196 protein-coding genes, 12 tRNA genes and 6 pseudogenes (2 of these 214 only partly in view) are annotated in these 227,965 nt (G+C 64.2%); 102 read left to right on the top strand and 112 right to left on the bottom strand.

Annotation, left to right across the window (positions count from 1 at the left end):
* Positions 1-1,575, bottom strand: partial view of a DNA ligase D gene (gene ligD / locus U1H99_RS25055; protein WP_323141237.1) — the 5' portion only. Its footprint begins 1,110 nt before the window's first position; 1,575 of the gene's 2,685 nt are visible here — the first part of the coding sequence; the start codon lies at positions 1,573-1,575; the stop codon falls past the left edge of the window.
* 145 nt (positions 1,576-1,720) lie between these two features.
* Positions 1,721-3,394: a M28 family metallopeptidase gene (locus U1H99_RS25050; RefSeq protein WP_323141236.1), complete on the bottom strand. Its 1,674-nt coding sequence runs from the start codon at positions 3,392-3,394 to the stop codon at positions 1,721-1,723.
* A gap of 410 nt (positions 3,395-3,804) precedes the next feature.
* Between U1H99_RS25050 and U1H99_RS30210 the strand changes: the two are divergent.
* The 4 genes and pseudogenes from U1H99_RS30210 to U1H99_RS25035 form a co-directional block, all read left to right on the top strand.
* Positions 3,805-3,936: pseudogene (locus U1H99_RS30210) on the top strand (peptidase M28); the annotation flags it as partial.
* Between the two features lie 54 nt (positions 3,937-3,990).
* Positions 3,991-4,797, top strand: coding sequence for a M28 family metallopeptidase (locus U1H99_RS30205; RefSeq protein ID WP_375341602.1), 807 nt, complete (start codon positions 3,991-3,993; stop codon positions 4,795-4,797).
* A gap of 123 nt (positions 4,798-4,920) precedes the next feature.
* Positions 4,921-5,271 carry a hypothetical protein gene (locus tag U1H99_RS25040; RefSeq protein WP_323141234.1) on the top strand — a complete coding sequence of 117 codons (351 nt, stop codon included), beginning with the start codon at positions 4,921-4,923 and terminating at the stop codon, positions 5,269-5,271.
* A gap of 109 nt (positions 5,272-5,380) precedes the next feature.
* Positions 5,381-6,340 (top strand): D-2-hydroxyacid dehydrogenase, encoded by a 960-nt coding sequence (locus U1H99_RS25035; protein WP_323141233.1) that lies wholly within the window; start codon positions 5,381-5,383, stop codon positions 6,338-6,340.
* Positions 6,341-6,646: 306 nt separating this feature from the next.
* Here U1H99_RS25035 and U1H99_RS25030 read toward each other — a convergent pair whose 3' ends face one another.
* The 9 genes from U1H99_RS25030 to U1H99_RS25005 form a co-directional block, all read right to left on the bottom strand.
* The gene (locus U1H99_RS25030) at positions 6,647-7,444 is read right to left on the bottom strand and encodes a regulatory protein RecX (RefSeq protein ID WP_323141232.1); all 798 of its coding nucleotides are present in this window, start codon (positions 7,442-7,444) and stop codon (positions 6,647-6,649) included.
* 191 nt (positions 7,445-7,635) lie between these two features.
* Positions 7,636-8,199: a hypothetical protein gene (locus U1H99_RS25025; RefSeq protein WP_323141231.1), complete on the bottom strand. Its 564-nt coding sequence runs from the start codon at positions 8,197-8,199 to the stop codon at positions 7,636-7,638.
* A 44-nt stretch (positions 8,200-8,243) separates the two neighbouring features.
* On the bottom strand, positions 8,244-8,513 hold the full coding sequence (locus U1H99_RS25020) for a hypothetical protein (RefSeq protein WP_323141230.1): 270 nt from the start codon (positions 8,511-8,513) through the stop codon (positions 8,244-8,246).
* A 224-nt stretch (positions 8,514-8,737) separates the two neighbouring features.
* Positions 8,738-9,079, bottom strand: a complete 342-nt coding sequence (locus tag U1H99_RS30200; protein WP_375341591.1) for a DUF6968 family protein — start codon at positions 9,077-9,079, stop codon at positions 8,738-8,740.
* A gap of 292 nt (positions 9,080-9,371) precedes the next feature.
* The gene (locus U1H99_RS25015) at positions 9,372-9,833 is read right to left on the bottom strand and encodes a hypothetical protein (RefSeq protein ID WP_323141229.1); all 462 of its coding nucleotides are present in this window, start codon (positions 9,831-9,833) and stop codon (positions 9,372-9,374) included.
* Positions 9,834-9,999: 166 nt separating this feature from the next.
* A complete protein-coding gene (locus U1H99_RS30195) occupies positions 10,000-10,389 on the bottom strand; it encodes a lysozyme inhibitor LprI family protein (protein WP_375341601.1) in 390 nt (129 codons plus the stop codon).
* Between the two features lie 129 nt (positions 10,390-10,518).
* Positions 10,519-11,076 carry a T6SS immunity protein Tdi1 domain-containing protein gene (locus U1H99_RS25010; protein WP_323141228.1) on the bottom strand — a complete coding sequence of 186 codons (558 nt, stop codon included), beginning with the start codon at positions 11,074-11,076 and terminating at the stop codon, positions 10,519-10,521.
* A 96-nt stretch (positions 11,077-11,172) separates the two neighbouring features.
* Positions 11,173-11,556: a pentapeptide repeat-containing protein gene (locus tag U1H99_RS30190; protein WP_375341590.1), complete on the bottom strand. Its 384-nt coding sequence runs from the start codon at positions 11,554-11,556 to the stop codon at positions 11,173-11,175.
* A gap of 82 nt (positions 11,557-11,638) precedes the next feature.
* Positions 11,639-12,799, bottom strand: a complete 1,161-nt coding sequence (locus U1H99_RS25005; RefSeq protein ID WP_323144388.1) for an IS30 family transposase — start codon at positions 12,797-12,799, stop codon at positions 11,639-11,641.
* 165 nt (positions 12,800-12,964) lie between these two features.
* Between U1H99_RS25005 and U1H99_RS25000 the strand changes: the two genes are divergently transcribed.
* Both U1H99_RS25000 and U1H99_RS24995 read left to right on the top strand, forming a co-directional pair.
* Complete coding sequence (locus U1H99_RS25000) at positions 12,965-13,327, top strand: hypothetical protein (RefSeq protein ID WP_323144387.1); 363 nt, start codon at positions 12,965-12,967, stop codon at positions 13,325-13,327.
* A 25-nt stretch (positions 13,328-13,352) separates the two neighbouring features.
* Positions 13,353-13,973 carry a hypothetical protein gene (locus tag U1H99_RS24995; RefSeq protein ID WP_323144386.1) on the top strand — a complete coding sequence of 207 codons (621 nt, stop codon included), beginning with the start codon at positions 13,353-13,355 and terminating at the stop codon, positions 13,971-13,973.
* A gap of 429 nt (positions 13,974-14,402) precedes the next feature.
* Here U1H99_RS24995 and U1H99_RS24990 read toward each other — a convergent pair whose 3' ends face one another.
* Both U1H99_RS24990 and U1H99_RS24985 read right to left on the bottom strand, forming a co-directional pair.
* Positions 14,403-14,834, bottom strand: coding sequence for a DUF3592 domain-containing protein (locus tag U1H99_RS24990; protein WP_323144385.1), 432 nt, complete (start codon positions 14,832-14,834; stop codon positions 14,403-14,405).
* Between the two features lie 354 nt (positions 14,835-15,188).
* Complete coding sequence (locus U1H99_RS24985; protein ID WP_323144384.1) at positions 15,189-16,082, bottom strand: LysR family transcriptional regulator; 894 nt, start codon at positions 16,080-16,082, stop codon at positions 15,189-15,191.
* A 94-nt stretch (positions 16,083-16,176) separates the two neighbouring features.
* On the opposite strand from U1H99_RS24985, the gene U1H99_RS24980 reads away from it, so the two are divergent.
* The 7 genes from U1H99_RS24980 (at position 16,177) to U1H99_RS24950 (ending at position 23,656) form a co-directional block, all read left to right on the top strand.
* Positions 16,177-17,253 carry an L-dopachrome tautomerase-related protein gene (locus tag U1H99_RS24980; protein WP_323144383.1) on the top strand — a complete coding sequence of 359 codons (1,077 nt, stop codon included), beginning with the start codon at positions 16,177-16,179 and terminating at the stop codon, positions 17,251-17,253.
* The gene (locus U1H99_RS24975; protein ID WP_323144382.1) at positions 17,250-18,065 is read left to right on the top strand and encodes a glycine betaine ABC transporter substrate-binding protein; all 816 of its coding nucleotides are present in this window, start codon (positions 17,250-17,252) and stop codon (positions 18,063-18,065) included. Before U1H99_RS24980 ends, U1H99_RS24975 begins: the two co-directional genes overlap by 4 nt.
* Before the next feature lie 609 nt (positions 18,066-18,674).
* Positions 18,675-19,073, top strand: coding sequence for a DUF2946 domain-containing protein (locus U1H99_RS24970; RefSeq protein WP_323144381.1), 399 nt, complete (start codon positions 18,675-18,677; stop codon positions 19,071-19,073).
* A gap of 259 nt (positions 19,074-19,332) precedes the next feature.
* A complete protein-coding gene (locus tag U1H99_RS24965) occupies positions 19,333-19,941 on the top strand; it encodes an SCO family protein (RefSeq protein WP_323144380.1) in 609 nt (202 codons plus the stop codon).
* Positions 19,942-19,966: 25 nt separating this feature from the next.
* On the top strand, positions 19,967-20,434 hold the full coding sequence (locus U1H99_RS24960; RefSeq protein ID WP_323144379.1) for a copper chaperone PCu(A)C: 468 nt from the start codon (positions 19,967-19,969) through the stop codon (positions 20,432-20,434).
* The gene (locus tag U1H99_RS24955; RefSeq protein WP_323144378.1) at positions 20,424-22,628 is read left to right on the top strand and encodes a TonB-dependent receptor; all 2,205 of its coding nucleotides are present in this window, start codon (positions 20,424-20,426) and stop codon (positions 22,626-22,628) included. Before U1H99_RS24960 ends, U1H99_RS24955 begins: the two co-directional genes overlap by 11 nt.
* Positions 22,629-22,927: 299 nt before the next feature.
* Complete coding sequence (locus U1H99_RS24950; protein WP_323144377.1) at positions 22,928-23,656, top strand: DJ-1/PfpI family protein; 729 nt, start codon at positions 22,928-22,930, stop codon at positions 23,654-23,656.
* Positions 23,657-23,909: 253 nt separating this feature from the next.
* On the opposite strand, the gene U1H99_RS24945 is transcribed toward U1H99_RS24950, so the two are convergent.
* From U1H99_RS24945 to U1H99_RS24930, 4 genes are all read right to left on the bottom strand, one after another.
* Positions 23,910-24,167, bottom strand: coding sequence for a hypothetical protein (locus U1H99_RS24945; RefSeq protein ID WP_323144376.1), 258 nt, complete (start codon positions 24,165-24,167; stop codon positions 23,910-23,912).
* Positions 24,168-24,306: 139 nt separating this feature from the next.
* Positions 24,307-24,519 carry a hypothetical protein gene (locus U1H99_RS24940; protein WP_323144375.1) on the bottom strand — a complete coding sequence of 71 codons (213 nt, stop codon included), beginning with the start codon at positions 24,517-24,519 and terminating at the stop codon, positions 24,307-24,309.
* Positions 24,520-25,209: 690 nt separating this feature from the next.
* Positions 25,210-25,617 carry a hypothetical protein gene (locus U1H99_RS24935; protein WP_323144374.1) on the bottom strand — a complete coding sequence of 136 codons (408 nt, stop codon included), beginning with the start codon at positions 25,615-25,617 and terminating at the stop codon, positions 25,210-25,212.
* A 144-nt stretch (positions 25,618-25,761) separates the two neighbouring features.
* A complete protein-coding gene (locus tag U1H99_RS24930; protein WP_323144373.1) occupies positions 25,762-26,286 on the bottom strand; it encodes an HAD family hydrolase in 525 nt (174 codons plus the stop codon).
* An 860-nt stretch (positions 26,287-27,146) separates the two neighbouring features.
* On the opposite strand from U1H99_RS24930, the gene U1H99_RS24925 reads away from it, so the two are divergent.
* On the top strand, positions 27,147-27,473 hold the full coding sequence (locus U1H99_RS24925) for an H-NS histone family protein (RefSeq protein ID WP_323144372.1): 327 nt from the start codon (positions 27,147-27,149) through the stop codon (positions 27,471-27,473).
* A 725-nt stretch (positions 27,474-28,198) separates the two neighbouring features.
* On the opposite strand, the gene U1H99_RS24920 is transcribed toward U1H99_RS24925, so the two are convergent.
* The 3 genes from U1H99_RS24920 to U1H99_RS24910 all read right to left on the bottom strand — a co-directional run bounded on the left by U1H99_RS24920 (position 28,199) and on the right by U1H99_RS24910 (position 35,269).
* A complete protein-coding gene (locus U1H99_RS24920; protein WP_323144371.1) occupies positions 28,199-28,591 on the bottom strand; it encodes a hypothetical protein in 393 nt (130 codons plus the stop codon).
* A gap of 390 nt (positions 28,592-28,981) precedes the next feature.
* Entirely contained in the window at positions 28,982-30,112 is a 1,131-nt protein-coding gene (locus U1H99_RS24915) for a GGDEF domain-containing protein (RefSeq protein ID WP_323144370.1), read from the bottom strand.
* A gap of 1,776 nt (positions 30,113-31,888) precedes the next feature.
* Positions 31,889-35,269, bottom strand: a complete 3,381-nt coding sequence (locus U1H99_RS24910; protein ID WP_323144369.1) for a sensor histidine kinase — start codon at positions 35,267-35,269, stop codon at positions 31,889-31,891.
* Positions 35,270-35,412: 143 nt separating this feature from the next.
* Here U1H99_RS24910 and U1H99_RS24905 point away from each other — a divergent pair.
* Together U1H99_RS24905 and U1H99_RS24900 are read left to right on the top strand one after the other, a co-directional pair.
* Positions 35,413-35,489, top strand: a tRNA-Arg gene (locus U1H99_RS24905).
* A gap of 119 nt (positions 35,490-35,608) precedes the next feature.
* Positions 35,609-35,685 (top strand) — tRNA-Arg (locus U1H99_RS24900).
* Between the two features lie 66 nt (positions 35,686-35,751).
* Here U1H99_RS24900 and U1H99_RS24895 read toward each other — a convergent pair.
* Positions 35,752-36,771, bottom strand: coding sequence for an acyltransferase (locus U1H99_RS24895; RefSeq protein ID WP_323144368.1), 1,020 nt, complete (start codon positions 36,769-36,771; stop codon positions 35,752-35,754).
* Between the two features lie 190 nt (positions 36,772-36,961).
* Between U1H99_RS24895 and U1H99_RS24890 the strand changes: the two genes are divergently transcribed.
* The 4 genes from U1H99_RS24890 (at position 36,962) to U1H99_RS24875 (ending at position 38,648) form a co-directional block, all read left to right on the top strand.
* A tRNA-Arg gene (locus U1H99_RS24890) sits at positions 36,962-37,038 on the top strand.
* 125 nt (positions 37,039-37,163) lie between these two features.
* Positions 37,164-37,240: transfer RNA gene (locus U1H99_RS24885), tRNA-Arg, on the top strand.
* Between the two features lie 376 nt (positions 37,241-37,616).
* Positions 37,617-37,693, top strand: a tRNA-Arg gene (locus U1H99_RS24880).
* Positions 37,694-38,087: 394 nt separating this feature from the next.
* Positions 38,088-38,648 (top strand): FxDxF family PEP-CTERM protein, encoded by a 561-nt coding sequence (locus U1H99_RS24875; protein WP_323144367.1) that lies wholly within the window; start codon positions 38,088-38,090, stop codon positions 38,646-38,648.
* A gap of 179 nt (positions 38,649-38,827) precedes the next feature.
* On the opposite strand, the gene U1H99_RS24870 is transcribed toward U1H99_RS24875, so the two are convergent.
* Positions 38,828-40,792 carry a sensor histidine kinase, YfiR-like protein-associated gene (locus U1H99_RS24870; RefSeq protein ID WP_323144366.1) on the bottom strand — a complete coding sequence of 655 codons (1,965 nt, stop codon included), beginning with the start codon at positions 40,790-40,792 and terminating at the stop codon, positions 38,828-38,830.
* The gene (locus U1H99_RS24865) at positions 40,792-41,484 is read right to left on the bottom strand and encodes a TOL_0243 family YfiR-like periplasmic protein (RefSeq protein ID WP_323144365.1); all 693 of its coding nucleotides are present in this window, start codon (positions 41,482-41,484) and stop codon (positions 40,792-40,794) included. Before U1H99_RS24865 ends, U1H99_RS24870 begins: the two co-directional genes overlap by 1 nt.
* A gap of 389 nt (positions 41,485-41,873) precedes the next feature.
* Between U1H99_RS24865 and U1H99_RS24860 the strand changes: the two genes are divergently transcribed.
* The 3 genes from U1H99_RS24860 to U1H99_RS24850 all read left to right on the top strand — a co-directional run bounded on the left by U1H99_RS24860 (position 41,874) and on the right by U1H99_RS24850 (position 47,090).
* A complete protein-coding gene (locus tag U1H99_RS24860) occupies positions 41,874-42,710 on the top strand; it encodes a response regulator (protein WP_323144364.1) in 837 nt (278 codons plus the stop codon).
* Between the two features lie 242 nt (positions 42,711-42,952).
* A complete protein-coding gene (locus U1H99_RS24855) occupies positions 42,953-45,934 on the top strand; it encodes a hybrid sensor histidine kinase/response regulator (protein ID WP_323144363.1) in 2,982 nt (993 codons plus the stop codon).
* 142 nt (positions 45,935-46,076) lie between these two features.
* Positions 46,077-47,090, top strand: a complete 1,014-nt coding sequence (locus tag U1H99_RS24850; protein WP_141829200.1) for a diguanylate cyclase domain-containing protein — start codon at positions 46,077-46,079, stop codon at positions 47,088-47,090.
* Between the two features lie 191 nt (positions 47,091-47,281).
* Here the strand turns inward: U1H99_RS24850 and U1H99_RS24845 are convergent, their stop codons facing one another.
* On the bottom strand, positions 47,282-47,728 hold the full coding sequence (locus tag U1H99_RS24845) for a hypothetical protein (protein ID WP_323144362.1): 447 nt from the start codon (positions 47,726-47,728) through the stop codon (positions 47,282-47,284).
* Positions 47,729-47,991: 263 nt separating this feature from the next.
* Here U1H99_RS24845 and U1H99_RS24840 point away from each other — a divergent pair, with 263 nt between their 5' ends.
* Entirely contained in the window at positions 47,992-49,608 is a 1,617-nt protein-coding gene (locus U1H99_RS24840) for a response regulator (protein WP_323144361.1), read from the top strand.
* 61 nt (positions 49,609-49,669) lie between these two features.
* On the opposite strand, the gene U1H99_RS24835 is transcribed toward U1H99_RS24840, so the two are convergent.
* Positions 49,670-50,122: a hemerythrin domain-containing protein gene (locus U1H99_RS24835; RefSeq protein ID WP_185748536.1), complete on the bottom strand. Its 453-nt coding sequence runs from the start codon at positions 50,120-50,122 to the stop codon at positions 49,670-49,672.
* 211 nt (positions 50,123-50,333) lie between these two features.
* Between U1H99_RS24835 and U1H99_RS24830 the strand changes: the two genes are divergently transcribed.
* A complete protein-coding gene (locus U1H99_RS24830; RefSeq protein WP_323144360.1) occupies positions 50,334-51,065 on the top strand; it encodes a sensor histidine kinase in 732 nt (243 codons plus the stop codon).
* Between the two features lie 59 nt (positions 51,066-51,124).
* Here the strand turns inward: U1H99_RS24830 and U1H99_RS24825 are convergent, their stop codons facing one another.
* Both U1H99_RS24825 and U1H99_RS24820 read right to left on the bottom strand, forming a co-directional pair.
* Positions 51,125-52,432: an NAD(P)/FAD-dependent oxidoreductase gene (locus U1H99_RS24825; protein ID WP_323144359.1), complete on the bottom strand. Its 1,308-nt coding sequence runs from the start codon at positions 52,430-52,432 to the stop codon at positions 51,125-51,127.
* Positions 52,433-52,541: 109 nt separating this feature from the next.
* Positions 52,542-53,087 (bottom strand): hypothetical protein, encoded by a 546-nt coding sequence (locus U1H99_RS24820; protein ID WP_323144358.1) that lies wholly within the window; start codon positions 53,085-53,087, stop codon positions 52,542-52,544.
* Between the two features lie 168 nt (positions 53,088-53,255).
* On the opposite strand from U1H99_RS24820, the gene U1H99_RS24815 reads away from it, so the two are divergent.
* Both U1H99_RS24815 and U1H99_RS24810 read left to right on the top strand, forming a co-directional pair.
* A complete protein-coding gene (locus U1H99_RS24815) occupies positions 53,256-53,384 on the top strand; it encodes a hypothetical protein (RefSeq protein ID WP_323144357.1) in 129 nt (42 codons plus the stop codon).
* A 111-nt stretch (positions 53,385-53,495) separates the two neighbouring features.
* On the top strand, positions 53,496-54,749 hold the full coding sequence (locus U1H99_RS24810; protein ID WP_323144356.1) for a DEAD/DEAH box helicase: 1,254 nt from the start codon (positions 53,496-53,498) through the stop codon (positions 54,747-54,749).
* A gap of 30 nt (positions 54,750-54,779) precedes the next feature.
* Here the strand turns inward: U1H99_RS24810 and U1H99_RS24805 are convergent, their stop codons facing one another.
* Complete coding sequence (locus U1H99_RS24805; protein WP_323144355.1) at positions 54,780-55,703, bottom strand: LysR family transcriptional regulator; 924 nt, start codon at positions 55,701-55,703, stop codon at positions 54,780-54,782.
* A gap of 104 nt (positions 55,704-55,807) precedes the next feature.
* Between U1H99_RS24805 and U1H99_RS24800 the strand changes: the two genes are divergently transcribed.
* From U1H99_RS24800 to U1H99_RS24790, 3 genes are read left to right on the top strand one after another with little or no spacing between them, the layout of a single operon-like run.
* Positions 55,808-56,251 (top strand): ester cyclase, encoded by a 444-nt coding sequence (locus tag U1H99_RS24800; RefSeq protein WP_323144354.1) that lies wholly within the window; start codon positions 55,808-55,810, stop codon positions 56,249-56,251.
* A gap of 19 nt (positions 56,252-56,270) precedes the next feature.
* Entirely contained in the window at positions 56,271-57,191 is a 921-nt protein-coding gene (locus U1H99_RS24795; RefSeq protein ID WP_323144353.1) for an NADP-dependent oxidoreductase, read from the top strand.
* A gap of 10 nt (positions 57,192-57,201) precedes the next feature.
* On the top strand, positions 57,202-58,116 hold the full coding sequence (locus U1H99_RS24790) for an SDR family NAD(P)-dependent oxidoreductase (RefSeq protein WP_323144352.1): 915 nt from the start codon (positions 57,202-57,204) through the stop codon (positions 58,114-58,116).
* On the opposite strand, the gene U1H99_RS24785 is transcribed toward U1H99_RS24790, so the two are convergent.
* On the bottom strand, positions 58,100-58,930 hold the full coding sequence (locus tag U1H99_RS24785) for a hypothetical protein (RefSeq protein ID WP_323144351.1): 831 nt from the start codon (positions 58,928-58,930) through the stop codon (positions 58,100-58,102). The genes U1H99_RS24790 and U1H99_RS24785 overlap by 17 nt on opposite strands.
* Positions 58,931-59,246: 316 nt before the next feature.
* Between U1H99_RS24785 and U1H99_RS24780 the strand changes: the two genes are divergently transcribed.
* Positions 59,247-59,648, top strand: a complete 402-nt coding sequence (locus U1H99_RS24780; RefSeq protein ID WP_323144350.1) for a hypothetical protein — start codon at positions 59,247-59,249, stop codon at positions 59,646-59,648.
* A gap of 39 nt (positions 59,649-59,687) precedes the next feature.
* Here U1H99_RS24780 and mnhG read toward each other — a convergent pair whose 3' ends face one another.
* From mnhG to U1H99_RS24745, 7 genes are all read right to left on the bottom strand, one after another.
* Complete coding sequence (gene mnhG / locus U1H99_RS24775; RefSeq protein ID WP_323144349.1) at positions 59,688-60,065, bottom strand: monovalent cation/H(+) antiporter subunit G; 378 nt, start codon at positions 60,063-60,065, stop codon at positions 59,688-59,690.
* Positions 60,062-60,340 (bottom strand): K+/H+ antiporter subunit F, encoded by a 279-nt coding sequence (locus tag U1H99_RS24770; protein WP_141829185.1) that lies wholly within the window; start codon positions 60,338-60,340, stop codon positions 60,062-60,064. Before U1H99_RS24770 ends, mnhG begins: the two co-directional genes overlap by 4 nt.
* Positions 60,324-60,842: a Na+/H+ antiporter subunit E gene (locus tag U1H99_RS24765; protein ID WP_323144348.1), complete on the bottom strand. Its 519-nt coding sequence runs from the start codon at positions 60,840-60,842 to the stop codon at positions 60,324-60,326. The genes U1H99_RS24770 and U1H99_RS24765 overlap by 17 nt, the downstream gene beginning before the upstream one ends.
* On the bottom strand, positions 60,839-62,437 hold the full coding sequence (locus tag U1H99_RS24760; RefSeq protein WP_323144347.1) for a monovalent cation/H+ antiporter subunit D: 1,599 nt from the start codon (positions 62,435-62,437) through the stop codon (positions 60,839-60,841). The genes U1H99_RS24765 and U1H99_RS24760 overlap by 4 nt, the downstream gene beginning before the upstream one ends.
* Positions 62,434-62,778, bottom strand: coding sequence for a Na+/H+ antiporter subunit C (locus U1H99_RS24755; RefSeq protein ID WP_323144346.1), 345 nt, complete (start codon positions 62,776-62,778; stop codon positions 62,434-62,436). The genes U1H99_RS24760 and U1H99_RS24755 overlap by 4 nt, the downstream gene beginning before the upstream one ends.
* Positions 62,778-65,696 (bottom strand): monovalent cation/H+ antiporter subunit A, encoded by a 2,919-nt coding sequence (locus U1H99_RS24750; RefSeq protein ID WP_323144345.1) that lies wholly within the window; start codon positions 65,694-65,696, stop codon positions 62,778-62,780. Before U1H99_RS24750 ends, U1H99_RS24755 begins: the two co-directional genes overlap by 1 nt.
* 129 nt (positions 65,697-65,825) lie before the next feature.
* Positions 65,826-68,516, bottom strand: a complete 2,691-nt coding sequence (locus U1H99_RS24745) for a bifunctional acetate--CoA ligase family protein/GNAT family N-acetyltransferase (RefSeq protein WP_323144344.1) — start codon at positions 68,514-68,516, stop codon at positions 65,826-65,828.
* 89 nt (positions 68,517-68,605) lie between these two features.
* On the opposite strand from U1H99_RS24745, the gene U1H99_RS24740 reads away from it, so the two are divergent.
* Together U1H99_RS24740 and U1H99_RS24735 are read left to right on the top strand one after the other, a co-directional pair.
* Entirely contained in the window at positions 68,606-69,562 is a 957-nt protein-coding gene (locus tag U1H99_RS24740; RefSeq protein ID WP_323144343.1) for a cation diffusion facilitator family transporter, read from the top strand.
* A 433-nt stretch (positions 69,563-69,995) separates the two neighbouring features.
* Positions 69,996-70,448, top strand: a complete 453-nt coding sequence (locus U1H99_RS24735; RefSeq protein WP_323144342.1) for a VOC family protein — start codon at positions 69,996-69,998, stop codon at positions 70,446-70,448.
* Between the two features lie 15 nt (positions 70,449-70,463).
* Here the strand turns inward: U1H99_RS24735 and U1H99_RS24730 are convergent, their stop codons facing one another.
* The 3 genes from U1H99_RS24730 to U1H99_RS24720 all read right to left on the bottom strand — a co-directional run bounded on the left by U1H99_RS24730 (position 70,464) and on the right by U1H99_RS24720 (position 73,376).
* The gene (locus tag U1H99_RS24730) at positions 70,464-71,240 is read right to left on the bottom strand and encodes a class I SAM-dependent methyltransferase (RefSeq protein ID WP_323144341.1); all 777 of its coding nucleotides are present in this window, start codon (positions 71,238-71,240) and stop codon (positions 70,464-70,466) included.
* A 389-nt stretch (positions 71,241-71,629) separates the two neighbouring features.
* On the bottom strand, positions 71,630-72,814 hold the full coding sequence (locus tag U1H99_RS24725) for an SGNH/GDSL hydrolase family protein (protein ID WP_323144340.1): 1,185 nt from the start codon (positions 72,812-72,814) through the stop codon (positions 71,630-71,632).
* A 10-nt stretch (positions 72,815-72,824) separates the two neighbouring features.
* Entirely contained in the window at positions 72,825-73,376 is a 552-nt protein-coding gene (locus tag U1H99_RS24720) for a TetR/AcrR family transcriptional regulator (protein ID WP_323144339.1), read from the bottom strand.
* Between the two features lie 185 nt (positions 73,377-73,561).
* Between U1H99_RS24720 and U1H99_RS24715 the strand changes: the two genes are divergently transcribed.
* The 5 genes from U1H99_RS24715 (at position 73,562) to U1H99_RS24695 (ending at position 78,527) form a co-directional block, all read left to right on the top strand.
* The gene (locus tag U1H99_RS24715) at positions 73,562-73,999 is read left to right on the top strand and encodes a hypothetical protein (protein ID WP_323144338.1); all 438 of its coding nucleotides are present in this window, start codon (positions 73,562-73,564) and stop codon (positions 73,997-73,999) included.
* A 60-nt stretch (positions 74,000-74,059) separates the two neighbouring features.
* Positions 74,060-74,491, top strand: coding sequence for a hypothetical protein (locus U1H99_RS24710; protein WP_323144337.1), 432 nt, complete (start codon positions 74,060-74,062; stop codon positions 74,489-74,491).
* Positions 74,488-75,912, top strand: a complete 1,425-nt coding sequence (locus tag U1H99_RS24705; protein ID WP_323144336.1) for a TolC family protein — start codon at positions 74,488-74,490, stop codon at positions 75,910-75,912. Before U1H99_RS24710 ends, U1H99_RS24705 begins: the two co-directional genes overlap by 4 nt.
* Complete coding sequence (locus U1H99_RS24700; protein ID WP_323144335.1) at positions 75,909-77,279, top strand: multicopper oxidase family protein; 1,371 nt, start codon at positions 75,909-75,911, stop codon at positions 77,277-77,279. The genes U1H99_RS24705 and U1H99_RS24700 overlap by 4 nt, the downstream gene beginning before the upstream one ends.
* A 159-nt stretch (positions 77,280-77,438) precedes the next feature.
* On the top strand, positions 77,439-78,527 hold the full coding sequence (locus tag U1H99_RS24695; RefSeq protein WP_323144334.1) for an FkbM family methyltransferase: 1,089 nt from the start codon (positions 77,439-77,441) through the stop codon (positions 78,525-78,527).
* Here the strand turns inward: U1H99_RS24695 and U1H99_RS24690 are convergent.
* The 3 genes from U1H99_RS24690 to tssF all read right to left on the bottom strand — a co-directional run bounded on the left by U1H99_RS24690 (position 78,524) and on the right by tssF (position 84,258).
* Positions 78,524-81,193 (bottom strand): heavy metal translocating P-type ATPase, encoded by a 2,670-nt coding sequence (locus U1H99_RS24690; protein ID WP_323144333.1) that lies wholly within the window; start codon positions 81,191-81,193, stop codon positions 78,524-78,526. The two genes, U1H99_RS24695 and U1H99_RS24690, sit on opposite strands and share 4 nt — an antisense overlap.
* 75 nt (positions 81,194-81,268) lie before the next feature.
* Positions 81,269-82,393, bottom strand: coding sequence for a type VI secretion system baseplate subunit TssG (gene tssG, locus U1H99_RS24685; protein ID WP_323144332.1), 1,125 nt, complete (start codon positions 82,391-82,393; stop codon positions 81,269-81,271).
* Positions 82,390-84,258, bottom strand: coding sequence for a type VI secretion system baseplate subunit TssF (gene tssF, locus U1H99_RS24680; RefSeq protein WP_323144331.1), 1,869 nt, complete (start codon positions 84,256-84,258; stop codon positions 82,390-82,392). Before tssF ends, tssG begins: the two co-directional genes overlap by 4 nt.
* 151 nt (positions 84,259-84,409) lie before the next feature.
* Here tssF and U1H99_RS24675 point away from each other — a divergent pair, with 151 nt between their 5' ends.
* Positions 84,410-85,120: a glutathione S-transferase family protein gene (locus U1H99_RS24675; protein ID WP_323144330.1), complete on the top strand. Its 711-nt coding sequence runs from the start codon at positions 84,410-84,412 to the stop codon at positions 85,118-85,120.
* A 7-nt stretch (positions 85,121-85,127) separates the two neighbouring features.
* Here U1H99_RS24675 and U1H99_RS24670 read toward each other — a convergent pair whose 3' ends face one another.
* Complete coding sequence (locus tag U1H99_RS24670; RefSeq protein ID WP_323144329.1) at positions 85,128-85,856, bottom strand: SDR family oxidoreductase; 729 nt, start codon at positions 85,854-85,856, stop codon at positions 85,128-85,130.
* Positions 85,857-86,089: 233 nt separating this feature from the next.
* Here U1H99_RS24670 and U1H99_RS24665 point away from each other — a divergent pair, with 233 nt between their 5' ends.
* The gene (locus U1H99_RS24665; RefSeq protein ID WP_323144328.1) at positions 86,090-87,982 is read left to right on the top strand and encodes a putative bifunctional diguanylate cyclase/phosphodiesterase; all 1,893 of its coding nucleotides are present in this window, start codon (positions 86,090-86,092) and stop codon (positions 87,980-87,982) included.
* A gap of 198 nt (positions 87,983-88,180) precedes the next feature.
* Complete coding sequence (locus U1H99_RS24660) at positions 88,181-88,777, top strand: TetR/AcrR family transcriptional regulator (protein WP_323144327.1); 597 nt, start codon at positions 88,181-88,183, stop codon at positions 88,775-88,777.
* On the opposite strand, the gene U1H99_RS24655 is transcribed toward U1H99_RS24660, so the two are convergent.
* Together U1H99_RS24655 and U1H99_RS24650 are read right to left on the bottom strand one after the other, a co-directional pair.
* Positions 88,731-89,669 (bottom strand): pirin family protein, encoded by a 939-nt coding sequence (locus U1H99_RS24655; protein WP_323144326.1) that lies wholly within the window; start codon positions 89,667-89,669, stop codon positions 88,731-88,733. The two genes, U1H99_RS24660 and U1H99_RS24655, sit on opposite strands and share 47 nt — an antisense overlap.
* 1 nt (position 89,670) lies before the next feature.
* A complete protein-coding gene (locus U1H99_RS24650) occupies positions 89,671-90,054 on the bottom strand; it encodes an OsmC family protein (protein ID WP_323144325.1) in 384 nt (127 codons plus the stop codon).
* Positions 90,055-90,162: 108 nt separating this feature from the next.
* Between U1H99_RS24650 and U1H99_RS24645 the strand changes: the two genes are divergently transcribed.
* Positions 90,163-91,101 (top strand): LysR substrate-binding domain-containing protein, encoded by a 939-nt coding sequence (locus U1H99_RS24645; RefSeq protein ID WP_323144324.1) that lies wholly within the window; start codon positions 90,163-90,165, stop codon positions 91,099-91,101.
* A gap of 9 nt (positions 91,102-91,110) precedes the next feature.
* On the opposite strand, the gene U1H99_RS24640 is transcribed toward U1H99_RS24645, so the two are convergent.
* Positions 91,111-92,106, bottom strand: a complete 996-nt coding sequence (locus U1H99_RS24640) for an LLM class flavin-dependent oxidoreductase (protein WP_323144323.1) — start codon at positions 92,104-92,106, stop codon at positions 91,111-91,113.
* A gap of 202 nt (positions 92,107-92,308) precedes the next feature.
* On the opposite strand from U1H99_RS24640, the gene U1H99_RS24635 reads away from it, so the two are divergent.
* On the top strand, positions 92,309-93,139 hold the full coding sequence (locus tag U1H99_RS24635) for an alpha/beta fold hydrolase (protein ID WP_323144401.1): 831 nt from the start codon (positions 92,309-92,311) through the stop codon (positions 93,137-93,139).
* A 114-nt stretch (positions 93,140-93,253) separates the two neighbouring features.
* Here U1H99_RS24635 and U1H99_RS24630 read toward each other — a convergent pair whose 3' ends face one another.
* On the bottom strand, positions 93,254-95,620 hold the full coding sequence (locus U1H99_RS24630) for an FdhF/YdeP family oxidoreductase (protein ID WP_323144322.1): 2,367 nt from the start codon (positions 95,618-95,620) through the stop codon (positions 93,254-93,256).
* Between the two features lie 219 nt (positions 95,621-95,839).
* Between U1H99_RS24630 and ppk1 the strand changes: the two genes are divergently transcribed.
* From ppk1 to U1H99_RS24585, 9 genes are all read left to right on the top strand, one after another.
* A complete protein-coding gene (ppk1, locus tag U1H99_RS24625; protein ID WP_323144321.1) occupies positions 95,840-98,008 on the top strand; it encodes a polyphosphate kinase 1 in 2,169 nt (722 codons plus the stop codon).
* Positions 97,974-98,447, top strand: a complete 474-nt coding sequence (locus U1H99_RS24620; RefSeq protein WP_323144320.1) for a SixA phosphatase family protein — start codon at positions 97,974-97,976, stop codon at positions 98,445-98,447. Before ppk1 ends, U1H99_RS24620 begins: the two co-directional genes overlap by 35 nt.
* A 218-nt stretch (positions 98,448-98,665) precedes the next feature.
* Complete coding sequence (locus U1H99_RS24615; protein ID WP_323144319.1) at positions 98,666-99,298, top strand: head GIN domain-containing protein; 633 nt, start codon at positions 98,666-98,668, stop codon at positions 99,296-99,298.
* A 1,944-nt stretch (positions 99,299-101,242) separates the two neighbouring features.
* Positions 101,243-102,397, top strand: coding sequence for an FAD-dependent oxidoreductase (locus U1H99_RS24610; protein WP_323144318.1), 1,155 nt, complete (start codon positions 101,243-101,245; stop codon positions 102,395-102,397).
* Between the two features lie 719 nt (positions 102,398-103,116).
* Complete coding sequence (locus U1H99_RS24605; protein ID WP_323144317.1) at positions 103,117-103,644, top strand: TlpA family protein disulfide reductase; 528 nt, start codon at positions 103,117-103,119, stop codon at positions 103,642-103,644.
* 129 nt (positions 103,645-103,773) lie between these two features.
* Positions 103,774-104,325 carry a hypothetical protein gene (locus U1H99_RS24600; protein ID WP_323144316.1) on the top strand — a complete coding sequence of 184 codons (552 nt, stop codon included), beginning with the start codon at positions 103,774-103,776 and terminating at the stop codon, positions 104,323-104,325.
* A 62-nt stretch (positions 104,326-104,387) separates the two neighbouring features.
* Positions 104,388-104,630: a CPCC family cysteine-rich protein gene (locus U1H99_RS24595; RefSeq protein WP_323144315.1), complete on the top strand. Its 243-nt coding sequence runs from the start codon at positions 104,388-104,390 to the stop codon at positions 104,628-104,630.
* A 12-nt stretch (positions 104,631-104,642) separates the two neighbouring features.
* Positions 104,643-104,858 (top strand): hypothetical protein, encoded by a 216-nt coding sequence (locus U1H99_RS24590; protein WP_323144314.1) that lies wholly within the window; start codon positions 104,643-104,645, stop codon positions 104,856-104,858.
* Positions 104,859-104,860: 2 nt separating this feature from the next.
* Positions 104,861-105,991 carry a Gfo/Idh/MocA family protein gene (locus U1H99_RS24585; RefSeq protein ID WP_323144313.1) on the top strand — a complete coding sequence of 377 codons (1,131 nt, stop codon included), beginning with the start codon at positions 104,861-104,863 and terminating at the stop codon, positions 105,989-105,991.
* Positions 105,992-106,176: 185 nt separating this feature from the next.
* Here the strand turns inward: U1H99_RS24585 and U1H99_RS24580 are convergent, their stop codons facing one another.
* The 3 genes from U1H99_RS24580 to U1H99_RS24570 form a co-directional block, all read right to left on the bottom strand.
* Positions 106,177-108,075: a CocE/NonD family hydrolase gene (locus U1H99_RS24580; RefSeq protein ID WP_323144312.1), complete on the bottom strand. Its 1,899-nt coding sequence runs from the start codon at positions 108,073-108,075 to the stop codon at positions 106,177-106,179.
* Positions 108,076-108,158: 83 nt separating this feature from the next.
* Entirely contained in the window at positions 108,159-109,409 is a 1,251-nt protein-coding gene (locus U1H99_RS24575; RefSeq protein ID WP_323144311.1) for a carbohydrate-binding protein, read from the bottom strand.
* 213 nt (positions 109,410-109,622) lie between these two features.
* The gene (locus U1H99_RS24570; protein ID WP_323144310.1) at positions 109,623-110,573 is read right to left on the bottom strand and encodes an SMP-30/gluconolactonase/LRE family protein; all 951 of its coding nucleotides are present in this window, start codon (positions 110,571-110,573) and stop codon (positions 109,623-109,625) included.
* A 69-nt stretch (positions 110,574-110,642) separates the two neighbouring features.
* Between U1H99_RS24570 and U1H99_RS24565 the strand changes: the two genes are divergently transcribed.
* Entirely contained in the window at positions 110,643-111,401 is a 759-nt protein-coding gene (locus tag U1H99_RS24565; protein ID WP_323144309.1) for an SDR family oxidoreductase, read from the top strand.
* A 6-nt stretch (positions 111,402-111,407) separates the two neighbouring features.
* Here U1H99_RS24565 and U1H99_RS24560 read toward each other — a convergent pair whose 3' ends face one another.
* Positions 111,408-112,877 (bottom strand): Ppx/GppA phosphatase family protein, encoded by a 1,470-nt coding sequence (locus U1H99_RS24560; RefSeq protein WP_323144308.1) that lies wholly within the window; start codon positions 112,875-112,877, stop codon positions 111,408-111,410.
* A gap of 106 nt (positions 112,878-112,983) precedes the next feature.
* Positions 112,984-114,666, bottom strand: coding sequence for an alkaline phosphatase family protein (locus U1H99_RS24555; RefSeq protein ID WP_323144307.1), 1,683 nt, complete (start codon positions 114,664-114,666; stop codon positions 112,984-112,986).
* Between the two features lie 152 nt (positions 114,667-114,818).
* Here U1H99_RS24555 and U1H99_RS24550 point away from each other — a divergent pair, with 152 nt between their 5' ends.
* Both U1H99_RS24550 and U1H99_RS24545 read left to right on the top strand, forming a co-directional pair.
* Positions 114,819-115,505 (top strand): hypothetical protein, encoded by a 687-nt coding sequence (locus U1H99_RS24550; RefSeq protein WP_323144306.1) that lies wholly within the window; start codon positions 114,819-114,821, stop codon positions 115,503-115,505.
* Positions 115,506-115,573: 68 nt separating this feature from the next.
* Positions 115,574-116,101 (top strand): hypothetical protein, encoded by a 528-nt coding sequence (locus tag U1H99_RS24545; protein ID WP_323144305.1) that lies wholly within the window; start codon positions 115,574-115,576, stop codon positions 116,099-116,101.
* 18 nt (positions 116,102-116,119) lie between these two features.
* Here the strand turns inward: U1H99_RS24545 and U1H99_RS24540 are convergent, their stop codons facing one another.
* Together U1H99_RS24540 and U1H99_RS24535 are read right to left on the bottom strand one after the other, a co-directional pair.
* Entirely contained in the window at positions 116,120-116,839 is a 720-nt protein-coding gene (locus tag U1H99_RS24540; RefSeq protein ID WP_323144304.1) for a sterol desaturase family protein, read from the bottom strand.
* Positions 116,840-117,087: 248 nt separating this feature from the next.
* A complete protein-coding gene (locus U1H99_RS24535; RefSeq protein WP_323144303.1) occupies positions 117,088-118,080 on the bottom strand; it encodes a LacI family DNA-binding transcriptional regulator in 993 nt (330 codons plus the stop codon).
* A 263-nt stretch (positions 118,081-118,343) separates the two neighbouring features.
* Here U1H99_RS24535 and U1H99_RS24530 point away from each other — a divergent pair, with 263 nt between their 5' ends.
* From U1H99_RS24530 to U1H99_RS24520, 3 genes are read left to right on the top strand one after another with little or no spacing between them, the layout of a single operon-like run.
* On the top strand, positions 118,344-119,681 hold the full coding sequence (locus U1H99_RS24530) for a GH1 family beta-glucosidase (RefSeq protein WP_323144302.1): 1,338 nt from the start codon (positions 118,344-118,346) through the stop codon (positions 119,679-119,681).
* Positions 119,682-119,733: 52 nt separating this feature from the next.
* A complete protein-coding gene (locus tag U1H99_RS24525) occupies positions 119,734-120,804 on the top strand; it encodes a glucokinase (protein ID WP_323144301.1) in 1,071 nt (356 codons plus the stop codon).
* Positions 120,791-122,173 carry an MFS transporter gene (locus tag U1H99_RS24520; RefSeq protein ID WP_323144300.1) on the top strand — a complete coding sequence of 461 codons (1,383 nt, stop codon included), beginning with the start codon at positions 120,791-120,793 and terminating at the stop codon, positions 122,171-122,173. The genes U1H99_RS24525 and U1H99_RS24520 overlap by 14 nt, the downstream gene beginning before the upstream one ends.
* 228 nt (positions 122,174-122,401) lie before the next feature.
* Here U1H99_RS24520 and U1H99_RS24515 read toward each other — a convergent pair whose 3' ends face one another.
* Complete coding sequence (locus tag U1H99_RS24515; protein WP_323144299.1) at positions 122,402-123,205, bottom strand: hypothetical protein; 804 nt, start codon at positions 123,203-123,205, stop codon at positions 122,402-122,404.
* Between the two features lie 93 nt (positions 123,206-123,298).
* On the bottom strand, positions 123,299-123,859 hold the full coding sequence (locus tag U1H99_RS24510; RefSeq protein ID WP_323144298.1) for a M23 family metallopeptidase: 561 nt from the start codon (positions 123,857-123,859) through the stop codon (positions 123,299-123,301).
* A gap of 151 nt (positions 123,860-124,010) precedes the next feature.
* Here U1H99_RS24510 and U1H99_RS24505 point away from each other — a divergent pair, with 151 nt between their 5' ends.
* On the top strand, positions 124,011-124,262 hold the full coding sequence (locus U1H99_RS24505) for a hypothetical protein (RefSeq protein ID WP_323144297.1): 252 nt from the start codon (positions 124,011-124,013) through the stop codon (positions 124,260-124,262).
* Here the strand turns inward: U1H99_RS24505 and U1H99_RS24500 are convergent, their stop codons facing one another.
* A complete protein-coding gene (locus tag U1H99_RS24500; protein ID WP_323144296.1) occupies positions 124,263-124,748 on the bottom strand; it encodes a MarR family winged helix-turn-helix transcriptional regulator in 486 nt (161 codons plus the stop codon). It lies immediately after the preceding gene.
* 48 nt (positions 124,749-124,796) lie between these two features.
* Between U1H99_RS24500 and U1H99_RS24495 the strand changes: the two genes are divergently transcribed.
* Positions 124,797-125,528: a siderophore-interacting protein gene (locus U1H99_RS24495; RefSeq protein ID WP_323144295.1), complete on the top strand. Its 732-nt coding sequence runs from the start codon at positions 124,797-124,799 to the stop codon at positions 125,526-125,528.
* A 213-nt stretch (positions 125,529-125,741) separates the two neighbouring features.
* On the opposite strand, the gene U1H99_RS24490 is transcribed toward U1H99_RS24495, so the two are convergent.
* From U1H99_RS24490 to U1H99_RS24480, 3 genes are all read right to left on the bottom strand, one after another.
* The gene (locus U1H99_RS24490; protein WP_323144294.1) at positions 125,742-126,506 is read right to left on the bottom strand and encodes a hypothetical protein; all 765 of its coding nucleotides are present in this window, start codon (positions 126,504-126,506) and stop codon (positions 125,742-125,744) included.
* A 65-nt stretch (positions 126,507-126,571) separates the two neighbouring features.
* Positions 126,572-127,354, bottom strand: coding sequence for a DUF2491 family protein (locus U1H99_RS24485; protein WP_323144293.1), 783 nt, complete (start codon positions 127,352-127,354; stop codon positions 126,572-126,574).
* A gap of 4 nt (positions 127,355-127,358) precedes the next feature.
* Positions 127,359-128,258, bottom strand: a complete 900-nt coding sequence (locus U1H99_RS24480; RefSeq protein WP_323144292.1) for a hypothetical protein — start codon at positions 128,256-128,258, stop codon at positions 127,359-127,361.
* A gap of 84 nt (positions 128,259-128,342) precedes the next feature.
* Here U1H99_RS24480 and U1H99_RS24475 point away from each other — a divergent pair, with 84 nt between their 5' ends.
* The gene (locus tag U1H99_RS24475; protein ID WP_323144291.1) at positions 128,343-128,834 is read left to right on the top strand and encodes a phage regulatory CII family protein; all 492 of its coding nucleotides are present in this window, start codon (positions 128,343-128,345) and stop codon (positions 128,832-128,834) included.
* 24 nt (positions 128,835-128,858) lie between these two features.
* On the opposite strand, the gene U1H99_RS24470 is transcribed toward U1H99_RS24475, so the two are convergent.
* The gene (locus U1H99_RS24470; RefSeq protein ID WP_323144290.1) at positions 128,859-130,088 is read right to left on the bottom strand and encodes a PEP-CTERM sorting domain-containing protein; all 1,230 of its coding nucleotides are present in this window, start codon (positions 130,086-130,088) and stop codon (positions 128,859-128,861) included.
* A gap of 185 nt (positions 130,089-130,273) precedes the next feature.
* Positions 130,274-131,233, bottom strand: coding sequence for a ribonuclease Z (locus U1H99_RS24465; protein WP_323144289.1), 960 nt, complete (start codon positions 131,231-131,233; stop codon positions 130,274-130,276).
* A 38-nt stretch (positions 131,234-131,271) separates the two neighbouring features.
* On the opposite strand from U1H99_RS24465, the gene U1H99_RS24460 reads away from it, so the two are divergent.
* The 4 genes from U1H99_RS24460 to U1H99_RS24445 all read left to right on the top strand — a co-directional run bounded on the left by U1H99_RS24460 (position 131,272) and on the right by U1H99_RS24445 (position 133,350).
* A complete protein-coding gene (locus U1H99_RS24460) occupies positions 131,272-131,523 on the top strand; it encodes an antitoxin Xre/MbcA/ParS toxin-binding domain-containing protein (RefSeq protein WP_323144288.1) in 252 nt (83 codons plus the stop codon).
* A 133-nt stretch (positions 131,524-131,656) separates the two neighbouring features.
* Entirely contained in the window at positions 131,657-132,232 is a 576-nt protein-coding gene (locus tag U1H99_RS24455) for a helix-turn-helix domain-containing protein (protein ID WP_323144287.1), read from the top strand.
* A 12-nt stretch (positions 132,233-132,244) separates the two neighbouring features.
* The gene (locus tag U1H99_RS24450) at positions 132,245-132,766 is read left to right on the top strand and encodes a GNAT family N-acetyltransferase (RefSeq protein ID WP_375341646.1); all 522 of its coding nucleotides are present in this window, start codon (positions 132,245-132,247) and stop codon (positions 132,764-132,766) included.
* A gap of 26 nt (positions 132,767-132,792) precedes the next feature.
* On the top strand, positions 132,793-133,350 hold the full coding sequence (locus tag U1H99_RS24445) for a cysteine hydrolase family protein (RefSeq protein ID WP_323144286.1): 558 nt from the start codon (positions 132,793-132,795) through the stop codon (positions 133,348-133,350).
* A 10-nt stretch (positions 133,351-133,360) separates the two neighbouring features.
* Here U1H99_RS24445 and U1H99_RS24440 read toward each other — a convergent pair whose 3' ends face one another.
* A complete protein-coding gene (locus U1H99_RS24440; RefSeq protein WP_323144285.1) occupies positions 133,361-133,912 on the bottom strand; it encodes a glutathione peroxidase in 552 nt (183 codons plus the stop codon).
* On the bottom strand, positions 133,876-135,231 hold the full coding sequence (locus tag U1H99_RS24435; RefSeq protein ID WP_323144284.1) for a cytochrome-c peroxidase: 1,356 nt from the start codon (positions 135,229-135,231) through the stop codon (positions 133,876-133,878). The genes U1H99_RS24440 and U1H99_RS24435 overlap by 37 nt, the downstream gene beginning before the upstream one ends.
* Positions 135,232-135,449: 218 nt before the next feature.
* Between U1H99_RS24435 and acpA the strand changes: the two genes are divergently transcribed.
* From acpA to U1H99_RS24410, 5 genes are all read left to right on the top strand, one after another.
* On the top strand, positions 135,450-137,543 hold the full coding sequence (acpA, locus tag U1H99_RS24430) for an acid phosphatase (RefSeq protein ID WP_323144283.1): 2,094 nt from the start codon (positions 135,450-135,452) through the stop codon (positions 137,541-137,543).
* A gap of 34 nt (positions 137,544-137,577) precedes the next feature.
* Entirely contained in the window at positions 137,578-138,288 is a 711-nt protein-coding gene (locus U1H99_RS24425; RefSeq protein ID WP_323144282.1) for a PA4824 family protein, read from the top strand.
* A gap of 177 nt (positions 138,289-138,465) precedes the next feature.
* On the top strand, positions 138,466-139,488 hold the full coding sequence (locus U1H99_RS24420; protein ID WP_323144281.1) for a transporter: 1,023 nt from the start codon (positions 138,466-138,468) through the stop codon (positions 139,486-139,488).
* 220 nt (positions 139,489-139,708) lie between these two features.
* Positions 139,709-140,632, top strand: coding sequence for a polyphosphate kinase 2 (ppk2, locus tag U1H99_RS24415; protein ID WP_323144280.1), 924 nt, complete (start codon positions 139,709-139,711; stop codon positions 140,630-140,632).
* A gap of 37 nt (positions 140,633-140,669) precedes the next feature.
* On the top strand, positions 140,670-141,698 hold the full coding sequence (locus tag U1H99_RS24410; protein WP_323144279.1) for a glycerophosphodiester phosphodiesterase: 1,029 nt from the start codon (positions 140,670-140,672) through the stop codon (positions 141,696-141,698).
* 13 nt (positions 141,699-141,711) lie between these two features.
* Here U1H99_RS24410 and U1H99_RS24405 read toward each other — a convergent pair whose 3' ends face one another.
* Together U1H99_RS24405 and U1H99_RS24400 are read right to left on the bottom strand one after the other, a co-directional pair.
* Positions 141,712-142,086 (bottom strand): response regulator, encoded by a 375-nt coding sequence (locus U1H99_RS24405; RefSeq protein WP_323144278.1) that lies wholly within the window; start codon positions 142,084-142,086, stop codon positions 141,712-141,714.
* 115 nt (positions 142,087-142,201) lie between these two features.
* Entirely contained in the window at positions 142,202-144,427 is a 2,226-nt protein-coding gene (locus U1H99_RS24400) for a putative bifunctional diguanylate cyclase/phosphodiesterase (RefSeq protein ID WP_375341645.1), read from the bottom strand.
* 302 nt (positions 144,428-144,729) lie between these two features.
* On the opposite strand from U1H99_RS24400, the gene U1H99_RS24395 reads away from it, so the two are divergent.
* The 3 genes from U1H99_RS24395 (at position 144,730) to U1H99_RS24385 (ending at position 148,100) form a co-directional block, all read left to right on the top strand.
* Positions 144,730-146,991, top strand: coding sequence for a putative bifunctional diguanylate cyclase/phosphodiesterase (locus U1H99_RS24395; protein WP_323144277.1), 2,262 nt, complete (start codon positions 144,730-144,732; stop codon positions 146,989-146,991).
* Positions 146,992-147,025: 34 nt separating this feature from the next.
* A complete protein-coding gene (locus U1H99_RS24390) occupies positions 147,026-147,409 on the top strand; it encodes a hypothetical protein (protein WP_323144276.1) in 384 nt (127 codons plus the stop codon).
* Positions 147,410-147,521: 112 nt separating this feature from the next.
* Positions 147,522-148,100: a Dps family protein gene (locus U1H99_RS24385; protein ID WP_323144275.1), complete on the top strand. Its 579-nt coding sequence runs from the start codon at positions 147,522-147,524 to the stop codon at positions 148,098-148,100.
* A 38-nt stretch (positions 148,101-148,138) separates the two neighbouring features.
* On the opposite strand, the gene U1H99_RS24380 is transcribed toward U1H99_RS24385, so the two are convergent.
* The 7 genes from U1H99_RS24380 to U1H99_RS24350 all read right to left on the bottom strand — a co-directional run bounded on the left by U1H99_RS24380 (position 148,139) and on the right by U1H99_RS24350 (position 156,073).
* Positions 148,139-149,062, bottom strand: coding sequence for a hypothetical protein (locus tag U1H99_RS24380; protein WP_323144274.1), 924 nt, complete (start codon positions 149,060-149,062; stop codon positions 148,139-148,141).
* Positions 149,063-149,141: 79 nt separating this feature from the next.
* The gene (locus U1H99_RS24375; RefSeq protein WP_323144273.1) at positions 149,142-150,287 is read right to left on the bottom strand and encodes a TIGR03118 family protein; all 1,146 of its coding nucleotides are present in this window, start codon (positions 150,285-150,287) and stop codon (positions 149,142-149,144) included.
* Between the two features lie 76 nt (positions 150,288-150,363).
* Positions 150,364-151,071: a TorF family putative porin gene (locus U1H99_RS24370; RefSeq protein ID WP_323144272.1), complete on the bottom strand. Its 708-nt coding sequence runs from the start codon at positions 151,069-151,071 to the stop codon at positions 150,364-150,366.
* Positions 150,999-152,255 carry a S8 family peptidase gene (locus tag U1H99_RS24365; RefSeq protein ID WP_323144271.1) on the bottom strand — a complete coding sequence of 419 codons (1,257 nt, stop codon included), beginning with the start codon at positions 152,253-152,255 and terminating at the stop codon, positions 150,999-151,001. The genes U1H99_RS24370 and U1H99_RS24365 overlap by 73 nt, the downstream gene beginning before the upstream one ends.
* An 11-nt stretch (positions 152,256-152,266) precedes the next feature.
* The gene (locus tag U1H99_RS24360; protein ID WP_323144270.1) at positions 152,267-152,947 is read right to left on the bottom strand and encodes a zf-HC2 domain-containing protein; all 681 of its coding nucleotides are present in this window, start codon (positions 152,945-152,947) and stop codon (positions 152,267-152,269) included.
* Positions 152,944-153,531, bottom strand: a complete 588-nt coding sequence (locus U1H99_RS24355; RefSeq protein ID WP_323144269.1) for an RNA polymerase sigma factor — start codon at positions 153,529-153,531, stop codon at positions 152,944-152,946. Before U1H99_RS24355 ends, U1H99_RS24360 begins: the two co-directional genes overlap by 4 nt.
* A gap of 97 nt (positions 153,532-153,628) precedes the next feature.
* Positions 153,629-156,073 (bottom strand): hybrid sensor histidine kinase/response regulator, encoded by a 2,445-nt coding sequence (locus U1H99_RS24350; protein WP_323144268.1) that lies wholly within the window; start codon positions 156,071-156,073, stop codon positions 153,629-153,631.
* A gap of 157 nt (positions 156,074-156,230) precedes the next feature.
* Between U1H99_RS24350 and U1H99_RS24345 the strand changes: the two genes are divergently transcribed.
* Complete coding sequence (locus U1H99_RS24345; protein WP_323144267.1) at positions 156,231-157,133, top strand: alpha/beta fold hydrolase; 903 nt, start codon at positions 156,231-156,233, stop codon at positions 157,131-157,133.
* An 18-nt stretch (positions 157,134-157,151) separates the two neighbouring features.
* Here the strand turns inward: U1H99_RS24345 and U1H99_RS24340 are convergent, their stop codons facing one another.
* Complete coding sequence (locus U1H99_RS24340) at positions 157,152-157,598, bottom strand: Hsp20/alpha crystallin family protein (RefSeq protein WP_323144266.1); 447 nt, start codon at positions 157,596-157,598, stop codon at positions 157,152-157,154.
* 229 nt (positions 157,599-157,827) lie between these two features.
* On the opposite strand from U1H99_RS24340, the gene U1H99_RS24335 reads away from it, so the two are divergent.
* Together U1H99_RS24335 and U1H99_RS24330 are read left to right on the top strand one after the other, a co-directional pair.
* Positions 157,828-158,670: a universal stress protein gene (locus U1H99_RS24335; protein ID WP_323144265.1), complete on the top strand. Its 843-nt coding sequence runs from the start codon at positions 157,828-157,830 to the stop codon at positions 158,668-158,670.
* Positions 158,671-158,746: 76 nt separating this feature from the next.
* A complete protein-coding gene (locus U1H99_RS24330; protein ID WP_323144264.1) occupies positions 158,747-158,923 on the top strand; it encodes a DUF1289 domain-containing protein in 177 nt (58 codons plus the stop codon).
* A gap of 72 nt (positions 158,924-158,995) precedes the next feature.
* On the opposite strand, the gene U1H99_RS24325 is transcribed toward U1H99_RS24330, so the two are convergent.
* Together U1H99_RS24325 and U1H99_RS24320 are read right to left on the bottom strand one after the other, a co-directional pair.
* Positions 158,996-160,585 carry an alkaline phosphatase D family protein gene (locus U1H99_RS24325; RefSeq protein ID WP_323144263.1) on the bottom strand — a complete coding sequence of 530 codons (1,590 nt, stop codon included), beginning with the start codon at positions 160,583-160,585 and terminating at the stop codon, positions 158,996-158,998.
* A 124-nt stretch (positions 160,586-160,709) separates the two neighbouring features.
* The gene (locus U1H99_RS24320; RefSeq protein WP_323144262.1) at positions 160,710-161,543 is read right to left on the bottom strand and encodes an oxidoreductase; all 834 of its coding nucleotides are present in this window, start codon (positions 161,541-161,543) and stop codon (positions 160,710-160,712) included.
* A 147-nt stretch (positions 161,544-161,690) separates the two neighbouring features.
* On the opposite strand from U1H99_RS24320, the gene U1H99_RS24315 reads away from it, so the two are divergent.
* Both U1H99_RS24315 and U1H99_RS24310 read left to right on the top strand, forming a co-directional pair.
* Complete coding sequence (locus U1H99_RS24315) at positions 161,691-162,602, top strand: AraC family transcriptional regulator (protein ID WP_323144398.1); 912 nt, start codon at positions 161,691-161,693, stop codon at positions 162,600-162,602.
* 43 nt (positions 162,603-162,645) lie between these two features.
* Entirely contained in the window at positions 162,646-163,395 is a 750-nt protein-coding gene (locus U1H99_RS24310; RefSeq protein ID WP_323144261.1) for an ABC transporter substrate-binding protein, read from the top strand.
* 8 nt (positions 163,396-163,403) lie between these two features.
* Here U1H99_RS24310 and U1H99_RS24305 read toward each other — a convergent pair whose 3' ends face one another.
* Together U1H99_RS24305 and U1H99_RS24300 are read right to left on the bottom strand one after the other, a co-directional pair.
* Positions 163,404-164,291: an ATP-binding protein gene (locus U1H99_RS24305; protein WP_323144260.1), complete on the bottom strand. Its 888-nt coding sequence runs from the start codon at positions 164,289-164,291 to the stop codon at positions 163,404-163,406.
* Complete coding sequence (locus U1H99_RS24300; RefSeq protein ID WP_323144259.1) at positions 164,288-165,565, bottom strand: PAS domain-containing protein; 1,278 nt, start codon at positions 165,563-165,565, stop codon at positions 164,288-164,290. Before U1H99_RS24300 ends, U1H99_RS24305 begins: the two co-directional genes overlap by 4 nt.
* A 379-nt stretch (positions 165,566-165,944) precedes the next feature.
* Between U1H99_RS24300 and U1H99_RS24295 the strand changes: the two genes are divergently transcribed.
* Together U1H99_RS24295 and U1H99_RS24290 are read left to right on the top strand one after the other, a co-directional pair.
* Positions 165,945-167,192, top strand: a complete 1,248-nt coding sequence (locus U1H99_RS24295; RefSeq protein WP_323144258.1) for a hypothetical protein — start codon at positions 165,945-165,947, stop codon at positions 167,190-167,192.
* A 7-nt stretch (positions 167,193-167,199) separates the two neighbouring features.
* A complete protein-coding gene (locus U1H99_RS24290) occupies positions 167,200-167,640 on the top strand; it encodes a phosphate ABC transporter substrate-binding protein (protein ID WP_323144257.1) in 441 nt (146 codons plus the stop codon).
* Between the two features lie 248 nt (positions 167,641-167,888).
* Here U1H99_RS24290 and U1H99_RS30185 read toward each other — a convergent pair.
* A pseudogene (locus tag U1H99_RS30185) lies at positions 167,889-168,050 on the bottom strand (glutathione S-transferase family protein); the annotation flags it as partial.
* 231 nt (positions 168,051-168,281) lie between these two features.
* A complete protein-coding gene (locus tag U1H99_RS30180) occupies positions 168,282-168,386 on the bottom strand; it encodes a phage integrase N-terminal domain-containing protein (RefSeq protein WP_375341644.1) in 105 nt (34 codons plus the stop codon).
* A gap of 493 nt (positions 168,387-168,879) precedes the next feature.
* Between U1H99_RS30180 and U1H99_RS24280 the strand changes: the two genes are divergently transcribed.
* From U1H99_RS24280 to U1H99_RS24270, 3 genes are read left to right on the top strand one after another with little or no spacing between them, the layout of a single operon-like run.
* Complete coding sequence (locus U1H99_RS24280) at positions 168,880-170,421, top strand: pilus assembly protein TadE (RefSeq protein WP_323144256.1); 1,542 nt, start codon at positions 168,880-168,882, stop codon at positions 170,419-170,421.
* A complete protein-coding gene (locus U1H99_RS24275; RefSeq protein ID WP_323144255.1) occupies positions 170,418-170,882 on the top strand; it encodes a TadE family protein in 465 nt (154 codons plus the stop codon). Before U1H99_RS24280 ends, U1H99_RS24275 begins: the two co-directional genes overlap by 4 nt.
* Positions 170,869-171,486 (top strand): TadE family protein, encoded by a 618-nt coding sequence (locus U1H99_RS24270; protein WP_323144254.1) that lies wholly within the window; start codon positions 170,869-170,871, stop codon positions 171,484-171,486. The genes U1H99_RS24275 and U1H99_RS24270 overlap by 14 nt, the downstream gene beginning before the upstream one ends.
* Before the next feature lie 828 nt (positions 171,487-172,314).
* Here U1H99_RS24270 and U1H99_RS24265 read toward each other — a convergent pair.
* Both U1H99_RS24265 and U1H99_RS24260 read right to left on the bottom strand, forming a co-directional pair.
* The gene (locus tag U1H99_RS24265) at positions 172,315-173,976 is read right to left on the bottom strand and encodes a ShlB/FhaC/HecB family hemolysin secretion/activation protein (protein ID WP_323144253.1); all 1,662 of its coding nucleotides are present in this window, start codon (positions 173,974-173,976) and stop codon (positions 172,315-172,317) included.
* A 38-nt stretch (positions 173,977-174,014) separates the two neighbouring features.
* Complete coding sequence (locus U1H99_RS24260) at positions 174,015-180,818, bottom strand: YDG domain-containing protein (protein ID WP_323144252.1); 6,804 nt, start codon at positions 180,816-180,818, stop codon at positions 174,015-174,017.
* A 1,227-nt stretch (positions 180,819-182,045) separates the two neighbouring features.
* Here U1H99_RS24260 and U1H99_RS24255 point away from each other — a divergent pair.
* A pseudogene (locus U1H99_RS24255) lies at positions 182,046-183,195 on the top strand (IS3 family transposase).
* Between the two features lie 272 nt (positions 183,196-183,467).
* Here the strand turns inward: U1H99_RS24255 and U1H99_RS24250 are convergent.
* The 8 genes and pseudogenes from U1H99_RS24250 to cysS all read right to left on the bottom strand — a co-directional run bounded on the left by U1H99_RS24250 (position 183,468) and on the right by cysS (position 191,005).
* Positions 183,468-184,115 carry a tyrosine-type recombinase/integrase gene (locus tag U1H99_RS24250; protein WP_375341649.1) on the bottom strand — a complete coding sequence of 216 codons (648 nt, stop codon included), beginning with the start codon at positions 184,113-184,115 and terminating at the stop codon, positions 183,468-183,470.
* Between the two features lie 54 nt (positions 184,116-184,169).
* Positions 184,170-184,699: pseudogene (locus tag U1H99_RS30175) on the bottom strand (tyrosine-type recombinase/integrase); the annotation flags it as partial.
* Between the two features lie 165 nt (positions 184,700-184,864).
* Positions 184,865-184,957 (bottom strand) — tRNA-Ser (locus tag U1H99_RS24240).
* A gap of 98 nt (positions 184,958-185,055) precedes the next feature.
* Complete coding sequence (locus tag U1H99_RS24235) at positions 185,056-186,303, bottom strand: aspartate kinase (RefSeq protein ID WP_141829025.1); 1,248 nt, start codon at positions 186,301-186,303, stop codon at positions 185,056-185,058.
* Between the two features lie 143 nt (positions 186,304-186,446).
* The gene (gene tilS / locus U1H99_RS24230; RefSeq protein ID WP_323144251.1) at positions 186,447-187,886 is read right to left on the bottom strand and encodes a tRNA lysidine(34) synthetase TilS; all 1,440 of its coding nucleotides are present in this window, start codon (positions 187,884-187,886) and stop codon (positions 186,447-186,449) included.
* Positions 187,883-188,860: an acetyl-CoA carboxylase carboxyltransferase subunit alpha gene (locus U1H99_RS24225; RefSeq protein WP_323144250.1), complete on the bottom strand. Its 978-nt coding sequence runs from the start codon at positions 188,858-188,860 to the stop codon at positions 187,883-187,885. The genes tilS and U1H99_RS24225 overlap by 4 nt, the downstream gene beginning before the upstream one ends.
* Before the next feature lie 71 nt (positions 188,861-188,931).
* Positions 188,932-189,588, bottom strand: coding sequence for a DNA-3-methyladenine glycosylase family protein (locus U1H99_RS24220; RefSeq protein ID WP_323144249.1), 657 nt, complete (start codon positions 189,586-189,588; stop codon positions 188,932-188,934).
* A gap of 19 nt (positions 189,589-189,607) precedes the next feature.
* On the bottom strand, positions 189,608-191,005 hold the full coding sequence (gene cysS, locus U1H99_RS24215) for a cysteine--tRNA ligase (protein WP_323144396.1): 1,398 nt from the start codon (positions 191,003-191,005) through the stop codon (positions 189,608-189,610).
* Positions 191,006-191,251: 246 nt separating this feature from the next.
* On the opposite strand from cysS, the gene U1H99_RS24210 reads away from it, so the two are divergent.
* From U1H99_RS24210 to U1H99_RS24180, 7 genes are all read left to right on the top strand, one after another.
* Entirely contained in the window at positions 191,252-191,851 is a 600-nt protein-coding gene (locus U1H99_RS24210; protein WP_323144248.1) for a peptidylprolyl isomerase, read from the top strand.
* A gap of 200 nt (positions 191,852-192,051) precedes the next feature.
* Positions 192,052-192,546, top strand: a complete 495-nt coding sequence (locus tag U1H99_RS24205) for a peptidylprolyl isomerase (protein ID WP_323144247.1) — start codon at positions 192,052-192,054, stop codon at positions 192,544-192,546.
* Positions 192,547-192,587: 41 nt separating this feature from the next.
* Positions 192,588-193,346: a UDP-2,3-diacylglucosamine diphosphatase gene (locus tag U1H99_RS24200; RefSeq protein WP_323144246.1), complete on the top strand. Its 759-nt coding sequence runs from the start codon at positions 192,588-192,590 to the stop codon at positions 193,344-193,346.
* A gap of 156 nt (positions 193,347-193,502) precedes the next feature.
* Positions 193,503-193,868, top strand: coding sequence for a GntR family transcriptional regulator (locus U1H99_RS24195; RefSeq protein WP_323144245.1), 366 nt, complete (start codon positions 193,503-193,505; stop codon positions 193,866-193,868).
* On the top strand, positions 193,865-194,734 hold the full coding sequence (locus tag U1H99_RS24190; RefSeq protein ID WP_323144244.1) for an ABC transporter ATP-binding protein: 870 nt from the start codon (positions 193,865-193,867) through the stop codon (positions 194,732-194,734). Before U1H99_RS24195 ends, U1H99_RS24190 begins: the two co-directional genes overlap by 4 nt.
* On the top strand, positions 194,731-195,714 hold the full coding sequence (locus U1H99_RS24185; protein ID WP_323144243.1) for a hypothetical protein: 984 nt from the start codon (positions 194,731-194,733) through the stop codon (positions 195,712-195,714). The genes U1H99_RS24190 and U1H99_RS24185 overlap by 4 nt, the downstream gene beginning before the upstream one ends.
* Before the next feature lie 13 nt (positions 195,715-195,727).
* The gene (locus U1H99_RS24180) at positions 195,728-196,564 is read left to right on the top strand and encodes a hypothetical protein (RefSeq protein WP_323144242.1); all 837 of its coding nucleotides are present in this window, start codon (positions 195,728-195,730) and stop codon (positions 196,562-196,564) included.
* Here the strand turns inward: U1H99_RS24180 and U1H99_RS24175 are convergent.
* From U1H99_RS24175 to rnr, 4 genes and pseudogenes are all read right to left on the bottom strand, one after another.
* Positions 196,524-197,213 (bottom strand): YceH family protein, encoded by a 690-nt coding sequence (locus U1H99_RS24175; RefSeq protein WP_323144241.1) that lies wholly within the window; start codon positions 197,211-197,213, stop codon positions 196,524-196,526. The genes U1H99_RS24180 and U1H99_RS24175 overlap by 41 nt on opposite strands.
* A gap of 111 nt (positions 197,214-197,324) precedes the next feature.
* Positions 197,325-198,062, bottom strand: coding sequence for a serine O-acetyltransferase (gene cysE / locus U1H99_RS24170; protein WP_323144240.1), 738 nt, complete (start codon positions 198,060-198,062; stop codon positions 197,325-197,327).
* A gap of 116 nt (positions 198,063-198,178) precedes the next feature.
* A complete protein-coding gene (gene rlmB, locus U1H99_RS24165; RefSeq protein WP_141829002.1) occupies positions 198,179-198,925 on the bottom strand; it encodes a 23S rRNA (guanosine(2251)-2'-O)-methyltransferase RlmB in 747 nt (248 codons plus the stop codon).
* A gap of 1,162 nt (positions 198,926-200,087) precedes the next feature.
* A pseudogene (rnr, locus tag U1H99_RS24160) lies at positions 200,088-202,314 on the bottom strand (ribonuclease R); the annotation flags it as partial.
* 401 nt (positions 202,315-202,715) lie between these two features.
* On the opposite strand from rnr, the gene U1H99_RS24155 reads away from it, so the two are divergent.
* The 4 genes from U1H99_RS24155 (at position 202,716) to U1H99_RS24140 (ending at position 203,180) form a co-directional block, all read left to right on the top strand.
* A tRNA-Leu gene (locus tag U1H99_RS24155) sits at positions 202,716-202,800 on the top strand.
* 37 nt (positions 202,801-202,837) lie between these two features.
* Positions 202,838-202,922, top strand: a tRNA-Leu gene (locus U1H99_RS24150).
* Between the two features lie 45 nt (positions 202,923-202,967).
* Positions 202,968-203,052 (top strand) — tRNA-Leu (locus tag U1H99_RS24145).
* A 43-nt stretch (positions 203,053-203,095) separates the two neighbouring features.
* A tRNA-Leu gene (locus U1H99_RS24140) sits at positions 203,096-203,180 on the top strand.
* Positions 203,181-203,266: 86 nt separating this feature from the next.
* On the opposite strand, the gene U1H99_RS24135 is transcribed toward U1H99_RS24140, so the two are convergent.
* Both U1H99_RS24135 and cueR read right to left on the bottom strand, forming a co-directional pair.
* Positions 203,267-204,130 (bottom strand): alpha/beta hydrolase, encoded by an 864-nt coding sequence (locus U1H99_RS24135; protein ID WP_323144239.1) that lies wholly within the window; start codon positions 204,128-204,130, stop codon positions 203,267-203,269.
* Positions 204,131-204,156: 26 nt separating this feature from the next.
* Positions 204,157-204,597 carry a Cu(I)-responsive transcriptional regulator gene (gene cueR, locus U1H99_RS24130; RefSeq protein ID WP_323144238.1) on the bottom strand — a complete coding sequence of 147 codons (441 nt, stop codon included), beginning with the start codon at positions 204,595-204,597 and terminating at the stop codon, positions 204,157-204,159.
* 83 nt (positions 204,598-204,680) lie between these two features.
* On the opposite strand from cueR, the gene U1H99_RS24125 reads away from it, so the two are divergent.
* Positions 204,681-204,884, top strand: a complete 204-nt coding sequence (locus U1H99_RS24125; RefSeq protein ID WP_323144237.1) for a hypothetical protein — start codon at positions 204,681-204,683, stop codon at positions 204,882-204,884.
* A gap of 93 nt (positions 204,885-204,977) precedes the next feature.
* Complete coding sequence (locus tag U1H99_RS24120) at positions 204,978-205,592, top strand: phasin family protein (protein WP_323144236.1); 615 nt, start codon at positions 204,978-204,980, stop codon at positions 205,590-205,592.
* 7 nt (positions 205,593-205,599) lie between these two features.
* Here the strand turns inward: U1H99_RS24120 and tssA are convergent, their stop codons facing one another.
* Both tssA and U1H99_RS24110 read right to left on the bottom strand, forming a co-directional pair.
* Positions 205,600-206,613 (bottom strand): type VI secretion system protein TssA, encoded by a 1,014-nt coding sequence (tssA, locus tag U1H99_RS24115; RefSeq protein WP_323144235.1) that lies wholly within the window; start codon positions 206,611-206,613, stop codon positions 205,600-205,602.
* An 11-nt stretch (positions 206,614-206,624) separates the two neighbouring features.
* Positions 206,625-207,185 (bottom strand): annotated as a pseudogene (locus U1H99_RS24110) (AAA family ATPase); the annotation flags it as partial.
* A 93-nt stretch (positions 207,186-207,278) separates the two neighbouring features.
* Here U1H99_RS24110 and U1H99_RS24105 point away from each other — a divergent pair.
* The 3 genes from U1H99_RS24105 (at position 207,279) to U1H99_RS24095 (ending at position 212,102) form a co-directional block, all read left to right on the top strand.
* On the top strand, positions 207,279-208,025 hold the full coding sequence (locus U1H99_RS24105; RefSeq protein WP_323144234.1) for a hypothetical protein: 747 nt from the start codon (positions 207,279-207,281) through the stop codon (positions 208,023-208,025).
* Between the two features lie 112 nt (positions 208,026-208,137).
* Positions 208,138-209,832 carry a VRR-NUC domain-containing protein gene (locus U1H99_RS24100; RefSeq protein ID WP_323144233.1) on the top strand — a complete coding sequence of 565 codons (1,695 nt, stop codon included), beginning with the start codon at positions 208,138-208,140 and terminating at the stop codon, positions 209,830-209,832.
* Positions 209,829-212,102 carry an ATP-dependent DNA helicase gene (locus U1H99_RS24095; RefSeq protein ID WP_323144232.1) on the top strand — a complete coding sequence of 758 codons (2,274 nt, stop codon included), beginning with the start codon at positions 209,829-209,831 and terminating at the stop codon, positions 212,100-212,102. The genes U1H99_RS24100 and U1H99_RS24095 overlap by 4 nt, the downstream gene beginning before the upstream one ends.
* 5 nt (positions 212,103-212,107) lie before the next feature.
* Here the strand turns inward: U1H99_RS24095 and U1H99_RS24090 are convergent, their stop codons facing one another.
* The 6 genes from U1H99_RS24090 to U1H99_RS24065 all read right to left on the bottom strand — a co-directional run bounded on the left by U1H99_RS24090 (position 212,108) and on the right by U1H99_RS24065 (position 215,727).
* A complete protein-coding gene (locus tag U1H99_RS24090; protein WP_323144231.1) occupies positions 212,108-212,860 on the bottom strand; it encodes a LytR/AlgR family response regulator transcription factor in 753 nt (250 codons plus the stop codon).
* Between the two features lie 3 nt (positions 212,861-212,863).
* Positions 212,864-213,997 carry a sensor histidine kinase gene (locus tag U1H99_RS24085; protein WP_323144230.1) on the bottom strand — a complete coding sequence of 378 codons (1,134 nt, stop codon included), beginning with the start codon at positions 213,995-213,997 and terminating at the stop codon, positions 212,864-212,866.
* Positions 213,998-214,013: 16 nt separating this feature from the next.
* Positions 214,014-214,730, bottom strand: coding sequence for a LiaI-LiaF-like domain-containing protein (locus tag U1H99_RS24080; protein ID WP_323144229.1), 717 nt, complete (start codon positions 214,728-214,730; stop codon positions 214,014-214,016).
* The gene (locus tag U1H99_RS24075) at positions 214,720-215,115 is read right to left on the bottom strand and encodes a LiaF transmembrane domain-containing protein (protein WP_141828971.1); all 396 of its coding nucleotides are present in this window, start codon (positions 215,113-215,115) and stop codon (positions 214,720-214,722) included. Before U1H99_RS24075 ends, U1H99_RS24080 begins: the two co-directional genes overlap by 11 nt.
* 223 nt (positions 215,116-215,338) lie before the next feature.
* The gene (locus U1H99_RS24070; RefSeq protein WP_323144228.1) at positions 215,339-215,509 is read right to left on the bottom strand and encodes a hypothetical protein; all 171 of its coding nucleotides are present in this window, start codon (positions 215,507-215,509) and stop codon (positions 215,339-215,341) included.
* A 62-nt stretch (positions 215,510-215,571) separates the two neighbouring features.
* On the bottom strand, positions 215,572-215,727 hold the full coding sequence (locus U1H99_RS24065) for a hypothetical protein (RefSeq protein ID WP_323144227.1): 156 nt from the start codon (positions 215,725-215,727) through the stop codon (positions 215,572-215,574).
* Positions 215,728-216,345: 618 nt separating this feature from the next.
* Between U1H99_RS24065 and U1H99_RS24060 the strand changes: the two genes are divergently transcribed.
* Positions 216,346-218,292, top strand: a complete 1,947-nt coding sequence (locus U1H99_RS24060) for a polysaccharide biosynthesis protein (protein ID WP_323144226.1) — start codon at positions 216,346-216,348, stop codon at positions 218,290-218,292.
* A gap of 128 nt (positions 218,293-218,420) precedes the next feature.
* On the opposite strand, the gene U1H99_RS24055 is transcribed toward U1H99_RS24060, so the two are convergent.
* Together U1H99_RS24055 and U1H99_RS24050 are read right to left on the bottom strand one after the other, a co-directional pair.
* Entirely contained in the window at positions 218,421-219,326 is a 906-nt protein-coding gene (locus U1H99_RS24055) for a polysaccharide biosynthesis/export family protein (RefSeq protein WP_323144225.1), read from the bottom strand.
* A 186-nt stretch (positions 219,327-219,512) separates the two neighbouring features.
* Positions 219,513-221,570, bottom strand: a complete 2,058-nt coding sequence (locus tag U1H99_RS24050; RefSeq protein ID WP_323144224.1) for an energy transducer TonB — start codon at positions 221,568-221,570, stop codon at positions 219,513-219,515.
* A gap of 135 nt (positions 221,571-221,705) precedes the next feature.
* Between U1H99_RS24050 and U1H99_RS24045 the strand changes: the two genes are divergently transcribed.
* A complete protein-coding gene (locus tag U1H99_RS24045; protein WP_323144223.1) occupies positions 221,706-223,007 on the top strand; it encodes a family 1 glycosylhydrolase in 1,302 nt (433 codons plus the stop codon).
* Between the two features lie 15 nt (positions 223,008-223,022).
* Here the strand turns inward: U1H99_RS24045 and U1H99_RS24040 are convergent, their stop codons facing one another.
* The 6 genes from U1H99_RS24040 to ftsH form a co-directional block, all read right to left on the bottom strand.
* On the bottom strand, positions 223,023-223,988 hold the full coding sequence (locus U1H99_RS24040) for an MBL fold metallo-hydrolase (protein ID WP_323144222.1): 966 nt from the start codon (positions 223,986-223,988) through the stop codon (positions 223,023-223,025).
* Positions 223,989-224,091: 103 nt separating this feature from the next.
* A tRNA-Arg gene (locus tag U1H99_RS24035) sits at positions 224,092-224,168 on the bottom strand.
* Between the two features lie 80 nt (positions 224,169-224,248).
* Positions 224,249-224,325: transfer RNA gene (locus U1H99_RS24030), tRNA-Pro, on the bottom strand.
* Positions 224,326-224,395: 70 nt separating this feature from the next.
* Positions 224,396-225,736: a phosphoglucosamine mutase gene (glmM, locus tag U1H99_RS24025; protein ID WP_323144221.1), complete on the bottom strand. Its 1,341-nt coding sequence runs from the start codon at positions 225,734-225,736 to the stop codon at positions 224,396-224,398.
* A gap of 14 nt (positions 225,737-225,750) precedes the next feature.
* Positions 225,751-226,593 carry a dihydropteroate synthase gene (gene folP, locus U1H99_RS24020; protein ID WP_323144220.1) on the bottom strand — a complete coding sequence of 281 codons (843 nt, stop codon included), beginning with the start codon at positions 226,591-226,593 and terminating at the stop codon, positions 225,751-225,753.
* Positions 226,594-226,683: 90 nt separating this feature from the next.
* On the bottom strand, positions 226,684-227,965 hold the 3' portion of the coding sequence (gene ftsH, locus U1H99_RS24015) for an ATP-dependent zinc metalloprotease FtsH (protein WP_141828953.1). It continues 605 nt past the right edge of the window; the window shows 1,282 of its 1,887 coding nt (coding positions 606-1,887); its start codon lies off the right edge, out of view; it ends in the stop codon at positions 226,684-226,686.

Genomic DNA, 227,965 nt, shown 5'->3' with positions numbered 1-227,965 from the left:
ATCGGCGAGGGTCCACTCCGAAAAGCTCACTTCGGCCACCAGTTCCGGCTTGACCCAATGACTCTTGCGGCCCGGCACGGCGCGTGGCGGGAACGGATTTTCGTCGGTGCCGATAGATTCCAGCACTTCGCGCAAGTGGCGCAGCGAGGCGCCATTGAAGCCGCTGCCGACGTGGCCGGCGTAGCGCAGCGTGCCGCTCTCGTCGTAGTAACCCAACAGCAGCGAGCCGATGCCGGTGCGCGAGCCTTTCGGGTCGGTGTAGCCGCCGATGACGAATTCCTGGCGCATCCCGCATTTCAGCTTGATCCATTCCGGCGAGCGGCGCGTGACATAGCGCGAATCGCGGCGCTTGCCGATCACGCCCTCCAGGCCCACTTGGCAGGCGGCGACCACCAGTTGCGCCGGGTCGTCGCCGAATTCGGCCGAGAAGCGCACCATCTCGGATGGCTTCCTGGCCAGCGCTTCTTCGAGCAGCGGCCGGCGCTCGTCCAGGCGCACGTTGCGGATGTCGTGACCCTTGAAGTAAGGCGCGTCGAAAACGAAGTAAATGATTTGCGCCTTGTTGCTGCCGTCGAAGGCCAGCTGCAGCAGGTTGAAATTCGGCTTGCCGTTCTCGTCGTGGACAACGATCTCGCCGTCGTACCAGCCGTCCGGCAGCTTCATCCGGGCGATTTCCTTCTGCAGCGGCTTCAGCTTGTCGGTCCAGTCGTTGCCGTTGCGGGTGATCAGGCGGACGTCCTTGCCCTCGATACGGGTCAGCATGCGGTAGCCGTCGAACTTGATCTCGTAGATCCATTCCTCGGGCTGCGTGGGCGGACCGTCGACCAGGGTGGCCAGCTCGGGGCTCAGGGTTTCAGGCAGGTCGGCTTTCACGGCGCCGTCGGGCAGCGCGCCTTTTTTCGATGTCGCAGTCTTCGCACTTTTCTTCGGCCTAGCGCCTTTGGCGGGCTGAGCGCCCTCTTCTTCGGCTTTCAGCTCGGCGACCTTGGCGCGCGCCGCGGTGGCTTCGCCGGGACCGGCCGGCATCGGCAAGTCCTTGACGCTGTCCGGGAACGCGTCGATCACCGAGAATTCGCTGGCCGGGCGCGCATACTCGTCGTTTTCCTTGATCAGCAGCCAGGGTTCCTGCTTGTCGTCGCCGCGGCCCTTCATGCGCACCAGTACCCAGCGCCCGCGCATCTTGTGGCCGTGGATCTCGAACTTGACCTCGCCCTTGGCGAAGCCCTGGCGCGGGTCGCCGATCGGCTCCCAGGTGCCCTTGTCCCAGATGATCACCTTGCCGGCGCCGTACTGGTGCGGCGGGATCGTGCCTTCGAAGTCGGCATACGAGATCGGGTGATCCTCGACGTGGACCGCCATGCGCTTGTCGTGGGTGTCGTAGCTGGGCCCCTTGGGGACGGCCCAGCTCTTCATGGTGCCGTCGAGTTCGAGGCGGAAGTCGTAGTGCAGGCGCGTGGCCCAGTGCTTCTGGATCACGAAGGTCAGCGCGCCGGTGCTGGCTTCGCCGCCTTCCGCGGGTTCGGCGGTGATCGTGAAATCGCGTTTCGATTTGTACAGCTTGAGTGCGTCGGGCATGGCATCACCTGGTCGGGCTCATGATGACCGAGTGTACGGCGCGGGCGCGGGCGGGACTGTACGTCAGTTAACTGTGGCTGCGCATGAACGTCGCCCCTGCGAAGGCCGGGGCGACGGTTCGGGCTAACGGTGCAATGAAAGGCCGTTACTTGCGCTCCCCCGCACTCGCATCGCGCGCCGCCCTGAACTCGGACGCCTTGCCCCAGTTCGGCCAGCCCTTCGATTCCGCCAGGTCGCGCCCCAGCGAGTACAGCATCTCCAGGTCGCGCTGCATGCCGTCGAAGGTCCATTCGGCCTGCCACTCGTCGGACGGCTGGTGGTAATTGTTGGCCACGTACTTCTCTTCGGCCGCCTTGCCGGCAGCACGCCCTCCCTGGACCCAGGTCTCGCCGGAGCCGAAGGAAATCGCCGGCACGCCGCGCTTGGCGAACGGGAAGTGGTCGGAGCGGAAGAAGTGGCCGGCTTCCGGTGTCGGGTCCGGAGCGTAGCTCACTTTATAGGTCTTGGCCTTGGCGATCAGCTGGTCCAGCAGGTCGACCTTGGCGTTGCCCGAGATCGTGAAGTCGCGCGTCGGGCCGTAGGGGCTGAGCGCATCCATGTTGATCACGCCCACGGTCTTGGCCAGCGGGTAGACCGGGTTCGAGGCATAGTATTCGGAACCGAGCAGGCCCTTCTCTTCCGCGGTCACGGCCAGGAACACCACGCTGCGCTTCGGCGCCGGGGCGTTGCCGTAGACGCGCCCCAGTTCCAGCAGCGCGGCGATGCCGGTGGCGTTGTCGACCGCGCCGTTGTAGATCTTGTCGCCCTTCGCATCCGGCAGGCCGATGCCGAGATGGTCCCAGTGGCCGCTGTAGATCACGTACTCGCCCGGACGCTCGCTGCCTTCGCGCAGCGCCACCACGTTCTTCGAGGTGATCACCTGGGCGTCGACGCCGTACTTGCCGGACAGGGTGACGCCCTTCAGCTCGACCGGCTTGAAGGCGCGGCCCTGGGCCTGCTTCTTGAGCTTGTCGAAATCGAGGCCGGCGCGCGAAAACAGCGTTTTGGCCAGGTCGCGCTGGATCCAGGCTTCCACCGGCGCGTGCGCCTGGGTCGGATCCTTGCGCACGATGTCGTACATGACGTTGGTGTTCGAATTCTTGACCGTGTTCCAGCCGTAGGACGCCGGCGCGGTCTCGTGGACGATCAGCGTGCCGAGCGCACCGCGCTTGGCCAGTTCTTCGTACTTGTAGGTCCAGCGGCCGTAATAAGTCATGGCCTTGCCGCCGAATTCACCCTTGCCGGTCTCGAAGTCGGGGTCGTTGATCAGCACCACCGCCAGCTTGCCCTTCAGGTCGACGCCCTTGAAATCGTCCCACTTGCGCTCCGGCGCGGACACGCCGTAGCCGACGAACACCAGCGGCGCATCCTTGAATTCGACGCCCTTGGCGCCGTTCATGGCGGCGCGCACGGCGATTTCCTCGCCCTGGGTCAGGTTCCGCACCCCTTTGCCGTCGCTGAAACTGAGCGTCACCGGCCCCTTGATCTCGAAGCGGCCGAGCGGCACGTCCTGGGTCCAGCCGCGCTTGCCGTCCTTGAGGTCACCCCCGGGTTGCAGGCCTGCCTGAATGAACTGCTCGGTGATGTAGGCAACGGTCTTGGTTTCGCCCGCGCTGTTCGGTGCGCGGCCCTCGTATTCGTCCGAGGACAGTACCTTGACGTCATGCGACAGGTGGCTGGCTTCGATGCCCACCGGCGCTGCCGCGTTGACTGTAGCGGAGGCGGTAGCGGCGCCGGCGAAGGCGGCAAGGACCAGCAAGGCAAGCTTTGTTTTTCTCACGGCGATCTCTTCGGTAAAAAATATTTCGCCTGAGTATGGTTAAAAATATTTCTGCTGTCAAATAGTCAACGTGCATGAAAACTCCTCTATATTGAGCGGGCCTGTCCATCACTCCGACAAGAGGTTTTGTGAAATCCATCCGCCCCGCCCTCGCCTTCGCGCTTCCCTTCACCTTCGCCTTCACACTGGCCCCTGCGTTTGCCCAGGACGCGGCATCCGCCGGCGACCCGGTCGCCAGCCTGGTCGGCCAGCTCGACCTGCAGCGCTACAAGGCCACGATCAAGGAACTGACCCGCTTCGGCGACCGCCAGCAAGGTACCGAGCGCAATCGCAAGGCGATCGACTGGATCGAAGCCCAGCTGAAATCCTACGGCTGCGCCACCGAGCGCATCCACTACGAATACAAACCGGTGCCGCGGTCCCGTCCCGCGCCCACCGGCGGCGGCCGCGCCGGCCCGTCCGGCCAGGGCGGCAGCACCCTGTTCGGCACGCGCGGGCCGATCGGCGTCAACACCGATCCCCAACTGCAGCCCGACGCCCGCCTGCGCGCGCTCAACGCCGAGCAGCCCGACCCCAAGGGCGGGCCGCGCGAGGAAGTGGTGTGCACCAAGGTCGGCACCAGCCGTCCCGACGAGATGTACATCGTCGCCGCCCACATGGATGGCCTCGGCTTCGGCGAAGGCGCCAATGACGACGGTTCCGGTACGGCGCTGGTGATGGAGCTGACGCGCATCCTGAACGCGCCCGGCGTCAGTACCGAACGCACGATCCGCTTCGCGCTGTGGAACAACGAGGAAACCGGGCTGAACGGCGCCAGCGCCTACGTCGAGCAGCGCAAGGGCTTGCAGGGCATCGAATCGCCGAAGGGCTCGGGGCGGTATCCGGAACCGCGCTGGCTGGGCATGATCCAGCACGACATGATGATGTTCGACCACGGCATGCCGCTGCCGAAGCTGGACGCCGCCGGCAAGCCGGTGCTCGACGCCAAGGGCCAGCCGCTGGCGGTGCCGGCAGCGACGCAGCGGCGCGAAGCCGACGTCAACATCGAGTTCCAGGCGACGGCGAAGCAGGCCGAGGGTGCGCAAAAGCTGGCCTGGCACTTCCGCGCCGCCAACGAAAAATACGCATCGCACTATCCGGCCGCGGTCGGCCAGCACATGACGAATACCGACTCGACACCGTTCATGGACCTGGTGCCCTCGATTTCGCTGCGCGAGAACGAGCGCGGCATGCAGATCGGCGCCGGCTGGAATCCGCACTGGCACCAGCCCACCGACCTGTTCGCGAACTACACCGACGAGGACTTCCTGCTCGGACTGAATGCGGCGCAGACGACGCTGGCGGCGCTGGCGCAGCTGGCCGGTGCGAAGGTGGACGCCAAGGTGGGCGCTGCGGCGAAATAATTTTCAGGTGCTCAGTTGTAAGTGTGTGTAATCGTGTCAACCGGCCTTGCAGCAGCTGCGTTTCTTGACCAGCAGCACGGGAATCGTCCCACTACTTCAACAATACCTGAAGGATACATCGCCATGAGCAAGATCGTCGCTACCCTGATCGCAGGCCTGTTCGCTACCTCGGCCTTCGCCGCCCAGTCGACCGCCACGGCGCCGACGACGACGCAAGCCACCAAAGCCGACGTCAAGGCCGACAAGGATGTCGCCAAGGCCGAAGCCAAGGAAGCCAAGAAGGCCGCCAAAGCCGATGCCAAGGTAGAGAAGAAAGCCGCCGAAGCCAAGGCCGACGTCGCCGCTGAAAAAGCCGACGCCGCCAAGACCAAGGCCAAAGCCCACAAGAAGGCCGAAAAGGCCAAAGCCGATGCTGCTGCCGACAAGACCGCAGCGCACGCAGACCAGAAAGCCGACATGGCAGCAAGCAAATAAGCCCAGCGGCTCAAGCCTCTCCATCTTCGAAAAGACAGGGTTCGCCCTGTCTTTTTTTCGTCCGGCCGTTTCACTTTACAATGGCGGTTCCATGTTCCGGGATCCGCCCATGCATCGTATTGCTCATCGTATCGTCTTCCTCGACCGCGACAGCCTGCTGGCCAACGTTCGCCGCCCTGCCTTCGAGCACGACTGGCAGGACCACGCCGCCACCGCGCCGCACGACGTCGTCGCGCGCCTGCGTGGCGCCACCATCGCCATCACCAACAAGGTCCCGCTGCGCGCGCCCGAGCTGGCCCAGCTGCCCGACCTGAAGATGATCGCGGTGGCCGCCACCGGCACCGACAACGTCGACCTGGCTGCCTGCCGCGAGCGCGGCATCGTGGTGGCGAACATCCGCGATTACTCGGTGGTCTCGGTGCCGGAACACTGCTTCGCGCTGATGCTGGCGGTACGCCGCAACCTGCGCGCCTATGCGGCCGACGTCGAAGCCGGCAAATGGGAACGCTCGACGCGCTTCTGCCTGCTGGACCATCCGATCGGCGACCTGGCCGGCAGCCGCCTCGGCATCGTCGGCTACGGCGCGCTGGGCCGGCGGGTGGCGCAGATCGGACGCGCGTTCGGGATGGAGATCGCGGTGGCGTCGCGTTCGCCGGTCACGGATGGCGACGTGATGGCGCTGTCATTGGACGAATTGCTGGCGACCTCCGACGTGGTCAGCCTGCACCTGCCGCTGAACGAACAGACCCGCAACATGATCGGCGCACGCGAGCTGGCGTCGATGAAGAAGAGCAGCATCCTGATCAACACCGCGCGCGGCGGGCTGGTCGACGAGGCGGCGCTGGCCGAGGCGGTCTCGAACGGCGTGATTGCCGGTGCCGGCTTCGACGTGCTGAGCAAGGAGCCCCCTGTGCCCGAGAATCCGCTGCTGAAGCTGCGCCTGCCGAACTTCGTGCTGACGCCGCACGTGGCGTGGGCCTCGGGCGGGGCGATGCAGACGCTGGCGGACATGCTGGTCGATAATATCGAAGCCTGGGTGGCGGGGGCCCCGAAGAACGTGGTTGCTTGATGTCCCGGCAAGCAAGCGACTGCAAGGAACGCTTGATGGATGTCTGCTCGTCGCTCGTGGCGGATGCGCATTCTGCGAAGGCGATTTAGCCATCCTGGATGGGCTCACCCCCCCCCTCCGTCGGGCCGTCCGGCATATAGCAGTATCAACCCTAAGCAGGTGTGCTGCTACCGCTTTTCCGTCTTCGCGTCCAACGCCGCCATCCTGATACGCTGATTGCGACCACGAGCGTCCAGAACAAGAACGCGAGACCCAGCCGTGGCGCCTTGATCTCTTCACATCGCATTACTAGTGCAACGTCTAGTCCTATTCAGGCCCAGATTGCAGATGCTCCATGGCGATATTTATTGAATGGCCGCTGAAGCCCCGGTAAGCCAGGAAGCGATAAACCTTCTGCCGCAGTTCTTTTGTCATCCCCGTCTGTGCAATGTCCTTGCGAAACTTCTCGACCACAACGACAACACGCTCATCTTCCGGCTCCATTTGCGCGATGGTTGCCTTCGTAAGTTGCTCGTCGATACCCTTCTGTCGGAGAGTCAGGGCGACTCGCGCGTCGCCGACCCGTGGTTCGATCTGCCGGGTTTTCATCTCCGCATACCGTTCATCTGACTGGTAATTCAAGCCCTGCAGGAGTTTCAGTGCGTCATCTGCCTCCTGTTCGCTGTAGCCTCGCAGGACTAGTTTGCGTTGCAGTACGGCTGCCGAATACTCCCGTTTGGATAAGAGCCATCCGGCATACTGGTGCGCGGGTTGCTTCGGTTTTTGCCGTGGCTGAGCCGGGTCGCGCGCCTTGTACTTGGGCTTTTTGTCAGAGGTCCTTGCATATTCTCCCGGAGCAGGCTTTTTCGTCCCGAAACTGGTCTTGGAAACCTTCTTCTTGTAGTCGGAGCTGCGTGTGATTTTGGGCACACCATCCTGCGCCGGCGCCCCCTCAGTCTCAAAAGTCCGTTGCGGAAGCTTGCTGGGCCGGTCGGTCTGGTCATCCTTGCTCTTCGGTCTCGCTCCAAAGCTTGATCGCTTTGGCTTTTCGCCACTCCCATACTCTTCAAGGTCCTCATCGGTGACCTCTACAGGTTTTCCGGTCTTCGAGTTAATCAGGTACATAAATAGGTCAGGCTAGGAGCATGATTAACGATGTCGGCGTCAGGCGAATCGCCTCGCCGGACCATTGTATTCCCTGCACAGGTACACTGGCGGCTTGTGGCCGAACCCGTTTGTTCAAGCCAGCATTGCAGGTTGCCAGGTTGAAAATCCATCGACGGTCGCGACAGGCCGGCACCGACCCATTGCAGACGTTAGCTTTCGAATTGATCGACAAGCTTATAGAGGCGTTCGCGCTCGCCAATGTTGCTTTCGTCACCTTCCAGCTCGTCTATGCGATGACGGACCGAGTAGTACTCACGAGCGTTTCTGATCTTGTTTCGTTCCACGACAGAGGCTAACAGTGCCGCATCCTTCTTGAAGAAATCTGGGAAGTTTTTGGCTATAGCAATGTGCAAAACATTTAAGAGTCGAGCTCGGTGCTCGCCTCCAATCTCGTGAAACAACATCGGTAGCTCACGCAAACCTTGCTCCATACCAGACGCAATCTGCGACTTAGTCACACCTGAGCGAAAAGCTTGTTCATATCCGTTTTTCGTGGATTCCCATGACGAACAAAGGGCGGCAATCATCGGTTCTTGAACGTCTGAGATCGCTGCAATCAGTTCTTCAAAGGTCGCCAACAGCTTGTCATATCTCGTTATCGAACGGGGCATTCCAATCCCTGGTGGTTGATGGCGAAGGACCGCTTCTGTCCGGTAGCGGACGGTCGGGCCAGGATAGCAGGTTGCCGAATCGACAAACTCTCGAACTGTCATGATCGTCTGCTTCCGACCCATTCCAGACGTTAGAAATATGTCGCTTACTCCGCAGTTCCTTGGGATATCTGCCGATTGTGCCTCTTACGCCGCGCCACGATTACCTTTGTCAACCCAAGTATGGCTAACAAAAACGAGATGACGGAAAACGATTCAACTAGTGGCTGGGGCAATACATGGGAATAGAACTTATCGAACAGCGTATATGCCGCTAAAAACCCCCAGATGGCGGCGAACAGCCATCTCCGTGCTTGCATGAAGCCTGCCATGGCGATAGTTGAGCAGATCAAGGAGAAATAAGCCGTCAGGTGCATGCGATATCCAATTTTCGGTAGTTGCGCAGTCTAGCGCGGTATAGCGACAAAAAGCTCACACAAAGCTACAGGAGCCAGAACCTGACCGGTCCACAAGCCACCGATAACTAGTGCGACCGGCCGCTTTTGGCCGAACCCGGCCGTTCGACACAGCATAGCAGGTTGCTGAAGTGAAAAACTTCACTAATGATCACGACAGGCTGCAACCGACCCAGAGCGGCCCCTTAGATGCTTGAACCAGAGGACCCAAAGATTGCATTAAGGGATTCTAAATTCCATTTGCAAGTACGGTCGCTGAGGTAAACCAGATTCGAGTTGGTTTCCACGAGAGGGCGGAGTTGACTCGCCAGCAGTCTTATTGCTAGGCAGAGTGACTGTAGCGAGCTAAAGCCATAGATGTCAGCAAAACGACCAAATAAGCCGTCGAGTGAGACAGGGCAGGCCCACAGGTCCTTATCAACCTGGTACGGCTCGCCAACATTCGCAGATATCTCTACTTCGGTCCCATCTTCGCGCAGCCATAGAATACGTTCTAATGCGATCCATTTTGGTGGCTCAACCCGCATTTCTCCCCCTCCTTGTGTCCTCTGCTACCTGATCCCGGACAGCCTCTGCCCAGATGACTAATGCGCTTTTGAACGAGTGCTGGTCTACCTGGACGACATTAAGTTATCGCCTTCCATGGTCCTGCTTGTTCCTTGTTGAGCGTTGGTACGTCTGCTCTTGGCCGGTTGCAGACGGTCGAGTCAGCATAGCAGGTTGCCGAGCTGACAAACTCTCAGACTGTCACGACAAACCGCTTCCGACCCGAAGCAGACCTTAGGGAGGAGGAATATTGCCGCTCAGCGCGGTGAAAATTCAGTCAATTATTTTGGTTGCGTAGGCCTGTCTCATGACTTGAGGAATCTCGAACCAAATCCATTGGTCGTGAACGGAGAGAAGCTGTTGATCAGCTCCAAACACTTTTGTTCTCGTCAGGTATGAAGTTCTATTATGAATTCCCTCAAACGGCGGCGATTGTGCAACCACTTTACCGTTCTGCACACCCCCAGCTACGATGAATGGTGTGTCAGGCCGATTCGGATTCTCGAATTCAACTTGAATTGTTGAGCCAGTGGGCAAAGGCTTTTTAGCTCCAAGGGTCAATGCGAAGATCGCAGTCGGCTCCTGCTGTGCGATTAAAACCATCGCAACCTGCGACGTAAAAAATTCAGACTGAGTTGGTTTTGAAGGGCCAGAGGGCCGTGTCTCTTGGGCTAACGCTCCAGTGAATATCATTGCGATAAAAGCAAAAGCAAGTAATTTCTCAAGTGATTTCATAATTGTATCTCTCTCTCTTGTGTCCGCTCTTGGCCGATAGCGGCCGGTCGAGCCAGCATAGCATGTTGCCGAAGTGGAAAACTATCAGACTGTCACGACCGGCCTGAACCGACCCAAGGCAGACGCTCGCGGTGAAAAGTCGGATTAGGGCAGCTCTAGCATTCCGCTACTGCCCGGGACCATCTTTTAGGATCTGCCGGAGCTGCCTAGTTCTTTCTTTTGTTAGCTCTAACTGACGAGAGCTCCACAGCATGGGATACATACTCCCCCAGCATTTCTGAATATCCTCTTCCGAGCATGAGAAACGAGCTTGTAACTCTGCATCCCGAAACGCTACCCACGCACGCTGCGCCGATCGAAGATTTTTCACGAACAGCGGATCATCTGCCATTCTCGTCGCGAGTAGGCGGTAAACATCGTTTAGCGCTTTGTCTGCTTTGAGCAGTTCTGCACTCGCACATGCGTTTAGCTCTACTTGACTGCTGCGCGGGTTACACCCGGGGCCAATATCAGCCCACGAAAGGCCGGGTGAGAGCACAGTCAGGGCAAACACCATCGCGACGTATCTACTCATTTCTATCCTGACGTGATGATTTCGACGTCTGATTCTGGCCGATCTCAGTCATTGAGCTCAGCCTCTTGATCATACTAATCTGGTCGATCGCCAGCTACCCTGCAATGCCAATTAGTTCATATTAATTTTCTTAATTTTTTTACCCGGCGGAAACGTTTGAAGTTGCTGGAAGATTTGACCGAGGAGGGAGAAGTGTACAGCCAGATCGCTTGCCTCGAGATTTTCGGTCTTTCGGGAGCCACCCAGTACTGGCGGGTGAACGAACGAGTAGACCTCATGCTCACCAACCTTCAGGCCGCGAGTATGGGCCTCCTGAAGCCGTTGGGTCGCGAAGTACTCATCGACAAATTCCTGATCTGCGCGCAGGCGCCAATGGAAAGCATCAAGACTCTCCGCAATTGGTTTCAGCTTTCCTTCCAGCGTGTCAACAAAGCTAACAACACCGGTCTTCTTGTTCAGGACAAAAGCATCACCCATTGTCGTGATCACGACAGGCCTATTTTCCGCCCCGATAAGCCATCTCCAGTCGTCAAGCAGGTGTGGCGCTTCTTCTTTACCCAGCGTCCGCGTGAGGTCGCCAGTAGACCAGGCACCAGTAGCAGGCAGAGACTCGCCAGCCAAAGCTAAGCTAGAGACGATTGTTAGTAAAAACGTTGCAAATTTTTTCATAGCGACCATTGTTATCCCTCGTGGGACGAACCTGCGACCATGTCCGCTTCCGACCCATTGCGGATGCTGCGATCTGAGTTGCGTCCCTATTGAGTGTTAGCGTTTATTGCGAAATTCTTGCTCGAGTTCCTTACAGTTTTTTTGTGTACACCCGTACCAAACGACATCGTCGAATGAGCAATTCGCGCCGAGGTTGTCTTTAAGGAAATTGCAATTAGTGAAGTTGCAGTCTACGAACTTCGAGCCCGAAAAAGCGGTGCCTCTAAACGTGCAATTGTGGAAGTTGACTTCAACGAAGAGCGCAAGATTGAACAGCCCCCAATACCATTCGCAGTTTTCAATTTTGCAGGATACGAAGACTGAGTCAACATCGCCGCCTTCTGTGTTAATCCCAGTGAATTCGGTGTATCGGAAGACATGATCCGACCAACCGACAGGTTTGTTAAGGCGTCCTTGAAATTGCTCAGATTCAAATAACATAGATCGAGTCTTTATGGCGACGTATTGGGGGTGGCGACGTTTCTACACACTGCGGTTTCAATGTCTGCTTCTGGCCTTGGATTCAACCGGTCGACGCAACAAGTTGGCTGAATCGTTCAGCGGGTGTTTGATATTCTAAAGTCTTCCTTGGTCGCTCATTCAGTTTGCGGGCAACTTCATTGAGTTGAGCCTGCGAGTATGACGAGACATCGACGCCTTTGGGGAAGTACTGGCGCAATAGCCCATTGGTGTTTTCGTTACTGCCGCGTTGCCACGGGCTGTGCGGATCACAGAAGTAGACATCAATGTCGGTAGCAAGCGTAAAGCGCTTATGGTCAGCCAGCTCTTTACCCCTGTCCCAAGTGAGCGATTGATAGAGTTCCTGGGGTAATTCGCGTGCGTTATCGATCAATGCATCGATAACTGTTTCGGTGTCTTTGCTGGCGACTTTTACCAACATGACATAACGGGTCTGACGCTCAACCAAAGTGGCGATCTGGCTGTTACGGTCCCCGAACAACAAGTCGCCCTCCCAATGGCCAGGTACCGCTCGATCTTCGACTATGGCAGGCCGTTCGCTGATCGATACCGTATCTTTGATCCTGCCGTGGTTGTCGGTTTTTTGTGTGTGATGACGCGATCGGCGCATGATCCGGGGCCGCCGAAGATGCGCTAACAGCTCTTTTTTCAGCGCACCACGTGCCTGAATGAAGAGGCTACGATAAATCGTCTCATGCGACACCTGAAAGTCCTCATCCCCCGGAAACGTATGCTTGAGCCAACCGGCAATTTGCTCTGGCGCCCACTGTAATTGAAGTTTGGTGGCCACTATTTCTGCCAGCATAGGATTGCCCACCAGCTTACATGTCTTGGGACGTTGGGCACGCCTCCAGGCAGCATCGTCGGCACAGTTTGCTCGATAGCTCGCCTGGCCCCCATTTCGGCAGATCTCGCGGCTAATTGTAGAAGGTGCTCGTCCGAGAAGTTGGGCGATTTGCCGGACCGGATGACCAGCAGCTAACGAGCGCGATATCTCTTCCCGCTCTGCCAGTGACAAGGCTAACCTTGACCGCTGCCTTTGCGCAGGGCGAATGCCTCCAGACTCGGCAAGAATTCGCTGTATCGATGAGTGATTTCGATCGAACAGCGCGGCAATTTGATGAAGCGATTCGCCCTTCTTCCAACGCTCCCACATGAGCGCCTTCTGCGTTTCTGTATAGTAGATCCTAGGTCTCTGCTTCATCCGCAACACTCCTTCTGCTCATGCAGAGTTTAGTGTGTTGCATTGACCAGTTGAATCCAAGGCCGATAGCGGACGGTCGGCACTGCGCAGTGTACTCGGCTGTTGCCTGCTGAGCAACTACAGGGTTTCGTTAGGCGCTCTAAGCCGCCCTTGGAGAGTTTCTCGATGCCGCTTCGGGCTGTTGCAGACTTCATTGCGGTCAAGGATGGGAACGTCATCATCGGTGAGGTCAAGGATGGTTTGGGTGCAAAACTGACACCCTTCCAGAAAACCCTGTTTGCCAGTGATGAAGCCCTTGGACGCTTGGCGATTGCCTCGGAAGCGAGAAGGGTTGGTAGTATTGTGGCTGGGAAGACCATTTATTCACAATTAAGTATGGGTGCTAGACTGTCATTCACATTGGAAGGGACATTGACAGGGCGTGCGGGGCGGCAGATTGCTGCTCGAGTGGGCGGTTTGGCGGCCTGCGCGATCGTAAGGGTGGTGTTCACCCTTCCGCTGGCCCTGTGGTTGGGACCAGATATTTAACTAATGGTGAGTGTGTTTCGAAATTATGATGCGTAAAGCTGTTCCAAAAGCTGTTGTTAAGTTGTGGGGCGAATCCTCTCCAGAGGCTTTTGAATTCCTGATCGCGGAACTTGAGATCAGAGGATTTGAAGGCCCGCTGACCTGGGCCGAAAAGTATTCCATTCCTTTCTGTATTTATCAAACAGCGGAAATAAGAGTTCAATTGAGCTTGAGTAGGTGTGGTACCGTCTCGGGAATGGGTTTGTTTGACAGTGGGCTTCTCTTTGGCTCAAAAACCTTATATATGAAGACCTTGGCGACCGACCCCTGGTGGGTCGCTCCGCCGAGCGAAAATGCTGGCCAGAACAAGCCCAGTTTTGAGCCTTGTTTAACGGATTCCCTGGCTCATCAGAAGTGGGCCGAACAACCTGGCGAAATGAATCCAGCCTGGTTGATGACATTGGATAAGGCGGTGCCGCACAACGTATACGAATGGCTCGTAGATTTCGATAGGCACCATATGCCTATGATTTTGAAGATGGTTTCCGACGAAGCCTTGATAAAAGAGATGCGGGCTGCGCTTGACTATCGCAGGCCACACTGGGTCCGATCAGATGGCCCTCATTGCTTCCAGATGCACGAACGACTTGCAGCATTCGAGCGATAGTTATTCCATATGAGTTTGTGCAGAAACTTCGGAATGTTTGACGACTACGGCGATCCCACGTGTAGCGGCATTGAATTCACGGCAGGCGCCAACGGTTCAAAATATTTTGTCCAGGCCGAGGTATTCGACGATATGTTCCCAATTTTTTTGAACCTAAGCCCGAAAATGACGCCAGCGGGGTCATTCTCTTAGTAACTGTTCTCTGTTTGTTTGCCGGTGCAGTAGGCTTCGCCCGCGTATTAACCCCCAGGAAGCAGTCATTCTCCAAGCCGCGCTCGCGAAAATGCACAGTGTGAAACGGGAATCGGACAACTCGCGTCCGATGCAAACGCCCCGGAAGTGCCGCCCCTCGATACCAGCCTTATAGGTCCGGGCCGTACGCGATCGGCCGCAATCGACCCTTAGCGGCCGTTGCCGATGATGCGCAGCCTAGTTATCGACATCAACACGTGTAACACGAAAAATAACGATCGCTGCCGCTAGGCTGGCCACAGCAAGTGCGAACAAATTACCGGATATATTGCCTCGCCACGACGCCAACGACTCCGATCTCGACAGCTGCGGCCTCTGAGTGGAATAAATGATGTTGACGCTTTCGCCTACCTCGACGTCGTCGCAGGAATTGCCAAGTAGGGTTCCCGTGCCCGTATAAACACGTGCGTTGACCACATACGAATAGACTAGTTTTCCATGGTTATTGCAGTTCTTCTTCGTAACTCTGCCATCAGTCGTTTGCGCCGTTTTTTCCAACAACGCAAGCTCATATCCATCGTAAAACGTGATCGCTAGTGGAATAGATAGGGCCATCGCGGCGACGATGCCGAGGACTATCCTTGCCAGGAGAGGCGAGTCCGATTTCATCTTCTTTGCGAATGCGGTAAGCAGAAACGCATATTTCCGTTCTAAAAATCAATGTCCGTTTTTTGCCGATTGCAGACGGTCGAGCAAGCATAGCATGTTGCCGAAGTGAAAATTCTCTCTAACTGTCACGAGCGTCCGTAACCGACCCAAAGCAGACGTGCCCTGCCTGCCAAAAGCTACTGAAAATGTGTTTTAAAATCGTGGCACCTCGTCTACTCAAGGGGCTCGACGTAAGCTTTCAAAGTTCGGTACACCGTCGCGCTTACTTGGTGGCGTGACTGGCCACCGGCATTGTGAAAGCGCGGTTCGAGCGTGTAGCGAATCGTGCGACGATGTTCGCGGTGTGATGCCCGCTCATAGGGCCGCGTCCGATTCGCTCGCCGCGGACGCTGGCGTCAATATACGCAATACCGCGGCAAGTGCAGTCTGTACTCGCGGCGAGTGCTTCACATCCTTGTGATAGCCGGCCCATACGGTGCGGTCCGGCGGCGCTTCGCCTAGATCGAGCAGTTCGAGACCGCCGTATGCATCGCCCACGCGTCGCGGCAGCACAGCGATGCCGCCACCGCCCGCGCACAGGCGTGCCTGGACGTCGCGGCTGTTGGCGCGAAACGCTATCTGCGCTCGTGGTAGACGCGTCGTCATCCATGGGACGTCGGCCAATTCGCCAAAGTCCGTGTCCATCGTGATCAGCGCATGGCCGCTGCCATCCGCGATCGATCCTGAGCGTTCCAAGTAAGTATTACTGGCGTACGCCCCGAAGTCCAGCGTGAGTACACGCCGTTGGATCACGTCGTTGTCGTCGAATTCACGAAAGCGGAACACCAAGTCGGCTTCGCGCCGCGCCAAGTTCACCAGCCGGGTTTCCGTGATTAGCTCGATTGCCAGTCCAGGATAGGTCGCGCGCAGATCGGCAAATATCGGCGCCAGCACGTGCGCGCCAAACCACTCGGTAGTGGAGATACGCACCAGACCTTCAAGGCCGGCATGACCCGCAAGCTTGCGCTCGACAGCAGTCGCGTGCTCTTCCATCTGCTCGATGTGGGTGAGCACGGCCTGCCCCTCACCGGTGAGTACATATCCATCTGCAGTTCGCTGGAACAGCGTTCGCGAAAGCGCCTTTTCGAGCGCTTGCAAACGTCGGCCTATAGTCGGCTGAGACAGTCCTGTGTTACGCGCTGCTTCGCTCAGCGTGCCATACCTTGCTACTGCAAGAAAAGCCCGGTAGTCGTTCCAATCGAGTTTCATTCAGAATTGAATAGTGAAGATGCAAGTTCGTCGATTCTAATTCAAAACAGAATTAGTTAAGCTGACCGCATCTTTAAGACAAGGAATAGTTACGATGAAAGCTTCTTTCTTAGCCACCGGCTTGCTTGGCGTCGTACTCGGAGCAAGCGCCGCTCCTGAGCTACGTTTGGAGGCAAGTAGCCATCACATGATCTGGAACGCCGTTGCAATCGATGGTGGACGTATCTTCGTCGCGGGACCGAGGTGGACCGGTTCGCGCGGCCCAGCCGTAGGCCTGATCGGCCCGGATGGAAAGCCTGTACCGTATCCAAGTATAACTTGGAACGGCTGGCATCCCGGTGGAGACAATGCCCACACCTTCGTCAACGTCAACGCGATCCACCTCGACGGCAAAGGTAGCTTATGGGCGATCGATACAGGTTCGCCAGAGTTCGGTGGTGATCCATTGCCTCACGGGGCTAAGGCGGTGCAGATCGATTTGGCGAGCGGACATGTGGTGCGCACCATCGAATTTGGACCTGACGTGGCACTTCCAGGTAGCTACGTCGATGACATCCGCTTTAACGGCAAGCGTGCCTACCTGACAGATGCCGGGCGGCCGGGATTGATCGTTGTTGACCTGACTACCGGCGCGGCACGACGCGTGCTGGACGGGCATGCCTCGGTGAAGGCAACTCCGGGACGCGTCATCGACGTCGATGGTACTGTCGTGCGCGGAGGCGACGGCAAGCCGCTAGCCGTTCACGCTGACCCTTTCGAACTCAGTCCAGACGGCAAGACGCTGTATTACGGTCCTTTGACAGGACCCTGGTCGCAGGTGCCGACTCGACTGCTCGACAACCCGGCCGTAACGCCTGAGGAGCTGAAGGCGGCAGTCCAACCTTGGGCAGATATACCGCCGATTGGCGGCTCGGTGCTCGATGATCAAGGCAACCTGTACTACACCGAGCTGCATACCAGTAGACTGATGAAACGCACGCGGGATGGAAAAGTCTCCACCGTGCTGAAGGATGCCCGCCTGCATTGGGTTGATGCGCCCGCTTTCGATAACAATGGGCGCCTGTGGCTGCCCGTACCTCAGATGGACCGTGCGGGCGTGTTCAACGGCGGCCGATCGCGCGTGAAATGGCCCGTGGCCCTTTACAGCATCGATTTGAAGGAGGAACAATGATGGGTACCGGTGCTACGCTCCGGCTCGGCTACATTGATCTGTCCTTCCATGCGGCCAGCGCCTCGGTAGTGCAAGCTATTCTGGAACGGCATGGCCACGAGGTCGAGTTATCGGCCGCGCCTCACGAAGCGATGTTCCAGCGCTTGCAGGCGGGTGAGGTCGACATTGTTGCCTCGGCTTGGCTTCCAACCAGCCACGGCGAGTATCTCGCGCCGTTGCAAAAGAAGGTGGAAAAACTGGCTGTCTTATACGAACCTTATTGCATATGGGGGGTTCCCGACTATATCCCGCAAGACGTGCTTGCTTCGGTCGAAGATCTCAAAAAGCCAGAGGTGCTGGCAAATATAGATAAATTCATCGACGGCATTAATGCAGGCGCAGGTATCAGCCGATTCTCCAGCGCGATGATCGATGCCTACGGCTTGGACCGCTACGGATACCGCTTCTACGCTGGAAGCGAGGCGTCCAGCTTCACCAAATTTAAGCGAGCTGTCGCGAACAAGCGTTGGCTGGTGATCCCCTTATGGCATCCACAATATTTACATCACGACTATCGTATCCGCGCGTTGGAGGAGCCAAAAGGCCTTCTTGGCGGCACCGACCAGGCAACTTTAGTAGCCCGCAAGGGCGTGCTGCCAAAGATTGCCCCGAGCGCGCTGGCCGAGCTGCGCATTCTGCATTTGGGAAATGCGGTACTAACGGACTTAGAGCATGCGACACAGGTAGAAGGGATCACACCGCTGCAAGCTGCGACGCGCTGGCTGGCGACGCGGAGCGAACCGGTACCGGCAGCAGTAGGCCTGCGCGGATAACGTGCCATTTACCTTGCCTGGCCTCAATTGAATTTGGCAGGCGCCGGCTTTATTTTGCTGGAACACTTTACATAGCAATCATGCATTAACCTAATCAATTTTTGACGCGAGTTTAGCGCAGGCCGCTTTGAAAGAAGTGCGGGATATCTCCCGCGCACTGATAAGTGCTACAATGAAAGCATTTTAAGTCGAAAGAATTTGATATACTTTTTCTTAATCCATCTTTTTTAGCAAACGGCCAAAAATATACAAGCGATCACATGCAGTTCAAATCTGGATGTGATGTAGAAGGGAAATTATTAAACTGGCCTAGCACTAAATTAAACCCGATGAATTGTTACGACAAACGTTTGCATAATCCGAGTAAAATTACCAAAAATTATTTTTTGATATATATGCTTGGCTAGAAAAAATGAAAATCCGTCTAAGACGACTCATCCCGAATAAATTCTTGTCCTCATTATAGCTAAATAAAAGCAGGCTAAAATTACACTTGATGTCGAGTCGTCACATCTACCACAGTGGTTACGTGACATACGTCCAGAAGCGATCTGAGGGTAGGTCAATTTGTCGCATACGACCGGATAATTTCAAGGATACACTCTCGACATGCAAAATCTCCTTACAAAGCGGCTGGTCATTGCGTGGATAGCCATGCTGAGTGTGCTGTTCGGTGTTCTCGCGCCGCCCATGACGCAAGCTATGGCATCGGCATCGGCATCGGCATCTGGTAATGAGGAGGTTCAGATTTGCACAGCGGAGGGTATGAAGACGATTGTCATTGTCCAGGAGGGTTCAGGTAAGCGAAAAGCGCCGTCTTCTGAGTGCATGTCTAAGCACTGCGCGTATTGTGTCTTGCACGCTAATATCCCCTTGCTGCCGAGAGTGGCATTCATTCTTCCCTTGCAGCCACAAGCCGGCATGCTGCCGCCACTGTTTTATCAGTCGACCACGCCTCTTTTCGCCTGGACCGTACACGTCCCTCGCGGACCACCTTTCTCAATCTGACCTTTTGGGCGGCACCGCCCACTTTTCGCTTTCATTGCCTCGTTCGGATACGTCCAAGAGATCGTGTGAGATTCAAGACGCGCGCTTTTGCGCCCGTCGATTCAGCATGTCTGCTAGCGTCTACGGTGGCTTGAATTCGTCTTGGTCTGCTGCCTGCACAGGGTAGGCAACATGCCGATCGTCCGTCCATGGTTCTGGTTCGCCTGGACATCAGTGCGACTGCATCGCACAACGAATCTTATTTAAAAGGCATATCTTCGTGACTATTTTCATATCGCGCTGTGCGCTATTGGTGGTTACCGTTGCCGCTCTGGCATTGAATTTGAGCGGCTGCAAACAGCAACAACGACAAGCACAGGTTTTCAATGGCATCAACGTTACTGGAATTTCTTCCGCCAAGGATATACATCTTCCCGATATTGACGGCCAGGAGCGGTCAATTGGCAATTTCAAAGGTAAGGCAGTAATGGTGTTTTTCGGATTTACTCAATGTCCCGACGTATGTCCAACGGCGCTTGCGCGCGCGGTGGAGGTTAAGCGGCTGCTTGGTGCGGACGGTAACCGGTTGCAAGTCTTGTTTGTAACCGTGGATCCCGAGCGAGACACTCCAGTGGTACTTAAACAATATTTAGCAGCCTTCGATCCGACATTCATTGCGTTGCGTGGTGACTCAAAACGCTTAGCCACTACCGCCAAGGATTTCAAGATTTTTTACCAGAAGGTTCCGACAGGAGGCTCTTACACCATGGACCATTCATCCATAAGCTATCTATTCGACCCGCAAGGCCACCTTCGGCTCGCGCTTTCACACAACCTGAGTGCTCCGAAATATGCCGACGATGTACGCAAGCTGCTTCACCCGATCTGATATGGGTCGCGAATAGGAGGTTCGAATGCAATTTTGTATCCGCTTTTTGATTTTCTTCGCAGGTTTGATCGCGTGCGCAGTCCATGCCCAGATTATTGTCAGTGACCCTTGGGTGCGTGCCACGGTACCGGGCCAACATGCAACTGGGGCATTTCTGCATATACAAAGCCGGACAGACAGCAAATTGGTTAGGGCGAACTCGCCCATAGCGCGAGTAGTTGAAGTGCATAAAATGACGATGGAACACGATGTCATGCGCATGCGTCAAATTCCCTACCTTCCGCTTCCTGCGGGTAGGAGTGTTGAGCTCAGACCAGGCGGTTATCACATTATGCTCATTGAGTTAAAGCGCCAAGTAAAGGAAGGGGACAAGATACCGCTCTCGCTGGTATTTGAGCGTCAAGATGGTCGCCTTGAGACGATCAAGGTCGAAGCACCTGCTCGCGGCCTGACTGCAAGCATGCCGACAAAGGAAGGCGAGCATGCACGCTGAACTCTGCTTAAAACTAAATTTGACCAGACGCGTCATAAGACACGATGCTACGTCATACCGGATCTGCGCCGGCACCGGACGCTTTATCGTCTTGGGGATGTCGATTCTGGCGACTGGACAGACGTGGGCAGGCCCAGATCGACCGATGAATGGTACTGACCTCGCGCTGGAACAGGTTGCCACAGTGATTGTCAGCGGTCGGGCGAACCAAGATGATCACGCAGTGAGCCTTGCTACTGGTGAATCGGGCACTTCACTTGACACGCCATTTTCAATTAGTAGCATAAGCAGCCAGCTGGTGCACGACCAAGCGGGCACAACACTACAAGATGCCCTACGCAATGTACCAGGTGCGCAGGCAGATTCTGGCTTTAACGGTTCGCATACTCAATTTTTCAGCTTGCGTGGCGCGGTGCCAGACAGTGGCACCGGATCTAACCGCGTACTGCGCGACGGTGTGCGACTGTCCAATTATCCCTACGTGCCTGGATTTGTCGAGAGCGTCGACGTACTACGTGGGCCTGGAGCAGCGGTCGGTGTACGCAGCGAACCAGGCGGTACCGTCGACATTGTCACTCGCCAGCCGGTCATGACCGACAAGGGGTCTATTGTGGTATCCGTCGGCGATCATTCCGAGCAGGAACTGACGTTCGACCTTAACCGAACGCTGTCATTTGAACACGGTGTAGCTGCGCGGCTTATTGCCACCCGCTCGCGCGCCAGCGAATGGCGCCACGTAAAAGACCAGCTCGACGGCGTGAAACTGGGCTTGGCGAAGAATGGCGGTGACCTGTATCACTTGAGCGCAGGTTTCGAGGCTACCAACCAAGTGTATCAACCCGATTACGGTATTCCCGCGATCGGTAATCGTCCAGCTTCGATTCAACTCGACCGCCAGTTTGGCGAACCGTTCGGAAATTCCACTACCAACAATCGTATAGTAGACCTGCACGGAGACATCAGTCTCGCGACCGACACGCGTATTAAAGCCGATTTGACACAACTGGAAGCGCATTCGACATCGATCAAAAACCTCTTGAACGGCGCTCCTCTAGCCGGACAGCCACTCGGAACATATGCACGAGTTTCCTCATGGGAGCCGGACACAGCACGTCGCATCACCTCGGGAGCGTTGTCGCTCAGCAGTGTTCGAGAGATCGGTGGTCTGGCTCATCAGATTTTTGTGGGGTTCGACTACTACAGCGAAACGCTAGACCAACCAACGCTGAGTGTGTCGGCAGAGACCAGTCCCCCCATCAACATTTTTGTTCCGATCTACGGTCGAGTAATCGCCCCCTCGGCCAACGCCATTCTTGGGCGTTCGCTAACTGTTGAGGAATTGACCACGCGGTCAGCGTCGCTGCAGGACCAAGTCGATTTGGGAACGTGGTCACTGGTCGGCGGACTACGCTATGCCAACCAGCAATTCTTATATGGCTTAAGGAGCTCCCAGCCAGTCTACGAGGATAACTGGTCGCCCAAGCTTGGGCTGCTCTACCGTCTTCACTCTGACAGTACGATCTACGGCAACGTTGCTACTGGCGTATCACCGAACCAGGTCGCCTCCTCGTCCAACCAATCACTGCCTTCGCGACAGGCAGTGCAGGCTGAAGTAGGGTGGAAGTCATCCTGGTTGAATAGCGCTCTCAGCAGCGACGTGTCGGTATATCAACTGCGTCAGACAAACATGATTTCGTCAGATCAAAGCACGCCGGGCAATATCTTTGACTTCACTGTGGACGGAAGCGCTCGTTCCAATGGCGTCGAAGCCGCAGTTTACGGCAAGCTTAAAAACGATATCGAAATTTCGCTGGCATACGCTTATGTGAACGCGCGCTACCTGAGCAACGCCACATACGGTGGCAATCGAGTACCTAACGTGGCGCACCAGACGCTCACGTTATGGGGACAATATCACTGGAGCGAGCACTGGAAGACTAGCGTTGGCTTATATGCACAAGGCGCGCGTTACGCAGATCAAGCCAACACCAGTGTCTTACCCGGCTATGCTCGATTCGATTTGACACAAACTTGGACACAGAGGATCCCGGGTCTGGGTGCGGTAGAGGTCCAGCTGGCTTTGCGTAACGCATTAGACCAACGTTATTTCGTGTCCAGCCATTTGCATGTCACCCAATGGATCATGCCGGCGCAAGAGCGTAACGCGAGTTTAACTCTTTCGTACCGATTCTAATTGCACGTAGATTTGATTAACACGGCCACAAGCAGGCCGTTAATTCGCGACATCTGGACGGTCATCGAAAATTTTATTCACTTTCGTGAAAGTCATCTTACAAGGATCGTAGATGCCCGCGAGTAATTTTACTTCTTGTGATATTTCCGAATTTTAAATGGAAAAATTGTTAAACGTTGAGGTATGTGAGACATCGGGGAGCAGTGTCGCGCAGCTCCCTAACGCTTCCTAGAGATCTTAACTGGAAAATCGAGCTATGCATATTCGATACGAATTTTAGATTTCTATTAAAGGTAAATATGAAAAATAACCGCTTTACACGCCGCAACATACTGGGACTTGCGACCGCCCTTTCTAGCTTTGCGCTGACGTCCACGCAAACATTTGCGGAGATCTCAAGCCATAGCGATATCGTACTAAGTCCTAAACCAAAAAAGATCGGCATCGTTTTATTTAATGGATTTGAAACACTAGATGTTTTCGGCCCAGTACAAATGTGGGGCAAGCTTAAAGACTACGAGATTGTTACTGTTTGTCAGAATGGTGGGATTGCAAGATCTTCGCAGGGTTTGGATACGGTGTGCCGTTATTCATTTGTTGATGCGCCTCAGTTTGAAATTTTAATGATTCCTGGAGGTGGAGGAACTAGGAAAGAAGTGAACAACACTGTCATGCTTGATTTTTTACGCCATCAGAACCGCGCTACCGAGTGGACAACCTCCGTATGTACTGGAGCCGCGGTACTTGCAAGAGCTGGGATACTTGATAATCACAGAGCGACAACAAATAAAAATGCCTGGGTGTGGGCAACTAGTAATTCCAAATCCGTCAAGTGGCAACCGCATGCAAGATGGGTCTTTGATGGAAAGTATGTGACATCTTCTGGCGTGTCCGCAGGTACTGACATGGCACTTGCATTGGTAAAGCAACTCTATGGTCAGGAAATAGCTCAGCAGACGGCTAGACTCGCAGAGTACGTCTGGAACGGGGATCCCACTAACGATCCATTTGCAATCGATTCAAAATAAAAAGTATTGCTGTCTAGAGTTATTAACCACGCATCGGCGTCGTGATGAAATCTACAGATTGCGGCGCTTACGGAGGCCCTGCTAGTTGAAAGTTGCAACATCCCGATGAGCACGTGGCTTCCGTAAGCGTCCGCTAATGGCCGCAAGCAGACGGTCGAGCCAGCATAGCAGGTTGCCGAGCTGGCAAACTCTCAGACAGTCACGACCGGCAGCTCCCGACCCGAAGCGGACCTTTCTATTCGAGACTACGAAGCTAGATCAACCCAAGCGAATCTGGCAACCCTCGAACGAAATCAGTATTCTTTTTCTCTGAAGATTCAAAGCTCAAATGGACTAGCCGAGCAGCTAATCTAGCTTTGTCTGTATCATTTAAATCGCTCAAGCGAAATGCCAACTGCTCCATCATCCCGACTGCAGTGTCTTCATTGAGCATGCCAGCGCTGGTGAATTCACAAAAAACTGCAATATCAGCGACTATATTCGCAAAACTTGTGTAGACATTAGTTGTCATAAGGCTATTTTTGACATCATTAGTGAGAGAGTGTAGAAAGACGTGAGAGTAGATGAAACGTTAGGTCCGCTGTTGGTTGATTGCGGACCTATGGTTATGTCAGCTTCCGACCCGAAGCGGACATAACGCAACTGCTAAATCAGCCCTTGAACGGATCGATCCAGCCGGGCCGAAGTCCTGCCTCGTATTCTTTGCGCACGTAGGCGAGCGATTCTTCACATCCCATTTCTGCCTCGATAGCGCCTACGCAGCCCCAGCAATCTCCACCACAATTGCCTGAAAGCGGATCTGCCGGACTGTCGAGTAGACGTCCGCAGATCAGGCAGTATTCCTGCTTTTTGCTGTTCGTCATAATCTTGATTCCTAAACGCCCTGTCTTAGCCGATCTCGGCCGGTCAAGCAAGCATAGCAGGTTGCCAAAGCGGAAAAGTCACTGACGGTCACGACCGGCCGGAAACGACCCAAAGTAGACATCCTCGGCCCTAGCAAGACCAACTTGTTCAATAAATTATTCGGATGACTTCTGCTGTTGCGATTCGTTTCCTAGCTCTGCCGGGATAAAGTAGGTTCTCTTATCAGCCGGCAGACCTGGCAGGGAAACGTAAGACTCGGTCTGCAACCCAAGTTGTCGCTCGCTTCTCCCGACAGACATTGTGCAACCGCTGTGCAGTCTATCGCTGACACTGGCCCTTTCCCCTTCCCGCATGACCAGATAGTCTGCCTTGTCGCTCGACGATGCCTCGTCCTGCCGCTCTTGAGATCTTTTCGTAACAAACGCCCACTGGCGGTAGTTAGGTAGGAAGTGTATGTAAAGCTTTCCGTTGCGTTTCTCGACTTTCTTAATCCAACAAGGGAGGCTCTGCCCGTGAGCAGCTGGTTGCATCGCCGAGAGCAACAGAGCTGCCAGACCTGAAAGTATTAATTCTTTTCGTATTTGCATATTCAAGATGTTGAGGATTTCAACGACTGCTTGTGGCCGGTTGCGGTCCTTCGGCTGAGACCGCTCTCGACCCGAAGCGGACCTACGAGAACTGTCATGCGATTATCGCGGCCAAGTCTTTTTTGGAAGCTCCGAAAATAGCGCATCTAGGTATGCTTTCGGCGGGCGATCGATATCGATAACATTCTCAAGCAAGAAAGGAACCTCTACATCTTGCATAAGGTAAAAGCGGCTGTTCTCATTGCAAACCATCGGTGTGTTGGTAAGTCGCCCAATGAAATACTGTGGCCTTACTTCCGAAACCACTACCCACATACGCTCGTACTCGCGTGAGACCTGCCCGCATTCATCTTCGGCTTCGATCTCAAAAATTAGCTTTGCCGCATCGCCAAACTTTAGTTCCTGCCGGTTTTCAAGTGGCGGAATCCAAAAGGTATCAGGTGCCGGGCGATGGCGATTTTCGCCCGAGATAAGTGCCCAGTGGTCTATATCAATCTTCGGAAAATTCATTACACATTGAGCGAGTAGTTGGCTCGCGTATTCAGGTTCGCTCTTGGCCGAACCCGGCCGTTCAGATGAGCATAGCAGGTCGAAGGCCGTGAAAAGTCGCAGACTGTCACAGCGGCCGCAACCGACCCATTGTGGACGTTCCTATTAGATTGCAGCTGACTGTATTTGCGCCATCGCCTTAACCTGTTCGATAGCGCCAAGAAGTTCCCCGTCCAATGGATCGCCTGTGAACGCTGATAGGCAAAGATGTCGCGTAGGTTGCCGTTGAAGTTTCTCGGGGCTGTCATCAATCACGATGATCTCGTCTGCGGCGTACCCGTGCTTTAACGCTTTCCGCAGGTCCTTGATGTACACATAACCGTTACTTTTAGGGTCAACTTTTTGAACACATTTGGAAACCGCCCATGAGAATGCAACGGGGTATGAAGTACCAAACAGCTTTTCGGTGACCATCTCAACGTAGCGTTCGCTAGATGAAGACCAGACTGCAACCTCGAAGTGAGATGCACAGAACTTAATCAGTTCAGATGCAAACGGCCGCACGTAGACAAAATACGGCCCGACTCGAAAAGCCTCGGGGGAAGATAAGGGCACCTCTGTCGCGTGCACCAAGGTCTCGTCCAAATCAAAGACGATTAGTCGAACTCGCGTCATGTTGCAGCCTTTCATTGTCCGCTTCCGACCCAAAGCAGAAGTTCAAGCAGATGTTGAAGTGCTCGGTCTATCGCTTTCGCTTTTTCTGAGACCATGCAGCAGAGCACAGACCAGAAAGAGTTCCTATGAAGGCGGCACGCGCCCAGTCGAGGTCATGTGCACTACTCAAGAAGTAAGTGTAGAGAAGCGTACCAACGGCAGTTCCCGACGCAGTAGACAAAAAATTTTTCATGTTGAACTTCCCATTCACTTTGTGCGAGCAAGTATGAACCGACCCGAAGCGGTCATTGCACTAGGAGGTGAGAGCCAGCAGCCCATGCACGCTAAGCTATCTTTTCCAACTGCTCGGAATCTTTTTATCCGGCCATTGACTATCTGTCTTCGGCTTGAACTCACATAATTCGGGTTGAACTATTGCGCCTGACTGCATGCCTCTGCAGTCCCATATCATTCTTCCTCGATGGTCAAACTGATCCCATGCGTAGTCATAATCGACTGGATCGGAGGGAGCAACTGGTGTTTTTGGCAGGGAAGCAGCATCAGGCGCAGCAGGCTTTGGTTTCTCTTGGCCGTATGCAGTCGACACAAACTGTGTAGCGAAAACCAGGACGACGAACCACGATCTCATTTCATCTCCGTAAAGTGTAGGGCCCTCAGCACTCAATGCTATTCGCAAAGACCCTTCTTGGCCCTTAGCAGACGGTCAGTACGGCTCAGTGTACCCGGCTGTTGCATACAGAGCAACTGAATGGTTTTGTGCGGCGTTCTAAGCTGGAATCGGGGTAAATTTGAGACCGTCTATTAGAACGGAACCAAAGTAGTTGGAACTGATATTATGCTGCTCATGCTAAATTTTATGAATCAAAAGGACTAACATGACTATGGATCTATCAAGGCTGTCGCTAAGTGAGCTAAAGAAGTTGCAACAAGATGTCAATGTGCTGATTTCTAACCATAGCAAAGAAGCGGTAGTCAAGGCTCGTAAAGACATCTTAGAAATTGCGCAATCGGTCGGCCTGACTGTTGACCAGCTACTCAACGGCAAACCCGAGAAATCTGTCAAGAAGGTGACCGCGCAGTACGAAAACCCAAAAAACACTGCTGAACAATGGACTGGACGCGGTCGAAAACCTCGCTGGATCATTGAGGCAATCGAGAGCGGTGCAAAGTTAGAAGATTTAAAGACTAAAGCCGCTAGCTAGCTAGCTTCGTCTATGGTGGGATGCGTTTAGGCGTCATACTGTCATTGAGCAGTGCGCGATAGTTAGGCACTGCAATTGACTTACTTTGCCTGTACACCTGTCACAACAGACCAGGGCCGGCCGGCTGGGAACATGCGGCACTGTCTGCTACCGACCCATTGCAGCCGTTCGTAGATTTTTAGCCCTAGATCCCTACTGGAAAAATTTCAGTTAAAGGGCATGGCACGGAAGAAGACGATAGTTGCCAAAGTAATTCCGATAAGTATTCCAGCTGAAGAACCGAACGAGCGGCTTCCATTAGACCAAGGCAACATTCCAAACCCTGCTAAGAAGCAGAATATCAAGAAAATGACACCGTAGCCCGGGAAAAAATGTAGAAAGCTGACCGTTGCCAGGAATGAGGCAATGAGCCAGCAGATAAGCGACGTTGCGAAGCGTTGAAATTTATTTTCGACTACAAGCATAGTTCACCCCAATCTGATCTTGCCTGGTAATCCTGATGCCAACGACGAGTGTATCAGCACCGTCAGCGGTCCGCTTTTGGCCGAACCCGGCCGTTCAGATCAGCATGGCAGCTTGCCGCGTTGAAAAAGTCACGAACGGTCACGACCGTCCGCAACCGACCCAAAGCGGACCTGCTGCATGGCTATCAGAGTCAACCGACAGCACTGCTTTTTCGGAGTTCCCCACCGACTGCAGACACGCGCTGCCCATGGCAGCAGGCATCAAAGTGAATTCCCTTTCCGTTTCCCTAGTGCGTAGCCGGGCCAGTTCATAAATACGAAGGCAAATACCCCGGCAAAAAACAGGGTCGATCCGACAACCCTCGACTGCTGTGCGAACGAAAAAATGGCACCAAGAAGTATTGGAACTGTTAGCAAACCTCCAGCGAAGATTCGGTGAAGCGTCGACCTCCCTATTAGATCAGGCCAAATTCCAACGTAGATAAATCCTCCGGTGACTAGTAATAGGCATAAAAACGCGCCAATGAAAATCAGTCCAGGAGCAATGAATGGCTCGCCTTGAGGTGTCGCCATCGCCAGGGCGCAGACTAAGCACCCCGGTACGAAAATCAAAATGCCAAACAATGCAGCCAACGCTGGAACGATCCTCAGCATAAAACCCTCCTTAAAGTGCCGCGTTGGCAACACGTCCGCTTTTGGCCGATCTTCGCCGTTCAGCTCAGCATAGCAGGTTGCCCGACCGGAAAAGTCACGAATGGTCACGACCGGCCGGACCCGACCCATTGCGGACATTTGCTTGGTTGAGGAGCTGGTCAAGACAGTCTCTCAAGAGATGAGGCCGGAGTCGGCGCAAAGTAGCATGCATAACGCCTGTAAACCCAGGAATTTAGAAAGTGCCCGGTAGTAACGGCTTCAGCGCCGTCTATAATTCATTGCTGACTTTTCTTCTTGCCATGCCCGCAACAGCACGCAGAACAGTTTCCCGTCCAGTTGTGTTAGTGGTGCTTAAGCATGTATAAGCTGACGTTACCCGTTGCAAGAGTTTTAAGCTATCTGCATCGCCTCGACACGGTTGCGTCCATTGGCCTTGGCACGGTATAGCAATGTATCGGAGACCTCGATCATGTCGTTTAGTAGACATTTTGCCTGCTTGGAGTCGACCGCCACTAGCCCGAAGCTAGCCGTCGCCCGAAGCGCTTCGTAGCCGTCGCCTGATAGAGTGCTCTGCGCTGCGAACGCGAGTTGCAAGCTTTCAGCGACCTGCACTCCGCTTGCCAGGTCCGTATCTGGTAGAAGCGCCATGAACTCCTCACCGCCATAGCGTATGGCGCTACCGCCGCGTGCCATAACGTGCCGCAGAAAGAGTTTGCCGAAGGCGCGCAGCACGGTGTCGCCATCTACATGGCCATGCCTGTCGTTGATTTGCTTGAAATGGTCGATATCGCACAGTAGCAGGGCGATGTGGCGCCCGTGTCCGTGCGCCCAGGCGCGCTCACCGCTCATGAGCTGTTCATGCAGGTAACGGCGATTGTAGCAACCGGTCGGATGATCGTGCTCGGCCGCTATCTTGAGAATGCGGGTCAGGCGGTACGCCTCACGCGCGCTCATCCCATAGCGTCGCATTGCCAGGGCACCGAAGATGTTCGTCATTGCTAACAACATGCCCATAGTGACGATGTCCGCCCGACTCAAGTCGTTCAGCGTGCTTACCAAGACTAAGAAAATCGCGGTCGCACCAAGCGCCAAGCAAATAGCGTGGAGCAAGCGGTTCGGGATATACAGATAGCATACGGTCAGCATCGCTGCGAGCGACATCGCATGCCATTGAAATTCGCTGGGACGTAAAGCAACCACCAGCATGAAGCTGCCGAACGCTAGAATTTCGAAAGACGCCGCGATTCGGTGCAGCATGCGTGGTGAAGGCCGCCGGCGCATCAGGACCCAGGCGCAGAAGCAGGCGAACAATGCCACCGTCAATCGCGCACAAAGCAGAATCGCCAAGCTCGGCACGGCGTGCACTGCCGCCAGATCGGTAGCGAAAAACAGCAGGAAGAAGAGGCCTGCGCTCAACAGCGCGATGCGAAGCTGGCGCCCGATTACGTCTTGTGTTTCAGTAAGAAAAGCAGATTCGGTCGTGTAGTCGGCGAACTCGCCGATCAAACTGTTGAACTTCATAAGTGGATGTCGTGAGGGCGCAAAGGTTGCACAAAGAAATCATTCAAAAAATGACAAAAATACTGACAGAGTAGAATTTTTATCAATTTTGACTCAATATTTTGACAGATTTGATTGCAAATCGGCTCGGCATTGTATCTTCTTAGCAACATATTTTGCTTTTTCTGTATAGGTATGTGGTGAAACACAACCTACTCCAGCGTCTTGCAGAGGCCTTAAGGCATAAAGGTAAAATGCGTACGACAGTAGGGGGAGGTCGACTAGCGAGTTACTCCATGTTCGCATTTTCGTTGGGTAGCACGACCATATGGGTGCGTACGATTGGTATTTGTCCCTCGGCAACCCCATGCCTGACACGCCAATCGGGTCCAAGGTAGTGCTGGACCTAATCACCTTGCCGGTACAACTCTTTCTCGTCCTAGGTGATCATCCTCTGTCATCAAAGAAGGTCGCTCCGGTTGCAACGTCCGCTCTTGGCCGGTTGCGGACCTTCCGCTAGGTCTGCTTCCGACCCAAAGCAGACGTCGCTGATCCGTTAAGTAAGCCTTGAGCTGAGCCGTGAGCAAGACAACGCTGCATTACAGAGCCACTCATCAAGCGTCCGCAGCAGGTGGGTCCTGTTGTGCTTCACGACAGCGTGCTTTGGTATTCTCGCGAGGAAGTAGTGCAAGTATCCATTGGAAGCTGCTAGCTGTCGCTCCAAGACCCTGTCGCCAGCAACGCGGGCACGCAAAGCCGTTAAGTATGTCGTATTCCATGCCCACACAGTTCCGCCATGAACATCAACTGAAAAGTATGCGGCTTGGGGCCACTGGATAGCAGAAAAGCTATTGCTACATACGGTGCAGGCCCCCTTGCCAAGGACAGTTCCTTGAATCGGTAACGGCAGCAGGCTGTAACCGCCGGACTGCTCGTCTTTAGCAAACGTCTGCCGGGGTGTTATACAAAAATCGCATCTACTCCGACATTTCGGGCAGCGGACATCAGCAAGCGATGGTAGTGGATAAAGGCGGTAACGATGATCTAACGGCGTTCTAAAGCGGTACTGCCCACGCCTTACTGTGTACATAAGTTCTCCAAATAAGGGGTCAGGACAGCTTTTACCTGCCGATCAGGCGACGTCCGCTTATGGCCGGTAGCAGACGGTCGAGCCAGCATAACAGGCTGTGGCGCTGAGAAACTCGCAGACTGTCACGACAGGCAGCTTGCGACCCATATCTGACGTTAACCTCATCGAGACGACTATTTAATTCTCGAGGTCTCGCAGAGCACGAAGCGGCTTGCCATCTTATTCCAGGCACCTGCACGTCCTTGGAGAAAAAGCAGCTGCCCCTATTCATCCATGTAGTCTCACGTACTGACATGTGCAGCCAATCGTCATAGAACTTTTCGAAGTCGTCTTCGGTTAGTTGTGGTAGCGATTGATCGGAATAGTCGATCACGGACGAGAAGTCCTCGTTTGGCGATAATAATGTCTCAGCCGGCAACGTCAATCCTAGTAGACCCATCAGTGTCCTGAGCTCATCGTCGCCGGCAAGAGCGACCGCAAAGAATTCTTTGCAGTTCTCAGTCATCGCTTCAAGTGAAGCAGATGCGGCCATAACTGTTCCATTGGATACAGCGAACACATAACTTTTCATTCAAATCCCTTGTGTCGTGAATACGTCCGCTTTTGGCCAACAGCGGACGTCGGCTCAGCGAATGAGGGCGTTGTCAGGGCAAGTAACGGGCTTTGTTAGGCGTTCCTAGCGCCTTTCATGCAGTCGCGTAACCGCATCAGATCGTTTCGGGCATCACTTCCTCCGCCCGCAGCGGCAGCTCGAGCGTGAACACGGTACCCTCCCCCACCACGCTCTCCACCCGGATCGTCCCGCCCAACAGGGTGGTCACAATGTTGTAGGCAATATTCAGTCCCAGCCCGGTACCGCCCTGCCCCATGCGCGTGGTGAAGAAGGGATCGAAGATGCGCGCCAGGTGCTCGGCCGGGATGCCGCGGCCGTCATCGCGGAACACGATGCGCACGCGCTCGCCGTCGATGCGCTGCGCACTCAGGACCATGCGGCCGCCGCGGCCGTCGAAGGCGTGCAGCAGCGCGTTGTTGACGAAGTTGATCAGCACCTGCCCCAGCGGCCCCGGATAGCTGTCCATGCCGATCCCGGGTTCCACCTGCACCTCGAGCGTATGCCCGGCGCGCCGCACCTGGTTCATCATCGTCGCCAGGATCTCCTGGCAGGCCCGGGCCAGGTCGAAGCGGCGGCGCTGGGTGCTGGCCTGGTCGACGGAGACCTGCCTGAAGCTGTTCACCAGGTCGGCCGCCGCATGCAGGCTGCGCACGATCAGGGCGCTCGCGTCGCGCGCGGCGCCGATCCAGCTTTCGAGGTCGGAGCGCTTCAAGTCGTTGCGGCTGAAGCGCGCGGCCAGCGACTCGGTCTTGTCCTGCAGCGTGCTGGCCATCAGCAGGCTGTTGCCGATCGGTGTGTTCAGTTCGTGCGCCACGCCGGCGACCAGTGAGCCGAGCGAGGCCAGCTTTTCGCTCGCGGCCAGCTGGGCCTGGGTTGCCTTCAATTGGCGGTAGGCTTCCTCGGCCGCTTCTTTCTGCATCTCGGCTTCCTGCTTGCGCCGCTCGGCGCTCTCCTTTTGCAGCACCAGTTCGGCGGTGCGCAGGCCGACCTGGTGTTCCAGGCGCGCGGTCTGCAGCACCAGCACGCGGATGCGCAGGCGGTACAGCGCGAACGCGCTGCCCAGCACCAGCAGCGCGCCACCCAGGCGGAACCACCAGCTCATCCAGAACGGCGTCGCGATCGTGATGGCGACGCTGGCCGGCTGCGCGCTCCACACGCCGTCCTTGTTGGCGGCGCGGACCTCGAACACGTACTTTCCCGGATCGAGGTTGGTGTAGGTGGCAAAGGGCTTGGCGGCGCCGGTCTCGGTCCAGCCGCGGTCGAAGCCGCGCAGGCGGTAGGCATAGCGGTTGGCCGACGGGTCGGCATAGTGCAGCGCCGCGAATTCCAGCGTGAATACCGGGTCGCCGTAGTCGAGCGCCATCGCCGCCTGCACGGGGCGCGACTGGTTGGCCACCTGGAAATCGGTGATCGCCACCGCCGGCGGGTAGGGATTGTCGCGGATCGCCTCCGGCTGGAACGAGGTCATGCCGTTCATGCCGCCGAAGTGCAGCATGCCGTCGGGGCCGCGCGCGGCCGCGCCGACAAAGTACGAGCCCTCGATCAGGCCGTCGCGCGCGCCGTAGGTCTTGAAGCGGCCGCTGGCCCGGTCCAGCCGGGTCAGACCCGCGGTGCTGCTGACCCACAGCAGGCCGCGCGTATCTTCCAGTACCGCGCCGATCGGCAACTGCTCGCGCGCGCCGGCCACCGGGAACAGGCGGAAACGTACGGCGCCGCCGGGGCCGTGTTCGATGCGGTGCAGGCCGCCCGCGGTGCCGACCCAGACCTCGCCGCGCCGGCTCTCGAACAGGGTGTAGATGCGGTTGTGGCGCAGGCTCGCCGGGTCGCGCGGATCGCTGCGGAAATGGGTAAACGTGCCGCTGGCGCGGTCGAGGCGGTCGAGGCCGTTCTCGGTGCCGACCCAGATCGCGCCGCTGCGGTCTTCGAGCAGCGCATAGCCGTAGTTTTCGCCGAGGCTGCCGGGGTCGCGCGGATCGTGGCGCCAGGTCCGGCGCACCTGGCCATCGGCATCGAGCATGAACAGGCCGCCGCGGGTCATGGCCCAGAGCGCGCCCGTGCGGTCCTGCATCAGCGCCTGTACGTGGCTGGACCCGGCCTCGCTGCCCAGTGCCACCCGGGTAAAGCCGTCGGCGTCGGCGGCGCCGGCCGCGCGCCACGCCAGGCCGTTCGGCCCGCCGACCCACAGCCTGCCATGCGCGCGCAGCAGCACCGCCACCATATCGTCGGGCAGGCTGCCGGGACGCAGAGGATCGTGGCGCAACTGTTCGACCCGGCCGCTGGACGGGTCCACGTGCATCAGGCCGGCGCCGCTGGTGCCCATCCACAGGCGGCCGTCGGGATCGGTTGCGATCGCACGGATCTTGCGGCTGCCCGCTTCGGGCAGCTCGCCGGGTGCGAAATCGAAGCGCCTGAAGCCGCCGCTGGCCAGGTCTGCCCGGTTGGCGCCGCCGGCCAGGGTTCCGACCCACAAGGTGCCGGTGCGGTCGACCCGGACCGCGCGTACCTGGTTGTCCGACAGCGTATGGCGGTCGAGCGGGTGATTGGCGTAGCTGACGAAACGTCCGTTCGACGGATCGCGCCATTTCAGGCCTTCCAGTTCGGTACCGACCCACAGGTTGCCGCGCTTGTCCGGGTAGATCAGGTTGATGCGCAGGTCGCCGATGCCTTCGTCCGCGCCGAAGCGGTGGCGCACGATCGCCGCGGTACCCTTGCCGCCGCCCAGGCGCCAGGCTTCGAGGCCGGCCGCGGTGCCGATCCAGAGCGTGTCGTCCGATCCCATCGACAGCGCCATGATGCTGTTGTAGCGCGGGTCGGCGGGCTGGGCGCCGCCGCTGCGGCGCGGTGCCTGGATGTCGTGATGTGCGAAGCCGCCGGCGCCGGCGGCCAGGTAATCGAGACCGACGCCGGTGCCGACCCACAGCCCGCCACGCCCGTCCAGCGCCAGCGCGGCCACGCGGTCGTCGCGCAGGCTGCCGTCGTCGCGCGCATCGTGGCGGTAGACCCGGACACCGCCGCTGCCGTCGAGATGGGCCAGGCCATCGACGGTAGCTACCCACAGGCCGCCCTTGCCGTCGCCGATAATGGCGGTGACCGCACTGTTGCGCCCGTCCAGGTCGTCGCCGCCGGACAGGTCTTGACGCACGAAGCGCTGGCGCGCCGCGTCGAAGCGCACCAGACCGCCGCGCGTACCGAACCACAGCCGCCCGGCGCCGTCTTCGTAGGAAGCGTGCACATAATTGTCGGGCAGACTGGCTGGATCGGCCGGGTCGCTGAGGAACACGCGGTGGCGGTAGCCGTCGAAGCGCGCCAGTCCGGCCTGGGTGCCGAACCACATGAAGCCGGTACGGTCCTGCACGATGGTCAGCACCGATTCCTGCGGCAAGCCGTCTTCCAGGCCGACATGCTGGAAGTCCAGGCTGCGCGCGGCACCGGCCCAGGCCATTGCAGTCAGGTGGAAGGCGAGCACGGCAACCATGAGGCGCCTGACGATACGGGGATTCGGGCGAAACATAAATAGGGGCTGCGAAGGACCAGGCACTAATCTAGCAGAACCCTTGAAATTGTTGAGTAAAATTAAGACTTTCGCATTCCGGATGCCACTGCTATAATTCTTTTCGGGCGGCTGTAGCTCAGCTGGATAGAGTACTTGGCTACGAACCAAGGGGTCGTGGGTTCGATTCCTGCCAGCCGCACCACTTATTCATGAAGAATGGCTCAAAGAGAAATCTTTGGGCCATTTTTCTTTGGCGCATCCTGACACGTTTGGATGGGCACTTTGCCAATCCGGAAACCGCTGCTATAATGCGTGCCTCGGGCGGCTGTAGCTCAGCTGGATAGAGTACTTGGCTACGAACCAAGGGGTCGTGGGTTCGATTCCTGCCAGCCGCACCAACTTCTTCAGGACGAATGGCTCAGAGCGAAAGCTCTGGGCCATTTTTCTTTCCCGCCCCACCCTCTTCAGATCGCCCGTTTCAGATACGGGATCCGAGACAGCACGAAGGCGCACAGCAGCGACGCACCGAATACCAGCAGCGCCACCAGCGGCACCGACAGCAGCGGATACACCTCTTCCTGGCGGAAGGCGAAGCGCCGGAACGATTCCAGGATCACCGGATGGATCAGGTAGACCCCGAGGGTCAGCTCGGACAGGCGCCGGAAGGTGGCGCCGACCGCACCCGGGACGCCATCGAAACTGCGCATCCGGAACATCCACATCAGGCTGACCGACATCGGAATCACGGTGATGCTCAGGTAACCGTAGAAATACAGCCCATCCTCGATGCCGCGCGCGCCGGCCAGCAGATAGCAGCCGAGCGCCGTCAGCATGACCGACGCGCCGAACACCGCCAGCAGCAGGCGCGTCGACATCGCCCGGTCGCTGGTGGCAATCAGGTGGCCGCACAGGAAGTACGGCAGATAGGACAGGAACCAGAACACGAACAGGGTGACGCCGCGCCCGAAGAACATGCCGAACACCTCATGCAGCGCGGCGACGCCGAACAGCAGCGCCACCAGCAGCCACAACTCGGCGCGCGCGGCATGACGCACCAGGATCCGGATGAAGGGCGTGAACAGGTACAGGCTGACGATCATGAACAAGAACCACATGTGGTAGTGCGGCTTGCCGCTGGCGATGCGGCGCGCCATCGCCGCCAGGCTGAGGTCGGCCAGCGAAAACGTCGCCTGCTCGCCCTGCCAGAACAGGAAGACGATGGTCCAGACCACGAGCGGCACGAAGATGCGCGTCATGCGCTTGCGGTAGAAGGCGGCGACGGTCTCGCGCTTGCCGGCCCCGAGCAGCAGCGCCCCGCTAATCATGATAAATACGGGCACGCACCAGCGCACCAGCGAATCGTAGACGTTGCCGTACCACCAGTCCGGGCAGCCGATATCGCAGCCGGTCACGACCGTGGCTGCGACATGCAGGAACACCACGGCAAGTATGGAAACCACGCGTGCGGCGTCGAGCCAGATCATGCAATCACCTGTCCAAAGGAAATATTCGAAGCGCCCCATTGCTGAGGACGTAAGCTCCATTTCGACATAGGGGCGCGCGGCGGTCACTGCGGCAGCGCAAGCGTCAGCCGATCCGCATGGGCACCCTGTTCATTGCCTTACAACATGGACTTTGCGATCACGATATCCGCTGCTATAATGCGTGCCTCGGGCGGCTGTAGCTCAGCTGGATAGAGTACTTGGCTACGAACCAAGGGGTCGTGGGTTCGATTCCTGCCAGCCGCACCAACTTCTTCAGGATGAATGGCCCAGAGTGAAAGCTCTGGGCCATTTTTCTTTTATGACGGCCCCGGATGATGCGCAAGGATTAACCTTTGCCAAATGGCAAAAAATGCGTATAATGCGGGCCTCGGGCGGCTGTAGCTCAGCTGGATAGAGTACTTGGCTACGAACCAAGGGGTCGTGGGTTCGATTCCTGCCAGCCGCACCAACTTCTTCAGGACGAATGGCTCAGAGTGAAAGCTCTGGGCCATTTTTCTTTCAGGCGACAGTCAGAGTGACGTGCCATGCCGCCCTATCTGGCGCCCTCCGGACGTTCGTTACGCAAGCAAGCATTATGGACTGGAAGATCCAGCAAACGATCAGGCGCATTCGCAAGCGATTCGATCATCGGAATCGCCCACAGGCATCCCGAAAGTTCGAAGTGTCGTTTTCATGCTGGTAGTGACAGCAGCCCTTGAATTGACAAAGCGCGCCCACCGCTCCCGCTCCGCAATACCACCGCCAATGACTCGCCGATTCGGAATGGCCTCCTACCGATTTGAGCTTTGCCAAATGGCAAAACCTGCGTATAATGCTGGCCTCGGGCGGCTGTAGCTCAGCTGGATAGAGTACTTGGCTACGAACCAAGGGGTCGTGGGTTCGATTCCTGCCAGCCGCACCAACTTCTTCAGGATGAATGGCTCAGAGCGAAAGCTCTGGGCCATTTTTCTTTGTCTCTCCCCTGCTCCGAATGCTTGAGATAAATGCCGCGTGTTCAATCAACGCAGACGGCCTCCGCAGAGGATCGAGCCTCGGAGTTACGTAGGACAACGCCTACATCTATTGAAGACGGCAAGCAAGCCTGCGTGGCCGGCGGCAAACCGCGCCACCGCTCCCTATGAAGACCAAGACTCTGCCGCGTCATTCAGAAAATCGATACACAGAGGCATATTCTTTCAAGTAGCAGGCCCAGGCTTAATTTTTCGTGCCTTTTCCCGCCTCTTTGATAGCATTAAATTCCCCGATTCCCTGAAACCCAAGCTGCAGGACGCAGCTGTGTCTTTGCGAGGTACGCTATGAAGAGATCCCTAATTGCTGCTGCCGTAGTTGCTGTTGCGTCGTTCGGTTCTTCCGCCATGGCCCAGAACATCGGGAGCGGCTCCCAGGCCTTGGACCTGGTGGGCACCAGCGGCTTTTTCGGCGATGCATTTGCCCAAAACAACGGCGGCGCCAGCTTTGCCGACCGCTTCACCTTTGCGGTGCCGACCGCGCAGGAAGGTTCGCCCGGCACCACGGTGAACGCCATCGTTTCGTCGATCACCGGCGCAACCGAGACCGGTCTCGACATCACCGCCCTGTCGCTGTACAGCGCCACCGGCAATACCCTGGTGACCAGAGGTACGGCGTTACAGTCGGGCGCCATCGACGTCTGGACCCTCACCAGCACGGGCCTCGACGCCGGCAATTATTACCTGCAGGTCAGCGGCAACCTGAACTCCTCCGGGTCCGCGGCCTTTGGCGGCGCGGTGGCCTTGACCACGCCGGTGCCGGAGCCGGAAACCTACGGCTTGATGCTGGGCGGCCTGGGTGTGCTGGGCTTCCTGGCGCGGCGCCGCAAGGGGGGCAAACAGGCCTGAGCCTGCCTGCCCTGAAGTCCGGCGGAAGCGTGCGCGCTTCCGCTTTTTTACGGACGCCACGGGATCTCGAGAAACCGTAGCGAGCGGCAGCAATGTTGGCCGAGAAGCGCATCTGTACGAAAGTACAGCGGGCATCACAGGCCGACAGTGCAACGCGCAGTAGGTTTATCGAGATCCCTTCACGTGCGCAGCTTTTTGATGATGCTGCGGTTGCCGAGGATTTCCTCGATTTGCTCGAAGCGCACCGGCTTCACCATGTGGTGGTCGAAGCCGGCTTCGAAGGCCAGCTGGCGGTCCTTTTCCTGACCCCAGCCGGTCACGGCGATCATCACCGTCATCGCCCCGGTCGGCAGGGCCCGGATCGCGCGCGCCAGGTCGTAGCCCGACATCTTCGGCAGGCCGATGTCGAGGAAGGCGTAGTCCGGGCAGAAGCGCTTGGCCGCGGCCAGCGCGTCCGGGCCATTGTGCGTGATTACCACGCTGTGGCCCATCGCGGTGAGCAGCGCGCCGATACTGTTGACGAAGTCGACGTTGTCGTCGGCCAGCAGGATGCGGTAGGTCTCGGCGCTGATGAAGGCGGCCGGGGTCGGTTTTGCCGGCAGTTCCGGATCAACCACGATCGGCAGGCGCACCACGAACTGGCTGCCGTGGCCGAGGCCGGCGCTGTGGGCTTCGATCGCGCCGCCGTGCAGCTCGACCAGCTTGCGCGCCAGCGACAGGCCAACGCCCAGGCCGGCATTCGAGCGCTCCAGCGTCGAGTCGACCTGCACGAACATGTCGAACACGCTGTTCAGCATGTCGGGCGCGATGCCGATGCCGGTGTCGGCCACGACCAGCACCAGGGTGCGCTCCTCCACCGTCGCCTTCAGGCTGACGCGGCCGCCGCGGTTGGTGTACTTGGCGGCGTTGTTCAACAGGTTCGACAGGATCTGCGCCAGGCGGGTGGCATCCCCGTGCAGGAACACCGGGCGGTCCGGCAGGTCGATCACCAGTTCGTGGCCGTGCAGCTCGATGTAGGGCCGCACCACTTCCAGGGCGTCGTTGACGACCGCCTTCAGCTCCACGCGGCCGGTCTTGATCGTGAACTTGCCGGTATTGATGCGCGATACGTCGAGCAGATCGTCGACCAGGCGCACCATCTGACGCAGCTGACGTTCCATGATGTCGGTGGCGCGCTGGGTGGCCTGGGCGTCGCCGCTGCGCAGGCGCAGGATGTCGAGGCCGGTACGGATCGGCGCCAGCGGGTTGCGCAGCTCGTGCGCCAGCGTGGCCAGGAATTCGTCCTTGCGGCGGTCGGCCACCAGCAAGGCCCCTTCGGCACGCTGGCGCACCTGCATCTCGTGTTCCAGCGTGACGTTGGATTCCTGCAGCGCGTGCGAACGGCGTCCGATCTCGGCCAGCATGTCGTTGAAGGCTTCGACCAGCACCCCGATCTCGCCGCGCTCGTTGCCCGGCACGCGCAGGGTGAAGTCGCGCCGCTGCATCACCTGGCGCGCTACGTTGGTGACGGCCTCGAGCGGACGGGTGATCGCGGCCTGGAGGCGCGACGCCACCAGTCCGGCGATGACGAGTGCGCCCAGCATAACCGCGCCCAGGATCGCGCCATAGCTGAGCAGGCGCTCGACCAAGCCGTAGCGCGAACGCACGTAGACGCTGCCGAGCAACTCGCCGTTTTCGATGATGTTACGGAATACCACCACTTCGCCGCCTTCGATGCGGTAGCCGGCGTTTTCGGCGCGCGCCGGGAAATGCTGGCCGGGGACCGCCTCGTAGCTGGCAAAACGCCCGCCGGCATTGTTATAGATGGCGGCGGCCAGGATCTGCGGACGGACTTTCAGCACGGCCAGGTTCTGGCGTGCGGTGTCGCTGTCGTTGAAGGCCAGCGCCGGCGCGGTCACGCGCGCCATGATGTCGGCCTGGGTGACCAGGTCGTCGGTCCAGTAGCACTGGAAGGCGCGCAGGTCGACCACCAGCATCGCCAGCGCCGCGGCCAGCAGGGCCACGAAGGTGGTCGACACCGCCATCAGGATCAGTTTGCTGCGGACGGTGCCGCTGTCGCGCGCATTGCCCTGCATGATCGCGTCGTCGCCCATGCCTGCCTCGTTCACGCTGTCTGCCTTGTCCGCTTCCTCGGGCGCCCTCATCACTGCACTCCTTTCTGCACCCGGTTCGCGACCGTCAACAGACGCGAACTGAGCTTGATACCATTGCGCTCCGCAGCATCGAGCGAGACGTCGAAACGTACCCGCTCATCAATGATACGGAAATTAATCACACTACCTTGCCGCAACCCGTCCTCACACTCGGTGACGACCAGCATCGCGGCGCTGGCCTGGCGCACCATGCGGCCGACACGAAGCGGATCGGCGCCGCCGACGAACAGCAGATGCAGCGGGACTTGCACATCCGTGTCGCGCAGCACGCGCACGACCACCGGACGGTTGTTGACGGTGCGTCCAGCCACTGCCCGCGCCAGTTCGCCCGCCAGATCGTCGGCACCGACCACGCCGATGACGACTGGACTGCTGCCATCGAAGAAAGCGCCGGGCGGAAACTCGGCATAGCCCAGAAACTTATACAGGAAAGCGGCCTTGACGCGGCGCTCGAGCGCGCTGGCGTTGCCATTGGTGTTGTTATTGATCGTCGCGCCATTGCCGATGCCAGCATGTTGCGCATGCACAGGCAGCGCGGCCATGGCGGCGGTGCACAGGGCGGCGTACAGCGCAGCGCACCACACCCATGCCCGGCCACCGGCTCGCCGCCGTCGTACAGACGCAATGGCAAGGAACGCGCAGAGGCGCGTAACATTTTTATACATTTTGCTATCGTAGAACATTTTCTTCAGTGCACCAAGAGCGCTCTACGATACCGGGCCACGGCAGTGCCATTTAAGAAATCAATAACGGTCATTGGAAATCTAAATTGGATTTGTTTTTTGCGATGCAGCATTATGAACCTGTCTCCTCTATTCTCCTCCAAGGATAGATTCAGCCCGCTCCCGTAGCGGGCTTTTTTTTTGCCATGGGGTTTCGTTTGCCCATGCATCGCGTGTGCTCTGCAACACGCGTGCTGCGCCGCAAAATCTGCGACATATTTCGTCGCAAATTTGCAACCTCAAGCGAATGTCGACTGCATGCCACACAGTCCATACGTGCCGCCGCCGTCATCGCTTTTAGTGTACGATGCATCCTCTTTTTGTAACGATAACAATATTTATAACGCGCTATGTCAGCTTCCGGTAAGTCCGCCATTTCCTCGAGTTCGTTCGACTGGTCCGCGTCCCGGCTGGGCACGCCGGATGCATGGCCGCCGGCGTTGCGCCTCGCAGCCGACCTGCTGTTCAATACGCCGCTGCCGATGCTGCTAGTCTGGAGCCGCGACATGACGGTGCTGTTCAACCAAGCCTATGCCGACCTGGCCGGGCCCGCGTACGGCAAACTGCCTGGCGGCAGCGTGCCGCCGGTGATGCCGCCGCCGCTCGCCGCCGCACCTGCCGAACTCGGACGTGCCTGGCAGGGCGAAGCGGCGCTCGCCGCCGACCGCAATCTCGGTTTCGGCGGCGCCGATGCCGGTGGCGTCTATGATTTGCATTTCACCCCGGTGCGCGGCGCCAGTGGCGCAGTCGACGGCGTGCTGTGCGCCGTGGCCGCGGTCGAGCCCGCGCTGTCGATGCCGCAGGACAGCGCCGCCGCCGGTCCGCTGAACATCCTGGTGGTCGAAGACAACCTCGATTCGCAATACCTGGTGTGCGAGATGCTGCGCGCCTTCGGCCACGAAGCCGACGGCGTCGGCCATCCGAACGATGCGCTCGACCGCCTTGCCGCCAACCGCTATGACGTGCTGTTCACCGACGTCAGTCTGCCCGGCATGTCCGGCGTCGACCTGGCCCGGCGCGCGGTCGCCGATGCGCCGGGCATGCGTGTGATCTTCGCTTCGGGCTACGGCGACACGCTGCTGCGCCACGTCGAATTCCCGTATCTCTCGCTGCAGAAACCGTACGAACTCGACCAGCTGCAGCAGGCACTGGACCAAGTCGCCAGCGCACTGCCGGGCCGCGCTTGAATCCATCCGGCAACGGTGTGCAGCCCAGCGCCCGGGCTGGGCTAGAATCGGCCTACGGCTTGCCAAGTGCACAGGCCGGGACTGCCTGCGCACCCCGCGCGGCGGACCGTCCTGTGCGCAGAGCCACGAACAATGATCCAGACTGAGCTTACCGGCATTACCCCCCTTCCCTCCGAGCCCGTCGGCCGCATTTGCCCGCCCGGCGCACCGGCTCGCACCTTTCACCTGCCGAAGGGGGCGCCGTGAGCAAGGAGCACGAGGACCTCGACGGCGCGGCGCAGGAATTGCTGGCCACGCGCGCGGCGCTGCGCCGCGCCACCGAGCGCATGGAAAACATGCTCGAAAGCCTGAGCGACGGCTTCTGCGCGGTCGACCACGCGTGGCGCATCACTTATATCAACGGACGCGCGCTGGAGATGCTGGCGCCGCTGCAGAAAACCCGCACCAGCCTGGTCGGCAGTTCGCTCTGGGATGCCTTCCCCGAATTGGGCGGCAGCCAGCTCGAAGGCGTCTACCGCCATGCCATGGCCACGCGCGAGAGCGCAATCCAGGAATTCTTCTACCCGGCGCTGAAGCGCTGGTTCGAAGTGCGCGCCCATCCGACGCCGGACGGCCTGACCCTGTACTTCCAGGACATCAACCGGCGCAAGGCCGACCAGCAAGCCCTGCAACTGGGCAATAACCGCCTGCAGGTGGCGCTGGCCGCCGGCGGACTGGGCGACTGGCGCTGGGAGGCCGCCAGCGACCGCGTGCTGCTGGGCGAACGCGCCGCCGCCATCCTCGGCCTGGTGGCGGACACGCCTCTGCTGTGGAGCGAACTGCGGGCCCGCCTCGAGCCCGAGGAACGCGAAGGCGTGCGCCGTGCGGTTTCGCATGCCTTCGCCAGCGGCGGCGACCTCGAACTCGAATGCCGCCTGCTCGACGCCGCCGGCCAGGCGCGCTGGGTGGCGCTGGTCGGACGCGCCCACTATGCCAACCCGTCCCAGCGCCAGGGCCTGCTGGGCATGACCGGCGTGGTGCAGGACATCAGCGCCCGCCGCGGCGCCGAAGACACGTTGCGCCAGAGCGAGGAAGTACTGCGCGCACTGGCCAACACGATTCCGCAGCTGGCCTGGATGGCGCAGGCCGACGGCGCCATGGTCTGGTTCAACGAGCGCTGGTTCGACTACACCGGCACCACGCCCGACCAGGTGGTCGGCTGGGGCTGGCAAGACACTTGCGAGCCGAGTGTGCTGCCGGCCGTGATGGAGCGCTGGAGCGCCTCGCTGAAGTCCGGCGAGCCGTTCGAGATGGAATTCCCGATCCGCGGCGTCGACGGCAAGTACCGCTGGTTCCTGACCCGCGGCAACGCAGTGCGCGACCGCGACGGCCACGTGGCGCGCTGGTTCGGCACCAGTACCGACGTCGACCAGGTCAAGCGCGCCGAGCAGGCGCTGCGCGACGAATCGCACGTACTGGAGCTGCTCAACAGCACCGGCACCACGCTGGCCTCGACGCGCGACCTGCGCTCGCTGCTGCAGGCGGTCACCGATGCCGCCACCCACATCGCCGGCGCGCGCCACGGCGCCTTCCTGTACCACCCCCAGGAACATGGCGGCAGTGGCAACCTGTTCTCGCTGTTCACGGTGTCCAGCGCCAGCCCGGCGGAATTCGAAGCTTTCGGCGAGCCCGGCACCAGCGGCCTGTTCACGCCCGGCATCGCCGGCCAGGGTGTCGTCCGCTCCGACGACATCCTGTTCGACGCCCGCTTCCAGTCCCTGCCGAACGCCCATCCGCCGCTGCGCAGCTATCTGGCCATGCCGGTGGTCGCCCATTCCGGCGAAGCGCTCGGCACCATGTTCTTCGGCCACCCCGAGCCGGGCGTGTTCAGCGAGCGCACCGAACGCATCGTGCGCGGCATCGCGGCCCAGGCCGCCGTGGCGATCGACAATGCGCGCCTGTACGAAGCGGCCCAGCGCGCCGCCGACGAGCGCAAGGTGCTGCTGGAAAACGAACGGCTGGCACGCGCCGAGGCCGAACGCGTCAGCAACATGAAGGACGAATTCCTGGCCACCCTGTCGCACGAGCTGCGCACGCCGCTGTCGGCGATCCTGGGCTGGGCCCAGGTGCTGCGCCGCGGCAGCCGCGACCAGAACGACTTGCAGCGCGGCCTCCAGACCATCGAGCGCAATGCGCGTTCCCAGGCCCAGCTGATCGAAGACTTGCTCGACATGAGCCGCATTACCTCTGGCAAGGTCTTGCTCGACATGCAGACGGTGGCACCGGCCGGCTTCATCGACGCCGCGGTGGAAACCGTGCGTCCGGCTGCCGATGCCAAGAACATCCGCATCGAGAAGCACTTCGCTATGGAACCCGGCATGGTGGCCGGCGACCCGGCGCGCCTGCAGCAGGTGGTGTGGAACTTGCTGTCCAATGCGATCAAGTTCACGCCGCGCGAGGGCCAGGTCGACATCGACCTCAGCCGCACTGACACCAGCGTCCTGATCACCGTGCGCGACAACGGTGCCGGCATCAAGCCCGAATTCATCACCCACGTGTTCGAGCGCTTCCGCCAGGCGGATGCCTCGATGACGCGCCGCCACGGCGGCCTCGGCCTCGGCCTGGCCATCGTCAAGCAACTGATCGAGCAACATGGCGGCACCGTACGCGCGGAAAGCGGCGGCGAAGGCCAGGGCGCGAGCTTCACCATCGAACTGCCGCTGGCCAAGCAGCAGGCCCCGGCCCCGCGCTCGGCGCGTGCCGCCATGATCCTGCCGACGCCGAGCACGCCGGAAATGACGGTGCTCGACCTGAGCGGCGTCGATGCACTGGTGGTCGACGACGACCGCGATGCGCGCGAATTGATCAAGCGGATCCTGAACGATTGCGGCGCCACGGTACGCATTGCCGCCAGCGCGCGCGATGCCATCGACCTGTTCACCGAAGCGCCGCCGCAATTGCTGATCAGCGACCTCGGCATGCCCGAAGTCGACGGTTTCGAATTGCTGGACTGGGTGCGGCGCCTGCCGCGCGCCCAGGGCGGCGAAGTGCCGGCGATCGCGCTGACGGCCTTTGCGCGTTCGGAAGACCGACTGCGCGCGCTGGAATCCGGATTCTCGGCGCATATTTCGAAACCGGTGGAACCGAGCGAACTGATCGCGACGGTGGCGTCGGTGGTGGGTCCGGCGGCGCCGATGGTCAACCGGCCGGCCGCGCCGGCGATGGGACGGAACAGCATGCGCTGAAGTTAGCCTGCTGCTCCTACCCTTGCACGAGATGCTGTCCTACAAGAAATTCTTGGTGATTTGCTAGACTACTTATGTTGCGCTGAGTTGGCATCGATGTAAGATATTGAACGATGCCGACCTTGATTTCACGAGAGTACGCATGCCGAGCCGACAAGACATTTTAAATGCCAAAATCCTGGTGGTGGACGATTCGCCGGACAATATCGAATTGATGGAAGAGATATTGCGGGAGGAAGGCTACGCCGACGTAAGTTCCACGATGCTGCCGGAGCAGGTTTGCCCGTTGCATCGGGAGCATAATTACGACCTGATCCTGCTGGACCTGCAGATGCCGGGCCTGAACGGGTTCCAGGTCATGAAGGGCTTGAAGGAAATTGAACAGGGTGGTTACCTGCCCGTGCTGGCCCTGACTGCCCAGCCCAGCTTCAAGATCGCCGCACTCGAAGCCGGTGCGCGCGATTTCATCAGCAAGCCGTTCGACTTGCTGGAAGTGCACAAACGCATCCACAACATGCTCGAAGTGCGCCTCCTATATAAAGAGCTCGCCCAGTACAGCCGCGCCCAGCAGGAACTGGCACTGCACGACGCCCTCACCGGCCTGCCGAACCGCCGCCTGCTGGAAGACCGCATCGAGACCGCGCTGCAGCACGCCAACCGCAACCACCACAAGGCAGCGGTGATGTACCTGGACCTGGACGGGTTCAAGGCCATCAACGATACCTATGGCCACGCCTATGGCGACGAGATCCTGAAACTGGTGTCGCAGCGCCTGCTGGCCAATTCGCGCAAGGAAGACACGGTGTCGCGTCTGGGTGGCGATGAATTCATGGTCGTGCTGGGCGACGTGCACAGCCTGGCCGATGCGCAGGGACCTGCCGCCAAGCTGGTCGAGGCGCTGTCCGAGCCCTATTTTATCAACGACCTCACGCTGCAGCTGTCGACCAGTATCGGCATCAGCATGTACCCGGACGATGCCGAAACGGTATCCGAGCTGATCAGCATTGCGGATTACGCCCTGTACGAAGCCAAGCGCGCCGGCAAGAACCGCTTCTGCGCCAACGGCAGCGCTGCGCGCCAGGCGGCGCAGGCAGTCAAGCCGCCCCTGCCGACGCCGTCGACGGTGGCCCCAGCGGAACTGGCCCAGCATCGCTGACCACGACGCCCTTCGGCCCGAGCATGCAAAAATGCCCACTACGCGTGGGCATTTTTATTGGAGCAATGTAAGGAAATGTTTTGCCAGGCGGCGTCGGAAACAGACTATATTAAGATAAGTCTGCTTGACATCTGAAAGCAGAACGGGCGCAGCCAATAATGGCTGCGCCCGTCGGGATGCAGAGCGTGGAATCAGGCTTCGCCGGCCTTACGCTCGCCGCCCGGTCCAAGCGCACGGGTACCGACGGTTTCTTCGTTGCGCGCTTCGATTGCCGTAGCATGCTGGTGATCGGTGCTGGCGTCGACTTTTTCGGGCGCCACTTCGATGCGGGTGATGCCGGAGTCCACGGACAAAGGATCGCTTGCCGGGAAGGTCATTTCGACTGCGTCGTCGAGCAGGGTTTCCTTGGCAACCGATTCAGCCGGTTCGGCTTCGGCGCTGGCCATGGTGCGGATGGCGCGGGCCCACTTGACAACCTTGAGTTCAGCCAGGTCGCCGATGCTGGTGATGCCGAAAGCATCGCGCAGGGCCTGAGCCTGTTGCGGGGTGACGCCGCGCAGTGCCGTCACCGGCTCGCTGACGAGTTCGCGGAAGCATTTGTCGTGATGGGTATCGTTTACGATGATTTGAATATTCATGTCTGTCCTTTCAAGTTGGCGCCTGTCTGTCCATAAACACGGTTGAATCAGACACGTTGCCAATATCGCACAAGGGCATGCGACACGTATGTGCGGCACCGAACCATGGCCCGGGGCAGGCCGCGCACGATTGAACTTTCACGTCTTGACACCGTGTTATCATGATTAACTGCAACTCTTATTGTGAAATAATTTTTCGCGACTGCAAGCTCTGCTATTCTCCGGGGTTTGCGAAACCTGTCCTGTATCCCAGTACATAAGCCGTGTCTCACTCCGACAAACCGAAGATTCTCGTCGTCAATGACGATCCCGCCAGCTTGTTGGCACTGACCAGCCTGCTCGAACAATGGGCAGACGAAAGCAATTACGAAGTGTTGTCAGCGAGGTCGGGCCAGGATGCCTTGCGCCAGGTCCTGCGGAACGATTTTGCTGTCATCCTGCTGGACGTCAACATGCCCGGCATGGACGGCTTCGAGACCGCCGAAGCGATTCACCAGCGGCCGCGCTCGGCCGACATTCCGATCATCTTCGTCACCGCCTTCCTGGCCGATGAAATCGACCGCCTGAAGGCTTACCAGCGCGGCGCCGCCGACTTCATGTTCACCCCGGTCATTCCGCAGGTGCTGCGCGCCAAGGTACAGGTGTTCGTGGCCCTGGCCATGAAGAACGAACAGCTCAAGCGCCAGGCCGAAAAGCTGTCGCAGCGCACCACCGAACTGACCGCTACCAATAAACGCCTGGTGCGCGAGATGGAAGAACGGCGGGCCGCCGAAGCCAAGAGCAGCGCCAAGGACGAATTCCTGGCGATGCTGGGCCATGAGTTGCGCAATCCGCTGTCGGCCATCAGTAGCGCCTCGTCGCTGCTGGGTATGCCCGGCGTCGGCGCGGAATCGAGCGGCCGGGCACGCATGATCATCCAGCGCCAGACCCAGCACCTGTCGCGTATCGTCGACGACCTGCTCGACCTGTCACGCGCCATGTCCGGCAAGATCCTGCTGTCACGCAAGCGGATCGACCTGGCGACCCTGGTTGCGGCCTGCCTGGACACCTTCCGCGCCACCGGGCGCACCGCCGGCTACACCATCAGCACCGACCTGCAGCCGGGCTGGGTGGACGGCGACTGCACGCGCCTGGAACAGATCGCCACCAACCTGATCGACAACGCCCTGAAATACACACCGAGCGGCGGCAGCATCGATATCGGCATCGGCGCCGAGGGTGGCGACATCGTGCTGACGGTGCGCGATTCGGGCGTCGGCATCGCCCCCGACCTGCTGCCGCACGTGTTCGACGTGTTCGTCCAGGGCGCGATCTCGATCGACCGCTCGCAGGGAGGCCTCGGGATCGGCCTGTCGCTGGTACGGCGCCTGGTCGAACTGCACGGCGGCGCGGTCAGCGCCAGCAGCGAAGGCAACAGCAGCGGCAGTACCTTCCAGATCCGCATGCCGCGCGCGGATGCGGAGGCCATGCATGAGGAACCTGCCGGCGGCGCCAGTACCGGCGCCCAGCAAACCATCCTGCTGATCGAAGACAATGACGATGGCCGCGAGATGATGGCGACCATGCTCGAATCATTCGGCTACCCGGTATTCCAGGCGCGCGACGGCCTCGAGGGCGTGCGTATCGCCGGCGACAAGGTGCCCGACGTGGCACTGGTCGACATCGGCCTGCCCGGGATCGACGGCTATGAAGTGGCACGCCGCCTGCGCGCCGAGCCGCAGACGCGCGAGATCCGCCTGATCGCCCTCACAGGGTACGGACTTGCCGAAGACCAGCAGCGGGTGCTGGATGCGGGCTTCGACCTGCATCTGGTGAAGCCGGTGGAGCTGGAGGCGCTGCTCGAGCAGCTGGCGGAGCCGGCGGGTCAGGCAGCGAATTAGCGTCCCTTAACGCGTCGTCCCCGCGAAGGCGGGGACCACGTTTCAAGAGCTGGCATGACGCTTACAGCGTAGCCAGGATCTCCTGCTTGCGCTGCGCCATCTCCTGGCCCAGCTGGATCATGTCCAGGCCCGACTTCCTGGCCTTCTCGAACATTTCCTCTTCCTCTTCCTTGACGTGGTGCTCGATCTGCTCGCTCAGCACTTTCACCTTGGCGTCGTACAGGTCGTCGTCCGGATTCATTTCCTGCAGCTGCTGGATCAGGTCCTTGGCCGAAGCGTGCTCGACCACGGCTTCGTCGACCATGTCTTCATCCTTGACCGCTTCGCGTACGGCCGGGTAGAAGATCTCTTCTTCGATCGTGGTGTGGGCGATCAGGGCGTTACAGATTTTTTCGGTCAGCTTGGCCTTGGTTGCCTTGGCGCGGTCGCTCAGGTTCTCGAACTGCTCGAACATGTCCGACACTTCGCGGTGATCGGCGGTCAGCAGGGCGATGGCGTCCTGGGCGCCGGGCATGCCCCCCTTGGTGCTGACGGATTGGGTACCTTGGGTCGATTTCGCGGTCATGATATTCCCTTTCAGTTGGATGGCTGCTGGGCAGCCTGAACCTTCAGCATCGCCCCAAACGACCCGCTAGACTGTACGGCAACACACACTGCCAACTTCATGCGCGCCATCGGCGGCCAAGCTGTTGTATCATCCATGGAAACATAAATTGATTGCATTTATGAAAGTTCCAGCACAACAACAGGATGAGACGGACGCCACGCGCGCGCCGGAGCAGGATAGCGCCACCGGCGCCGACACCGGCCGCGCCGCCGAACTGGCCGAATTGCTCGGCCACATGACCACTTGCTGGGATGAGGAAAGGCGCCTGCTGGCGCGCCGCCTGCACGACAGCCTGGGTTCGTCGATGACGGCGCTGACCATGCACCTGGCCCTGCTGTCCCAGCATCTGCCGGAGGCACAGCGCGACCGCGCCACGCAGATGAAGACCCTGCTCAACAACATTATCGAAACCAACCGCAAGATGCAGCTCACGCTCTGGAACGACAAGCTCGAGTTCCTGGGGCCGAAGGCGGCGATTGCTGAACTGGTGTCGGAATGGGGCCTCGCGCACAACATCAAGGCACGCGCCAGCCTGCCCGACGAAGACCCCGACTATTCCCGTCCCCAGGGCGTAGCCCTGCTGCGCGCCGCCGAGGAAGGCTTGCGCAACGTGCTGGCCCATGCCCAGGCGAGCGAAGTCGACGTGATCTTGGACGACGATGGCGACCAGGCGATGCTGACGGTGCGCGACAACGGCGTCGGGCCGAGCGGTGCATCCGCTACGTCGATGCACTGCCATGGCCTGCGCCTGCTGCGCGAACGGGCGCGCCAGCTGGGCGGCACGCTGACGATCCGGCCGGGACCGGAGGGCGGTACGGCGTTGACGCTGGTGCTGCCCCGTACAGCGTAAAACACCTCGCCCCTGCGAAGGCAGGGGCGACGGTCACCTGCTGGTGATCGTTGGTACGGTCAGTGCAGCTTGACCAAGGGCGTGGTCCTGCGAATCAGGAAGCGCGCCAGCGCCATCGTCCCGGTCCGTACCGAGCCCAGGATCGCCTTGTGGTGCATCAGATGCAGGCCCAGGTACATCATGCGCGCCATGAAACCCTCGACGAACCAGCTCAAGCCGTGCAGCGAGCCCATCAGGCTGCCGACGGTGGTCTGGTGGCCGATCGACACCAGCGAGCCATAGTCGCGGTAGACGTACGGATTCTTTTGCGGCGGGTAACCGCTGGCCATGTTCATGAAGGTCTTGACCAGGAAATCGGCCTGCTGGTGCGCGGCCTGGGCGCGCGGCGGGACTGGCTTGCCCTTGCCGTCGATGCAGGCGGCGCAATCGCCCAGCGCATACACGCCGGGCACACCCTTCACCTGCAAGTGACCGTCGACTTCGATCTGCCCGCCCTTGTTGGTCGGCAGGCCGAGCGCGGACAGGAATTCGGGGGCGCGGATGCCGGCCGCCCACACGCACATGTCGGCCGCATACACGTGGCCGGCGTTGTCGCTGACCTGGTATTTCTCGATCGCGGTCACGCGGCAATCGGTGACCACCCGGATCGCGCGCTGCTCGAGCAGGCGCAGGGCCGCGCCCGAGACTTTTTCCGGCAGCGGCGCCAGGATGCGCGGCGCGCCTTCCAGCAGCGTAATGCGGACGTCGCGCCGTACCTGCAGATTCTTGAAACCGTAGGCCGCATAGACGCTGGACGCCTCGCGCAGCTCGGCCGCCAGTTCGACGCCAGTAGCGCCGCCGCCGATGATGACGATGTCGAGCCCGCTGCGTCCGTCGCCGCCCGGTTCCTTGCTGCGCTCAGCCTGGGCCAGCAGGCGCAGCAGGCGCAGGCGGAAACGCTCGGCATCCTCGGTAGCATTCAGGGAAATGGTGTTTTCGCGGGCGCCGGGTACGCCGAAATAATTCGAGGTGCTGCCGACCGAAATCACCAGCGAACCGTATTCGATGGAACGCTCGGGCAGCACTTCCTCGCCGTCGCTGGCCGACGTCACCGGGGCCACGGTCAGGCGCTTGGCGCCCGCATCGAGCGCGGTCATTTCGCCATACACGAAGGTGAAACCGCGGTCGTGGGCCAGCATCTGGTAGGACAGGCCCTCCTGGTGGATGTCCAGCGTGCCCGCCGCCACTTCGTGCAGCGACGGTTTCCAGACATGGTAAAGGCGGCTGTCCACCAGCATCACCTTCCCCGGCCCGAGTTTCCGTCCCAGTTTGCAGGCCAGCTCCAGGCCGCCCGCTCCACCACCCACGATCACAATTTCACTTCGCAAACCAACCTCCCAAAATAATGCCCCACCATCCACGACAAGGATGGCCGGGCCAGATAAGGGTCAGTTTACTACGCCGTGCGGAAAACCGGTTGGCGCCGCTGTCCTTACATCAGCGGCCGTGACCCCCACCGTGGCCACCACCGTGGTCGCCGCCATGCCCACCACCGTGACCGCCGCCATGTCCGCCGCCGTGGCCGCGGTCATGGTCCCAGCCGCGCCCGCGGTCTTCCCAGCGGCCGCCGCCATGTCCGCCGCCGTGGCCGCGATACTCGACCACGCGCGGACCCGGGCCACCGTAGTAGCCATGGCGCGGACCGTGGTGGTAGTCGCGGTAGCGCGGCACATAGGTGTTGGTGTACCAGTCGTCGCGCACGAACAGCACCGGACGGCCGCAGGCATCATAGCGGCCGCAGAAACGGCGCCAGTTGTGGCGGTGGCCGGGCGGCACGCGCAGGTAAACCGGCGCCGCGGCGTAATGCGGACGCGGGGCGATGATCACCGGCTGCGGCGCGTACAGCATCGGCTGCGGCACAAAGTCGCCCATCACCACCTGGCCATAGAAGCCGGGCTGGCCGACGCTGATGCTGACATTGGTCTGGGCCAGGGCCGGGAAAGCGGCGACGCACAGCGCCGCGCCGAAGATGAATGATTTCATGGGTCACCTCGTCAAGAATGTGTGAAGTTTAGCAAATGAAATATTGCAATCCATACCTTGCAACACATGCTTACACACTGTTATGGCTGTAAAGGAACACATATTCCGCCACCCGCCGTGCGCCGCCTTTTCACTCCCGGGGCTAGGATGGATGACATGGAGGTCAACATGAAGACACTACGCTGGAGTGTGCTTGCAATGGCGTGCCTGCTGCTTGGTGCCTGCCAGGACCGGCGCGATCCGGTCAAGCCGACCACGGTCGCACAGGTCGCCATTCCGGCTGCCGCGGTTGCTTGAACCGCGCGCAGGCCGTCTTGTTTCCCGCCGGATGAGCGGGCAGGATGCCTGTTGCCCGGCGCGACCGGTTACACTGTCGCCTTTCCCACCTGTCGCAAGACCCGATTGCCCATGTCGTTTGCCTCGCTCGGCCTGATCGACCCGATCATCCGCACCCTCGCCTCCCTGTCCTACACCGCGCCCACCGCCGTCCAGTCGCAGGCGATCCCTGCCGTGCTGGCCGGACGCGACGTGATGGCGGCCGCCCAGACCGGCACCGGCAAGACAGCCGGCTTCGCCCTGCCCCTGCTGCAGCGCCTGGTGCTCGAAGGCCAGGCGGCCAGCAACGGCGCGCGCAGCCTGGTGCTGGTGCCGACCCGCGAACTGGCCGAACAGGTACACGACAGCTTCAAGGCCTACGGCGCCAGCCTGCCGCTGCGCACCATGGTCGCCTACGGCGGCGTCAGCATCAATCCGCAGATGATGCGGCTGCGCAAAGGCGTCGACGTGCTGGTGGCCACGCCGGGCCGCCTGCTCGACCTGGTCAACCAGAACGCGCTGCGCCTGAACGGCGTGCAGACCCTGGTGCTGGACGAAGCCGACCGCATGCTGGATCTCGGCTTCTCGCGCGACATCGACAAGGTGCTGGCCCTGCTGCCCAGGCAGCGCCAGACCCTGCTGTTCTCGGCCACCTTCTCCGACGCCATCCGCGTACTGGCCGATAAGCTGCTGCGCGATCCGGTCAGCATCGAAGCCTCGCCGCGCAACACCACGGTCAAGGCGATCAAGCAGTGGATCGTCCCGGTCGACAAGAAACGCAAGTCCGAGCTGTTCCTGCACCTGCTGAAAAAACACGGCTGGCGCCAGGTGCTGGCCTTCGTCAAAACCCGCAAGGGCGTCGATCAGCTGGTCGACCTGCTGGCCGCCAAGGGCATCGCCGCCGACTCGATCCACGGCGACAAGCCGCAGCCGGCGCGCCTGCGCGCGCTGGAGCGCTTCAAGGCCGGCGAAGTGCGGGTGCTGGTCGCCACCGACGTCGCCGCGCGCGGTCTCGACATCGAAGAGCTGCCGGTGGTGGTCAACGTCGACCTGCCGATCGTGGCCGAAGACTACGTCCACCGAACCGGCCGCACCGGCCGCGCCGGCGCTTCGGGCGAGGCGGTATCGCTGGTGTGCGCCGACGAGGTGCTGCAGCTGGCCGCCATCGAAATGCTGACGAAGCAGCCCCTGCAGCGCAAGGACGAAGACGGCTTCGAGCCCGAGCACCGGGTGCCGCAGACGAATGCGGCCGGGCAGATCGTCAAGAAGCCGAAGAAACCCAAAAAGGCCAAGCTGGCGCAGGGCGAGGCCAAGGTGGTACAGGAAGACGTGCGCTTCCGGCGATAAGCCGGCGCCGGGCCGAGCGGCGCCGGCGGATCAGGGCGCGGCCTCGAGCTCGGCACCCAGGCGGACGATCGTGTCCCTGAGCCAGCCCTGCGCCAGGTTGGCGTCGTTGCGCCGATGCCAGATCAGGTGAAACGAAATCGGCGGCAGCGGCACGGGCGGCGGAAAGATCATGAGGTCCGCGGCCTGGGCCGAATGCAGGGCGACCCGCCGCAACAGGATCGCGGCGAGCGGTGTCTGCTGCAATAACGAAGGCACCGCAAACATGTAGGGCAAGGTGACCTGCACGGTGCGCTCCAGTCCCCGGTCCGCCAGGGCCTGGTCGACGACGCCGTGTTTCGACCCTTCCGGCGACACCAGGATATGGCGCATCGCCAGGTAGGCATCCAGGTCCAGTTTCCCGCGGCTCGCGCGATGCTCTTTCCGCACCAGGGTCACGAACTCGTCGCGGAACAGCTCGCGGCTCAGGATGCGGCTTTCCGGCACCGTGGGCGCCACCCCGATCGCCACGTCGATCTTTCCCGCATCCAGCAGCGCGACCGCTTCGTCGCGTCCCCCGAAGCCATGCACGTCCAGGCGCACATGCGGCGCCGTGTGCGCCAGCTCGCCCAGCAGCCGCGGCAACAGCACGAAGGCCGGGTAGTCCGCCATGCCCAGGGTGAAGGTCAGCGACGCGGTCTCCGGCGCGAACGGCGCGGCGGGCGCGAGGAGCGCCTCGATCTGCCCCAGCGCGCGGGCGACGGGTTGCGCGATCTCGTAGGCGCGCGGCGTCGGCAACAGGCCGTTGGCACTGCGCTGGAACAGGCGGTCATTGAACAGCTTGCGCAGGCGCGCCAGCGCAGCGCTCATCGCCGGCTGGCTGACGTCCACCTTGGCCGCGGCGCGCGTCACGTTGCGCTCGTCCATCAATGCCTGGAATGCCGCCAGGAGGTTCAGGTCGATCCCTTTGAAATCCATATTTTGTATATTGCTGTATTCGCGCTATTTGTTGGATGGATTTTAGCGGGCTTACATAATGTCCTCAAGCGCCGGATTTCCCGGCGCAACCTGAAAGGACGATCATGCACCAGCCCTCCACCATCCAGCCCGACCGCCTGGCGGCCGAGCGCCGCGTCGTCGAACAGTTGTACGACGCCTTCAACCTGCAGAATCCGGACTTGCTCGACGGCGTGGTCACACCCGACTGGAAAGACATCCCCCTCGCCCCCGGCCAGGGTCCCGGTCCGGATGGCCTGAAGCCGATCATCCACGCTTTCATCGCCGCCTTCCCCGACGTGCACATCGCCATCCACGACCTGGTGCAGGTACCGGGCAAGATCGCGGTGCGCGGCGAGATCACCGGTACGCACAAGGGCGCGCTGTTCGGCATGCCGGCGACGAACAAGTTCGTCAGCTTCGGCATCCACGAATTCCACGAACTAGACGGCGACCGCATCGCGACCACCTGGCACATGGAAGACTGGTTCGGCCTGTTCCAGCAGCTCGGCCAGTTCCCTGCCCTTTGATATCCGACCGGAGAAACCCATGCAAGCAGCAAGGATCCAGGATTTCGGCAGCCACGCCGACGTCGCCACCCAGAGCATCGCATTGCCGCCACCCGGTGCCGGCGAGGCCGTGGTGCGCATCGAGGCGGCCGGCGTCAATCCGCTCGACGTCAAGATGATCGCCGGGTACATGCAGCAGGTCTTCCCGGCCGCGCTTCCCTACACCCCCGGCACCGACTTCAGCGGCGTCGTCACCTCGCTGGGCGCCGATGCGCACGGCGTCAAGGTAGGCGACCGGGTCGTGGGGCGCCGGGCGCCGGGCAGCGGCGGCGCCTTTGCCGAATACACGCTGGCGCAAGCGGATACCCTCGTCGTCGTCCCGGACGCGATGAGCTACGAGCAGGCCGCAGCCCTGCCCACGGCATTCGGCACCGCCTGGCAGGCCCTGTTCGACGCCGGCAAGCTGCGCGCCGGCCAGCGCGTGCTGGTCCATGGGGGCGCCGGCGGCGTCGGCAGCTTCGCGATCCAGCTGGCGAAACGATGCGGCGCCTGGGTCGCCGGGACGGCATCGGCGGGCAATCTCGGCCTGCTACGGGAACTGGGTGCCGACGAAGCCATCGATTACCGCGCCGACGATTTCACGCGCCTGTCCAGCGTCGATCTCGTGCTCGACACCGTGGGCGGCGAGACGCTGGCACGATCCTGGCAGGTACTGGCCGCGGGCGGCACGCTCGCCACCCTGGTCGACTTCGCGATCGCACCGCAGGCTGGCCGCAACGGCAGCTTCGTATTCTTTTCGGATGCCGCACCCGCCCTGCGCGAGGCGATGGCGATGTTCGCCGGAGGCCGCCTGCAGATCGTCATCGACAGCCTGTACCCGCTCGACCGGGCCGCGGCGGCCCTGCACAAGGTCGCGTCCCGCCACGCGCGCGGCAAGGTCGTCGTGCGCACCGTCCGCTAGAGGAGACAGAATGACTTTATCGGCAGACAGCGGCCAGGTCGTCCTGGTCACAGGCGCCGGTTCCGGCATCGGCCGGGCCGTCGCCACGGCGCTGGCCCGCGCCGGACACACGGTCTACGCCAGCATGCGCGATATCGCGGGCCGTAACCGCGAGCGGGCCGCAGACATGGACATGCTGGCCGGACGTGAAAGCTTGCACCTCCGGTGCATCGAACTGGACGTGTCGTCGGAAGCCTCCTGCCGCGCCGCGGTCGACCAGGTTTTGCTGGCATGCGGACGAATCGACGTCGTGGTGAACAATGCCGGCATGCTGATGGCCGGGCTGACCGAGGCGTTCACGCCGGCCCAGGTCGCACAAGTCATCGACACGAATGCGCTGTCCTGGCTCAGGGTCAACCGCGCCGTCCTGCCGGCGATGCGGCGCCAGGGCCGGGGGACGCTGGTGTACATCGGCAGCACGACCAGCCGCATCCACGAGCCCTTCATCGGGCCCTACGTTGCCAGCAAGGCCGCGGGCGATGCGCTGGCCGAAGTCATGGGCTTCGAGTCGAGCCCGTTCGGCATCGACAGCGTGATCGTGACCCCGGGCGCGTTTACCACGGGCACGGAACATTTCGCGCATGCGAAGGGCCCGATGGACACCGCCGTCCTTGCCCAATACGGGGGCTTGCCCGCACGCGCCGCTGGCCTGGCGGCGAAGCTCGACGCAGTCGACGCCACCCACGGCGGCCCGCTCGGGGTCGAGGCCGTCGGCGCGGCAGTCTGCCGGGTGCTGGCGCTGCCGCAGGGCGGGCGTCCGCCACGCATCACTGTCGACGCGCAGCAAAAAGGCGTCGAGGAACTCGATGCGCTGCACCAGGCAAAACAGCGGGCCTTCTTCGAACGGATGGGCCTGGACGACCTGCTGCCTAGCGCCCGGCGATGACCTCGCCCAGCGACCTGGCCTGCGGCGCGTGATGCTGCATCGCCCACCCGGCGCCGGTCACGACCAGCGTCGTCAAGACAAACGGGATGATGGTGCGCCTCACGGCCGAGCGCATCCAGTGCCGCACATCGAGCACCCGCAGCCGCCGGTACAGGCCGGCGGCCAGCAGTGCATCGACCAGGATCTCGGCAAACAGCACGGGCGCCGACCAGACCACGAACAGGGACGACAGGGCGATGCCCAGGGCCAGCAGGATCACGACGAGCGGAATCGCCCCCTCGTCGGCCTGGCCAATGGCGTCGAGCGGCTTTTCCACGATCGCCTCGAGACCGCCACCCTCTTCCGCTCCGAACTCGACATTGGCACTGGCGCCGCCGCCGTCGAAGGAGCCGCCAGCGCCTGCGACCGGCTCGGCGTGAACGCCGCCGGACGCGCTGCCGCCCGAGCCGCCGGCGCCAACCCCATCGCTTTCGAATCCGTCCAGCGACCAGCGGTCGACGTAGTCCGCTGCACTGGTGCGCAACCACAGCCATAACAGCGACAGGAAGACGATATACGCAAGGCCCATCGCCAGCAGGTAGCGCAAGGCCATCGTATCGATCCCGGCCGCCAGCATGCCGGCCGAGGCACCGAAACCTGCCAGGCCGGTCAGCGACACCAGGATGCACATCTGCACGCGCGGAAAACCGTCGCGCAGCAGCCGGGCGCGCATGCGTTGCACGGCCACGGCGCGCGTGAGGCGGCGCCGGCGGACGCGCGGTCCTGTTGCGGGTTGGGTATGGCGTGTCGAGGTGCGCGATGGTTGCCGGTTCATTGTCAGCTGCTCTCCATTGGTCCGTCTGCGACGCAGTCCAAGACATCCGGCCTCCCATGGTTAGGGCCGGCCGTCTGGCTCAGCATAGCATGTTACCAACGTGAAACAAGATGATACGTCGGCGGCCGCCTGCCCGGCATGCTCAGCGTACCGACACGCTTGTACCACCTTTCTACCGAGACAATCCTTCTGTAGGCATCCTACCCAACGCAAAATTTTTTTCTATAAAGAAGAATTTTAAATTGCTACTCAATAGCAGTTAACGATACATTGTTATCGAAATTTTTCCTAACAATGCATTCAGAAGGAGATCAACATGACATTTCGGGTCTTGAACCGTGAACACATGTGTACGTGCTGCATCCTTGTTGGCGCCTTGTATGGCGCTTTGGGCACGGCGAACGCCGGTGAAGCGGAACCAGTGAGGGGCGTACCAGTGCCGAGCGCACAGTTTGAAGACCTGAAAGGATATTATGAATTTGCAGACGGACGCCTGTTGACGATCACCGGAAGCACGTACAAGATCCGCGCTCAGCTCGATGGACGACCTGAAATTGCAATGGTACGCGTCGGCGCTTCGACGCTACAGGCTGCAGACCGTAGTTTTACCTTGATCTTCGAGCAGCAGGACAATGGGACGATTATCAATGTCGACCTTGAAGAACGGCTTGGCGAAAAGGTGAATGCACGACGCGGTTCCGCAAAACCGGCCGATTAGCATTAGCGGCACGCGGTCAACCCGCGGGCGGGACAGGCGTCACGATTCCTCGCCGCCGATGGTGTACACCTTCCCCGCCGTCGCCCCGCTCTCCCCCTTGCGTGCCCGCAGGTCGCGGTACACCGCGGCCCGCATGATCAGCATCGACACCACCGGCGCCGTCGCCAGCAAGAAGGCGCCGATGATCACCTCGTGCACCACCGGCCGCGATTGCGCCGCCGTGAACACCACCATCGACGCCAGCAGCACGCCGCCGGCACCGAGCGTGATCGTGATCGCCGGTCCGTGGATGCGCTGGTAAAAGGTACGCAGGCGCAGCAGGCCGAGGGCGCCGATCAGGACGATGGTGGCGCCAAGCGCCAGCAACAAGGCGGCGGCCAGCGCCGCCCACGATGGCAGGTCGGCAGCGGTCGTCATTCGATGATCTCCCCGCGCATCAGGAACTTGGTCATGGCGACCGTGGAGACGAAGCCGACCAGCGCGATCAGCATTGCCGCTTCGAAGAAGATCTGCGAGCCGGAGCGGATGCCGAGCACCAGCGCCAGCACCATGCCGCACATCCACAGGGTGTCCAGCGCCAGCACGCGGTCGTGCGCCGACGGCCCCACCAGCAGGCGCACGGTGCACAGCAGCATGGCGCCCAGCACGCAGGCCAGCGCATAGTTGATCGAGAGCTCAAGCAGGGTCGCCACGCGCGGCCTCCGTTTCGAAAATATTGATCAAGGGCCGCTCGTAGCGGGTCTGGATGGTATCGATCCACCATTGCGTGTCCTGCAGGTCGAACACGTGCAGCACCAGTTCGTGCCCCTCGGGCAGGATCTCGACCCAGACCGTGCCGGGCGTCATGTTGATCAGGCAGGACAGCACCGCCAGACCGTAGGGGTCGCGGATGGTCAGGGGTACCCGGATGAACTGCGAATTCACCTTCGCGTAATCGGCGAACAGGATGATGCGGCTGACGTTGAAGCAGGAGCGCACCACTTCCACGGACGCCATCGCCAGCAGGCGCGCCAGCTGCAGCGGCGCGCGCAGGCGCGGGTAGCCGAGCGGTTGCAGCCTGCGGCCCAGCAGCGGCGCCGCGATGCCGACCAGCACGCCGAGCAGCAGGTGCGCCGGCTCGATGCTCTGGTTCAGCAGCAGCCACAGGATGCACAGGCCGAGCGAGACCAGCGGGAAAGGCAGCCAGCGCGTCATGATGGCACCTCCACGGCGGCGGCAGGCGAAGGCACGGCGGGGTGCCCCAGCACGCGCTCGATATAGTCGGCGGGACGGTGGATGCCTTCGCTGGCGCGGCCCAGGTAGCTGAAGATCGGCCCGGCCTCGACCGTCATGAAGCCGGACAGCGCCAGCAGGAATACCACCGGCACCACCTCCGATCGGTGCAGCCTGGGCGGCAGCGCCTTGGTGGCCCAGAAGGTGCGCACGCCGAAGCGCAGCATCGCCATCACCGCCGCCAGGCCCGAACCCAGCACCAGCGCCATCAGCGCCCAGGCGGTACCGGGAATGGTGCCGCCGGACGGATTGAGCAGCGCATGGAACATGCCGAACTTGGCGACGAAGCCGGACAGCGGCGGCAGCCCGGCGATCATCAGCGTACAGGCGGCGAAGGCCAGCGCCAGGAAGGCCAACGCCGCCGGCACGCCCTGCCCCAGCGGCTCGTCGGGCTTGTCCTCGACCGCGTAGGCTTCCATCGTCACCGCCAGGATGGCCGCTCCCGGGGTGCGGATGCGCTCGATCAGTTCGACCAACAGCAGGAAGGCGGCGATCGCCAGCGTCGAGCCGACCAGGTAGTACAGGCCGGCCGTGACCAGCGAAGCCTGGCCGTAGCCGATCACCGCCAGCAGCGTGCCCGAGGACACGATCGCGCCGTAGCCCGCCATGCGCCCGGCGCTGCCGGTGGACAGCATGCCGGCGGCGCCGAACAGGATGGTGGCGGCGCCGCCCCACAGCAGCGCATCGTAGCTCCAGCCGCCCGGAAACCATAACAACCACAGCCGCAGGATGGCGTAGGTACCAACCTTGGTCATCAGCACCAGCATCGCCGCCACCGGCGGCGACGCGGCGGCGTAGGTGGTCGGCAGCCAGAAGCCGAGCGGCCACATCGCGCTCTTGATTAAAAAGGCGAGCGCCAGCACGCTGGCGCCGATCTGCACCAGGCCGAGTTCCGGCGCGGCCAGCCTGGCGATCTTGGCAGCCAGGTCGGCCATGTTGAGGGTGCCGGTGGCGGCGTAGATCAACGCCGCCCCGAGCAGGAACAGCAGCGAGGCCGCCAGGTTGACGGCGATGTACTGCATGCCGGCGCGCAGGCGCTCGGCGTTGTACCCGTGCAGCAGCAAGCCATAGGACGAGGCCAGCATCACCTCGAAGAACACGAACAGGTTGAACAGGTCGTGCGTCAGGAAGGCGCCGTTGATCCCCATCAGCAGGAACTGGAACAGGGTGTGGAAATGCACCCCGATGCGGCCCCAGCGCTGCTGTGCGAACAGCAGCGCGGCCAGCGCCAGCAGCGCGGTCAAGAGCAGCATCAGCGCCGCCAGGCGGTCGGCCACCAGTGCGATGCCGAACGGCGCCGCCCAGTTGGCCGCCAGGTAGACGCCGATGCCGCCCTGCCAGTAGCCGCCATCGGTCATCGCCACCAGCACCAGCGCGCTGGCCAGCATGCCCAGCACGGAGAGGTAGCCGAGCGCCAGCTTGAGGCGGTGCCAGCCCTGGGTCAGCGGCGCCATGGCGGCGCCGCACAGCAGCGGCAGCAGCACCGGCACCAATATCAGTTGGTCGAGTGCCCTCATGCTTCGGGCTCCCGGCCGTCGACGTGGTCGGTGCCGGTCAGGCCGCGCGCGCCGATCATCACCACCAGGTACAGGGCGGTGGTGGCGAAGCCGATCACGATCGCAGTCAGCACCAGCGCCTGCGGCAGCGGATCGGCCAACGCGGCCGGATCGACCGGCGTACCTGCAGGGGTGAGCGGTGGCTTGTCGACCCACAGCCGGCCCATGGCGAAAATGAACAGGTTGACGGCGTACGACATCAGCATCAGCCCGGCCAGCACCTGGAAACTGCGCGGGCGCAGCACCAGCCAGATGCCGGCGGCGAACACGATCCCGATCGCGAGGGACATGACGGCTTCCATTACAAAATCTCCTTGGTCGGCGGCAGCGCCGACGGCAACGCGGCGCGGGCGGCGGCCACCGGCATCCGGTGGCTGCGCAGCGACTGGTGCGCCAGCGCCACCAGAATCAGCATGGTGGCGCCGACCACCACCAGGAACACGCCGAGGTCGAACACGAAGGCGCTCGGCACGTGGATCTCGCCCAGCAGCGGCAGCGCCAGGTGCGCCGTGTGGCTGGTCAGGAAGGGGTAGCCGAGCAGCCAGGCGCCGAGGCCGGTGCCGCAGGCCGTGGCCAGGCCCCAGGCGATCCAGCGGTGCGGGCGCAGGCGCAAGTGGTCTTCGACCCAGTCGGTGCCGGCCACCATGTACTGCACGATCAGCGCGGTGGCGAAGATCAGGCCGGCGACGAAGCCGCCGCCCGGCATGTTATGCCCGCGCATGAAGAAATAGACGGCGATGACGCCCATCACCGGCAGCAGGAAGCGCATGTACACGCCGGCTACCAGCAGATATCCGCCGTTCGCCTGCCCGGCCGGCGACTGACTCACGGCCGGATCGACGTCGCTGGCCTGCTGCACAGGAATCGGGACGCTCTCGCGCGCCGGGCGGAAGCGCCGCAGCAGCGCGTACACGGTCAGCGCGACCGCGCCCAGCACGGTGATCTCGCCCATCGTGTCGAAGCCGCGGAAGTCGACCAGCAGCACGTTGACGACGTTGGCGCCGCCGCCTTCGGTCAGCGCGCGCAGGATGTAGAAATCGCTGATGGTGTCGACCGCCGGCCGCGTCAGCACGGCGTAGCTGACGGCAGCCAGCCCGAGGCCGCCGGCCGCCGCCAGCAGCAGGTCGCGCGTACGGCGCCACCGCGTGCTCGCGGGGGCCGGGCCCGACAGCGCTTGCGGCCGGGCGCGCGGCGGCAGCCAGCGCAGCCCGAGCAGGATCAGCACCGTGGTAACGGTTTCCACCATCAGTTGGGTCAGCGCCAGGTCGGGCGCCGACAGCCACAGGAAGGTGATGCTGGTGACGACGCCGGTGCCGCCGACCAGCGCCAGCGCGGCCAGCCGGTGGTACTTGGCCTTGACCGCCGCCGCCACCGCGCAGCCGGCGCCGATCAGCCACAGCGCCGCGAACGGCAGGTCGATGGCGCCCGGGTCGAAGGTCGGCAGGCCGGGCAGCGGCGCCGCCAGCAGCAGCGGCGCCAGCACCAGCATGGCGACGATGGCGCGGAACTGCGGCTGCAGGCGCCGGGTGCCGGTCCAGCGCATCAGGGTATCGGCCGCCACGCCCAGCGCCAGCATGCAGGTCTCGTAGGCTTGCGCACCCTTCAGGCGGTGCAGCACCGGCACCTTGCTGCGGTCGCGCAGGTTGGCGCGGCGGCGCAGGAAGATATAGAACACCAGGCCCCCGGCCAGCGCCCCGGCGCTCATCGCCAGCGGCAGGTTGAGGCCGTGCCAGATCGCCAGGTCGTACTCGGGCATGCGTACGCCGAGGATGGCGTGGGCCGCCACCGCCAGCACGTCGCCCACGGTGCGCTGCGGCAGCACGCCGACCGCGATGCATAGCAGCACCAGGCATTCGACCGGGAAGCGCATCCAGCGCGGCGGCTCGTGCACGGGATGATCGATCTCCTGCGTCAGCGGTCCGAAGAACACGCTGATGAAGCGCAGCGAATAGGCCACGCTGAAGATACCCATCAGGGTCGCCGCGACCGCCATCGACCAGTCCTCGGTACCGCCCACCAGCGCCGCCTCGGTGAAGAACATCTCCTTCGACAGGAAACCGTTCAGCAGCGGCACCCCGGCCATGGCGGCGCTGGCGACGATGGCCAGCGCCGCCGTGCGCGGCATCGCCCGGCGCAGGCCGCGCAGGACGCGCATGTCGCGGGTGCCGGTCTCGTGGTCGACGATGCCGACCGCCATGAACAGCGAGGCCTTGAACACCGCGTGGTTCATGGTGTGGAACACGGCCGCGACCACCGACAGCGGCGTGCCGATCCCCAGCAGCACCGTGATCAGGCCGAGGTGGCTGATGGTCGAATACGCCAGCAAGCCCTTCATGTCGTGCTGGAAGATGGCGAAGAAGGAACCGATCAGCATGGTGCAGACGCCGGCGCCGCCGATAATCCACGTCCATTCCGGGGTCCCGGACAGTACCGGCCACAGGCGCATCAGCAGGAAGATGCCGGCCTTGACCATGGTGGCCGAGTGCAGGTAGCTCGAGACAGGGGTCGGCGCCGCCATCGCGTGCGGCAGCCAAAAGTGGAATGGGAATTGCGCGCTCTTGGTCAGTGCGCCGAGGGCGATCAGGATCAGCGCCGGCAGGTACAGCGGATCCTGCTGGATGCGCCCGGCGGCGGCCAGCACCACGTCGAGATCGTAGCTGCCGGCGATGTGGCCCAGGATCAGCATCCCGGCCAGCAGGCACAGGCCGCCGGCCGTGGTTACCGTGAAAGCCATGCGGGCGCCGCGGCGCGCATCGTTGCGCTCCTGCCAGTAGCCGATCAAGAGGAACGAGGCCAGGCTGGTCAGCTCCCAGAACACCACCAGCTGGATCAGGTTCCCGGACAGGACCACGCCCAGCATGGCGCCCATGAAGGCCAGCATGTAGGCAAAGAAACGCGCCACCGGATCGCGCTGCGACATGTAGTAGCGCGCGTACAGCAGCACCAGCAGGCCGATGCCGAGCACCATGACCGTGAACAGCCAGGCCAGCCCGTCCATGCGCCAGACGATCTCGAGGCCGAACTGGGGCAGCCAGGCAAAGCGCTCGCTCACGATCTCGCCGGTGCGGATGTGGCCGAACTCGGAAATGGCCAGCACCAAGGCCGCGAGCGTGGCGGCGCCCGCCACCGCGGCCGGCCGCAGGCGCGAGCCGGACGGCATGCACACAGCGAGAAAGGCGCCGCAAAAGGCCAGGATGGGAATGAACGGAAGCGTCGACATCAGGACGGAACCGATGCTGGCGGTCGCGAGGGAGTGAAAGCGTCGGGCATGCCAGTGTGATGTATATATATAGAATGTAGTTATTCTACTGGCAATATTCCCGAAGCTGCCACGCGTTACTTCAGGGCATCATCGCAGCTGCAGCCAGAACTTGCGCACGCCCTCTTCCTCGTCCAGCGGCCCGACCGTGAATCCCAGCTTCTTGACCAGCCCGATCACCGGCGCATTCTGCGGCAGCGCCTCGCCCACGATCTCGCGCGTGCCGCGCGCGCGGCAGTAGGCAATCAGCTTGTTCATCAGCATCACGCCCAGCCCCTTGCCCTTCAGGTCGGAGCGCACCGTCACCGCGAATTCGGCGCTGAGGTTGTCCGGATCGGCCACCACCCGGCCCACGGCCAGGGTCTCGCCGATACCCTCGGCGTTGGGACGGGTGGCGATGAAGGCCATCTCGCGGTCGTAGTCGATCTGGGTGAAGCGCGCCAGCTGGGCCGGCTGCAGCTCGCGCACGCGCACGAACATGCGGTAGCGCACGTCGTCTGGCGTCAGCGCATTGAAAAAGGCGATGTGGGCCTGGCCATCCTCGGGACGGATCGGACGCAACAGGATCTGCCCGCCATCCCAGTCCACGGTTTCCTCCAGCTCGGCCGGATAGGGGCGGATCGCCAGGCGGTCAAGGGTGCTGCGGGCGGGATTGCCGGCGCGGTCGGCCATGGCGATGCGCATGCGCGCGTCGAGCACCACGGCGCCGCGGCTGTCGGCCAGCAGCGGGTTGATGTCGAGTTCGACGATTTCCGGCACCTCGGCCACCAGCCGCGCCACCTGCACCAGCACCGCGGCGATCGCATCCATGTCGGCCGCCGGGTGGTTGCGGTAGCCGGCCAGCTGGCGCGCCACCCGGGTACGGTCGATCAGGTCGCGCGCCAGCACCGTGTTCAGCGGCGGCAGCGCCACCGCATGGTCGCCCGCCACCTCCACCGCCAGCCCGCCCTGGCCAAACAGGATCACCGGTCCGAACACCGGGTCGGTGGCGGCGCCGGCGATCAGTTCGTGGGCCTCGGGGTTCCTGGCCATCTCCTGCACGATGAAGCCGTTCAGGCGCGCATCCGGCCGCAGCTCCGCCAGGCGGCGCCGCATGCGCTCAGTGGCCGCGCGCACCGCTTCCGGCGAGTCGAGGTCGAGGGTGACGCCGCCGACGTCGGATTTCTGGGCGATGTCCGGCGACAGGATCTTGACCGCCACCGGGAAGCCGAGCACCGAGGCCGCCCGCACCGCCTCCTCGGGCGTGGCGGCGGACAGCGTCGGCACGGTCGGGATGCCGTAGGCGTCCAGGATCGCCTTGGTCTCGGGGTCGGACAGCAGGTAGTGGCCGCGCGCCAGCGCCGTGCGCACCAGGGCGCGCGCCCGTTCGCGGTCCGGTTCGCCGTCGCCGACGGTGGCCGGGACTTGCATCAAGAGGGTCTGGTTGCGGCGGTAATCGACGATCTGCAGGAAGCCGTTCACGGCTTCCTCGGGCGTGCGGTAGGCCGGTATCCCGGCCTCGGCCGTGATGGTGCGCGCCGCCACCACCGATTGCCCACCCAGCCAGCAGGCCAGCAGGTTGCGCGACGAGGACTTGGCCAGCGGCGCCAGCGCGCGCGCCACGTCGGCCGGATCGACCACGGCATTCGGCGCGTGCACGATCAGCACGGCGTTGGCGTCCGGGTCCTTCAGCAGCACCTCGACCGCATCGCGGTAGCGCTCGGGCGGGGCGTCGCCGCGCAGGTTGAGTTCACCGCTGCCGCTCCATTCGGGCACCAGCTCGCGCAGGCGGCGCACGGTGTCTTCGCTCAGCCTCGCCTGCAGGCCGCCGCCGTACTGCAGCGCGTCCTGGGCCAGCAGCACCGGACCGGCGCCATTGCCGAGGATGGCCAGGCGCTCGCCGTACAGCGGCTTGGCGCGCGCCAGCGTCTCGACCGCGGCGAACAACTGGCCGGTGGTGTAGGCGCGCAGCATGCCGGCACGGCGGATCGCGGCGTCGTAGACGTCGTCCGGCCGCGCCAGCACGCCCGACAGGCAGGCGGCGGCCGTCGCCGCTTCGATCGAGCGGCCGGCCTTCAGCATCAGCGTCGGCTTGCTGCGCGCCGCCGCCCGCGCCGCCGACATGAACTTGCGCGCGTAGCGCAGGCTCTCCACGTGCAGCAGGATGGCGCCGGTGCCGGGGTCGCTGGCGAGGTAGTCGAGCACGTCGCCGAAGTCGACGTCGGCCGACTCGCCCAGCGACATGAAGCTGGAAAAGCCGATGCCGCGCGTACGGGCCCAGTCCAGCACCCCGGTCATCATGGCGCCCGATTCGGAGACAAAGGCGATCCGCCCCGACGCAGCGCCGCCGGCCGCGATGCTGGCGTTCAGGCCGATGCCGGGCGCCAGCAGGCCGGAGCTGTTGGGACCGAGGATGCGCAGCAAGTAGGGATTGGCGGCGTCCAGCATCGCCTGCTTGAGCGAGCGGCCGCGCAGGTCGCGCGCGCTGGACAGGCCGGCCGTCATCACGACCGCGGCGCGGGTGCCGAGCTCGCCCAGCGCGCGCACGATGGCGGGCACCGTGGCCGGCGGGGTGCAAATGATGGCCAGCTCCGGCGCCTGCGGCAGGTCGGCGACGTCGCCCCAGACGCGCTGGCCGCCGAGGGTGGCGTACTTGGGATTGACCGGGAACAGCGTGCCCTTGAAGCCGCCCTCCAGCAGGTTGCGCCAGACCGTGGCGCCGACGCTGCCGGGACGCTCGGACGCCCCGACCAGGGCCACCGATTTCGGCGCGAGCAGTTGTCGCAGGTTCCGTACGCTCATCCAGAGACTCCTTAGGGCCGCACCCAGCCGTGCAAGGGCTATCGTAGCAAATTGGCTACACTGGCGGCCACATATATCAAGCACAGGGCATGAAAATGACGGAAACCAAGGACGAAGAGGCCGGCGAAAAGAGCGGCTCGAAGACAGTGATCTACGCGGCAATCGCCTCCAACCTCGGCATCGCCGCCGCCAAGTTCGTGGTGGCGGCAATCACAGGCAGCGCCGCGATGGCTGCCGAAGGCATCCACTCGGCGGTCGACACGGGCAATGAATTCCTGCTGCTGATCGGCGAGCACACCAGCGCCAAGCCGGCCGACGCCAAGCACCCCTTCGGCTACGGCAAGACCCTGTATTTCTGGGCGCTGATCGTGGCGCTGAGCGTGTTCTCGCTGGGCGGCGGCCTCTCGATCTACCATGGTATCGACGCCCTGCGCCATCCGGAGCCGCTGCAGGACCCGATGTGGAACTACATCGTGCTGGGCGTCTCGGCGCTGTTCGAGGGCTACAGCTGGAACGTGTCGCGGCGCGAATTGAACAAGGTACGCAAGCCCGGCACCTCGCTGTGGCAGACGGTTCGCGCCAGCAAGGACGCGTCGGTATTCACCGTCTTCATCGAGGATTCGGCGGCGCTGCTCGGCCTGGCCATCGCGGCGCTCGGCATTTTCCTGGGCCACCTGTTCGACAACCCCTACTTCGACCCGGCCGCGTCGGTGCTGATCGGCCTGCTGCTGGTCGGCGCCGCCTTCACGCTGGCGCGCGAGACCGGGGCGCTGCTGGTCGGCGAAAGCATCGGCCCCGAGGCCACGCGCCGCGTGCGCGCCATCTTCGACAACGATCCCGACATCCAGACCGTCAGCAAGCTGATGTCGATGCAGCTGGGCCCCGACGAGGTGCTGCTGACCGCGGCCGTGCAATTCAAGCGCGGCATGCGCATCGACGAGGTCGAGGGGGCGATCGCGCGCCTGGAAAAGGCGGTATCGGCCATCTATCCGCAGATCCAGCACATCTATTTCGAATCGGGGGCGCTGCGCTCGGCGATGCACTAGGGTCGCCTGCTCAGCGGCAAGACACGGCATCGATCTATTAAGGCATATATCCCCATGAGATTAGTTGGCATTTTCCTCTACCTGACCTTGGAGATTTCGAGACCGACACAGCGCTTTTGTTTAGAAGCCAGGCACGATTTATCTGTCATTTCGTGCAGCAGTATGTAGCTGCCCGCAAAATCCAAGCCTATGGTTTCAAAAGGATTTGCGTAGGGTGCAAGACTGTTGCGTCCGAACTGAATTTCAAGAACTCTTAAAATGTGCTGGTCGTGGAGGTGCCATTTGAAATTGTGGAGTATGAAAACAATAGAGAGGAAGATCTGCCAGAATACTTTATCGGAATGGCCGTCTGTTAAAGTAACTAAGACAATCCAGGCCGAATTTTAGCTATCGCTTACATTTGCGGCCTAGACTGTAATAACAGGATGCACTGATGAACGACCAAATCTCTACCGTATTACGCACCGAGCATACGGGGCTGACAGTCGCCTCAATAGATGGCGTACTTGATTTCTGGACTGAAGTTCTCGGCTTTAAACTCGTTTACCGCAAAGAGCTTGGCGGTGGGCACGCGATGGAACAAGTAGTCGGTGTGCCGGGGGCTTATTTAAGAAATGCTCTCCTGGAGGGCCCCGATGGATACAGAATTGAGCTGCTCGAGTACGACTCACCAGAAGACCGCTTGATTTTGAAGCAACGTCCATGTGATGTTGGCTCGGCTCATTTGGCGTTTGCCGTGACCGATCTGCGCGGAATGCTAAATCGTATGCGCCCTTATGGATGGACGGCAACCGGCGAACCGCAAACCGCGCCTAGCGGAACAATCTTGGTCTATACCCGAGGACCTGACGGACACACTATTGAACTTATGCAGCATCCTGAGTGAAATACCTCTCTGCGCTCAGGGCTTCCGAAACACGATCGCATGCTGGATCGGCAGCGATTCGATGCTCCGTTCCCACTTCAGGCCATGCGCCGTGGCTTCGCGCCGTACCTGCACTTCGCTCATCTTATGCAGCGGCTTGATCGCGACTGCCGGATCCTCGGCCCGATATTCGACGAAGACGACGCGCCCGCCCGGCTTCAAGGCGTCGACGATGCTGTCGAGGACCTCCGACGGATAGGCCAGCTCGTGATAGACATCGACCATGATTGCCAAGTCGACGCTGGCCGGCGGCAGTTTGACGCTGGTGTCGCTACCCAGCACCGACACCACGTTGCGCACGCCGCGCTTGGCCATCTGGCGGTCGAGCATGCTGACCATTTCCGGCTGCACGTCGACTGCATACACGCGTCCGCTGGGACCCACCTGTTTCGCCAGCTGCCAAGTGTAGTAGCCGGTGCCGGCGCCGATATCGGCCACCGTCATGCCGGGCCCCAGTGCCAGTTCCCGCAGAAGCAACTCCGGCCGCTCTTCGCGTGCGCGGCTTTCGCGCTCGAGCCATTGGGCGCCCTCCCATCCCATCACGCCGGCGATCTCGCGGCCCATGTAGCGCTTGCCGATGCCATCGCGGCTGGGTACAACGCGTTCATAGCGCGAATCGGTGGAAGCTGCCTGTGCCGCGGCATCGACATCGGCGGATGACGGCAGCGTCACAGCCGACAGGCAGGCCAGCAGGACCGATAGCGTACGTTGAGCGAGGGACGTGCGGTAATTGCGGGAGCGGGTGCGGTGCATGATCGGTTTCCGTAAGAAGTCGTTGCCTGCAATGACGCCGGCAAAGCTTGCCGTGCCTGGAAATGCTCAGTGTAGCGGCGTTTGGCTGCCCGGAGTGCATTGGCTACATCCGAATTTCCTGGTCACGTCGCGTTGACTGGACAGGTGCCGTCGATCGAATTGGGCGTATCCGAAGATGTCTGGTACGAAGAACCGCCAGAGTGCGCACCTGGACTTTGCGCATCGTTACACAGCAGAGCAGAAACACGCCGTTCTGCATTTCTTGCAGTCGTATCTGAACCCAGGCCTTTTAGCTGACACTGAACAGGTGACGCGCTCGATTAAGCGATGGTCCGCTGGCTGACATGTGTGCTGCGCGGCCTATCAAGCCCCTGCAAAGCAAGCCGGTCTCAATCGAAAGGCCGCCCTTGGCCAAAGGCTGCAGCAGCAAACCGCTCTCCCATCTGCGTGTGCGTCGCGCCATCCGGATGCAGGGCGTCGGGCAAGGGCATGCGGGTATGGTCGTCGTCGCCGTACAGAATCCGCCCGTCCAGGTAATGGATGTGCGGGTCGCTGATGCGCCGTTGGGCCACGATGTTCTCGAGCGCGGCGCGGATGGTCTCCAAGGTCAGCTTGTCCGCCGCAGCGTCCTCGGCCCTGCCGGTGGCCTGGAATGCCAGTTGTCCGCCCGAGAAAACGGCCGCCGAAGGACCGGGCGTCGCTTCGTGGATCGGACAGAGGATGGGCGACACGACCAGAAGCGGTGTCGTCTCGTGGCCTTCACGGACCGTATCCAGAAAGCCATGCACGGCCGGACCAAAACCGCGCAGACGCATCAGATCCATGTTGACGAGGTTGATCCCGAGCTTGAGGCTGATGAAATCGGCCTGCTGGTCCCTGATCGTACGCGCAAGGAATGGATCGAGCAGCGCACCGCCGCCAAAGCCCAGGTTCAGCAGATCGACGCCGGCAAGACGAGCCGCGACGGCGGGCCAGATGCCCGTTGGATGCTGGGCGTTGGAGCCATGGCTGATCGAGCTGCCGTGATGCAGCCATCGTTTGCGGCCATCGTGCCCGCACGCTTCCAGCGCGGCGTTGGTGCGCAAGGTGGAGAGCGCGGTGGGCTCGTCGTGAGGCAGCCAGATTTCCACGTCCTTGATGCCTGCCGGAAGATCGGTGAAGCGCAACAGACCGGGCTCGCCATCCTCGACCTCGACCTGCGGCACCGTGCCCGAAGACCAGGCCGAAGGATCGATGCGCAGGATACGTCCGCCGGGGATCGTGCCTTGCCTGGCCAGGCGCCCGTCGATCACCAGGTCGTAAGTGCCGGCCGGGCGCGGCGGCAGGCCGACGTAGACACGCCTGGTCGGCAAGGCGACCAACTCGATCGAGGTTGCCTCCGTACAAAAACAAATGCGCACCCCCGAGGGCTGCGCCTCCACCATCAGTAACTGCGGATCGGTGCATTGTCTGCGTGCCCACGCTGGCAAGCGGTGCGGCACGATTCCGTGGGGCGTGTCCTCGAGCTCGATCCAGCCCCGAAGCAGCGCTGCGGTGACGGGTGTGCTGATCCATTGTCCGGGTGATGGCGTCATCGACCTGCTTTCATTTTTTGAGCGAACAAAGCATGGCATGCAGCACGTCGAGCGTCATGTGCCAGGATGCCTGTGGCAAAGGGAGGCTGTGGCTGAAGCTGCCAGCCGACTCGAGCATCGTAAAGCCGAGGAACACGCTGCCGAGCAGACGAATCGCATGGATTTGCATGCTCTCGTCGAGTTCATAGCCATGCAGGACGGCCCGCATTGCCTGCGCGATCCTGATCCCGCCGCTGCACGCAGCTGACTCGCCATCGAGCGGATGGCGGGTGGCGGCGAAGAGTCCGGGGTGATCCCTGGAAAAATCCCGATGCGCCTCGGCAAGCGCGATCAAGGCGTCTCGGCCGGCGCGGCCGGCAATCGCATCCGCAATCCGGTCGGCCAACTTGTCCAAGGCATGCAGCGCGATGCGGACCCTGATGTCGTTTGCGCTCGCCACATGCGAATACAGGCTCGCGACTTTCACATCGAATTGCTTCGCCAGCGCGCTGGGAGTCACGGCCTCGAATCCGGACATATCCGCCAGCTTCGCGCCCGCCTCGATCAAGCGATCGATTGTCAATCCCGCCCTCGCCATAGCACCTCTTCCTAATATCATTAGCATAATACCTAAGCATATTAGGTTTGTCGATCGTAACTGCCGAGCCTCACGGTAGGCGCTGGAGCAAACTGCATGAGTCGTTCACGACTAGACATGCTCGTGCCTGGCGACCGGATGCGATGGCCGGCCCATGCTAGAATAATCGCGTGAAACGCATCCATCGCTCATTGCTCGTCTGGCTGCTGTTGCTGGCGCTGCCCTTCCAGGGCTTCGCCGCGGCAGGCATGCTGGCGCGTGGGCCGTCGATGTCGATGCCGATGCACGAGCTGGTCGATGCGCACGCGGCCACGCCGATGGCCAAGACCATGGAAGAGCATGGCGGCCATTGCGCCGGCCATGCACAGCAGGCCGGTCAACTGCATGCCGGTCAGCAGCACGACGCGCCGCCCCAGCAGGACGGGCACCACGGCGGCAAGGCCGGTGCCTGTGCCGACTGCTGCGCCGGCGCGGCGATGGCGCCGGCAGTGCTGCCGGCGCTGGTGCTGGCGCCCCCTCACTTCATCTCGATTCCCTTCCGCGCCGGCCACGTGCCGAGCGTCGACCCCGCGCTGCCCGAGCGCCCGCCCCGGACCGTCCTCGCCTGACTCCGCGCGCCGCCGCCTTTGGCCGGCGGCTGTTCCCACGCATCGTCGAACGAGGTTTTCATGCATTCCGCATACCGTATCGCGCTGGCCGCCTGTGCCTGCGCGTGGCTGCTGCCGGCAGCCGACTCACTGGCCCAGTCAGCGGCCCCTATCCTGACCGGCGCCGCCGATCCCGGGGCCAGCGTGCCCGCCACCACTTACCAACCCGCCATCGGCTACCGGCCCGAAGCGGGAATCGACACGCCGCCCGACCGCAACTGGGCCGCGAGCAATGCCACCGTCGCCGCCTACAACTCGATGTCGCTGACCATGAAAATGAAGGGCATGCACGCGCCGGCAGCCACCGCGCCAACCGACCCGCATGCCGGGCATGCCGCGGCTGCCGTGCCCGCTGAACACGCCGAACATACCGGTCACGCCATGCATGGCGGCCCTGCGCACCACGTCGATGCCGCCGCCCGGCCGGCAGCGCCACCCGCGGAGTCGCCATGAGGACCGGGCCGCAACGCAGCGCCGCCGGCGCGGCAATCGCAACGGCGGCGGCATTGCTGCTGGCCGGCTGCGCCACGGTCGCCCCGGACGGCGGCTTCGGCGCGGTGGCCGCCGGCACCCGCGCACGCATCGGTGCCGAGCCGCGCATCGCCCGCGATGAAGCATCCGCGCGCGCCCTGCAGCAGAAAGTGCGCACGATGCTCGCCTCCCTGCTCGACATGGATGGCGCCGTACGCGTCTCCCTCCTGAACAACCCCGGGCTGCAGGCCAGCTACTGGCAGGTCGGCATCGCCCAGGCCGACCTGGTGCAGGCGTCGCGCCTGCGCAATCCGGGGCTGGGGTTCAGGCGCGTCGGCGGCGGTGGCGACATCGAGATCGAACGCAGCCTGACGGTTGACCTGGCCGGCATCCTGACCCTGCCGCTGGCATCGCGCCTGGAGGCGCGCCGCTTCGAGCAAATCAAGCTGGATGTCGGCTACGCCATCGAACAGCATGCGGCGCAGACCCGCCGCGCCTGGGTCGAGGCAGTGGCGGCCAGCCAGGCGCTCGACTATGCGCGCCGGGTCGATGCCGCCGCCCAAGCCAGCGCCGAGCTGGCCGGCCGCATGACCAGGGCCGGCAACATGAACGGGCTCGAACTGGCGCGCCAGCAGCTGTTCCAGGCCGAGACCGCAGCCACGCTGGCGCGTAGCAGCAAGCAGGCTGTGGTCGCGCGCGAACACCTGACCCGCCTGCTGGGCCTGTGGGGCCAGGACGCCCACTACACGCTACCGCCCCACCTGCCCGAGCTACCGGCGGCGCCGGCCGAGCTGCCCGCAATCGAACGCATCGCGCTCGAACAGCGCCTCGACGTGCGCGCCGCCCGGCTCGACGCCGAGGCCACCGCCGCCAACCTCGGCCTGACCCGCGCCACTCGCTTCGTCAACGCGCTCGAGGTCGGCGCCGCCAGCAAGAGCGAAAGCGGCCAGCCGCATGAACACGGTTATGAACTGAGTATCGAACTGCCGCTGTTCGACTGGGGCGGGGCGCGTAGCGCCAAGGCCGAAGCCATCTATATGCAGGCCGTCAACCGCGTGGCCCAGGCGGCGGTGACGGCGCGCAGCGAGGCGCGCGCCGGCTATCTCGGCTACCGCAACGCCTGGGAGGTGGCGGCGCACTACCGCGACACCATCATCCCGCTGCGCAAGCGCATCTCCCAGGAAGTGCTGCTGCGCTACAACGGCATGCTGGCCAGTTCGCTGGACCTGCTGGCCGATTCACGCGAGCAGGCAAACGCCGTTTCCAGCTACATCGACGCACTGAAGGACTTCTGGCTGGCGCATACCGATCTCGAGGCCGCGCTCGGCGCCCGCACCGGCGCCCAGAGCGCGCAAAGCGCAGCGACGGACAGCACAGACACGCACAAGGAACACGCAGAATGACATCACGCAGGCATTTCATCACCGGCGCGGCGACCCTGGTCGCCGCCGCCGCCGTCACCAAGGCCGGCGCAGCCGGCATCCCCGAGGCACCAGTGGCACCGTCGGCGGCCACCGTTCCGCCCCCGCCGCCGCCCAACGGCCGGCCCTACAACCCAGTCGTCACCCTGAACGGCTGGAGCCTGCCCTGGCGCATGAAGGACGGCGTCAAGGAATTCCACCTGGTGGCCGAGCCGGTGGTGCGCGAGATCGCGCCCGGCATGAAGGCCAACCTGTGGGGTTACAACGGCCAGAGCCCGGGGCCCACCATCGAAGTGGTCGAAGGCGACCGCGTGCGCATCTTCGTCACCAACAAACTGCCGGAAGTGACCAGCATCCACTGGCACGGCCAGTTCCTGCCGAACGGCATGGACGGCGTCGCCGGCCTCAACCAGCCCGCGATCGCGCCCGGCAAGACCTACGTCTACGAATTCGTCGCGCGCTATGCCGGCACCTTCATGTACCACCCGCATGCCGACGAGATGGCGCAGATCGGCATGGGCATGATGGGCTTCTGGGTGACGCACCCGAAAGACCCGCGCCAGCATGCGGTCGACCGCGACTTCGTGTTCCTGCTGAACGCCTACGACATCGACCCCGGCGCCTACACGCCCAACGTCAACGAGATGCTCGACTTTAATATCTGGACCATCAACAGCCGCGTCTTCCCCGGCACCGACCCGATGGTGGTGCGCAAGGACGACCGGGTGCGCATCCGCATGGGCAACCTGTCGATGACCAACCACCCCTTCCACATCCACGGCCACCGCTTCGAGGTCACCGGCACCGACGGCGGCTGGATTCCGCCGGCGGCGCGCTGGCCGGAAGTCACGGTCGACATCGGCGTCGGCCAGATGCGCGCCATCGAATTCGTGGCCGACGCCCCCGGCGACTGGGCCTTCCATTGCCACAAGTCGCACCACACGATGAATGCCATGGGCCACGACGTGCCGAACCTGATCGGCGTCGACCACCGCGGCGTGGCGAAGCAAATCAACGACCTGGTGCCGGGCTACATGGTCATGGGCGACAAGGGCGGCTCGATGGGCACCATGAAGATGCCGCTGCCCGAGAACACGCTGCCGATGATGGATGGCACCGGCCCGTTCGGCCCGATCGAGATGGGCGGCATGTTCACCATGATCAAGGTGCGCGAGGGCCTGGCGCGCGGCGATTACCGCGATCCGGGCTGGTACAAGCATCCGGCAGGAACCGTGGCGCGCGAGTGGACCGGCGCCGCGCCGGAGCCGGTGCGCGCAGCAGTTACGCCGGCAGCGCCGGGCGAGACGGTGGGAACGGCCAAGCGCGGCGGCGGCCACGGCGGGCACTAGAAGCCGGCGTAGGGTGGACGGCTCCGCCGTCCACGCGTTCAAGCAGTGCCAGCGCAGAGCGAACGCAAGCAAAAAGTTCCCGCACACTTCTGATTCCGGCTAAGCGCCGCCCATTCCTCAGGCATAAACTCCCCTCGCATGACAATCAGGGAACCTGCCATGAGCCTGACCACGCGCCTACTCGAGAACCTGCAACTCCCCAGGAAACCGCGCGACGACGACGGCGGGCCTTCGGCGACACCGGCGACGCCGCGCCAGGCACCGCCCGCGATGTCCTTGGGCGACCAGATCAACATCGTTCACACCGCCCTGTTCGGCTGGCCCTGCGACCAGCTCACCCCGATCGACGACTATCTCGCCTGCGACAACATCCACCAGGTCGGCCTGAAGATGCTCGATTCACGCCGCTTCCGGTGGGACATACGCGACAAGATCGGACTCTGGCCCGACAACAAATGGGTGATGACGGAGTTCCGCGGCCTGAAGGTCTGGGTCAACCTGTTCGACGGCTTCGTCTCGTTCGGCGTCCTGCACGGCAACTGGGAAAACCCCGAAGCCGACTTCATGCTGTCCTGGCTGAAACCCGGCGACGGCGTCATCGATGCCGGCGCCAACATCGGCGTGTTCACGCTGCAGGCGGCGCGCGCGGTCGGCCCGGGCGGCAAGGTGCACGCCTTCGAACCCATGAAGACCACCTTCGGCATGCTGGCGCGCAGTGTCGAAGCCAACGATTTCGGGGCGCGCTGCGTGCTGTACAACGAAGGCCTCGGCGCCGCCGAGGGCGACGGCGCCTTCCACATGAGCATGCACCTGACCAACCCGGGCAGCTCGTACATCACGATGGACGGCGCGATGGCCAGCGCGGCCGATACCGGCGCCGAGCACAGCGCCGGGCCTGTCGGCGAGCGCATCCACATCCGGCCAATCGACGCGATTGACCATGCACACCGTATCCGCTTCATCAAGATCGACGTCGAGGGCTTCGAGCCGCACGTCATCCACGGCGCGGCCAGGACGCTGACCGAACACGCGCCCGTCATCCTCACCGAATTCTTCCCACGCTCATTGCGCGCCATCGGCGGCATCACCGGGCCGGACTACGTCGCCATGCTGGAAAAGCTGGGCTACCGGATGTCTGTGTTCACGGCCGGCCGCGGCGGGGAAAAAGTCACGCCCGCCAACGCCTGCCGCTTCGACGACATTGCCGAGCCGATCAGCCTCGTATGCATGCCGGCCAAGCAGCGCTAGGCCGGCGCGCGCGCGCTGACCGGATAGCCGGCCTCGTCGATGGCGCCGGCGATGCGTTCCAGGTCGGCGCTGCTGTCGATCCTGACCTTCTTGGTCGGCAGGTCGATATCCACGGTCGCGGCCGGGTCGATGCCCTGCACGGCCTTGGTCACGCGGCCGACGCAGTGCTTGCAGCTCATGTCTTCAACGGTCAGTTCATACATCGTTTGCTCTCCTTGGGTTGGCGGCGCAGCGGCCGCCTCATGGTTGACTTGTTGCGCAGCGACGGTTGCCGGCGCGATGTCTGCCGCAGCGACGGCTGCCGCCGCGCCTGCGCCAGGGTTTGGCGGTGTTGCCGGCGGCAGCTGCAGGGCCGGCAGCACCTGTGCGTCAGCGGCAACGCCGTCGGCCCGGCGCGCCGGCACCCAGCGCCGCAGCAGCAGCGCATTCGTTACCACGCTCACCGAACTGAGCGCCATCGCCGCACCGGCCAGTACCGGGTTCAGCAGCCCGAAAGCCGCGACCGGGATACCGACCACGTTGTAGACAAAGGCCCAGGCCAGGTTCTGGCGGATCTTGCGATAGGTGCGGCGCGATATATCGATCGCATCCTGCACCAGCAGCGGGTCGCCGCGCATCAGCGTGATGCCGGCGGTATGCATCGCCACGTCGGTGCCGCCCGCCATGGCGATGCCGACGTCGGCCGCCGCCAGCGCCGGCGCGTCGTTGATGCCGTCGCCGACCATCGCCACCTTGCGCCCGTCCGCGCCCAGCGCGCGCAGGGCATCGGCCTTGGCGCCCGGCAGCAGCTCGGCCAGATAACGCGACAGGCCCAGTTCGCGCGCCACCGCCGCGGCGCTGCCGGCATTGTCGCCGGTCAGCATCACCACCTCGATGCCGAGCGCCTGCAGGCCGGCCACGGCGGCGCGGCTGGTCGGCTTGATGCGGTCGCCGAAGACCAGCAGGCCGCGCAGCGCGAACGCCCCCTCGGCGCCGGTGGCCAGCCAGGAGACGGTGCGGCCGTCGGCTTCGTGGCGTGCCGCCGCTTCGTGCAGCGCTGCGGCAGACGCACCCTGCCCGGCTTCCACGTCGGCACCCAGCTCGCGCATCAGGCGCAGGTTGCCAAGATACACCGGTTCGCCATCGACGCGCGCCTGCACGCCGCGGCCGGGCAGCGCCCGTGCATCGGCGGCGGCAGGCAGCGCCAGGCCGGCCTCGCGCGCGGCCGCGGCCACCGCGTGGGCCAGCGGGTGTTCGCTGTACTGCTGCACCGCCCAGGCCAGCGCCAGCACCCGGCGCGGGTCGGCGCCTTCCACCGCCAGTACCTGCGGGCGGCCCTCGGTCAGGGTGCCGGTCTTGTCGAAGGCGACCACGCGCAGTGCATGCGCGGTCTCGAGCGCCGCCGCATCCTTGATCAGGATGCCGTGGCGCGCCGCGCTGCCGGTGCCGACAATGATCCCGGTCGGCGTCGCCAGGCCCAGCGCGCACGGGCAGGCGATCACCTGCACCGTCACCGCGTTCAGCAGCGCGCCCTGCCAGTCGCCGGTGGCCAGGCCCCAGCCGAGCAGGGTCAGCAGCGAAATCAGCAGCACCACCGGCACGAACACCGCGCTGACACGGTCGACCAGGCGCTGGATCGGCGCCTTGGCCGCCTGCGCATCCTCGACCATGCGGATGATCCGGCTCAGCATCGAGTCGGCGCCGACCGCGCTCGCTTCCAGCAGCAGCGAACCTTCGCCGTTGACGGCGCCGGCGCCGACGCGGTCGCCCGGCGCCACGGCCACCGGCAGGCTCTCGCCGGTGAGCAGCGAGGCGTCGACGTGGCTGCTGCCTTCGAGCACGCGGCCATCGGCCGGCACCCGTTCGCCCGGGCGCACCACGATCGTGTCGCCCACACGCAGCGCGGCCAGCGCCACCTGCACGTCGGACCCGCCGCGGCGCACCAGCGCATGCGTGGCCTGCAGCGATTGCAGCGCGCGGATCGCGGCCACGGCCTGGCCCTTGGCGCGCCCTTCGAGCCATTTGCCGAGCAGGACCAGCGTGATCACCACCGCCGAGGATTCGAAATACAGGTGCGCCGCGCCCTCCCCGCCGCGCAGCAGCGTCCACACCGACAGCGCATAGGCCGCCGAGGTGCCCAGCGCCACCAGCAGGTCCATGTTGCCGGCCCCGGCGCGCACGGCCTTCCAGCCGGCGCGATAGAAACGCGCGCCCAGCCAGAACTGGACCGGCGTCGCCAGCGCCAGCTGCAGCCAGCCCGGCAGCATGGAGTGCAGGCCGAATGGCGCAGCCAGCATCGGCGTCACCAGCGGCAGGCTGAGCAGTGCTGCGAGCGCCACCGGCCACCATGCGGGCCAGCGCGATGCCGCCGGCCCGCGCGCGCCCTGCCCGGCACCGGCGTTGGCCGGCTCTGCCTGGTGCGCCTGATCGATCACCAGCGCTTCGTAGCCGGCGCGGTCGATCGCCGCCAGCACCGCCTGCACGTCGATGGCGGCGCCCTGTACCCTGGCTTTCTCGGTGGCCAGGTTGACGCTGGCGTCATCCACGCCGGGCACGCCGCGCAGTGCCTTTTCCACGCGCGCGACGCAGGACGCGCAGGTCATCCCGCGGATGTCGAACTGCAATGCCGTGTTTGTCTGTGCCGCGCCCGGCGGCACCGTACCCGCCTGATTTGCTGTCTGACTCATCCCGCCTCCATCGTATCCAGACAGGATATAGCTTCCCATCGTAGGAAGGTCAAGGGTGGCGTGTGCGGAAAGGCGTCAGGGCTTGGATGGCCCCAGCGGCGCCAGCGCCGCCAGTGGCCGCAATGTGTAGCGCATGTCGTCGCGATCGGCGGTGGCGGGCGCGGTCACGACGTAGCTGTCCAGTCCCAGGCGGCGGCTACGTTCACCCAGGCGCAGCGCCCGCAATTCGCTGCGGCGCAGCACCAGCACGACTTCATAGGACAGGGTCGGCGCGGCAAACAGGCCCAGCAGCGAGGCCAGCGTCGCTGCGCCGCTGCCGTGCGGCAAAAAGCGCTCGAACTGGGCGCTGTCGACCGGACCGATACGCACGCGCACGCGCAGGTCCGGCCGCCAGCAGCGCGCCCCCAGCAGCGCGGCCTGGCCCAGCACCGCGTTGGCACCGCCCAACGCCGTGCGCTCGCTGCTGTCCAGCCGGTCCCAGTGCCCGATCCATTCCTGCAGCGCGACCGGCACCCGCAGCAGGTCGGACAGCACCTGTCCCAGCACCGCCGCCGACGCCGGCCGCTGGCGCAGCACCCCGGCGTACGACGCCAGCACCTCGTCGCCAATGCCCGGCAGCGCCGGCGCACCGGCAGCCGCGCCGGCCGACCCGCTCGGCCGCCGGCCTGCCTCCGTTCCGGCAGAGCCGCCCGCCTGGCTCGCCGGCAAGGCACCCGCCAGCGCCCCGGACGGGAACCCGGCCAGCGCCAGCAGCAGCGGCAAAAAGCGGTCGCTCGGCCCGGCCACCATGTGCTCGACCCGATATTTCTTCCATGCGCCATAGAACAGCGCCAGCATCCGGTTCGACAGCAGGTCGAGAAAGGCGCGCGGCGCCTCGTCCTGTTCGTTCGCGATCCAGGCCTGGATCTGTTCGGTATAGTGGATAGGCAGCGTGCCGTGCGCGCCGAGCAGGCCCATGAAGCTGGGGGTCAGGCGGAATTGCGGGCGCGCGATCGCCGGGTGGGCCGGCTTGTCGTGGACCAGCGCCAGCGCCTCGACCTGGCTGGCAGGAAAGCGCAGCGACAGGCTGTTGGCGAAACGCAGGTGGCCGTCGAGCGCCTGCTGCGGCGGTACCCCGCGCTCTTCCAGCCACAGCAGGAGCAGGCGCACGGCCTGGAAGAATTCGAAGCGCTGCGGTTCGGCCAGCAGGCGCTCGATCACGGGCATTCCCGCACGCTGGTGCGCGCCGCGCAGGTGACGATTTCACGGCCGCTCCCCTGCGCGACCACCTGCAGGCGGGTAAAACAGTTCAGCTGGGCGTTCAGCGCAAAATAATGGTCGAGCACGCGCACGAACACGGCCAGCCCGGTACCCGTAAAGGCGTCTTCGTCGACCGTGACGCGGATGCCGATGCCGGGCATCAGGGTTGCGACCGGCGCCGTCCTGACCCAGGCGCGCACCGCGCCGTGCTCGAGGCCGACGATGCCGGCGATCTGGCGCTCGGCCACCAGCGAGCGCGGCAAGTTATACAGTGACAGCATCTTCTGGAAATCGGCCAGCCCGGCCATCGTCACGCCGGCCAGGTTGGGGGACAGGTGCGCGATCAGGCGCCAGTGGGCGCCGCGGGCGCTGTCGAAGCGCCAGGTCGGCGTCGGCTTGCGCAGCAGCCGGATCGGCGCAATCCCGGACAGCTCGTCGGTGCGCAGGTCGCCCTGCGGGTTGCCGTAGCGCAGACGGGACGGCGCGTCGCGGTTGCTGCAGGTGAGATCGGTCGACAGCGTGGCGCCGGCGGTCTCGGTGCTGCGGAAATCGGCGTCGACCAGCGCGATGCGCATTTCGTGGCCGGGGCTGATGGCGGCGGTCGCATGGTCGCGCCGCAGTATCCAGTAATGCATGCGCCCCTTGCCACGCTCCAGCGGCGCGTCCGGCCCGGCGCCCGTCTCGGACGGCGCGTACAGCGGCGTGAACTGGGTGACGGCCGCGGCGCCGGCGCTGTCGCGCACCAGGCGCACCGCGTCGACGCTGTGGATTTCGTAGTCGGCCGCGTGCGCGGTGTCGGCCAGCAGCGGGTAATCGGCGCTGGTATACGACAGCTGCAGCGGCGCGCCGGCCTTCGGGAACAGATTGATCACCGGGGTGCAGCCCGCCAGCAGGTTGCGCGGCGACAGGGTCGACAGCAGGTGGGCGGTGTCCGAATCGGGCGCGATGCCGGTCACGCCCAGGTGCAGCGTGAAGCGCGTGCAGCGCGGCGGCAGCAGTGTTCGCAGCGCGTCCAGGTCGAGGTCGATGAAGTTGAATTTCTCCGGGTAGCAGAAATACTCGGTCAGCAGGCGCATCGCCGGGTGCGAGCGTGCCGGGAACGGCAGCATGGCGTCGGCCTCGTCGAAGCCGGCCAGGCGCAGCGGGACTTGCGCCAAAGGCAGCCAGGTCGGCTCGTCGCCGGCCTGCAGCCAGGCGCCGGCGCAGCGCAGGAACAGGGTATCGAGCAGCGCGGCGCGCAGCGAGGCTTCGCCGTCGGCGAACAGGCGCAGGCTGGACGGCAGCACGGTGCGCAGGTCGGCCCGGCCGGCGGCGCCGGACAGGGTGATGGCAATGCCGGCGCCGGTGCCGCGCGGCAGGCGCGTCGCGCGCGGCGCCGCCATCATCGGCGAAAATGCGACGCCGCTGACGCTCAGCGGCGCCAGCGCGACGTCGTACACGGTGCGGAACTGGCACGGGGTCTCATGGCCGGCGCCGGTGCGCAGCATGGTGCCGCGCGCCAGCAAGGCCTGGGCCTGCGGCGTCTCGCCCTCGCCGCGGTAGCCGACCTGGACCACCGAGTACGAGGGCAGCGGGCGCAGGTAGTGCGGGTACAGGCTTTCCAGCAGCGCTTCGGTGAATTTGGGGTAATCGTCGTCGAGGCGCTTCTTGATGCGCGCGCTCATCAGGGCCACCGACTGGATCAGGCGCGCCACGGCCGGGTCTTCGTAGGTCTCGCCGGTCAAGTGCAGTTCGCCGGCCGGTTTCGGGTAGCGGGCGCGGAATTCGCGCGCGAACTGGCCGAACAGGCCCAGCTCTTCTTCGTAATAGCGCAACAGCTCGTCCATTGAGACCTCAGGGCTGATTGTCCGGGACCAATATCCATGCTCCCATTCAATGCTTTTTCAGACCTTGCGGCCGGTCAATGCCGAGCTCGCGCTCCATGGTCACGCGGCCTTTGTTACCATGGGGTCCACAATCAATCGTGACGAGGATGCCATGACAGACCTGAACCGTTTCGAGGTCACGCGCAAGTGGCCGGCGCAGTATCCCGACCGCCTGCAGCTGTATTCGATGCCGACGCCGAACGGCGTCAAGGCCGCGATCATGCTGGAAGAAACCGGCCTGCCCTACGAAGTGCACCGGGTCGCGTTCGAGAAGGACGACCAGAACTCGCCCGAGTACCTGTCGCTGAACCCGAACAACAAGATCCCGGCCATCATCGACCCGAACGGCCCCGGCGGCGCGCCGCTGGCACTATGGGAATCGGGTGCGATCCTGATGTACCTTGCCGAGAAGACCTGCCAGTGCATCCCGGGCGATGCGGCGGGCCGCTACGAGACCCTGCAGTGGGTCATGTTCCAGAACGGCGGCATTGGCCCGATGTTCGGCCAGCTCGGCTTCTTCCTGAAATTCGCCGGCAAGGACTGGGAAGACAAGCGCCCGCAGCAGCGCTTCCTCGATGAAAGCAAACGTCTGCTGGGCGTGCTCGAACGGCGTCTCGAGGGGCGCAGCTGGATCATGGGCGACGCCTATACCATCGCCGACATTACCACTTTCCCCTGGATAAACGGCCTGCTGAACTTCTATGGCGCCGGCGACCTGGTCGACGTGGACCGGTTGCCGAACGTGCGGCGGGTGCTGCAGGCCTTCCTGGCGCGGCCGGCGGTGGCGAAAGGCCTCAAGATACCCGCGGCGCCACCGAAATGACGGGGTGTCAGCCCAGCGAACGCAGGTCGGCCACCACCTCGTCGCCGTAGCCGGCGCCCAGCAGGTAGTCGACCAGGCGCTCGGCGCACTCGTCGGCATCGGCCAGGCTGCCGGTTTCCTTCAGGTCGACGAAGCGCTGGCGCATCGGGAAGCTGGCGGTGGGCGTCGCGCGGATCTCGGCCTGCATGCCGGTGTCGATCACGCCCGGCGCCAGGCTGCAGATCCTGACGCCGTGCTGCTCGTCCATGGCCACCGCGCGCGCGTGGTGGTCGAGCGCCGCCTTGGTGCCGCAATACACGCTCCAGCCTGGATAGGCATTCCGTCCGGCGCCGCTGGAAATATGCAGGATCCGCCGCTGCGCCCCGCTGCTGGCGCGCGCCACTGCCGCCGACAGCGCCAGCGGCGCCGCCACGTTCAGCGCCACCGCGCGCAGCACCGCCTGCGGGTCCTGCTGTTCCAGCGGTCCGACCGGGCTAACCATCCCGGCATTGTTCAGCAGCAGGACGGCGCCGGTGCCGTCGAGGTAATCCGCCAGCGCACGGCCGTCCAGCCACTGCGCCAGCGCCGTGCCGTCGGCCAGGTCGAGCTCGACCTCGTCGAACAGTTCGGGGAATTCGGCCGCCAGCTTGGGCGCGCGCGTGCGCGCCACGCCGAGCACCGGCACGCCGCGCGCCAGCAGGTTGTGCGCCAGCGAGGCGCCGAGGCCCTTGGTATGGCCGGTTACGATCGCTTTCATGATGGTCTCCAGATCCGTGCCGCGCGACGACACGGCTCGCGGCATGTTAAAGCAAGTTGCATCCATTCGGGCGCGCACGACATAACGCAAATTCGGGGTCAGAGCAGATTCGATTTTGCTCTGACCCCGAATTTGATGTTTTCAAGCAATTGTGTCGGGAGCTGAACAGTGTGGCACAAACTCTTGACGCATGGCAGAATCCGTCTGACTCGTCTCGACCTGGAAAGCGCACCATGCAAGCTCCGGACATCCCTCTCGACGAAGCGCGCCGCCTGGCCGCGCTGTACGCCACCCGCCTGCTCGGCACCTCGCCGGAAGACGCCTTCGATCGCATCACGCGCATGGCGGCGCGCCTGCTGAAGATGCCGATTTCGCTGGTGTCGCTGGTCGACAAGGATGTCCAGTGGTTCAAGTCGCGCTGCGGCTACACCCCGACCGAGTCGCCGCGCGCGGTCTCGTTCTGCGGTCACGCCATCCTCGAACACGAACCGCTGGTGATCCCCGACGCCCTGCTCGACCCGCGCTTCGCCGACAACCCGCTGGTCACCGGTGAGCAGCACCTGCGCTTCTACGCCGGCGTGCAGCTGTTCTCGATCGACCGCATGGCGATCGGCACCCTGTGCGTGCTGGACCGCGTCCCGCGCACGCTCGGCCAGGACGAACTCGACATCCTGCGCGACCTGGCACGCATGGTCGAGAGCCTGATCCAGCACCGCCAGCTGGCCAGCGCCGCGCGCTCGCTGTACGCGCACATGGAACTCGATCCGTCGAATGCCGAACTGTCCTCGGCTGCCGGCCAGGTCGAGTTTCTGCTCAACCACGACGTGCTGACCGGCCTGGCCAACCGCCAGTCGCTGGTGCGCGCCGTGGAAAAGCACCTGGCGGCCATGGGCGACAACCGGGTGCAGGCAAAAACCCTGGTCGCCTCGATCAACGTCGACAAGTTCAAGCGCCTCAACGAGCTGCTCGGCCACCACGGCGGCGACAAGGCGCTGGTGACGATCACGCGCAGCCTGCAGGCGCTGCTGCGCCCCGGCGACATGCTGGCGCGTGCCGGCAACGACGAGTTCGTGCTGCTGCTGCCGGGCCTGGGCGACGACAGCGCCGCGCGCGACCGCCTGCGCCAGCTGATGCAGGCGGTGCACCACGAATACATGACGCCCGGCGGCCCGATCCCCCTCACCTGCAGCATCGGCTATGCGATCTGCCCCGACGACGGCGAGGACGGCGACCTGCTGCTGAACAATGCGGCGATGGCCATGCGCCGCGCCAAGGCCCTCGGCGGCGGCCAGATCCAGCGCTTTTCCGAAGAGCTGAAACGCGCCGTCAACCGCAAGCTGACGCTGGAAAGCCAGCTGCGCCGCGCGCTCGAGCAGGACGAGCTGTTCCTGGTGTACCAGCCCAAGATCGACCTGCGCAGCGGCGCCGTGGCCGGCATCGAGGTGCTGCTGCGCTGGCACCATCCCGAGCACGGCACCGTGTCGCCGGTGGAATTCATCCCGATCGCCGAGGAATCCGGCCTGATCGTCTCGATCGGCGAGTGGGTGCTGAAAAGCGCGATCGCCCAGAGCCGCGCCTGGCATGCCGAAGGCGTCCCCGACGTCACCTTCGCCGTCAACCTGTCGGCGCGCCAGTTCCTGGCCACCGACATCGTCGCCACCGTCGACGCCGCGATGCGCGATGCCAGGCTGCCGCCGGGCATGCTCGAACTCGAACTGACCGAAAGCATCTCGATCGACGATCCGGCCCGCAGCGCCGCCCTCATGACCCGCCTGCGCGAGCTCGGCGTCACGCTCAGCATCGACGATTTCGGCACCGGCTACTCCAGCCTCAGCTACCTCAAGCGCCTGCCGGTCGACAAGCTCAAGATCGACCGCTCGTTCGTGCTCGACATGCACCAGAGCGCCGAATCGCTGGCCATGGTGCGCGCGATCATCGCCATGGCCCACAGCCTGCGCCTGGAAGTGATCGCCGAAGGCGTCGAGAACATCGCCCAACTGGATGCCTTGCGCGCCGCGGAGTGCGACCACATCCAGGGCTATGTATTCAGCAAGCCGCTGCCCGCGGCCGAATGCGCCGCCTACCTGCGCCACCACGCGGCCCGGGCAGCCCAGCCGGTGGTGTGAGGCAGGCTGACAGCGCACGTTGTCAATTGTGCAAGCGAATTCTGGTTTCTCTGCTAGACTGCTTCCAGCGTGCCCCAAGCACCGCCACGCGCACAGCGGCGGACCTTCCGGTCCGCGCCAGCCTGCTGCCACGCCTCCCGCAGCCCATCCTGGCCGGCATTTTATTATTACCAGTGGTCAACGGCACGGCAGCAGGACATGCGATACACCGAACAACACAAAGAAGAAACGCGCGAGCGCATCCTCGACGAGGCAGCCCAGCGCATGCGCCGCGACGGCATCTGCGGCACCGGCCTGGCGCCCCTGATGCAGGGTGTGGGCCTGACCCATGGCGCCTTCTATGCCCATTTCCCGACCAAGCAGGCGCTGGTCGAAGCGGCCCTCGACACCGCCGTCGAGCAGACCCTCGAACGCTGGCCCACGCCCGAGGACACGGCCCAGCTGCGCGCTTTCATCGACCAGTACCTGTCGCCGCAGCACCGCGACGATCCGGGCCACGGCTGTCCGCTGTCCTCGCTGGCAGCCGAACTGGGCCTGCGCGATACGCCGAGCGCAAATACCGACGTGCTGGTGGCCCGCTACGCCCGCCGGCTCGACGCCTGCACCCTGGAAGCCGGCCCCCAGCAGGGCCTGGTGGCGCTGGCCGCCATGGTCGGCGCCCTGACGCTGGCACGCAGCGTCATGGATCAGCCAACCTCGCAGCGCATCCTGGCGGCGGTGCGCGCGGCGCTGTCGGTGCCGGACGCGGTCAAGGATAACGCACCGGCCGCCCCGGCAGATCCGGCAGCGGAATGAACTCGGTCTCGCCCGGCACGTCGGCAAAGCGGCGCGCGCGCCAGTCTTCCTTGGCCTGCTCGATCCGGTCTTCGGAACTCGACACGAAGTTCCAGGTCAGGTAGCGCGGACCATCCATCGGCTCGCCGCCCAGCAGCATCACGCGCGCGCCGGCACCGCCGGCGGCGCCCAGCGTCAGGCTGGCGCCAGGTTTCAGCACCACCAGCTGGCCGGCGCCGAACACCCCGTCCCGGCCGAGGTCGAGCGAACCCTCGACCACGTACAGCGCCTGCTCCGGATACTCGGCCGGCATGGTCAGGCGCGCGCCCGGCTGCAGGACCAAGTCGACATAGAACATCGGCGACGCCACCGGCACCGGCGAGCGCTTGCCGAAATAGTCGCCGGCGATGATGCGGGCATGCGCGCCGTCGCCCTCGATCGTCGGCAGCGCCTCGGTGCCGAGGTGGATGAAGCCCGGATCGATCTCTTCCTTCGCCTTGGGCAGCGCCACCCAGCACTGCAGCCCGGACAGGATCGAGCCGGCCGCGCGCGGCGCCGGGCCGGTGCGCTCGGAGTGGACGATGCCCTTCCCCGCCGTCATCCAGTTGACTTCGCCCGGCTTGATGTCCTGCACGGTGCCCAGGCTGTCGCGGTGCGAGATCTCGCCCGACAGCAGGTACGTGACAGTCGCCAGTCCGATGTGCGGATGCGGGCGCACGTCGATGCCGCGCCCCGGCTGGAACACGTGCGGCCCCATCTGGTCGAGGAAGACGAAGGGGCCGACCATGCGGCGGTCTTTGTGCGGCAGTGCGCGCCGCACTTCAAAGCCGTCGCCGAGGTCGTGGGTGCGCGGGACAATGATGGTCTCGAGCATGCTGTCGTCGTCGTGATGGTGCGGGTCGAGGGTGCTCATATCAGTTTGCCTCCGTGGTGATGTTGATCTGGCCGGACAGGGTCTTATGAACCGGGCATTTGTTGGCGACCTCGGTCAGGCGCGTCTTGTCGTCGTCGGACAATGCGCCGATGTAATGAATGGTACGGTGCAGGGCATAGGCCGCGCCTTCCTGGCCGTGGCGGATGCCGACCCGGACTTCGTCCAGGGCGTAGCCCTTGCGCTTGGCATACAGGTTGACGGTCAGCGTGGTACACGCCGCCAGCGCCGCGGCCAGGATATCATGCGGTTCGGGACCGCTGGCCTCGCCGCCGAACTGCGGAGCAACGTCGGTCAGGATGCGATGCGGCCCGATCTCGATCACCTGCTGCAGCGGCCCGGTGCCGCGGTGCGTCGTCACTTCCATGATGCCTCCCGTTCTCGATGTGATGAGCCTCATTATGGACAAGCTGGCACTTGACGCAAAACGAGTTATTTTCTTGTCTATCATCGATTTTTTCGATAGATTGCCGCCATGCTCAAACTCAGCCTCGATGCCCTCCTCACCGTCGACACCATCGCCCGCCGCGGCAGCTTTTCCAGTGCCGCGAAAGAATTGTTCCGGGTCCCGTCGACGATTTCGTACACCGTGTCCAAGCTCGAGGAAGACCTCGGCGTGCAATTGTTCGAACGTTTCGGTCCGCGCGTGGTGCTCACCGCGGCCGGCGAGGAGCTGCTGAAGGAAGGGCGCTACCTGTTGAAAGCGGCGAGCGACCTCGAAAGCCGGGTGCGGCGCGTCGCCTCCGGCTGGGAGACCGAATTCGCGATCGGGGTCGATTCGGCGCTGTCGCCGCTCGGGCTGCAGGACGACATCCGCGCCTTTTACGAAGCGGCCGACCAGACCCGCCTGCGCATCGTCAAGGAAGCGCTGTCCGGCACCTGGGAGAGCCTGCTGGACCGGCGCGTCGACCTGCTGGTGGGCGCCGCTGGCGAAGGCCCGTCCGGCGGCGGCTACACCGCCGAACCGCTGGCCCACATGAGCTTCGTGTTCGTGGTGGCTCCCAGCCATCCGCTGGCGCGCGTGCCGCACCGCCTCGGCAAGGCCGACCTGGCCCCCTACCGCGCCGTGTCCGTCGCCGATTCGGTGCGCACGCTGCAGGCGCGCACCGTCGGCCTGCTATTCGGCCAGGACACCATCACGGTGCCCGACATGCAGACCAAATACGAATTCCAGCTGGCCGGCCTCGGCTTCGGCTTCCTGCCCGAAGCCTGGGCCCGTGCCGATATCGCCGCCGGCCGCCTGGTGGCCAAGGCGGTCGAGGAACCCAAGCCGGACGAGACTTTGTACATGGCCTGGCGCACCGGCGAGGATGGCGCCGCGCTGCGCTGGTGGCGCGAGCGGATGCGTAGTCATCCGCCGCTGGCGCGCATGCTCACGATGAATTGTCCGGTCGAGCGCGCTGCCGGCGCCTGAGCATCCCGATCAGGACGGCATGGCGTCGCTGCCGGCGCCGGTCCGCAGCGCCGCCAGCCGCGGCACCAGCGCCGCGCCCAGCTCCTCGAGCTGCTCGGCCACCGGCCGCGGTCCCTGCAGGTTCACCAGCATGTGGTCAACGCCAAGCCGCGCCATGCGCCCGAAATAGGCCAGCAGCGCGTGGCGACCGGCGCGCAGGCCCAGTTCCAGCGGCGCCGCCGGCGCATCCGCATCCTCCAGCAATTCCAGCTGCAGCGACTGCACGAAGGGCTTGCGCCGGCCGCCGGCGCGTTCGTCCAGCGCGCGCTGCCATAGCGCGATGCGGCCCTGCTGGCGCGCTTCCTCGCGGTGGTAGGTGGCCCAGCCGTCGGCTTGCGCCGCGATCCACTGCAGCGACTGGCGCGCGCTGCCGACCGCCAGCATCGGGATGCGTGCCGCCGGCGCCAGGCCGGGCACGAAGCCGCCGGTGGCCGCCAGCATCGCCGCGCGTTCGTCGGCGGCTGGCGCGAGCGCGCTGCGCAGCAGTTCCCAGCCTTCGCGGTACAGGAGTTCCGGCGGCCGGTCGACGCCGAACGCGGCCAGCTCTTCCGGCCGGTCGCCCGAACCCAGCCCCAGGATGAAGCGGCCGCCACTGAGACGGTCGAGCGACAGCGCCGCCTTGGCCAGGTGCAGCGGATGGCGCAGCGGCAGCACCGCCGCGGCGGTGCCGATGGTAACGCCGGGCGCGGCCAGCGCCAGCGCGGCCAGCCAGACGAAGGGATCGTCGAGCAGCGCCGCCTCGCCGCTGCTGCCTTGCGGAATCGCCAGCGGCACGTCGCGCGTCCACAGGGCGGCGATGCCGAGGGCGCCGGCACGGGCCGCCAGCGCCGTCTCGCGCGCTAGATCGGCTTCCTGTCCGGGCGCGCGCTCGAGCGGCGTCATCAAGCCCAGGGTCAGGTGGCCGGCACCCAGTACGCGGGCGTAGGCACGGTTGAAGGGTGCAGAATCGATAGGTTCGGAGGGCATTGGTTCGCGGTAAAGTGACGTGGCATGGACAAGCCATTGTAGCCAGCACGCGCGTGCGCATGCGCCAGCGCAAACCGGCGATGGCGCCAACCCTTATCGTGGCATCGGAATATGCAGGAACGGTAGCACGGCAGGATCCGCGCCCGCACCACGCCGGTGCAGGCCCACCTTCTCAAGCTTCGGGAGCCTACGCATGACGACCATGACGACCAACTACGTGACGACCGCGGACGGCGTCCGCATTTTCTACAAGGACTGGGGCCACGGCACACCCATCGTGTTTTCGCACGGCTGGCCGCTCAGTGCCGACGACTGGGACGCCCAGATGATGTTTTTCCTGGCCCAGGGCTACCGCGTCATCGCCCACGACCGGCGCGGCCACGGCAGGTCGAGCCAGGTGTCCGACGGCCACGACATGGACCACTATGCCGACGACCTGGCGGCCGTGGTCGACCACCTTGGCCTGCTCGGGGCGATCCACATCGGCCACTCCACCGGCGGCGGCGAAGTGGTGCGCTACCTGGCACGCCACGGCCAGGGCCGCGCGGCGAAAGCCGTACTCATGGCCGCGGTACCGCCGCTGATGGTGCGTACCGACGCCAACTCCGGCGGCCTGCCGAAGGAAGTCTTCGACGACTTCCAGCGCAACACCGCCACCGACCGCGCCCAGTTCTACCTGGACATCGCCAAGGGCCCGTTCTACGGCTACAACCGCCCCGGCGCCCAGCCCAAGGACGGCATCATCGCCAACTGGTGGCGCCAGGGCATGCAAGGATCGGTCAAGGCGCATTACGACGGCGTGGTCGCATTCTCGCAGACCGACTTCACCGAAGACCTCAAACGGATCGCGATCCCGGTGCTGGTGCAGCACGGCGATGACGACCAGGTCGTGCCCTACGCCAACTCGGCACCGCGGACGGCCGAGCTATTGCCGAATGGGACGCTGATCACGTACCCGGGATTCCCGCATGGGATGCCGACGACCCATGCGGAGCAGATCAATGCGGATATTCTGGCGTTTATCAGGAGCTAGTGCCAATTGAGCTGTCGTTCCCGCGCAGGCGGAAACCCAAGTTTGCGTGAGCAGCCATGACGGCTGCTGGTGGCCTGCGAACAACTTGGACCCCTGCCTTCGCAGGGGCGACGGTTACGCTGCTTCCCGGCTCCCCGGCGACACGCCACGCATCGACTTGTTCGCCTCGCCCGACGGCCCCGGCTGCGCTGCCTTCCTGATCACGATCGGCACCGACTTGTAAGAAGGTGTGCCGCTGCGCTCGTCGAAATTGCTCAGCGCCACCAGGCTGTTCGCTTCCGGGTAGTAGGCCGCGGCCGCCCCGCGCGCGATGTCGTAGGCCACCGCCACGAAGTTGCGCACGATGCGCGTCTCGCCGCCCTGCTCGCCATCGGCGACTGCTTCGATATCGACCATGTCGCCATGCTCGAGGCCGCGCTCGGCGAGGTCGGCCGCGTTGACGAACACCACGTCGCGGCGTCCGGTCACGCCGCGGTAGCGGTCGTTCTTGCCGTAGATCGTGGTGTTGTACTGGTCGTGGCTGCGCACCGTGGCCAGCACCAGCGCATCCTTTACGCCGGGACGTGCCAGCGGACGCTGGTTCTTGCTGTCGAATACGATGAAGTTGGCGCGGCCGGACCTGGTGCGCCACTCGCGGCGGCCGGCCGGGATATCCAGGCGGAAGCCGTGCGGCCCCTTGACCCGCTCGTTGTAGTTGCCGAAGTCCGGGAACACGGCTTCGATGCAATCGCGGATGCGGCCGTAGTCGGCGATCATCGCATCCCAATCGATTTTGGAATGCAGCAGTGTCGCCTTGGCGATACCGGCCACGATCGCCGGTTCCGATTTCAGCTCGGGCGAAGCCGGCGGCAGGCTGCCGCGCGAGGCGTGCACCACCGACATCGAATCCTCGACCGTCACCGATTGCGGCCCCGTGGCCTGCACGTCGAGCTCGGTGCGGCCGAGGCAAGGCAGGATGTAGGTGTGCTTGCCGACCAGCAGGTGCGAGCGGTTCAGCTTGGTGGCGATGTTGACGCACAAGTCGAGCTTGCGCACCGCGGCGAAGCAGGCTTGCGGGTCGGGCATCGCCACCGGCAGGTTGCCGCCGAGGCAGATCAGGGCCTTGGCGCGGCCGTCACCCATCGCCTTCAGCGCTTCCACGGCACCGTGGCCATGCTCGCGCGGCGGCTTGAAGCCGAACACGCGTTCCAGGCTGTCGAGGAAGGACTGGCTCGGGATCTCGGTGATGCCGACCGTGCGGTCGCCCTGCACGTTGGAGTGGCCGCGCAGCGGGCAGATGCCGGCACCTTCGCGTCCGAGGTTACCGCGCAGCATCAGCAGGTTGGCCAGCTGCTGCACGTTGGCGGTGCCGTGCTTGTGCTGGGTAATGCCCATGCCATAGCAGATGATGACGCGCTTGGCCTTCGCATACACGTCGGCCGCCGCTTCGATGTCCGCGCGCGGCAGGCCGGACACGGATTCGATCTCGTCCCAGCCCGTGCTCTCGATGTCGGCCACCAGGGTTTCGAAGCCGCTGGTGTGGTCGCGGATGAAGTCGCGGTCGAGCACGCCTTCACCGCCCTTTTCCAGGTCGGCCGCATCCTTGGCGAACAGGGCTTTCATCATGCCCTTGATGACGGCGCAGTCGCCGCCGACCTTGACCTGGTAATACGAGGACGCGATCGGCACCGCCTTGCCTACCGTCATTTCGAGCGGGTGCTGGGGCGACTTGAAACGCTCCAGGCTGCGTTCCTTGAGCGGGTTGAACACCACGATCGGCGCGTTCCTCAGCGAGGCGGCGCGCAGCGTGGCCAGCATGCGCGGGTGGTTGGTGCCCGGATTGTGGCCGAACGAGAAGATGGCGTCGCAGGCATGAAAATCTTCCAGCGTCACGGTGCCCTTGCCGACGCCGATCGATTCCGGCAGGCCGACGCTGGTGGCCTCGTGGCACATGTTCGAGCAATCCGGGAAATTGTTGGTGCCGTACTCACGCGCGAACAGCTGGTATAGAAAGGCGGCTTCGTTGGAGGCGCGGCCGGAGGCATAGAACTCGGCCATGTTCGGGTCCGGCAGGCTGCGCAGGATCGCGCCAATGTCCCGGAACGCCTGCTCCCACGATACCGGCAGGTATTTATCGGTGGCGGCGTCGTACACCATCGGATGGGTCAGCCGGCCCTCCCACTCGAGCGCGAAGTCTTCCCAGTTCCATAGCTCGCTGACGGTATGCCGGGCGAAGAATTCGGGCGTGGTGCGCTTGTTGGTCGCTTCCCAGGACACGGCCTTGGCGCCGTTTTCGCAGAATTCGAAGGATGAATGCTCGCGCGGATCGGGCCAGGCGCAGCCGGGGCAATCGAAACCCTCCGGCTGGTTGACCTTCATCATGATCGTCGTACCCTTAGCCGACATCTGGCCGCGGATTGCCTTGGCCACCGCCTGCAATGCGCCCCAGCCGCCGGCCGGTCCGCCATACTCGCCGATTCCCGGTACATCTTTCTTGCCCATACAAACTCCTTTGAAACGTGTGACGTCTATGCAATGCGGGTCATTCTACGGGGCGGTGCGCGTGCACGATTTTCAGTAGACACTGTGCAAGACCTAATGCCGGCGGACCAGCGCGCCCGGCACCGGGCGCTCTGATGCGCCATGGGCGGAACCGCTCTGTCACAATCCTGTCATCTGAGGCTCCTACACTCTATTGACTAGAGTGAAATATTTCAAAACATGGATTTGAAGTTGAAAAGCGACGACGCACCGGTAACACTCCCTGCAGTACCGACGGACCCGTACAGCCCCTTGTTCCTGAACCGCGAGCTGTCCCTGCTCGAATTCAACCGCCGCGTGCTGGAGCAGGCGGAAGACCCGTCGGTGCCGCTGCTGGAACGGCTGCGCTTCCTGTGCATCGTCAGCAGCAACCTCGACGAGTTCTTCGAAGTGCGGGTGGCCAGCCTGCTGGCCCAGTACCAGCACAACAGCGGCGTCGACGACGTCGCCAGCCTCAACCTGGAGGGCACCAGCGAAGAATGCCGCCAGATCATTGCGCGCCAGTACGCACTGCTGAACGACGAGATCCTGCCCAAGCTGTCCGAGAACGGCATCCACCTGCTGCGCCGCTCGGCCCGCAACGCGGCCCAGAAAGCCTGGGTCAAGCAATACTTCGACAAGGAGGTGCGGCCGCTGTTGACCCCGGTCGGCCTGGATCCGGCCCACCCCTTCCCGCGCGTGATCAACAAGAGCCTGAACTTCATCGTCGAGCTGGCCGGCAAGGATGCTTTCGGGCGTGGCACCGGCATCGCGATCATGAAGGCGCCGCGCGTGCTGCCACGCGTGATCCGCCTGCCGGACGAGCTGTCCGACAAGCCGGGGGCGTCCTACTGCCTGCTGTCTTCGGTGATCCAGGCCCACATGGCCGACCTGTTCACCGGGCGCGAGGTCGTGTCGTACTCGCAGTTCCGCGTCACCCGCAACAGCGACCTGTGGGTCGACGAGGAAGAAGTGAAAAACCTGCGCCAGGCGCTGCAGAGCGAACTGCACAGCCGCAACTACGGCTTCGGCGTGCGCCTGGAAGTGGCGCGCGGCTGCCCGCGCCACCTGTCCGACTTCCTGCTCGAGCAGTTCTCGATCGACCGCTCGCGCCTGTTCTCGGTGGACGGCCCGGTCAACATAGGCCGCCTGCTCGAAATCGCCAATACCAGCACGCGCGCCGACCTGAAGTTCCCGCCGTTCGCACCGGGCTTTCCGCCCAGGCTGGCCACCCATCACGACATCTTCAACGTGCTGGACAAGCAGGACGTGCTGCTGCACCACCCGTTCCAGTCCTTCCAGCCGGTGATCGACTTCATCCGCTCCGCGGCCAGCGACCCCAGCGTGGTCGCGATCAAGCAGACTATCTACCGCGCCGGCGCCAACTCCGAACTGATGGAAGCGCTGATCAACGCCGCCCTGCGCGGCAAGGAAGTCACCGTCATCGTCGAACTGATGGCGCGCTTCGACGAGGAAGCCAACATCAACTGGGCCGAGCGCCTGGAAGAAGCCGGTGCCCAGGTCGTGTACGGCGTGGTCGGCCTCAAGACCCACGCCAAGATGGCCTTGATCCTGCGCCGTGAAACGGGCGGCCTGCGCCGCTACGCCCACCTCGGCACCGGCAACTACAACCCGACCACGGCCAAGCACTACAGCGACTTCGGCCTGCTGACCTCGAACGAGGCCTTGACCGCCGACGTCAACGAAGTCTTCATCCACCTGACCAGCCTGACCCGGCCCACGCAATTGAACAGCATCTGGCTGGCGCCGTTCTCGCTGCAAAAGGAAATCGTGCGCGCGATCCGCCACGAAGCCGCGATCGCCAAGGAGGGCAAGCCGGCACGCATCATCGCCAAGATGAACTCGCTGACCGACGAATCGGTCATCCGCGCGCTCTATGACGCTTCCGCCGACGGCGTGCGCATCGACCTGATCGTGCGCGGCGCCTGCGCCCTGCGCCCCGGCGTGCGCGGCCTGTCCGAGAACATCAAGGTGCGCTCGATCGTCGGCCGCTTCCTGGAGCACACGCGGGTCTTTTACTTCCGCAACAACCTGAAGCACGACATCTACCTGGCCAGCGCCGACTGGATGAACCGCAACCTGTTCCGCCGGGTCGAAGTGGCATTCCCGGTGCATGCGCCGGCCCTCAAGAAGCGCGTGCTGCGCGAAGGCCTGCAGGTCTACCTGAAGGACAACGTCAACGCCTGGGAACTGGGCAGCGACGGCCGCTACCGCCGGCGCAAGCCGCGCGGCAGCCAGAAGGCGTTCAGCGCGCAGGGGGCGCTGATGGACATGCTGGGCCTGGGACCGGATCATCACAACAAGGAAAACGAACATGGAACTGATCCTGTGGCGCCACGCCGAAGCTGAACCGCACACCGAGGACGACGTCACCGACCAGCTGCGGGCGCTGACGCCGAAGGGCGCGCGCCACGCCTCGCGCGTCGGCGCCTGGCTCGACCGCCAGCTGCCGGCCGGCTGCCGCATCCTGACCAGCCCGGCCACCCGCTGTGTCCAGACCACCGAAGCGCTGGGACGCAAGTTCGTCACCGTCGACGCGCTGAACACCCATTCGAGCCCGGAAGTGATCCTCGACGCCTGCGGCTGGCCGCGCCAGAAGACGCCGGTGGTAGTGGTCGGCCACGCTCCCCTGCTGGGCCAGGTGGCCGCGCTGATCTTCTCGGGCGTGGCCCATGAGTGGAAGATGCGCAAGGGCAGTCTGCTGTGGATCGCGCGCAAGAGCGATGAGGATCCGGCGCCCTTCATCCGCCTGGCCGTCGGGCCGGATATCGTCGGCAAGCTGCGCTGAAGACGCGGGCGGGCCTTTCGGCCCGCCGCCTGGGTTGGCGTGATTTCTCATGTCGGTTAGTTGCATAAAATTGCGGCGCCTTGATGTTGCACAAAGGATATTTATGTGGGATTCTTGACAGCTCATCCAGCGAATCGTGCATTTCATCGCAAGGGCGGCGCGCCGGAGGACAGGCGCGCCAATAATGATTTCAACTTCCACCCGATAAGGAATCGATCATGCTCCGCTCCGCACTCGCCATCGGCCTGTCCCTTGCCACCCTGGCTGCCCCCGGCGTCCACGCCGCCGAACAGGTCCGCGCCGCCCCGCCCTTCACCTCGATCAGCGTGCAGGGGCCGATCAGCGTGACCGTCGATGCCGGCGCGCCGCAATCGCTGACCGTGCGCGGCAGCGACAAGTTCGTCAATGGCCTGGTCAGCGAAGTCGTAAACGGCGAGCTGCGCCTGCGCATGCAGGACAAGAAATTCACCACCACCAACAGCGACCAGCGTATCCTGATTTCGATGCCGGAACTGCGCGCATTCAGTGCCGAAGGCGCCGGGGAAATCAAGCTGAATAAAATCCGCGGCGAGCGCTTCGACGTGAATTACCGCGGCGCGGCCAGCCTGAACATCAACGGCACCGTCAAGAATTTCAAGATGCGCGCCGAAGGCGTCGGCGAAGTCGATGCCAGGTCACTGATCGCGAATAATGCCGACGTCCGCTTCCAGGGCGTGGGCGACGTGCAGGTGTATGCCAAGGACAGGCTCGATGCGGTGGTCCAGGGCATGGGCAGCCTGCGCTATTTCGGCAAGCCGCGTACGGTGAACAAATCGGCGGCCGGGCTGGGGTCGGTCAGCGCCGGGGAGTGAGCTTGACGGCACGTTCAGAGAAACCCGGGCCGGCCGGCAGTTGTCGCCAACTGATACAGTTTGCCAGAAAACGATAAAGTCGCCACAGCAGCTGCGGCCGCCCCCGCCCACCGGTGGCTTGTCCAGATAGCAACAAGAACGTAGGCTGAGCTATATCGGCCGTCTACAATCGGCCAAGAGCAGAAATTGGCCGAGTGACAAAGTGTGTAACTTTTCTACGATATTCCGTAGTACCTTTCTAGTTCCGCTACTGTCAAAGATGAAAAATGAACATCGCTCGATTTGCTGTTACTGCGTCGCTTTTCATTGCAGCCTTTGCCCTTAGTAGTTGCGCTATCCAGCGTTCGGAACCAGCGTCGCAAACGGTGTCAAGCATTGGTAACGATCTTAATCACTGCATACAAAGCAATGATGGTCGTTCGGTAACTTGCGGCAAATCGGCGCCTTTCTGCTTGGAATCCAAAGATCACAGCAACGTTGCGTGTGGTGGACTGGCGCACTTCTGTGCAAAGTCCGGCTCTGGCGAAACCGTGGCTTGCGGAGGAATGGCGCCTTTTTGTGAGAAATCCAAGGATGGCAAGAAGGTGGCGTGCGGAGGAGAAGCATCTTTCTGCGAGAAGTCTAAGGATGGGCTTGACTCAGCCTGTGGCGGAAAAGCACGAGGATAGGTCCGCAAGGTCCGCTCCGGGGCGGAAGCGGACGCTACCAAAGTATTATTATCGTGAGAAGCGGTCGTTCAGATGTAGCTACAGGTATGGAAACTATTGATTACACGACGATAGAGGAGACGCGATGTCATCTGTTAAGGATCGACCGAAAGGCAACTATATAGCTCATGGCGCGAGCCTCGGAATGATGTGGGGAGTAGTGTTCGGGTATGTCTTCGGTAGCATGTTTGGCAATGCGCTTTTTGGAGTTGGTCCAGGGGTAGCAGTGGGAGCGGCTTTTGGCGCACTGGTATCGAAGCGACGAACATGAATATTAATTAGTAAAAGAATTTATGTGCCCCTTCGGCGCCATAAGTTCGGTAAGAATGGTCTGTAATGGGTCGATTCCGGTCCTTCCCCTAAGACCGATATCGATTCGCTCACCTTGGCCTTGAATAGTTGCGCCGTTCGTCTGGCCGGTTGCATACTCGCATGATGACTGGCCAGGACACGCAGACAGCTGCTATCTAGTGTCGATCGCTGCTATGTAAAAAGCCTCTTGTTCCGCTAACGTCCCTTTTGGGTCGATTCCGCCCGTATCCTGGACAGCAACAACCAGCCAAGAGCAGAGAGTCGAAGAAAAGCGTAACTGACGGAGTTACCATGTCTCGTTTGGTCAAAATAAATCTGATAGGTCTCACCCTCATCTTGGCAATGACGCTAGCGCTTCTATCGGTGTCTTTTGAGCGAGTGGGTCCCGAAATGATCCAGTATGGCGATGCAGACTATAGGCCTGTCTTGAAGGGTGGCTTTCCGTTCGCGTATTTGTTTGACGCACCTGGGATTTCCGTCGAGGGGCAGCTCGCGTTCTTCGAAGACAGCTTGTCTGCAGGAGCTCTCATGCTCGACATTGCTATCTACTTTGCTATAGCGTGGCTTACGGTTCGAGTTATCTGGCGCTCTCGTTCAGCTCGCAAGCAAACCCCAAGCCGCGACGGTAGGTAAGTCGCTTAGTGCTGCCATGTCTGTTCTGGGTTACAAGCGGACTCTACAGGATGCCCCCAATCGGCCCAGAGCAGTCCTTGACAGAAGTGCCATGCCTACGACAAACTTCAGCCTCGAACACCGCGAAAAACGATGGTTGCACTTCGAGTGACTGCCTAGTCACGCAGCTAGCCAATCGCATATACGCCGCTTTGTACTTCTGCAAGGCAGGCCAGCGTTTCCCCCGACTTTGTCGGCATTTTTTTGAGCTCGCGCGTTTTTGTCGCGTAGGCTCAGATCGGAACGCACATAAATGGCCCACCCTGCACGCCCTCTATATTCCACACCCTCACGTATCGCCATTATCGGCGCCGGTCTGGCCGGTTTGACGCTTGCGCGTGTTTTGCACCTCAACGGCATACCATCCATCATTTACGAAGGCGAAGCGTCGTCCACAGCACGGGCTCAAGGTGGCTTACTCGATATTCACGAGTACAACGGCCAGTCAGCGCTGAAAGCAGCGGGCCTTTACGATGCGTTTCTTGCGCTTGCATTACCTGGCGAAGATGCCAAGCGTATCGTTGACAAACATGGCACTGTGTTGCTTGACAAGCCGGGCTCGGACTCTAGTACAAGGCCCGAAGTTGAGCGAGGTGCTTTGCGAAACCTTTTAATCGCTTCCCTGCCAGGCGGTGCCATCCGGTGGGGAAGCAAGCTCACACAGGCTATTCAACTTGCTAACGGGCGGCATCAATTGGTCTTTGCAGATGGCTCTAGGGTTGAAACGGATTTGCTCGTTGGGGCCGACGGAGCATGGTCGAGAGTACGGTCTCTGGTCTCATCCGCCACGCCACAATATAGCGGCACGTCCTTTGTCGAGAACCGCCTCTTTGATGGTCCAGTGAATCATCCCGAAAGCACGGCGGCCATTGGCCGGGGCACCTTGATGGCGGTGGCGCCAGACAGAGCGATCCTGGCGCATCACCACGCGAACGGCATGCTGCATACCTATATTGCTTTGAATAAGCCTGAATCATGGTTCGCTGCCATTGATTTTACTCGTAGAAGAAATTCGCTCAACAGTATCGCAATGGAGTTTGCCGGGTGGGACGCACGGCTTCTCGCGCTGGTAACTGCAAGCGATACTGCGCCAGTCGTATGGCCCATATATACGTTGCCGGTAGACCATCGATGGAAAAGAATCCCTGGTGTCACGCTGGTTGGTGATGCCGCACATTTGATGTCGCCATTTGCAGGCGAAGGCGCAAACCTTGCACTGTTCGACGGTGCAGAACTCGCGCACGCGCTTTGCAATTATCCCGATGACATCGACGCCGCATTGACGACTTACGAACTGGCGCTATTCTCACGAAGCGCGGCCGTCGCCATGCAGAGCGCGCAAAATCACCTACGCTTCTTCGGTGACGAAGCGCCACAGAACGTAATTGCGATGTTGACGAAGCGTTGACAGATATGCCCAGGGGAAAAGGTCAGGCAGATGCCCGCAATGGGTCTTAAGCAGACGCTACAATACGTCCGCAACCGGCCAGGAGCGGACATTGACCGAGTGTGCCTAATTCTGAGAGGTATGCCGTGTTTTTTAAGAAGAGCAAGGACGCGAAGGTTTCGGACGACACGGTTGCTGCAGTCTTCTGGGGAGCAAGCGACCGAATGATCTGTTGCAGAGGCATTGGAGGCGAGACGGACGAGTTCAACACGACTAGTCATCCAAAATTGGCACAGCAAGGATATGTAGCGACGCTGGAAATTCAAACTGCCGAGGGCGAACCAGCCCTTCTGCTACATGTATTCTACTCAGGACATTGGTCGTTTGCTGTCAGTCCGGGGAGCGAAGACAGCGATGAACTACCGAGCTGGGAAATGACGCGCGAATGGGGCACGGTGAACCCGCACTCGGAGACTCTGACAATATTTTGTCCTGATGGATGCAAGGTTTCGGCTGTAGACAGACTCGCTGATCACTATTGACGAGCGACGTCTGCTCTGGCTCAGCGCCTGCCATTCGTGACACTTCGTGATTTTCCTGGCTCGGCAAGCTGTTATGCTCACCTGAATAGCCGAGACGGCCAGAAGCGAACGGTCATGCCCACGATCTAGCCGCAAGGATAGCAATCGCACTGTGCCATGCGCTTTGCTTTCGGCATAACTTCAAGCTCGACGGATACCATGACCAGTTCATCCTTTCTTTCACGTCTCTGCGTCTCTCTTTGCTTCGCCATATCGACCCTTGCGTCGGCGGCCATGCCGGTCGCAGGCGAGATCGCACCCGACAATCTCGGCGTCACGCTCAAGGACGAACCGGTTCGCCTGAAGGACTATGCCGGCAAAGCCGTCGTTATCTCATTCTGGGCAAGCTGGTGCCCGTACTGCCTGAAAGAGTTGCCCATCCTGTACCACGTCCAGAAGGCAGCCAAGGGCCGCCTGCAGGTGGTAGCCATCAACACGGAAGACGACGATACCTTCCGCAAGCTTGTGCGCGCGATGAAGACGCTCGATATCGCCATGTCCTACGATCCCGAGCACAAGGCGCGCGATGCATTCGGCGTGAACGGCATTCCGCACATGGTGATCATCGGTTCGGATGGCCGGATCGTCGAAGTCTTTCGTGGCTACGACGAGTCCAGCCTGAAGCCAATCGTCGCGGCCATCAACCGCGCAATCGGGGCTGATGTGCCCGAGTCTGCAAGCCCGTAGCTGGCTGGTCGTTCACGATGCGTACGTACTGGCAGGTCGACAAATGCGGTGAATCGCTTACGCGATGAGGTCCGGTTCGGGTCGGTTGCTGTCGTACATTAGAGGGCAGAAACTAGCCGGAAGCGGACGTTGACGAAGTACACGGCACGTCACACGATAAAGGCACAAGGGATGTTGGAATTGAATAGTCCACGGTGGAGTGAGCTGAGCGACGCGTATGGCAGCGCTGCGAAGATTCCTGAGCTTCTTCAGCAGCTATCTGCTTTTCCCGGTGATGACGGCAGTTCCGAACCCTGGTTCAGCCTGTGGAGCGCCCTTGCTCACCAAGGCGACGTGTACTCAGCTTCGTTCGCAGCGGTTCCCCATGTTATCGCCGCAATCGCTAGCTCACCAGAACGCGTGACCGATGTCTATTTTCACTTCCCAGCATGGGTCGAAATCTGCCGGCACAAGAATGGCATCGATGTTCCAGATGAGCTGATAGCAGATTACTTCGACTCACTAAGCCGCATTCCTACTTTGGTTGCTAGTGCCGAAGCAAAGCAGTGGAGCACAGCTTTTACCGCCAGTGCCTTGTCTGCTACTGCCGCCGCAAAGGGGCAACACAAGCTTGCAGAAGCGCTGCTAGAGCTGACCTCATCGGAAACCGTTGGGGAGTTCCTGGTGTCCTATGGCCGCTAAGGTCGAAGCAGTCTTGACTTTGCGTCAGTAACCGGTCAGAAGCGGACATCTGCAGTAGCGAAATGCCTCTTTTAAGACGAGAACAGATGTCACTCCAAGACCAATCGCTTTTCCGTTGCCCTTGCTGCGAACAAATTACCCATGCTGGGGCCGGATGCTATGAAATTTGTGACTTATGCGGATGGGTCGACGATCCAGTTCAGTCGAGCGACCCTGAGTATCTAGGCGGTGCAAATTGCAATTCGTTGCGCGAAGCGCGAGACGCATTGCGTAGACAAGCCCTGCCGCGTAGACCAAGAGATTGAATCCCGGTCGTCATGCTGGCATTCGCCGTTGCGGCGGCGCTCCTGCACCAGCCGCCCATGCAGCAGCCTACCCCGGCACGCTATGCCGCCTTCGTTGTCATCGTCTGCCTGTCGCTTGCCGTCACGACGGTTGCCGCACGCGCATTTGCTGCCGTGCTGAAGCGTATTTATATTACAATCGTTCCATTCTTGAAATCGATTTCTCTTCGTAAGTTGAAAAGGGAGTGAAGATGGTGGATCTGAATCGACGCGGCCTCATGCTGGCCGCCGGCAGCACACTGGCGGCATCGGCGATCGGCGCACCGGCCTTTGCCGCGGCCGAAGACCGCAAGGTCGGTTATGCCATCGTCGGCCTGGGCGGCTATGGCCTCGGCATCATCATCCCGCAGTTCAAGAATTGCCAGCACAGCCGGCTGGTGGCGCTGGTCAGCGGCGACCCGGCGAAAGCGAAGCGCGTCGCCGCCGAATACGGCGTCCCCGAGACCCACATCTATAATTACCAGAACTACGACAGCATCCGCGCCAATCCGGACATCGACGTGGTCTACGTCTGCCTGCCGGTATCGATGCACGCCGAATACACGATCCGCGCGGCCAGGGCCGGCAAGCACGTGATGTGCGAAAAGCCGATGGCGGTATCCAGCGCCGAATGCGAAGCCATGATCGCCGCCTGCAGGCAGGCCGGCAAGAAGCTGATGATCGGCTACCGCTGCCACTTCGAGCCGAACAACCTGGAAGCGATACGCCGCGCCCGCGCCGGCGAGATCGGCAAGCTGCGCTACTTCCGCTCGGAGCACGGCTTCGTGGCCGGCAATCCGTCGGCCTGGCGCCTGAAAAAGGCGATGTCGGGCGGCGGCTCGCTGATGGACATCGGCATCTATGCGCTCAATGCATCGCGCTACATGACGGGCGAAGAACCGGTGAGTGTGTACGCCACCGAGCGCACCGAGCGCACCGACCGCAGCGATCCGCGTTTCCGCGAAGTCGAGGACATGATCGAGTTCGAGCTGGAATTCCCGTCCGGCGTGCTGGGTTCGTGCATGTCGATGTACAGCGCCAACCGCAACCAGATCCTGCTGATGGGCGAGAAAGGCCGGATCGAACTGGAACCGGCGACCAGCTACCAGGGCATCCGCCTGCGCGTGGGCAGCGGGATGGGAGAGGCGGTCACGCCGCCGCCCACGACCGGGCTGCGGGCTGGGACAACCATGTGGGCCGGCCAACTGGACCACCTGGCGCAGTGCATCCGCCAGAACCGCGAGCCGATCGTCGCCGGCGAGGAAGGCTTGCGCGATATCCGTATCATCGAGGCGATCTATCAATCGGCGCGCGAGCGGCGGCGGATTGCGCTGAGGGCTTGAGGGTAAGCTTCTCGCAGCCTGCCGGCATGCACCGTCGTCCCCGCGCAGGCGTGGATCCATACTGAACCACCGAAGTCAATATTCCTGAAACCTTCGCGTGCTTCCAAGATACCGAATCCTGTCATTCGGCATGGGTCCCCGCCTTCGCGGGGACGACGTAGCTCCTCGCGAAGGCGATGGGACGATCAGCGCAGCACCGGCAACTCGATATAGCTCTGCGCCTGCCCCGCATGGTGGATCACGTTATCCGCCACCACGCCGGTCTTCTCGCTCTCGTTCGGCCCACCGGTATTCAGGTTGCGCACGAATTTCGGGAAGTTGGACGAGGTGATTTCGACGCGGATGCGGTGGCCGACGTCGAAGCGGTTGGCGGTCGTCATCGGCGTCGGGTGGATGGTGACAACCTGGCCCGGCGTCATCATGGCGGGCTTGTCGTAGCCGTCGCGGTAGCGGGCGCGGAAGATGGTGTCGCCGAGGATCCAGGCGGTGCCGTCGGGCGCCACGTCGACCAGTTTCACCGCGAAGTCGGTGTCCTTGGCGCTGGACGAGACCTTCAGCACCGCATCCACGAAGCCCACCACGTCGACCGGTTTCGTCAGCGGCTCGCTGGTATACACCAGCACGTCGCCGCGCGCTTCCACCGGACGCTGGTCGAAGGCGCCCGGCACCACGATGCCGCCGTTACAGCAGTCGCCGCCGCCGATCGTCTGCACCGGGTTCATCGGATCGTAGCGGTAGCGGTCCGGCGCCTCGTTGGCCGGCGCAACCTCCGCTGACAGGCGCCCGTCGCCGTTGAGCGTGTTGGCGGCGCCGTTCGAGCGCAGGTAGAGGCGCATCGGCTTGACGTTCTGCGGCGGCCACTGGGCCGCGGTCTCCCAGCGGTTGGCGCCCATCAGGTAGTAGCGCACGTGCGGGGTCGAGGCCGCGAAGGCCTTGCTGTCGCCCTTCAGCCAGCGGTCGAACCAGCCGTAGATGGCGCCGTCGACGTCGAAGCTGGTGTCGCCCATGTTGCGCTCGCCCACCACGGTGTCGGGACCCAGTTTCGCGTACTGGCAGTGCGCCACCGGCGCCACCACCGCGTACTGGTTGGCGCTGGCTTGCTTGTCGGTGTTGGCCGCGCGCGCCGCGTTGAACAGCTCGAGGTTGGGGCCGATCGAGACGTCGTACCAGCTGTTGAACCACAGCGCCGGCACACCCCAGCCCATGCCTTCGTGGTACAGGCCGCCCTGCTGCCAGGCCGGATCGGCCGGAGTGCGCTTGATGAACTGTTCGAAGGTCGCCGGCGGCTCGCCCAGGTCGGTCAGCATGCGGTCCACCGGCAGGTGCTTGATCTGCTTGTTCCAGTCGACTTTCGGCTTGGTGGCGTCGAGGTCGTTGTAGGCTTCGACGTAGGCGCGCAACTTCTCATCCGTCAATGCGGCGGACGGCAGTTCGGCGCGCAGCGGATTGTCGACGCCGTACAGCCACACGAAGAACAGGTTGCGCGGCACGCCGCCGGTGTACCAGTTGCCCTGCTCCTGGAAGCGCCCGACCTTACCGATGCCTGCGCCGGAGGCCATCGGCACCATCGCCGCGTGGGCCGGGTGGTTCATGCCGGCCAGCGCCAGCTGCCACTCGGCCGACGAGGAGCAGCCCAGGGTGCCGACCTTGCCGTTCGACCAGGACTGCTGCGCGATCCAGGTCAGGGTGTCGTAGCCGTCGGTCTGCGGCTTGCCCAGGATTTCCCACTTCCCTTGCGAGAAATAGCGGCCGCGCTCGTTCTGCACGATGAAGGTGTAGCCGCGCTTGACCGACTCCAGCACATAGCGCAGGGTGCCGCCCTTCAGCTTGTGTTCGTTGTACGGCGTCTTCCACAGGATGGTCGGCAGCTTGCCCTTGGCGTTCTTCGGCGTGTAGATGTCGGTCGACAGCGCCACGCCGTCGCGCATCGGCACCATCACGCCCAGGCGCGACACGGTGGTCTTGGCCAGTTCCGATTCGAGGGCGGCGGGGCTGTACTTGGTGTAGTCCTGGAAAGCCAGGGCCTGGGGAACGTAGGCGGCGACCAGGGCGGTCACGACGAGTTTGGCGAACAGCGGTCTCAAGGGCGCTCCTGCTAGAGAGGATGAAATTGTCGGGTGACTTTGCAGCTCGACAATTCTAGCAGGAGCCGAACAGCGCGCTTCTTTTACAGACCGAGGTCGGTGATGAAGCGGTTGGCGAAGCCCCAGTTGCCCGCCTGCCCGTAGGTATTGCAGGTTGGCGACGCATAGCCCGGGGCGCAGTCGGTATCGCGGTCGAGCGACCAGTAATGGATGCCGGCCAGGCCGTTGGTCTTGGCCCAGGCGGTCACCCGGTCGACGTCGGCCAGCGAGAAGGTTTCGTCGATGGTGTCGTTACCGCCGATCATCGGCGTCAGCTCGATGCGGTTGTAGGGCACGCCCCAGTAATCGTGCAGGCTGACCGCGGCGCGGATGGCCGACTGGCCCATGTCGCACTTGCCGTTGCTGCCGAGCGTGCACACCGACGTGCCGGCGGTGCCGTAATCCATCACCATCAGGTTGACGTAGTAATTGCTCAGCCCGGCCGCCTTGATCGCATTCATGACGTTCACGCCGGTGCTGCCGAGGCTCTGCGCGGCGCTGCCGCCCAGGGTCGCCAACGTGAAGCTGAAGCGCAGGTTCGGATAATTGGCTTGTGCCACCTTGACCCGCTGGATCAGGCTGTTGATCACGGCTTGCGATTGCCCGGCTTCGATGTCGAAGTCCACGCCGCGCAGGTTGGCGCTGTAGTAGCGCTGGATGAAGGTGCTGAAGCCGGCGTCGGAACCGCAGGTGAAGGCCCCCGCCGCGCCGCCGGTCGACAGGATGTAGGTCTTGCCGGCATTGACGAAATTCTGGACGTTGGCGCTGGCCAGCGCCTGACCCTGCACCCCGCCCCAGTTCTCGCTGCCGCATTCGCCGGTCGCGAACGACCAGGTGACGGTATTCAGCTTGGCCGGCATCACGCCCAGCAGCGGCTGCAGGGTGCCGGTGACCTTGGTCGACAGCACGTTGGTATTCCAGTTCAGGTTGATCGTGACGTCCTTGTACGGACCGAACACGAAGCCGGTGGGTGCCGGGGTCGGCGTCGGATTCGGGGTCGGGTCGGGCGTCGGCGTCGGCGTGGTGGTCTGCAGGGCCCAGGGACCCCATTCCTCGGTGCCGGGCACGTTCCCCTGGGTCCACCACTTGGCGGTGTAGACCTTGTTCTGGTAGGTGATGCACATGCCGGCCGTGTAGACGGCGCTCGCGCTCCAGGCCGGACACGACTGGCTGGTGGTGGCCAGCAGCCGCGCCGGTTGTCCGGCTGCCGGATTCTGCGCGTCGCCGCCGCCACAGCCTGCCAATGTGCCGATTACCAGGGCAGTGACAAGACTGCCCGTGCTGGGATTTCTCATTTTCACCTCTCCTCTATCCACTCTATGGTTGCGCCGTGTGCCGACTGGCGTTACCTAGACTCCCACCGCGTAAATATGGGGTCAAGTGGTTTCAAGAAATGGTTTTTTTGAAATACCAGTTCGCTCCAGTGGTCATGCGCGTGCCAGCTTGGCGGCCGGCGCCGCTGAGTGCCGCTGCAATACCAATCCGATACCTGATAGCACTGGTATGGGTCAGTACGGTGCGCCGGTCACCTGCAGCGGCACCTGCCACAGTGCCCCGGCACCGGTCAGGTACAGGGTCTTGCCGTCAGCACCGCCGAACGCCGCGTTGGTGACGTTGGCGTCGACGCGGATCGTCGCCAGTTCCTTGCCCTGCGGCGAAAACACGCGCACGCGTTTGACCTCGTGCTCGGTGACGTACAGGTTGCCGTGGCAATCCAGCGTCATGCCGTCGGCCACCGCCAGGCCCTTGACCAGGTCGCGCCCCTGCCCCGGCACGCCGTTCACGATCGGGTAGGCTTTCAGCAGGCCGTCGCTGGCGTTCACGTACAGCACGTCGCCGGCGGGCGACAGCGCGATGCCGTTCGGGTTCTTGCGGCTGCCATCGACCAGCGTGACCTTGCCATCCAGGGCGACGCGGTAGATGCCGGTCACCGGCTGGCCGCCCGGCGCCGCCGTCTTCTGGTAATCGGGGTCGGTGAAGTAGATCGTGCCGTCCGCCGCGATGGCGATGTCGTTCGGCGAATTGAAGACCTGGCCCTGGTAGCGCTGGGCGATCGGCGTGCGCTTGCCATCCAGCGTGTAGCGCATCAGCGCCTTGTCCTTGTGGCTGGCCACCACCAGCCGGCCCTGGGCATCGATCGCCAGGCCATTGCTGCCGCTGTCCTCGAACGCGGTGCTCACGCTGCCGTCCGGGCCCAGCTTGCGGATGCGCGACGGGAAACCGGGGCCGAAGCTGAAGTCCGAGAAGTACAGGGCATCCTTGACCCAGACCGCGCCTTCGTACAGGCCGGGGTCCTTGCGCGTCGGCTGCACGGCGGTGATGCGCTGGGCCGTGAGTTCGCCCGACGGCGCCTGGCCGGTGCAGACCGGCGCTGCATCGGCTGCAGCCGGCAATACGAAAGACAGCAGCGCCAGCGACATCAGCGCGGCGACGGGACGGGTACGGACTGCATACGGCATGGGTGGGTCTCCTTTTTGATTGTGCAGGTAGGTCGGCACCGAGTATAGCCGGGATGCTAGACTATGAATATGAACGCCACGATCCTCATCACCGGCGCCGGACGCGGCATCGGCGCCGCCTGTGCCCTGCTCGCCGCCGAACGCGGCTACCGGGTCTGCGTGAACTACCGCAGCGATGCCGCCGCGGCCGAGGGCGTTGTCGACGCGATTCAGGCCGCAGGCGGCAGCGCGTTTGCCGTGCAGGCCGACGTCGCCGTCGAAGCCGAGGTGGTGCGCCTGTTCGCCGAGGTCGACGCCCGCTGCGCGCGCGACGGCAGCCGCCTGGCGGCGCTGGTCAACAACGCCGGCATCCTCGAGCACCAGATGCGGGTCGAGCAGATGGATGCGGCGCGCCTCAACCGCATCCTGGCCACCAACGTCACCGGTCCTTTCCTGTGCGCGCGCGAAGCGGTGCGCCGGATGTCGACGCGCCATGGCGGCAGCGGCGGCGCGATCGTCAACGTGTCGTCGCGCGCGGCCGTCCTCGGCTCGCCCAACGAGTATGTCGACTATGCGGCTTCCAAGGCGGCGCTGGATACGCTGACGACCGGCTTGTCGAAGGAAGTGGCGCAAGAAGGCATCCGCGTGAACGGCGTGCGCCCGGGACTGATCGACACGGCCATGCATGCCAGCGGCGGCGAGCCGGGACGCATCGCGCGCCTGCAGTCGTCGGTGCCGCTGGGACGCGGCGGCGATGCCCTCGAGGTGGCGCGCGCGGTGCTGTGGCTGGTCTCGAACGAAGCCTCGTACACCACCGGCAGCTTCATCGACGTCTCGGGCGGACGCTGAACCTCATCAGCTCGACTGCACCACCTGGAGGTTGACCCCGACTTCACCCCAGGCCGCGGCTTCCTTCTCGAACCAGCTGGCCACGGTCGGATGCTGGCGCAGCCAGCCGCGTGGGGTCTCGATCTCGATGCGGCCCTTCATGCGCAGGCGCAGGGCGTCGGCTTCGGCGTCGATGCGCGCGTGCATGAACACCGCGGCCAGACGCAGCGCCAGCACCGCCTTGGCCAGGTCGGGCACGGCGAGCGCCTCGCGCACCTTGCGCAGGTTGCCCTTCTGGCCCAGCACGATGGCGCTCATCAGGCGCTGTTCGCGCGCGGTGAAACCCGGCAGGTCGGCGTGTTCGACGATGTAGGCGGCATGCTTGTGGGCGCCGGTGTGCGATACCGACAGGCCCACCTCGTGCAGCATGCTGGCGCGCATCAGGAGCGGCCGCAGTTGCAACCGCGCTGTCTCGTCCTGCGGCGCCAGGCGGTCGAACAGCTTGGCGGCGATGGCGGCGGTGCGCGTGGCGCGGCCGGCATCGATGCCGAAGCGGCGCATGCAATCCTGGATCGCCTGGTCGCGGCGGTCGAGGCGGTTGGCACGCAGTTCGAGGTCGGACAGCACACCGAGGCGCACACCCGCATTGATCGCATTCATGGATTGCACTCCCAGCTCCTGCATCACGCCGATCAGGATGGCGAGGCCGCCGGCCATCACGATCACGCGCTCGCGTTTCACGCCCGGCAGGTCGAAGGCATCGACGTGGCCGAGATCGACCAGGCGTTCGCGCAGCGCCTGCAGGCTGGGCAGCGACATGGCGCCATCGCCGATGCCGTTCCGGGTGATGACTTCGGAAATCGCGCGGATCGTGCCCGAGGAACCGTAGACGCCTTCCCAGCCGGCCGCACGGTACTGGTCGGCAACGTCCTCGACGCGGGCGCGCGCGGCATTCACCGCGGCCTCGAAGGCGTCGGCGTTGATGTGCCCCCCGGGGAAATAGGTGGCGCTGTGCGGATGGGTGCCGATGCTGAACGATTCGACCAGGCCGATGGCGTCGCCGGCGCCGCTGATGATCTCGGTGGAGCCGCCGCCGATGTCGATCACCAGGCGCCGCTCGTCCGGGCGCCCGAGCGCGCGCGCCACGCCCATGTAGATCAGGCGGCCCTCTTCCTCGCCCGAGATGATCTCGACCGGATAGCCGATCGCTTCCTCCAGGCGCGGCACCAGCAGTTCGGCGTTCCTGGCCACGCGCAGGGTATTGGTGGCCACCACCCGCACCGCGTCCAGCCGGTGCTGGCGCAGGATGGCGCTGAAGTCGCGCAGGCAGCGCACCGCGGTGTCCATTGCTTCCTGGCTCAGCATGTTGTCCGGCCCGAGGCCGGCGGCGAGGCGGATCGGGTCACGCGCGGTGCGCACGATGTGGATCTGGCCGGCAACGGCTTCGCCGATGTGGAGCCGGAAACTGTTGGAACCGAGGTCGACTGCTGCGTACATGGGTCTGTCCGAAAAAACGTAGCCGCCAGTATAGCGGCCAGACGCAAGCCCGGGGGCGCGCGTTTGAAGGCCGGTCGGTATCGGCGCGCTCCCCATGGTCGCCGCCTCAGCGCAGCGCTTCGGTCAGCACGCGGCCCTCGGCGGCTGCCGGCGGACGCAGATGCAGGATCTGGGCCAGGGTCGGCGCGATGTCGACCACCTCGGTGTACTGGGCCTGCACGCCGGGACGGATCCAGCGTCCGCCCATCATCAAGAGCGGCACGTTGCTGTCGTAGTTATAGGGCGTGCCGTGGGTGGCGCCGCTGTCGCCGCTGCCGAAGGACGTGTAGGGCGCCGTCACCACCATCAGGTCGCCCGACAGTTCGCGGTTCCAGGCGCGCTGCATCAGCGTGCCCACGCGCGACTTGGCCGCCACGCCCTGCTCCAGCTGGGACCGCGTGAACACGTCGGCGATGCCGGGCTGGGTCAGCAGGAAGCGCGCGGCGGCGTCTTCGACGTCGCGCCGTGCCAGCTTGTTGCGCTCGATCGCGTCGTAGTCGAGGTAGATCTCCGGCAGGTAGGCGTTTTTCACCAGTCCGGCGACGCGGAAACGCTCGGCCAGCGCCGCCTCCAGCTTGGCCCGCAGCGGCTTGGGATCGATGCGCGCGGCGTCCATGTGGCGGCCCTGCGAGAACTCGGCGGTGTTGGCGAAGCCGTGGTCGGCGGTCAGCACCACCAGCACGTTGTCCATGCCGATGCGTTTATCGAGGTAGCTGAAGAACTCGGCGATGCGGCGGTCGATCTGCTGCAGGTGATCGTGCGACATGCGGCTTTCCGGGCCGTAGGCGTGGTTGACGTAATCATGGCCCGACAGGCTGATGCCCAGCAGGTCGGTGACGCCGCCGGCATTGTTGCCCAAGTTCTCGCCTTCGACGGCGGCGCGCGCGAAGTCCAGCGTCAGCTCGTCGACCGCGGGGCTGGTCTTCAGGCGTGCATAATAATCGGCCGACGGCTGGCCGCTCTCGCTGTAGAAGGTGAACGGGAAGCGGTTCGGGCTTTTCAGGCTGGGCGCCGGATCGGGGGCGTCGTCCGCATACGCGGCGTCCGGCAGCAGCGGCTTCCACGACTTGGCGTAGTAGCGGTCCTGCGGCTTGGCCGCCTTGAAGCGCTCGACCCAGGCCGGATGCTGCTGCATGTAATAGGTGGAGCTGGCGAAGTCGCCGGTCTTGTCCATGTACATGTAGGCGGTGCCGGTCTTGCCGGCCAGGAGGATGGCGCCGCGGTCCTTGCCGGACACCGTCACCACCTTGCTGCGGTTGCCGCTGGCGTAGCGCAGCTGGTCGCCCAGGGTATCGACGCGCAGCTTGGCAGGCGAGGTGCCGTCGTGTTCCTCGGTTTCCTCGCCGATGTACTTGTAGCGTGCGTCCTCGGTGCAGTAGACCAGCTTCCCGCTGCCATCGATCCAGTTGTTGCCGATGATGCCGTGGCGGTACGGGTAGGCGCCGCTCAGCACCGCGGTGTGGCCGATCGCCGTCACCGTCACGCCGTGCGCCTGGTGCGCATTGGTGAACGAGGCGCCCTGCTCCATCAGGCGGCGCAGCCCGCCCTGGCCGAACTGGCCGCGGTAGCGCTGCAGCTGCTCGGCGGGCAGGCCGTCGATGACCATCACCACGACCAGTTTCGGGGCCGTGGCCTCGATCGGCGCCGGGGCGGTCTTCGGGGCCGCATGGGCGGGTTGGACGGCCGGCGCCAGCAGGGCGGCACAGGTGAACAGGGACAGCGTGGGGTGGATCCAGGAAGGTCGGGACATACGGGTCGTCAGGGTGAATGGTCAGGCTCGCCAATTTATCATCTTAGAAAGTACATATGTCATTTTGATGACATCCGGCGCCTGGCGTGACATTTTGTCGCCGTTACATTTCGAGTATCTTGTGCGCATGCGGGCGGGATAAAATCGTTCGCATGGCAACGTCAACTTGTCCACCCCTGCCGGCGCGTCCGGACGGCGCCTGGTTCGGCTGGGGTATCAGCCTGCTGGTCCATGCCTGCGTGCTGGCCTGGCTGGTGCACGCCTGGCGGGCGCATGCGCCGGCGCCGGAGGCTGCAGCGCCGGCGCCCATGCGCTTCGTGCTGGTGCCGCCGCCCCCGCGGGCGAAGGCGCCGGTGGCGCTTGAGGTGCCGGCGGACAGCGCAAGGGCACCGAAAACGGCGAACGTGCAGGCACGCCCGGCACGCAGCCGTCCGGCGCGCTCTGCGCCCGCCCCTGCTGCGGCGAACGCGGGCACCGCCGCCACCCCTGCCGAACCGGCGGCCACGATCGCCCGCGAACCGGCCGCCACGTCCGGCGCGGTGGATGCGGCCCCGGCCGCCGCCGAACCCGCTGCCGCGGATGCCGGCACAGGCGAATCCACTCCGCACCTGGACATGAAAGCCGCCCGCGCCACCGCGCGCCTGATCGAAAAACACCGCAAGGATGGCCTGGTCGCCCATCCGAAACCCGATCCGCCGCTGCAGCGCGACGAGCGTCTCGAACGCGCCATCGAGCGCGCCCGCCGTCCGGACTGCAAGTCCGCCTATTCCAGCCTGGGCCTGCTGGCGGTGATCCCGCTGGCCAAGGATGCGGTGACCGGCACCGGCTGCAAGTGGTAGATTACAGTGGCAGACGTCATGCAAACCCTCGACCCGCTGCCCCTGATAAAAAACTCTTCGCGCCGCCCATGCTCGGACTGTTCCTCCACGCCGCCGTGATGGCTGCCCCCTCCCCGGCACCGGCACAGTCGCAGGCGAGCTACGAAGCAGCCGTTGCGGACATGTCGACGTCGCCAGCCTATGTGCTGGTCAAGGTCGGCGACGGCGGCAACGCCGCGCCGCGGCCGGTCTGCACGACGGGGAACTTCCTGCTTGGCGCAATCCACCGGGAATATGGCCTCGGCTATGCGCCGGCCGAATCCGAACAAGCGCTGCGGATCGCGCGCGCCCACGCGGACCACGTGTTCCGCTTCCAGCGCCAGGCGGCGCTGGACAACATCCGCGTCCACTATACCGAGGCCGACCTGGCTGCCGCGCGCGCCCTGCTGGCACCGCTGACGGACGCCGAGGTCAAGGCGAAGTTTTCATCGCTGTTCGCGCACGACCGCCTGCCGACGCAAGGCTATGTCAAGGATGCCGTCGCTTGCGCCCTGATCGAGCGCGGCTTTTCGCCGAAGATGGCAGACCGGAGCGGGCAGGTCTTCATTGCCAACTGAGGCGCGCAGCGCGCAGGCTCATCCGCGGTGCACGTCGCGCCATGCCAGCATCGCCGGCAGCCGCTCCTCCTTGTCGGCATCAAAGCCGCAGGTGTGATCGAAGGTCGCCGGATTCTCGTAGGTGCCGAACAGCCAGTCCCACCAGACGATGTCGCCGTAGTTGTTGCGGTGGCGGCCGTACTGGTGGTGGATGCGGTGCATCTCGGGGCGCTGGAAGAACCAGCCGACCCAGCGCGGCGTGCGCACGCTGGTGTGGTAGAAGAATTCGCCGAGCGCCGTGCACAGCGTGTACACCGCGCCCGCTTGCGGCGACAGGCCGAGCAAGGCATACACCAGCAGGCTGCCGATGATCGAATTCACGACCATCTCGACCGGGTACTTGTAGAACGAGGTGATGACTTCGATGCGGCGCGGGCTGTGGTGGATCTGGTGGAATACGCTCCACAGGAAGTCGGATTCGTGGCGCACCCGGTGCCACCAGTAGAACACGAAGGTGGCGATGAAATAAGCCAGCATGCCGCCCGCCACAGGGCCAAGGTGGCGCGACAGGTGCAGCAGCGAGCCCGATGACAGCCAGCGCTCCCAGGTAAAACCGGCCAGCAGCACCACGCCCAGCTGGACGGCGTTTATCAGCAGCACGCGCAGCGGCCAGGTGCGGACGTGCGGCAGGCGCCAGCCGGGGGTCAATCGTTCGAGGACGAAGCAGGCGGCAAAGACGGCGAGGATGGTGACGAGCATGATGGGCCTCCGTGGAATGGTGGCGCCATGATTGCGAAAAGCTTAAGCCTCGGCCAGCGTTGTGATTCCGGACAAGCCTTTTGCGATTTGAAGTCGCGTTTTTCAATACCCACCACGTCGTCCCCGCGCAGGCGGGACCCATACTGAATATCAGGATTCGGTATGCGGGAAGCAGCGCGAATGATTCAAATATACGGGCTTCGGAAACTCGGCATGGGTCCCCGCCTTCGCGGGGACGACGGAGGATCTCAGTCCAGCCGCCGCACCGACTCCCGCACCACCAGGCTCAACTCCGGCACCTCGGCCGCCAGCGGCTCCTGCGCGATCATGTTGAGGATGGCACGCCCCAGGCTCTGGCCGACGTCGAACAGCGGCTGGCGCACCGTGGTCAGCGGCGGCGTCGTGTACATCGAGCTGTGCAGGTCGTCGAAGCCGATCACAGAGACGTCTTCCGGCACCCGGATGCCGCGCCGGTACATGGCCAGGCGGGCGCCGTAGGCCATCAGGTCGTTGGCGGCGAACAGCGCGGTGAAGCGCTGGCCCGAGGCCAGCAGTTGCTCCACCGCGGCCTGGCCGCTCGATTCCAGGAAGTCGCCGTCCAGCACCAGCGCCGCCCGTTCTTCGATACCGTGTTTGGCCAGGGTGTCGCGGTAGCCAGCCAGGCGCGCCTGGGCGTCGAGGTGGTCGGCCGGGCCGGCGATGAAGGCGATGTCGCGGTGGCCGTGCTGCACCAGGTGTTCGACCGCCTCGCAGGCGCCGCGGTAGTTGTCCAGCCTGAAGCCGTAGGCGCGCTCGCCCTGCAGGGTGCGCCCGAAGGCGACGATCGGCACCCGCCGCGACAGGTCCAGGATCTGCTCGTCGGTCAGCTTGCCGCTGAGGATGACCAGGCCGTCGACGCGGCGCGCGATCAGGAGTTCGATGCGCTCCGCCTCTTCGTCCGCATGCCAGTGGCCGGACACGATCAGCGGCGCGTAGCCGGTACCCTGCAGGGCATCGTCGATGCCGGCCATGGCGTCGGCGAAGTAGCCGGAGATCAGCGACTGGGTCAGCAGGCCGATGGTGCGCGAGCTGCCGGTCTTCAGGTTCTGCGCCAGCACGTTCGGCTTGTAGTTCAGCTGGCCGATGACGCTTTCGATGGCCTTGCGCTTGTCTTCCGACACCTTGGCGGTGCCGTTCAGGTAGCGCGACACCGTGGCCGCCGACACCCCGGCCACGCGCGCGACTTCGTGGACGGTGACCATGGCTGTGCTGGACTCTTTTTTCATTTTGTTAGTATAACATTCAGAAATACCAGCAGGAAACCGATTTCAAAATGGCATGTCGACCGGCAAAGTCGCAGGAAGCCGACGCCTGCCAACCCCGCGATAAATTATGTTTGACATCGAAGCAAGCGCGCAGGTACGATGAAATCGATTTCAAAGCATGAGCATGCAACCATTAGTTGCGATAACAAACAGAGCCTGCCACCGAGACCAGGCCCATTTCCAAGCAAGGTAACCCTTCCATGACCGATTCCATCCACTTCCCTCCCAACTTCATCTGGGGCGTTGCCACGAGCGCATTCCAGATCGAAGGCGCCTTCGATGCAGACGGCAAGGGTCCCTCGATCTGGGACACCTTCTCGCACAAGGCCGCCAACATCATCGACGGCAGCAACGGCGACATCGCCTGCGACCACTACCACCGCTACCGCGACGACGTGGCGATGATGGCGTCGTTCGGCGTCGACGCCTACCGCTTCTCGATGGCCTGGGCGCGCGTCCAGCCGTCGGGCAAGGGTGCCTGGAACGAAAAGGGCTTCGATTTCTATGCGCGCCTGATGGACGCGCTGCAGGAACGCGGCATCGCGCCGCACCTGACGCTGTACCACTGGGACCTGCCGCAAGGCCTGCAGGACGACGGCGGCTGGATGTCGCGCGACACCGCGCACCGCTTCGCCGATTATGCGCACGAAGTGGCGCGCCGCTTCGGCGACCGCCTGGTTTCCATCGCGACCCATAACGAACCGTGGTGCACGGCCAATCTCGGCTACGGCAACGCCCAGTTCGCGCCGGGCGTCAGCGACAAGAAACAGGCGATCCAGGTCTCGCACCACCTGCTGCTGTCGCACGGGCTGGCGATGCAGTCGATGCGCGCGGCCAATCCGAAAGCGGAACTGGGCATCGTGCTGAACCAGTGGACCGCCGAGCCGGCCACCGACAGCGAAGCCGACCGCAAGCTGGCGGCACTGGAATGGGCCAACTCGATCGCATGGTTCATGGACCCGATCTTCAAGCGCCGCTATCCGGAACTGTCGCTGCAGTCGCACGGCGCCGACGCCCCGGACGTCCAGGACGGCGACTTCGACATCATCGCCCAGCCGATCGACTTCCTCGGCGTGAACTACTACCGCCGCGAAGTGATGAGCGCCGAAGTCCCGCCGAGGAAGCCGGAAGGCGGCATGGGCTTCACCGACATGGGCTGGGAAATCTACCCGCAGGGCCTGACCGATTTGCTGGTCCAGCTGAAGCAGGAGTACCCCGACCTGCCGCCGGTCTATATTACCGAGAACGGCATGGCGGCCGTCGACGGCGTCGAGGCCGGCCAGGTCAACGATCCGGTGCGCATCGAGTACGTGCGCACCCACCTGGAAGCGCTGAAGGCGGCGATGGACCAAGGCATCGACGTGCGTGGTTACTTCCTGTGGAGCCTGATGGATAATTTCGAGTGGAACTCGGGCTACGCCAAGCGTTTCGGCATCGTCTATGTGGATTATGCGACCCAGCAGCGCATCCCGAAGGCGAGCGCGCTGTGGTACCGCGACTTCATCGCGGGCCAGCGCGCGCAGCGCCGGGCCGCCTGAGCGGCGCGCGGGCTGCACACATAAAACAAAAGCTGGAGCAAGAGGAGACACCATGGTCGCAGAACCATACCAACACGAGGCCTACGGCGCGCAGGACGGCGCGCGCCTGGTGGCCGACATCGGCGGCACCAACGCCCGCTTCGCGCTGGAAACCGCGCCGGGCCACATCGAGGCCGTGGCCACCCTGCCCTGCGCCGCGTATGCGCAGTTCACCGACGCCGTGCGTGCCTATCTGGGCGGCCACGCCGGCAAGCGGGTGCGCCATGCGGCGATCGCGATCGCCAATCCGGTCGACGGCGACCTGGTCAAGATGACCAACCACTGCTGGGAATTCTCGATCGAGCGTGCGCGCACCGAACTCGGACTCGACACCCTGCTGGTGGTGAACGACTTCGCCGCGCTGGCGATGTCGGTGCCGCAGCTGGCGGCGCAGGACCTGGTGCAGGTCGGCGGTGGCGCCGCGGCGGCCGATGCCGTGATCGGCTTGGTCGGCGCCGGCACCGGCCTGGGCGTGGCCGGCCTGATCCCGGCCGGCGGCAGCTGGACCGTGCTGCAGAGCGAAGGCGGGCACGCCGCGTTTTCCCCGTGCGACGCCCGCGAACAGGCGATCCTGGAATTCTGCTGGCAGCGCTGGGACCACGTGTCGGCCGAGCGCCTGGTGTCGGGACCGGGACTGTCGCTGATCCACGAGGCGCTGGCTGCGAGCAAGGGCCTGCGCGCGCCCGTGCTGGACCCGGCCGTCATCGTCGAGCGCGGACTGGACGGCAGCGACGTCCTGTGCGCCGAGGTGCTGGACGTGTTCTGCGGCATGCTCGGCACGGTCGCGGCCAACGTCGCGGTGACGCTGTGCGCGCGCGGCGGCATCTACATCGGCGGTGGCGTGGTGCCGCGCCTGGGCGAGTGGTTCGCGCGCTCGCCCTTCCGCGCCCGCTTCGAGAACAAGGGACGCTTCTCGAGCTACAACGCACGCATCCCCTGCTTCGTGATCCACGCGTCCTGCCCGGCCCTGGCCGGGGCGGCGGCGCTGTTGCAGCAGCACCTGGCGCAGCAGCAGCAGGAACAGCAGGAACAGCCACAGCGCCGCGAACGCGACGGCACGGAGGCCCGCCATGCGCACGCCTGATACGACACTGCCGCGCATGCGCCACCCGCTGCTGTGGGTGCCGACCGGCTACTTTACGATGGCGATCGGCTACATCATGCTGACCAGCGTCACCGCGATCATGTTCAAGAACATGGGCATGGACAACGGCCGCGCTGCCTTCTATTCGAGCATGCTGATCCTGGCCTACACGATCAAGCCGCTGTTCGCCCCGCTCGTCGAGATGTACCGCACCAAGAAGTTCTTCGTGCTGTGCGCGCAGGTGCTGATCGCGCTCGGTTTCGCCGGCGCCGCGCTGGCCATGAAACTGCCCTCGCACATGACCGTGGTGCTGGTAGGCCTGCTGGCGCTGATGTCCTTCATCGGCGCCACCCAGGACATCGCCAGCGACGGCGTCTACGTGACCTCGCTCGACGCCCGCACCCAGTCGCTGTACTGCGGGGTGCAGAGCCTGTCGTGGAACGTGGGGCCGATCGTCGCGTCCGGCTTGCTGGTCTACCTGAGCGGCCGCCTGCACACCGAGGTGTTCGGGCACGATCCCAAGGTGTTTGGCCCCGAGTGGCTGGACGCGTGGCGCATCATCTTCTTCATCGTCGCCGGCCTGACGCTGGCGATGGCGCTGTGGCACGCGCGCGTGATGCCGGAAGGCGCGCGCGCCGAAAACACCCCGACCAGCCTGGCCGGCGCCGGCACCATCCTGTGGGATTCCTTCGTCACCTTCTTCCAGAAGCGCGACGTGTGGAAGATGATCGCCTTCGCCTTCCTGTTCCGGATCAGCATCGGGCTGCTGGAAAAGATCGGTCCCTTCTTCATGGTGGACGCCGCCGCCAAGGGCGGACTCGGTCTGTCCAACGAAAAGCTGGGCATCGTCTACGGCACCTACGGCCTGGTGGCGGTGCTGCTCGGCTCCCTGCTGGGCGGCTGGTTCGTCGCGCGGCGCGGCCTGAAGCGCACGCTGTTCATCCTGTGCTGCGCGGTCAACATCCCCAACATCACCTTCCTGGCGATGGCGCTGACGCTGCCGTCGAGCACCCTCGCCATCACCGCCGGCGTGGCCATCGAAAAGTTCTTCTATGGCTTCGGCTCGGTCGGCTACATGATCTACCTGATGCAGCAGCTGGCCCCGGGCAAGTACGCGACCACGCACTATGCCTTCGGCACCGGCCTGATGGGGCTGTGCATGATGGTGACGGGCGCGGTCAGTGGTCACCTGCAGGAGTGGATGGGCTACGTCGGCTACTTTGCTTTCGTGATGGTGGCGACCATTCCATCATTCCTGGCGACCTGGTTCGTGCCGTTCAACCACCGCGCGGATGAGGGGCCGGCGGTGGATGCGGGGCGGCTGGTCGAGGATCCGACGCATGAGACGTCGACGCACCGGGCGGCTTGATCAAAGGAAGGTAACCGGAATCACGTGCTTGTAAACGTCGCCCTTGCGAAGGCAGGGGCCCAAGTTTTGCGATCAACTGCGAACTTGGGCCCCTGCCTTCGCAGGGGCGACGTGGCTTTGTGCGTGTAGCGCATTTCTTCGCGCGGAGCCCGGCCTGTGCGTGCAGTCCGGTCTACGTGTGCAGCTCGTTGTCCGCGTCCGGCTTAGTCCTACTCCCTCAAATCCCACTCAAATCGGATCCGCCGCCAGCTTCGAGCGCCGCACCGGCGTCCGGATCCCGTAGCGCAGCGCCGACTGCCGCACCAGTTTCTCGAACCATGGCGGCGCGTCCGGCGCGATCACGATGCTGCGCAGCAGGCGCATAGCATCGACCCGGACCAGCAGCCCGGCGTCGGGTTCGCCGCAGGTCGCCGCGTGCGGCCCGGCGGTGTGGTCGATGATCACCCGCACTTCCTTTTCGTACTCGTAGGCCTTGGCCTTGTAGGCGAAGATGCGCGCGTAGTCCGGCGAGATGTCCAGCTTGGGGTCGCTCCAGTGCTTGACGTACTCGACGCGCGCGATCCAGGCTTCGTGTTCGGTATCGGCTTCGCGCAGCGTATCGCTGAGCTGGCCGACGGTGGTGGTCAGCGCCACCGCGCAGTCGGACTTGCCGTACAGCGCCCACATGGCCGCGCTGTCGTCCTGGTTGCGGTGCCAGCAATTGATGTAGACCGACTGGCGCATGCGGCGCTTGAACTGTTCATAGTTGTAGTCGATCTCGCCGCGCGCATAGGACGCGCTGATCTGGTCGCGCAGCGTGGGCGTGAAGGCGCCCTCGAACTTGTCGCTGAAGTGATCGGCGCGGCAAAAGAACAGCGTTGCATTCTCGAAGAAATCGAACAGCTTGGCCGCATTCAGGTAGCGCCACAGCACGGTGCTGCGCTGCAGGCGCTCGCCTGGGCGTTCATTCAGGCGTGCGGCGGAGCGCGCATCGACGATGCGTGGCGCGTCGACGCTGCTGCCCTGCTCCTCCATATCTTGCTCTTTGCCCATGTCCTTACATCTCCATGGGGACGATTGTAGGCTTGCCCGCTTCGACCCGCCATGGGTAGGGCCGCTAGCGTGCGCTTGTAGGAATCGTCTACGTCAAGATGTCGCACGCCGTGCGACAGCGCCTGCCGCCGGCCGCAGGAAGGGATAGGGATTGATGGCGCCGCCGCCGGTGTAGATGCCGTAGTGCAGGTGCGGCGGCGTATGGATCGCATTCCCCGTGTTGCCGACGTAGCCGAGCACCTTGCCCGGCGCCACCCGCATGCCGGCGTGGACATCGCCGTAGCGCTCGAGGTGGGCATAGTAGTGGCGCTGCCCGCCCGGCCCCAGCACCCACACCACCTGCCCGCCCAGGCGGTTGGTGCCGACGCGCACGACCACGCCTTCGGTACTCGACAACACCGGCGTGCCGCGCCTGGCGAAGATGTCGATGCCTTCATGGCGGCGGCCCTCGCTGCGCGCTCCGCCCCAGGTGTCGGCCAGCCCGGACGGCTTGACGCCGGCCACCGGCACCGGCAGCAGTGTGGGCGCCGGCAGGCTGCCCAGGCGGATCAGGTACAGCACGTTGTCCAGCCACGGCTGCACGACGGCGCCCAGCGCGATCAGGAAGATCGCGAGCAGCAGCTTGCGGACCAGCGGGCGGATGAAGGTGGGCATGGAACGCAGTTGGGGTCACCGCCTGGAATCAACAGGGCAATCGCAAAGTAGGAATAAGCCTAGCGGGACACGAGAAACCGGCTGTTTTCAAGCCGATGTAACCGGCGCTACAGTGACAATAGATATCAAACAGTCATGCAGAGGAAACACCATGGAACATTTACAGACAGAACGCCGCGCCGATGTGCCGCCCAGTCACCCCCATGAATCGGCGGCCGCCGAGGCGGTGCGCGAAGCCATCGGCCTGCAGGCCTGCCTCGGCACCGTGGGCGCGGTGGAGTACCTCAAGGCGCACGGGATCAACGGCGCGGTCATCGGCAGGGTGCTGTCGGGCGGCCAGGTGCGCGAAGACGACCGGGCCATGGCGGCCCAGAACGACCTCCCCGGCGCACACCAGGCCTGATCAGCCCTGCCCCGCCTCTAGGTTGGCGCGCACGCGGCCCAGCAGGGCCGCAAGCATGGCGCACTCTCCCTCCGACAGCCCGGCCATCGCCGCCTCGGCCAGTTCGCCGTCGTGGCTGTGCAGCGCCGTGTGCAGTTCCAGGCCGGCCGCCGACAGCGTGACGCGGGTGCTGCGGCGGTCGGCGGCGTCGGCTTCGGCTTCCAGCAGGCCGCGTTCGCGCAAGCCGCGGATCAAGCGCGCCACCTGGGCCTTGTCGCGGCCGGAATGCGCCACCAGGTCGCTTGGCGACCCGCCCGGGTGACGCGCAAAGAAGCCGAGCACCTTGATTTCCATATGAGCAAGATCGTGCTGGGCATCGCGCAGGCTGCGATGCTGCTGGGTGCGGTACAGGTGCATGATCTTGTGCATGGCGTCCACGACCTGCAGCGCGGCGTGGCCGTCGATGGCGGCCGGATTTTGGTTGACTTGGTCAACTTTTTTTCGCATAATGGATGACATTGTCAACTAATCGTATTTATTTCCGAGGACGATACCATGAAAGACGCAGCGCAAGGCCCTGTCATCCAGCGGGTCCGCCATGAACTCAAGCGGCGCGAGCTGACGGTTGCCGCCGTCGAACCCCTTGGCCCCGGCTTCGTCGCCATCACCTTCACGGGCGACGAGCTGGCCGACTTCGTCTCGGCCTCCTTCGACGACCACGTCAAGCTGATGTTCGACGAAAGCGCGGAGACGCCGGTACGCCGCGACTATACGCCACGCCGCTTCGATCGAGAACAGCGGACCCTGACGCTGGAATTCGCGCTGCACGGCCATGGCGCGGCCTCCGAGTGGGCACGCAGCGCGCAGGCCGGCCAGCGGCTGACGGTCGGCGGCCCGCGCGGCTCCTTCGTGGTGCCTTTGGCACTCGACTGGCACCTGCTGGTGGGCGACACCACCGCCCTGCCGGCGATCTCGCGCCGCCTGGAAGAACTGCCGGCCGGCGCGCGCGCCGTGGTGGTGGCGATGGCGGATGCTGCCGACCGCCGTCCCCTGCCGACCGAGGCCGACGCCGACATCATCTGGGTGGACGATGCCGATGCGCTGGTGGCGGCGCTGCAGGCGTGGACGCCGCCGGCCGGCCAGGGCGTGGCCTGGGGTGGCGGCGAAGCGCAGGCGATGGCGCGGGTGCGCAAGATCCTGAATGAGAAGGGGGTGCCGCGCGAACTCACTAGGGTGTCGGCGTACTGGAAACGGGGGGTGGCGGATCACCACGAGACGCTGGAGTAAACAGCGGTACCGGAAGTAGAAACAGGCCTGCGCTCCCGCAACACACGGCAGCGTGTAAACGTCGCCCCCGCGCAGGCGGGATAGCTGCGCTATCCCCCCAAGTTGCACGCTCAGCCACGACGCATGCAGAACTTGGACCCCCGCCTGCGCGGGGGTGACGGTTTTACGGTCGCGGGCTAACGGCTCGATAGGTACTGGCCGTGCTTCCGGGTTTTACGCCGCGCTCTTGCCCGACAAGCGCTTCAAGCGCTCCAGCGCCGTCTCGCCGCCGTTGTCCGGCTGGCTCGCCGACTTGCGGATCGCATCCAGCTCGGCCTGCTGGTCGAGCGGCTTCTGGCCGATGTCGGCGACGATGCGCAGGCCGGCCGCTTCGTTGCTGACGTTCTGGGCGCGGCGCGTGAGCGCGTTCAGCGCGGTCGATCCGGCCTTGACGCCGGACAGGCCGGCCAGCTGGCTCTGGCGCTCCATGCGCAGTTCCTGCAGTTCCTTCTGGGCCTTGGCCGCGGCCAGTGACTGGATCGCCTTGCGCGCCTGGGCGTCGAATTCGGCCAGCTGCTTGCTGAGCGCATCGACGATCTTCTGCAGCTCGTCCATGTAGGCCCTGGCATCGGCTTCCTCCTGGATTTCCTGCGGCAGGCGCGCCTTGTTGGCTTCCAGCTCGTCGCAGAACATGGTGACCGTGGCTTCCGAAATGGTGCCGGCGGCCAGGCGCTCGGCCAGCGTCTCGGCGGCGCGTTCGTCGCTCGCGATCAGCGTTTGCAGGCTCACCACGTCCTTGTGCTCCTTGTCGAACGAGGCGCGCGCGGTCGCCAGCAGCTGCGCGGTGTCGCGCAGGGTGTCGACCAGGCGGTCGCGGTCGGCCTCGGTGGCGGTCTCCGGATCGAAGTTGGCGATGGCTTCCGAAATCCGGTTGCCGAGGGCGCCGAAGTGCTTCGATACCAGCCGTGCGGTCAGGCCCCATCCACTCGCGTTGCTCATGTCCTTGTTCCTTTCGTTGGTCAAAAAGTCGGGTGCTGCTCGGTTGCTACTTGCTTACTGCTCGGTTACTGCACCACCACGCGTTCCGGCTCCAGAGGGATGCCGACCACGAAGTCGACGTGGATGCCGCGCCGGCCGCTGTCGCCGTCGACGCTTTCGATGATCTCGGTGCTGATCAACAGGTACTCGCGGCTGCCGTCGCCCAGCGTGCGCACGTAGGGCATGTAATACAGCTGCTGGCGCAGCCCGCGCACGCCGCCGGCATCGTCGATGCGCGTTTCGCGGCCGGTGAACGGGGTCACGAAACCAGCGTTGCCGTGGCCGGCGTCGCGGGTGTACTCGAGGCGGTCGGCATCGCCAAACACCGTGGCCAGCGTGGCCGCGTCCAGCATGTCGGCCAGCTGCGCGCGCCACAGCGTGTAGCTCGGGTCGCCCAGGCCGTAGCCGGCGACGCCCGTGTAGGCATCCTGGTCGTCGGCGCTTTCCGGAATCACGCGCGCCAGCTGGGTGCAGTACAGGATCTCGGCGATGGCGCCGTCGTCCGCGCTGAACACCTGCAGGAATTTTTCCTTCGCATCGAGGTCGCCGGTGGCCAGGTACAGGCGGAACAGGCCGGCGTCGGGCTCCAGGCGAATCTGCGAGATCGCCAGCACGCGGGTGTCGCCGTCGGCCGGCATCACGATCAGCGAACCGTTGGCCTGGGCGCGGATCAGCGGCGAGCGCTGCAGCTGCACCAGGCTGCCGATGCGCGCGCCCATCGGGAGTTTGTCGTCGGCGCGCGTGTCACTGGTCACGCCCTGCTTGCCGGCGATACCGCGCACGTAGCTGAACACGTCTTTCCAGGCCATCTGCTCAATTCCTCTCGAACGAATAATTCGGTTTGTCGGCGGCGCGCTTGGCGCGTGCCCGCATGATCCATTTGTAGGCAATCCAGCCGGCCAGGGCCAGCACCAGCAGCACGGCCAGGGTGCCGAACACGGAGCCGCCGCTTGATTTCGGCTGCGGCAGCGGCAGCGGCTGCGCCGGCGCGGCCCCGGGCTGGGCCACCGGGCCGCCGACGCTGCCGACGCCGCCGTTCCAGGACGGTGCCGGCGCCTGGACGTCGCCGCGCTGCCCGTGCGCATTCGCGTTGTTGGCGGCGTGGGCGGCGGCGTTGGCCGCGGCGTTCGCGATCACGGCGCCGGCAATCACGCGGCCGAGGTCGCCGCCGGATGGTTGCGGCCTGCCGTAGCCATTGTTATTGCCGTAGCCCTGGCCATAGTCGCGGCCCGGCGGCCGGTTGTCCGCCTGGCGCGGGGTGTCGTCGCGGCGCGGCGGCGGTGCATTGCGTGCGGCGTCGCGTGCGGCCTGCGCGGCACGCCGTTCGTCCAGCGTGCGCAGGGCGCGGGATGCGGCGGCGTCGCGGTCGAGCTTTTGCGAGAACGCCGAATCGGAGCGGCGCGTATCCGATGGTGCCGCCCGGCCGAAGGAACCGAAGCTGCCGCTGCCCGCCCTAGACGGCGCGTCCGCCTGCGACGCCGAGGATGACGAGCGCTTGCCGAAGGCGCCGAAGCTGCCTTTCGACGGCGACGGCGAGGCCGACGGTGACGAGCGCTGCGACGAAAAGCCGCTCTTGAACGACCCCGAACTCGAGGGCGAGGGCGAGGCGCCTGCCATGCCGTGCGCCAGCGGCAGCAGCAGCGACAGCACCAGCAAGGCATGGAAGCACTTCGGCGCAGACTTCGGAGCGTATCTCGGGGCAGGCTTCAACATGGTCAGGGTCGCCGTCAAAAGTTACAATGAGAATAACGAACAGCATGTTGACATGCACCGGTAAAATAATCAAAGGATTACCATATGACCCGCCGCTATCTCGACATGAATCAACACGATGCGCTCTACACTGTGGCCCGCAAGTATCCCGGCGGGCTGGATGCGCTGGCGCGCGAGCTGGGCATGTCGGCCAACGTCCTGCGCAACAAGCTGGCGCCGAGCATCGCCTCGCATTACCCGTCGTTCGAGGAAGTCTCGCTGATCGTCGAGTGCTGCCATAAGGCGGGGGTGGCGGATGCCCTGCTGCCGCTGCACGCGCTGCTGGTCAGGCACGGAATGGCGGCGTTCGTGGTGCCGCAGCCGGAAACGGCGCGCCAGGACGACCTGTCGCAGACCGTGTGCCGGGTCATGAGCGAAGTCGGCGCGGTGGCCGAAGCGGTGTCGGAGGCGCTGATGGATGGAGTGATCACGGTGGCCGAGGCCGACCTGATCGAGCGTGAGTTCCACTCGGCCCTGTCGGCGCTGGGCGCCTGGCGCGCGCGGCTGCGCAAGGACAGCGCGGCCGGAATCTGCTGAAGCTGCCGGGCCGGACGCCCGGCGTCAGGCGCGCCGGCCCGGGCGGCGGCGTAGCAGCAGCATGGCCGCAATGCCGACGGCGCTCAGCCACAGCGAAGCCGGTTCCGGGACTTCGCCTGTGGGTTCGAGCGTCGCCACCGGAACGGCCGGCGGTGTCACGGGAGCCAGCACCGTGCCGGGCAGCGTGGGCGCCGGTACGACAGGTTCCGGTTCCGGCTGGGCGGTGTCGGCCAGTTCGATCGGCGGCGCGACCGGTACCGGTGCCGGTGCCATGTCGGCCGGGCTGGCGCCGCGCGGCGTTTCGCTGGTCGAGCCGCCGGTGCTGGCGGTCTGGGTCGGCAGGCTGCCCGGCGTGGTGGTGGTGCCGCGTGGCGTCTCGGTGGTCGAGCCGCCGGCGCTGGCGGTCTGGGTCGGCAGCCGGCCCGGGTCGCTGGTCGAGCCGATCAGGGCGCTGCTGCCGCCGGTCACCGCGGTCGGCGTGCCATACGACGGGCCCGGATAGGATCCCGACGGCACGCCGCCAGGGACACCGCCCGGCGGTTGCCAGCCTTCGCCACCGGTCACCGCCAGCAGGCCGGCGCCGTTAGGAAAGCTCAGCAGCTGGTGCGAATAGCGGCCACCCTCGCCGCCGAATGGCGCAGCGACCTGCAGCGGCCTGCCGTCGCCGCCATCGTCGACCGCCGCATCGAGTTCTTCCTCGCTCGGCGCGCCGGCTTCCACCGGCAGCATCGCCACCTCGGAAATGCGGTTGCCGCAGCGGCCGCGGATTTCGCTCTTGCCGTCCGACAGCAGCGTCTCGCCTTCGGCCAGCATCACCTTCTTTGCGGTCCAGTACACCTGGTCGCCCTTGCGGTAGGACACGTGCACCGCGCGCGGCTTGGCGACCGTCACCGGATGCGCCTTCGCCACCTCGAACGAGGCATAGTGGGCTGCCACCACCTTGTCGGTCCGGACGACCTGCGCCAGCTCGGCGCGTCCCGACACGCCGCCCGCCACGATCGAATACGGATAGATACGGCGCGCACCGGCCGGCAGCGCCGCAGTCCCGGCCGCGGCTGCCTCAGCCGGCCGCGCCGAGGCATCGGCCGCCGCGGCAGACACGCCTTCCTGGCTGCTGGACTGCAGCGAAGGCGCGCGTCCCTGCAACAGCACGCCCGCGCATGCCGCCACGCCCAGCAGCGCCACGACAAGGGCGCGCTTCCTGAGGCGGAGACCTTCTCTGCTACGGCGAATGTAGGCGGTGCGATGATTCATTCGAGCAACCTGGGTAGGAGTGATCCTACAGGTTAGATGATTCCTACTTGCAAATCTATGGCTTCAGGCAATTTTTTGTCGAATACGTTGCAAAAATGCCGAATAAATTGACGAATTTGACAGTTGAATTGCCCATAAGCATTAGCCGTTGATGTGTCGCCGGGCGTGGTCTTCAGTGGTCGGGGTCAGGATTGCAGGCTCAGCCGGCCGTCGCGGTCGAGCAGGTAGCGGTCGAAGTCGCGCGCCAGGAACAGGTGGCCGCCATAGGCCATGCGCGCTTCGGCCTCGACCGCGCCGATCGTCAGCGGACCGCTGTCCTGGTAGCGCGGGCTGAAATGGGTCAGCACCAGGTTCGGCACCCCGGCCGCCTGGCCGGCGGCGGCCGTCATTCTGGCCGAGCTGTGCTGCGGTCCGGGGCCGACCTTGTGCAGCACGTCTTCGGTATAGGTGGCCTCGTGGATCAGCACCTCGGCCGTGCGCGCCTCTTCCACCAGCAGCTGCGGCCTGTCGTTGTCGCCGCCGACGATGATCTTGCGTGCCTTGCGCGGCGCCAGCAGGAAGTCGTCCGCGTGCAGGACGCGGCCGTCGTCCAGCGCCACGTCCTCGCCGTGCTGCAGGCGGCCCCAGGCCGTTCCCGGCGCCACCCCGGCGGCGCGCAGCCGCTCCGTGTCGATACGGCGCTCGACGCTGCGCTCGGTGAAGGCGTAGGCCCAGCACGGCACCCGGTGCGACAGCGCGATCGCGTGCACGCGCAGGTCGGGCAAGGGGTCGGCCCCGTGCAGGCACCCGACCTCGACGAACTCGACCGGGAATGGCAGGCCCAGCTCGCTGGTGGCCATCACTCCCTGCAGGAAGGCACGCAGCGGCGCCGGGCCGACGACGAACAGCGGCGCGCTGCGGTTCTGCATGCCGGCGCTGGCCAGCAGCCCGGGCAAGCCGTAGCAATGGTCGCCGTGCATGTGGGTGATGAACACGGCGCGCAGCGTGTGCAGCGACCAGGCGCTGCGCAGGATCTGGTGCTGGGTGCCCTCGCCGCAATCGACCAGCGACCAGTGCGGCGCGCCATGGGTGCGCAGCGCCAGCCCGCTGACGTTGCGCGCCTTGCTGGGCATGCCTGCGCCAGTGCCGAGAAATTGGAATTCCATGGAAGCCATTATGCCGTGGATTGGGTATGATACGCGCCATGAGCCAGGACGATTCCCTTTCCCCCGATGCATTCGCGGCGCTGCAGGCCCGCTTCCAGCAACAGTCGCGCAAGGCGCAGGCCTACTATACGGTCATGCACGAAGCCGGCAAGGTCCTCGGCGGCGACGCCGCGGCCGATGCCTGGATGAACGCGCCGCTGGCGGCGCTGGGCGGCCAGACCCCGGCCGCGCTGGTCGGCGCCGGCCGCGCAGACGACGTGCTGGCCCACGTGCGCACCATGAAGTCCTGAGGCGTCGACACCGGCGGCGTTTGCGGCAACGCAGACCGCGCCGGTGCGGGTTAACAATCGGCGCCGCGCTTCACCCGGCACTGACGACAAAATCCACTTTACAGGAAAATAAAATCCAGTATAGTGGACAGCCATGGACATCAATCAACGCATTGCAGGACGCGTACGCGCCGCCCGCGACGCCGCCGGCCTGTCGCTGGCGGCGCTGGCCGAACGCAGCGGCGTCAGCCGCTCGAACATCTCGCTGATCGAACGCGGCGAGAGCAGCGCCACCGCCACCGTGCTCGACAAGCTGAGCGCGGCGCTCGGGATCACGGTTGCCGCGCTGTTCGAGGCGCCGCCCGGCGATATGCCCTCGCCGCTCGCGCGCGCCGCCGACCAGCCGGTCTGGACCGACCCCGGCTCCGGCTACGTGCGGCGCAACCTGTCGCCCGCCGCGTGGTCGCCGATCCAGCTGGTCGAGGTCAGCTTTCCGCCGGGCGCGCGCGTGGCCTACGAGACGTCGGCGCGCGCGGTCGACGTCGACCAGCAGGTCTGGATCATCGAGGGCGCGATGGAAGTGACGGTCGGCGCCACCCGCTGGCAGCTGGCGGCCGGCGACTGCCTGGCGATGCGGCTCGACCGGCCGATCGCTTTTCATAACCCGGGGCCAACGCCGGCGCGCTACCTGGTGGCGCTGACGACCCAGACGCATAAACCACCTAAATAACAGGAGCCTATCGTGAACGAGATCGTGGTACGCCCGCTCGGCGCGGACGCAGCGGCGGCGCAGGTCGAACAACTGGCAGACGTGCTGCTCGACTGCGTCGAAGGCGGCGCTTCGGTCAGCTTCATGCTGCCGCTGGGGCGCGAGAAGGCGCTGGGGTTCTGGCGCGGCGTGGTCGACAGCGTGGCGCGCGGCGAGCGCACCCTGATCGTCGCCGAGGATGCGCACGGCATCGCCGGCACGGTGCAGCTGATCACGGACATGCCGGACAACCAGCCGCACCGCGCCGACGTCGCCAAGCTGCTGGTACGGCGCCGTGCACGCGGGACCGGGATCGGCCGGCGCCTGATGGAAGCCGTCGAAGGCGCCGCGCGCGACCAGGGCCGCCACCTGCTGGTGCTGGATACGGCCAGCGCCACCGCCGCGCGCCTGTACGAACGGCTCGGCTGGCAACGCGTCGGCGAGGTGCCGGATTACGCTCTGCTGCCCGGAGGCCGACTGTGCGCCACCACCTTCTATTACAAACAGCTGGCATGACCCCGCACGCCACCGCGAGGAAGAACATGGACACACCGACCGCCCTGATCCTGATCGACCTGCAAAAGGCCATGCGCCTCGACCGCCTGCCACCGCGCAACAATCCGCAGGCCGAGGAACGCATCGCGCAGTTGCTGGACGCCTGGCGCGCGGCCGGCCAGCCGGTGGTCTGCGTGCGCCACATCAGCCGCTGCGCGACCTCGGTGTTCGCGCCGGGCCAGCCCGGCGCCGCGTTCCAGGAGCGCTTCCTGCCGCTGGCGCACGAGCACGTGGTCGAGAAGAACGTGCCGGATGCTTTCATTCACACCGGCCTGGAACGCTGGCTGCATGCGCGCGCGATCCGGCGCCTGGTGATCGCCGGCGTCAGCACCAACAACTCGGTCGAGGCCAGCGCGCGCACCGCCGGCAACCTCGGCTTCGAGACGACCGTGGTGGCCGATGCCTGCTTCACCTTCGACAAGCAGGATTTCGGCGGCACTTGGCGCAGCGCCGAGGAGGTGCACCTGATGGCGCTGGCCAATCTGCACGGCGAGTATGCGCAGGTGCGCGACACCGACGCCGTGCTGCGCGAGCTTGGCGTCTAATGCGAAGTACTCAGGCGCGCAGTTGCGCGTCGATCGCCGCCTGCACCAGCGGATCCTCGGGCGTGACGTCCGGATTGAAGCGCGCCACCACGCGGCCGTCGCGGCCGATCAGGAACTTCTCGAAATTCCACAGCACGTCGGCCGCGTCGTCCTGGGCGAAGCCGTAGCCGGCCAGCTTTGCGCGCATCGCGCCCTGCGCCGGGTCCTGGGCGGCCGGCTGTGCCCGCGTCAGGGCCGCATACAGCGGATGGCGCGCCGCTCCCTTCACCGAGATCTTTTCGGCCAGCGGGAAGTCGACGCCGTAGGTCGTGCTGCAGAACTGTGCGATCTCGTCGTTGCTGCCCGGCTCCTGGGCGCCGAAGTCGTTGGCCGGGAAGCCGATCACTTCCAGTCCTTCGGCGCGCTTGGCCGCGTACAGCCGCTCCAGGCCTTCGTACTGCGGGGTCAGGCCGCATTGCGAGGCCACGTTCACCAGCAGCAGCACCTTGCCGCGGTAGGCCGCCAGCGTGGTCTCGCTGCCGTCCATCAGGCGGAATGGGATCTGGTCGATGTCGGTTTGCATGGTGTCGTCTCTCCGTTGGTTGGGGTGCACCGTCCGGTGCGGTGGTCCATTGTAGCCTTCCCGGCCGGCTGCCCCGGCACCGCATAGCCATCGGTCAACGTCTTCAGGAAGGCGATGACGTCGGCGATCTCGCGTGCGTTCAGCGCCGGCGCCCCGCCCGGCTTGCCGCCGAACGGCGCCTCCATGTTGACGTTGCCCCGGTAGCGGGCGGGCAGGTCGTCGAACTTGTCGACCTGGCCATCCGCCTTGCGTGGATACCATGTGCCGGGCGCGGTGTCGCGCGTGGCATAGAAGCGCAGCACCTCCTCCAGCGAATGGAACACGCCGTTGTGGAAGAAGGTCCGGCGCGTGGCCACGTTGCGTAGGCTGGGCGTGCGGAACAGGCCGCAGAATGCCGGCCGCGTGGCCAGGTCGGTGCGCAGCGGACCGCACAGGCCGAGGTCGTACGCGTCCGGCTTGGCATCGGCATGCGCCGCCAGCGCGCGGTTGCGCGGCGCGCCCAGCGCGATGAAGCCGAAATCGGTGAACGCCGGAAAGGCGCCCGACTTGATCTCGCTGACGTGGCAGGCGGCGCAATTGCCCTTGTCGGCGCGGTTGAACAGCGCCAGCCCGCGCGCTTCGCGTGCGTCGAGCGCCACCTGCCCGCGCAGGAAAGCGTCATATTTGCTGGTGTATGGATAGAACTCGGCAGGGGTTTCCTGGAACACCTCGAGGGCCATCGACGCCGCCGCGTAGGCATCCTGCGGGCGCGCGAAGATGTCGCTGCCGAAGGCCTTGCGGAAACGGTCCGCGTAGGCAGCATGCCGCACCCGTTCCACCACGGCGGCCGGGCTGGCGTTGCCCATCTCCTGGGGCGACAGCAGCGGGCCGCTGGCCTGCTCGTGGCCGGAATTCGCACGCCCGTCCCAGTCGTGGCCGCCGGTCGGGCCCTGGTCCTTGCTGTCGTCGCCGTCGTTGTCGTAGAAGTGCTCGGTGAACGGCGGCACGTTCTGCACGTAGCGCAGCGAGGGCGCGGCGCGCAGGCCGGCGGCACGCATGTCACTGCCGCCCGGTTGCACCGCCAGCGCGTTGGCCGGCGCATACGCGTGGTCGGGCGCGTGGCAGCTGGCGCAGGATTGCTTGCCCGAGGCCGACAGCGAAACGTCATGGAACATCAGCTTGCCGAGCGCCGCCAGTTCCGGCACCGGCACCTTGACGATGGCCGAGCCGTAGATGCCCTTTGCGGCAGGTGCCGCAGCAGGAACGGAAACGGCGGAGCGGTCGCATGCCGCGACGAAGCTGCATGACAGCAGCGCGAACGTGAGGGTGGCCAGGCGCATGGAAGACGGACGGAAAGCTGACGGAAAGCACAGCGCCGACCATAACCCGGCAATGTGACGGATTGATGACAGACGCGCACCGGAAACAGGCCGTTACACGGGATGCGGCAGCGCATGTAACGTCATGTTTCGCCGGGTTGATTTCATTTTTCTGTCATGAACCGGGCATAGACTCCTCGCCGTTTCACTCCCCAAGCACATAACACAAAGGAAACGGCATGAACCGCAACCTCAACCTGTTGCCGCTCGCGGCAATCCTGTCCGCGGCCCTGTACGGCTGCGGCGGCAGCGACGCCCCCGCCGTCAGCGGCATCGTGGCCGGCAGCTACTACCGCCATGCGCTGGTCTGCCTCGACGACAACGGCAACGGCCGCTGCGACAGCGGCGAACAGAACGCCTACACCGACGACAACGGCGCCTTCACCCTCAGTGGCAGCGGCCCCGTCGTGGCCCAGATCGGCCTGGATGCCACCCGCTACGACCCGGACACCAAGCTCGCAACCAAGGTCGTGCAGCCGATGGTGTTCCGCGCGCCCGCCGGCGCCAATACCGTGGTCAGCGCCATCTCGACCGAGCTGCAGGCGCTCATGGACGACAACGGCGGCGACTTCGCGGCGGCGCGCAAGACGCTGGCGGCACGCGTCGGCGTGAGCGAGGACAAGCTGCTCGAAGACCACAACAAGGAAACCGACGCCACCGTCAGGGCCGCGCTGAAGACCGAGGGCGACCAGGCGCTCGAGCGCATCGCCGAAGCCGTGGGCGAAGCCGGCAGCGGCGGCGACCTGCCGAAGGCGCTGAAGAACCGCCTGGCGCTGGACCGGATCACCAACATCGTCGTGATCTACGCCGAAAACCGCGGCTTCGACAACCTGTACGGCCTGTTCCCCGGCGCCAACGGCATCCCGGGCGTGAACCCGAGCGCGCAGGGCAGCTACCTGCCGCAGAAGGACGTCTACGGCTCGGTCCTGCCGGTGCTGCCGCCGACCTGGGGCGGCGTCACCGCCGCCGGCCAGTCCGTTACCCTCACCCAGGCCCAGAGCGCCAACATGGCGAACAAGCCGTTCCAGATCGACGGCGCGAGCGGCTTCAACCTGCCGCTCAGCGTGACCACGCGCGACCTGGTGCACCGCTTCTACAACAACCAGATGCAGATCAATGGCGGCGCCAACGACAAGTTCCCGGCCTACAGCGACGCCGGCGGCCTGTCGATGGGTTACTACGACGGCAGCAAGATGGGGATGTGGCAGGTCGCCAAGGACTACGTCCTGGCCGACAACTTCTTCATGGGTGCCTTCGGCGGTTCGTTCCTGAACCACCAGTACCTGATCTGCGCCTGCGCCCCGGCCTACCCGAACGCCGATACCGCGGCCGCCAGGCCGTCGATCTCGAAGGTCGACCTCGACGCCAACGGCAACTTCCTGCGCCTGACCCCGGGCGCCACCACCCCGGCGAGCGTGCTGAACGGCGCCCCGACCTATGCCGCCGACGGCACCATCACCCCGGCCATCGACGGCATGTTCTACGCCGTCAACACCATGCAGCCGCCCTACCAGCCGAGCGCCAACGCCCAGGCCGCGTCCGATACGACCAGGCTGTACGCCACCACCGGCAGCGCCACCACGCTGCCGCCGCAGACCGGCAAGACCATCGGCGACCTGCTCAGCGCCAAGGGCGTGAACTGGGCCTGGTATGCCGGCGCCTGGAACGCGACGACGGCGGCGGCCACCACGGACCGCAAGTTCAACGCCGCCGCCAATTTCCAGTACCACCACCAGCCCTTCAACTACTACGCGGCCTTCGACCCGGTCAGCGGCGCCGCCAACCGCAGCGCCCACCTGAAGGACTTCGACGCCGACTTCCTGAAGGATGCCGCCGCCGGCACCCTGCCCGCCGTGTCGTTCTACAAGCCGCAAGGCAACCTGAACCAGCACGCCGGCTATGCCAACGTGGCCGACGGCGACGCCCACATCGTCGACGTCATCAACAAGCTGAAGGCCAGCCCGCAGTGGAAGAACATGGTCGTGGTCATTACCTACGACGAGAACGGCGGCTTCTGGGACCATGCGGCACCGCCCAAGGCCGACCGCTGGGGCCCGGGCACCCGCATCCCGGCGATCGTGGTCTCGCCGTATGCGAAGAAGGGTTTCGTCGACCACACCATGTACGACACCGCCTCGATGCTGCGCCTGATCACCCACCGCTTCGGCCTGCAGCCGCTGCCGGGCATCGTCGAGCGCGACACCAGGCTGGTGGCGAACGGCTTCAAGCCGATGGGCGACCTCACCGGCGCGCTCGACTTCACCCAGAAGTGAACCGGGGAAGGCGCGCTTTCGGTATCATTCGGCAATGAAAGCGCCCTTCTTATACCGCGGCCTGAGCGCCGCGGCCCTCCTGCTCGCCTGCGTGCCGGCCCTGGCCACGCGGCCGATGGTGGTCGACGATGCCAGCATCGAGTCGCCTGGGAATTGCCACTTCGAAAGCTGGACCCAGCGCACGGCCGCCCAGGTCGAGTACTGGGCCGTCCCCGCCTGCAACTTCGGCGGCGCCTTGCAATCGTGGGAGCTGAGTGCGGGCCTGGGGCGCATCGGGCCGGACGGCGTGGACGGCGCCTACCGCTCCGGCGTGCTGCAGGCCAAGACCGTGTTCCGTCCGCTGCAAACGAATGACTGGGGCATCGGCCTGACCGTGGCCAACCAGTTCCGCCAGGGCGCGGGCGTGGCCGGCGACCTGTCGGTGCTGGTGCCGGCCAGCCTGTCGCGCTTGGAAGACCGCCTGCTGATCCATGCCAACCTGGGCTGGCTGCGCGCCCATGCCGATCACCGTTCCGACCTGTTCTGGGCCGGCGGCGCCGAATGGGCGGCGCAGCCCAGGCTGACGCTGACGCTGGAAGCCTACGGCACCGCGCGCGGCCGGGCGCTGGCGCAGGCCGGGGTGCGCGCCACGCTGGTGCCGGACCGCCTTGCGATCGATGCCGGGATCGGCCGCCGCCTCGGCGGCGGCGAGCGCGAGCGCTATGCCACGGTCGGGCTGACCTTTGCCGGGCCGGTGCTGCGTTGAGCCGGTGCCGCCCTGGTCCGGCAAAAAAAATGTCCGCCGGCTTGCGCGGGCGGACGAATCCGGAGGCCTGTGAAGGACCACTTGGAGAGAGAAACGCCAGCATAAGGGCTGCGCATGTCAGCAGCATGACAACCCCGGCGCCGGCGCATATTTGACCGCATACTGGAAAACCAACCCATGTCCCTGCCCGCCTTCCATTACGGCTCCGACGATTCCGGCCTGGTATGGGGCTTCCTGATCGATCCGGATGGCCGCACTGAAGCGATCGGCGCGGCGGACGCCATCACCCGCCTGCGCCAGCCTGCGGGCGATCCCTCACCGGGCCAGTTCTTCTGGCTCCATTTCAACCTGTCGAACGCCGCCAGCGAGCGCTGGTTGCGTGCCCACGCCGGCCTTGACGAAGGCTTCTACGAGATCCTGCACCAGGGCTCGCGCTCGACCCGCATCGAGGTGGTCGACAATGCGCTGGTCGCGGTGGTCAACGACGTCCTCCACAATTTTTCCTTCGACAGCGCCGACATTTCCACGCTGTGGGTGCACGTGACCCCGCACGGCGTGATCAGCGCGCGCCGCAAGCCGCTGGAATCGATCGAACGCCTGCGCCAGGCGGTGCTGCATGGCGCGCCGCTGCGCTCGCCGGTGGAACTGCTGGTGCACCTGCTGCGCGACCAGGCCGACGTGCTGGTCAACATCGTGCGCGACGCCGTGGCCCGGGTCGACACCACCGAGGACCAGCTGCTGGCCGGGCGCCTGACGCGCAAGCGCGAAGACCTGGGCGCGCTGCGCCGGGTGCTGGTGCGCCTGCAACGGCTGCTGGCGCCGGAACCGGCGGCGCTGTTCCGGCTGCTGCAGCGACCACCGGCCTGGGTCGCGCCCGAGGACCGCCAGGACCTGCGCCAGTCGACCGAGGAATTCACGGTGGTGCTGAGCGACCTCGCCGCGCTGCAGGAACGCATCAAGCTGCTGCAGGAAGAGATCGCGGCCCAGGTCAATGAAGACAACAACCGCAGCCTGTTCCTGCTGACCATCGTCACCGTGATGGCGCTGCCGATCAACCTGATCGCCGGCCTGCTCGGCATGAACGTCGGCGGCATGCCGCTGGCGCAGCACGCGCACGGCTTCTGGATCGTGCTCGGCTTTACCGCCGCCTTCACCGCGGCGGTGGCCTGGCTGCTGCTGCGGCTGCAACGCCCGCGCTGAGACGCCGCACGCCCGTACCGCGCCGCACCGCACCGCACCGCAGCGTCACGTTGCGGTCACAATCCCCCTCTATAGTTGGCGCGATATTATTAACGCGGAGTCAACTTTCATGCCCATCCCTGCCACCGCCCATGCCGTGAACTGTCCGGGCGCGCGGCTGTCCACAGTACGCAATCGGATTGCGCCTTTTTCGACACCGTTCTGACTGCCGGGACCTGCCATGAAAGAATTCGACCGCAACGACGACATCCTCCAGCGCGTCCAGCGCGACGCCCTGGACAGCTACGACGAAGAGCTCGAACTCGAGCTCGACGACCGCGCCCTCGATCCGGACACGCTGCTGCCGCAACTGGAAGCCAGCGATGTCGAGCGCGATGCGCGCCAGCGCTATTTTCGCGAACTGTTCCGCCTCCAGGCCGAGTTGGTCAAGCTGCAGGACTGGGTCGTGCAAACCGGCCACAAGGTGGTCATCCTGTTCGAGGGCCGCGACGCCGCCGGCAAGGGCGGCGTCATCAAGCGCATCGTGCAGCGCCTGAACCCGCGCGTGTGCCGGGTGGCGGCGCTGCCGGCACCGAACGACCGCGAACGCACGCAATGGTATTTCCAGCGCTACGTGCCGCACCTGCCGGCAGCCGGCGAGATCGTCCTGTTCGACCGCAGCTGGTACAACCGCGCCGGGGTCGAGCGCGTGATGGGGTTCTGCAGCGACGACCAGTATGAGGAATTCTTCCAGACCGTGCCGGAATTCGAGCGCATGCTGGTGCGTTCGGGTATCCAGCTGATCAAGTACTGGTTCTCGATTTCCGACGAAGAGCAGAACGCGCGCTTCCTGAGCCGCATCCACGATCCGCTCAAGCAGTGGAAGCTCAGCCCGATGGACCTGGAATCGCGCCGGCGCTGGGAAGAATATACGAAGGCCAAGGAAATCATGCTGGAGCGGACCCACATCCCGGAAGCGAAATGGTGGGTGGTGCAGGCGGTCGACAAGAAAACCGCACGGCTGAACTGCATCCACCACCTGCTGCAGCAGATGCCCTACGTCGAGATCGAGCGCCCCGAAATCCACCTGCCGCAGCGCGAATACCACGAGGACTACGTGCGGCGGCCGGTGCCGCCCGAGATCATCGTGCCGGAAATTTACTGACCGAGAACCCTCCCCCACCCCGAAAGGATCCGCCCCCATGAAACGACCGATGCATCTCTGCCTGCTGCCGCTCGCCGCCCTGACGCTGTTTTCCGGCGCCGCCAAGGCCACGCCGACCCTGACCGGCGACCGCCCGCTGGTGATTTCCCATCGCGGCGCCAGCGGCTACCTGCCGGAAGAGTCGATCCAGGCCTACCAGCTGGCGATGCGCATGGGCGCCGACTACATCGAGGGCGACGTCTACCTGACCGCGGACAACAAGGCAGTGATGCTGCACGACGGTACCCTGAACGCCACCACCAACGTCGTGGCCTACGCGGCGACGCATCCGGAGATCGCCGCCCTGCGCTCGGCCAACGGCAGCTACGACGTCACCAAGTTCACGCTGGCGCAGCTGCGCCAGCTGTCGGTGACCTGCCGCAATGCGAACGGCTACTGCGCCGACAAGACCTATTTCGATGCCGGCCAGTCGTACAGCTTCGCCTCGTACAGCGACTTCCTCGACCTCGCCTACAACAACTACCTGGCCACCGGCATCGCCATCGGCGTCTTCCCGGAAGCCAAGCAAGGCGGCCTGGCCGTGGCGGAAGCGATCCTGGCCGGCCTGACCGATACCAAATACAACGGTTACTTCACCACTGCCGGGCGCGCCCTGACGCAGTCGTTCGACGCCACCCAGGTGAGCTACCTGAACGCCAATTCCGCCATTCCGGTCAGCTACCTCGGCGCCTGCCCGACCACCGCGGCGGCGGCGGCCCAGGTGGCGGCCATCGCCGACGGCATCGGCCCCTCGACCGGCCAGCTCAGCGCCGCCTGCGTGAACGCCGCCCACGGCGCCGGCCTGAGCGTGATTCCGTACACCTACCTGAACAATCCGTCGACCTACGCCAGCGCCTACAACCTCGGCGTGGACGGCGTCTTCACGAATTTCCCGGACATCGCCGCCTCCGTGCGCGACCAGGTGTTCGGGCCGGAAACGCCGGTGCCCGAGCCGCACTCGGTGGCGCTGCTGGGCCTCGGTCTCGCCGGCCTCGGCGTGTTCCGCAAGCGCCGCCAGGCGCGATGATTCGAGGTGAACCTCAGGCCGCCAGCGGCCTGCTCCTGAGCGTCGAGACGATGGTGTCGATGCTGGCCGGCTTCGCCAGGTGCGCATTGAAGCCGGCGGCCCGGGTGCGCGCCCGCGTGGCCGCTTCGCCATGGGAAGACAGCGCCACCAGGTAGGGGGCGTGACCGGTGGCGCGCACGGCGGCGGCGACGTCGAAGCCGTCGATGTTCAGCATGGCGAGGTCGAGCAGCAGCGCGTCGGGCCGGAATTCGCGCACCAGCTGTAGCGCTTCGGCGCCGCCGTAGGCGGGGCGCGCCTGGATGCCGTGCAGGCCGAGGGCCTCGGTCAGGAAATCGGCGACGTCGCAGTCATCGTCGACGACGAGCACGCGGGGAGAAGAAGTAGGCATGGCCAGGGTCCGGTAAGGGGCGTCGCTGGGCGACAGTTACGCGGCGTTTGCTGGGCCGAGGTGACGTGGCGGGCGATAAGGCCGGCCACGCCGCCATCCTACCACGATTACTGCCTCACGCGTGGAGCACGTCGACGAAGCGACCGAGCGGCATCGGCCGGTGGAACAGGTAGCCCTGCATCGCCGTACAGCCGTGGGCGCGCAGGTAGCGCGCCTGCACCTCGGTCTCGACGCCTTCGGCCACCAGGTGCAGCCGCAGTCCGCGCGAGATCGAGATGATCGCCAGCACCACCGGGTAGTGGCCGTTCTCGTCGTGAATCTCCTGGACGAAGGACTGGTCGATCTTGATGGTGTGGACCGGGAAGCGGTGCAGGTAGGCCAGCGACGAATAGCCGGTACCGAAGTCGTCGATCGCCACCGACACGCCGAGCTGCCCCAGCTTGTTCAGCTGCTCGATCGCGCGCTGCGGGTTGCGGATGCAGATGTTTTCGGTGATCTCGATTTCGATGGCGCCCGGCGCGACGCCGTGGTTCAGCATGGCGTCGTGCATCTTGTCGAAGAAATCGCCGCGGTCGAGATATTGCGGCGACACGTTCAGCGACAGCTTCAGCTGGCCGCCGCCGATGTGGGTCCAGGCGGGCATGTCGCGGCACAGCGCGCCGATCATCCAGTCCGAGATCGGCAGCATCAGGCCGCTCTCCTCGGCGAAGGGCAGGAATTCGCCGGGCGAGACCACGCCGCGCAGCGGGTGGTTCCAGCGCATCAGCGCCTCGGCGCCGATGATGCGGCCGCTGGCGGCGTCGATCTGCGGCTGGTAGTACATCTCCAGCTCGTCGTTCTCGAGCGCTTTGCGCAAGCCTTGTTCGAGCGCGATCTTCTGGTGCGCCGCATCCTGCATCGCCGGGTCGTAGAAGGCGTGGCCGTTCTTGCCGCGCCCTTTGACCTGGTACATGGCGATGTCGGCGTGGCGCAACAGCTCGTCGATGGTCTCGCCGTGTTCCGGGTAGACCGCGATGCCGATCGAGGCCGAGATGTGGACCTGGTGGCCGTCCAGGTCGAAGGCCTGGTGCAGGCGCTCGAGGAACTTGGCGGCGACGATGCGCGCATCCTCGCGGTCGCGCAGCTCGGGCAGCACGATGGTGAATTCGTCGCCGCCCTGGCGCGCCAGCGTGTCTCCCTTGCGCAGGCATTCCTTCAGGCGCCCGGCGGCCTGCTGCAACAAGTCGTCGCCTTGCACGTGGCCGAGGGTGTCGTTGACCAGCTTGAAGCGGTCCAGGTCGACGAACATCACCGCCAGTTCGGCGTGCTTGCGCCGGGCCTGGTGCAGCGCCAGGCCGAGGCGGTCCTTGAACAGGGTGCGGTTCGGCAGGCCGGTCAGGATGTCGTGGTAGGCCTGGTGGTAGATCAGTTCCTCGGCGCGCTTGCGGCCGCTGACGTCGCGCGCGATGCCGTAGGTGCCGATGAAGGACGATTCGCCCGGCGCCCGGTCAGGCAGGTGCATGCCCATCGCATTCAGCGAAATCGTCATCGCGGTGGTGTTGAAGACGTGCGCATGGCGGGTACCGGCGCGGCATTCGAGGCGCAGCTCGACGTTGCGCGCGGCCCGTTCGCCGGCGCGGCGCTCGTCGAACACGTGGCGCGCGCGTTCCAGGTCCTCTTCGTGCACCAGCACCGCGTAGTGCTGGCCGATCAGCTCGCGCCGGGTATAGCCGAGCAGCTGGCAGGCGCGGTCGTTGACGAAGGTGAAGCGGCCTTCATGGTCGAGCGTGTAGATGATGTCCGGCGACGAGTCGACCAGGTAGCGGTACATCTTTTCCGAGTTTTCCAGCTGCCGCGCGATCCGGCGGTTGCCCTGCTCGAGGCGGCGCTGCTGCAGCGCGTTGGCGACCGTCTGCAGCAGTTCCTCGCGGCTGTAGGGCTTGCGCAGGTAGTCGTGGGCGCCGCGCTTGAGCGCGCCGATCGCCGCGTCGATCTCGACCATGCCGCTGATGACGATCACCCCGGCGTCGATCCCCTGCCGGTTGATGAAGTCCATGACCTGGTCGCCGCCGACGTCCGGCAGGCGCAGGTCGAGCAGTACCAGGTCGAAGCGTTCATGCGCCAGCCGGGCCAGGGCCTCGCCGCCGCTGGCGACGCAGGTCAGGTGGTAGCCGCGCCCGTGCAGCAGCTGGCCGAGCGAGCGCAAGGCACGCGCTTCATCGTCGACCACCAGCAGCCGCGGCAGCTTGCCATCGCTAGCGGCCGGCGGATCACTGACGACCGACGCCGCGGCTGGGAAGTTCAAGGGACCGGGGTCGAGGTCGGTGGTAGGCCCTGGCGATTGCTGATGGCGCTTTGGCATCCTGGGGGCAATGGAATATTTGCCGTGGGTATGAGAAGGCACCAATCATATCGACATCATTCCTCAAAAACAATAATTTCTGCCGAATTTTGTGTCCCGCATGGCATCTTTTCGTCGTGTACAACGCCACCGTCGAGGGCAAGCCACGCTCGTAAATACATCAAACCCACTTGCTTTGAGGCAATACAGAATTGATACACATTTGTCAAAAACAAGGTGACAATTACCTATTGGCAATTTATGATTCTTCAAATTCATCAATTTTATTATTGGCGTGCCGCAGAAGTGCCGCCCTCATCATCATGGCCAACGTTAACGATATCGCCGCCTGGCGGGAACGGACCTTCACCTCCCTGCTTGCGGTGGTGCTCGTCGTTGGCAGCCTTTCGACCGTCGCAATCTTGCCGCTGCTGGTATCCCAGGGCATGTGGAGCGTCGGCATTGCCGATACAGTCGCGCTGGTCTGGATCTTCGTCGTCTGGCGGCTCAGGAAGCTGTCGTATACGGCGCGCGTGCTGCATTTCCTGACGGTGGTCTACCTGCTGTCGGTGGTCCTGATGCTGACCGTCGGCGCGGCCAGCCTGAGCTACCTGCTGGGGCCGCCGCTGATCGCGTCCATCCTGCTGGGCATGCGTCCGGCGATGCTGGCGCTCCTGCTCGGTGCCGCCTCGCTGGTGGCGCTCGGCGCCGACGGCCATATCGTGCTGCACGTGCCCGGCTGGGAACACGATCCGCTCAAGGCATCCCTGGTCGCGGCCCTCAACTACGGCACCACCGGCGCGATGCTGGTGCTGACCAGCAGCACCCTGCTCAAGGGCCTGGCGAGTTCGCTGTCCGACCTCGAACTGACCTCGGCCGCCGTCTCGCGCCTGAACGACCTGGTGCTGATCGCCAAGGCGGCGGATGACCAGCAGGCGCCGCAGCCGATCACCTTCGCCAACGACGCCTTCCTGCGCCGCACCGGCTATACGCGCGAGGAGATCGTCGGCCACAGCCTGCACGTGCTGCAGGGACCGGAGACCGATCCCGCGGTCCTCAAGCGCCTGTTCGAGGCGCTGATCGCCGGCCAGCCTTGCAACGATGAGCTGATCTGCTACACGCGGGCCGGCGAGACCTTCTGGGTCGAGCTCGAGGCGGTGCCGTTCTCGCGTGCCGGCGAGCCGACCAGCCACTGGGTCGTGGTCGGGCGCGACATCACCGAGCGCCGCATGGCGGCCGATGCGATCCACCGCCTGGCCTTCTACGACGTGCTGACCGGGCTGCCGAACCGGCGCCTGCTGATGGAGCGCCTCGGCGCCGTGGTCGAGCAAGCCCGCGCCGGCAACGGGCTGGGCGCCGTGCTTTATCTCGACCTCGACAATTTCAAGGACATCAACGACGCCCGTGGCCACGCGGTCGGCGACGCACTGCTCGGCCATGCCGCGGCGCGCCTGGCACAAGCGGTGCGCAGCTGCGACACCGTGGCCCGCATCGGCGGCGACGAGTTCGTGGTGCTGGTAGAAGGGCTGGGCACGGATCCGGCGGCCGCCGTCCAGGGCGCGCTCGACCTGGCCGGCCTGGTGGGCGGCGCGCTGGCCGCGCCGCTCGACCTCGAAGGCCAGCCCTACCGCATCGGCGCCAGCGTCGGCGTGACGCTGGTACAGCGCGGCTGCGCCAGTGCGCACGACCTGCTGCGCGAAGCCGACACCGCGATGTACCGCGCCAAGTCCGGCGGCCGCAATGGCGTGGTGCTGTTCGAGAGCGCGATGCTGGCCGAAGCCCAGCACAAGCTGACCCTGGAACGCGACTTGGCGCAGGCCCTGGTCAACGGCGAGCTGGCGATGCACCTGCAGCTGCAGGTCGACCACGGCGGCACGCCGGCCGGCGCCGAGCTCCTGATGCGCTGGCGCCGCGCCGACGGCAGCATGGTCCGCCCCGACATCTTCATCCCGGCGGCGGAATCGAGCGGCATCATCGTCCCGCTCGGACACTGGGTGCTGCGCCAGGCCTGCGCGGCCTGGCTGGCGCTGGAGCGCGCCGGGCATCCGATGCCGCTGTCGATCAACGTCAGCCCGCTGCAGTTCCGCCAGCCGGATTTCGTGCAGCAGGTGCGCGCCATCCTGCTCGAGACCGGCGCCCCGCCGGAGCAGCTGATCTTCGAAGTGACCGAAGGCCTGCTGGTCGAGGACATTGCCCAGACCATCGCGCGCATGCACGAACTGAGCGCGCTCGGCATCCGCTTCTCGGTCGACGATTTCGGCACCGGCTACTCGAACCTGGCCTACCTGAAAAAGATGCCGCTGTACGAACTGAAGATCGACAAGAGCTTCATGCACGACACGCCGCACGACGAGAGCGGCACCGCGATCGTGCAGTCGATCCTGGCCATGGCCGGCCACCTCGGCCTGCGCGTGGTGGCGGAAGGCATCGAATCGGATGCCCAGGCGTGCTACCTGAAGTCACACGGCCGCCCCTACATGCAGGGCTTCCTGTATCACCGCCCGATGCCGCTCGAGCAACTGCTCGGATGGCTGGACGATGCCGCCGGCGTCACTTCCCCCGCGTTGGAGATTGCCTCTGCGTAAGCATAGTCCTACGTGAACAATAGGACTGAGCTGAATGCTGCAAGGAAATTTTAGCGTTACCATCTGGTATCCATTTACCGATGAAGGCGCTGCGATGCCGATCTATGTCCTCCTCGTTGGCGGCGACAAAATGCTGCACGACACCGCTGCCAGCCTCATCGGTGAATCGACGTTGAAACTGGTCGCGGTGCCCGATCCCGATACCGCCCTCAACGCCCTCGCCGGCATTCGCTTCGACGTGCTAGTCGTCGGCGCGATGGCGGACGACGCCACGTTCGAACGCTTGCTGGCCGCGGCCAGGGAGCTGCAGCCAGGGCTGCACGTCATCGACGCGCGCAAGATCGCGCTGGCGCCGCCACACCGGCACGCCGCGGTGCGCAATCCGGCTGCCTCCCGATTGCCGGCCCTGTTGGCCTGAGCCGCCACCAATCGTAACGAGCGCCATCAATTTCGTCAGTTCTGTATATTTTCGCAATGCCGATGCAGCCCTTCAGCTGCATGGCCTTTATCAATCCACTGCGAGACTAATAATGGCTGACAAGAAAAAAGCGAAAGAAAACAAGCATATCGTCCAGGAATTCGGCGCGCTGGCGCCGGTCCGCATCGGACTGTCGGAAGAAGTCCGTTCCAAGAGCGTGCGTGCGCTCAACCGCCTGCTGGCCCATACGATGGCCATGCGCGACGCCTACAAGAAGGCGCACTGGCAGACCGCCGGCGCCACCTTCTACGAACTGCACCTGCTGTTCGACAAGCACTATGAAGAACAGGCCGAGCTGATGGATTCGATCGCCGAGCGCATCCAGACGCTGGGTGGCGTGACGGTTGCGCTGCCGGGCGACGTCGCTTCGGAATCGGAAATCGCGCGCGCACCGCGCGGCCGCGAGAGCGCCCGTGCCCAGCTCGATCGCCTGGCCAGCGGCCACGAAACCATCCTGCTGGATGCGCGTCCACTAGGCCGCGCCGCCGACGATGACGGCGACGACGGCACCAATGACCTGATCGTCAGCGAAATCGTGCGCACCAACGAACTGCAGAGCTGGTTCATCGTGCAGCACCTGTCGCGCCAGTCGGAACTGGGCGACGTGCAGTCCCCCGCAGCCGAGGCCTGATCCTGCAATACACGGGCGGCCGCAGCGGCCGCCTGCCATTACTGCGCGAAGCGCGGCTTGAGGCGGTCGGCGTCGGCCACCGGGAAGGGGAAGCCCAGCACCACGGCGGCGCCCTGGGTCTGGTTCTGCGCCTGGCACTTGTGGGTGCAGGCCGTGGCCGGCGGCGCGACCTCGGTGGCATCCTCGCCCATCACCTGCCCCATGCGCCCGCCGCTGGCGACCGACCACTGCGACACGCCGCCGCAGTGCTGGACCCGGGCGACGCCGCCGGTGCGGGTCGCGATGTTGTTGGTGCACAGCGGTTCGGCGATGCGGTCGGCGAACTGCGGGCTATCGCGGCCGACGAACTTCGACGAGTAATCGTTGCCGAAATTGATGCGCGGTCCGATGGTCAGCGTGGTGTCCTTGAAGGGCACGACCTCGCCTTCGCGGTTGCGGAAGTTGCGGTTGTCGAAGTAGAAGGCGCTTTGCGCCAGCTTGTGGGTGAACACGGTCTTGGTCTCGTCGGCGCGCGCCACTTCCATCTGGAAGATGCCGCCGTTGGCGCAATCCTTGGCCTGGATCTTCATCGTCAGGCCGGGACCGGTGCGGGTCAGCACGATGTCGGCCGAATCGCTCAGCTCGACTTTGACGGCGCTGTTCAGGAACAGGCCGCGGTGGTCCGGCAGCTTGCTGTCGAAGACCGGGGTGGCCCGGCCGCCGGTGATGTCCTTTTTATTGGCGACACCGGTCATCACGTAGTTCAGGACGCCGAACGAAGCGGCGTCGACGTCGAACTGTATGTAACGCCCCTGCACGCGGAAGGTCGATGCCACGCTGCCCGGCGCCACCGACACCGTCTGCGCCCCGCTCTTGCCGAGCACCGTGAAGCCGCCGTTTTCGCAGCCCGAGGAACTCGCCGCATACGCCTGTTGCGCCGACAGAAGCAATCCCATGCAGCAAGCCGCCATCCAGTTTTTCATGTCGTTCTCCATCCCTGTTAAAAGTGCGCCGGTAATCGAAGTGATCCGGTCGCTATCGCTGCTGCGAATTCCGTGTTTTTTATTGCGGGTCGATGCGGCCGTAGGCGCCGTGCGTGCCGTTGGCCGGGCCGGCGGCATAGAACAGCGTGGTCGCCGGCTGCTCGTTGACGCCGTTGCCGAAAGCGATGCCCCACAGGCCGTCGATCGCGATCGGGGTCTTGTCGGCCTTGGCCAGCACGCCCACCAGGGCGCCGCTGGCCGGATCGAAGACGTTGATCCTGCCGTCGCCGAAGTTCCCGACCAGCAGCATGCCGGCGGCGCTTCCGAAGCCGGACGGCGCCTGCGCGATGCCCCAGGGTGCGTTCAAGACACCGCCGGTGGCAAAGCGCTTCACCAACGCGCCGCTCGGATCGAACACGTTGATGATGCCGAGACCGGGGCCGCGGTTCTCGCCCGGCCCGCTGGCCGCGCGCTGCGCGTAGGTCACGTAGATGCGGTTGCCGACGGCCTGGATGCCGTAGGGCGCATAGCCGGCCGGCAGTCCGCCGTCGCTGAAGCCGCCGCCGGGCAGGGTCACCTTCTTCCACGCCGGGTCGTAGACGTCGATGCGGCCGTTGCGGAAGTCCGCCGCATATAAATAGTTTATGCCGTTATAGCTGGCCAGCGTCAGGCCGGTGTAGGCCGCGGCGCCGGCGGTGCCGCCGGCGGCGGTGTCGACCGTCGTGATGGCGTGCAGGCGGTCGACTGCCGGCGCCCAGCCGGACAGGGTGCCGCCGGTGCCGGCGAAGATGAAGGCGGCGACGCCGCTGGCGGCGCCGGTGCTCACGCGGAAGTCCTGGGTGCCGTTGTAGACGATGCCGGCCGGTCCGGCGGCGCCGCCCGCCCCCGCCGGCACGCTCACCACCAGGGTCTGCGGATTGCCCCTGCCGTCGTACAGCGTGGAGGTCGCCGTGCCCTGGTTGGCCACCCACACGAAGCCGGTCGGATTGAAGGCGATGCCCCAGCCGTTGACCAGCTTGCTATCCACGTGGGCGGCCGCACCCGCGCTGTCGGCGACCACGTTGGCGGCAGTGAACGCGGACAGCGCCGGCGGCGGTGCCGGATTGGCGGGCGCATTGTCCCCACCGCCGCAGGACAGCAAGGCAGCGCCGAAGAATGCGCCGCACAACATGACGGACAACAGCCTGGCGCCGCGGCGCGCGGGGGTTCGGAATCGGGTCTGCATGGCGTGCTCCTGTCGGGTGGATCGGGACATCTGGCCCGTGAATACCCGCTGGCACGCTAAAGGTTCAATCTTTTTTTCAGAAATGAAAACTGAGGCTCGCCGTGAACCCGCTGGCCCGCGGCAATTCGGACAAGTAGCTGCGCCAGCGCGTCTGCACGCCGGCCTGTACGGTGCAGTCGCCGATGTCGGCGACCAGGGCGATGCGCGCGTCGCCGCTGTTGCCGATGCTGTCCACCGTGCCCTCGTAGCCGCCCATCGGATGCAGCAGGCCGGCGTGCGCGGCCAGCCGCACCACGTCGCTCAGGGGATAGGCGCCGCTCAGGTCCAGGTACAGGCTGCGCCCCTCCCCATAATAGGCGGGCGAATAGAACAGGCGCGCGCTGGCGCGCTGCGACGCCAGGCCGGCGTAGAACTCGCGGTAATTCCAGCGGCCGTCGCGCAGGAAGCTGCTGCGGGTGACGCCGGCGTCCCAGGACAGCGTGGACGTGAGCCGCTGCGCCCTGCCGCCGTAGGCGACCAGCTGGCCCTGGGCCCGCCCCTCGAGCCGGACCGGCGAGGCGAAAGCGCCGGCATACCAGCCGGCGGCGGTCTCGTGCTCGACGCGCAGCTGCAGCGCCGGCCGGGTGTCCAGCGCGATGCCGCGTCCGGCGTATTCGGAGACGAGGGTCAGGTCGGCACTGGTCTGGCCGCGGGCGGGCCCGGCGAGGCAGATCAGCGTGAAGGCAGCGAGCTTGGAGGCGGCAAGCGCGAAGGTGGCGGTGTCGTGACGGCGGTCGGGGTGCATAGGCAGACGCAGGCTTTCGCCGCCCGCGACAGGGCAGCACATGCGTCTATGTTACCAGCCGCGGGCAGGCGCACGCCGCCGCGCGGCCGGACCTCTGCCAGTAGCGCGGCCAGGCCGGCGACATGGGCCGCCGCATACGACGAGCCGGACACCAGGTTCCAGCGCGGTCCCGGCGCGCAGGTCGGCACGTCGGTGCCCGGCGCGTACAGCAGGTTCGCCGCGGCCGCGTGGCGGTCGCCGCTGCGGGCGACCCCGATCACGCCCGGCAGCGAGGCCGGAAAGCCGCCGTCGGGACGCTGCGGATCGGCCGCCCCGACCACGGTCACGCCGCGTCCCAGCGCCGCTTCCAGCAGGCTTTGCAGCAGGCGGTCGGGCGGACCGGCCAGGCTCAGGTTGATGATGTCGGCACCGTTCTCGAGCGCGTAGTTGATCGCCTTGCCCAGCGTCAGGCTGTTGCAGCGCGCGGCGCGTCCGCCGCTCTCCCAGCAGGCACGCAGCGCCATCAGCGACGCGCCCGGGGCGATGCCGGCGATGCCGACGCCGTTGCCGCTGCGGGCGCCGATGATGCCGGCGACGGCGGTGCCGTGAATCTCGGCGGGATCGGGCGCGGCGTCGACGAAATTGCGGCGCAGCTTGACCTGGCCGGCCAGGTCCGGATGGGCGGCGTCGACGCCGCTGTCGACCACGGCGACGGTGACGTTACGGCCGGTGCTGACCCGGTGCAGTTCGGCCAGGTGCCAGTCCTGCGCCGCCGGCTGGGCCGGGTACAGCGGGTCGGCGTCGTCGAGGCCGTGGTAGTCCGCCAGCGGCTGGGCCCAGGCCACGCGCGCATCGTGCGCCAGTTCGTCCAGCACGCGCGCGGACGGCACGGCATCCGGCGCTTCCATCACGAAGCAGTCGACGCCGATGGCCGGCATCGGCCAGTTGTCGCGCAGGCGCAAGCCGTGGGCGGCGGCGATGCCGGCAGCCACGCGCCGGCGCGCGGCGCTGCCGCTGTCCTTCAGGTAGCCGCCGCCATACGAGGCGTCGGGACGGAAGTGACCGGCCGGCAGGCGCAGCATCACCAGCACCTGGCGCTGCGCGGCCTCGGCCACCGGATCGGGGTGTGCCGACGGCGGCACCCCTGCCGGCACCTGTGCCGGCGCCACGCCGTACAGCAGGAGCGCGGCGATCGCGGCAAGCATGCGCAAGGGCTTCAAGGCGAGCCTTCCGCGCCGAGCGGCTCGGCCAGCGTGACGGCGGGCTGGCCGCGCAGGTGCCCGGCCACCGTATCGGCTGCCTGTTCGGTGGCCAGCACCCAGGCGCCGGTGGCGGTCGGCCCGCCGGTGATATGAGCGCCGTTTTCCAGCACCAGGCGGCGCAGCTCGCGTTCCGGCGTGTCCGGCTTGAACATGACGATCAGCCGGCTCTGGCTAGCGGCCGCGGCACCGAGCACGCGGTAGTCGCCGGCCTGCGCTTCGGTGCCGCCCGAAGGCCGCACCAGCAGGCCCGCCAGCACGGCGATCACGCAGCATTGCGCGCCGACGGCCACGCGCAGCCAGCGCCCGTCGTTGGCGGCCAGGCGCGTGCGCCAGCCGGGCAAGGTCGATGCCGGCGCCGGCGCGGGTACCGGCCCGGGTGCAGGCGCGGGTGCAGGCGCCGCCTGCGCCGGGGGCAGCGCATCGAGCTGCGGCAGCAGGCGCGCCAGCGCGGCGTCGGGGTCGCAGGATGGGTCCGTACCCGGCCCGGCGGCGCGCAGCGTGTGCAGCGCGGCGAGATCGGCGCGGCAGGCCGCGCATCCCTTCAGGTGCGCCTGCAGCCGTTCCAGTTCGCTGCCGGCCAGGGTGCCATTGGCCAGCCAGGGCAGCGCTTCCTGCGCTTCGCGGTGCGGATTCATGGGCGTTCCTCCAGTTGGCCGTCCAGCAGCAGCGCCAGGCGCTTGCGGGCATGGAACAACCGCGTCTTGATCGTATTGACCGGGCACGCCATGATGTCGGCGATTTCGGCCTGGCTCATGTCGTGGTACAGGGTCAGCTGGAACGCGGTGCGCTGGGCCAGCGGCAACTGGGCCAGCGCCGCGTCCACCGCATGCGCCAGGCGCAGGCGCTCGAATTGCCAGTCGGGGCGGTCGGCATCCACGCCTTCGCGCTCGTCGATGCCGGCGTCGACCGGCTCGTCGAACGCCTGCAGGGCCTTGCAGGCGCGCCGGTAGGCAATCGCGAAGATCCAGGTCGACACCTTGCTGCTGCCGTCGAAGGTGCCCGCCTTGCGCCACACCGCCAGCAGCGTGTCGTTGACGATTTCCTCGATCAGCGCGCTGCTGCGCGTCATGCGCTGCAAAAAGCGTCCCAGGCGCGGGAAATAGGCGCGGTACAGCGCCTCGAAGGCGCGCCGGTCGCCGGCCGCGATACGGCCGACCAGGCAGGCTTCGCCCTCGGCCGTGCGGGCCAGGAGCGCGGGGTCGTCGGTTCTACTGTCCAAGCTGGGTCTCCACGGTTTCCGGTATATACCCGGCTGGCGGTGAATGGTTCAATCCAGCATGAAGTTTGCCTGAAGAAAGCATGCGGCCGCAATCTTTCTAGCGGCCGGCCGAGTCCATTTCGATCAGGTCGAGCATGGCGCCGGCGTCGACCGGCTTGACCAGGAAGTGGTCGAAGCCGGCCGCCATGGCGCGTTCGCGGTCCTGGTCCTGGCCGTAGCCGGTCAACGCGATCAGCAGCGCGCCGGCGGTCGCGCTGCGGGCGCGCAGCATGCGGGCGAGCGTGTTGCCGTCGATTTCGGGCAGGCCGATATCCAGTATGCATACGTCCGGCTGAGCCGTGTCGGCCCGCTCCAGCGCCACCGTGGCTGCATGCTCGACCATGACCTCATGGCCGACCACTTCCAGGTACATCGCCAGCATGCGGGCGGCGTCGACGTTGTCGTCGACGATCAGCACGCGCCGCCTCGCAAACACGGGACTGCCGTCCGGCCGCTCGCTTGCGGATGCGGCATCGCCCTGCGGCGGCAGCGCCCTGGGCAGGGTCACGACGAAGTCGCTGCCGCAGCCGCTGCCGGCGCTTTCACAGGCCACCGTGCCACCGTGCAGCTCGACCAGGCTCCTGACCAGGGCCAGGCCGATGCCGAGGCCGCCCTGTGAGCGGTCCGGACTGCGCTCGGCCTGGGCGAACAGGTCGAAGATGCGCGGCTGCAGCTCGAGCGGGATGCCGACGCCGTTATCGGCCACTTGCAGCCGCACATCGCGCTCGCTGGCCTGCATGCCCAGGCGGATGCTGCCGCCGCGCGGCGTGTACTTGGCGGCGTTGTTCAGCAGGTTCGTCAAGATCTGGATCAGGCGCTTGTGGTCGCCCACCACATGGGCCGGCGCCGGGTCCAGTTCCAGCGTCAGGCGGTGGCCTTTCTGTTCGATCAGGGGGCGCGCCTGTTCCAGCGCGTCGGCCACGACCTGCTTCACCTCGAGGTCGGTTTTTTCCAGCGTGATCAGGCCGCGCGTCACCCGCGACACATCCAGCAGATCGTCGACCAGCCCCGTCATGTGGCCGACCTGGCGCGCAATGATCTGGCTGGTGCGCCGGAGCTGCTCCGGTTCCAGCCGCGCCACCGCCATCAGGTCGGCGGCGGCGCGGATCGGCGCCATCGGGTTCCTGAGTTCGTGCGCCAGCATGGCGAGGAACTCGTCCTTCCTGCGGTCGGCCTCGCGCAAGGCCTCTTCGGCGCGCTTGCGTTCGCTGATATCGACCGACACCGCCAGGATGCTCTCGATCTCCCCGCCCGCCCCGCGTACCGGGCTCACGGTATTGTTGACCCATACGATGCCGCCGTCCGGGCGTAGATAGCGCTTTTCGATCTCGTACGGCTCGCCGCTGGCCAGGGCGCGTTCGAACAGCGCGACGCTGCGCGCCAGGTCGTCGGGATGGGTGACGTCCCGCATGCGCATGCCCAGCAAATCTTCGCGCGCGCGCCCCACGATGCGGCAAAAGCGCTCGTTCATCCGTATCAGCCTGCCGCTCAGGTCGGCGTCGCTGATGCCGGCGCCGGTCTGGGCGAACAGCGACGCCAGGTGCGCCTCGCTCTGGCGCAGGGCGTGCTCGGTGCGCCTGCGCTCGGTGACGTCGACGAAAGTGCAGACCGCGCCTTGCAGTACGCCGTCTTGCCAGACCGGCCGCGCCCGGTATTCGACGGGAAACGCGGAGCCGTCAATGCGAAAGAATACTTCGTCCTCGACGTGGGCAAAGGTGCCGAAGCGCGCCGACTGGTAGATCGGGCAGTCGCACACGTCGTACTCGGCACCGTCCGGATGCCGATGGTGGATGATGCCGTGCAGCTTGCGGCCGACCGCGTCTTCTTCGCGCGCGAAGCCGAGCATCTTCAGGAACGCCGTGTTGCACATGATCGTGACGCCTTCGCGGTCGACCGAATAAAACCCTTCTTCGCCGCTGTCGATCAGCAGGCGCAGATAGTCGTGGTTGGCACGGATGCGCTTCTCGGCGCTGCGCAGCTCGGTTCCCATCCGGTTATTCTCGATGAATGCGTGACAGCGCCTGGCGACAGCGGACAAGAGCGCGACGTCGTGCCCCGTCCAGTGCCGGGGAGCATCCTGCGCCACCAGCATCCAGGCAAGGACCTGCCCGTCCTCGATCACCGGCGCTGCCATGAATGCCGCCGGCGCTGCCGCCATGGCGGGCGGCAGGTAACCGGCGAAGCGGGCGTCGGCCTGGCAGTCGTCGACGACGCAGGCCGGGACGGTGCGGCCGGACGGCGCGTCCCGGCCGCCGCCCGGGTAGCTCGCGACCTGCTGCAGCCCGCCCGCCAGGCGCTCCCAGTCGGTGCCCGACTGGTCCAGGTAGCGGCAATGGTCGCCCTGGAGATGCGCGCACAGCAGGCTGGCGGCGGCTTGCGCGATCTGGCCGGGCTCGTCCAGGCCGCCGAGCGCCTCGTCGAGCCTGGCCAGGAACCGGTAGCGGTCGAGTTCTTCCAGTAGTGCGCGCGTGTTCCCCCCATCGGGCAGTGCTTGTTCCGGCATCGTCATGCTTTTCAATTGGATTGGGGACACATCGTAATCCAGTTCGACGCGGATAAACTGCTCGATTGAAACCGGACAGGATGCCGTGTGCATCAGAGTTATATTAGAATTTCGGTATTCGCCTGTCCGTACATTATTTTTTGCCGGGGTTTCTCGCATGTCGGTCCGCTTCCGCAACAATGTCCACGTCGCCGGCTCCGGCACCGCCACCATCGTCTTCATCCACGGTTTCGGTTGTGACCAGACCATGTGGCGCTACCTGGCGCCGGTGCTCGAGGAGCGCTACCGTATCGTGACCTACGACCTGGTCGGATGCGGCGAATCGGACCTGCAGGTGTACGACCGCGACAAGTACGCCACGCTGCACGGCCATGTCGACGACCTGTTCGATATCCTGGAGTCCTGCGCACGCGGCCCGGTGGTGCTGGTCGGCCATTCCGTCGGCGCCATGATCGGCATGCTGGCGACGATCCGGGCACCGGCACGCTTTGCGGCGCAGGTCATGCTCAGTCCATCGCCGTGTTTCATCAACGACGGCGACTACATCGGCGGCTTCAATCCGGAAGACCTGGAAGCGCTGCTTGCCACCATGGAAGACAATTTCCTGGGCTGGTCGCTGGACGTGGCACCGCTGATTACCGGAGGGCAGCACCACCCGGCGCTGACCAACGAGTTGGCGCGCCGTTTCTGCCGCAACGATGCAGCGATCATGCGCCATTTCGCGCGCGTCGCCTTTCTTTCCGATCATCGCGCCGACCTGCCGCGCTCCAGCGTGCCGGCGCTGGTACTGCAGTGCAGCGACGACTTGCTGGTGCCGCACGAAGTCGGCCCTTACCTGCTGCGCCACCTGCCGAACAGCACCCTGCGCGTGATCGACAACGTCGGGCATTGTCCGCACCTGAGCGCCCCGAGCGCCAGCTTCATGGCGCTCGACGCATTCCTGGCACGGATCTGGTCGGATCGCCAGGCGATGTCGGCGACGCCGCCGGCGTGTTCCGACGCAATCCCGACCGACAAGGCAGCGGGACGGGACAAGACGCCTCCTATCAGCCAGAATTGATTCGTCGCGGCGTTACGGTCACTGGATCGTGATCTGTTTCCTGGCTGTGCCGGTTTTTTTCGGCAAGGTCAGGCTCAGTACGCCGTCCTGGTATGTCGCCTCGGTGGTCGCATCGTCGATTTCCTGCGGCAGGCTGAAACTCCGGTACAGCGCGCCACTGTAGCGCTCGCTGTACACGGTACCTGCCGAACTCTCCTGCTTTTCCTCCTGCATGGTGGCGCTGATGGTCACCATGTTGCCTTCGACCGAGATGCGGATGTCGTCCTTCTTGATGCCCGGCATGTCGGCCTTGACCAGGTAGACCCGGTCGGTTTCGCTCACATCGACGCGGATCTGGCGCTCCGGCTCGGCGCTGCGCAGCATCGGCGACAGTGCGAATTCGCGCATCAGGTCTTCCATCCGGCGGAAGGGATCGAGCCGGGCCACGTCGTTGAACGGATCGAAGCGTGTCAGGTTGCTGGCCATGGTGTCCTCCTGGGAAGGGAACGAAATTGAAAGCGCACGGCGACGCCACCGCCACACCGGCTGGCCGGACTGGCGCCCCGATCATGGCATCGCTGCCCGTGCGTAGTTCATCCTAGGAGCGCGAAGCGGGCGTAATATGAGCACGATCAAGGCATGCCGCTTGCATTGGCGGTGAAACCATGGGCGAAGCACCTAGTCAAACGATGGTGCGGTCATCCAGGGAAGCGCCATGCTCAAAACGATCGTTGTCCATGTCGACGGCAGTCCCGAGCAGGAAGCCCGGATGCACGCGGCGGCGCTGCTGGCCAGCGACTACGGCGCCCACGTCATCGGCAGCGCCGCCACCGGCATCGCCCGGCTGGACTTTGCCCTGCTGGCCGGCTCGATGGCGGCGCCGGCGCCGGCGGCCGACTTCGACGGCATGCGCAAGCTGGCCAGACTGCGCCTGGACGAGTTCAGCGCCCAGGCCGCCCGGCTCGGCATCCAATCGGCTGAAACCCGCCTGATCGAGGACGTGCCCCAGTACGGCCTGCTGCTGCAGTCGCGCTACGCGGACCTCGTCATCCTCGGCCAGGACCAGGACGACAGCGAACCGGGCTTGCCGGCCCGCATACGCCGCTTGCCCGAGCACGTCGCCCTGCACGGCGCCCGGCCGGTGCTGGTGGTGCCGGCCGGATACCGCGGCGCGGCGCTCCCCGGCACCGTGGTGGCCGGCTGGGACGGCAGCCGCCAGGCGCTGCGGGCCATGACGGCGGCGCTGCCGCTGCTGGTGCGGGCCGACGCCGTCAAGCTGGCCCTGGTCAATCCCGACCAACTGTCCACGCAGCACGGCGAACAGCCCGGCGCCGACCTGGCGCTGTGGCTGGCACGCCATGGGGTACGCGTCGACGTGGTGCTGGAACGAACCACGACCACCGCCGGGCATGCGCTGGCGGCGCTGGCGCGCGACAGCGGCGCCGGCCTGATGGTCTGCGGCGCCTACGGCCACAGCCGCTACCGCGAATGGATGCTGGGCGGCGTTACCCGCGAGCTGCTGGCGCGGGCGCCGGTGCCGCCGCTGATCGCTCACTGACTGCCCGCCGAACGGCAGGTAACGTGATACGGCATCGGTTAAGATACCCTCACCCTATTTATCTGAAGTTAGTTCCATGGCAGTCAAATCCCCCTGCGTCGAGCTGTGCCATTTCGACGGCAAGACCGGCTTGTGTACCGGATGCCTGCGTACCCTCGCCGAAGCGCGCGAGTGGAAGAAGATGACCGATCACCGCAGGCACCAGATCATCAACGAACGCGCGCGGCGCGAGAAAAAACTGGCCGGCAAGTAGCAGGAATCGCCGGCGTCTACGCTTGGAGACAACGCAGCCGCCGAAGTCAGCGCCCAGCGATGGGATGCGCGTTCAGCCCAGTTGCGGCGCCAGCGTCTTGCTGAAGTGCGACACCCCGTTCAGGTCGATCAGCTCGACCGTCATCGCCTTCGTCGCCGGATCGATCAGCACTTCGCCGAAGAACTGGTAGCCGGAGAACGGCGACGAGTTCTGAATGACCGGGGCTTTCTGGAATACGACACTGGGCCCGAAGGTCTTGTCCAGCTTGTTGGGGCCGAACGCGCCGGCGTTCATCGGGCCGGCCACGAATTCCCAGAACGGCGAAAAGTCGCTGAACTGCGCATTGGCCGGGTCGTAGAAATGCGCGGCGCAATAGTGCACGTCGGCCGTCACCCACACCACGTTCTTGACCGCCTTGATGGCCCGTAGCAGGCGCGCGATTTCCAGTTCGCGCCCGCTCGGCGCGCCGTCGTCGCCGTTGGCGATCGCTTCCCACTTGTCGTTGCCCTGGGCATCCTTGCCGTCGCCCACCTGCAGGCCGATCGGCATGTCGGCTGCAATCACCTTCCAGGTCGCGGTCGACTTCGCCAGTTCGGCCACCAGCCAGTCGAGCTGGGCATTGCCCAGGAAGGCGGTGTCGGCGCTTTCCTGTGCCTGGCGGTTGGCGCTGTTCGGACCGCGGTAGCTGCGCATGTCGAGCACGAACACATCGAGCAGCGGACCCTGCCCGATCTTGCGGTAAACGCGCTGCGCCTCGGGTTGCTTGAAGTAGCGCATCGGCGCGTACTCGAGGAAGGCGCGCTGGCCGCGTGCCGCCAGCACCACCACGCTCTTCTCGGTATAGCGGGCGTCGCCGGAGAGGTCCTTCGAGGCGCTGTAGTTGTTAGTCACCTCATGGTCGTCCCACTGCCAGATCTGCGGCACCTGGGTGGCGAACTTGCGGAAGTTCGCATCCAGCATGTTGTACGACTGGCGGCCGCGGTACTCTTTCAAGGTCTCGGCGACCTTGCTCACTTCTTCGGTCACGATGTTGGTCCAGACGGCACCGTTTTCGGCCGTCTGTTTGGCCTCGATCGGGCCGTCGGCATAGATGGTGTCGCCGCTGTGGATGAAGAAATCCGGATCGCGCTTGCGCATCGCCTCGTAGATCCGGTAGCCGCCGAACTCGGTATTGATGCCCCAGCCCTGGCCGGCCTGGTCGCCGCTCCAGTGGAAGCGCACCGGCTTGCGGGCATCGAACGGCGCGGTACGGAACTGGCCGCTCAGGGTTTCGCTCTGGATGCTGCTGTTGTTCGGGTCGACGTATTTGACGCGCACGAAGACGGTCTGGCCCGCCGGCAGGCCGGTCAGGTCGACGCGCGACGTGAAGTCGGTCGCATCGGTCGCAGTGGGGCCGACGATGCGGCTGGCATTGGCGAAGCGCTCGGTGGTGTCGTATTCGACCACCATGATCGCGTTGCGGTCGCTGCGGCTCCAGACGATCGCCTGATCCGCATTGACGTCGCCGAACTGCAGCCCCGACAGCAGCTTGGGGCGCTCGGCGTCGCTGGGAATGACGGCCGGCGCGGCGCCGGACGAACCGCCACAGCCGGACAGCAGAAAGGAACCGGACAGTGCGCCGCCGGACACCAGGAAGCGCCGGCGCGAGAAGGAAGTGTTCATGATGTCTCCCGTGGTTGAACTCATCGGGAGTGTAGGAAGACTATGTGACCGGTTTGTGAATTCCCAATCGTGCGTGCTTGCAATCATTTTGAACGCGCCTCCATGGAGGTTTTGTTAGGCGCTCTTAGCCGTCGGTCGACACCGTGACCTGTTCCCAAGCCCGGAAATCGCTCTCCAGGCCAGCCAGCCTGCCGCGCACCAGCTGCAAGGCGTCTCTGCCCAGCAGCAGGTGCGACGGCGGCGCCTCCGCCTCGATCAAGGCCAGCATCGCGCGCGCCGCCCTGGCCGGGTCGCCGGGCTGCCTGCCGCTCTTTTCTGCGCGCGCCTGGCGTACCGGATCGAATAAGGCGTCATAGTCGGCAATCGAACGCCCGGTCCGCTGCATCGAGCGGCCGGCCCAGTCGGTGCGGAACGAACCGGGCGCTATCGCGGTCACGGCGATGCCGAAGGCCTGGACCTCCTTGGCCAGCGCATCCGAGATGCCTTCCAGTGCAAATTTGCTGCCGCAGTAGTAGGCGATGCCTGGCATGGTGATGTAGCCGCCCATCGATGTGATGTTGAGGATGTGGCCGCGCCGGCGCGTGCGCATGAATGGCAGTACCGCCTTGATCATTGCAACCGGGCCGAAAACATTGACGTCGAACTGGCGGCGCATGTCCGCCAACGGCGATTCTTCCAGGATGCCTTCGTGCCCATAGCCGGCATTGTTGACGAGGACATCGATCGGACCCAGCGCCCCTTCAATGTCCGCGACGACACGGTCGATCACATCGAATCCGGTCACGTCGAGCAGGCGCGCGTGGGCACGGCCCGGGCACAGGGCCTCGAACGCTGCGGCGGCCTGCGCGTTCCTGACGGTGCCGGCCACGCGATGGCCATCGGCCAGGGCCTGTTGAGCAAGGGCGCGGCCGAAGCCGCTGCTGACACCGGTAATCAGCAAGAGTTTTTTGGATGGCATGTGTGCGCTCCCGAGTTGACTGAGATCGCATGTTATTCTTCAACCGACGAGGCAATAAGCCCCTATCCGATAATGTTCTTGCCTAAAACTATGCGCTCTCCAGCAGCCGTGAAAAGCGGAGCTGCATCCGGCCACGCGCAGCAGCGCATGATCGAACTGCTGCATGCACTGGCACCCGACGAAGGCTACAACCTCACGGCGCTGCCCAGCGTGCGCATCCTGCGATCCGACCGAGCACTGAGGCGCACCCCGGTGCTGTACGATCCGGGCATCGTGATCGTTTGCCAGGGCCGCAAGCGCGGCTATTTCGGCGACCAGCTGTTCGTCTACGATGCGCAGCATTACCTGGCCGTGTCCGTACCCGTGCCCTCCGACATGGAAACCGATGCCACGCCGGCGCAGCCGCTGCTGGCGCTCTACCTGCACCTGGATTTCACTGTCGCCGCCGACCTGGTACTGCAGATCGACCGCCACTGCGCGGCCGAAGCGCCGCAGGTGCCCCGCAGCATGTTGTCGAGCCCGATCGACGCCGACATGCGCACTTCGGTACTGCGCTTCCTGGAAGCCCTGAACCGGCCGCTGGAAGCAGCCGTACTGGCCCCTGGCCTGCTGCGCGAACTGTATTTCCGGGTGCTGACCGGCCCCCAGGGACGCTCGCTGCGCGAGGCGCTGGCTGCCAGGGGCCAATACGGGAAAATCGGGCGCGCGCTGCGCCGCATCCATGCCGATTACGCCGCTGCGCTCGACCTGCCCCAACTGTCCCGGGAAGCCGGCATGAGCGTGCCGGCCTTTCACAGCCATTTCAAGCAAATCACGAAGACCTCGCCGATGCAGTACCTGAAGTCGACCCGGCTGCACCAGGCCCGCCTGCTGATGGTGCGCCAGAACCTGACCGCGGAGGCGGCCTGTCATGCGGTCGGCTACGCGAGCGCGTCGCAGTTCAGCCGCGAGTTCCGGCGGCTGTTCGGCTTGACGCCTGCGCTGGAAGCCAGACGGATGCGGGCGGCATTCGCCCTTCCACCGGCGTTTGCCGGTGCCGAGTTTGTTTCGTCGCATTGACAAGTGGGCCGTGTTCCGCTGGATAACCAACATTCGAGAAATCATGACGCCGACACCTTCCATGCTTGCCGCCTTCACGCCAACCGGCGCACTGCGCGCTGCCATCAACCTCGGCAATCCGATCCTCGCTTACACCGATGCCGACGGCAATGCGCGCGGCGTGTCCGTCGACCTTGCCCGCGAGTTCGCGCGGCAACTGGGTGTCGCGCTGGACCTCGTGGTGGTGGATGCGGCGGGCAAGTCGGTTGATACCGTCGCTGCGGAGCAGGCCGACATCGGCTTCTTCGCCATCGACCCGCTGCGCGCCGCAAAGGTCGCGTTCAGCGCGGCGTATGTGCTGATCGAAGGCTGCTACCTGGTGAAGGAGGATTCGCCGATCCGGGCCAACGACGAAGTCGACGGGGCGGCCCACCGCGTCGTCGTCGGCAAGGGCAGCGCCTACGACCTGTTCCTGACGCGTACACTGCGCCATGCGCAGATCCTGCGCGCGCCGACATCGCCCACCGTGGTCGAGACCTTCCTGGAAGCCGGCGCCGAGGTCGCGGCGGGCGTCAGGCAGCAACTGGAAGCGGATGCCCGGCGCGTTGGCGGCTTGCGCCTGCTGGATGGACGGTTCATGGTCATCCGGCAGGCAATGGGCACGCCGACCAGCCGCGGCGCAGAAGCCGCGGCCTTCCTTGCGCGCTTTGTCGAGGAGGTGAAGGCGAGCGGCTTCGTCGCGGATGCCCTCGCCCGCCATCGCATCGAAGGCGCATCGGTCGCGCCGGCAGATGGCGATCCCCTCCCCGGCTGATCCATGGCCTAGATCATCTGCGCGATCTTCACCGACAAACCCTGCATCGAAAAGGGTTTGGTCAAGACTTGCATCCCATGTTCGAGCTGGCCGCTACGAACCGCCACGCTTTCGGCATAGCCGGTAATGAACAGCACCTTGAGACCAGGCGTGACCGCGCGCGCGGCATCGGCAAGCTGGCGGCCATTCATGCCGTTCGGCAGGCCGACATCGGTAATCAGCAGGCAAATGTCGGTCCCGGATTCGAGCAGCTTGAGTGCCGAAGGGCCGTCGACGGCGTCGATGACGCGGTACCCGGTATCGCTGAGGAATTCATGGACCAGCTGGCGTATGCTGGACTCGTCATCCACCACCAGCACGGTCTGCCCGGCGGCGCCATGCACATCGCAGGTGTCCTGGACCGGCTCGACCTGATCGATGGCGCCGATATGCCGCGGCAGGAGCATGGTGACCTGCGTGCCGCGGTCGACCTCCGAGACGATATGCACCTGGCCGCCGGACTGGCGTGCAAAGCCATAGATCATCGACAGGCCCAGGCCCGTGCCCTGGCCGGTCGGCTTGGTCGTGTAAAACGGTTCGAACGCGCGCCGCAGCGTCTCGGGGGACATGCCGCACCCCGTGTCGGCGACGCAGATCGACAGGTACTCGCCGGCAGGGAGTTCATGCTCCCTGGCCGTCAGCTCGTCCAGCTGGATGTTGGCGGTCTCGATCGTGATCCCGCCACCGTCCGGCATCGCATCCCTGGCATTGATGCACAGGTTCAGCAGCGCGTTCTCCAGCTGCCCGGCATCGATGTTCGCGGCCCACAGTCCCGCTGTCTTGACGATGTCGATTTGCGCCGTACCGCCGACGGTGCGCCGCAACAAGTCTTCGAGGCCGGCGATCAGCAATGTCACGTCGGTTGGCTTCGGGTCCAGTGTCTGGCGGCGCGAGAACGCCAGCAAGCGCTGCGTGAGGGCGGCAGCGCGCCTGCTGCCTCGCGCGCCGCGCCGACGTAGCGGTCGATATCCTGCTGGCGTCCACGCGCCATCTGGAACTGCAGCAGTTCCAGATTGCCCATGATGCCAGTCAGCAGATTGTTGAAGTCGTGCGCCAGGCCGCCCGTGAGCTGGCCCACCGCTTCCATCTTTTGCGCCTGTCTCAGCTTGTCCTCGGCTTGCATCAGCTCCGCCGTGCGCTCGGCCACGCGCTGTTCCAGGGTCTCGTTGAGGGTCCGTAAAGCGGCGATCGCGGTGTCCCGTTCACTTTCGATGGCGCGCCGCTCTTTCAGATCGATAAGGACGCCGGGAAAGCGCAGCGGCGAACCGTCGGGCGCGCGATCGACGCGCCCATTCGCTTCGATCCAGTGATATTCGCCGTCGGCACGACGAACCCGGTACTGGTGCGAGTACGTCCCCCCTTTTGCGATCGCCGCACCGATTGCCGCGGCCAGGCCGTCCTGGTCATCGGGATGGACGGTGGCAACGACATCTGCCAGGGGAATGCCATTCCGGCCCAGTGCGGGATCGAGGCCGAATGCGCGGGCGAAGGGTTCGTCGGCCGTGAACTTGTCGTTGGGGATGTCCCAGAACCAGGTACCGACGATCGCACCGGCGCCCAGCGCAAGCTGTATGCGCTCCGCATCCACCTGCGCCGCTGCCTGGCTGCGCTTCAGGGCAGCGTCGGCCAGCACGCGCTGCGTGGTCTCGTTGGTCAGCACGAACAGGCCGACGACCTCCCCCTGCGGATCGAGCACGCGCGAATACGAAAAGCTGAACCAGGTATCCGCCGGCCCGCGGTCGGTGTCCAGCTTCCACGGCAGGTCCATGAAGCGCTGGCTGCGGCCGGCAAAGGCCTCGTCGATGATCGGCTTGGCCTGTTCCCAGGCATCCGACCATACGGTCCGGAACGGCGCCCCCATTGCCCAGGGCAGGCGTGGCCCGAGGATCGGGAAATAACACTCGTTGAAGAAAAACGTTAACTCGTCGCGGCCCCAGGCCAGAATCAGCGATTCCGGCGAATTCAACACCATGCTGAGCGTCGACTTCAGCGTATCCGGCCAGCCTGCCGGCGCGCCCAGCGGATGATCGGTCCAATCGCGCTCGAGGATCAGGTCGGTTGCTCTGCCGCCGCCCGCCAGGAAACGTAGTTCACCGGGTAAAACGTCGGGATGACTTGGGGTTTCGGACATAGCTATAGGATTTCGCTTGCAGAGTGATTGACTCAAATTTGTCAATTCTACAAGTCCTTCCTATTTTCCGGAACTACTTTCGCGCAGGCGATCCAGTGCCTGTGCTACCGCGGAAGAGAGAAAGGTGCATGGGTACTTACCCAGGCAGTCGAGCCAGATGAATGTCGTGCCCTTGAGACAATTTAAGTTGTTAATTGGAAATTTATCTGTATAATGAATCAAATTCATCATTTTTGATACTTTTCATAAATTTATTACGACCCGAGCTGGTAATGCATCGTGAAAGTCGACATTTCGTTAAAAATGCCGGCCTTGCGTGACTGCATACGCCCTGTAGCCAGTCTTTTCCCCACGCCGGCTCGACCCCTTGAGAAAAATAATGCAGCGACACCGCCTGAACTTACGATTGTTGATGACGCTACTTGTATTGGGAGTGGGCGCCACGGGCCTGGTGCGCGCCGACGACAAGCCCACCTGGGCCTTGTCCGGGTATGGCACGATCGGCCTGACGCACTCCAATGACCATAACGCCGACTACACGTCCAGCGCACTACGCCACAGTGGCGCCGGCAGGACCAATCCCTGGAGTTCCGACGTCGATAGCCGTCTCGGCGCGCAGGTCGACGCGACCTTTAACAAACGCTGGTCGGCCGTCCTGCAGGTAGTCAGCGAACAGAACTTGGAAAACAATTATCGTCCGCGTGTCGAGTGGGCAAATCTCAAGTTCCAGGCGACACCCGAGCTCGCGTTGCGCTTTGGACGCATTGCCTTGCCCGTGTTCCTGTGCGCCGATTATCGTCAGGTCGGCTATACCTATCCGTGGGTGCGGCCACCGGTCGAGAGCTATGGCAGCATGCCGATCAGCAGCAGCGAAGGCATCGACGCGACGTTGCGCTGGAATACGGGGCCGGTCCATAACGCCTCGCAGTTCCTGTTTGGTCGTGACAGCCTGGCCCGGGTTGCGCCGGTCAAGGGCAAGGTTAGGCGTATCGTCGGCATCAGCAATACCAGCGACTGGGGCGCTTTGACGGTCCATACCACCCTGGTTGGGGCGGAACTGACACTGGACGTCGGCGCCCCGCTGTTCGCCGGCTTCGATGCCTTCGGCGCGCAAGGAAAAGCGATCAGCGCCGAGTATGCGATCGACCGCAAATCCGTGAGCGTCGCCAATATCGGCGCGAGCTATGACCCTGGCGCGTGGTTTCTGATGGGCGAACTCAGTCGCACCAATACGAGGTCGCTGCTCGGCCGGACCCGCAGCGGTTATGTCACCGCAGGCTTGCGTATCCACGCGTTGACACCGTATGTCACGTACTCGCAAGTGCTTTCGACCGGCCCGGTCAAGGCTGACGGTCTCGCGCTCGGCGGGCTGCCGCCTGGCTACCAGCAACAGGCCGCCGCTCTGAATGCGGGCTTGAACGCGACACTCTCCGCATCGATCCCGCAACAGTCGACGATCAGCACAGGCCTGCGTTGGGACCTGCACGAAAACATCGCGCTCAAACTGCAATACGACCGCGTAACGCCTCGCCATGGCTCGGTCGGTACCTTGATCCATGCGACGCCGGGCTTCGTTTCAGATCATGCGATCGGAGTTACCAGTGTCACTCTAGATTTTGTGTACTAGAATGCGTATGCCATTCAGCATGAGCCACATAGGCCGCATAACGTTCTTCATCGCCGTGACCACACTCAGTGTCACAGCCGGTGCTACCGACATGGTGGTGATCGTCTCGGCAAAAAGCCCTGTTTCCGTGCTGCGCGTGGAACAGGTGGCCGCGATCTTCCTTGGCCAGACGGCGCGCTTTCCCGACGGTAGCGAAGCGGTACCGCTCGACCAGCGGGTGGGCTCGCCCCTGCGCGACACGTTCTATTCGAGAGTAACGGGCAAAACCCCTGCCCTGCTCAAGGCGTATTGGTCGAAAATGGTATTCACCGGCCGTGGCCAGCCGCCAGGCGAAGCCATCGACGACGCGGCGGTTCGGCACCAGGTCGCGGACAATCCGGAGCTGATCGGCTACATCAACCGCAGCGCCTTGAATGACAGCGTACGCGCAGTTCTCGTGGTGCCATGATGCGCCGCTCGAGACCGTCCACGGCCACGTCGCAAGGTAAGCGGAACATCGAATAGTTCGAACGCAGGCTTGAAACCGACGTCTCATGAAGATCACGGCATCCCCCTGCTACGCTCGATACCGGGTCTGGCAGACCATTCGACGCGCCCATCGACACCATCATGCCGCGTGGGCGCGAGCTGGCGATCGACGCGGCCGCGCTGACGGCATCGTCCAAACTCATGTGGACGATGCGCAATGACATCGAATCAAGCGTTATTTTGACCAGAAAATGCTGGTTGGCTCGCCACGCTCTCACGTTGCTTCATACGCTCGTACCAGGCGATCATTGCTGTGCATTCGGGCGGTATGTCCAGATTGACGATTGCTGCGAAAACGAGGCCGCCGATGACTGTGATGTCAGCCATCGATGTGAATGTGGCTTGCTGGGAGCCTGGCTGTATTTTTATCGACTCCTCCCTGCGGAGGCCAAATTCAATCGCCAAGCTTATGGGTGCCTTCGTGTATCCATCGGTCAGTCGTGCAAACTGCTCCGGGGACAACACCTTGGCTTTCGATAGATTCGTGCCATACATGCGATCATCGATTCCATACTCGCGATTTGTCCGCTTGACGACATTCTCCTTTCCAATGTATTCGGCCTACTGCCGCATGCAAGTCATCAGGTTCTTGATCGTTCCGACCGCAAACTCGTTATCTTTCCAATAATCGGCAAACGCCGCTACATGCTTGGGTTTTAACCACATTCATTGTGGCCTCATCAGCCTTCTCATTAGCTATTGTTTGCTTTGGAATGATTACGATCCCATGGTCACGAATTTCCACTTGCGTGAAATCGCCTCATATTCCCTTCATGGCAATCGTGTCCGGCTCTGTAATAGTGCTGGTACCCAATTACCGGATCGCTGAATCCTTGGTCATTCCCATTGCCTGCCGGGTGCTATGGATGTTTTCCGTAACAGGTCTGGTGTTTCACTTGGCAAGGATGGTAGAAACCAGAATTCCACCTGTAACGAGAAAGAAATTCAATATTCCGAACTATGAACTCGCAATATGCACGGCTAATACGACAACCGCTAAAAATAGTTACCGCCTTTCACGATCTTATTACGTGCACATTAGTACCTTGATAGACCCGACCAAGCTGTGAAGTTGCCTTAAATCAACCATAGAGCAGAAGCGGTACCCTAGAATCGCCTTATCCACGAAGCAGCAGCCCGAGCATGCGGAAATTCAAAAATGAAATCGAGACCGATAATTTCCACCATTTTCAATGGGGCCAACGGCAGCACCACTGTGACGACATCTGCCAATGCTAGGCTGCAATACCAGCGCGAGGACGGTGCGTTTGCGATCATGCTCGCTCCATTGTTGATCGTCATCGTCGCTGCATGCGGGCTTGCCCTGAATGCTGGAGCACTCTACAACCGAAAGGTCGAGCTCAGCGGGATGGCCAAGGCAGTTGCCCTGGCTGCAGCACAGGAGCTGAATGGGACAACTGATGGGATTGCTGCGGCAAAGACCAAAGCCAGGGAAACCGCGCAGGGATACATCTACAACCATGGGATTTCCATCACATGGCAGGAGGCGGCGCTCACTTTCAGTACGGGACCGGCACGGTCAGGCGACTGGCGTTCCTCTGTCAGCGCAGACGACGCAGGAAGGTATTACTTTGCAAAGGTGGACACCTCCGCGCTCGACGTACAGATAAGGTCGGTAAGCCTGGTATTTCCATCATTATCCTCGGGAACCTCCCCCTCGCCCTATATCAACGACATTGCAGTTGCCGGAAGGTCGGCAATCAATGTTCTTCCGATCGCGATCTGCGCGATGTCGGAGGATGCGACGACTCCGCGCACCAACACCGGGATGCCCGACACCGAGCTTGTCGAGTATGGCTTCCGGCGCGGCGTCAGCTACGACCTCATGCGCTTGAATCCAAAGGCGACCACGCCCGCACGTTTCTTGGTCGACGCGGCTAGCGCACCTGGCATGTCCGGTAGCTCTTTCGACGTACAAGTCGCAGGTCCCTTCGTGTGCACCGGGTCCATGTGGATGCCGGGCCTGAAAGGCGGGGCGATCCATGTGAGCTCGCTGTCTTCGACCTCTCCGCTGGAGTCACTGCACATCCAGCTGAACTCGCGGTTCGATGACTACACGGGCGATCGCTGCAGCGTGAACAGCGCACCGCCAGACTCGAATGTCATGGCCTACCAATATGACAAGAGTGGCGGTGCCCCGTGGATGGTCCCTTCGACCGGTAGCCGCGCCGCCATGTCCACTACGGAACGCAACAAGCTGGAGACAGTGGCGGACATTCCGCCTCCCGGTAGCACAGCTACGGGTGTCACGGCCGGCTCGTATGGTCCGCTTTGGGCCTATACCAAGGCAGCCAAGTATGCGGCGTCGGAGCCGAGCAGCGGCTATGCCACGTTCTCGAGTAGCGACTGGGCCAAGCTGTATGCCAGCGGCCTGTCGGCGACAGGAAGCTACCAGAGTGGAGGCGTGAGTCCCTACAATCCTATCGGCGTCACCAATCCTGCGACCATCCTGTCCCCCGCCCTGGCCCGGAAGGATTTCATTACGTCGCAAAGACGCGTACTCAACGTCCCTCTCCTCTCATGCACGACCGTACCGTCCGGTTCGAACGTGCCAGCAACCGTCAAAGGTATCGGCAAGTTCTTCATGACCGTTCCTGCCACGAAGGATGCCTTGATTGCCGAATTTGCCGGGACAATACCTGACCGGCTTCTTACTGGTCCCGTGGAACTTTACCCATGAACCGAATCATTCGAAAAGCTTGTCCACGCGAGCGGGGGGCCGCGGCAGTCGAATTGGCTCTCGTCTTGCCCATCCTGCTCGTTGTGATGGCGCCTCTTATCCTGTATGCCCGCTACATGTGGCACTACACGGTCGCGCAAAAGGCGGCCCAGGATGCCGCGCGCTACATGTCGACCGTTTCCGTAGTCGAGATGAAATCCAAGAAGCTGACAGTATTCGCCAGGTCGATCGCCGCGGAGATCGCGCGCCGGGAAGTTGCCGACCTTGCGCCGGGGGAAGCGATCTCGAGTGTCGACGTGCTGTGCGATACCCATGTCTGCGGCTCTACGACGGGCTCGGTCCCGACCACGGTCAATGTCTTCCTCAGCTTCCACCTGACGGACACCATTTTTAACATGTACATGGGCCCTTATGGCATCCCTATCGAAGCCAACGTCACGATGCGCTATGTGGGCAAATAAACCGTCACCGGCGGCGCGTCACCCGCGCATCTTGAGGCAGGCCGGCGTGGCGGCCATCGAGTTTGCACTCCTGGCCGGCATTTTCTTCACCTTCGTATTCGGGATCATCGAGGTTGCACGGTTGATGTTCGTTTTCGGCACATTGCAGGAGGTGACACGCCGCGCGGCTGCAGCAGCCGCCAACGTCTATCCAAGCGAGACGACTGCGATAAAGCAGCTGAAGCAAAATGCGATCTTCCGGTCCGGACCGGGCCAGCTCGTGCTCGCAGCGCCGGTATCGGATGCCAATGTCAGCATCGAATACCTCGCGCTCGTGCGCGATCCCGCAAGCAACGAACTCAGCTTGGCCAACATCGGTACAGGCGACTTGCCCAGCTCCCCTGCGCAGAACCGCCAGGTTTGCATGCGTAACCCGAATGCAGCGAATTGCATCCGTTTTGTCCAGGTCAGCATTTGCGTCTCCGGCAGTGCGGGCAACTGCATGCCGGTGACATCCACGTCGCTGCTGCCGCTGGCGCACTTGGCGGTCCCCCTCCACAAGGCGACGACTATCGTCCCGGTCGAATCATTCGGCTACACCCCAGGCATGCCGCCGACTCCCTGAACAGGTGCCATCCTTTGGGGCCTGGGCCAGGACAGCGTGGCTGGCACCAGTGCAAGGACACAGGCTGCGGCGAACCGCCCCGTCATGTCGCTACCAAGATGCCTACCATGTGATCCTGCACCAGAGAGCTATGACGGTATTACTGGCTGCCCTTAAGTACCAGCGCGAGGACAGCCCCGAAAAGCACTGGCTCAACAAGGACTGTGCTGGACAGTATTAGGCAACAAAAAACCCGCTGTCTCTATGAGAACAGCGGGTTTTTTGATTTCCCTGAACCGCTCAGGACTTTGTTCTGGCGGAGACGGTGGGAGTCACATCCTTACTCTGAGAGCGAACATCTTTTACTGGCAATGCCCCCAAAAGTGCCCCCAAAAATTCCACTCGGGGCAGGATGACTTCTTCGGTACTGGATGCGCACTTACCCAGGCAGCCGAGCCACACGAATGTTGCGCCACCAAAACAATTTGAGTTGTTAATTGGAAATTATTCTGTGTGATTAATCAATTTCATCATTTTTGATACTTTTCATAAATTTATTAGAGTTTGAGCTGCTTATACACTGCAGAAGTCGACATTTCTATAATATGGTCGAGTAACCAAGCTACACAGGGTCGGTACGGTAACCAATTACCTCAAGCAAGACTATGCTGCTGGCGAAAGCTGCTCACCAGTTCACAACGGCTTTAGAGGCAGTATTAACCCTTAAGAATCAGAGGCTAATTAAGAGCCATAGCTTGCATCACACGAACCCGTTGCATACGGTTCGCTCTAAATGCCGTCCGGCGAACCCGAAGACATCTTTTCGAGTCAGATGCAAGGTCCAGCCGCTCAAAACCCCTTGCTGACGATCGCCCAGCCGCGCACCGACGAGGGCGACGGCAGCGCGTCCGGCACGCCGCCGATCTGCGTCGACACGGCCACGTCCGCATGCCAGCCGTCCGGGCCGGCCCAGGCCAGGCCAAAGCCGGCGCCCGACAGCGTCACCGTATTCTCCGATGGCATCCACGGATGGCGGTTGATCTTCACGCGCGCACCGTCGACGAACGCCGAGAGTTGCCAGCGGCCGGCCGCGAAAGCGCCCAGGTCGTGGCGCAGCTCGGCCGAGGCGACGTAGCCGGTGTCGCCGGAAACGGCGCCGACATCGTAGGCGCGTACCGTGAACGGGCCGCCGACTGTGATCTTCTCGGCCGAATCCAGGTTGGCGTTGGCCCACTGCGCGCCGGCGCTGAAAACCAGCAGGTCGTGCGCCCCCAGGCTCTGCGTGCGTGACAGGTTGGCGTTCCACTTCGAGAAGTTTCCACGAGTGCGTGCCGCCAGGGCGTCGGCACTCTCGGCAGCCGCATCGTCGAAGCGGTTGTGGCCGCGCGTCCAGCCGACGCTCCACGTGGTCTGGCCGCCGCCCAGCAGGCCATCGCGCAGATCGCCGTTCAGGGTCGCGATCCAGTCGCCGAGGCGGCGGTAGGTGCGGGTATCGGTGATGTCGATGCGGTCGCGCAAGCGCTTGTCGTCGTACTCAAGCTGGGCGTACACGTTCGCTTCCTTCGCGCGGACGATGGGCTGCCTGATCCAGGCGCTGGCCACGCCCGCGGTACCTTGGGCGCCGAGCGTGCCGAATTCGCCGCCCAGCTTGTAACGCACGTAGGAGTACGCGGCGCCGACGCGCGTGCCGGCGCCGCCCACCAGCACGTCGTAACCAAGACGCGCGTAGTTCATGTCGCCGCCGGTGGTGATCGCGCTGAGGTCGAGGATGTCGCCATGGTGCAGCGGATTGAACACCTTGGCCGAGCCGCTCAGGCGCGTGCGGCCGATGTAGCGGTTGCCGTAATTGTCCAGCGCGACGTTGGCGGCGGCGGCTGCGGTCGGGCTGGTCACCACGTCGAGGTCGGAGGTGCCGACGTCGGCGCCCGGTTTAAGCACCGCGCTGACGCCGATGCCGGGGATGTCCGACAGCAGCAGCAGCGTGCGGTCGAGCTCACGGTCGGCGATCGGCTGGCCGCTCTGCAGCGGCGACGCGGTCGCGTTCAGCAGCGCGTCGCTCACGCGGCTGCCGTTCTGCAAGCGCACCGCGCCGTAGCACGCTTCCAGCACCTGGATGCGCACCGCGCCATCGGCGATAGTCTGGGCCGGGATCACCGCGCGGCTCAACGGGAAGCCATTGCGCTGGTAATAATCGGTAATGCGCGCTGCAGCCTGCTCCAGCTGGGCCAGGGTCAGTATCCTGCCTTCCAGGTCAGCCACCAACGCATGCAGCTCAGGTGTACTGAACTGCGTATTGCCGTCGATGTGGATCTCCTTGACCGCGAACGGCGCCGTGGCGGGCGCCGGCGCCGCCTGTTGCGGCTGGACCTGCAGCGCAGGCTTGCCCTGCTGTGTTGCCGGTAACGGCACCGGCTGCACCTGCTGCAGGATGGTGCCCGAGTTGGGCACCCCAGACTGGTAGGCGTGCGCGCTCAGGGACACGAGCGCCAGCGCGCCGGCGAGCGGTTTCAACAAAAAACGTAGTCGGGAAACGGGTTTCATAGCGTTGTTCATTCAGTGATGCTGGTCGCCAGCGGCGGCAGGTTCATGCCGCCATTCTGGATCTGGAGCTTGGGCGCGCCGGGGCCGAAGCCGAGCGCGGTGTTGACTACCCCGGTGCCGGGCCCGCCCTTCGATTCGTCCTTGGACGGGCTGTCGCCATCGGTACGCGACACCAGCACGGTCGACGAGGTATTCAGCGAAGCGGGCTGCGCCGAGGCTTGCGAGGCCAGCACGCTGGACTGCACCTGCGCCACCGCGTTGTCGATTTGCTGCGGCTTCTGCGTGATGCTGGCCTGGGCCGTGGCCTGGTCGACGATCGCATAGTTGCCCACGTCGGCGCCGCCATATACGTTGCTCAGCTTGACGATCTTGCCAAGGCCCGCCGCGCCATCGGCGAATGCGCCGGTCGACGTGACCGTGACCACGTCGCCGCCCACTTTGCCGTTGAATACGGCGCCGGCGGTGCTGACCGTGGCGGCCGTGGTGCCGTCGAATGCCTTGTCCGCGGCGCCGATGCCGCTGACGGTGATCGATGCCGGCGTGATGCTGGCGGTGAGGCCGCCCAGCTGCACCAGGCTGTAGTTGCCGGCGTCGGCGCCGGTGAGCGTGTAGCCGCCCACGTCGACGCGCTTGCCGCTGCCGACGTTCTTGTCGGCGAAGCTGGCGCTGGCGTTGCCGCTCAGGGCGACGGCATCGCCGGCAACGGCCGACACGGCGGCGGTGCCGGACAAGGTGGCGGCGGTGCTGCCGTCGTAGGTCTTGCCGTTCACGCTCACGCCCGCGACCGTGAGAACGGCCCTGGCGATGTCGGCGACCAGCCCGGTCGGCTGCACCAGCGTGTAGTTACCGGCATCCAGGCCACTCAGCGAGTAGCCGCCGACGCTCACCGCCTTACCGCTGCCGGCGTTCTTGTCGGCGAAGCTGGCGCTGCCGCTGCCGTTCAGGACGACGACATCGCCGGCGATGGCCGACACGGCGGCGGTGCCGGACAAGGTGGCGGCGGTGCTGCCGTCGTAGGTCTTGCCGTTCGCGCTCACGCCCGCGACTTTGAGAACGGCCTTATCGATGTTCGCGCTCAGGCCGGCAGGTTGGACCACGTTGTAGTTGCCCGCGTCCGCGCCGCTCAGGGTGTAGCCGGTGACGCTGACGAGCTTGCCGCTGCCGGCGTTCTTGTCGGCGAAGCTGGCGCTGCCCTCGCCGCCGACCGTGACGACGTCATTGCCGAGTGCGGCGGCGGTGGCGACGCCGGACAAGGTGGCCGCCGTGGTGCCGTCGTAGGTTTTGCCGTTCGCGCTCACGCCCGAGACGGCCAGGCTGGCCTTGCCGATGTCGGCGTTCAGGCCGGCCGGCTGGACGAGGTTGTAGTTGCCGGCGTCCGCGCCGGTAAGCAGGAAGCCGGTGACGCTGACAAGCTTGTCGCTGCCAGCGTTCTTGTCGGCGAAACTGGCCATGCCGGCGCCGCTGATCGACACCGCGTCGTTGCTGATCGGAACAACGGTAGCGCTGCCGGACAGGGTGGCGACGGTGCTGCCGTCGTAGACCTTGTTGTTGGCGGTCACGCCGGACAGGGCCAGATCGGCCTTGCCGATGTCGGCGCGCAAGCCGCCCACCTGCAGCAGCTTGTAGTTGCCCGCATCCGCGCCGCTCAGCGAGTAACCGCTGACATTCACGGCCTTGCCCCTGCCGGCGTTCTTGTCGGCGAAGACAGCGCTGCCGGTACCCGACAGCGACACCTCGTCGGCGCCGAAAGGCGTCACGCTGGCGCTGCCGGACAGGGTCGCGGCGGTGGTGCCGTCGTAGGCCTTATCGCCGACCGACAAACCGGTCAGCTGCAGGCCGGCCTTGTCGATGCTGGCGGTGAGGCCGCTCGGCTGGACGACGTTGTAGTTGCCGGCATCCGCCCCGCTCAGGGCAAAGCCGGTGACGCTGACAAGCTTGCCGCTGCCGGCGTTCTTGTCGGCGAAGCTGGCCGTGCCGCTGCCACCGACCGAGACCGCGTCACTGCCGAATGCGGCCACGGTGGCGTTGCCGGACAGCGTTGCGGCGGTGCTGCCGTCATAGGTCTTGTTGTTGGCGGTCACGCCGGTCACGGCCAGGGAGGCCTTGCCAATGTCCGCGTTTAGGCCGGCAGGCTGGACGATGTTGTAGTTGCCTGCATCGGCGCCGCTCAGCGTCAGGCCGCTGACGGTCACGGTTTTGCCGGTGCCGGCATTCTTGTCGGCGAAGGCGCCGGTGCCAGTACCGGAAACGGTCACGCTATCGCCGCCGATTACGTTCACGGTGGCGCTGCCGGACAGGGTAGCGGCGGCGGTGCCGTCGTAGACCTTGTTATTGGCGGTGACGCCGGACACGGCCAGGTCGGCCTTGCCAATGTTGGCGCTCAAGCCGCCCACCTGCAGCAGCCTATAGTTGCCCGCATCCGCGCCGCTCAGCGAGTAGCCGCTGACGTTAACTGCCTTGCCGCTGCCGGCGTTCTTGTCAGCGAAGATGGCGCTGCCGCTGCCCGAGAGCGACACCTCGTCGGCGCGGATAGGCGTCACGCTGGCACTGCCGGACAGGGTCGCGGCGCTGGTGCCGTCGTAGACCTTGTCGGCGACCGACAGGCCGCTCAGCTGGAGGCCGGCCTTGTCGATGGTGGCGGTGAGGCCGCTCGGCTGCATGACGTCGTAGTTGCCGGCGTCCGCCCCGCTCAGTGCATAACCGGTGACACTGACAAGCTTTCCGCTGCCGGCGTTCTTGTTGGCGAAGCTGGCCGTGCCGCTGCCGGCGACCGAGACCGCGTCGGCGCCGAATGCGCCCACGGTCGCGTTGCCGGACAGGGTCGCGACAGTCGTGCCGTCGTAGGTCTTGTTGTTGGCGGTGATGCCGGTCACGGCCAGGTCGGCCTTGCCGATGTCCGCGTTCAGGCCGGCCGGCTGGACGAGGTTGTAGTTGCCGGCATCGGCGCCGCCCAGCGAATAGCCGCTCACCGTCACCGCCTTGCCCTCGCCGGCGTTCTTGTTGACGAAGCTGGCCGTCGCGGTGCCCGACAGGCTCACCGCGTCGCCGCCGAATGGCGTCACGGTCGCGGTGCCGGACAGCGTCGCAGCCGTGGTACCGTCGTAGACCTTGTTGTTCGCGAACACGCCGGCGACGGTGAGATCGGCCTTGCCGATGTTGGCGCTCAGGCCGCCCACTTGCAGCAGTTTGTAGTTGCCCGAGTCCGCACCGGCAAGTGAGTAACCACTGACGTTTACGGTCTTGTTGCTGCCGGCGTTCTTGTCGGCGAAGGTTGCGCTACCCGTGCCGGTTACGGTCACAACATCGCTGCCGTAGGCGGCCACCGCGGCGGTGCCGTCGAGAGTCGCGGCGGTGCTGCCGTCGTAAACCTTGTCGCTGACCGACAGGCCGGACAGTACCAGGCCGGCCTTGTCGATGGTTGCCGTGAGGCCGGTCGGCTGGACGACGTCGTAGTTGCCGGCATCGAGGCCCCTCAAGCCGTAGCCCGTCACGGTGACGGCCTTGCCCCTGCCGACGTTCTTGTCGGCGAAGGTTGCGCTACCCGTGCCGGTTACGGTCACGACATCGCTGCCGTAGGCCGCCACTGCGGCGGTACCGTCGAGAGTCGCATTGGTCGTGCCGTCATAGGCGCGATTGCCGGCGGTGACGCCGATGACGCTGAGATTCGCCTTGGCGATATCGGCAGTGAGGTTGGTCGGCACGACCAGATTGTAGTTGCCCGCATCCGTACCAGCCAGGCTGTAGCCGCTGATCGTGACCGCCTTACTGGTGCCGGCATTCTTGTCGGCGAAGGTGCTGCCGATGCCGCTGCCGGACACGGTGACCGCGTCGCTGCCGAGGGCCGACACGCTGGCGCTGCCGGTCATCGTGACGTTCGTGGTGCCGTCGTAGGTCTTATTGCTGGCCGCGATGCCGGACAGGCTGAGGTCGGCCTTACCGATGCTGGCCGTGAGCCCACCCGACGGCGCCAGCGTGTAGTTGCCGGCATCCAGGCCGCCCAGCGTATAACCGCTGACCGTCACCGCCTTGTTAACGCCGACGTTCTTGTCGACGAACACGGCCGAGCCGCTGCCGGTCACGCTGACGTCGTCGCCGGCGATGGCGGTGACGGCCGCGGTGCCGGTCAGGGTCGCGGACGTATTGGCGTCGTAGACCTTGTCGGCGACCGACACGCCGCCGATATTCAGGGCGGCCTTATTGATCGTGGCCGTGAGGCCGGTCGGCTGCACGACGTCGTAATTGCCGGCGTCCGCACCGCTCAAGCCGTAGCCCGTCACGGTCACGGCCTTGCCGCTGCCCGCGTTCTTGTCCGCGAAGGTTGCGCTGCCCGTACCGGTGACGGTCACGACATCGCTGCCCAGGGCCGCCACGGTAGCGGTACCGCCGAGTGCGGCGTTGGTCGTGCCGTCGTAATCCCGACTGTTGGCAGTGACGCCAATGACATTCAGGCTTGTCTTGGCGATGTCGGCGGTGAGGTTGGTGGGTGCCACGAGGTTGTAGTTGCCGGCGTCGGCCCCCGCCAGGCTGTAGCCGGTGACGATAACGGCCTTGCCGGTGCCGGCGTTCTTGTCGGCAAAGGTGCTGCCGACGCCGCTGCCAGACACGCTCACGACATCGCCGGCGATCTGCGAGACGACGGCGCTGCCGGTCATCGTGACGTTCGTAGTGCTGTCGTAGGTCTTGTTGCTGGCCGCGATGCCGGACAGGCCGAGGTCGCGCTTGGTGATGTTGGCAGTGCCGGCTTGCAGGCCGTTAAGTTCGTACTTGGACGCGCCGCTGCCGCTCAGCGTGACGCCGGTGACCGTGACCGTTTTGCCGCTGCCCACGTTTTTGTCGGCGAACGTGGCGGTGGCGCCGCTGGTGTCGACAGTGGCATCGGATGGCGCGCCGCGCGGCACCGAAGTCGAGGTGATCGTCGCCGTGATGTTGCCGTCGTAGGTCTTGTTGCCGATGACCGTGGCCACGTTGACGTACATGTAGGTGCTCAACTTACTGGAGTCGGGCATCCTGATCAGTGGGTCGCCGTTAACATCGGTGAGCACCGCGTAATCAGTGGGCGAGGTATAGCTGCTCGGGTTATAGTAGATCTTGACCGTACCGGTGCTGTTACCGAAGACATTCGACTGATTATTCAGGCTGACGGTGCCGATGCCGGTGCCCGTATTGTCCGCGCGCAGGACCATACTGCCCGTGCCCGCACCTGCATCGAGGTTAGCGAGGCCCTGCAGTTCGATGTTGCGGTAAGCGCTCAGGGTGAGCGTGGTGCCGCTAGTCCAGTTGGATCCGCCCACCAGCACACCGTCAGCAAGGATGATATCGCCATTGCCGCTGTGTCCCGTACAGGCCAAGCCAGCGTTGCAGGTCGTGTGCGCACCGGTCTTAATCGTCAGGCTGGACGATTGCAGCGCGGTTGTCACGTCGACATCCTTCATGTCGCCCGAGCTGATGCCATCGGCGTAAATTGTGAAATCGTCCGGATCGAGCAGCCAGTCGCCCGCCTTGCCGTGCGGCGCCAGCGTGTCCACATGAGCACTTCCACCCACGGTCAAATGCTTGCCCGACGTCTCGACGCTGCCGCCGTTACCACCTGCGGCACCGCCCCGGGCGCTGATGCGGCCGTCAAAGCGGGTAGCGCCGTCCGACCAGATTGCCACGCGTCCGCCCGCGCCCGCGCTGACCGCGTCGGCGCGAATCACGGCGCCGGTGTCGACCGTCGTGGCCGAGGCGTTGCGTTCAGAACCCACGCCGGCGAAATTGCCGCCGACCAGAGCCAGGCCGCCGCCCACGTCGCCCGACACATCGATGCTGCCGTGCGCCGCCAGCGTGACGGCATCGCCCAGCACCTTGACCGTGCCGCCCGACGATCCGGCCGCCTTACCGGACGCGTCGAGGGTGCCGCTGTTGCTCACCGTGCTCGCGGCGCCGCCGTCAAGGACGATCGTGCCGTTCACGGCGCGCGCGCTGTGCGCTTCGATGATGCCGGTGTTGTTGACGACGCTCGCCAATACCGCGTCCTTGGCGCCGGCGCTCAGGACGACTGCGCCGCCGTCGGCGCGGATCAAGCCGCCATTCTCGGCCAGGTTATCCAGCGTGGTCCGGGTTACCATCATCTTCACAAGCTGGTTACCGGCGAACGACAGAGTGATGTCGCTGCCGGCGCTTAGGGCGACGGCCCCGGCCGGGGCGGCAATGGCGCCGGCGTTGGAAACGCGGTTGCCGACGAAAGCTACGTAGCCGCCCTGGGCCGCGTTGATGTCGCCCCGGTTGACGATGCTGCCCGTGCCGCTCCCCGCAAAACGCCGCGTCGCGCCGGTCAGCGCGTTGTCGTCGACGTCGAGCGTCGAGGCGACCAAGCCGCCAACGTTGATTTGCGATCCGGCGCCGAACAGGACGCCATTCGGATTGATCAGGTAGACCTGGCCGTTGGCGTTCAGATGCCCAAAGAATTGGGTGCCGCTGGTGTCTAGGATGCGGTTGACCGCGATCGCGCTGCTTGAGGGCTGCACGAAATTGACGGTTTCGGACGCGTCCGTGTTGAAGCTTTTCCACACAAGCGACAGGTTTTGGCTCGACTGCGTCACAGTCGTGGTCTTGCCCGCCTGGTCGATACCGCCCGTGCCGGCCGTGACCTGTCCGCCCGTCGGCCCGGCCTGTGCTAGGTGCGCTGCCGTCAGCGCCGCTGTGGCGAGCAGCAGCTTCCTGCTGGCGCGCTTTCCGCGCCCGCGCGAGGTCTCCGAGACTACGACCCAAGTTTGATGAACGTGACTCCAGACCAGACGGAAGATCCGGTTCAGCGAAGCATGACGGTGCATTTGATTTCTCTTATTTCGGTGGTCGCGCCATGAGCGCGGCGTTATGTTTGTCTTAGAGACGATCCAGGTCTATACGTAATTACAAGGACCCGATAGGTGATGTTCAAACCTTAAGCTGGCGAAGTTCGATCAGTTACTTAAGTGGAACCACATTAAGTTGCTTAAAATCATCATAGACCGTCTATTACCGTTGCTCCAAGAGATATCTTCCTCTCTGGCCTAATTTGTTGCTTTTGGGACATATTAATCAGGATATCGATAGTGACAGACATTCGTAATAGCCGATAAATTTTTCGGCTTGACAACATGCTATGCTGGGACGACCGTCTGCTCCCGGCCAGAAGCAGACAGTCGTGCCACAGCCGATGTAGTGAAGAGTGCAACCTTAATAGTGTTAAAAGTAATTAGAAACCGCATGGCTAGGATCTAGATGAGAAAAATTTCGAAGCGCCATGTAAGAGAATGGGGCCAAGTTTTCCACAAGAGATAGAGTTTCTCTGGAGTCAACTTGACCAGCGTGGCTTTGCAGGACCTGAAAACTTAGGCGAAAGGTACTTTTTTTCTTTTAAGACTGGTGCCTATGACACCATTCAAATCACTTTAAGCTTCAGTAGATTCTCACAGGATCCATCGACGGAGACTGGGCTTTTCCATATTGGTATCGTCGTACGATCAAAAACACTTTTTCTGAAGACTTTTAGTACTCAAGGTAGCCTTACTGAATCAAGGGTCCCTAATGAGCGATGCTATGAACCGTGCTACGTTGATTATCTAGCTCATCGTAAGTGGGCACAACAAACATGCTCTAAAAACCCCTATTGGTTGATGACGACGAACGCTTCCATTCCTTCGAACCTCTACGATTGGTTGAGAGATTTCGATCAGCTTCATCTGCCACTGATTCCACAACTCAACTCAGATAGTGCATTAATTTTGGCAATGCACAAGGCCTTAATTTACAGAAAACCCTCATGGGTAAGATCCGATGGGCCAGGTTTCGTTAACATGCGTGAGAAGCTGAAAATACTTAAAGGAAAGGCTGAATTTTAAATTGCTTGATAAGCAGTAAGTTTTGGCCAATGTCCGCTTTGGGTCTTGAATTCAACCGGTCGACGCAACGAGTTGGCTGAATCGTTCAGCGGGTGTTTGATATTCTAAAGTCTGAATTGAATCGCCACGACAATTGTAGACACTCCTGAGCCATAATTCTGGGAACAAGGAGAAAGTATGAGTGGAAAGCGGTACACAGAGGAATTCAAGATTGCGGCGGTCAAGCAAGTGGCTGAGCGAGGTCACCCGGCGAGCGAAGTAGCGGCGCGTTTAGGAGTTAGCATTCACAGCCTGTACACCTGGACAAAGCGCTACGGCGTGCCTGAAGAGGAGCGCAAGGCTGTGGATTCCCAAGCCGAGGAAATGCGGCGTCTGAAAGCCGAAATGAAGCGCGTTACCGAGGAGCGCGGCATCTTGAAAAAAGCCGCGGTGTACTTTGCCAAGACGTCCGGGTAAGGTACACCTTCATTGTTGAATTACAGGGCCAATACTCAGTGCGGCGACTGTGCAAGATGCTCGGCGTGCATCCCAGTGGTTTCTATGCCTGGCGTTTGAATCCAGAAAGCCGCCGCGCTAAGGAAGACAAGCGCTTACTGGTTCCCATCAAGAGTCATGGCTGGAAAGCGGCAGCGTGTACGGTTACCGCAAGGTCAGCGATGACCTGCGCGAACTGGGTGAACAATGCGGTATCAATCGCGTTCACCGGCTGATGAGACTGGCCGGAATCCGCTCCCAAACCGGCTACGCCAAGCGCAAGTACAAACGCGGCGGTGCACCGTCACTGGTGGCACCAAACCATTTGCAACGGCAGTTTGACGTGCAGGAACCTAATCGAGTCTGGGTGACGGACATTACCTATATCCGCACGTATGAGGGGTGGCTCTACTTGGCCGTGGTACTCGACCTGTTCTCGCGTCAAGTGGTAGGTTGGTCGATGAGTTCGCGCATCGATCGCGAGCTGGCGATGAATGCACTTTTGATGGCAGTCTGGCGCCGGCAACCCAAGCATACGGTGATGGTGCATTCCGATCAAGGCAGCCAATTCAGCAGTTACGATTGGCGCGACTTCCTGAGCGAGCACAATCTGCAACAAAGCATGAGCCGGCGCGGTAATTGCCACGATAACGCCGTTGCCGAGAGCTTCTTCCAGTTGCTCAAGCGAGAACGTGTTCGGCGAAAGACTTATAGCACTCGCGATCAGGCACGGCAGGATGTCTTCGACTATATCGAGATGTTCTACAATCCAAAGCGGCGGCACAGCATCAGTAATGGCATGTCGCCTGTTGAGTACGAAAAGCAGTATTTTCAGCGGCTGTCGAGTGTCTAGAAAACTCGTGGCGATTCAAACCGCCGAGAAGCCTGGCATCGCGGTACAGCTTTGTGACATGTGATTGCAGACTGTCGCCTATAAGGCATGGCTTCAGAGCGCGGAAGCTGTAACACCTGAAACTTCGCGCCCGAGCGATTCCGAATCGCCTCGACAAGTTCTTATCCACGAGCATGAACGGCTCAACACTGAGAGTTGCTAGCTAAGGGTTCGAGGCCAAATCGTGATTAGTTCCTCACGCTGCAAAATGTCCCTAATACGAGAAGTGCAATTTAAGAAACTCTTTGAATCGCTATTTCATCGATATAGTCTGCCCAGCGCTGCATCATAGCCCGCCGCTCTTCAATATATTTTGCGCGATCGTACGCAGTTTCCAGCTTGTCGCGCTGCGCATGGGCGAGCTGCCGGTCCACTACCTCATGTCGATAATGTAGCTTTTCCTTCAGCGTGCTCATCGCCAACGAACGAAAACCGTGCCCCGTCATGTCGCCCTTATATCCCATGCGTTCGATCGCTTTCAACAGGGTATTGTTGCTCATGGGACGATCAGGATCGCGTTGGTTCGGAAACAGGTAAGTGCCCCCGCCAGTCAGCCGATATAGCTCTCTAAGCAGCTCGCAGGCCTGACGCGGCATGCAGACATAGTGGTCGGTTTTGTTAGGCTTGATACGCCGGCGCCCACGTTTCATGCGTCGCCAAGGAATAACCCACTCTCCACGTTCAAGATCGATTTCACTCCAAGGCGTCTCGATGAGTTCACTCGTCCGGATAAAGAGTAGCAGCATCAATCGCATTCCCACCCTGGTGGGGAGTCCCATGCAGGCTTCGTTGGCGTACAGGGCACGCAGAAAGGTCGGCAAATCGTCAGACTCGATCGCTGCGAAGTGCCCCTCCTCCCGCGGCGCCAATATGTCTCGCATTGTCTCGGCAGGATTGCGCTCGGCAATGCCGGCGCGAATCGCATACCGGAATATCCGCGAGCAGTTTGCCGCCGTCCGACTGGCGATTTCGAGCGCTCCTCTTGACTCGATAGTTCTGATCGCCTGCAGCACGTCGCGCGGCTGGACCTCTGTAATCGGTACGTCGCCAAATGCACCGAAGACGTCGAGTTCAAGCCTGTGCAGGATATCCTTCGCTGTCTGCGGTTGCCATTGCCCAAGCATCGCGGTATGCCACTCACGAGCGACTTTTTCGAACGTGTTCTCAGCCACCATCTTGGCTTGGCGAGCAGCGTCCTCCCGATCCCTTGCCGGATCCTTCCCAGCAGCGATCAGCTTGCGCGCCTGATCGCGTTTCGCCCTGGCGTCGATAAGTGATACTTCTGGGAACACACCAAAGCTAAGCCTGTCCCGTCGTGCTGCCTGAACTTCATGCGCCAGAGCTTGCTGCCTTTCGGTGTGACCTCGAGATACAGGCCGCCACCATCAGCGAGCTTGTAGACCTTGTCCCGGGGCTTGGCGTTGCGTACCTGGAGTTGCGTGAGCGGTGCGATGGGCTTCGGCATTTTGGGGGCATCCAATTTGGCAGGGACACGGCGTGCCCCCAACGATGCCCCTAAACGTGCTGGATGTCCAAGGACATACCCGGACAGCATAAGACGAAAAAAACCCGCTGTCTCTATGAGAACAGCGGGTTTTTTGATTTGCCTGAACCGCTCAGGACTTTGTTCTGGCGGAGACGGTGGGATTCGAACCCACGATACGGGTATAAGCCATATGCATCCTTAGCAGGGATGTGCCTTCGGCCACTCGGCCACGTCTCCAATCAGCTTCACAGTGTTGCTCGATGTCGCTGAGTGCAAGCATCTTAATGGCCGCACCCCATTTCGTCAAGGAAGCGCGGCCAATTTATGCGAAAAAGTTAAGCTTGCTCTAAACCAAACGCTTTATGCAGGGCGCGTACGGCCAGTTCCATGTATTTTTCGTCGATCAGGACCGAAATCTTGATCTCCGAGGTCGAGATCATCATGATGTTGATGCCCTCGTCCGCCAACGTACGGAACATTTGCGAGGCGACGCCGACGTGGCTGCGCATGCCCACGCCCACGGCCGAGACCTTCGACACCTTGGCGTCGCCGACCAGGCGCGCGAAGCCGAGCACGTCCTTTTGCGCTTCCAGCACGGCCAGGGCACGCTGGTAGTCGTTGCGCGAGACCGTGAACGTGAAATCGGTTTTACCGTCTACCGATACATTCTGTATGATCATGTCGACCTCGATGTTGGCCTCCGAGACCGGACCGAGGATGTGGAAGGCGACGCCCGGCTTGTCGGGCACGCCCAGGACGGTGATTTTGGCTTCATCGCGGTGGTTGGCGATGCCCGAGATGACGGCTTGTTCCATATTGCTTTCTTCCTCAAACGAAATCAGGGTTCCCGACTTGGCTTCTTCTTCGAGCGGCATCAGGGGATCGGTCAGCGACGACAGCACGCGCGTCGGCACGCGGTAGTTGCCGGCAAATTCGACGGAGCGGGTCTGCAGGACCTTGGAACCGAGCGAGGCCAGTTCCAGCATCTCTTCGAAGGTGATCTTTTCCAGGCGGCGCGCCTCGTCGACGATGCGCGGGTCGGTGGTGTAGACGCCGTCGACGTCGGTATAGATCAGGCATTCGTCGGCCTTCAGCGCGGCCGCGATGGCGACGGCCGAGGTGTCCGAGCCGCCGCGGCCCAGGGTCGAGATGTTGCCTTCTTCGTCGACGCCCTGGAAGCCGGTGATGATCACGATCTTGCCGGCGTCGAGGTCGGCGCGCACGCGGCTGTCGTCGATCGACTGGATGCGGGCCTTGGTGAAGGCCGAGTCGGTCTTGATGCCCACCTGCCAGCCGGTGTACGACACGGCATCCTTGCCGCGCGCCAGCAAGGCCATCGCCAGCAGGCCGACCGAGACCTGCTCGCCGGTGGAGGCGATCATGTCGAGTTCGCGCGGGTCCGGCTGGGCCATGATTTCCTTGGCGAGGCCGATCAGGCGGTTGGTTTCACCCGACATTGCCGACGGCACGACGACGACGCGGTGACCGGCGTCATGCCATTTCGCGACGCGCGCGGCGACGTTCTTGATACGGTCCGTCGAACCCATCGACGTCCCGCCATATTTGTGGACGATTAAAGCCATGAAGTGGGGGTTTCCGCTTGTAAAAAGTCAATAGAGCCTTTTACTGTACATGCTGCGATGCAGAATCTCAAGACCTTGGATGGTCAAACCTATACCGAATTGGTATATGGTCATGCGGAAATAGAATGACAGCGCGGCCGAGCTTAGTCGCCCGTTTCCCAGCGTAGCGCGACGCGCCCTGCCCCCTGTTGCAGGTAATGGCAATCCATGCCGAGCCCGGCCGCGTACAGCAGGTCGATGCCGCTGCTGACGATCGGCAGCCGGGTGCGCTCCCAGGCCGGCACGCCGCCCGCCTGAAAATGTGCCTTCAGGCTGCGGCTGGGACGGTTCGGCGCCAGCTTCAGGCGCTCGCCGCCGTTGCGGAAATCGATCGCCAGCGGCTGGGCGCGCAGCCAGTCGGGATCGAAGCCGGTTTCTGCCGCGTCGAAATGCAGGATGCCGCCGTAGTGCGGGAAAGCCAGCGAGGCCTCGCCCGCCCAGCGGAAGGCCTGGGCGTGCTTGTCGATGATGCCTTCGTCGTCGGGGTCGCGCATCCCGGCGAGGTCGGGCAGCTTGGGCACGAGATAAAGACGCTCGCGGTGGCGCCGCACATGGCATTCCGGATGCACGACCAGCATCTGCGCATCCTCGCGCGCCGAGAACAGCTGGCCGATCATCTCGTCCATCCATGCGGTCGACGGCATCGCCAGGCGGCGTACCGAGAACCAGTGGCGCAGCACATTGTTGATGCGGTCCGGGCTCAGCGCGCGCAGCTGCGCCAGGTCGATGGCGTCGCCGTCCAGGCAGCGCTCCAGGTCCTGGCCGGCGACCTCGAGCAGCACGCGCAGCGCCGACTGGGCATGCATGCTGCTGCGCGCGACGCGCGCCTGGAAGCCGGGGAAGGCCGCGCCCAGCGCCGGCATCACCGTGTGGCGCAACGCGTTGCGGGCGTAGCGCGGGTCGCTGTTCGATTCGTCCTCGACCCAGTCGATGCCCTCCTCCTTCGCCAGCGCTTCCAGGTCGGCGCGCGCCGCCTGCAGCAGCGGACGCGCCATCAGCAGGTGCGCGTCGCCCAACAGCGCCGGGGTACGGTTGGCGGCGTCCATGCCGGACAGGCCGGCCGGGCCGGACCCGCGCAGCAGTTGCAGCAGCACGGTTTCGGCCTGGTCGTCGAGGTGGTGGGCGGTGAGCAGCAGGTCCACGCCATGCGCGCGGCACATGGTGCCCAGCGCCGCGTAGCGCGCCTTGCGGGCGGCCGCTTCGATGCCGCTCTTGCCCTTTTCCACGCTGACCTCGCGCGCGTCGAAGCCGATGCCGAGCGCGGCGCAGGCGGCGGCGCAGTGGGCGCGCCAGGCGTCGGCGTTCGGGCTCAGGCCGTGGTGGACGTGGAAGGCGGACAGGGACAGCCCGTGCTCGCGCGCATACGCGTGCGCGAGACGCAGCAAGACCATCGAATCGAGACCGCCGCTGAGGGCGACCGCGATCGCGGGTGCGGTACTTGGGAAGTATTCGGACCGCAGGCCGGCAAGGGCCTGCGCAAAGAGAGAGGAAATGCCGGCGGCAGCCGGCCTGCCGCGGCCAGCCGCTTTACCGATTTGCATCATTCCTCGCGCGGGGTGGTTTCCTTGAATTTGCCGTAGGCCATCAGCTTGGCGTGACGGGCCTCGATCAGATCCTTGGTTTTCATGCCCTGGAACTGGCGCAGGGTGTCGGCCAGTGCGCGCTTCAGGCCCTGGGCCATGGCGGCCGGGTCGCGGTGGGCGCCGCCCAGCGGTTCGCTGATGATCTTGTCGATCAGGCCGATGGCTTTCAGGCGGTGCGCGGTCAGGCCCAGCGCGTCCGCGGCGTCGGCCGCGCGTTCCGAGGTCTTCCACAGGATCGAGGCGCAGCCTTCCGGCGAAATGACCGAATAGGTGGCGTACTGCAGCATCAGCACGGCGTCGCCGACGGCGATCGCCAGCGCGCCGCCCGAACCGCCTTCGCCGATGATGGTGGCGATCAGCGGCACTTTCAGTTCGGCCATGACGTACAGGTTGTGGCCGATCGCTTCCGACTGGCCGCGCTCTTCGGCGTCGATGCCGGGGAAGGCGCCCGGGGTGTCGACGAAGGTGAAGATCGGCAGGTTGAACTTCTCGGCCAGCTTCATCAGGCGCATCGCCTTGCGGTAGCCTTCGGGCTTGGGCATGCCGAAGTTGCGCATCGCGCGCTCTTTGGTGTCGCGGCCCTTCTGGTGGCCGATGACCATGCAGGACTGGCCGTTGAAGCGGGCCAGGCCGCCGATGATCGACTGGTCGTCGGCGAAGGTGCGGTCGCCGTGCAGTTCATGGAAATCGGTGAAGATCGCGTTCACGTAGTCCATCGTGTAGGGACGCTGCGGGTGGCGCGCGATCTGGGAAACCTGCCATGGCGTCAGCTTGGCATAGATGTCTTTCGTCAGTTGCTGGCTCTTCTTGGCCAGGCGGTCGATTTCTTCCGAGATGTCGACGGCCGAATCGTCCTGCACGAAGCGCAGTTCTTCGATCTTTGAATCGAGCTCGGCAATCGGCTGCTCGAAGCTGAGGAAAGTTGTCTTACTCATTGTACCTCCGGGTGTTTTCGTGGCCGCGCCCGGGTCGACTCACCAGGGGCCGCGGCAGCAAGGGCGCTATTCTATACTGGAATCGGGTCTAAACTGCGCCATAAGTACCACGTAGCAACTGTCCGCCAAGGTTCCCAATTGGCCGCCACTTCGCGCGCATCGCTGCGCGACACCGGCTCGCCCGAGAAATAGTTCTGGCTGATGCCCTGGATCAAGCCGGCATCGTCGAGCGGCAGCACGTTTGGCCTGAGCAGATTAAATATCAAAAACATCTCGGCTGTCCAGCGGGTGATGCCGCGAATCTGGACCAGTTCCGCGATCACGGCTTCGTCAGCCATTTCCGACCACTGGTCGGCATGCACCCGCTTGTCCTTGAAGTGGCCGGCCAGGTCGAGGATGTATTCGGTTTTGCGCTTCGACAGGCCGCACGCCGACACCGGCTCGGCGCCGGCCTTCAGCACCTGCGCCGGCGTCATCTTCGGGCACAGCGCGCGCAGCTTGGTCCAGGCGGCTTCGGCGGCCTTGACCGTCACCTGCTGGCCGACGATGGAACGGGCCAGCGTCGTGAACGGGTCCGGATGGCCGCGCAGGTGCATGTCGCCGAACTGCGGGATCAGCTTGTTCATGATGCGGTCCCGCCGCATGAGTTCAGCCTTCGCCTCCGCCCAGTAAGGCGGAACGTCGGGCAGCACCGGGTCGGTGCCCGCGAGGTCCTTGGAAATTGCCATGCGTGCTCGTGTCGCCGGCTCAGGCGCGGCGCCAGTTGGTGGTGCCGTCCGGCTTGTCTTCGAGCACCACACCGGCCGCCGTCAACTCGGCGCGGATGGCGTCGGCTTCGGCGAAGTTGCGGGCTGCCTTGGCGGCCTTGCGGCGCGCGATGGCGTCGACGATGGCGGCTTCGTCCAGGCCGCCGGCATCCGGGCTGCCGGCCTGCAGGAATTGCTGCGGGCTGCGCTCGAGCAGGCCGATCACGCCGGCCAGCGCCTTCAGCTGGCGCGCGGTGTCGAGCGATTTGGTGCGGTTGACTTCGCTGGCCAGGTCGAACAGCGCGGCCACCGCCAGCGGCGTGTTGAAGTCGTCGTCCATCGCTTCGCGGAAGCGCAGCGCATGCTGCTCGTCCCAGTCGACGCTCGGCGGCTCGCTGCCGAGCTCGATGCCGGCGAGCGCCGTGTACAGGCGCGTCAGCGCGCCCTTGGCGTCATCGATGTGGGCGTCGGAGTAATTCAGCGGGCTGCGGTAGTGGGCGCGCAGGATGAAGAAGCGCACTACTTCGGCATCGTATTTCTTCAGCACGTCGCGGATCGTGAAGAAATTGCCCAGCGATTTGGACATCTTTTCGTTATCGACGCGCACGAAGCCGTTGTGGATCCAGTAGTTCGCCATCGGCGCCCCGAAGGCACCCTCGGACTGGGCGATCTCGTTCTCGTGGTGCGGGAACTGCAGGTCGGCGCCGCCGCCGTGGATGTCGAAATGCTCGCCCAGCATGGCGCATGACATGGCCGAGCACTCGATGTGCCAGCCCGGGCGGCCGATGCCCCACTTCGAATCCCACTTGGCTTCCGCCGGTTCGGATTCCTTGCCGGCTTTCCACAGTACGAAGTCGAGCGGATCGCGCTTGCCGGTATTCACGTCGACGCGTTCGCCGGCGCGCAGGTCGTCCAGCGACTTGCCGGACAGCTTGCCGTAGCCCGGGAAATTGCGCACCGCGTAGTTGACGTCGCCGTCCTCGCCGCGGTAGGCCAGTTCTTTTTCTTCCAGCTTTTCGATGATCGACAGCATGTGCGGCACGTATTCGGTCGCGCGCGGCGCGTAGTCCGGTGCCAGGATGCCGAGGGCGTCGGCGTCTTCATTCATGGCGTCGATGAAGCGCGTGGTCAGCTGGGTGATGGTTTCGTTGTTCTCGACCGCGCGGCGAATGATCTTGTCTTCGATGTCGGTGATGTTGCGGACGTACTTGACCTCGTAGCCGGACGCCTTGAACCAGCGGTAGATCACGTCGAAGGCCATCATCATCCGGGCGTGACCGACGTGGCAGTAATCGTAGACCGTGATCCCGCACACGTACATGTTGATCTTGCCGGGCTGGATGGGAACGAATACCTGCTTGTCACGCGCCAGCGTGTTGTAAATCTTTAGTTGGCTCATCGGATGGTTGGCTAGAGGTTGGAGCATGACGCTCGGACGGACACACGCGGCAAGGCGCGGCCGGCGTCGGATCGTCAGGACTGGTTCTTATTGTTTTGGAATGATGTGTTCCGTTTGATAAAATCGACAGTCCGTCGCGAAGTATAGCATTGATAAAATCCGGACTGGCCGCAGATGCCGACAGTTTATTTTTCTACAAAACCCTTGACAGTAGTTTGCTTTATGTCGATCGAGAGGAAGCCACCGATGCACACATTCAAACCATCCGGCGCCCGGGTGTTCACCCGTTTTGCCGTCGCCGCTGGCGCCCTGTTGCTGTCGGCAGCCGCCTTTGCCGCCGATCCGCAGGTGTCGCTGAAGACCAGCATGGGCGAGATCGTGCTGGAGCTGGACCAGGAAAAAGCGCCGGTCACGGTCGATAATTTCCTGAAATACGTAAAGTCCGGCTTTTACAAGGGCACCATCTTCCACCGCGTGATCGACGGCTTCATGATCCAGGGCGGCGGCATGGATGCCAAGTTCGTCAACCGCAAGCCGCGTCCGCCCATCAAGAACGAATCCAACAATGGCTTGTCCAACGCCGCTTACACGGTCGCGATGGCGCGCGAAGACAATCCCGACTCGGCCACCTCGCAATTCTTCATCAACGTGGTCGACAATTTCGGCCTCGACGCCATCAACCGCGTGGACAGCGGCTATACCGTGTTCGGCAAGGTCGTGAAGGGCAAGGAAGTGGTCGACAAGATCAAGGGCGTGCTGGTCGACGACACCCACGGCTACCAGAACGTGCCGGTTACGCCGGTCGTGATCGAGTCCGTGACCGTGCTTAAGAGCCTGTCCCGGTAGGTAGAAGGCGCTGCTGGCGCGCCTGGAAAGCGGGTGCTGCGTTGCTCGTCGTTGCATGGCTCGCCATGCGGCCTCCTCTCGCCTTGCCCGCGCTTCCCAGGCATCGCCATCCGCTGCCTCCTACCCACCTGGACAGACTCTGAGGGCGACAAGGCTGTAAAATAACGAACTCTCAACACCACTACACACAGGATACCAACATGACCACCGTACTCATGACCACCAACAAGGGCAACATCAAGGTCGAGCTGGATGACGCCAAAGCGCCGAAGACCGTTGAAAACTTCCTGTACTACGTGAACAAGGGTCAGTTCAGCAACACCATCTTCCACCGCGTCATCAAGGACTTCATGATCCAGGGCGGCGGCTTCGAAGTCGGCATGAAGCAGAAGGACACCGATCAGACCGTGGAAAACGAAGGCAAGAACGGCCTGAAGAACGACAAGTACACGATCGCGATGGCCCGTACCTCGGCCCCGCACTCGGCCTCGGCCCAGTTCTTCATCAACACCAAGAACAACGACTTCCTGAACTACCCGGGCCAGGATGGCTGGGGCTACGCCGTGTTCGGCAAGGTCGTCGAAGGCCAGGACATCGTCGACCAGATCAACACCGTCAAGACCACCCGAGCCGGCATGCACGCCGACGTGCCGGCCGATCCGGTGATCATCGAGAAAGTCGAAGTCGTCCAGTAATCCACCTCGAGATTGATGCAACCCGCGCGCGGGACCTCGCCATGACCACTCCCGCGCGCACGCTTGCGCTGTTCATCTCGGACCTGCACCTGCAGGCATCCCACCCGCGCACGGCGCAAGCCTTTTTCGGCTTCCTCGCCGGGCACGCGCGCCACGCCGAGGCGCTCTACCTGCTCGGCGATATCTTCGAATACTGGGCCGGCGACGACGACCTCGAAACGCCGTTCAACGCCGAGGTGGCCGCACGGTTGCGCGACCTGGCCGACGCCGGCGTCAAGCTCTACTGGATGGCCGGCAACCGCGATTTCCTCGCTGGCCAGGGCTTTGCCGACGCGGCCGGCTTGCGCCTGCTGGCGGAGCCGCACGTCGCGGCGTTCGCCGGCACGCACGTGGCGCTGGTCCACGGCGACGCCCAGTGCACCGGCGACACCAAGTACATGGCCTTCCGCGCGCAGGTGCGCGAAGCGGCCTGGCAACAGCAATTCCTGGCCATGCCCCTGGGCCAGCGCAAGGCGATCATCGCCGGCCTGCGCGAAGGCAGCCGCGCCGCCCACACTGAAAAATCCTACGACATCATGGATGTGGCGCCGGCCGCGGTCGCCGCCCTGCACGAGGCCACCGGCGCCGACGTCATCATCCACGGCCACACGCACCGGCCCGCTCTGCACCAGGACGGCCAGCGGCGCCGCTACGTGCTGCCCGACTGGGAGCTCGACGAGGATCCGGTGCGCGGCGGCTGGATCGCGATCGATGCCGACGGCAACATCACACGCCACGCGCTCGACGGCACGCAGCTCTGATCCGACCTATCCGAACTGACAGGATGGCACCCGCCATTCCTGTGTTGACAGTGACAAGACCGGTGTTATACTTCACTACAACACCACATCATCACATCACCAACATGGAGGCAGGCATGGGTATCCAGGCTGCACCGCAGGAAAGCGAGGCCGGCAATGACCATCGGCTGGAATGACAATACACCGATCTACCGGCAGCTCAAGGAGCGGGTGATCGGCATGATGCTGGACGGGGCGCTGAAAGCCGGCGACGCCCTCCCCTCGGTGCGCCAGATCGCCGCCGAGTATCAGCTGAATCCGATCACGGTGTCCAAGGCTTACCAGGAACTGGTCGACGATAACTTGGTGGAAAAACGAAGGGGGATCGGTATGTACGTCACGGAAGGGGCCAGCGAAAAGCTGCTGGCGAGCGAGCGCGAACGTTTCCTGCGCGAAGAATGGCCGGCCATGCTGGAGCGCATCCGCCGCCTGGGCCTGGACACCGAACAACTGCTGCGTGACGCCGACGGAGGCCGCTCATGAGCAGCGTGATCACGGCCAAAGGGCTCACCAAGCGCTACGGCAAGCGGGTCGCCGTCGACGGCATCGATTTCGACATCCCCGCCGGCCGCATCGTCGGCCTGATCGGCCCCAACGGTTCCGGCAAGACCACGACGCTGAAGGCGGCGCTGGGCCTGATCCCGTTCGAGGGGTCGCTGTCGGTGCTGGGCTTCGACCCGCGCACCCAGCGCGACGACCTGATGCAGGACGTCTGCTTCATCGCCGACGTCGCCATCCTGCCGCGCTGGCTGCGTGTAAAAGATGCGATCGACTTCGTGGCGGGCGTGCACCCGCGCTTCAACCGCGACAAGGCCGAGCGCTACATCGCCGCCACCTCGCTCAGGCCGACGATGAAGGTGAAGGAGATGTCGAAGGGGATGATCGTCCAGCTGCACCTGGCGCTGGTGATGGCCATCGACGCCAAGCTGCTGGTGCTGGACGAACCGACGCTGGGCCTGGACATCCTCTACCGCAAGCAGTTCTACCAGAACCTGCTCGAAGATTATTTTGACGAGCACAAGACGATCGTCATCACCACCCACCAGGTCGAGGAGGTCGAGCACATCCTGACCGACCTGATGTTCATCCGCGAAGGCCGCATCGTGCTGGCCGCCTCGATGGAAGAAATCGGCGAGCGCTACATCGAGGTGATGGTCTCGCACGACAAGCTCAGCGCCGCCAATGCGCTGCAGCCGATCGACCGCCGCACCGTGTTCGGCAAATCCGTGATGCTGTTCGACGCGGCTTCGAACGGCATCTCGCGCCAGCAGCTGGCGGCCCTAGGCGAAACCCGCAACCCGAGCGTCGCCGACCTGTTCGTCGCCACCATGAAAGGAAGCTACGCATGAATACCGTGACCATGAAATGGCTGCTGCGCCGCGAGTTCTGGGAATACAAGGGTTCGATGTTCTGGGCGCCGCTGGCGGTGGCCGCGCTGCTGGTGCTGTTCGTCGGCGGCACCGTGGTCTACGGCCTGGCGACGCACCACGTCCCGACCCACGTCACCATCAACGGCCAGACGCTCGACGGCGTCAAGGTCGGCGTGACGCTCGAGGCCACGCGCCGCATCGCGCAACTGGGCAGCAGCGTCTACCTGGGCGCATCCCTGCCGCTGTTCGCGCTGCTGACCGCGGTGATCTTTTCGTACTGTCTCGGCGCCCTGCACGACGAGCGGCGCGACCGCAGCATCCTGTTCTGGAAGTCGCTGCCGGTGTCGGACGGGATGACCGTACTTTCCAAGGCCATCACCGCGCTGCTGGTGGCGCCGCTGATCACGATCGTGCTGGGCACCGTCGCGTCCCTGCTGCTGCTGCTCATCTCTTGCGTGACGCTCAGTATCGGCGGCGTCCACGTATTCGCTTACGTGCTGTCCTCGCCCGACCTCTACCTGTCGCCGCTGCGCCTGCTGGCCCTGCTGCCGGTGTACGTGGTGTGGGCCCTGCCCGCCGTCGGCTGGCTGCTGCTGGTGTCGAGCTGGGCGCGCGCCAAGCCCCTGATCTGGGCGGTGGGCGTGCCGCTGATCGGCCTGCTCCTGGTGAAATGGATCAGCCTGGCCGCCGCCAATGTCAACGGCGAACCGCTCGGCCTGATGCCCTATGCGCAGGATGTGGTCGCCCGTCTGCTGGGCGGCATCGTGCCCGGCATCTGGTTCGGCTTCGACGGCGTGCCGTCCGCCGTACGCACCGACCCGAGCGGCGCCGCGATGGATGGCCTGGTCAGCAGTTCGTATGCGACGCTGGCCCATGCCGACGCCTGGCTGTGGGCACTGCTTGGTGCCGCCATGCTGTACGCGGCGATGCGCCTGCGCCGCTTCCGCGACGAGGGTTGAGGCGGCGATGAACATGCGCCCTCTTCACGCCACCCTGGTCCTGGCGCTGGCTGCCAGCCTCGCAGCGCCAGGCGCTGCCGGCGCCGCACAGGCGGCGGACGAACCTGGTACCGTGCACATCAACGCCGTCAAGAATCCCGAGCTGCGCGCCTACCGCGCCATCGCGGCCGGGCTCGACACCTTCGACGCGCAGCATGCGCTGGCCCCGGACGTGCCGCAACTGCGCTTCCAGGTGGAAGGACGGGATGGGGAGGCGCTGGAGGGCGAGTGGCCGGTGGCACGCATCGCCGCCGACGACTTCTCGATTCCGCTGAGCCTGGACGAACATGCCCGTTTCAGCGTGCCGCGCAGCCAGGCCGCCTGGGACGCCAAGGCCGAATTGATCCTGAACCGCAAGAAGAACGAAGTCCGCGTCGAGACCTGGGTGCGCACGCCGGGACTGCCCGACAACCAGTACCGCATGGGCGATATCCGCCTGGACTGCCGGGTAAAGGTCGCGATCGGCAAGGCAGAGATACCGTTCTGGGCGGTCGGGCTGGTCAACGGCCTCCTGCTCACCACCGACTGGTGCTCGTGGTTCAAGGGAGAGACCCCGAAAGGCGGCGACCGCAACTGGCCGCGCAGCGCCAACGCGAAGTTCAGCGCTGCAACGCTGCGCGACGGCGAGCGCAGCCTGGCGCTGAAGGTCAGTGGAAAATCCTTCCGCATCCCGATCGGCGACACCAGCTGGAGCAACGATGCGCTGGTGGAGGTGACGTATGCGCCGACGGCATCCACAGCCGAACCGGCGTCCGACGCGGCCGCGCCGCTTACTCGAACTGCTGGCGAAACGCCGCGAACTGCGCCTTGAGTTCGTCGACCTCGGCACGCAGGCTGGCCACTTCCTGCTCCAGCTGGGCCACCCGCGAACCGGAAGACGGCGCGCTCGGCGCACTGGCGGCACCGAACGCGGAATCGTCGCGCGCCAGGTTGATCGCGCCGCCCAGCAGGTGGCCGTAGCGCGATTCCTTGGTGCCGGGGGCGCGTTCCAGGCGCGCCACCAGCGGCGGGTATTTGTCGATCAGGAACTGCAGGCCGGCCTCGACGTCGGACACCGACTTGAAGTCGTACAGGCGCCCGCTGCGCGAACGGATCTCGCCTGCGGTCTGCAGGCCGCGCAGCATCAGCACGGTAAGAATGGCGACCTTGTCCTGCTCGAGCGACCACTTGATGCGCATGCGGTGCTCGTATTTCACGACGCGGGCGCCGGCCTGGGTGATGCCGTTGACCAGCTTGCGCTGCATGAGGCGCTGCAAGGTGTCGTGCACCACGTCTTCCGGCAGCTGCATCACCGGATCGCGGCTGGACAGCTGGTTGCAGCCGTTCATCAGCGCGTTCAGCGTCAGCGGATAGTTGTCCGGCGTGAGCGCTTCTTTTTCGGCAAGCACGCCGAGGACACGGATTTCGAAGGGATCGAGGTCGGATGCCGGGTCGAAGCTGCCCGGGATGTTGTCTTCCATATTTCTCTCTTTACGCTTGTTCAAAAACGGCCCTGGCGTTGTTGCGGCGCCTCGCCGTGCTAACGCACTGTCGTGTCGACGCGCCTAGCCATGGCCGTTTTTGAACAAGCGTCAATCGACCAGGCGGTTCAGCTGGGCCTGATCCAGTTTATCACTCTCGTCCATTCTCTGGCAGGCGATGCCGGCCGCCTTCATGGTGGCGCACAGGCGTTCGATCTGCTCGTCCTGGGCCGCCGCGTGGGCGATCAGGTTGCGCAAAGCCTTCGACAGCGGGTCGTCGCCGTTGGGCGTGACACCGTAGGCCGCGAACATCTGGGCGCTGCGCACCTGCTCTTCCTTGCGTACCAGATGGGCCGGGTTGCCGACCGCGGTGGCACCGGCCGGCACCGGTTTGACGACCACGGCATTCGAGCCGATCTTGGCGTACTCGCCCACGGTGAAGGCGCCCAGCACCTGGGCGCCGGCACCGACGATCACGCCGCGCTCGAGCGTCGGATGGCGCTTGGTGCCGGCCACCAGCGTGGTGCCGCCCAGGGTCACGCCCTGGTAGATGGTGCAGTCGTCGCCGACCACCGCCGTTTCGCCGATGACCACGCCGAAGCCGTGGTCGATGAAGACGCGCCGGCCGATGGTCGCGCCCGGGTGGATCTCGATGCCGGTGATGATGCGCGCGATGTACGAGATAAAGCGGCCCAGCCATTTGAAGCCGGCATACCAGCAGGCGTGCGCCCAGCGATGCATGACCACGGCATGCAGGCCGGGATAACAGGTGAGCACTTCCCATCCGTTGCGCGCCGCAGGGTCGCGTTCGATGATGCTCTGGATATCTTCACGCAGATTGGAAAACATAGGATAAAACCGTGGCAAACAGACATCATGGTAGCGTATCCGGGCCGGTCTTGCTTAGGAGGGGAAACAAATTTGGAGGGACGTCGTCCCCGCCAGCGCGGGAACGACGGTCAATCTTACTGCGGCTCTTTGGCCAGGCGCTGGCGGCGCGCCTCGTACAGGCAGACGCCGGAGGCGACCGAGACGTTCAGGCTCTCGACCGAGCCGAACATCGGGATGTTGACCAGCACGTCGCAGGTCTCGCGCGTCAGGCGGCGCATGCCCTCGCCTTCCGAGCCCATCACCAGCGCGGTCGGGCCGGTGAAGTCGCCTTCATACAGGCCCTTGTCGGCGTCGTCGGACGTGCCGATCAGCCAGATGCCGCGGTCCTTTAGGTCGCGCATGGTGCGCGCCAGGTTGGTGACGGTAATGTAGGGCACGCTCTCGGCGGCGCCGCTGGCGACCTTGGCGGCGGTGGCGTTCAGGCCGACCGAACGGTCCTTCGGGGCGATGACCGCATGCGCACCGACGCCGTCGGCGACGCGCAGGCAGGCGCCCAGGTTGTGCGGATCGGTGATGCCGTCCAAAATCAGCAGCAGCGGCGGACCTTCCACCACGTCCAGCAGCTCATCCAGGTTGCGCGCCAGCGACAGCTGGCTGGCGAACGCGATCACGCCCTGGTGGCGGCGGGTACCGACGATCTTGTCGAGGCGTGCCGACTCCACCGGCATGACGCGCACGCCGGCCTGCTTGGCGTTGGCGATCAGGTCCTGCATGCGGCGATCCTGGCGCTCGGCGTCGACAAAGATCTCTTCCACCGATGCCGCCTCGTGCCGCAGGCGCGAGGTCACCGCATGGAAGCCAAAAATCATTTTATTTTTCATTCGTTACGTCTTCTTCCTGCTAGTTTTAAACCATGGGGTCAGAGCCCGGTTTCCACGGGTGGGCTCTGACCCCATCTGACTACTGCTGTCGTGCCGACGGCGCCCGCTTACTTCGCCTTGGGTGCAGCTTTTTTGGCCGCTGCTTTTTTAGCCACCGCTTTTTTGGCAGCCGGTTTTTTCGCTGGCGCCGTTACAACGGCTTGCGCCGCTGGCTCGGCCGAAGCTTGCTCGGCCTGCTTGCTGCTTGCCCGCTTCTTTTTCGGCGCCGGTTCTGCCGGGGCGGATTCCGCTGCCGGCGCCTCCAGCGCCATCGACTTGGCGGCGCGCTTTTTCTTCGGTGCCGGTTCCGGCTCCGGTGCAGGCACTGATGCCGGTGCCGGTGCCGATGCAGGTGCGGCAGCTTCCTGCGGCGCCTGCTTTGCAGCACGTTTCTTCTTCGGTGCCGGTTCAGCTGGTGCGACCGGTGCGACCGGTTCCGGAACCGGCACGGGTGCCGGTTCCGGCGCCAGGACGGCAGCTTCCTGCGGCGCCTTCTTGGCAGCGCGCTTCTTCTTCGGTCCCGGCTCGGCCGGTGCAACCGCAGGCTCGGGAACCGGTGCCGGTGCCGGTGCCGGGGCCGGGGCCGGAGCCAGTTCCGGCGCTACGGCTTCCTCGGCAACGCGTTTTGCCGCGCGCTTCTTCTTCGGTGCCGGCGCAGGCACAGGCTCGGCCGGCGCAGGCGCGGCTTCGACAGGCGCAACCACAGTCGGCTCGACTGCGGCCGGCTCGACTTCCGGTGGCGCCGGCGGTGGCGGTGGCGGCGCCACATCGGCAGCCACGGGCGCCGATGCGCCGGCATTGCCTGCCTCCGCGGCACGCGCCGCTTCGGCACGCTGTGCCCGCGCCTTGCGGCGGCGGCTGCTGCGCGACGGCGGCACGAACACGACATCGTCCGGGCTCTCGTCGCTCGCGCTCACATCTTCCTCGAGCGGCTCCTCCGCATCGACCGGAACCGGCCAGGTCAGCGCCTCGTCCGCGACCGGGTTCTGCTCGCGGTTCCCCTTGTTCTTGTTGCGGTTGCGCTTGCGGCGGCGCGATTCCTTCGGTTCCTTCTGGGTCAGCGCTTCCTGGGCCAGGGCGCGGGCACGCTCCAGCGGCGCCGGCAGCGCAGCCTTCTCAGCGGCCGGCTGCGCCAGCACCAGGTCGATCTTGCGCGACTCGAGGTCGACACGCGCTACCTGCACCGTCACCTGGTCGGTCAGCTTGAAGGCCTTGCCGGTGCGGTCGCTGCGCAGTTCGTGGCGCGCTTCGTCGTACTGGAAGTAGTCACCGGTGCCCAGGCCGCTGATGTGGACCAGGCCTTCGACGAACAGCTCGTCCAGCTGCACGAAGATGCCGAACGGGGTCACGCCCGAGATCACGCCGGTGAATTCCTCGCCCAGCTTGTCCTGCATGTAGTAGCACTTGAGCCAGTTCTCGACGTCGCGCGAGGCTTCGTCGGCGCGGCGCTCGTTGGCCGAGCAGTGCACGCCGAGCGCGTCCCAGACGGTCAGGTCCTTCGGATCCTTTTGCCTGCCTTCGAGCTTGTCCTTGGCGGCCTGCTTGCGCGCCGAATTCGACAGCGTCGTGTTCAGCTTGGACAGGTCGATGCCGGTCGGCTCGTACTTCTTGCCCTTCAGGACCGCCTTGATCGCGCGGTGGGTCAGCAGGTCCGGATAACGACGGATCGGGCTGGTGAAGTGGGCATAGTGCTCGTAGGCCAGGCCAAAGTGGCCGACGTTGTCCGGGCTGTAGACCGCCTGCTGCATCGAGCGCAGCAGCATGGTCTGCAGCAGCGTCGCATCCGGGCGTTCCTTGATGCGCTGCATCAGCTCGGCGTAGTCGCGCGCCTGCGGCGTGGTGCCACCGCCCAGGTTCAGGCCGGCCTGCTTGAGGAAGGTACGCAGCTGGTTCAGCTTTTCCTCGGTCGGCACCGCGTGGATACGGAAGGTGCTCGGCTGGTCGTGGCGGATCAGGAAGTCGGCGGCGCAGACGTTGGCGGCCAGCATGCATTCCTCGATCAGGCGGTGCGCGTCGTTGCGGGTGCGCGGCAGGATCTTTTCGATCTTGCCCATCGCGTTCGAGACGATGTAGGTTTCGGTGGTCTCGAAATCGATCGCGCCGCGTTCCTGGCGCGCCTTCAACAGCGCGCGGAACACTTCGTTCAGGTGCAGCAGGTGCGGCACGATGCCGGGACGGCGGCCGGCTTCCGGACCCTGGGTATTGCCCAGGATGGTGGCCACTTCGTCATAGGTCAGGCGTGCCGCCGAATGCATCACGGCTGGATAGAACTGGTAGGCGCCAACTTCGCCGTCTTCGCTCACCACCATGTCGCACACCAGCGTCAGGCGGTCCACGGCCGGGTTCAGCGAGCACAGGCCGTTCGACAGTTTTTCCGGCAGCATCGGGATCACGCGGCGCGGGAAATACACCGAGGTCGAGCGCTCGATGGCGTCGTCGTCGAGCGGATCGCCCGGCTTCACGTAGTTGCTGACGTCGGCGATCGCCACCAGCAGGCGGTAGCCGCGGGTGCGGCCGATCTTGACCGGTTCGCAATACACGGCATCGTCGAAGTCGCGCGCGTCGGCGCCGTCGATGGTCACCAGCGGCACGTCGCGCAGGTCGACGCGCTCACCGAGGTCGATATCGCGCACTTCGTTCGGCAGCTTGTTGGCCTGCTTCAGTGCGGCGGCGGAAAACACGTGCGGCACGCCGAACTTGCGCACGGCGATCTCGATTTCCATGCCCGGGTCATCCAGCTCGCCAAGCACTTCGACGATGCGGCCGGTCGGCTGCTTGAAGCGCGACGGCTGCTCGACCAGTTCGACGCTGACCACCTGGCCGGCCTTGGCCTTGTCCGGGCGGCCGGCCAGCAGGATGTCCTGGCCGATGCGCTTGTCTTCGGGCGCGACTTTCCACACGCCGTCTTCCTGCAGCAGGCGGCCGATGATGTGGGTATTCGCACGCTCGACCACTTCGACGATCGTGCCTTCCGGACGGCCGCGGCGGTCGGTGCCGATCACGCGCGCCAGCACGCGGTCGCCGTGCAGGACCTTCTGCATCTCTTTATCGGGCAGGAACAGGTCGTCGCCGCCCTCGTCCGGGATCACGAAGCCGAAGCCGTCGCGGTGCGCGCTGACACGGCCCGAGACGAAGCTCGAGTGGTCGGTCAATTGATATTCGCCGGAGGCGTTGGCGCGGATCTGGCCGTCGCGTTCCATCGCATTCAGGCGGCGCGTCAGCACGCCCTCGGCTTCGGGATCGACTTGCAGGGCGCGAGCCACGGCGCCACTGTCGAGCGGCGATTCGGCCTGGCGGAAGATGCCGAGGATTTCCTCTCGGCTGGGGATGGTATAGGTTGGGTGCTTCAAATCGTCTTCTTAATCTTGTTGAGCCAGTAGGTTGGCCGACTATCGGCGCAATGGTTGGATTGACACGTCTTCACGCGTAGTGTAACGGAGGACATGGGGATTCGCCTAACTTGGCGTCCGAAGCGTGCTGCGGGTGGCGCGGCCGGATCGGCGCCGGTGGCAGGCCATCGCAACGATCGCATCGTGCCCCTTTGACATTTGCAATTGATCCGCTATACTTTCGCTCTCTTCGAAAACGGCACAGCCGGAAACGAGGAGCGATGCGAGTCAGTCGCAGCCCGGCAAAAGGCAAACGAAAGTTGGTCTAGCGCAAAACGGTAAAGCCTGATATCGTAGCGGAATTCGACGGCAACGTCGAGCAGCAGTAAAGAAGCAGAAGCAAGAAGTAGAAGCAACACAGCGCCCACGTGGCGGAATTGGTAGACGCGCATGGTTCAGGTCCATGTGCCGCGAGGTGTGGGGGTTCGAGTCCCTCCGTGGGCACCAAAGCTGCTGTGTTGTAGGTTGTAGAGGTAATTTGCATGCCCACGTGGCGGAATTGGTAGACGCGCATGGTTCAGGTCCATGTGCCGCGAGGTGTGGGGGTTCGAGTCCCTCCGTGGGCACCAGAAGCTACCTAGTTGTTGCAGTATCGTTGTACAAGTTGTTTGTATGCCCACGTGGCGGAATTGGTAGACGCGCATGGTTCAGGTCCATGTGCCGCGAGGTGTGGGGGTTCGAGTCCCTCCGTGGGCACCAAATGCTACCTGTTGTTGCAGTATCGTTGTACGGTTGTTTGTATGCCCACGTGGCGGAATTGGTAGACGCGCATGGTTCAGGTCCATGTGCCGCGAGGTGTGGGGGTTCGAGTCCCTCCGTGGGCACCAAATGCTACCTAGGTCTTCTGACTTACTAGATATTTTGTCTGGCGCAAAACGCCGCAATCTTTGCAAAAGGATTGCGGCGTTTTGCGTTAGTGGCCGGCCACATAGCGCTCGAGGAAGGCACCGATGCGGCGTTCGTATTCCGCCGGCGCATAGCTATGCAAGTCGACGTGCGCCGCCCCGTCCACCACCCACAGCGATTTCGGCGCCGCCGCGGCCGCGTACAGGCGCTCGGTTTCGGCCAGCGTCGTGTGGCGGTCAGCACTGCCGGCGACGATCAGCAGCGGCATCCCGAGCGATCCCACGCGCGCGATCGGTCGTAGCTGCGCCGGCTGGATGTCCAGGCGCAGCGGCAATTGCCACAACAGCAGCCGCGACAAGGGCGCGCCGAGCGCACCGAGGCGCATGCGCAGGCGGTCCTCGACCGCTTCCTCGATCGACGGGTACATCGACTCCAGCACCGCCGCATCCACTTTCGGGCAATCGCGGCACAGCACCAGCGACGCGGCGCCGAGCGACACGCCGATCACGCCGATGCGCCGGCCAGGCAGGCGGCGCTGCAATTCCGCGAGCGCGGCGCGCACGCCCTCGGCCTCGGTCAGGCCGAAGGTGACCGCCGGCGCGGTGCTGGCACCCTGGCCCGGCAAGTCGATCAGCATGACGGCATAGCCCTCGCGGTGCAGGAAGGCGGCGCGCGCTTCCATCTGGCGCCGGTCGCCATGGATGCCGTGCAGCAGCAGGATGCCGCCCTTGCTCGTCCCCAGCGCCGGGATATAGGAGGCGGCAACGCGCCGGCCGGGACCGGCGTCCAGCGTCAAGGGCTCGGCGCCGAGCGCGACATCGAGCGTCACCGCGCGCGGCTCGACCTTGATAAGGGCGGAACCTAGCACCCAGAGTGCGGCGGCGCCGAGCAGGACCAGAATAAGGAAGCTAGACAGCAGGGGGATGCGCATCGGGTCGATTCGGGCTGAGCTGGAAGTCAGCCATTAGAACACGAGTCGTGCGATGCCAGATCATCAAGAATCGGACAGTCAGAGCGCTGGTCGCCGTGGCAGGAATGGGCCAGCGCCTGCAGCGTGCGCTTCATCGCTTCCAGTTCGGCGATCTTGCGCTCGAGTTCATCGATGTGGGCCGCGGCCAGGCGCCGCACGTCGGCACTGGCGCGGTCCTTGTCCTGCCACAGCGCCAGCAGATTGGCGACCTGTTCCAGCGAAAAGCCGAGCGCGCGGCCGCGGTGAATGAATTGCAGCAGGCGCACGTCCTGCTCGCCGTACAGGCGGTAGCCGGCCTCGGTGCGGCGCGCCGGCGGCAGCAGGCCGATCGCTTCGTAGTGGCGGATCATCTTGGCGCTGACGCCGGATGCCCTGGCCGCCTCGCCGATATTCCATTGCGGGCGGCGCCCGTGATTGTCGTGTTCCATTCGACAAGGGTACACCTTCCCACGATGGCAGGGTCAATGCGTACGCTTGACTTGCAGCGTCAAGCGGTTAAGCTCGGCCCATCATGAAACATGCCATCCTCATTGCCGCCGGGCTCGCGCTCGCCCTCCCCGCCTTCCTGCACGCCGAGCCGGCGCCCTGGTTCCAGTGGCGCAGCAAGGCCACCGGCACCCTGGTCTGCACGCAGACACCACTGGGACCGGGCTGGGAAAAATCCAGTGGGCCGTATCGTGACGCCCGTTGCGAAAAACGCATGCCTGTTAAATAATGCCTGCGCTGGCATGAAGATTCGATAACAAGAAAGAGGAGCAGTTCCAGGTCGTCCGCAGGTATCCAGTTCATCTATCGCGAGGAGAAAACGATGTTCACCAATCCCGAGCAATTCGCATCCGCCACCAAGACCCTGTTCGATCTGCAGGTCCAGACCTTCAATGCCCTCGCCAGCAAGGCGGTGCAGGGGGTCGAGCAGGTGGTGGCACTCAACCTGAGCACGGCCCGCAATGCGCTGGAAGGCACGCTGGCCACCGGCCGCGCAGCCAGCCAGGCCGGTGATCCGAAAGCCGCCATCGATGCCGTGCAGTCGCGCATCCAGCCGGGCGTGTCGGAAGCCACCGCCTACGGCGAGCAGCTGCGCCAGATCATCGGCGACATCCAGAAGGATTTCCAGCAGGCCGCCGATACCCACCTGGTCGAAGCCAAGAACACGCTGTCGGCGCTGATCTACGACGTTACCCAGAACGTCAAGCCGGGCCAGGAAAACGCGGTCGAGATCATCAAGGCCGCGATCGACAATGCCTTCAAGGGCTACGAGCAGGTGACCCAGTCGACGCGCGACGCGATGCGCCGGGTCGAGGAACAGGTGGCACGGGCCACGTCCCAGGTCGCGCAGGCGGGCCAGGCCGGCGGCCAGGCTGCGCAATCGGCGGCCTCATCGGCTTCGTCGGCGGCGTCGGCCCAGCCCGGCCAGTCCCAGTAACACCAGCCTAGGACTTCGTCTTGACGCCCAGCAGTTCTTCGATATGGGCGAACGAGGCGTCGTCCTTGACCACTGCCCGCAGCCACACGTGCAGCGGCTGCTCGCCCCAGTGGGCAGCCTTTTCCGCCAGGTAGGCCACCGGGCTGTGCGGCTCGGTGCGGCGGAAGAATTCGGCGACGGCGCGCAGCTGGGCCAGCGCCTGGACCCGGCTCCGGAGCGGACCATTTGCCATGGCCGTGGCCGATGCCGCTTCGCGGCCCTGCTCCAGTGCGGCCGGCGCGGCATCCGCAGGCGCCGCCGTCACGGCGGGTTCCTCACCCGCCAGCGGCTTCACGAACATCAGCACGCTTTCCAGCCCCGACTTGGCCGCACTGAAGCTCGGCCCGTCGGCGCCCAGGCGCGCATCGACGCTCTGTTCGAGGCGGTCGATGGCGGCCTTGCACTGGCCGCAGTCGCGCAGCAGGTTGCGGTAGAAGCTGCGCCCGCCGCGCTGGCGCGCCGCTTCCAGCTTCGCCAGCGCCTCGCCGCCGTGGGCACGGGCGACGTCGAAGTCGCTCAGTGCATACGCAGCCCCACCCGGCGGATTGCCTTCGGTCAGGGGCGCCGCGCGCAGCCAGGGTGCGATGCGCGCGGCCACCCAGGCAAGGTTGCCGATGCGGCGCTCGAAGCCGTCTTCGTCCGGCTGCGGATACAGGCCGTCCCAATGGCGTTCGCACAGCGCCGCGATCAGTTCCAGGCTGTCGGCCAGGCCGCGCACGCCGCCGGTCTTGACGCCGGCTTCGGCCAGCCACACCGCCAGCTGCAGGTCCTTGCTGCGCTTTTCGATCAGTTGTGCGCACTGCTTCGCCACGAACTTCCAGTCGGCTTCCTTCAGGTCGGTGACCCAGGCGCCCTGCTCGATCGACGGATCGTCGGCCTGGCGCGCGCGCACGATGGCGTCGATCTCGCTGGAAAACGCGAGGTCTTCGCCGCAGGGCTGCTGTTCGCTCACAGGCGCCAGCAGCTTGTCGATGTCCAGCATGGCAATCTCCTTCACGCCGCGTCGATCGCGTACTTGATCTTGCCGGCGCGGGTCGCGCTGACCTTGACCTTGCCTAGCGCGCCGCCCTCGGCCATCGTCGCCAGCACGGCATCGGCGATCTCGGGCAGCAGCGTGCCGTTCAGGATGGTATCGACGTTGCGCGCGCCGGAATCGACTTCGGTGCAGCGCCCCAGCACCGCCGCCACCAGCGCATCGTCGTAGTGGAACTGGGCGTTGTGGTTGGCCGACACGCGCGCCTTGATGCGGTCGAGTTTCAGGCGAATGATATTGGACAGCACCTCGTCGTCGATCGGGTAGAACGGCACCACGGTCAGGCGGCCGAGGAAGGCCGGCTTGAAGTGCTTCATCAGGGCCGGTCGGATCAGTTCCGCCAGTTGCTCCGGCGTCGGACGCTCGCTGGCGGGCTTGTTCAGGCAGGCCTGCATGATCTGGCTGGAAGCGGCGTTCGAGGTCAGGATGATGATGGTGTTGCGGAAGTCGATCTGGCGCCCTTCGGCATCGTCCAGCACGCCCTTGTCGAACACCTGGAATATCAGCATCCGTTTCTCCGGTTTGTTTCTAATTAGAAGCAACCTGCAAATCTTAGGAGTAACACGGTGCGCCCTACAGATGAAAATCAAACCGGCTCCAGGCGTCCCAACCTGATGTCGTCATCGCGCCGCAGCGGCGCCGAGATCAATATCCTGGCCATGCTCGACGGCCAGGCGCGCAAGCCGGGACCGTTTGCCCGGCTGCCGCGGGCGGCCTGGTATGGCAGCGGCGGCGTGCTGGCCTGCGCCCTGGTCGGCGCGGTGGCGTGGCTGGTGCACGACCAGTCCGGCAGCGGCTTCGAAGGCCGGGTGCCGGCCGGGCCGCCCGTGGTGCCCCTCGAAATCGTGTCCGAGACGGTGCCGAACCCGGCATTGCAGGTGGATCCACCGCGCACGCATGGCGCCACCGTGGTCGACGTCGTCGCGGCTGCCGATGCGGCTGCCGATGCGGCATCGGTGGTACAGCCGGCGCCGTCCGGCGCCCGTGTGCTGGACGATGCGCGGCAGGAAGCACAGTTGCTGGCGGCCGTCACGCCGGCGTCTGCGCCGCCGCAAGCAGCCGTGCCCGTGCGCCCCGACATGCCGGCCGTGGTCGCGGTCAGCGCGGCGGTCACGCGGCCGGCTCACCACGCGCCGCACCGGGTGCCGCCGAAGGCCGCGCCATCCGCACGCAGTGTCCTTGCCGAGGCCCGCCAGCCGGCATCCACGCATGTCCGCCGCGCCGCGCCCACGGCGCAGAAAGCCAAGCCTGCATCGGCCGCGGTCGACACCGACGTTGCCCTGATCTCGGCCATCATCCAGCACGTCAACCAGCGCGGCGAGGTGAAGGATGGTGCCGCGAAGATGCCAAATCGGCCATAAAGCAACGCTAACCCAGCCATAAAAACCACGAACGTGGCGCAAAAGCGGCAAAAAGGCTGGGTGAGATGAAGTCTCGCCGCTATACTGTACAAGTGTACAGTTGGCGGCGGCGATGATCAGGGTTCTGGAAAACGAGTTTTATTACCTGGATAACTTCCAGCGCGTGCTGGACTGGATCGCCGAGCGCTATGCCGACCTGCTCGACAGCGACGAGCAGGACTTCATCGCCCGCTTTCCCGCCCTGCCGCAGGCGGCGCGCGCCCTGTTCGTGCGCATGGTGATGCGCAAGGGCCACCTGTTCCGCGCCAGCAAACTCAATTACGCCGAAATCGGCTGTCCGCTCGAGGCGGCGCAGGCGCTGCTGCCGACTGGCTGGATCGCGCGCGATCCGGTGGTGTCGCTCGACGAGGTGTTCGACCTGCTGTCCAAGCCCGAGATCGCCCAGGCCTTCACGCTGCCGCCACAGCAGCGCCAGGCCCGCAAGAGCGAGCAGCTGGAAGCGCTGCGCGCCGATTGCGGCGAGAACCGCGCTTTCTCAAACTGGTTCGCAGGCTGCCAGGACACCGTGTTCTCGATCCTGCTGAAACCGCTGTGCGACCGCCTGCGCCTGCTCTTCTTCGGCAACCTGAGCCAGGATTGGACCGAATTCGTGCTGTCCGACCTCGGCCTGTTCCGCTATGAACAGGTCGAGTTCTCACCGGCCTCGCGCGGTTTCCGCAGCCGCGCCGACATCGACCATTACCTGCTGCTGCACGCCTGCAAGGAGCGCTACTACGCCGAAGAACCGGCGCTCGAGGTGCTGCAGGCGGTGCGCGCGCTGCCGCCGCACGCGTTCGACAACGACTGGCTCGACAGCCGGCGCGAACGCCTGCTGTTCCAGCTCGGCCAGCAGTTGGAGAAGGAGAAGGACTGGGAGCAGGCGCACGGCGTGTATGCGGAGTGCCGCTTCCCCGGCGCCCGCGGGCGCGCGATCCGGGTGCTGGAAAAGCACGAGAAGTTCGACCAGGCATATGCCCTGTTCGAGATCGCCAGCGCCGCGCCGGAAAACGAAGCCGAACGCCAGCACCTGCTGCGCATCGGCCCGCGCCTGGCGCGCAAGCTCGGCCACCCGGCCACCAGGTCGCGCCGTGCGCCCCCGCCCAGCCGCCTCGACCTAAACCTGCCCCGCCCCGGCGGCGACTGGCGCGTCGAGGGCGTGGTGCTGGCGCACCTGCACACCGAGCAGGCGCCCGTGTTCTACGTCGAGAACACGCTGGCGAATACCCTGTTCGGCCTGCTGTGCTGGCCGGCGATCTTCGCCGCCATCCCGGGCGCTTTTTTCCACCCATTCCACCGCGGTCCGGCGGACCTGTACAGCGCCGACTTCCAGCGCCGCCGCAAGGCCGAATTCGACGCCTGCCTGGCGCGCCTGGACGACGGCAGCTACCGCGCCGCCATGCGCGCGACCTGGGAGCAAAAGGCCGGACTGCAGTCGCCCTTCGTGTCCTGGGACTACCTGGGCTGGGACCTCATCGCGCTGGCGCTCGACTGCATCCCGGCCGCGCACCTGAAGCTGTGGTGCGAGCGCATCCTGCATGACGTGCGCGACAACCGCACCGGCTTCCCCGACCTGATCCAGTTCCGCCCGGGGGAATCCGACCCGAACCGGCGCTACGACATGATCGAAGTGAAGGGCCCGGGCGACCGCCTGCAGGACAACCAGCTGCGCTGGATCGAGTACTGCGCCGCGCACGGCATGCCGCTCACCGTCTGCTACCTGCAGTGGGCGCAGCAGGACATCCTCGACACCCAGCTTGACGCCGCATGAGCAGCGCCACCGCAGGGACCTACACGGTGGCGGTGCGCGCCATGTGCGAATTCACCGCCAAGCAGGGCGACCTCGACCTGCGCTTCACGCCCTCACCCACCGCCCAGGAAGGCATCCAGGGCCACGCCGTGGTAGCGGCGCGGCGCGACGGCAACTACAAGGCCGAGGTGACCCTCGAGGGCGACTTCGGCCCGCTGCACGTGCGCGGCCGCGCCGACGGCTACGACCCCGACCAGAACCTGATCGAAGAAGTGAAGACCTTCCGCGGCCGCTTCGACAGCATCCCCGACAACCATCGCCACCTGCACTGGGCCCAGCTGCGCGTCTACGGCCACCTGATGTGCCGGCAGCTCGGCATGGACAGCGTCAACCTGGCCCTGGTCTACTTCGACATCGGCACCCAGCAGGAAACCGTGCTGCGCGAAAGCCGCAGCGCCAGCGAGCTGGCCGCACACTTCGAAGAGCACTGCAGCCGCTTCCTGGCCTGGGCCGAGCTGGAACTGGCGCACCGCGCGGCGCGCAACGCCGCCCTCGATGCGCTGCGCTTCCCGCATGCCGATTTCCGGCCCGGCCAGCGCCAGCTCGCCGAAGCCATCTTCCGCGCCAACGCGAGCAAGCGCAGCCTGCTGGCCCAGGCCCCGACCGGCATCGGCAAGACCGTCGGCACCCTGTTCCCGGTGCTGAAGGCGGCGCCGCGCGAAGGCCTCGACAAGATCGTGTTCCTGGCCGCCAAGACGCCTGGACGCCAGTTGGCGCTCGACGCTGCCGCGACGCTCAAGGCAGGCGGCAGCATCCCCTTGCGCGTGATGGAACTGACCGCGCGCGACAAGGCCTGCGAACATCCCGACGCAGCCTGCCATGGCGAGGCCTGCCCACTGGCGAAAGGCTTCTACGACCGCCTGCCAGCGGCGCGCGCCGCCGCCGTCGCCGCGGATGTGCCAGTGCTGGACCGCGCCACCCTGCGCGAGATCGGCCTGGCCCACGACGTCTGTCCCTATTACCTGGGCAGCGAAATGGCGCGCTGGAGCGACGTCATCGTCGGCGACTACAATTACTGGTTTGACGGTGGCGCCATGCTGTATGCGTTGGCGCTGGCCAACGGCTGGAAGACCAGCGTGCTGGCCGACGAGGCACACAACCTGGTTTCGCGCGCGCGCTCGATGTACACGGCGACACTGGAACGGTCGGCGCTGCGCGCCGCACGTTCAGTGGCGCCTCCCAATCTCGTGAAACCGCTGGAAAAGATTGGGCGCGCCTGGCTCGACGCCAGCAAGGCCGCACCCTTGCCCTACCAGGTGCTGGACGGCGTCTCCGAGAAGATGCTGAATGCGCTGCAGAACGCCGCCAGCGCCATCACCGAACACCTCGCAGCCTTTCCGATGCCGCTTGACCCGGCGCTGCAGGAGTTCTACTTCAGCATGCTCCAGTTCCAGCGCCTGGCCGAATCCTTCGGCGATCACTCGATCTTCGACCTGACCCGGGTCGACGAGCGCGACACCGTCCTGTGCATCCGCAACGTGGTGCCGGCGCCCTTCCTGGCGCCGCGTTTCGGCTTCGCCCACTCGACCACGCTGTTCTCGGCCACGCTCGGCCCCTGGCATTATTTCGCCGACCTGCTCGGCATGCCGGCGGACACCGCCTGGATCGACGTCGACTCGCCCTTCCACGCGCACCAGCTGCAGGTGCACGTGGCGCGCAATATCTCGACCCGCTACCAGCACCGCAAGGCGTCGCTGGCGCCGATCGCCGGCCTGATGGCGCGCCAGTACGAGGCCAAGCCGGGCAACTACCTGGCCTTCTTCAGCAGCTTCGATTACCTGCAACAGGCCGCCGACGCGTTCGAGGCGGCGCACCCGGACGTTCCGACCTGGCACCAGTCGCGCCGCATGAGCGAACCGGACCGCGCCGCCTTCCTGGAGCGCTTCACCCCGGACGGCCGCGGCATCGGCTTCGCGGTGCTGGGCGGCTCCTTCGGCGAAGGGGTCGACCTGCCGGGCGACCGCCTGATCGGCGCCTTCGTCGCCACCCTCGGCCTGCCGCAGGTGAATCCGGTCAACGAGCAGCTGCGCGAGCGCATGCAGGCGATGTTCGGCGCCGGCTACGACTACACGTACCTGTATCCCGGCATGCAGAAGGTGGTGCAGGCCGCCGGACGCGTCATCCGCACCGAGCAGGACCGCGGCACCGTGTGGCTGATCGACGACCGCTTCGCGCGGCCGGACGTGCTCGAATTGCTGCCGCAATGGTGGGACGTCGACGTGACTACATGAGGTGACTACCGGATCAGGTCCCTGACACGCGCGTAGCCGCTGCGGCTGACCGCGATCCGGGTGCCGTCGCGCAGCACCGCGCAATGGCTGTCGCGCCCGAGCGGCTCGATGCGGACGACCGCGCCGACGTTGACGATATACGAGCGGTGCACGCGCAGGAAGGCTTGCGGGTCGAGCTGGCCCTCCAGCTCGGATAGGCGCTGGCTCTTCAGCCAGCGTTTGCCGCCGGCGCACACCGCGATGTAGTCGTCCTGGGCTTCGATGTAGTCGATGTCGGCGGCCGCCACCACGTGCACGCGCGCGCCGTCGCGGATCAGCACCCGGCTCAAGAAACCGCGCTGCTTGACCGCTTCCTGCGCGGCTTCCTGTACCACCGCCTGCAGCCCCGCCGCCTGCGGCCCCGGATCGCGCAGGCGCGTACGCGCATGCGCCAGCGCCGCATCCAGCCGCTCGCGCGCGAACGGTTTCAGCAGGTAGTCGACCGCATGCACCTCGAAGGCGCGCAGCGCGAACTCATCGTAGGCGGTGACGAACACGTAATGGGTCTTCGTCCCGGCAAGCTCGACCACCTCGAAGCCGTCCAGCTTGGGCATCCGGATGTCGAGAAACACCAGGTCCGGCGCCAGCTCGCCGATCGCTTTCACCGCCTCGAATCCGTTGGCGCACTCGCCCACGATGTCGACGTCCGGATGCGCCCCCAGGTGCTCGCGCAGCACGGCGCGTGCTAGCATTTCGTCGTCCACGATGATGACCCGCATGATTTATCCATCCTCCGATCCGGTCTCCGCGGGCAGCACCAGCTCCACGCGGAAGCATCCTTCTTCCCTGGTCCAGCGCGCGCCCGCTTCATGGCCATAGGCCGCGGCCAGGCGCCGGCGCACGTTGTCGACGCCGATGCCGGCGCCGCCGGGCGCGCCCGCCTCGCCTGCCTCGTCCGCATCGACGTCGTTGTCGATGCGGATGCGCAGCAGCGAGCCGGCACGCGCCGCCTCGATCCGCACCAGCCCCGGTTCCAGCATGCGTCCGATCCCGTGCTTCACCGCGTTCTCGGCCAGCGGCTGCAGCAGCAGCGGCGGCAGCAGGCAGGGCAAGGCATCCGCTTCGGCCTCGATCGCGACACGCAGGCGCTCGCCGAAGCGCACCTGCTCGATCGCCAGGAAGTGGCGCACCAGCGCGAGTTCCGTCTCCAGCGTGACCTTGCGGTCGGCCTGCAGGCCCAGGCTGTGGCGGAAGAACTCGGCCAGGCGCAGCGTCATGGCGCGCGCACCGGGCGGATCGAGCGCGGTCAGGGCGCTGATCGAATTCAGGCTGTTGAACAGGAAGTGCGGATCGACCTGGGTGCGCAGCATGCGCAGCTCGGCATCGCGCGCCATCAGGCGCGTCTCCAGTTCCTGGGTCTCGAGCCGGCGCACGCGCTCGGATTCCAGCACCAGGTAATTCACCGCCACCGCCAGCCCGTACAGGATCACGCCCAGTCCGAACATCGGCGCCAGCAATGGCGTTAACTGCGGTGCGCCCGCTACCAGCCCCGCCACCAGCTCACCATGCGGCTCCGCGGCCGGCTGCGCGCCCAGCGTCAGCCGCAGCGACGCCAGCAGGCTGCGCCACGCCAGGCCGATTGCGCACCACAGCGCCGCCACGCAGGCTGCGCTCAGGCCGGCGCCGGCGACGATGGCCGGCAGCGACGCCTGGCCGAGCGGATAGGCGCGGCAGACGTAATAGGCGGAATAGCCGGTGGCATACGCATACACGATGGCCAGCGGCACCGCGTACAGCAGGCTGGCGCTCCAGTCGGCGCCGCCGGCGGCGAGCATGGCCGCCAGCAGCAGGCCGAGCATCAGCCAGGCCAGCAGGTACAGCCGGGTGGAGCGCCAGGTGGCGAAAACGCCGTACACGTGAACTGCCGCGCCGTCAGTTGCGCACTTCGATGCCGCCCATGATGGCGTAGCCCCGGATCACCAGGCGCTTGCCGCCGTCGCGCGCGCTGGCGGTCTTCTCGGAAAACCCGCCCATCAGCGCGGTGCCGCTCCAGACCACGGTCCAATCCGGCGGCACCTGGATGTTGATACCGCCCCAGATCGTGAAGACGTTCAGCACGGCTTCCTTGACGATGGACGACTCGCGCAGGTCGAGGGCGCAACCGCCCAGTACCGCGGTGATCTCGCCGCCGAGGAAATCCGCGGTATTGATGCGCCGCTCGACCCCGCCCAGGATCGCCACCACGTCCACCACGTTGTCCGGCGCGACGCTGTCGACGCCATCGAGGCCGGCCGCGCGCAGCGGACGCGGGGTACGGCCCGGACCCAGCGTCCGGAACAGGATCAGGCCGCCGAGCGCGATCAGCAGCAGCGGCCACACCATCGTCCAGCTGATATATAGCACGCCCATGCGCCCCAGGATCATCAGCACGCCGACCCCGATCAGCACTGCCCCGGTATAGCTGCCGCTGCGCGGGCCGTCGCCGGCCAGCACGATCACGCCGGCGGCGATGAAGGCCAGCGGCCAGAAGCCGATCGCGTGGCGGAAGTCGAGGATGTCGAGGTTATCGAGCAGGAACAGCACGCCCATGCCCATCACCAGCAGGCCGAGAACGACCTGGTGCGAGGCGCGGCGGGTATCAGTGGCCATGGTCGTTGCCTCCCTTGTGTTCGATACGATGGTCGTACTTGCCGAACTTGCGTTCCGCCAGCGGACGGATCGCCATCGTCACGCCCGAGATGATGATGAACAGCGGCCAGCTGTTGGCGAAGGTCAGGCCGAACACGCCTTCCAGCACGGCGAACAGCCACAGGCCGATGAAGGCGGTCCACAGGCCGTTGGCGAATTCGCGCCCGCTCGGATAGCCGATGGTCTGGTTGATGCCGATGACGACCAGCAGCAGCGGCGCGTAGTGCCACAGGCTTTCGATCTCGACGATGTTCATCTGGTCGAGCAGGAAGGCCACGCCCAGTCCGACCAGCAGCAGGCCCCACAGGACCTGGCGCCGCAAGTCGTAGGAAGCTTCGTTTTTCATGTGTTCTCCAGGAGGATCGGAATGACGACAAGATACCGGAGTCGCGGCCGGGCGGGAAAGCGCTTTTCGGCGAACGGCGGCACGCGGGCGGTGAATGGCGCGGGGGCCGGCGAACGGCGCAGCGGCGCACCGGCGCACCGGCGCAACGGCAGGTCGTGTCCGGACGCAAAAAAGCCCGCCGGATTGCTCGGGCGGGCCTTGCTGGAACAGTGAAACGGCGCGATCAGGCGGCGTTCAGGACGGCCGGTGCCTGGCCCTTGACCTGGTTACGGTACTTGGCGCGGGCTTCGGCCAGCTTCACTGCTTCGCGCGCGATGTTGGTCTTGCGGATTTCCTGGCGTTCCTTCTTGCCGCGGTGCTGGGCGATGTTCTTGTTACCGATCTTGGCGGTCATAAGTTTCTCCTTCGATGGGGTGCTTTAAAAATGCCGTCGCAACAGTGTGGACGGCGTCGGATTCAGGAACGGGGAGCGCCGGGCTGGTCGTCCCCCTGCATCAGCAGGCTCCAACCCAGCTGGCGGCGGACTTCTTCCGGCGTCGGCGGCGGCTGGGTGTCCCGGGCGCGCCGTTCGAGATACTCGCGCACCAGATGCTTGGGTGGATGACTCGTCATTGGCAAGGACATGGACAACCCTCCGCTGTCTCGGCGTGCCCGCTGCCGTCATTCGGCAGCAGCGTCACGCGGTATTGGTGCCGATCCTCGAGGCGACCGGCTGACCTGTTGAGGTAGTTGGGGCCTACGAAAGATCGCTGGCGCCTCACTCAACGGTTCCATCTTATGCGAAGCGGCTGGGGGCCCACCGTTAGCTGCCGCACACTGCAGATTGGCTCGGGTTCCTGTCCTACAAGAGCGGGCATTTTCTCATCGTTTTCAGCATTTTAATTCCGAGAATAAATTTCCTAATTTCACTTAAACGGAAGAATAAATTAATTCCATTCTGGCGGTTGAGCATGGTCAAACCCATCTTTCTTACGCCCCCGGATAATAGACTTACTCAGCAATACAGAATCTAAACGGTGGCGATTTCCATCCCATCAATATCCGGGTTTTTTAAAGCAGAAAAATAAACTCCTTTCAATTCATCCACTTACGCAATTCCCCTCGCACAAAGAAATCAATTCGACACTCCTACGCAGTCTTTCCAGAATCATGCCCAAATTTAAGCACGGCGTTATGAATCGGTTTTGCTCGCACATGGTTTCGCTGCCGCGCACGGCGAAAATCGCGCTGATGGTCACGGCAGATCTGATTGCTTTGCCCTTCTGTTTCCTGATCGCGATGCTGCTGCGCGGCGGCGACCTGAAACTGGCCTCGCATTTCGGCCCGGCCTCGTATGTGCTGGTGGCCGTCGTGACCATCGCCGCATTTTCGGTGTCCGACCTGTACCGCGCCGTGATCCGCTTCATCGACCAGCGTCTGCTCAGCGTCACCGGCGCATCGCTCGCGGTCGCGATCCTGTGCGCCTGGATCGTCATGTTTGCGATCAACGAGGAAAGCTTTCCACGCAGTGCGCTGGCGATCTACTGGTTCATCGTGTTCTCCTACGTCGTGGCGTCGCGCATCGGCATGCGCAACTTCCTGCGCAACCATAACGCGGCCGGCCGCGGCAACGCCGAAGCGGTTGCCATCTACGGTGCCGGCGAGGCCGGCGCGCGCCTGGCCCAGGCCATGCGCGGCACCGAGGAATACCGCCCGGTGTGCTTCTTCGACGACAAGCGCGCACTCATCGAGCGCAACATCAACGGCCTGCGCGTCTTCCACACCGGGCGCCTGGCCGACATCGCCGCCGCCATGCGCATCCGCTCGATCGTGATCGCCCTGCCCTCGGTGTCGCCGGAACGCCTGCGCGACATCATGCAGCGCCTGTCGCTGTCCGGCGTCAGCACCCGCATCCTGAGCCGTTTGGTCGACCTGTCCGACGACAAGATCACGCCGCGCGACAGCATCCGCGACCTCAAGTTCGAAGACCTGCTCGGACGCCTGCCGGTGCCGCCGCGGCTCGATTTGTTCGCCCGCTGCGTGCGCGGCAAGACGGTGCTGGTCACCGGCGCCGGCGGCTCCATCGGCAGCGAGCTGTGCCGCCAGATCGTCACCCTGGTGCCGGCCCGTCTGCACCTGCTCGACCACTCCGAATTCGCGCTGTACACGATCCGCCAGGAACTCGCCACGCGCTTCCCGGACATCCCGATCGAGGCCCACCTCGGCTCGGTCTGCAACGCGGAACTGGTCGAGCGCATCCTGCGCGACGGCACCGTCGACACCATCTACCATGCCGCCGCCTACAAGCATGTGCCGCTGGTCGAAGCCAACATCGTCGAAGGCCTGCGCAACAACGTGGTCGGCGCCCAGGTGATCGCCACCCAGGCCGCCAAGCACGGTGTCGAGACCTGCGTGCTGATCTCCAGCGACAAGGCGGTGCGCCCGACCAACGTGATGGGCGCCAGCAAGCGCATCGCCGAGCTGATCTTCCAGGCCGCCGCGGCGCGCCACGACGGCCCGACCAACTTCTCGATGGTCCGCTTCGGCAACGTGCTCGGCTCGTCCGGCTCGGTGATCCCGCTGTTCCAGCGCCAGATCGGGCGCGGCGGCCCGCTCACCATCACCCATCCCGACGTGTCGCGCTACTTCATGCTGATCCCCGAGGCGGCCCAGCTGGTCATCCAGGCCGGCGCCATGGCCAAGGGCGGCGACGTGTTCGTGCTCGACATGGGCGAGCCGGTCCGCATCGTCGACCTGGCGCGCACCCTGATCGCCCTGTCCGGCCTGACCGAAAAGACGCCGCAGAATGCCGGCGGCGACATCGAGATCCGCTACGTCGGCCTGTTCCCCGGCGAAAAGCTGCACGAGGAGCTGCTGACCGACGGCGTGGTGTTCCCGAGCGAGCACCCGCGCATCATGCGCATGAAGGAAAACGCATTGCGTCCCGCCGTGCTCGACACCTTCATCAGCTGCCTGATGATGGCCTGCGAGACCCATGAGCGCACCATGATCGAATCGATGGTCAAGGCCATCGTCACCGAATACAACCCGCAGCCGCCCGCCACCATTCCGGTGGCCGCCCCGACGCCGCTGGCGGGATCGCAGCCGCAGCCGCAAGCCTCGCCGCCCGGCGCCCAGCTCGACGCCGAGCCGGCGCGGCTGGGCCTGATCAAGAAATTCGTGCCTTTCCGTATTTAGAGCAGTGCCCCGACCATCCACAGATTCGCGAGGAAACTCATGCGTGACGAAAGCAAACCGGCAATTCTCGAACAGCTCACCAGCAGGCTGCGTGACCGCACCGCCGTCATCGGCATCGTCGGCCTCGGCTAGACCTGGCGCGCGTCGCCGCTCAGCGGGCTGATGCCGCCGCTTTCGCCGAGTGCTTCGTTGAGCGTCAGGCGGCCGTCGTGCATCAGCAGCGCCTTGGGCGTGATCACCTCGCCCGACACGAACACCTTGCTTTCGTCACGCGAATGCACGCGCACGACGTCGCCCGGCGCCAGCATCACCAGGCCGGGATTGACGCCCTTCTGGACCAGTTCGCGCAGGTTGACGGTGTAGCGCTGCTGGCCGCGCTCCAGGGCGATGCGGCTCTGGTCGGCGGTAGGCAGCAGGCCGCCGGCACGGTTCAGCGCCTCGACCAGGGTCATCGGAATGTCGTTGATCGCCTGCAGGCCGGGCGACTTGACTTCGCCGTCGATGTAGACGCGCTTGCTGCGGTAGGCCTGCACGCGCAGCGTGACGTTGGGGTGGGCCAGGTACTTGGCCAGGCGGGTGGTCAGCAGCCCGCGCGCCTGTTCCTCGGTCAGGCCTTCCATCACCAGCAGTCCGACCAACGGAAACTGGATGCGGCCCTGGTGGTCGACCACGAAGCCCTGCGGTACCGCGCTCGCGCTCGCGGCGGTGGCGGGATCGGTGTTGCTGGACGCGGTCAGGCCGCCGGCCAGTTCGGGATGGTCCCACACCACGATCGAGAGGATGTCGCCGCCGCCGATTTTATAGGGCGGCGGATTCGGTACCAGCAGGCTGCCGAGGTTCTGGTTGGCCACCGCGCGGTTCTGCTGCCGCTCGCTGGCGAGTAGCGTCTCAGTGATGAGCTCCGTCGGCGGCGCAGGTTCGTCGGCGCCGGCGTCCGTGCCGGACCGAAAATGGATGCCGGGCACGCTGCACCCCGCCAGGGCCAGCCCGAAGGCCAGGCACAGTACCGGCAGCGGGGCCAGATGCCTGGCCAAAGCACGTACGCATGCCGGGCCCGCACTGCCCATGTTTAGGGGAAATTTCCTGGTAGATGCATTCATGTGGCGCCTGTTGTAAGAGCTGCCAGCCTCTGGCGATCAGAGTCAGGGTAAGCTGCTCAACAGGCAGGGCTTTGGCTTAAGTCAAACGGCTGGCTCAGGTCAAAGGGGGCCGGTCGGGCGTCAACGCATCTCTTCGATCAGCTTGAGGACGCCGGCGAAACTCCACACGCGGCGCAGCTCGATCACATCGTAGTGCGCGGCCACGTTAGGGGGAAACGCCGCGTAGCGGGCGTTCAGGCCGACGGTACGGCGCACGATGTCGTCGATATCGGCGCGGCCGCTGGAGCGCACGATGGTCACGTCCTCGATGCTGCCGTCGCTGCGGATCGCCACGCTGACGATCGGGAAGGTGCGCACCAGGCCCTCGGCCAGCAGGTTCTCGCCGACGATGGCGTTGCGCTCGATCTTCTGGCGCACGCTGTCGATGTACATGCGCAGCGGCACGTCGCGGCTGGCGGCGTCGGCGCGCGCGCGGCGCAGGTCGCGCTGCGCTTCCTCGGCCGGACGCAGCGCCGGTGGCAAGGGCTTGCCAATGTCGATCCCGCGCAGCGCTTCGCGCGCACGGGCCATCACGCCGCCGCCCAGGTCCGCGCGCGGCGCTACCCCGCTGCCCGGGCCGCTGCGGTCGCCGCTGCTGCCGCCTGCGGCAACGCGCGCCCCATTGGCACCGGGGCCGGACGCCGGGCCATCGTCGCGGCCTGCACGCTCCTGGGCGGCCTGCCGGGCCAGCCGGCGCGCACCCTCGTCGGCCTGTTGACGGGCCAGCCGCTCGGCCTGCTGCCGGGCACGCTCGTCAGCGGCGCGCTGTTCTGCCAGCTGGCGTGCCTGCTGCTCTGCCAGCTGCTGCGCACGCTGCTGCTCGGCCAGTTGCTGGGCACGCTGCTGCTCGGCCAATTGCTGCGTCCGTTGCTGCTCGGCCAGTTGCTGGGCACGTTGCTGCTCGACCATTTGCTGGGCACGCTGCTGCTCGGCCAATTGCTGCGTCCGTTGCTGCTCGGCCAGTTGCTGGGCACGTTGCTGCTCGACCATTTGCTGGGCGCGCTGCTGCTCGGCCAGTTGCTGGGCACGTTGCTGCTCAGCCAGTTGCTGAGTCCGTTGCTGCTCGGCCAATTCATGCACTCTCTGCTGCTCGGCCAGCTGCTCCACACGCTGCTGTTCGGCCACCTGCGCCGCCTGCTCCTGCTGGAGCTGCTCAGCGCGCTGCTGTTCAACCTGCAGAGCAAGCGGACGCTCCGCCTCCCGACGTGCCAGCGCCGCATCGCGTTCGCGCTGCTGCTCGGCCGCCTGTTGCTCGACCAGGGCGCGCTCACGCGCCTCGTCACGCTCACGCTGTTGCTGCCGCGCCAGTTCATCCTGTACCGCAGCGCCCTGCCGGGCCAGCGCTTCGCCGCGACGCTCGGCCTCGGCACGCGCGGCCGTCTCGGCTGCGTCGAGCGCCGCCCGTTCGTCGTCCTGGCGCCTCGCCTCACGCTCGCGTTCACGCTGGGCGGCCAGGCGCCCGCGCTGTTCCTCGCGCTGGCGCGGATCGGGCTCGGCCACCAGTTCGGGCGGCGCTTCCACTGCCGCGTCCGGCGCCTGCGTGCTGGCCATGGCATCGGGTTCGGACTCGGGCTCGGCCGCCGGGGGCGGCAACTTGAAATCGTTGTCCGCCGGCGTATCCTGAGCGATTACCCGTGCCGACAAGGTGTCTCCGGGCGTCCTGGGACGCACGCGGCGGCGTGGCGAGGGGCGCGGCGCGATAGTGGATGCTGGAGGCGGCGCGTATGGTAGCGGCGCAGGCGCCGGGGCCGGCACCGGATCGATCAGGCTGAAACCATGCTGCACCGCGCGTGGGGCGGTCCGGGCCGCCGTTGCCGGCGCCGGCAACGGCGTCGCGGACGATGGCGCCACGGGCGGCGTCGCGGGCACGGGCAACGGAACCGGCTGGGGTGCGGCAGGCGGCAGCGCCACCTGAGGCAGAGATGGCGGTACCTGTACCTGTACCGGCAGCGGCAGCGGCGCACTCGGCGCCAATCGCACGGTCAACGGCGCACCGCCCCCCGCATGCAGCCCGGGCACGCCGAAATGCAGTGCCAGCAGCAGTCCATGCAGCAGCAGCGATACCAGCAGTCCCCAGGCAAGGCGGCGCTGGGATGGGTCCATGGAGGCGGCGCTGGTGGCCACGGCGGCATTCGACATGCTGGTATGGTTTATTTGAAATGTTGTCAGACGATAATCATAGCCTACACGCGGCAGAGCCGCGCGCGCGCACGCTTCGGAACGCTGCAGAGATTGCGGCTACAATGTTTTCACGATTAGCAGCAAGGGGTGGGCATGTCTCCAGGCTTCATATTTGCAACCGGTATCGAAAACAGTAATCCGACTATCCAGCACGGCCGCGTGCGTATGGACGAGCTGGAAAAATGCGGCCATTACCGTTACTGGAAAACCGATTTCGACCTGGTGGAAGAACTTGGACTGAAGGTGCTGCGTTACGGTCCGCCGCTGCACCGGACCTGGCTCGCGCCGGGCCGCTACGACTGGGAATTCTCCGATCTTGCCTTCAACGACCTGCGCCACCGGAATATCGCGTCGATCGTCGATTTGTGCCACTTCGGCGTGCCCGATTGGGTGGGCAATTTCCAGAATCCGGATTTCCCTGCCCTGTTCGCAGATTACGCCGGTGCATTTGCGCGCCGTTATCCCTGGATCCAGCTGTACACGCCGATCAACGAGATGTCGATCTGCGCGCTGTTCTCCGCATTGTACGGCTGGTGGAACGAGCAGACCACGACCGACCAGGGCTATGTGACCGCGCTCAAACACATCGTCAAGGCCAACGTCCTGGCCATGCATGCGATCCTGAAAGTCCGTCCGGACGCGCTGTTCGTGCAGAGCGAGTCGAGCGAATACTTCCACGCCGAGCGTCCCGCCGCCATCGGTCCCGCCGAAAAATTCAATGCGCGGCGCTTCCTGTCGCTCGACCTGAATTACGGCAGGCGCGTCGATTCCGAGATGTACGAGTACCTGCTCGACAACGGCATGACGCGCGAGGAGTACCATTTCTTCCTGCAAAATAATCTGAAGCACCACTGCATCATGGGCAACGATTATTACGAGACCAACGAACACTACGTCTCGCCGGACGGCCTGACGCGCTCCGCCGGCGAGATCTTCGGCTACGCGGTCATCACCCACCAGTACTACAACCGCTACCGCCTGCCGGTGATGCACACCGAGACCAATATGTGCCAGGGACCGCGCGGAGACGAGGCGGTCAACTGGCTGCGCAAGGAATGGGCCAATGTGCTGCGGGTGCGCAACAACGGCGTGCCGCTGGTCGGCTTCACGTGGTATTCGCTGACCGACCAGGTCGACTGGGACACGGCGCTGCGCGAGAACAACGGCAACGTCAACGCGCTCGGCTTGTATGACCTCGACCGCAAGATCCGTCCGGTCGGCCTGGCCTACAAGGAACTGGTGCGCGACTGGATGGAAGTCTTGCCGACCCAGAGCGTATGCCTGCAAGTGCCGATCGTGATGCCGCACGAGTTCCAGCGCCACATCGAGCCTTACAGCGGCTGGCCCTTCGAGGAGCACCAGACGCTGGCGCCGAATACCGAGGAACGCGAATAAGGCCCGGCCCGGGCATCAGCGCCGGGCGGGTGTGAAGAAGTAGGTCTGGCCATGCGCCAGGTAGGTCACCTTCTGCTCGAGTCCGGCTTCCTTGACCTCGCGCGCGAAGTCGGCCAGCGGCGACTTGAACACGTCGTAGTCGTTGTAGTGGATCGGGATCGCGTGGCGCGGCTGCACGATCTGCATCAACTGGACGCCATCCTTGCCATCCATGGTGACCTTGAACACCCCCAGGATGCGGGTGCCGCCCAGGTGCAGCAGCGCCAGGTCGATGCCAGGGAAGCGTTGCGGGATGTTCTGCAAGTCGTCGTACACCAGCGTGTCGCCGCTGATATACATGCGGTAGCTGGGCGCGGCCGTGTCCGGCCCGAAGTCCAGCACCGAGCCCATCACCGTCGGCAGCAGGGCTTGCATGCCGAGCTTGCCGTGGCGTCCCGGCGCGGCGGTGATGCGCAGCCGGGCATTGCCTTTTTCTACCTCGAGCTTGCCCCACTTCGACAGGCCGAAGGTGCGCGTAAAGCCGAGTTGCTTGAGTGCTTCGGCCGCTTCCGGGGTCGAGACGATCGGCGTATCCTTGGCCAGCTTTTCCTGTACCAGTTTATCGAAGTGGTCTTCGTGCATGTGCGACAGCACCACCAGGTCGATCGGCGGCAGCTGGTCGAGGTCGATCGCCGGGTTTGTCAGGCGCTCGGACGTGAGGCCATAGCCGAGATGCACATGGTCGCCCTTGTGCAGGAAGTTGGGATCGGTGAGGATGGTGAAGCCCTGGTAGCGGATCAGCACGGTCGCGGTGCCGATGAACTGGACGCTGCCTTCGGCGACGGCCGGGGCCGCGCTGCCGGCCGGCAGCGTCAGCGTCTGGGTAGCGGCGGTGGCGGCTGGCGCCGGCGCCTGCTGGGCATGCGCGCCTATGCAGATGGAAAGGGAACAGACGAGCGCCGCCGACATGGCGGCACGTCCCAGCAAACGATGGTGCAGCATGATTTTTCCTCGTATCCTGGCCCGAAGGGCATATTGTTGTCGAAATGGACACTAACACGAAGAATCCGCATGCGTCGTTCGCTTGCCTGCGTAAAACACGGGATGGCCTGCCCAGCTGGGTTCGAACCAGCGACCCTCAGCTTAGAAGGCTGATGCTCTATCCAACTGAGCTATGGGCAGGTCGTTGAAGCCGCCGGGAGGCGTTTCGGGACGTGAAGAAAAACGAAAACGGGCCGTCGACGACAGCCCGCTTTGAACGGTGGTCGGAGTACAAGGATTCGAACCTTGGACCCCCTGGTCCCAAACCAGGTGCGCTACCGGGCTGCGCTACACTCCGATTGGGGCGATGATACCCCGCCGGACCGCCAGCGTCAACGCGCCCGATGCCAACCTGGTAAAGCCGGGCCTCAGGCCTCGACTAGCGAGGCGATGCGACGCGCCATGCGCTCGGCCAACTCGGCTTCCTTGGCCTCGACCATCACGCGCACCAGCGGTTCGGTGCCGGAGGCGCGGATCAGGACGCGGCCGCTGTTGCCGAGTTCGCGTTCGACGGCTTCCTTTTCGGCGACGACGGCGCTGTTCTTGGTCCACTCGAAACCGGGCTGCACACGCACGTTGACCAGGGTCTGCGGGTAAAGCTTGAGGTCGCTGCAGCAGTCGGCCAGGCTGGTCTTGCTGCGGCGCAGCGCTTCCAGCACCTGCAGCGCCGAGACGATGCCGTCGCCGGTGGTGTGGCGGTCGAGCGCCAGCAGGTGGCCGGAGCCTTCGCCGCCGAACAGCCAGCCCTTCTCCTTCATCATTTCCAGTACGTAGCGGTCGCCGACCTTGGCGCGCGCGAAACCAACGCCCATGTCCTTGAACGCGACTTCGAGCGCCATGTTGGTCATCAGGGTGCCGACGGCGCCCTCGACCTTGCCGGTGGCCATGCGTGCGCGCACCATCACGTACAGCAGCTCGTCGCCGTTGTACAGGCGGCCGTTGGCGTCGCACATGATCAGGCGGTCGGCATCGCCGTCCAGGGCGATGCCGAGGTCGGCCTTGTGCTCGACCACTGCCTGGGCCATGGCCTTGGGCGCGGTGGCGCCGACGCCGGCGTTGATGTTGAAGCCGTCCGGCTTGGTGCCGAGTTCGATGACTTCAGCGCCGAGCTCGTGGAAGACGTGCGGCGCGATGTTGTAGGCGGCGCCGTGGGCGCAGTCGACCACGATCTTCAGGCCGCGCAGGTCGAGTTCGTTGGGGAAGGTGCTCTTGCAGAATTCGATGTAGCGGCCCTGGGCGTCGAGCAGGCGGCTCGCGCGGCCCAGCTTCTCGGACGGCACGCAGCCCATCGGCTGGTCGATCGCGTCTTCGATGTCGAGTTCGACCGCATCCGGCAGCTTGGTGCCGTGGCCCGAGAAGAACTTGATGCCGTTGTCCTGGAACGGGTTGTGCGAGGCCGAGATGACGACGCCGGCCTGCAGCCGCAGCGCGCGGGTCAGGTAGGCAATGGCCGGGGTCGGCATCGGGCCGGCCAGCATGACGTCGACGCCCGCAGCCGAAAAACCGGCTTCCAGCGCGGCTTCCAGCATGTAGCCGGAAATCCGCGTATCCTTGCCGATCAGCACTGTCGAGCGCCCGCTCTGGCCGCTACCGCCCTTGGCCAGCACCTTGCCGGCGGCATAACCGAGCCGCATCACGAATTCCGGGGTGATAGGGCCTTCGCCGACCAGACCGCGGACGCCGTCCGTACCAAAATATTTACGTGCCATTCCGTTCTCTCTTTTCAATTGTTCTTAATGCCAGCCTGAAATACCTTCAATGCATCGACCGTCTCTGCCACATCATGAACCCGCACGATGCGCGCACCCTGCGCTACCGCAGCCAGCGCGCCGCCGACACTGCCGGCCAGGCGCTGCTCGAGCGGCTTGCCGGTCAGGGCGCCGACCATCGACTTGCGCGACAGCCCGGCCAGTACCGGCAGGCCGAGTTCGCGTTGCATATCGGAAATTCCTCTAAGCAAAGCGACATTATGCGCGACAGTCTTGCCAAAACCAAATCCCGGATCAATCGTGACGCGCTCACGCACCACACCGCCGGCCACCAGGGCATCGACGCGCTCGCGCAGGAAGCCGATGACCTCGGCCACCACGTCGTCATATACGGGCTGCGCCTGCATGTCCTGGGGCGTGCCCTGCATGTGCATCACGCACAGGCCGACGTCGCTGCGGCGCACCGCTTCGAGGGCGCCGGGCGCTCGAAAGCCGTTGATGTCGTTGATCATGTCGGCACCGGCGAGGATGGCTTCGCGCATTACTTCGGGCTTGCAGGTATCGATCGACAGCGGCACGCCTAGTTCGCGCAAGGCATAGATTACCGGCATCACGCGGCGCAGTTCTTCCTCGACCGGTACGCTGGGCGAGCCCGGGCGGGTCGATTCGCCGCCGATGTCGATGATGTCGACGCCGTCCTTGACCATCTGCTCGGCGCCCTCGACCGCGAACTCGAGCGCATGGTGGCGCCCGCCGTCGGAAAAGGAATCGGGCGTGATGTTCAGAATGCCCATGACCAAGGGACGCTTGGCCAGGTCGAAGTCGAAACGGCCGCACTGCAGATACTGACGTGACATAAGGGAAGCTGATGGAAAAGCAAAAACGAATAATACGGAATAATAAAAAAAGGCACCCGCCTGGGGTGCCTTTTTTACATATTCAAACAATCAGGCGGGTGCCGGGGCATTCGTCGGGACGCCGCCCGAACCGGTGTCGCCCGGTGGATTGCGCTTGGTCAGCTGCACCGATTTCGGCGGGGTCGGCTGACGGCCGGCCATGATGTCGTTGATCTGCTCGGCATCGATGGTTTCCCATTCCAGCAGCGCCTTGGTCATGATTTCGACCTTGTCGCGGTTCTCTTCCAGCAGGCGGCGCGACAGCGCGTACTGCGTGTCGAGGATGTTGCGGATCTCGGCATCGACCTTTTGCTGGGTCGCTTCGGAGATGGTTTTCACCGAACCACCAAAGAAGCCTTCGTTCGCATCGTCTTCATACACCATCACGCCCATGCTTTCCGACATACCGAAGCGGGTCACCATCGAACGGGCCAGCTTGGTGGCACGGGCGAAGTCGTTCGAGGCGCCGGTCGACATCTGGCCGACGAAGATTTCCTCGGCAATACGGCCGCCGAACAGGATCGAAATCTCTTCCAGCATCTTGTCCTTGTAACCGGACAGGCTGTCATGTTCCGGCAACTGCCAGGTCAGGCCGAGGGCATAGCCGCGCGGCATGATCGTGACCTTGTGCACCGGATCGGCCTTCGGCAACAGCTTGGCAATGACCGCGTGGCCCGACTCGTGGTAAGCCGTGTTGCGACGCTCTTCCTCGCGCATCACCATCGACTTGCGCTCCGGACCCATGTAGATCTTGTCCTTGGCGTCTTCGAAGTCGATCATCTCGACCAGGCGCTTGCTGCGGCGCGCGGCGAACAGGGCGGCTTCGTTGACCAGGTTGGCCAGGTCGGCGCCGGAGAAGCCCGGCGTACCGCGGGCCAGGATGTCGGCCTTGACGTCGGTGCCGATCGGCACTTTACGCATGTGCACGTTCAGGATCTGTTCGCGGCCACGGATATCCGGCAGGCCTACCATCACCTGGCGGTCGAAACGGCCCGGACGCAGCAGCGCCTTGTCCAGCACGTCGGCGCGGTTGGTGGCGGCGATCACGATCACGCCCGAAGACGCTTCGAAACCGTCCATCTCGACCAGCAGCTGGTTCAGCGTCTGTTCGCGCTCGTCGTTACCGCCGCCCATGCCGGCGCCGCGATGGCGGCCGACGGCGTCGATCTCGTCGATGAAGATGATGCACGGCGAGTGCTTTTTCGCGTTCTCGAACATGTCGCGCACACGGGATGCACCCACGCCGACGAACATCTCGACGAAGTCGGAACCCGAGATCGAGAAGAACGGCACTTTCGCTTCGCCGGCGATGGCGCGCGCCAGCAGGGTCTTA

This window comes from Massilia phyllosphaerae, assembly GCF_034659755.1.
In the GTDB taxonomy this organism is placed as follows: Bacteria; Pseudomonadota; Gammaproteobacteria; order Burkholderiales; family Burkholderiaceae_D; genus Telluria; species Telluria phyllosphaerae.
The sequence above is the reverse complement of the archived record's forward strand: the minus strand, read 5'-3'. Positions and strand labels throughout refer to the sequence as shown.

Excerpts from the sequence above, each read along its gene's own strand:
- U1H99_RS24340 (WP_323144266.1), bottom strand. The coding sequence starts at position 157,598 with ATGGCCAGCAACCTGACACGCTTCGATCCGTTCAACGACGTGGCCCGG.
- U1H99_RS24425 (WP_323144282.1), top strand. The coding sequence starts at position 137,578 with ATGAAAGCGCCCTTCTTATACCGCGGCCTGAGCGCCGCGGCCCTCCTG.
- U1H99_RS24520 (WP_323144300.1), top strand. The coding sequence starts at position 120,791 with ATGCGCACGCCTGATACGACACTGCCGCGCATGCGCCACCCGCTGCTG.
- U1H99_RS24660 (WP_323144327.1), top strand. The coding sequence starts at position 88,181 with ATGCGATACACCGAACAACACAAAGAAGAAACGCGCGAGCGCATCCTC.
- U1H99_RS24845 (WP_323144362.1), bottom strand. The coding sequence starts at position 47,728 with ATGAATATTCAAATCATCGTAAACGATACCCATCACGACAAATGCTTC.
- U1H99_RS24125 (WP_323144237.1), top strand. The coding sequence starts at position 204,681 with ATGAAACATGCCATCCTCATTGCCGCCGGGCTCGCGCTCGCCCTCCCC.
- U1H99_RS24640 (WP_323144323.1), bottom strand. The coding sequence starts at position 92,106 with ATGCCCTCCGAACCTATCGATTCTGCACCCTTCAACCGTGCCTACGCC.
- U1H99_RS30200 (WP_375341591.1), bottom strand. The coding sequence starts at position 9,079 with ATGCGGGTTGAGCCACCAAAATGGATCGCATTAGAACGTATTCTATGG.
- U1H99_RS24530 (WP_323144302.1), top strand. The coding sequence starts at position 118,344 with ATGACCGATTCCATCCACTTCCCTCCCAACTTCATCTGGGGCGTTGCC.
- U1H99_RS24495 (WP_323144295.1), top strand. The coding sequence starts at position 124,797 with ATGAAAGACGCAGCGCAAGGCCCTGTCATCCAGCGGGTCCGCCATGAA.
- U1H99_RS24725 (WP_323144340.1), bottom strand. The coding sequence starts at position 72,814 with ATGACGCCATCACCCGGACAATGGATCAGCACACCCGTCACCGCAGCG.
- U1H99_RS25030 (WP_323141232.1), bottom strand. The coding sequence starts at position 7,444 with ATGTACCTGATTAACTCGAAGACCGGAAAACCTGTAGAGGTCACCGAT.
- U1H99_RS24925 (WP_323144372.1), top strand. The coding sequence starts at position 27,147 with ATGACTATGGATCTATCAAGGCTGTCGCTAAGTGAGCTAAAGAAGTTG.
- U1H99_RS24865 (WP_323144365.1), bottom strand. The coding sequence starts at position 41,484 with ATGTTCTACGATAGCAAAATGTATAAAAATGTTACGCGCCTCTGCGCG.
- U1H99_RS24800 (WP_323144354.1), top strand. The coding sequence starts at position 55,808 with ATGCACCAGCCCTCCACCATCCAGCCCGACCGCCTGGCGGCCGAGCGC.
- U1H99_RS24780 (WP_323144350.1), top strand. The coding sequence starts at position 59,247 with ATGACATTTCGGGTCTTGAACCGTGAACACATGTGTACGTGCTGCATC.
- U1H99_RS24990 (WP_323144385.1), bottom strand. The coding sequence starts at position 14,834 with ATGAAATCGGACTCGCCTCTCCTGGCAAGGATAGTCCTCGGCATCGTC.
- U1H99_RS24330 (WP_323144264.1), top strand. The coding sequence starts at position 158,747 with ATGGCAGTCAAATCCCCCTGCGTCGAGCTGTGCCATTTCGACGGCAAG.
- U1H99_RS24465 (WP_323144289.1), bottom strand. The coding sequence starts at position 131,233 with ATGGAATTCCAATTTCTCGGCACTGGCGCAGGCATGCCCAGCAAGGCG.
- U1H99_RS24555 (WP_323144307.1), bottom strand. The coding sequence starts at position 114,666 with ATGTCCCGACCTTCCTGGATCCACCCCACGCTGTCCCTGTTCACCTGT.
- U1H99_RS25035 (WP_323141233.1), top strand. The coding sequence starts at position 5,381 with ATGCATCGTATTGCTCATCGTATCGTCTTCCTCGACCGCGACAGCCTG.
- U1H99_RS24860 (WP_323144364.1), top strand. The coding sequence starts at position 41,874 with ATGTCAGCTTCCGGTAAGTCCGCCATTTCCTCGAGTTCGTTCGACTGG.
- U1H99_RS24175 (WP_323144241.1), bottom strand. The coding sequence starts at position 197,213 with ATGGAAGACAACATCCCGGGCAGCTTCGACCCGGCATCCGACCTCGAT.
- U1H99_RS24570 (WP_323144310.1), bottom strand. The coding sequence starts at position 110,573 with ATGCCGTATGCAGTCCGTACCCGTCCCGTCGCCGCGCTGATGTCGCTG.
- U1H99_RS24205 (WP_323144247.1), top strand. The coding sequence starts at position 192,052 with ATGACCACCGTACTCATGACCACCAACAAGGGCAACATCAAGGTCGAG.
- U1H99_RS24670 (WP_323144329.1), bottom strand. The coding sequence starts at position 85,856 with ATGAAAGCGATCGTAACCGGCCATACCAAGGGCCTCGGCGCCTCGCTG.
- U1H99_RS24590 (WP_323144314.1), top strand. The coding sequence starts at position 104,643 with ATGCTGGCATTCGCCGTTGCGGCGGCGCTCCTGCACCAGCCGCCCATG.
- U1H99_RS24940 (WP_323144375.1), bottom strand. The coding sequence starts at position 24,519 with ATGACGAACAGCAAAAAGCAGGAATACTGCCTGATCTGCGGACGTCTA.
- U1H99_RS24605 (WP_323144317.1), top strand. The coding sequence starts at position 103,117 with ATGACCAGTTCATCCTTTCTTTCACGTCTCTGCGTCTCTCTTTGCTTC.
- U1H99_RS24310 (WP_323144261.1), top strand. The coding sequence starts at position 162,646 with ATGACGCCGACACCTTCCATGCTTGCCGCCTTCACGCCAACCGGCGCA.
- U1H99_RS24350 (WP_323144268.1), bottom strand. The coding sequence starts at position 156,073 with ATGCCGGAACAAGCACTGCCCGATGGGGGGAACACGCGCGCACTACTG.
- mnhG (WP_323144349.1), bottom strand. The coding sequence starts at position 60,065 with ATGACGACCGCTGCCGACCTGCCATCGTGGGCGGCGCTGGCCGCCGCC.
- U1H99_RS24830 (WP_323144360.1), top strand. The coding sequence starts at position 50,334 with ATGAAAGTTCCAGCACAACAACAGGATGAGACGGACGCCACGCGCGCG.
- U1H99_RS24870 (WP_323144366.1), bottom strand. The coding sequence starts at position 40,792 with ATGAGGGCGCCCGAGGAAGCGGACAAGGCAGACAGCGTGAACGAGGCA.
- U1H99_RS24300 (WP_323144259.1), bottom strand. The coding sequence starts at position 165,565 with ATGTCCGAAACCCCAAGTCATCCCGACGTTTTACCCGGTGAACTACGT.
- U1H99_RS24795 (WP_323144353.1), top strand. The coding sequence starts at position 56,271 with ATGCAAGCAGCAAGGATCCAGGATTTCGGCAGCCACGCCGACGTCGCC.
- U1H99_RS24615 (WP_323144319.1), top strand. The coding sequence starts at position 98,666 with ATGCTCCGCTCCGCACTCGCCATCGGCCTGTCCCTTGCCACCCTGGCT.
- U1H99_RS24935 (WP_323144374.1), bottom strand. The coding sequence starts at position 25,617 with ATGAATTTTCCGAAGATTGATATAGACCACTGGGCACTTATCTCGGGC.
- U1H99_RS24610 (WP_323144318.1), top strand. The coding sequence starts at position 101,243 with ATGGCCCACCCTGCACGCCCTCTATATTCCACACCCTCACGTATCGCC.
- U1H99_RS24700 (WP_323144335.1), top strand. The coding sequence starts at position 75,909 with ATGACATCACGCAGGCATTTCATCACCGGCGCGGCGACCCTGGTCGCC.
- U1H99_RS24920 (WP_323144371.1), bottom strand. The coding sequence starts at position 28,591 with ATGCTGAGGATCGTTCCAGCGTTGGCTGCATTGTTTGGCATTTTGATT.
- U1H99_RS24075 (WP_141828971.1), bottom strand. The coding sequence starts at position 215,115 with ATGAAAAACGAAGCTTCCTACGACTTGCGGCGCCAGGTCCTGTGGGGC.
- rlmB (WP_141829002.1), bottom strand. The coding sequence starts at position 198,925 with ATGAAAAATAAAATGATTTTTGGCTTCCATGCGGTGACCTCGCGCCTG.
- U1H99_RS24290 (WP_323144257.1), top strand. The coding sequence starts at position 167,200 with ATGCCATTCAGCATGAGCCACATAGGCCGCATAACGTTCTTCATCGCC.
- U1H99_RS24050 (WP_323144224.1), bottom strand. The coding sequence starts at position 221,570 with ATGTCGAATGCCGCCGTGGCCACCAGCGCCGCCTCCATGGACCCATCC.
- tssA (WP_323144235.1), bottom strand. The coding sequence starts at position 206,613 with ATGCTGGACATCGACAAGCTGCTGGCGCCTGTGAGCGAACAGCAGCCC.
- U1H99_RS24395 (WP_323144277.1), top strand. The coding sequence starts at position 144,730 with ATGGCCAACGTTAACGATATCGCCGCCTGGCGGGAACGGACCTTCACC.
- U1H99_RS24410 (WP_323144279.1), top strand. The coding sequence starts at position 140,670 with ATGAAACGACCGATGCATCTCTGCCTGCTGCCGCTCGCCGCCCTGACG.
- U1H99_RS24650 (WP_323144325.1), bottom strand. The coding sequence starts at position 90,054 with ATGGAAGTGACGACGCACCGCGGCACCGGGCCGCTGCAGCAGGTGATC.
- U1H99_RS24060 (WP_323144226.1), top strand. The coding sequence starts at position 216,346 with ATGGTCACGGCAGATCTGATTGCTTTGCCCTTCTGTTTCCTGATCGCG.
- U1H99_RS24380 (WP_323144274.1), bottom strand. The coding sequence starts at position 149,062 with ATGAAAAACTGGATGGCGGCTTGCTGCATGGGATTGCTTCTGTCGGCG.
- U1H99_RS24550 (WP_323144306.1), top strand. The coding sequence starts at position 114,819 with ATGGCAACGTCAACTTGTCCACCCCTGCCGGCGCGTCCGGACGGCGCC.
- U1H99_RS24695 (WP_323144334.1), top strand. The coding sequence starts at position 77,439 with ATGAGCCTGACCACGCGCCTACTCGAGAACCTGCAACTCCCCAGGAAA.
- U1H99_RS24220 (WP_323144249.1), bottom strand. The coding sequence starts at position 189,588 with ATGGCAATTTCCAAGGACCTCGCGGGCACCGACCCGGTGCTGCCCGAC.
- U1H99_RS24665 (WP_323144328.1), top strand. The coding sequence starts at position 86,090 with ATGCAAGCTCCGGACATCCCTCTCGACGAAGCGCGCCGCCTGGCCGCG.
- U1H99_RS24585 (WP_323144313.1), top strand. The coding sequence starts at position 104,861 with ATGGTGGATCTGAATCGACGCGGCCTCATGCTGGCCGCCGGCAGCACA.
- U1H99_RS24980 (WP_323144383.1), top strand. The coding sequence starts at position 16,177 with ATGAAAGCTTCTTTCTTAGCCACCGGCTTGCTTGGCGTCGTACTCGGA.
- U1H99_RS24460 (WP_323144288.1), top strand. The coding sequence starts at position 131,272 with ATGAGCCAGGACGATTCCCTTTCCCCCGATGCATTCGCGGCGCTGCAG.
- U1H99_RS24195 (WP_323144245.1), top strand. The coding sequence starts at position 193,503 with ATGACCATCGGCTGGAATGACAATACACCGATCTACCGGCAGCTCAAG.
- U1H99_RS24805 (WP_323144355.1), bottom strand. The coding sequence starts at position 55,703 with ATGGATTTCAAAGGGATCGACCTGAACCTCCTGGCGGCATTCCAGGCA.
- cysS (WP_323144396.1), bottom strand. The coding sequence starts at position 191,005 with ATGAGCCAACTAAAGATTTACAACACGCTGGCGCGTGACAAGCAGGTA.
- U1H99_RS24595 (WP_323144315.1), top strand. The coding sequence starts at position 104,388 with ATGCCTCTTTTAAGACGAGAACAGATGTCACTCCAAGACCAATCGCTT.
- U1H99_RS24575 (WP_323144311.1), bottom strand. The coding sequence starts at position 109,409 with ATGAGAAATCCCAGCACGGGCAGTCTTGTCACTGCCCTGGTAATCGGC.
- U1H99_RS24740 (WP_323144343.1), top strand. The coding sequence starts at position 68,606 with ATGAAAATGACGGAAACCAAGGACGAAGAGGCCGGCGAAAAGAGCGGC.
- U1H99_RS30190 (WP_375341590.1), bottom strand. The coding sequence starts at position 11,556 with ATGTTATTTGAATCTGAGCAATTTCAAGGACGCCTTAACAAACCTGTC.
- U1H99_RS24200 (WP_323144246.1), top strand. The coding sequence starts at position 192,588 with ATGACCACTCCCGCGCGCACGCTTGCGCTGTTCATCTCGGACCTGCAC.
- U1H99_RS24710 (WP_323144337.1), top strand. The coding sequence starts at position 74,060 with ATGCATTCCGCATACCGTATCGCGCTGGCCGCCTGTGCCTGCGCGTGG.
- U1H99_RS24480 (WP_323144292.1), bottom strand. The coding sequence starts at position 128,258 with ATGTTGAAGCCTGCCCCGAGATACGCTCCGAAGTCTGCGCCGAAGTGC.
- U1H99_RS24270 (WP_323144254.1), top strand. The coding sequence starts at position 170,869 with ATGTGGGCAAATAAACCGTCACCGGCGGCGCGTCACCCGCGCATCTTG.
- U1H99_RS24755 (WP_323144346.1), bottom strand. The coding sequence starts at position 62,778 with ATGGAAGCCGTCATGTCCCTCGCGATCGGGATCGTGTTCGCCGCCGGC.
- U1H99_RS24790 (WP_323144352.1), top strand. The coding sequence starts at position 57,202 with ATGACTTTATCGGCAGACAGCGGCCAGGTCGTCCTGGTCACAGGCGCC.
- U1H99_RS24975 (WP_323144382.1), top strand. The coding sequence starts at position 17,250 with ATGATGGGTACCGGTGCTACGCTCCGGCTCGGCTACATTGATCTGTCC.
- U1H99_RS24400 (WP_375341645.1), bottom strand. The coding sequence starts at position 144,427 with ATGCCAAAGCGCCATCAGCAATCGCCAGGGCCTACCACCGACCTCGAC.
- U1H99_RS24315 (WP_323144398.1), top strand. The coding sequence starts at position 161,691 with ATGATCGAACTGCTGCATGCACTGGCACCCGACGAAGGCTACAACCTC.
- U1H99_RS25020 (WP_323141230.1), bottom strand. The coding sequence starts at position 8,513 with ATGCACCTGACGGCTTATTTCTCCTTGATCTGCTCAACTATCGCCATG.
- U1H99_RS24455 (WP_323144287.1), top strand. The coding sequence starts at position 131,657 with ATGGACATCAATCAACGCATTGCAGGACGCGTACGCGCCGCCCGCGAC.
- cueR (WP_323144238.1), bottom strand. The coding sequence starts at position 204,597 with ATGGAACACGACAATCACGGGCGCCGCCCGCAATGGAATATCGGCGAG.
- U1H99_RS24435 (WP_323144284.1), bottom strand. The coding sequence starts at position 135,231 with ATGCGCCTGGCCACCCTCACGTTCGCGCTGCTGTCATGCAGCTTCGTC.
- U1H99_RS24955 (WP_323144378.1), top strand. The coding sequence starts at position 20,424 with ATGCACGCTGAACTCTGCTTAAAACTAAATTTGACCAGACGCGTCATA.
- U1H99_RS24915 (WP_323144370.1), bottom strand. The coding sequence starts at position 30,112 with ATGAAGTTCAACAGTTTGATCGGCGAGTTCGCCGACTACACGACCGAA.
- U1H99_RS24370 (WP_323144272.1), bottom strand. The coding sequence starts at position 151,071 with ATGCACCCCGACCGCCGTCACGACACCGCCACCTTCGCGCTTGCCGCC.
- U1H99_RS30180 (WP_375341644.1), bottom strand. The coding sequence starts at position 168,386 with ATGTGGTTAAAACCCAAGCATGTAGCGGCGTTTGCCGATTATTGGAAA.
- U1H99_RS24690 (WP_323144333.1), bottom strand. The coding sequence starts at position 81,193 with ATGAGTCAGACAGCAAATCAGGCGGGTACGGTGCCGCCGGGCGCGGCA.
- U1H99_RS24325 (WP_323144263.1), bottom strand. The coding sequence starts at position 160,585 with ATGAACACTTCCTTCTCGCGCCGGCGCTTCCTGGTGTCCGGCGGCGCA.
- U1H99_RS24180 (WP_323144242.1), top strand. The coding sequence starts at position 195,728 with ATGCGCCCTCTTCACGCCACCCTGGTCCTGGCGCTGGCTGCCAGCCTC.
- U1H99_RS24645 (WP_323144324.1), top strand. The coding sequence starts at position 90,163 with ATGCTCAAACTCAGCCTCGATGCCCTCCTCACCGTCGACACCATCGCC.
- U1H99_RS24835 (WP_185748536.1), bottom strand. The coding sequence starts at position 50,122 with ATGCCCGGCGCCCAGGACGCCATCGCCCTGCTGACCGCCGATCACCGC.
- U1H99_RS24565 (WP_323144309.1), top strand. The coding sequence starts at position 110,643 with ATGAACGCCACGATCCTCATCACCGGCGCCGGACGCGGCATCGGCGCC.
- U1H99_RS24390 (WP_323144276.1), top strand. The coding sequence starts at position 147,026 with ATGCTGCAAGGAAATTTTAGCGTTACCATCTGGTATCCATTTACCGAT.
- U1H99_RS24120 (WP_323144236.1), top strand. The coding sequence starts at position 204,978 with ATGTTCACCAATCCCGAGCAATTCGCATCCGCCACCAAGACCCTGTTC.
- U1H99_RS24820 (WP_323144358.1), bottom strand. The coding sequence starts at position 53,087 with ATGAAATCATTCATCTTCGGCGCGGCGCTGTGCGTCGCCGCTTTCCCG.
- U1H99_RS24185 (WP_323144243.1), top strand. The coding sequence starts at position 194,731 with ATGAATACCGTGACCATGAAATGGCTGCTGCGCCGCGAGTTCTGGGAA.
- U1H99_RS24930 (WP_323144373.1), bottom strand. The coding sequence starts at position 26,286 with ATGAAAGGCTGCAACATGACGCGAGTTCGACTAATCGTCTTTGATTTG.
- U1H99_RS24135 (WP_323144239.1), bottom strand. The coding sequence starts at position 204,130 with ATGCGCATCCCCCTGCTGTCTAGCTTCCTTATTCTGGTCCTGCTCGGC.
- glmM (WP_323144221.1), bottom strand. The coding sequence starts at position 225,736 with ATGGCACGTAAATATTTTGGTACGGACGGCGTCCGCGGTCTGGTCGGC.
- U1H99_RS24545 (WP_323144305.1), top strand. The coding sequence starts at position 115,574 with ATGCTCGGACTGTTCCTCCACGCCGCCGTGATGGCTGCCCCCTCCCCG.
- U1H99_RS24100 (WP_323144233.1), top strand. The coding sequence starts at position 208,138 with ATGATCAGGGTTCTGGAAAACGAGTTTTATTACCTGGATAACTTCCAG.
- U1H99_RS24235 (WP_141829025.1), bottom strand. The coding sequence starts at position 186,303 with ATGGCTTTAATCGTCCACAAATATGGCGGGACGTCGATGGGTTCGACG.
- U1H99_RS24500 (WP_323144296.1), bottom strand. The coding sequence starts at position 124,748 with ATGCGAAAAAAAGTTGACCAAGTCAACCAAAATCCGGCCGCCATCGAC.
- U1H99_RS24045 (WP_323144223.1), top strand. The coding sequence starts at position 221,706 with ATGTCTCCAGGCTTCATATTTGCAACCGGTATCGAAAACAGTAATCCG.
- U1H99_RS24655 (WP_323144326.1), bottom strand. The coding sequence starts at position 89,669 with ATGAGCACCCTCGACCCGCACCATCACGACGACGACAGCATGCTCGAG.
- U1H99_RS24735 (WP_323144342.1), top strand. The coding sequence starts at position 69,996 with ATGAACGACCAAATCTCTACCGTATTACGCACCGAGCATACGGGGCTG.
- U1H99_RS24295 (WP_323144258.1), top strand. The coding sequence starts at position 165,945 with ATGCAGCGACACCGCCTGAACTTACGATTGTTGATGACGCTACTTGTA.
- U1H99_RS25040 (WP_323141234.1), top strand. The coding sequence starts at position 4,921 with ATGAGCAAGATCGTCGCTACCCTGATCGCAGGCCTGTTCGCTACCTCG.
- U1H99_RS24080 (WP_323144229.1), bottom strand. The coding sequence starts at position 214,730 with ATGGCCACTGATACCCGCCGCGCCTCGCACCAGGTCGTTCTCGGCCTG.
- U1H99_RS24945 (WP_323144376.1), bottom strand. The coding sequence starts at position 24,167 with ATGACAACTAATGTCTACACAAGTTTTGCGAATATAGTCGCTGATATT.
- U1H99_RS24190 (WP_323144244.1), top strand. The coding sequence starts at position 193,865 with ATGAGCAGCGTGATCACGGCCAAAGGGCTCACCAAGCGCTACGGCAAG.
- U1H99_RS24970 (WP_323144381.1), top strand. The coding sequence starts at position 18,675 with ATGCAAAATCTCCTTACAAAGCGGCTGGTCATTGCGTGGATAGCCATG.
- U1H99_RS24335 (WP_323144265.1), top strand. The coding sequence starts at position 157,828 with ATGCTCAAAACGATCGTTGTCCATGTCGACGGCAGTCCCGAGCAGGAA.
- U1H99_RS24475 (WP_323144291.1), top strand. The coding sequence starts at position 128,343 with ATGACCCGCCGCTATCTCGACATGAATCAACACGATGCGCTCTACACT.
- U1H99_RS24070 (WP_323144228.1), bottom strand. The coding sequence starts at position 215,509 with ATGACCGCCAAGATCGGTAACAAGAACATCGCCCAGCACCGCGGCAAG.
- U1H99_RS24950 (WP_323144377.1), top strand. The coding sequence starts at position 22,928 with ATGAAAAATAACCGCTTTACACGCCGCAACATACTGGGACTTGCGACC.
- U1H99_RS24485 (WP_323144293.1), bottom strand. The coding sequence starts at position 127,354 with ATGGCCTGGAAAGACGTGTTCAGCTACGTGCGCGGTATCGCCGGCAAG.
- U1H99_RS24275 (WP_323144255.1), top strand. The coding sequence starts at position 170,418 with ATGAACCGAATCATTCGAAAAGCTTGTCCACGCGAGCGGGGGGCCGCG.
- U1H99_RS24630 (WP_323144322.1), bottom strand. The coding sequence starts at position 95,620 with ATGGGCAAGAAAGATGTACCGGGAATCGGCGAGTATGGCGGACCGGCC.
- U1H99_RS24760 (WP_323144347.1), bottom strand. The coding sequence starts at position 62,437 with ATGAGGGCACTCGACCAACTGATATTGGTGCCGGTGCTGCTGCCGCTG.
- U1H99_RS24470 (WP_323144290.1), bottom strand. The coding sequence starts at position 130,088 with ATGAATCATCGCACCGCCTACATTCGCCGTAGCAGAGAAGGTCTCCGC.
- U1H99_RS24095 (WP_323144232.1), top strand. The coding sequence starts at position 209,829 with ATGAGCAGCGCCACCGCAGGGACCTACACGGTGGCGGTGCGCGCCATG.
- U1H99_RS24440 (WP_323144285.1), bottom strand. The coding sequence starts at position 133,912 with ATGCAAACCGACATCGACCAGATCCCATTCCGCCTGATGGACGGCAGC.
- U1H99_RS24090 (WP_323144231.1), bottom strand. The coding sequence starts at position 212,860 with ATGCGGGTCATCATCGTGGACGACGAAATGCTAGCACGCGCCGTGCTG.
- ppk1 (WP_323144321.1), top strand. The coding sequence starts at position 95,840 with ATGGATTTGAAGTTGAAAAGCGACGACGCACCGGTAACACTCCCTGCA.
- U1H99_RS24815 (WP_323144357.1), top strand. The coding sequence starts at position 53,256 with ATGAAGACACTACGCTGGAGTGTGCTTGCAATGGCGTGCCTGCTGCTT.
- U1H99_RS25005 (WP_323144388.1), bottom strand. The coding sequence starts at position 12,799 with ATGAAGCAGAGACCTAGGATCTACTATACAGAAACGCAGAAGGCGCTC.
- U1H99_RS24560 (WP_323144308.1), bottom strand. The coding sequence starts at position 112,877 with ATGTACGCAGCAGTCGACCTCGGTTCCAACAGTTTCCGGCTCCACATC.
- U1H99_RS24785 (WP_323144351.1), bottom strand. The coding sequence starts at position 58,930 with ATGAACCGGCAACCATCGCGCACCTCGACACGCCATACCCAACCCGCA.
- U1H99_RS24365 (WP_323144271.1), bottom strand. The coding sequence starts at position 152,255 with ATGCTTGCCGCGATCGCCGCGCTCCTGCTGTACGGCGTGGCGCCGGCA.
- U1H99_RS25015 (WP_323141229.1), bottom strand. The coding sequence starts at position 9,833 with ATGAAATCACTTGAGAAATTACTTGCTTTTGCTTTTATCGCAATGATA.
- U1H99_RS24515 (WP_323144299.1), bottom strand. The coding sequence starts at position 123,205 with ATGGGCAAAGAGCAAGATATGGAGGAGCAGGGCAGCAGCGTCGACGCG.
- U1H99_RS24280 (WP_323144256.1), top strand. The coding sequence starts at position 168,880 with ATGAAATCGAGACCGATAATTTCCACCATTTTCAATGGGGCCAACGGC.
- U1H99_RS24360 (WP_323144270.1), bottom strand. The coding sequence starts at position 152,947 with ATGAATCCGCACCGCGAAGCGCAGGAAGCGCTGCCCTGGCTGGCCAAT.
- U1H99_RS24540 (WP_323144304.1), bottom strand. The coding sequence starts at position 116,839 with ATGCTCGTCACCATCCTCGCCGTCTTTGCCGCCTGCTTCGTCCTCGAA.
- U1H99_RS25025 (WP_323141231.1), bottom strand. The coding sequence starts at position 8,199 with ATGACAGTTCGAGAGTTTGTCGATTCGGCAACCTGCTATCCTGGCCCG.
- U1H99_RS24490 (WP_323144294.1), bottom strand. The coding sequence starts at position 126,506 with ATGAGCAACGCGAGTGGATGGGGCCTGACCGCACGGCTGGTATCGAAG.
- U1H99_RS24995 (WP_323144386.1), top strand. The coding sequence starts at position 13,353 with ATGATGCGTAAAGCTGTTCCAAAAGCTGTTGTTAAGTTGTGGGGCGAA.
- U1H99_RS24320 (WP_323144262.1), bottom strand. The coding sequence starts at position 161,543 with ATGCCATCCAAAAAACTCTTGCTGATTACCGGTGTCAGCAGCGGCTTC.
- U1H99_RS24635 (WP_323144401.1), top strand. The coding sequence starts at position 92,309 with ATGACGACCAACTACGTGACGACCGCGGACGGCGTCCGCATTTTCTAC.
- U1H99_RS24260 (WP_323144252.1), bottom strand. The coding sequence starts at position 180,818 with ATGCACCGTCATGCTTCGCTGAACCGGATCTTCCGTCTGGTCTGGAGT.
- acpA (WP_323144283.1), top strand. The coding sequence starts at position 135,450 with ATGAACCGCAACCTCAACCTGTTGCCGCTCGCGGCAATCCTGTCCGCG.
- U1H99_RS24705 (WP_323144336.1), top strand. The coding sequence starts at position 74,488 with ATGAGGACCGGGCCGCAACGCAGCGCCGCCGGCGCGGCAATCGCAACG.
- U1H99_RS24620 (WP_323144320.1), top strand. The coding sequence starts at position 97,974 with ATGGAACTGATCCTGTGGCGCCACGCCGAAGCTGAACCGCACACCGAG.
- U1H99_RS24525 (WP_323144301.1), top strand. The coding sequence starts at position 119,734 with ATGGTCGCAGAACCATACCAACACGAGGCCTACGGCGCGCAGGACGGC.
- U1H99_RS24420 (WP_323144281.1), top strand. The coding sequence starts at position 138,466 with ATGTCCCTGCCCGCCTTCCATTACGGCTCCGACGATTCCGGCCTGGTA.
- U1H99_RS24510 (WP_323144298.1), bottom strand. The coding sequence starts at position 123,859 with ATGCCCACCTTCATCCGCCCGCTGGTCCGCAAGCTGCTGCTCGCGATC.
- U1H99_RS24065 (WP_323144227.1), bottom strand. The coding sequence starts at position 215,727 with ATGACGAGTCATCCACCCAAGCATCTGGTGCGCGAGTATCTCGAACGG.
- U1H99_RS24675 (WP_323144330.1), top strand. The coding sequence starts at position 84,410 with ATGACAGACCTGAACCGTTTCGAGGTCACGCGCAAGTGGCCGGCGCAG.
- U1H99_RS24040 (WP_323144222.1), bottom strand. The coding sequence starts at position 223,988 with ATGCTGCACCATCGTTTGCTGGGACGTGCCGCCATGTCGGCGGCGCTC.
- U1H99_RS24895 (WP_323144368.1), bottom strand. The coding sequence starts at position 36,771 with ATGATCTGGCTCGACGCCGCACGCGTGGTTTCCATACTTGCCGTGGTG.
- ppk2 (WP_323144280.1), top strand. The coding sequence starts at position 139,709 with ATGAAAGAATTCGACCGCAACGACGACATCCTCCAGCGCGTCCAGCGC.
- U1H99_RS24875 (WP_323144367.1), top strand. The coding sequence starts at position 38,088 with ATGAAGAGATCCCTAATTGCTGCTGCCGTAGTTGCTGTTGCGTCGTTC.
- U1H99_RS24910 (WP_323144369.1), bottom strand. The coding sequence starts at position 35,269 with ATGGTTGCCGTGCTCGCCTTCCACCTGACTGCAATGGCCTGGGCCGGT.
- tilS (WP_323144251.1), bottom strand. The coding sequence starts at position 187,886 with ATGATGCAAATCGGTAAAGCGGCTGGCCGCGGCAGGCCGGCTGCCGCC.
- U1H99_RS25010 (WP_323141228.1), bottom strand. The coding sequence starts at position 11,076 with ATGAAAAAATTTGCAACGTTTTTACTAACAATCGTCTCTAGCTTAGCT.
- U1H99_RS24405 (WP_323144278.1), bottom strand. The coding sequence starts at position 142,086 with ATGCCTACTTCTTCTCCCCGCGTGCTCGTCGTCGACGATGACTGCGAC.
- U1H99_RS24105 (WP_323144234.1), top strand. The coding sequence starts at position 207,279 with ATGTCGTCATCGCGCCGCAGCGGCGCCGAGATCAATATCCTGGCCATG.
- U1H99_RS24210 (WP_323144248.1), top strand. The coding sequence starts at position 191,252 with ATGCACACATTCAAACCATCCGGCGCCCGGGTGTTCACCCGTTTTGCC.
- U1H99_RS24535 (WP_323144303.1), bottom strand. The coding sequence starts at position 118,080 with ATGGTCACCGTCCACGAAGTCGCGCGCGTGGCCGGGGTGTCGGCGGCC.
- U1H99_RS24745 (WP_323144344.1), bottom strand. The coding sequence starts at position 68,516 with ATGAGCGTACGGAACCTGCGACAACTGCTCGCGCCGAAATCGGTGGCC.
- U1H99_RS24225 (WP_323144250.1), bottom strand. The coding sequence starts at position 188,860 with ATGAGTAAGACAACTTTCCTCAGCTTCGAGCAGCCGATTGCCGAGCTC.
- U1H99_RS24445 (WP_323144286.1), top strand. The coding sequence starts at position 132,793 with ATGGACACACCGACCGCCCTGATCCTGATCGACCTGCAAAAGGCCATG.
- U1H99_RS24850 (WP_141829200.1), top strand. The coding sequence starts at position 46,077 with ATGCCGAGCCGACAAGACATTTTAAATGCCAAAATCCTGGTGGTGGAC.
- U1H99_RS24385 (WP_323144275.1), top strand. The coding sequence starts at position 147,522 with ATGGCTGACAAGAAAAAAGCGAAAGAAAACAAGCATATCGTCCAGGAA.
- U1H99_RS24345 (WP_323144267.1), top strand. The coding sequence starts at position 156,231 with ATGTCGGTCCGCTTCCGCAACAATGTCCACGTCGCCGGCTCCGGCACC.
- tssF (WP_323144331.1), bottom strand. The coding sequence starts at position 84,258 with ATGGACGAGCTGTTGCGCTATTACGAAGAAGAGCTGGGCCTGTTCGGC.
- U1H99_RS24810 (WP_323144356.1), top strand. The coding sequence starts at position 53,496 with ATGTCGTTTGCCTCGCTCGGCCTGATCGACCCGATCATCCGCACCCTC.
- U1H99_RS24750 (WP_323144345.1), bottom strand. The coding sequence starts at position 65,696 with ATGTCGACGCTTCCGTTCATTCCCATCCTGGCCTTTTGCGGCGCCTTT.
- U1H99_RS24250 (WP_375341649.1), bottom strand. The coding sequence starts at position 184,115 with ATGCGAGACATATTGGCGCCGCGGGAGGAGGGGCACTTCGCAGCGATC.
- folP (WP_323144220.1), bottom strand. The coding sequence starts at position 226,593 with ATGTCACGTCAGTATCTGCAGTGCGGCCGTTTCGACTTCGACCTGGCC.
- U1H99_RS24730 (WP_323144341.1), bottom strand. The coding sequence starts at position 71,240 with ATGCACCGCACCCGCTCCCGCAATTACCGCACGTCCCTCGCTCAACGT.
- U1H99_RS24375 (WP_323144273.1), bottom strand. The coding sequence starts at position 150,287 with ATGCAGACCCGATTCCGAACCCCCGCGCGCCGCGGCGCCAGGCTGTTG.
- cysE (WP_323144240.1), bottom strand. The coding sequence starts at position 198,062 with ATGTTTTCCAATCTGCGTGAAGATATCCAGAGCATCATCGAACGCGAC.
- U1H99_RS24765 (WP_323144348.1), bottom strand. The coding sequence starts at position 60,842 with ATGACGCGCTGGCTGCCTTTCCCGCTGGTCTCGCTCGGCCTGTGCATC.
- U1H99_RS25000 (WP_323144387.1), top strand. The coding sequence starts at position 12,965 with ATGCCGCTTCGGGCTGTTGCAGACTTCATTGCGGTCAAGGATGGGAAC.
- U1H99_RS24985 (WP_323144384.1), bottom strand. The coding sequence starts at position 16,082 with ATGAAACTCGATTGGAACGACTACCGGGCTTTTCTTGCAGTAGCAAGG.
- U1H99_RS24960 (WP_323144379.1), top strand. The coding sequence starts at position 19,967 with ATGCAATTTTGTATCCGCTTTTTGATTTTCTTCGCAGGTTTGATCGCG.
- U1H99_RS30195 (WP_375341601.1), bottom strand. The coding sequence starts at position 10,389 with ATGGTGTTTGCCCTGACTGTGCTCTCACCCGGCCTTTCGTGGGCTGAT.
- U1H99_RS24505 (WP_323144297.1), top strand. The coding sequence starts at position 124,011 with ATGGAACATTTACAGACAGAACGCCGCGCCGATGTGCCGCCCAGTCAC.